Annotated in this window: 196 protein-coding genes and 1 tRNA gene; 93 read left to right on the forward strand and 104 right to left on the reverse strand. The window is 71.2% G+C overall.

The genetic code is table 11. The features are described 5' to 3' along the window. Window positions 1–95 precede the first annotated feature (95 nt). The gene (locus AB0J40_RS13060) at window positions 96–725 is read left to right on the forward strand and encodes an SAF domain-containing protein (protein WP_364451646.1); all 630 of its coding nucleotides are present in this window, start codon (window positions 96–98) and stop codon (window positions 723–725) included. Between the two features lie 39 nt (window positions 726–764). After that, window positions 765–1,178: a large-conductance mechanosensitive channel protein MscL gene (mscL, locus tag AB0J40_RS13065; RefSeq protein ID WP_364451649.1), complete on the forward strand. Its 414-nt coding sequence runs from the start codon at window positions 765–767 to the stop codon at window positions 1,176–1,178. 5 nt (window positions 1,179–1,183) lie between these two features. On the opposite strand, the gene AB0J40_RS13070 is transcribed toward mscL, so the two are convergent. Both AB0J40_RS13070 and AB0J40_RS13075 read right to left on the reverse strand, forming a co-directional pair. Next, on the reverse strand, window positions 1,184–1,357 hold the full coding sequence (locus tag AB0J40_RS13070; protein WP_364451650.1) for a hypothetical protein: 174 nt from the start codon (window positions 1,355–1,357) through the stop codon (window positions 1,184–1,186). Between the two features lie 268 nt (window positions 1,358–1,625). Next, window positions 1,626–2,126 carry a molybdenum cofactor biosynthesis protein B gene (locus AB0J40_RS13075; protein ID WP_013230045.1) on the reverse strand — a complete coding sequence of 167 codons (501 nt, stop codon included), beginning with the start codon at window positions 2,124–2,126 and terminating at the stop codon, window positions 1,626–1,628. Window positions 2,127–2,249: 123 nt separating this feature from the next. Here AB0J40_RS13075 and AB0J40_RS13080 point away from each other — a divergent pair, with 123 nt between their 5' ends. After that, window positions 2,250–3,305 carry an NAD-dependent epimerase/dehydratase family protein gene (locus AB0J40_RS13080; RefSeq protein ID WP_364451653.1) on the forward strand — a complete coding sequence of 352 codons (1,056 nt, stop codon included), beginning with the start codon at window positions 2,250–2,252 and terminating at the stop codon, window positions 3,303–3,305. A gap of 19 nt (window positions 3,306–3,324) precedes the next feature. Further along, window positions 3,325–4,173 carry an MBL fold metallo-hydrolase gene (locus tag AB0J40_RS13085; protein WP_364451656.1) on the forward strand — a complete coding sequence of 283 codons (849 nt, stop codon included), beginning with the start codon at window positions 3,325–3,327 and terminating at the stop codon, window positions 4,171–4,173. On the opposite strand, the gene AB0J40_RS13090 is transcribed toward AB0J40_RS13085, so the two are convergent. The 3 genes from AB0J40_RS13090 to AB0J40_RS13100 are packed head-to-tail and all read right to left on the reverse strand — an operon-like array spanning window position 4,170 to window position 7,340. After that, window positions 4,170–5,219 carry a HAMP domain-containing sensor histidine kinase gene (locus tag AB0J40_RS13090; RefSeq protein WP_364451658.1) on the reverse strand — a complete coding sequence of 350 codons (1,050 nt, stop codon included), beginning with the start codon at window positions 5,217–5,219 and terminating at the stop codon, window positions 4,170–4,172. The two genes, AB0J40_RS13085 and AB0J40_RS13090, sit on opposite strands and share 4 nt — an antisense overlap. Next, window positions 5,216–5,917, reverse strand: a complete 702-nt coding sequence (locus AB0J40_RS13095) for a response regulator transcription factor (protein ID WP_364451661.1) — start codon at window positions 5,915–5,917, stop codon at window positions 5,216–5,218. The genes AB0J40_RS13090 and AB0J40_RS13095 overlap by 4 nt, the downstream gene beginning before the upstream one ends. A gap of 10 nt (window positions 5,918–5,927) precedes the next feature. Next, window positions 5,928–7,340, reverse strand: coding sequence for a hypothetical protein (locus AB0J40_RS13100; protein WP_364451664.1), 1,413 nt, complete (start codon window positions 7,338–7,340; stop codon window positions 5,928–5,930). A 159-nt stretch (window positions 7,341–7,499) separates the two neighbouring features. Between AB0J40_RS13100 and AB0J40_RS13105 the strand changes: the two genes are divergently transcribed. Genes AB0J40_RS13105 through AB0J40_RS13125 form a run of 5 tightly spaced genes read left to right on the forward strand, consistent with a single transcriptional unit; the run spans window position 7,500 to window position 11,221 of the window. After that, window positions 7,500–8,144, forward strand: a complete 645-nt coding sequence (locus AB0J40_RS13105; protein WP_364452551.1) for a glycosyltransferase family 2 protein — start codon at window positions 7,500–7,502, stop codon at window positions 8,142–8,144. Then, window positions 8,141–8,824 (forward strand): DUF2064 domain-containing protein, encoded by a 684-nt coding sequence (locus tag AB0J40_RS13110; protein ID WP_364451666.1) that lies wholly within the window; start codon window positions 8,141–8,143, stop codon window positions 8,822–8,824. The genes AB0J40_RS13105 and AB0J40_RS13110 overlap by 4 nt, the downstream gene beginning before the upstream one ends. Then, complete coding sequence (locus AB0J40_RS13115) at window positions 8,821–9,450, forward strand: class I SAM-dependent methyltransferase (protein ID WP_364451669.1); 630 nt, start codon at window positions 8,821–8,823, stop codon at window positions 9,448–9,450. Before AB0J40_RS13110 ends, AB0J40_RS13115 begins: the two co-directional genes overlap by 4 nt. Further along, complete coding sequence (locus AB0J40_RS13120) at window positions 9,447–10,565, forward strand: molybdopterin-dependent oxidoreductase (protein WP_364451672.1); 1,119 nt, start codon at window positions 9,447–9,449, stop codon at window positions 10,563–10,565. The genes AB0J40_RS13115 and AB0J40_RS13120 overlap by 4 nt, the downstream gene beginning before the upstream one ends. Further along, on the forward strand, window positions 10,562–11,221 hold the full coding sequence (locus tag AB0J40_RS13125; RefSeq protein ID WP_364451675.1) for a hypothetical protein: 660 nt from the start codon (window positions 10,562–10,564) through the stop codon (window positions 11,219–11,221). Before AB0J40_RS13120 ends, AB0J40_RS13125 begins: the two co-directional genes overlap by 4 nt. 140 nt (window positions 11,222–11,361) lie before the next feature. Here the strand turns inward: AB0J40_RS13125 and AB0J40_RS13130 are convergent, their stop codons facing one another. The 9 genes from AB0J40_RS13130 to AB0J40_RS13170 all read right to left on the reverse strand — a co-directional run bounded on the left by AB0J40_RS13130 (window position 11,362) and on the right by AB0J40_RS13170 (window position 20,923). Further along, window positions 11,362–12,792: a trypsin-like peptidase domain-containing protein gene (locus AB0J40_RS13130; RefSeq protein WP_364451678.1), complete on the reverse strand. Its 1,431-nt coding sequence runs from the start codon at window positions 12,790–12,792 to the stop codon at window positions 11,362–11,364. 72 nt (window positions 12,793–12,864) lie between these two features. After that, on the reverse strand, window positions 12,865–13,947 hold the full coding sequence (gene galT / locus AB0J40_RS13135) for a galactose-1-phosphate uridylyltransferase (protein ID WP_364451680.1): 1,083 nt from the start codon (window positions 13,945–13,947) through the stop codon (window positions 12,865–12,867). Continuing rightward, window positions 13,944–14,744: a DeoR/GlpR family DNA-binding transcription regulator gene (locus tag AB0J40_RS13140; RefSeq protein WP_364451683.1), complete on the reverse strand. Its 801-nt coding sequence runs from the start codon at window positions 14,742–14,744 to the stop codon at window positions 13,944–13,946. Before AB0J40_RS13140 ends, galT begins: the two co-directional genes overlap by 4 nt. Before the next feature lie 167 nt (window positions 14,745–14,911). After that, entirely contained in the window at window positions 14,912–16,330 is a 1,419-nt protein-coding gene (locus AB0J40_RS13145) for a HAMP domain-containing sensor histidine kinase (RefSeq protein ID WP_364451685.1), read from the reverse strand. Then, window positions 16,327–17,019 carry a response regulator transcription factor gene (locus AB0J40_RS13150; RefSeq protein ID WP_364451688.1) on the reverse strand — a complete coding sequence of 231 codons (693 nt, stop codon included), beginning with the start codon at window positions 17,017–17,019 and terminating at the stop codon, window positions 16,327–16,329. The genes AB0J40_RS13145 and AB0J40_RS13150 overlap by 4 nt, the downstream gene beginning before the upstream one ends. Window positions 17,020–17,086: 67 nt before the next feature. After that, on the reverse strand, window positions 17,087–17,695 hold the full coding sequence (locus AB0J40_RS13155) for a TRIC cation channel family protein (protein ID WP_364451690.1): 609 nt from the start codon (window positions 17,693–17,695) through the stop codon (window positions 17,087–17,089). Continuing rightward, entirely contained in the window at window positions 17,696–18,349 is a 654-nt protein-coding gene (locus AB0J40_RS13160; protein WP_003087851.1) for a response regulator transcription factor, read from the reverse strand. Window positions 18,350–18,568: 219 nt separating this feature from the next. After that, on the reverse strand, window positions 18,569–18,871 hold the full coding sequence (locus tag AB0J40_RS13165) for a hypothetical protein (protein WP_364451693.1): 303 nt from the start codon (window positions 18,869–18,871) through the stop codon (window positions 18,569–18,571). Window positions 18,872–18,904: 33 nt separating this feature from the next. Next, window positions 18,905–20,923: a hypothetical protein gene (locus tag AB0J40_RS13170; protein ID WP_364451695.1), complete on the reverse strand. Its 2,019-nt coding sequence runs from the start codon at window positions 20,921–20,923 to the stop codon at window positions 18,905–18,907. 197 nt (window positions 20,924–21,120) lie between these two features. Here AB0J40_RS13170 and AB0J40_RS13175 point away from each other — a divergent pair. Next, window positions 21,121–21,193 (forward strand) — tRNA-Arg (locus AB0J40_RS13175). Between the two features lie 3 nt (window positions 21,194–21,196). Here AB0J40_RS13175 and AB0J40_RS13180 read toward each other — a convergent pair. From AB0J40_RS13180 to AB0J40_RS13200, 5 genes are read right to left on the reverse strand one after another with little or no spacing between them, the layout of a single operon-like run. Then, complete coding sequence (locus tag AB0J40_RS13180; protein ID WP_364451697.1) at window positions 21,197–21,499, reverse strand: hypothetical protein; 303 nt, start codon at window positions 21,497–21,499, stop codon at window positions 21,197–21,199. Continuing rightward, window positions 21,492–21,863, reverse strand: coding sequence for a hypothetical protein (locus AB0J40_RS13185; RefSeq protein WP_364451700.1), 372 nt, complete (start codon window positions 21,861–21,863; stop codon window positions 21,492–21,494). The genes AB0J40_RS13180 and AB0J40_RS13185 overlap by 8 nt, the downstream gene beginning before the upstream one ends. Before the next feature lie 2 nt (window positions 21,864–21,865). Continuing rightward, window positions 21,866–22,948 carry a hypothetical protein gene (locus AB0J40_RS13190; RefSeq protein ID WP_364451702.1) on the reverse strand — a complete coding sequence of 361 codons (1,083 nt, stop codon included), beginning with the start codon at window positions 22,946–22,948 and terminating at the stop codon, window positions 21,866–21,868. Window positions 22,949–22,994: 46 nt separating this feature from the next. After that, on the reverse strand, window positions 22,995–23,900 hold the full coding sequence (locus AB0J40_RS13195) for a hypothetical protein (protein WP_364451705.1): 906 nt from the start codon (window positions 23,898–23,900) through the stop codon (window positions 22,995–22,997). Window positions 23,901–23,929: 29 nt separating this feature from the next. Continuing rightward, the gene (locus tag AB0J40_RS13200) at window positions 23,930–24,541 is read right to left on the reverse strand and encodes a hypothetical protein (protein ID WP_364451708.1); all 612 of its coding nucleotides are present in this window, start codon (window positions 24,539–24,541) and stop codon (window positions 23,930–23,932) included. 147 nt (window positions 24,542–24,688) lie between these two features. Here AB0J40_RS13200 and AB0J40_RS13205 point away from each other — a divergent pair, with 147 nt between their 5' ends. After that, entirely contained in the window at window positions 24,689–27,577 is a 2,889-nt protein-coding gene (locus AB0J40_RS13205; protein WP_364451711.1) for a tetratricopeptide repeat protein, read from the forward strand. Between the two features lie 37 nt (window positions 27,578–27,614). Here AB0J40_RS13205 and AB0J40_RS13210 read toward each other — a convergent pair whose 3' ends face one another. Then, window positions 27,615–27,791 carry a hypothetical protein gene (locus AB0J40_RS13210; protein ID WP_364451714.1) on the reverse strand — a complete coding sequence of 59 codons (177 nt, stop codon included), beginning with the start codon at window positions 27,789–27,791 and terminating at the stop codon, window positions 27,615–27,617. 127 nt (window positions 27,792–27,918) lie between these two features. Beyond that, window positions 27,919–29,145: an MFS transporter gene (locus AB0J40_RS13215; RefSeq protein WP_364451717.1), complete on the reverse strand. Its 1,227-nt coding sequence runs from the start codon at window positions 29,143–29,145 to the stop codon at window positions 27,919–27,921. A gap of 83 nt (window positions 29,146–29,228) precedes the next feature. On the opposite strand from AB0J40_RS13215, the gene AB0J40_RS13220 reads away from it, so the two are divergent. Continuing rightward, window positions 29,229–30,071, forward strand: coding sequence for a LysR family transcriptional regulator (locus AB0J40_RS13220; protein ID WP_364451720.1), 843 nt, complete (start codon window positions 29,229–29,231; stop codon window positions 30,069–30,071). On the opposite strand, the gene AB0J40_RS13225 is transcribed toward AB0J40_RS13220, so the two are convergent. Further along, window positions 30,061–31,263, reverse strand: coding sequence for an amidohydrolase family protein (locus AB0J40_RS13225; protein WP_364451723.1), 1,203 nt, complete (start codon window positions 31,261–31,263; stop codon window positions 30,061–30,063). The two genes, AB0J40_RS13220 and AB0J40_RS13225, sit on opposite strands and share 11 nt — an antisense overlap. A gap of 10 nt (window positions 31,264–31,273) precedes the next feature. Continuing rightward, the gene (locus tag AB0J40_RS13230; RefSeq protein WP_364451725.1) at window positions 31,274–31,798 is read right to left on the reverse strand and encodes a heme-binding protein; all 525 of its coding nucleotides are present in this window, start codon (window positions 31,796–31,798) and stop codon (window positions 31,274–31,276) included. Window positions 31,799–31,901: 103 nt separating this feature from the next. Between AB0J40_RS13230 and AB0J40_RS13235 the strand changes: the two genes are divergently transcribed. Together AB0J40_RS13235 and AB0J40_RS13240 are read left to right on the forward strand one after the other, a co-directional pair. Next, on the forward strand, window positions 31,902–33,047 hold the full coding sequence (locus AB0J40_RS13235; protein WP_364451728.1) for a sensor histidine kinase: 1,146 nt from the start codon (window positions 31,902–31,904) through the stop codon (window positions 33,045–33,047). Beyond that, the gene (locus AB0J40_RS13240) at window positions 33,044–33,667 is read left to right on the forward strand and encodes a response regulator transcription factor (RefSeq protein ID WP_364451730.1); all 624 of its coding nucleotides are present in this window, start codon (window positions 33,044–33,046) and stop codon (window positions 33,665–33,667) included. The genes AB0J40_RS13235 and AB0J40_RS13240 overlap by 4 nt, the downstream gene beginning before the upstream one ends. Here the strand turns inward: AB0J40_RS13240 and AB0J40_RS13245 are convergent. Beyond that, window positions 33,573–34,664, reverse strand: coding sequence for an aldo/keto reductase (locus tag AB0J40_RS13245; RefSeq protein ID WP_364451732.1), 1,092 nt, complete (start codon window positions 34,662–34,664; stop codon window positions 33,573–33,575). The genes AB0J40_RS13240 and AB0J40_RS13245 overlap by 95 nt on opposite strands. A gap of 47 nt (window positions 34,665–34,711) precedes the next feature. Here AB0J40_RS13245 and AB0J40_RS13250 point away from each other — a divergent pair, with 47 nt between their 5' ends. Continuing rightward, window positions 34,712–36,028 carry a PLP-dependent aminotransferase family protein gene (locus AB0J40_RS13250; RefSeq protein ID WP_364451735.1) on the forward strand — a complete coding sequence of 439 codons (1,317 nt, stop codon included), beginning with the start codon at window positions 34,712–34,714 and terminating at the stop codon, window positions 36,026–36,028. Between the two features lie 103 nt (window positions 36,029–36,131). Further along, window positions 36,132–39,368, forward strand: a complete 3,237-nt coding sequence (locus tag AB0J40_RS13255) for a GH92 family glycosyl hydrolase (RefSeq protein ID WP_364451738.1) — start codon at window positions 36,132–36,134, stop codon at window positions 39,366–39,368. Here AB0J40_RS13255 and AB0J40_RS13260 read toward each other — a convergent pair. From AB0J40_RS13260 to AB0J40_RS13280, 5 genes are all read right to left on the reverse strand, one after another. Then, window positions 39,355–40,239, reverse strand: coding sequence for an RNA polymerase subunit sigma-70 (locus AB0J40_RS13260; protein WP_364451740.1), 885 nt, complete (start codon window positions 40,237–40,239; stop codon window positions 39,355–39,357). The genes AB0J40_RS13255 and AB0J40_RS13260 overlap by 14 nt on opposite strands. 90 nt (window positions 40,240–40,329) lie before the next feature. Next, window positions 40,330–40,854, reverse strand: a complete 525-nt coding sequence (locus tag AB0J40_RS13265; protein WP_364451743.1) for a DUF4231 domain-containing protein — start codon at window positions 40,852–40,854, stop codon at window positions 40,330–40,332. Between the two features lie 28 nt (window positions 40,855–40,882). Beyond that, window positions 40,883–41,941, reverse strand: coding sequence for a glycosyltransferase (locus AB0J40_RS13270; protein WP_364452554.1), 1,059 nt, complete (start codon window positions 41,939–41,941; stop codon window positions 40,883–40,885). A gap of 87 nt (window positions 41,942–42,028) precedes the next feature. Then, window positions 42,029–43,510, reverse strand: a complete 1,482-nt coding sequence (locus AB0J40_RS13275) for a protein kinase (protein WP_364451746.1) — start codon at window positions 43,508–43,510, stop codon at window positions 42,029–42,031. A gap of 136 nt (window positions 43,511–43,646) precedes the next feature. Then, window positions 43,647–44,447 (reverse strand): inositol monophosphatase family protein, encoded by an 801-nt coding sequence (locus tag AB0J40_RS13280; RefSeq protein ID WP_364451749.1) that lies wholly within the window; start codon window positions 44,445–44,447, stop codon window positions 43,647–43,649. Window positions 44,448–44,476: 29 nt separating this feature from the next. Between AB0J40_RS13280 and AB0J40_RS13285 the strand changes: the two genes are divergently transcribed. Beyond that, entirely contained in the window at window positions 44,477–45,175 is a 699-nt protein-coding gene (locus AB0J40_RS13285; RefSeq protein ID WP_364451751.1) for a creatininase family protein, read from the forward strand. Here the strand turns inward: AB0J40_RS13285 and ribA are convergent. From ribA to AB0J40_RS13315, 6 genes are read right to left on the reverse strand one after another with little or no spacing between them, the layout of a single operon-like run. Continuing rightward, window positions 45,164–45,817, reverse strand: coding sequence for a GTP cyclohydrolase II (gene ribA / locus AB0J40_RS13290; protein WP_364451754.1), 654 nt, complete (start codon window positions 45,815–45,817; stop codon window positions 45,164–45,166). The genes AB0J40_RS13285 and ribA overlap by 12 nt on opposite strands. Beyond that, the gene (locus AB0J40_RS13295; RefSeq protein ID WP_364451756.1) at window positions 45,814–46,833 is read right to left on the reverse strand and encodes a lysylphosphatidylglycerol synthase transmembrane domain-containing protein; all 1,020 of its coding nucleotides are present in this window, start codon (window positions 46,831–46,833) and stop codon (window positions 45,814–45,816) included. Before AB0J40_RS13295 ends, ribA begins: the two co-directional genes overlap by 4 nt. Beyond that, entirely contained in the window at window positions 46,830–47,684 is an 855-nt protein-coding gene (locus tag AB0J40_RS13300; protein WP_364451759.1) for a class I SAM-dependent methyltransferase, read from the reverse strand. The genes AB0J40_RS13295 and AB0J40_RS13300 overlap by 4 nt, the downstream gene beginning before the upstream one ends. Next, window positions 47,681–48,748, reverse strand: coding sequence for a glycosyltransferase family 4 protein (locus AB0J40_RS13305; protein ID WP_364451762.1), 1,068 nt, complete (start codon window positions 48,746–48,748; stop codon window positions 47,681–47,683). Before AB0J40_RS13305 ends, AB0J40_RS13300 begins: the two co-directional genes overlap by 4 nt. Further along, complete coding sequence (locus AB0J40_RS13310) at window positions 48,745–49,143, reverse strand: 6-carboxytetrahydropterin synthase (protein ID WP_364451765.1); 399 nt, start codon at window positions 49,141–49,143, stop codon at window positions 48,745–48,747. Before AB0J40_RS13310 ends, AB0J40_RS13305 begins: the two co-directional genes overlap by 4 nt. 31 nt (window positions 49,144–49,174) lie before the next feature. Continuing rightward, window positions 49,175–50,137, reverse strand: a complete 963-nt coding sequence (locus AB0J40_RS13315) for a zinc-binding alcohol dehydrogenase (protein ID WP_364451768.1) — start codon at window positions 50,135–50,137, stop codon at window positions 49,175–49,177. A gap of 78 nt (window positions 50,138–50,215) precedes the next feature. On the opposite strand from AB0J40_RS13315, the gene AB0J40_RS13320 reads away from it, so the two are divergent. After that, window positions 50,216–50,965, forward strand: coding sequence for a CDP-alcohol phosphatidyltransferase family protein (locus AB0J40_RS13320; protein WP_364451771.1), 750 nt, complete (start codon window positions 50,216–50,218; stop codon window positions 50,963–50,965). Here AB0J40_RS13320 and AB0J40_RS13325 read toward each other — a convergent pair. Genes AB0J40_RS13325 through AB0J40_RS13335 form a run of 3 tightly spaced genes read right to left on the reverse strand, consistent with a single transcriptional unit; the run spans window position 50,962 to window position 53,665 of the window. After that, a complete protein-coding gene (locus tag AB0J40_RS13325) occupies window positions 50,962–51,918 on the reverse strand; it encodes an ATP-dependent DNA ligase (RefSeq protein ID WP_364451774.1) in 957 nt (318 codons plus the stop codon). The two genes, AB0J40_RS13320 and AB0J40_RS13325, sit on opposite strands and share 4 nt — an antisense overlap. A 38-nt stretch (window positions 51,919–51,956) precedes the next feature. Then, window positions 51,957–52,754 carry an oxygenase MpaB family protein gene (locus AB0J40_RS13330; RefSeq protein ID WP_364451777.1) on the reverse strand — a complete coding sequence of 266 codons (798 nt, stop codon included), beginning with the start codon at window positions 52,752–52,754 and terminating at the stop codon, window positions 51,957–51,959. Between the two features lie 32 nt (window positions 52,755–52,786). Next, window positions 52,787–53,665, reverse strand: a complete 879-nt coding sequence (locus AB0J40_RS13335) for a LysR family transcriptional regulator (protein WP_364451780.1) — start codon at window positions 53,663–53,665, stop codon at window positions 52,787–52,789. 70 nt (window positions 53,666–53,735) lie between these two features. Here AB0J40_RS13335 and AB0J40_RS13340 point away from each other — a divergent pair, with 70 nt between their 5' ends. Further along, the gene (locus tag AB0J40_RS13340; protein WP_364451783.1) at window positions 53,736–55,013 is read left to right on the forward strand and encodes an FAD-binding oxidoreductase; all 1,278 of its coding nucleotides are present in this window, start codon (window positions 53,736–53,738) and stop codon (window positions 55,011–55,013) included. A 3-nt stretch (window positions 55,014–55,016) separates the two neighbouring features. Here the strand turns inward: AB0J40_RS13340 and AB0J40_RS13345 are convergent, their stop codons facing one another. Beyond that, a complete protein-coding gene (locus AB0J40_RS13345) occupies window positions 55,017–55,439 on the reverse strand; it encodes a nitroreductase family deazaflavin-dependent oxidoreductase (protein WP_364451786.1) in 423 nt (140 codons plus the stop codon). A 103-nt stretch (window positions 55,440–55,542) separates the two neighbouring features. Between AB0J40_RS13345 and AB0J40_RS13350 the strand changes: the two genes are divergently transcribed. Next, entirely contained in the window at window positions 55,543–56,007 is a 465-nt protein-coding gene (locus AB0J40_RS13350) for a MarR family winged helix-turn-helix transcriptional regulator (protein WP_364451788.1), read from the forward strand. A gap of 1 nt (window position 56,008) precedes the next feature. Here the strand turns inward: AB0J40_RS13350 and AB0J40_RS13355 are convergent, their stop codons facing one another. The 4 genes from AB0J40_RS13355 to AB0J40_RS13370 all read right to left on the reverse strand — a co-directional run bounded on the left by AB0J40_RS13355 (window position 56,009) and on the right by AB0J40_RS13370 (window position 58,575). Next, window positions 56,009–56,368, reverse strand: a complete 360-nt coding sequence (locus tag AB0J40_RS13355; RefSeq protein WP_364451791.1) for a PLDc N-terminal domain-containing protein — start codon at window positions 56,366–56,368, stop codon at window positions 56,009–56,011. Window positions 56,369–56,427: 59 nt separating this feature from the next. Beyond that, window positions 56,428–57,048 (reverse strand): hypothetical protein, encoded by a 621-nt coding sequence (locus AB0J40_RS13360; protein WP_364451793.1) that lies wholly within the window; start codon window positions 57,046–57,048, stop codon window positions 56,428–56,430. 74 nt (window positions 57,049–57,122) lie between these two features. Next, the gene (locus AB0J40_RS13365; RefSeq protein ID WP_364451795.1) at window positions 57,123–57,797 is read right to left on the reverse strand and encodes a GNAT family N-acetyltransferase; all 675 of its coding nucleotides are present in this window, start codon (window positions 57,795–57,797) and stop codon (window positions 57,123–57,125) included. A 64-nt stretch (window positions 57,798–57,861) separates the two neighbouring features. After that, complete coding sequence (locus tag AB0J40_RS13370) at window positions 57,862–58,575, reverse strand: M15 family metallopeptidase (protein WP_364451797.1); 714 nt, start codon at window positions 58,573–58,575, stop codon at window positions 57,862–57,864. Window positions 58,576–58,747: 172 nt separating this feature from the next. Here AB0J40_RS13370 and AB0J40_RS13375 point away from each other — a divergent pair, with 172 nt between their 5' ends. Beyond that, the gene (locus tag AB0J40_RS13375) at window positions 58,748–59,590 is read left to right on the forward strand and encodes a PaaX family transcriptional regulator C-terminal domain-containing protein (RefSeq protein WP_364451800.1); all 843 of its coding nucleotides are present in this window, start codon (window positions 58,748–58,750) and stop codon (window positions 59,588–59,590) included. On the opposite strand, the gene AB0J40_RS13380 is transcribed toward AB0J40_RS13375, so the two are convergent. Further along, window positions 59,577–59,972: a RidA family protein gene (locus AB0J40_RS13380; RefSeq protein ID WP_364451802.1), complete on the reverse strand. Its 396-nt coding sequence runs from the start codon at window positions 59,970–59,972 to the stop codon at window positions 59,577–59,579. The two genes, AB0J40_RS13375 and AB0J40_RS13380, sit on opposite strands and share 14 nt — an antisense overlap. Window positions 59,973–60,039: 67 nt before the next feature. Between AB0J40_RS13380 and AB0J40_RS13385 the strand changes: the two genes are divergently transcribed. Both AB0J40_RS13385 and AB0J40_RS13390 read left to right on the forward strand, forming a co-directional pair. Beyond that, window positions 60,040–62,382 carry a bifunctional salicylyl-CoA 5-hydroxylase/oxidoreductase gene (locus tag AB0J40_RS13385; protein WP_364451803.1) on the forward strand — a complete coding sequence of 781 codons (2,343 nt, stop codon included), beginning with the start codon at window positions 60,040–60,042 and terminating at the stop codon, window positions 62,380–62,382. After that, complete coding sequence (locus AB0J40_RS13390; RefSeq protein ID WP_364451806.1) at window positions 62,379–63,545, forward strand: acyl-CoA dehydrogenase family protein; 1,167 nt, start codon at window positions 62,379–62,381, stop codon at window positions 63,543–63,545. The genes AB0J40_RS13385 and AB0J40_RS13390 overlap by 4 nt, the downstream gene beginning before the upstream one ends. Window positions 63,546–63,645: 100 nt before the next feature. On the opposite strand, the gene AB0J40_RS13395 is transcribed toward AB0J40_RS13390, so the two are convergent. The 8 genes from AB0J40_RS13395 to AB0J40_RS13430 all read right to left on the reverse strand — a co-directional run bounded on the left by AB0J40_RS13395 (window position 63,646) and on the right by AB0J40_RS13430 (window position 73,038). Then, window positions 63,646–64,356 (reverse strand): DUF2306 domain-containing protein, encoded by a 711-nt coding sequence (locus AB0J40_RS13395; RefSeq protein ID WP_364451809.1) that lies wholly within the window; start codon window positions 64,354–64,356, stop codon window positions 63,646–63,648. A 123-nt stretch (window positions 64,357–64,479) separates the two neighbouring features. Continuing rightward, window positions 64,480–65,883, reverse strand: coding sequence for a GH1 family beta-glucosidase (locus AB0J40_RS13400; protein ID WP_364451812.1), 1,404 nt, complete (start codon window positions 65,881–65,883; stop codon window positions 64,480–64,482). Window positions 65,884–65,924: 41 nt separating this feature from the next. Continuing rightward, a complete protein-coding gene (locus AB0J40_RS13405) occupies window positions 65,925–66,920 on the reverse strand; it encodes an ABC transporter ATP-binding protein (RefSeq protein WP_364451815.1) in 996 nt (331 codons plus the stop codon). After that, complete coding sequence (locus AB0J40_RS13410) at window positions 66,917–67,909, reverse strand: ABC transporter permease (protein ID WP_364451816.1); 993 nt, start codon at window positions 67,907–67,909, stop codon at window positions 66,917–66,919. Before AB0J40_RS13410 ends, AB0J40_RS13405 begins: the two co-directional genes overlap by 4 nt. Window position 67,910: 1 nt before the next feature. Next, window positions 67,911–68,891, reverse strand: a complete 981-nt coding sequence (locus tag AB0J40_RS13415; protein WP_364451819.1) for an ABC transporter permease — start codon at window positions 68,889–68,891, stop codon at window positions 67,911–67,913. Beyond that, window positions 68,888–69,895, reverse strand: coding sequence for an ABC transporter ATP-binding protein (locus AB0J40_RS13420; RefSeq protein WP_364451821.1), 1,008 nt, complete (start codon window positions 69,893–69,895; stop codon window positions 68,888–68,890). The genes AB0J40_RS13415 and AB0J40_RS13420 overlap by 4 nt, the downstream gene beginning before the upstream one ends. A gap of 78 nt (window positions 69,896–69,973) precedes the next feature. Then, the gene (locus AB0J40_RS13425) at window positions 69,974–71,644 is read right to left on the reverse strand and encodes an ABC transporter substrate-binding protein (protein WP_364451822.1); all 1,671 of its coding nucleotides are present in this window, start codon (window positions 71,642–71,644) and stop codon (window positions 69,974–69,976) included. 206 nt (window positions 71,645–71,850) lie between these two features. After that, the gene (locus AB0J40_RS13430) at window positions 71,851–73,038 is read right to left on the reverse strand and encodes an ROK family transcriptional regulator (protein WP_364451824.1); all 1,188 of its coding nucleotides are present in this window, start codon (window positions 73,036–73,038) and stop codon (window positions 71,851–71,853) included. Between the two features lie 132 nt (window positions 73,039–73,170). Between AB0J40_RS13430 and AB0J40_RS13435 the strand changes: the two genes are divergently transcribed. The 6 genes from AB0J40_RS13435 (at window position 73,171) to AB0J40_RS13460 (ending at window position 81,380) form a co-directional block, all read left to right on the forward strand. Beyond that, window positions 73,171–74,400 carry an ROK family transcriptional regulator gene (locus AB0J40_RS13435; protein WP_364451825.1) on the forward strand — a complete coding sequence of 410 codons (1,230 nt, stop codon included), beginning with the start codon at window positions 73,171–73,173 and terminating at the stop codon, window positions 74,398–74,400. A gap of 520 nt (window positions 74,401–74,920) precedes the next feature. Then, entirely contained in the window at window positions 74,921–76,141 is a 1,221-nt protein-coding gene (locus AB0J40_RS13440; protein WP_364451827.1) for a family 16 glycosylhydrolase, read from the forward strand. 101 nt (window positions 76,142–76,242) lie between these two features. After that, window positions 76,243–77,286 (forward strand): ricin-type beta-trefoil lectin domain protein, encoded by a 1,044-nt coding sequence (locus AB0J40_RS13445; protein WP_364451829.1) that lies wholly within the window; start codon window positions 76,243–76,245, stop codon window positions 77,284–77,286. After that, window positions 77,283–79,136 carry a ricin-type beta-trefoil lectin domain protein gene (locus tag AB0J40_RS13450; protein ID WP_364451832.1) on the forward strand — a complete coding sequence of 618 codons (1,854 nt, stop codon included), beginning with the start codon at window positions 77,283–77,285 and terminating at the stop codon, window positions 79,134–79,136. Before AB0J40_RS13445 ends, AB0J40_RS13450 begins: the two co-directional genes overlap by 4 nt. Then, a complete protein-coding gene (locus AB0J40_RS13455) occupies window positions 79,133–80,494 on the forward strand; it encodes a ricin-type beta-trefoil lectin domain protein (RefSeq protein ID WP_364451835.1) in 1,362 nt (453 codons plus the stop codon). Before AB0J40_RS13450 ends, AB0J40_RS13455 begins: the two co-directional genes overlap by 4 nt. Window positions 80,495–80,720: 226 nt before the next feature. Continuing rightward, a complete protein-coding gene (locus AB0J40_RS13460; RefSeq protein ID WP_364451837.1) occupies window positions 80,721–81,380 on the forward strand; it encodes a DNA alkylation repair protein in 660 nt (219 codons plus the stop codon). On the opposite strand, the gene AB0J40_RS13465 is transcribed toward AB0J40_RS13460, so the two are convergent. Beyond that, window positions 81,381–82,103 (reverse strand): GntR family transcriptional regulator, encoded by a 723-nt coding sequence (locus AB0J40_RS13465; protein WP_364452556.1) that lies wholly within the window; start codon window positions 82,101–82,103, stop codon window positions 81,381–81,383. 116 nt (window positions 82,104–82,219) lie between these two features. Here AB0J40_RS13465 and AB0J40_RS13470 point away from each other — a divergent pair, with 116 nt between their 5' ends. Genes AB0J40_RS13470 through AB0J40_RS13490 form a run of 5 tightly spaced genes read left to right on the forward strand, consistent with a single transcriptional unit; the run spans window position 82,220 to window position 86,458 of the window. Beyond that, window positions 82,220–83,464 (forward strand): MFS transporter, encoded by a 1,245-nt coding sequence (locus AB0J40_RS13470; RefSeq protein ID WP_364451840.1) that lies wholly within the window; start codon window positions 82,220–82,222, stop codon window positions 83,462–83,464. Window positions 83,465–83,474: 10 nt separating this feature from the next. Continuing rightward, window positions 83,475–84,269: a putative hydro-lyase gene (locus AB0J40_RS13475; RefSeq protein ID WP_364451843.1), complete on the forward strand. Its 795-nt coding sequence runs from the start codon at window positions 83,475–83,477 to the stop codon at window positions 84,267–84,269. Between the two features lies 1 nt (window position 84,270). Beyond that, complete coding sequence (locus AB0J40_RS13480) at window positions 84,271–85,023, forward strand: 5-oxoprolinase subunit PxpA (RefSeq protein ID WP_364451846.1); 753 nt, start codon at window positions 84,271–84,273, stop codon at window positions 85,021–85,023. Further along, the gene (locus tag AB0J40_RS13485; RefSeq protein WP_364451849.1) at window positions 85,020–85,631 is read left to right on the forward strand and encodes an allophanate hydrolase subunit 1; all 612 of its coding nucleotides are present in this window, start codon (window positions 85,020–85,022) and stop codon (window positions 85,629–85,631) included. Before AB0J40_RS13480 ends, AB0J40_RS13485 begins: the two co-directional genes overlap by 4 nt. Further along, window positions 85,628–86,458 carry a biotin-dependent carboxyltransferase family protein gene (locus tag AB0J40_RS13490; RefSeq protein WP_364451851.1) on the forward strand — a complete coding sequence of 277 codons (831 nt, stop codon included), beginning with the start codon at window positions 85,628–85,630 and terminating at the stop codon, window positions 86,456–86,458. Before AB0J40_RS13485 ends, AB0J40_RS13490 begins: the two co-directional genes overlap by 4 nt. Here the strand turns inward: AB0J40_RS13490 and AB0J40_RS13495 are convergent. Beyond that, complete coding sequence (locus tag AB0J40_RS13495) at window positions 86,445–86,609, reverse strand: hypothetical protein (RefSeq protein ID WP_364451852.1); 165 nt, start codon at window positions 86,607–86,609, stop codon at window positions 86,445–86,447. The genes AB0J40_RS13490 and AB0J40_RS13495 overlap by 14 nt on opposite strands. Continuing rightward, window positions 86,602–86,958: a hypothetical protein gene (locus tag AB0J40_RS13500; protein ID WP_364451854.1), complete on the reverse strand. Its 357-nt coding sequence runs from the start codon at window positions 86,956–86,958 to the stop codon at window positions 86,602–86,604. Before AB0J40_RS13500 ends, AB0J40_RS13495 begins: the two co-directional genes overlap by 8 nt. Before the next feature lie 78 nt (window positions 86,959–87,036). On the opposite strand from AB0J40_RS13500, the gene AB0J40_RS13505 reads away from it, so the two are divergent. After that, window positions 87,037–87,615, forward strand: coding sequence for a helix-turn-helix domain-containing protein (locus tag AB0J40_RS13505; protein WP_364451855.1), 579 nt, complete (start codon window positions 87,037–87,039; stop codon window positions 87,613–87,615). Here AB0J40_RS13505 and AB0J40_RS13510 read toward each other — a convergent pair. From AB0J40_RS13510 to AB0J40_RS13535, 6 genes are all read right to left on the reverse strand, one after another. After that, window positions 87,612–88,235 carry an alpha-ketoglutarate-dependent dioxygenase AlkB gene (locus tag AB0J40_RS13510; RefSeq protein WP_364451856.1) on the reverse strand — a complete coding sequence of 208 codons (624 nt, stop codon included), beginning with the start codon at window positions 88,233–88,235 and terminating at the stop codon, window positions 87,612–87,614. The two genes, AB0J40_RS13505 and AB0J40_RS13510, sit on opposite strands and share 4 nt — an antisense overlap. A gap of 248 nt (window positions 88,236–88,483) precedes the next feature. Further along, on the reverse strand, window positions 88,484–89,542 hold the full coding sequence (locus AB0J40_RS13515) for an alcohol dehydrogenase catalytic domain-containing protein (protein ID WP_364451858.1): 1,059 nt from the start codon (window positions 89,540–89,542) through the stop codon (window positions 88,484–88,486). Between the two features lie 49 nt (window positions 89,543–89,591). Beyond that, on the reverse strand, window positions 89,592–89,936 hold the full coding sequence (locus AB0J40_RS13520) for a transcriptional regulator (protein ID WP_364451859.1): 345 nt from the start codon (window positions 89,934–89,936) through the stop codon (window positions 89,592–89,594). A 72-nt stretch (window positions 89,937–90,008) separates the two neighbouring features. Beyond that, complete coding sequence (locus AB0J40_RS13525; RefSeq protein ID WP_364451861.1) at window positions 90,009–90,827, reverse strand: LLM class flavin-dependent oxidoreductase; 819 nt, start codon at window positions 90,825–90,827, stop codon at window positions 90,009–90,011. Between the two features lie 68 nt (window positions 90,828–90,895). Continuing rightward, window positions 90,896–91,579, reverse strand: a complete 684-nt coding sequence (locus AB0J40_RS13530; RefSeq protein WP_257920794.1) for a metal-dependent transcriptional regulator — start codon at window positions 91,577–91,579, stop codon at window positions 90,896–90,898. 40 nt (window positions 91,580–91,619) lie between these two features. Continuing rightward, window positions 91,620–92,060, reverse strand: coding sequence for a GNAT family N-acetyltransferase (locus tag AB0J40_RS13535; RefSeq protein ID WP_364451863.1), 441 nt, complete (start codon window positions 92,058–92,060; stop codon window positions 91,620–91,622). Window positions 92,061–92,115: 55 nt separating this feature from the next. Here AB0J40_RS13535 and AB0J40_RS13540 point away from each other — a divergent pair, with 55 nt between their 5' ends. Then, entirely contained in the window at window positions 92,116–92,436 is a 321-nt protein-coding gene (locus AB0J40_RS13540) for a hypothetical protein (protein WP_364451864.1), read from the forward strand. Window positions 92,437–92,440: 4 nt separating this feature from the next. Here the strand turns inward: AB0J40_RS13540 and AB0J40_RS13545 are convergent, their stop codons facing one another. Continuing rightward, window positions 92,441–94,027, reverse strand: a complete 1,587-nt coding sequence (locus tag AB0J40_RS13545; protein WP_364451865.1) for an amidohydrolase — start codon at window positions 94,025–94,027, stop codon at window positions 92,441–92,443. A gap of 46 nt (window positions 94,028–94,073) precedes the next feature. Between AB0J40_RS13545 and AB0J40_RS13550 the strand changes: the two genes are divergently transcribed. From AB0J40_RS13550 to AB0J40_RS13565, 4 genes are read left to right on the forward strand one after another with little or no spacing between them, the layout of a single operon-like run. Then, window positions 94,074–94,811 (forward strand): enoyl-CoA hydratase/isomerase family protein, encoded by a 738-nt coding sequence (locus tag AB0J40_RS13550; RefSeq protein ID WP_364451867.1) that lies wholly within the window; start codon window positions 94,074–94,076, stop codon window positions 94,809–94,811. Further along, window positions 94,808–96,331 carry an ATP-dependent acyl-CoA ligase gene (locus AB0J40_RS13555; protein WP_364451868.1) on the forward strand — a complete coding sequence of 508 codons (1,524 nt, stop codon included), beginning with the start codon at window positions 94,808–94,810 and terminating at the stop codon, window positions 96,329–96,331. Before AB0J40_RS13550 ends, AB0J40_RS13555 begins: the two co-directional genes overlap by 4 nt. Then, window positions 96,328–96,963, forward strand: coding sequence for a TetR/AcrR family transcriptional regulator (locus AB0J40_RS13560; protein WP_364452559.1), 636 nt, complete (start codon window positions 96,328–96,330; stop codon window positions 96,961–96,963). Before AB0J40_RS13555 ends, AB0J40_RS13560 begins: the two co-directional genes overlap by 4 nt. A gap of 58 nt (window positions 96,964–97,021) precedes the next feature. Then, the gene (locus AB0J40_RS13565; protein ID WP_364451870.1) at window positions 97,022–97,342 is read left to right on the forward strand and encodes a hypothetical protein; all 321 of its coding nucleotides are present in this window, start codon (window positions 97,022–97,024) and stop codon (window positions 97,340–97,342) included. Between the two features lie 75 nt (window positions 97,343–97,417). Here AB0J40_RS13565 and AB0J40_RS13570 read toward each other — a convergent pair whose 3' ends face one another. Next, a complete protein-coding gene (locus tag AB0J40_RS13570; RefSeq protein ID WP_364451872.1) occupies window positions 97,418–98,587 on the reverse strand; it encodes an acyl-CoA dehydrogenase family protein in 1,170 nt (389 codons plus the stop codon). Window positions 98,588–98,727: 140 nt separating this feature from the next. Between AB0J40_RS13570 and AB0J40_RS13575 the strand changes: the two genes are divergently transcribed. From AB0J40_RS13575 to AB0J40_RS13585, 3 genes are read left to right on the forward strand one after another with little or no spacing between them, the layout of a single operon-like run. Beyond that, window positions 98,728–99,420: a 4'-phosphopantetheinyl transferase superfamily protein gene (locus AB0J40_RS13575; RefSeq protein ID WP_364451874.1), complete on the forward strand. Its 693-nt coding sequence runs from the start codon at window positions 98,728–98,730 to the stop codon at window positions 99,418–99,420. A gap of 8 nt (window positions 99,421–99,428) precedes the next feature. Next, window positions 99,429–99,749 (forward strand): DUF6247 family protein, encoded by a 321-nt coding sequence (locus AB0J40_RS13580; RefSeq protein WP_364451875.1) that lies wholly within the window; start codon window positions 99,429–99,431, stop codon window positions 99,747–99,749. A 2-nt stretch (window positions 99,750–99,751) separates the two neighbouring features. Continuing rightward, the gene (locus AB0J40_RS13585; RefSeq protein WP_364451877.1) at window positions 99,752–100,009 is read left to right on the forward strand and encodes a hypothetical protein; all 258 of its coding nucleotides are present in this window, start codon (window positions 99,752–99,754) and stop codon (window positions 100,007–100,009) included. On the opposite strand, the gene AB0J40_RS13590 is transcribed toward AB0J40_RS13585, so the two are convergent. Together AB0J40_RS13590 and mihF are read right to left on the reverse strand one after the other, a co-directional pair. Then, on the reverse strand, window positions 100,002–101,159 hold the full coding sequence (locus tag AB0J40_RS13590; RefSeq protein ID WP_364452562.1) for an isochorismate synthase: 1,158 nt from the start codon (window positions 101,157–101,159) through the stop codon (window positions 100,002–100,004). The two genes, AB0J40_RS13585 and AB0J40_RS13590, sit on opposite strands and share 8 nt — an antisense overlap. A gap of 80 nt (window positions 101,160–101,239) precedes the next feature. Continuing rightward, the gene (gene mihF, locus AB0J40_RS13595; RefSeq protein ID WP_051767699.1) at window positions 101,240–101,551 is read right to left on the reverse strand and encodes an integration host factor, actinobacterial type; all 312 of its coding nucleotides are present in this window, start codon (window positions 101,549–101,551) and stop codon (window positions 101,240–101,242) included. 434 nt (window positions 101,552–101,985) lie between these two features. Here mihF and AB0J40_RS13600 point away from each other — a divergent pair, with 434 nt between their 5' ends. The 8 genes from AB0J40_RS13600 to AB0J40_RS13635 all read left to right on the forward strand — a co-directional run bounded on the left by AB0J40_RS13600 (window position 101,986) and on the right by AB0J40_RS13635 (window position 110,847). Then, a complete protein-coding gene (locus tag AB0J40_RS13600; RefSeq protein WP_364451879.1) occupies window positions 101,986–103,614 on the forward strand; it encodes a long-chain fatty acid--CoA ligase in 1,629 nt (542 codons plus the stop codon). 99 nt (window positions 103,615–103,713) lie between these two features. Next, on the forward strand, window positions 103,714–105,000 hold the full coding sequence (locus AB0J40_RS13605) for a sugar ABC transporter substrate-binding protein (protein ID WP_364451882.1): 1,287 nt from the start codon (window positions 103,714–103,716) through the stop codon (window positions 104,998–105,000). Further along, window positions 104,997–105,893 (forward strand): sugar ABC transporter permease, encoded by an 897-nt coding sequence (locus AB0J40_RS13610; protein WP_364451885.1) that lies wholly within the window; start codon window positions 104,997–104,999, stop codon window positions 105,891–105,893. The genes AB0J40_RS13605 and AB0J40_RS13610 overlap by 4 nt, the downstream gene beginning before the upstream one ends. Next, window positions 105,890–106,705 carry a carbohydrate ABC transporter permease gene (locus AB0J40_RS13615; RefSeq protein ID WP_364451888.1) on the forward strand — a complete coding sequence of 272 codons (816 nt, stop codon included), beginning with the start codon at window positions 105,890–105,892 and terminating at the stop codon, window positions 106,703–106,705. The genes AB0J40_RS13610 and AB0J40_RS13615 overlap by 4 nt, the downstream gene beginning before the upstream one ends. Window positions 106,706–106,763: 58 nt before the next feature. Next, window positions 106,764–107,183 carry a DUF4190 domain-containing protein gene (locus AB0J40_RS13620; protein WP_364451891.1) on the forward strand — a complete coding sequence of 140 codons (420 nt, stop codon included), beginning with the start codon at window positions 106,764–106,766 and terminating at the stop codon, window positions 107,181–107,183. A gap of 151 nt (window positions 107,184–107,334) precedes the next feature. Continuing rightward, window positions 107,335–109,059, forward strand: a complete 1,725-nt coding sequence (locus AB0J40_RS13625; RefSeq protein ID WP_364451894.1) for a TIGR03767 family metallophosphoesterase — start codon at window positions 107,335–107,337, stop codon at window positions 109,057–109,059. A gap of 52 nt (window positions 109,060–109,111) precedes the next feature. Then, window positions 109,112–109,513: a PaaI family thioesterase gene (locus AB0J40_RS13630; RefSeq protein ID WP_013230138.1), complete on the forward strand. Its 402-nt coding sequence runs from the start codon at window positions 109,112–109,114 to the stop codon at window positions 109,511–109,513. A gap of 71 nt (window positions 109,514–109,584) precedes the next feature. Next, a complete protein-coding gene (locus AB0J40_RS13635; protein ID WP_364451897.1) occupies window positions 109,585–110,847 on the forward strand; it encodes a peptidase C39 family protein in 1,263 nt (420 codons plus the stop codon). A 39-nt stretch (window positions 110,848–110,886) separates the two neighbouring features. On the opposite strand, the gene AB0J40_RS13640 is transcribed toward AB0J40_RS13635, so the two are convergent. Next, the gene (locus tag AB0J40_RS13640) at window positions 110,887–111,336 is read right to left on the reverse strand and encodes a carboxymuconolactone decarboxylase family protein (RefSeq protein ID WP_364451899.1); all 450 of its coding nucleotides are present in this window, start codon (window positions 111,334–111,336) and stop codon (window positions 110,887–110,889) included. A 76-nt stretch (window positions 111,337–111,412) separates the two neighbouring features. On the opposite strand from AB0J40_RS13640, the gene AB0J40_RS13645 reads away from it, so the two are divergent. The 3 genes from AB0J40_RS13645 to AB0J40_RS13655 all read left to right on the forward strand — a co-directional run bounded on the left by AB0J40_RS13645 (window position 111,413) and on the right by AB0J40_RS13655 (window position 114,120). After that, window positions 111,413–112,270 (forward strand): sigma-70 family RNA polymerase sigma factor, encoded by an 858-nt coding sequence (locus AB0J40_RS13645; protein WP_364451902.1) that lies wholly within the window; start codon window positions 111,413–111,415, stop codon window positions 112,268–112,270. Window positions 112,271–112,402: 132 nt separating this feature from the next. After that, complete coding sequence (locus tag AB0J40_RS13650) at window positions 112,403–113,500, forward strand: S-(hydroxymethyl)mycothiol dehydrogenase (protein ID WP_364451904.1); 1,098 nt, start codon at window positions 112,403–112,405, stop codon at window positions 113,498–113,500. A 65-nt stretch (window positions 113,501–113,565) separates the two neighbouring features. Further along, window positions 113,566–114,120, forward strand: coding sequence for a gamma-glutamylcyclotransferase (locus AB0J40_RS13655; protein ID WP_364451907.1), 555 nt, complete (start codon window positions 113,566–113,568; stop codon window positions 114,118–114,120). Here AB0J40_RS13655 and AB0J40_RS13660 read toward each other — a convergent pair. Beyond that, complete coding sequence (locus AB0J40_RS13660) at window positions 114,095–115,516, reverse strand: FAD-binding oxidoreductase (protein WP_364452564.1); 1,422 nt, start codon at window positions 115,514–115,516, stop codon at window positions 114,095–114,097. The two genes, AB0J40_RS13655 and AB0J40_RS13660, sit on opposite strands and share 26 nt — an antisense overlap. Before the next feature lie 217 nt (window positions 115,517–115,733). Between AB0J40_RS13660 and AB0J40_RS13665 the strand changes: the two genes are divergently transcribed. The 6 genes from AB0J40_RS13665 to AB0J40_RS13690 all read left to right on the forward strand — a co-directional run bounded on the left by AB0J40_RS13665 (window position 115,734) and on the right by AB0J40_RS13690 (window position 121,433). Then, window positions 115,734–116,378, forward strand: a complete 645-nt coding sequence (locus AB0J40_RS13665) for a TetR/AcrR family transcriptional regulator (protein ID WP_364451909.1) — start codon at window positions 115,734–115,736, stop codon at window positions 116,376–116,378. Next, window positions 116,375–117,913, forward strand: coding sequence for a glycerol-3-phosphate dehydrogenase/oxidase (locus AB0J40_RS13670; RefSeq protein ID WP_364451912.1), 1,539 nt, complete (start codon window positions 116,375–116,377; stop codon window positions 117,911–117,913). Before AB0J40_RS13665 ends, AB0J40_RS13670 begins: the two co-directional genes overlap by 4 nt. A 625-nt stretch (window positions 117,914–118,538) precedes the next feature. Next, a complete protein-coding gene (locus tag AB0J40_RS13675; protein ID WP_364451914.1) occupies window positions 118,539–118,808 on the forward strand; it encodes a helix-turn-helix transcriptional regulator in 270 nt (89 codons plus the stop codon). Beyond that, window positions 118,805–119,338, forward strand: coding sequence for a hypothetical protein (locus tag AB0J40_RS13680; RefSeq protein ID WP_364451916.1), 534 nt, complete (start codon window positions 118,805–118,807; stop codon window positions 119,336–119,338). Before AB0J40_RS13675 ends, AB0J40_RS13680 begins: the two co-directional genes overlap by 4 nt. Then, complete coding sequence (locus AB0J40_RS13685; RefSeq protein WP_364451918.1) at window positions 119,335–120,246, forward strand: ATP-binding cassette domain-containing protein; 912 nt, start codon at window positions 119,335–119,337, stop codon at window positions 120,244–120,246. Before AB0J40_RS13680 ends, AB0J40_RS13685 begins: the two co-directional genes overlap by 4 nt. Then, window positions 120,243–121,433, forward strand: a complete 1,191-nt coding sequence (locus tag AB0J40_RS13690) for an ABC transporter permease (RefSeq protein ID WP_364451920.1) — start codon at window positions 120,243–120,245, stop codon at window positions 121,431–121,433. Before AB0J40_RS13685 ends, AB0J40_RS13690 begins: the two co-directional genes overlap by 4 nt. A 3-nt stretch (window positions 121,434–121,436) precedes the next feature. Here AB0J40_RS13690 and AB0J40_RS13695 read toward each other — a convergent pair whose 3' ends face one another. The 4 genes from AB0J40_RS13695 to AB0J40_RS13710 all read right to left on the reverse strand — a co-directional run bounded on the left by AB0J40_RS13695 (window position 121,437) and on the right by AB0J40_RS13710 (window position 125,927). Next, window positions 121,437–122,783, reverse strand: a complete 1,347-nt coding sequence (locus AB0J40_RS13695) for a deoxyribodipyrimidine photo-lyase (RefSeq protein WP_364451922.1) — start codon at window positions 122,781–122,783, stop codon at window positions 121,437–121,439. A 64-nt stretch (window positions 122,784–122,847) separates the two neighbouring features. After that, entirely contained in the window at window positions 122,848–124,164 is a 1,317-nt protein-coding gene (locus AB0J40_RS13700; protein WP_364451924.1) for a citrate synthase, read from the reverse strand. Between the two features lie 198 nt (window positions 124,165–124,362). Continuing rightward, entirely contained in the window at window positions 124,363–125,304 is a 942-nt protein-coding gene (locus tag AB0J40_RS13705; RefSeq protein WP_364451927.1) for a carbohydrate kinase, read from the reverse strand. A gap of 41 nt (window positions 125,305–125,345) precedes the next feature. Then, window positions 125,346–125,927: a TetR/AcrR family transcriptional regulator gene (locus AB0J40_RS13710; RefSeq protein ID WP_364451929.1), complete on the reverse strand. Its 582-nt coding sequence runs from the start codon at window positions 125,925–125,927 to the stop codon at window positions 125,346–125,348. A 101-nt stretch (window positions 125,928–126,028) separates the two neighbouring features. Between AB0J40_RS13710 and AB0J40_RS13715 the strand changes: the two genes are divergently transcribed. Next, a complete protein-coding gene (locus AB0J40_RS13715) occupies window positions 126,029–127,165 on the forward strand; it encodes an acyl-CoA dehydrogenase family protein (RefSeq protein WP_364451932.1) in 1,137 nt (378 codons plus the stop codon). Window positions 127,166–127,214: 49 nt separating this feature from the next. Beyond that, the gene (locus tag AB0J40_RS13720) at window positions 127,215–127,775 is read left to right on the forward strand and encodes a Uma2 family endonuclease (RefSeq protein WP_364451935.1); all 561 of its coding nucleotides are present in this window, start codon (window positions 127,215–127,217) and stop codon (window positions 127,773–127,775) included. 19 nt (window positions 127,776–127,794) lie between these two features. Here the strand turns inward: AB0J40_RS13720 and AB0J40_RS13725 are convergent, their stop codons facing one another. Together AB0J40_RS13725 and AB0J40_RS13730 are read right to left on the reverse strand one after the other, a co-directional pair. After that, window positions 127,795–129,012 carry an amidohydrolase gene (locus tag AB0J40_RS13725; RefSeq protein ID WP_364451936.1) on the reverse strand — a complete coding sequence of 406 codons (1,218 nt, stop codon included), beginning with the start codon at window positions 129,010–129,012 and terminating at the stop codon, window positions 127,795–127,797. 48 nt (window positions 129,013–129,060) lie between these two features. Continuing rightward, window positions 129,061–129,687, reverse strand: a complete 627-nt coding sequence (locus AB0J40_RS13730) for a TetR/AcrR family transcriptional regulator (RefSeq protein WP_364451939.1) — start codon at window positions 129,685–129,687, stop codon at window positions 129,061–129,063. Between the two features lie 82 nt (window positions 129,688–129,769). Between AB0J40_RS13730 and AB0J40_RS13735 the strand changes: the two genes are divergently transcribed. Further along, window positions 129,770–130,174: a VOC family protein gene (locus tag AB0J40_RS13735; RefSeq protein ID WP_364451942.1), complete on the forward strand. Its 405-nt coding sequence runs from the start codon at window positions 129,770–129,772 to the stop codon at window positions 130,172–130,174. 14 nt (window positions 130,175–130,188) lie between these two features. Here AB0J40_RS13735 and AB0J40_RS13740 read toward each other — a convergent pair whose 3' ends face one another. Together AB0J40_RS13740 and AB0J40_RS13745 are read right to left on the reverse strand one after the other, a co-directional pair. Next, window positions 130,189–130,668 (reverse strand): GNAT family N-acetyltransferase, encoded by a 480-nt coding sequence (locus tag AB0J40_RS13740; RefSeq protein ID WP_364451944.1) that lies wholly within the window; start codon window positions 130,666–130,668, stop codon window positions 130,189–130,191. After that, window positions 130,635–131,537 (reverse strand): aldose 1-epimerase family protein, encoded by a 903-nt coding sequence (locus AB0J40_RS13745; RefSeq protein ID WP_364451946.1) that lies wholly within the window; start codon window positions 131,535–131,537, stop codon window positions 130,635–130,637. The genes AB0J40_RS13740 and AB0J40_RS13745 overlap by 34 nt, the downstream gene beginning before the upstream one ends. Window positions 131,538–131,604: 67 nt before the next feature. On the opposite strand from AB0J40_RS13745, the gene AB0J40_RS13750 reads away from it, so the two are divergent. The 3 genes from AB0J40_RS13750 to AB0J40_RS13760 are packed head-to-tail and all read left to right on the forward strand — an operon-like array spanning window position 131,605 to window position 133,837. Next, window positions 131,605–132,183: a TetR/AcrR family transcriptional regulator gene (locus AB0J40_RS13750; protein ID WP_364451948.1), complete on the forward strand. Its 579-nt coding sequence runs from the start codon at window positions 131,605–131,607 to the stop codon at window positions 132,181–132,183. Beyond that, window positions 132,183–133,016 carry an MBL fold metallo-hydrolase gene (locus tag AB0J40_RS13755; protein WP_364451950.1) on the forward strand — a complete coding sequence of 278 codons (834 nt, stop codon included), beginning with the start codon at window positions 132,183–132,185 and terminating at the stop codon, window positions 133,014–133,016. The genes AB0J40_RS13750 and AB0J40_RS13755 overlap by 1 nt, the downstream gene beginning before the upstream one ends. Then, window positions 133,013–133,837 (forward strand): MBL fold metallo-hydrolase, encoded by an 825-nt coding sequence (locus tag AB0J40_RS13760; RefSeq protein ID WP_364451952.1) that lies wholly within the window; start codon window positions 133,013–133,015, stop codon window positions 133,835–133,837. The genes AB0J40_RS13755 and AB0J40_RS13760 overlap by 4 nt, the downstream gene beginning before the upstream one ends. Before the next feature lie 3 nt (window positions 133,838–133,840). Here AB0J40_RS13760 and AB0J40_RS13765 read toward each other — a convergent pair whose 3' ends face one another. The 3 genes from AB0J40_RS13765 to pdxH all read right to left on the reverse strand — a co-directional run bounded on the left by AB0J40_RS13765 (window position 133,841) and on the right by pdxH (window position 137,047). Next, window positions 133,841–134,389: a DUF3558 family protein gene (locus AB0J40_RS13765; RefSeq protein ID WP_364451954.1), complete on the reverse strand. Its 549-nt coding sequence runs from the start codon at window positions 134,387–134,389 to the stop codon at window positions 133,841–133,843. A gap of 79 nt (window positions 134,390–134,468) precedes the next feature. Beyond that, the gene (locus AB0J40_RS13770; RefSeq protein ID WP_364452567.1) at window positions 134,469–135,716 is read right to left on the reverse strand and encodes an MFS transporter; all 1,248 of its coding nucleotides are present in this window, start codon (window positions 135,714–135,716) and stop codon (window positions 134,469–134,471) included. 665 nt (window positions 135,717–136,381) lie between these two features. After that, the gene (pdxH, locus tag AB0J40_RS13775; RefSeq protein WP_364451956.1) at window positions 136,382–137,047 is read right to left on the reverse strand and encodes a pyridoxamine 5'-phosphate oxidase; all 666 of its coding nucleotides are present in this window, start codon (window positions 137,045–137,047) and stop codon (window positions 136,382–136,384) included. A 218-nt stretch (window positions 137,048–137,265) separates the two neighbouring features. On the opposite strand from pdxH, the gene AB0J40_RS13780 reads away from it, so the two are divergent. Next, the gene (locus AB0J40_RS13780) at window positions 137,266–138,927 is read left to right on the forward strand and encodes a hypothetical protein (protein WP_364451959.1); all 1,662 of its coding nucleotides are present in this window, start codon (window positions 137,266–137,268) and stop codon (window positions 138,925–138,927) included. 46 nt (window positions 138,928–138,973) lie between these two features. Here the strand turns inward: AB0J40_RS13780 and AB0J40_RS13785 are convergent, their stop codons facing one another. Then, window positions 138,974–139,684: a TetR/AcrR family transcriptional regulator gene (locus AB0J40_RS13785; RefSeq protein ID WP_364451961.1), complete on the reverse strand. Its 711-nt coding sequence runs from the start codon at window positions 139,682–139,684 to the stop codon at window positions 138,974–138,976. Window positions 139,685–139,773: 89 nt separating this feature from the next. Between AB0J40_RS13785 and AB0J40_RS13790 the strand changes: the two genes are divergently transcribed. Further along, a complete protein-coding gene (locus AB0J40_RS13790) occupies window positions 139,774–140,874 on the forward strand; it encodes a lipase family protein (RefSeq protein ID WP_364451964.1) in 1,101 nt (366 codons plus the stop codon). Window positions 140,875–140,979: 105 nt separating this feature from the next. Here the strand turns inward: AB0J40_RS13790 and AB0J40_RS13795 are convergent, their stop codons facing one another. Genes AB0J40_RS13795 through AB0J40_RS13820 form a run of 6 tightly spaced genes read right to left on the reverse strand, consistent with a single transcriptional unit; the run spans window position 140,980 to window position 145,386 of the window. Next, window positions 140,980–141,696, reverse strand: coding sequence for an urease accessory protein UreD (locus tag AB0J40_RS13795; RefSeq protein ID WP_364451967.1), 717 nt, complete (start codon window positions 141,694–141,696; stop codon window positions 140,980–140,982). Further along, window positions 141,693–142,382 carry an urease accessory protein UreG gene (gene ureG / locus AB0J40_RS13800; RefSeq protein WP_364451969.1) on the reverse strand — a complete coding sequence of 230 codons (690 nt, stop codon included), beginning with the start codon at window positions 142,380–142,382 and terminating at the stop codon, window positions 141,693–141,695. The genes AB0J40_RS13795 and ureG overlap by 4 nt, the downstream gene beginning before the upstream one ends. Continuing rightward, window positions 142,372–143,052 (reverse strand): urease accessory UreF family protein, encoded by a 681-nt coding sequence (locus AB0J40_RS13805; RefSeq protein ID WP_364451971.1) that lies wholly within the window; start codon window positions 143,050–143,052, stop codon window positions 142,372–142,374. Before AB0J40_RS13805 ends, ureG begins: the two co-directional genes overlap by 11 nt. Further along, window positions 143,052–144,767: an urease subunit alpha gene (locus tag AB0J40_RS13810; protein WP_364451974.1), complete on the reverse strand. Its 1,716-nt coding sequence runs from the start codon at window positions 144,765–144,767 to the stop codon at window positions 143,052–143,054. The genes AB0J40_RS13805 and AB0J40_RS13810 overlap by 1 nt, the downstream gene beginning before the upstream one ends. Beyond that, window positions 144,768–145,073 (reverse strand): urease subunit beta, encoded by a 306-nt coding sequence (locus tag AB0J40_RS13815; RefSeq protein WP_364451977.1) that lies wholly within the window; start codon window positions 145,071–145,073, stop codon window positions 144,768–144,770. A 10-nt stretch (window positions 145,074–145,083) separates the two neighbouring features. Then, on the reverse strand, window positions 145,084–145,386 hold the full coding sequence (locus AB0J40_RS13820) for an urease subunit gamma (protein ID WP_364451979.1): 303 nt from the start codon (window positions 145,384–145,386) through the stop codon (window positions 145,084–145,086). Between the two features lie 289 nt (window positions 145,387–145,675). Between AB0J40_RS13820 and AB0J40_RS13825 the strand changes: the two genes are divergently transcribed. Further along, complete coding sequence (locus AB0J40_RS13825; protein WP_364451981.1) at window positions 145,676–146,824, forward strand: citrate synthase 2; 1,149 nt, start codon at window positions 145,676–145,678, stop codon at window positions 146,822–146,824. A 22-nt stretch (window positions 146,825–146,846) separates the two neighbouring features. Here AB0J40_RS13825 and AB0J40_RS13830 read toward each other — a convergent pair whose 3' ends face one another. Together AB0J40_RS13830 and AB0J40_RS13835 are read right to left on the reverse strand one after the other, a co-directional pair. Then, window positions 146,847–147,434: a TetR/AcrR family transcriptional regulator gene (locus AB0J40_RS13830; RefSeq protein WP_364452569.1), complete on the reverse strand. Its 588-nt coding sequence runs from the start codon at window positions 147,432–147,434 to the stop codon at window positions 146,847–146,849. 14 nt (window positions 147,435–147,448) lie between these two features. After that, window positions 147,449–149,143 (reverse strand): SDR family oxidoreductase, encoded by a 1,695-nt coding sequence (locus AB0J40_RS13835; RefSeq protein ID WP_364452571.1) that lies wholly within the window; start codon window positions 149,141–149,143, stop codon window positions 147,449–147,451. A gap of 230 nt (window positions 149,144–149,373) precedes the next feature. Here AB0J40_RS13835 and AB0J40_RS13840 point away from each other — a divergent pair, with 230 nt between their 5' ends. The 5 genes from AB0J40_RS13840 to AB0J40_RS13860 are packed head-to-tail and all read left to right on the forward strand — an operon-like array spanning window position 149,374 to window position 154,154. Further along, window positions 149,374–150,213 (forward strand): ABC transporter ATP-binding protein, encoded by an 840-nt coding sequence (locus AB0J40_RS13840; RefSeq protein WP_364451984.1) that lies wholly within the window; start codon window positions 149,374–149,376, stop codon window positions 150,211–150,213. Continuing rightward, window positions 150,210–151,019, forward strand: coding sequence for an ABC transporter permease (locus AB0J40_RS13845; RefSeq protein WP_364451986.1), 810 nt, complete (start codon window positions 150,210–150,212; stop codon window positions 151,017–151,019). Before AB0J40_RS13840 ends, AB0J40_RS13845 begins: the two co-directional genes overlap by 4 nt. Beyond that, window positions 151,016–152,173: a sensor histidine kinase gene (locus AB0J40_RS13850; RefSeq protein WP_364452573.1), complete on the forward strand. Its 1,158-nt coding sequence runs from the start codon at window positions 151,016–151,018 to the stop codon at window positions 152,171–152,173. Before AB0J40_RS13845 ends, AB0J40_RS13850 begins: the two co-directional genes overlap by 4 nt. Then, entirely contained in the window at window positions 152,170–152,790 is a 621-nt protein-coding gene (locus AB0J40_RS13855; protein WP_364451989.1) for a response regulator transcription factor, read from the forward strand. Before AB0J40_RS13850 ends, AB0J40_RS13855 begins: the two co-directional genes overlap by 4 nt. A gap of 23 nt (window positions 152,791–152,813) precedes the next feature. Further along, on the forward strand, window positions 152,814–154,154 hold the full coding sequence (locus AB0J40_RS13860) for a serine hydrolase domain-containing protein (protein ID WP_364451990.1): 1,341 nt from the start codon (window positions 152,814–152,816) through the stop codon (window positions 154,152–154,154). Window positions 154,155–154,215: 61 nt separating this feature from the next. Here AB0J40_RS13860 and AB0J40_RS13865 read toward each other — a convergent pair whose 3' ends face one another. Then, complete coding sequence (locus AB0J40_RS13865; protein ID WP_364451993.1) at window positions 154,216–155,094, reverse strand: hypothetical protein; 879 nt, start codon at window positions 155,092–155,094, stop codon at window positions 154,216–154,218. A 186-nt stretch (window positions 155,095–155,280) separates the two neighbouring features. Here AB0J40_RS13865 and serC point away from each other — a divergent pair, with 186 nt between their 5' ends. Next, window positions 155,281–156,405 carry a phosphoserine transaminase gene (gene serC / locus AB0J40_RS13870; RefSeq protein ID WP_364451996.1) on the forward strand — a complete coding sequence of 375 codons (1,125 nt, stop codon included), beginning with the start codon at window positions 155,281–155,283 and terminating at the stop codon, window positions 156,403–156,405. On the opposite strand, the gene AB0J40_RS13875 is transcribed toward serC, so the two are convergent. The 6 genes from AB0J40_RS13875 to AB0J40_RS13900 form a co-directional block, all read right to left on the reverse strand. Further along, window positions 156,398–157,627 (reverse strand): glycosyltransferase 87 family protein, encoded by a 1,230-nt coding sequence (locus tag AB0J40_RS13875; protein ID WP_364451999.1) that lies wholly within the window; start codon window positions 157,625–157,627, stop codon window positions 156,398–156,400. The two genes, serC and AB0J40_RS13875, sit on opposite strands and share 8 nt — an antisense overlap. Window positions 157,628–157,676: 49 nt before the next feature. Continuing rightward, a complete protein-coding gene (locus AB0J40_RS13880; RefSeq protein ID WP_364452001.1) occupies window positions 157,677–159,194 on the reverse strand; it encodes an amidohydrolase family protein in 1,518 nt (505 codons plus the stop codon). A gap of 283 nt (window positions 159,195–159,477) precedes the next feature. Next, a complete protein-coding gene (locus AB0J40_RS13885; protein WP_364452004.1) occupies window positions 159,478–160,683 on the reverse strand; it encodes an ABC transporter permease in 1,206 nt (401 codons plus the stop codon). Beyond that, entirely contained in the window at window positions 160,680–161,366 is a 687-nt protein-coding gene (locus tag AB0J40_RS13890) for an ABC transporter ATP-binding protein (protein ID WP_364452006.1), read from the reverse strand. The genes AB0J40_RS13885 and AB0J40_RS13890 overlap by 4 nt, the downstream gene beginning before the upstream one ends. Next, complete coding sequence (locus AB0J40_RS13895) at window positions 161,363–162,457, reverse strand: peptidoglycan-binding protein (protein ID WP_364452009.1); 1,095 nt, start codon at window positions 162,455–162,457, stop codon at window positions 161,363–161,365. Before AB0J40_RS13895 ends, AB0J40_RS13890 begins: the two co-directional genes overlap by 4 nt. Continuing rightward, the gene (locus tag AB0J40_RS13900; RefSeq protein WP_364452012.1) at window positions 162,454–162,993 is read right to left on the reverse strand and encodes a hypothetical protein; all 540 of its coding nucleotides are present in this window, start codon (window positions 162,991–162,993) and stop codon (window positions 162,454–162,456) included. Before AB0J40_RS13900 ends, AB0J40_RS13895 begins: the two co-directional genes overlap by 4 nt. A 110-nt stretch (window positions 162,994–163,103) precedes the next feature. Here AB0J40_RS13900 and AB0J40_RS13905 point away from each other — a divergent pair, with 110 nt between their 5' ends. From AB0J40_RS13905 to sepH, 3 genes are all read left to right on the forward strand, one after another. Continuing rightward, on the forward strand, window positions 163,104–163,766 hold the full coding sequence (locus tag AB0J40_RS13905) for a response regulator transcription factor (protein WP_072476072.1): 663 nt from the start codon (window positions 163,104–163,106) through the stop codon (window positions 163,764–163,766). Next, entirely contained in the window at window positions 163,763–164,911 is a 1,149-nt protein-coding gene (locus tag AB0J40_RS13910) for an ATP-binding protein (protein WP_364452015.1), read from the forward strand. Before AB0J40_RS13905 ends, AB0J40_RS13910 begins: the two co-directional genes overlap by 4 nt. Before the next feature lie 192 nt (window positions 164,912–165,103). Further along, the gene (gene sepH / locus AB0J40_RS13915; protein ID WP_364452016.1) at window positions 165,104–165,946 is read left to right on the forward strand and encodes a septation protein SepH; all 843 of its coding nucleotides are present in this window, start codon (window positions 165,104–165,106) and stop codon (window positions 165,944–165,946) included. Here sepH and AB0J40_RS13920 read toward each other — a convergent pair. From AB0J40_RS13920 to AB0J40_RS13930, 3 genes are read right to left on the reverse strand one after another with little or no spacing between them, the layout of a single operon-like run. Then, window positions 165,943–166,296, reverse strand: a complete 354-nt coding sequence (locus AB0J40_RS13920; protein ID WP_364452019.1) for an MmcQ/YjbR family DNA-binding protein — start codon at window positions 166,294–166,296, stop codon at window positions 165,943–165,945. The two genes, sepH and AB0J40_RS13920, sit on opposite strands and share 4 nt — an antisense overlap. A gap of 26 nt (window positions 166,297–166,322) precedes the next feature. Further along, window positions 166,323–166,934, reverse strand: a complete 612-nt coding sequence (locus AB0J40_RS13925; RefSeq protein WP_364452022.1) for a DUF2537 domain-containing protein — start codon at window positions 166,932–166,934, stop codon at window positions 166,323–166,325. Between the two features lie 10 nt (window positions 166,935–166,944). Next, window positions 166,945–167,751, reverse strand: a complete 807-nt coding sequence (locus AB0J40_RS13930) for an RNA methyltransferase (protein WP_364452025.1) — start codon at window positions 167,749–167,751, stop codon at window positions 166,945–166,947. A 211-nt stretch (window positions 167,752–167,962) separates the two neighbouring features. Between AB0J40_RS13930 and AB0J40_RS13935 the strand changes: the two genes are divergently transcribed. The 6 genes from AB0J40_RS13935 (at window position 167,963) to AB0J40_RS13960 (ending at window position 173,771) form a co-directional block, all read left to right on the forward strand. After that, window positions 167,963–169,459, forward strand: a complete 1,497-nt coding sequence (locus AB0J40_RS13935; protein WP_364452027.1) for a glutamate--cysteine ligase — start codon at window positions 167,963–167,965, stop codon at window positions 169,457–169,459. 16 nt (window positions 169,460–169,475) lie between these two features. Continuing rightward, on the forward strand, window positions 169,476–170,072 hold the full coding sequence (locus AB0J40_RS13940; protein WP_364452029.1) for a TetR/AcrR family transcriptional regulator: 597 nt from the start codon (window positions 169,476–169,478) through the stop codon (window positions 170,070–170,072). Between the two features lie 73 nt (window positions 170,073–170,145). Next, window positions 170,146–170,805: a biliverdin-producing heme oxygenase gene (locus AB0J40_RS13945; protein WP_364452032.1), complete on the forward strand. Its 660-nt coding sequence runs from the start codon at window positions 170,146–170,148 to the stop codon at window positions 170,803–170,805. 188 nt (window positions 170,806–170,993) lie between these two features. Continuing rightward, the gene (locus AB0J40_RS13950; protein ID WP_003088226.1) at window positions 170,994–171,617 is read left to right on the forward strand and encodes a superoxide dismutase; all 624 of its coding nucleotides are present in this window, start codon (window positions 170,994–170,996) and stop codon (window positions 171,615–171,617) included. Window positions 171,618–171,721: 104 nt separating this feature from the next. Beyond that, the gene (locus tag AB0J40_RS13955; RefSeq protein ID WP_364452034.1) at window positions 171,722–172,528 is read left to right on the forward strand and encodes an arylamine N-acetyltransferase; all 807 of its coding nucleotides are present in this window, start codon (window positions 171,722–171,724) and stop codon (window positions 172,526–172,528) included. A gap of 217 nt (window positions 172,529–172,745) precedes the next feature. Further along, on the forward strand, window positions 172,746–173,771 hold the full coding sequence (locus tag AB0J40_RS13960) for a hypothetical protein (protein ID WP_364452036.1): 1,026 nt from the start codon (window positions 172,746–172,748) through the stop codon (window positions 173,769–173,771). Here the strand turns inward: AB0J40_RS13960 and AB0J40_RS13965 are convergent. Further along, the gene (locus AB0J40_RS13965) at window positions 173,768–175,024 is read right to left on the reverse strand and encodes an MFS transporter (protein ID WP_364452039.1); all 1,257 of its coding nucleotides are present in this window, start codon (window positions 175,022–175,024) and stop codon (window positions 173,768–173,770) included. The two genes, AB0J40_RS13960 and AB0J40_RS13965, sit on opposite strands and share 4 nt — an antisense overlap. A 116-nt stretch (window positions 175,025–175,140) precedes the next feature. Continuing rightward, a complete protein-coding gene (locus tag AB0J40_RS13970) occupies window positions 175,141–175,572 on the reverse strand; it encodes a MarR family transcriptional regulator (RefSeq protein WP_125307987.1) in 432 nt (143 codons plus the stop codon). A gap of 100 nt (window positions 175,573–175,672) precedes the next feature. Here AB0J40_RS13970 and AB0J40_RS13975 point away from each other — a divergent pair, with 100 nt between their 5' ends. Further along, on the forward strand, window positions 175,673–176,251 hold the full coding sequence (locus AB0J40_RS13975; RefSeq protein ID WP_364452041.1) for a hypothetical protein: 579 nt from the start codon (window positions 175,673–175,675) through the stop codon (window positions 176,249–176,251). Here the strand turns inward: AB0J40_RS13975 and AB0J40_RS13980 are convergent, their stop codons facing one another. Then, a complete protein-coding gene (locus AB0J40_RS13980; RefSeq protein ID WP_364452576.1) occupies window positions 176,252–177,721 on the reverse strand; it encodes an NCS2 family permease in 1,470 nt (489 codons plus the stop codon). Between the two features lie 82 nt (window positions 177,722–177,803). Between AB0J40_RS13980 and AB0J40_RS13985 the strand changes: the two genes are divergently transcribed. Beyond that, complete coding sequence (locus AB0J40_RS13985; RefSeq protein ID WP_364452579.1) at window positions 177,804–178,031, forward strand: DUF2530 domain-containing protein; 228 nt, start codon at window positions 177,804–177,806, stop codon at window positions 178,029–178,031. On the opposite strand, the gene AB0J40_RS13990 is transcribed toward AB0J40_RS13985, so the two are convergent. After that, window positions 178,028–179,905, reverse strand: coding sequence for a hypothetical protein (locus tag AB0J40_RS13990; RefSeq protein WP_364452044.1), 1,878 nt, complete (start codon window positions 179,903–179,905; stop codon window positions 178,028–178,030). The genes AB0J40_RS13985 and AB0J40_RS13990 overlap by 4 nt on opposite strands. Window positions 179,906–180,049: 144 nt before the next feature. Here AB0J40_RS13990 and AB0J40_RS13995 point away from each other — a divergent pair, with 144 nt between their 5' ends. Continuing rightward, window positions 180,050–180,934, forward strand: coding sequence for a hypothetical protein (locus AB0J40_RS13995; RefSeq protein ID WP_364452047.1), 885 nt, complete (start codon window positions 180,050–180,052; stop codon window positions 180,932–180,934). Here the strand turns inward: AB0J40_RS13995 and AB0J40_RS14000 are convergent. Continuing rightward, on the reverse strand, window positions 180,828–182,879 hold the full coding sequence (locus AB0J40_RS14000) for a DUF3027 domain-containing protein (protein WP_364452049.1): 2,052 nt from the start codon (window positions 182,877–182,879) through the stop codon (window positions 180,828–180,830). The two genes, AB0J40_RS13995 and AB0J40_RS14000, sit on opposite strands and share 107 nt — an antisense overlap. 51 nt (window positions 182,880–182,930) lie before the next feature. Between AB0J40_RS14000 and AB0J40_RS14005 the strand changes: the two genes are divergently transcribed. From AB0J40_RS14005 to AB0J40_RS14015, 3 genes are read left to right on the forward strand one after another with little or no spacing between them, the layout of a single operon-like run. Continuing rightward, on the forward strand, window positions 182,931–183,698 hold the full coding sequence (locus tag AB0J40_RS14005) for a glutaminyl-peptide cyclotransferase (protein ID WP_364452051.1): 768 nt from the start codon (window positions 182,931–182,933) through the stop codon (window positions 183,696–183,698). Between the two features lie 49 nt (window positions 183,699–183,747). Then, entirely contained in the window at window positions 183,748–185,640 is a 1,893-nt protein-coding gene (locus tag AB0J40_RS14010; protein WP_364452054.1) for an MFS transporter, read from the forward strand. Between the two features lie 10 nt (window positions 185,641–185,650). Continuing rightward, window positions 185,651–186,127 carry a DUF2771 family protein gene (locus tag AB0J40_RS14015; protein ID WP_364452056.1) on the forward strand — a complete coding sequence of 159 codons (477 nt, stop codon included), beginning with the start codon at window positions 185,651–185,653 and terminating at the stop codon, window positions 186,125–186,127. Between the two features lie 10 nt (window positions 186,128–186,137). Here the strand turns inward: AB0J40_RS14015 and AB0J40_RS14020 are convergent, their stop codons facing one another. After that, complete coding sequence (locus AB0J40_RS14020) at window positions 186,138–186,524, reverse strand: cold-shock protein (protein ID WP_007033367.1); 387 nt, start codon at window positions 186,522–186,524, stop codon at window positions 186,138–186,140. Between the two features lie 132 nt (window positions 186,525–186,656). Between AB0J40_RS14020 and AB0J40_RS14025 the strand changes: the two genes are divergently transcribed. After that, window positions 186,657–186,893: a hypothetical protein gene (locus AB0J40_RS14025; RefSeq protein ID WP_364452058.1), complete on the forward strand. Its 237-nt coding sequence runs from the start codon at window positions 186,657–186,659 to the stop codon at window positions 186,891–186,893. Here AB0J40_RS14025 and AB0J40_RS14030 read toward each other — a convergent pair. Then, window positions 186,890–187,507 (reverse strand): HAD family hydrolase, encoded by a 618-nt coding sequence (locus AB0J40_RS14030; protein WP_364452060.1) that lies wholly within the window; start codon window positions 187,505–187,507, stop codon window positions 186,890–186,892. The genes AB0J40_RS14025 and AB0J40_RS14030 overlap by 4 nt on opposite strands. A gap of 95 nt (window positions 187,508–187,602) precedes the next feature. Here AB0J40_RS14030 and AB0J40_RS14035 point away from each other — a divergent pair, with 95 nt between their 5' ends. Further along, window positions 187,603–188,202 (forward strand): TetR family transcriptional regulator, encoded by a 600-nt coding sequence (locus AB0J40_RS14035; RefSeq protein WP_364452063.1) that lies wholly within the window; start codon window positions 187,603–187,605, stop codon window positions 188,200–188,202. Then, window positions 188,199–189,167: a R2-like ligand-binding oxidase gene (locus tag AB0J40_RS14040; protein ID WP_364452065.1), complete on the forward strand. Its 969-nt coding sequence runs from the start codon at window positions 188,199–188,201 to the stop codon at window positions 189,165–189,167. Before AB0J40_RS14035 ends, AB0J40_RS14040 begins: the two co-directional genes overlap by 4 nt. Window positions 189,168–189,219 lie beyond the last annotated feature (52 nt).

Below are 189,219 nucleotides of genomic sequence, written 5' to 3' on the forward strand. Positions count from 1 at the left end.
GGTGCCGGATGTGGCCCTTCCGGCGGCCCATCCGGCTTCCCTAACGTCGATCTCGTGCGGCACACCGCCGCACCCGATCCGGCCGAGGGGGCACCGTGGACGTGCTGGCGAAGTTCCACCCACCTGATCTGACCCGGCTGCGGGGCAGGCGGACGCGGCTGCTGCGCCGCTGGCTCGCCGCCTGCTTGCTGCTGGCCGGCGGGCTCCTGTTCATGTACCCCGGCTCCGCCCGGGGCGCGCCGACGACCCCGACAGTCGTCGCGGCGCGCGACCTCCCTTCCGGCACGGCACTGCGCGCGACCGACCTGCGCGTCGCCGACCTTCCCGATTCCGCGCGTCCGGCGGGTGCTTTGAGCACCCCGCACGGCGTCGACGGCCGCCTGCTGGCGGGCGCCGTCCGCGCCGGCGAACCCCTGACCGACGTGAGGCTGGCGACGGCCCTCCCCGGCACGGGTGATCCCGCGACGGCGACGGTCCCCGTCCGCCTGGCCGATGCGGGTGTCGCGGAGTTGCTGGAGCCCGGCGGGCGCGTCGACGTCGTGGCGGCACCGGAGCCGGGTGTGCCCGCGTCCGTGCTGGCCGGCGGGGCGACGGTGGTCGCGGTCGGGCACCGGGAACCGTCCGCGGCGAAGGGACCACTGGTGCTGCTGCGGCTCCCGGAGGCGGTGGCCACGAGGGTGGCGGCGATTTCACTGGAGCGACCGGTAACGGTTACTCTCCGCTAGCTCGTACCCGTCCCCCTTCGTGATCCATGAGGAGTACCAGTGCTCAAAGGCTTCAAAGACTTCCTGATGCGCGGCAACGTCGTCGACCTCGCCGTCGCGGTGGTCATCGGCTCGGCGTTCACAGCCATCGTCACGGCGTTCACCAACGGCCTCATCAAGCCGCTGATCAGCACGATCGGCGGCACGGACGCCGCGAAGGGCCTCGGCTACCAGATCTTCGAGAACAACCAGGCGACGTTCCTGGACTTCGGCGGCGTGATCAACGCGGCGATCAACTTCGTGCTGGTCGCGGCGGTCATCTACTTCGTGATCGTGCTGCCGGTGAAAAAGATCCAGGAGCGGCGCAAGCGAGGCCAGGAGCCGGGCCCCTCGGAGCCGACGGACGTCGAGCTGCTCATCGAGATCCGCGACCTGCTGCGCGCCCAGGCCCAGCGCGACAACGGCCGCGATTGAGCGGGTCAGCGATCGTGGTGCGGCGGCCGGTTCTCCCGGTACCAGTCGTCCGGGAGCCCGGTACGCCGCTCGACGTCCCGCTCATCGGAGGTCGTCTCGGGCAGGACGTCCCCGAAGATCTCGTCGACCCGCCGACGCTGGTCGCTGGTCGTCTTGGGATCGCGCTTGGGGCCGGACATGCCCCCAGTCTCCCACGACACGTTGATTGACAACTCCAGAGCGAACGCCATCAGGTCGCCCCGCCCGGCGATCAGCCGCCTATGGCTGGCCCTTGCCGGGTTCCTGCACAGCGAGGACCAGGTCTGCGGCCGGCGGGACGAGCTACGAGCACGCCGCCGGGGTTGAGGCGCGCCTGCCCAAGCCGGCCCATGGGTGAGGTCGATGTCCCCGAGCATGCTTCAGGCCAGGAGCGACAATCCCGTCACCCCTGGCCCGGCAAGCGAAGGATCAGACCTCTTCGAGGCCCGAAAGCTCGTCGATCACGTGCGGCACGAGCGAGGTCAGCGTCGCCATCCCGTCGCGCACCGCGGACCGCGAGCCGGCGAGGTTCACCACGAGCGTGCTGCCGGAGACCCCGGCGAGCCCGCGCGAGATCCCCGCGTCCACGGCCCCGGCGGCCAGCCCGGAAGCCCGGATGGCCTCGCTGATGCCCGGGATCGGCCGGTCGAGCACACCGGCCGTCGCGTCCGGAGTCCGGTCACGCGGCAGCACACCGGTGCCGCCGACCGTGATCACCAGGTCGGCGCCGCCGATCACGGCGGTGTTGAGCGCGTTGCGGATACCCGCGGTCTCGGCCTCGACGACCACGACACCGTCGACGATGAAGCCCGCTTCTTCGAGCAGCTCCGTGACCAGCGGGCCAGTGGTGTCCTCGTGCTCGCCGTGCGCCACGCGATCGTCCACGATGACCACGAGGGCCCGGCCCAGCCGTTGTGCACTCCGTTCCATGGCGCCCACCGTAGTCGGTTTCGCCCTCCCGCCGCCGGGAGGTGCCTGGTGAGTTCTGACGATTCGGTGACGTGCCACGCCGGGTGTGAGCGGGCCCGGGAGAACGCCCCTAGCGTGGCCGGTGTGCGCGTACTGGTCACCGGCGGAGCCGGGTTCATCGGGTCCCACATCGCCGATCTGCTCGCCGACGACGGTGACGAGGTCGTCGTCCTCGACAACCTCCTCCCGACGGCCCACGGTTCCCGGACCCCGCCGTCGTACACCGGCAGGCACCGGTTCCTGCGCGGCGACGTCACCGACGCCGAGATCGTCGCCGAGCTGCTGGACGGCGTCGACGCGGTCTGCCACCAGGCGGCGGTCGTCGGGCACGGCGTCGACCCGTCGGACGCGCCGTCGTACGCCCTGCACAACGACTACGGCACGGCGGTCCTGCTGGCCGGGATGCACGCGGCCGGGGTGCGGAAGCTGGTGCTGGCCTCGTCGATGGTCGTCTACGGCGAAGGCCGGTACGCGTGCCCGGACCACGGCGTCGTCCCGCCGTCGCCGCGCCGCGCGTCCGATGTGGACGCCGGCCGCTTCGAGCCGCGGTGCCCGGCGTGCGGTGCGGAGCTGAGCTGGCGGCTGGTGCCCGAGGACGCGCCACTGAACCCGCGCAGCACGTACGCGGCGACGAAGCTGGCGCAGGAGCACCTGGCCGGCGCGTGGGCTCGCCAGACCGGCGGCAGCGTCTGGGCGATGCGCTACCACAACGTCTACGGCCCGCGGATGCCGCAGAACACCCCGTACGCGGGGGTTGCGTCACTCTTCCGCTCGGCCCTGCTGCGCGGCGAAGCCCCGCGGGTGCTCGAGGACGGCCGCCAGCAGCGCGACTTCGTACACGTCCACGACGTCGCCAGGGCGAATGTCCTGGCCCTCCGGACGGCGGGCCCGGAAGGCGACCTCACGCCGGTCAACGTCTGCTCCGGCACCCCGCACACGGTCGGCGAGCTGGCCGGGGAACTGGCCCGGGCCTGCGCCGGCCCGGCGCCGGAGATAGCCGGTGGCGCCCGGCCGGCCGACGTCCGCCACGTCGTCGCGGATCCGGCCCGCGCCCGCGAGCTGCTGGGATTCAAGGCCGAGATCGGCTTCGAGGAGGGCATCGCCGGCTTCGCGACGGCCGAGCTGCGCGCACCCGTGTGACCCCGGGAATAGTTCGATCATGATCGAACTTGGCACGGTAATGCAGCGGATCACAGTGGGCGATTACACGATCGAAGCACTGACCGACGGGCTCGTCCGGCTCCCGGCCCCGTTCTTCCCCGGCCTGGACCCGGCCGAGCACTCCGAAGTCCTCGACCCCGACGGCACCGTGCACGTGCCCGTGGGCGGGTTCCTCATCCGCGGCCAGGGCCGGGCGATCCTGGTCGACGCGGGGTTCGGACCGCGGGAAATGGGCTTCCCGGACGGCATGGCCCCGGCAGGGGATCCGGCACCGATGGGGGAAGCCGGAGATCTGCTGACAGCACTGGGCAAAGCCGGGGTGCGACCGGGCGACGTCGACACGGTGTTCGTCACGCACCTGCACGCCGACCACGTGGGCTGGCTGGCACCCGAAGGCACGCCGGCCTTCGGGCGGGCGCGGGTCGTCCACGGGGCGGCCGACTGGGAGCCGCTGATCGGCGGGCTGCCCCACGACGACTGGAGCCGCATCGGCCTGGAGGCGGTGCGGGCGGCCGGCCGCATCGAGGCGATTCACAGCGACGCCGTCGCGCTGGCCCCGGGCATCACCGCGCGGCACACGCCGGGCCACACCCCCGGCCACTACGTGCTGGACGTCGAGGCGGACGACGAACGCCTGGTCCTGCTCGGCGACGTCATCCACACCCCGGTGCAGCTGCGCGACGACCGGGTCCGGTTCATCGGCGACCACGACCCGGACGAGGCGGCCCGCACCCGGCAGCGCTGGCTGGCCGAGCTCGCGGGCACGAGCACGGTGATCGCGGCGGCGCACTTCCCCGGCATGGAATTCCTGCGGCTCGGCGAGGACCGTGCACCGCACGCGGTCTAGGACACCGCCAGCGGCAGGCGGACCTCGAACCGGCACCCGGGCCCGTGGTTGTGGACGCCGATCTTCCCGCGGTGCGCCTCCACGAGCCCCTTGGTGATGGCCAGGCCGAGCCCGCCGCCGCTGGTCGTCCCGCCGCGCTCGGGCGTGCGGGCCTGCGTGCCGCGGAAGGCGACGTCGAACACGCGGGTGATCTCGTCGTCGGGGATGCCGCCGCAGGAGTCGTCGACGGCGAGGAGGGCCTCGTCGCCGTCGACGCCGATCTGCACGGCGACCGTCCCGTCCGGCGGGGTGTGGCGGATCGCGTTGGAGACCAGGTTCCGCACGATCCGGGCCAGTTCCGGGTCGCTCCCGGTCACGACCGGCCAGGTCGACGCGTTGGCGAGCACCCGCACCCGCTTCCGCTCGGCGACCGGCGACTGGGCGGCGACGGCGTCGCTGACGACGTCCCGCAGCGGCACCGCGGACATCGTGAGCTCGAGCGCGCCGGCGGTGATCCGCGAAAGCTCGAACAGGTCGCCGACCATCGCCGACAGCCGGGTGGTCTCGCCGCTGATCCGCTGGGCGTAGTCGGCGACCTCGTCGCGTTCGGACACCACGCCGTCGGCCAGTGCCTCGGCCATCGCCTGGATGCCCGCCAGTGGGCTGCGCAGGTCGTGGCTGATCCAGGCGACCAGTTCGCGCCGTGACGCCTCGGCCGCGCGCTCGCGGTCGCGCGCCTCCCGCTCCCAGACGCTGCGGCGCGCGATGGCCCGGCCGAGGATGATCGCCGCCGGCACGGTGACCACGGCGACGAGCAGGCAGACCAGCAGCATCGTGGTCAGTGCCGGGGTGAACATGAACCCGCTGACGCCGAGGACGCCGACCAGCGTGGACAGCACCGGGATCAGCACCAGCACCGTCAGCGTGGTGGCCAGCGAACCGCGGCGCAGGACGTACAGCACCACGCCACCCAGCGCCGCGACCGGCAGGGAGAACAGCAGGGCGAACGGCAGGATGTGCCAAAGATGCGTCAGCATCTCGGCGGCGGACTCACCCGGTTCGATCACGGCTGCTCCCGGTCGTAGCGGTAGCCGACGCCCCACACCGTCGCCACCCTCGTCGGCTTGGCCGGGTCGCGTTCGATCTTCTCGCGCAACCGTCGCACGTGGACGGTCACCGTGGACTGGTCGCCGAAGTCCCAGCCCCACACCTTCTCGAGCAGGTCCGCGCGCGAGTAGGCGACACCGGGGTGGGCCAGGAAGAACGCCAGCAGGTCGAACTCCCTGCTCGTCAACGGCAGCTCGCGGCTGGCGAGCGTCGCGGTGCGTGCGGTCATCTGGAGGCGCAGGTCGCCGTCCGCCAGCTCGGCGGCCGCCGGTTCCGGGCGCGGCATCCGCGCGCGGCGCAGCACCGAGGCGACGCGGAGGGCGAGTTCCTTGGGGCTGAAGGGTTTCGTGACGTAGTCGTCGGCGCCGAGCTGGAGGCCGGCGATCCGGTTCTCCTCCTCGCCGAGGGCGGTGAGCATGACGATCGGCACCTGGCTGACCTGGCGCAGCCGCTTGCACACCTCGAGCCCGTTGATCCCCGGCATCATGACGTCGAGGACGACCAGGTCGGGCTCGTGGGCGGCGAACTTGGCCAGCCCGTCGGCGCCGTCGCCCGCTTGGTCGACGGTGAACCCGGCGACCTCGAGGTAGCGGCGGACGACGTCGCGGACCGTCTCGTCGTCGTCGACCACGAGCACGCGTCCGGCCTGATCGTTCATCACGTCTCCCTCACCAGCCGGTCAGCAGCAGGTGGTTGACCGCCAGGGCCGTCGCCGCCTGGGCGGCGAGCCACCACCGGCGTCCGGGCCGCGGCAGCAGGGCCGTCAGCGGCAGCAACCACACCCCGAACGGTAGCCAGATCCGTTCGGTCTCGGCTTTCGACAGGCCCGAGACGTCGGCGAGCACGATGGTGAGCAGGGCGGCGAGGCCCAGGAGCAGCACCGGATCGGCGAGCAGGCCACGCGGCCCGCGGGCGAAGCCGCGCCGGACCGCGGCCACCACCGCGGGGCCGAGGGCGACGGTCACCGCGGCGAGGTCCGCCCACACCCAGTACGAATAGGGCCGGACCAGCGCGACGCCCTGGTAGTAGCGCTCGACGACCAAGTGGTAGCCGTCGAGCCACCAAAACCCGGCCCAGGCAAACACGCCAACCACGCCGAGAGCCGCGATGACGGCCAAGGCGGCGGCCCGCCACTGCCGGCCGAGCACGGCCGCGGCCACCGCGAGCAGGCCGAGCAGCACGAGGCCGTACGAAAGGAAGATCCCGAAGCCGAGCAGCACGCCGGCCGCCAGCCCGGCCGGGACGGCGTACCGGCGACCGTCCGCGAACCCGCGCGCGGACAAGGCGAGCAGGGCCAGCCCGGTCGCCGTGACTCCGGCGAAGAGGCCGTCCGCCGACACGCCGATCCAGACCGCGCCGGGGGTCAGGACGGCGAAGGGCAGCACCGTGCGGGCCGCGTCGGGCCGGCCGAGCAGGGCGACCGTCGCGGGCACGGCCACCGCAACCAGGCCGCCGACGAGGACGACGGCCGTCGCGGCCCACGCGCCGCCGTGCAGGCCGAGGCGGTCCAGCCAGACGAAGACGAGCGTCGCGCCCGGCGGGTGCCCGGAGACGTGCGTCGTCCAGGAGTTCGGCTGGAAGTCGAGGATGCGGGAGGAGAACTCGCGCAGCATCCGCGGGATGTCGGTGATGCCCGGGACCTCGTGGAGGTACTCCTGCGGGATGGTGAGGTGCCCGGCGAACCCGCGGGCCCAGCCGTCGACCATGGCCAGCGAGAAGATCCAGGCGAGCGAGGCCAGGTAGCCGGCGGCGAGCGCCCGGCTCCACGGGAGGCGGGCGGCCAGCGTCGGGCCGTGCAGCACGACCGCGACGGCGATGAGGACGGCGAACACCGAGCCCGGGCCGACGTGCGGCAGCCAGTCCGCGAACAGCGGCGGCGCCGACACGAAGATGACCACCCCGGAGTGCGGCCGGTTGTAGTAGACGCCGACCGCGGCGGCCGCGGCCACGAGCACCACGGCCGCCGCGACGGCGAGGAGATCGGCCCGGGTGGCGCGGCGGCCAGGCCGCTCGGGTGCCGGGGCTTCGGGTTCGCGGGCAGGCGGCTCGGCGAGCCGGGCTGCCGGGTTCGGCTCGCTCATCGCTGTCCACCATAAGTCCGCGAGCGGCGTCCGGCGGGCCGGGCGGGGCAGCCGTAACGACCCGGTAAGAAGTCGTCACACGTCATGATTCGGTAAGGCGCACAAGGGTTTTCCACAGTCCACGCCGGACTTACGGTCGGCGCCGTGACTGACTCAGGAGTGGACGTGGTCCTCCCTTGCCTCGACGAAGCGGGCGCCCTCCCCGGTGTGCTGTCCGGGCTGCCGCCGGGTTACCGCGCGATCGTGGTCGACAACGGTTCGGCCGACGGCTCGCCCGAAGTGGCGGCCTCGCTCGGCGCGAAGGTCGTCCACGAGCCGCGCCGCGGTTACGGCGCGGCCGTGCACGCGGGTCTGGAGGCCGCCACCGCGGACATCGTGTGCTTCGCCGACGCCGACGGCTCCCTGGACCTGCGCGACCTGCCGCGGCTGGTGACCGCGGTCGAGGACGGCGCCGACCTGGCCGTCGGACGGCGGGTGCCGACCGGTCCCGGCGTGTGGCCGTGGCACGCGCGGGCCGGCAACTTCGTGCTGGCGCGGTTGCTGCGCCGGCGCGGGCTGCCGGTGCGGGACATCGCGCCTCTGCGCGCCGCCGACCGGCGGGCACTGCTCGGTCTCGGCGTCACGGACCGCGCGTTCGGCTACCCGCTCGAGCTGCTGGTCAAGGCCCAGCGCGCCGGGTGGCGGGTGCGCGAGTTCGACGTCCGCTACGGCGAACGCGCCCGGGGCACGAAGTCGAAGGTCTCCGGCTCGGTGCGGGGCACGCTGCGCGCGGTCCGCGACTTCGGGCGGGTGCTGGCGCGATGACGGCGAAGTTCGTTCTGCTGGTCGTGGCCAAGGCGCCGGTGCCGGGGCTCGCCAAGACCCGGCTGTCCCCGCCGGCGACCCCGGCGCAGGCGGCGCGGATCGCCGCGGCCGCGTTGCTCGACACGCTCGACGCCGTGTGCGCGGTCCCGGGCGCCGCGCCGGTCGTGGCGATGACCGGTGACCTCGGCGCCGCCGCGCTGGCGCCCGAAATCGGGGCGGCGCTGCGCCACGTCACCACGATGCCCCAGCGCGGCTGGGACTTCGGGGTGCGCCTGGCACACGCCCACGCGGACGCGGCCGCGGTGCACTCGGGCCTGCCGATCCTCCAGATCGGCATGGACACCCCGCAGGTCACGGCGGAGTCCCTCGCCGCGGCGGCCGCGCCGGTCGTGGACGGCGGGCACGACTCGGTGCTCGGCCCGGCCGTCGACGGTGGCTGGTGGGCGCTGGGACTCGCCGAGCCACGGCACGCGCAAGTCCTCGCGGGCGTCCCGATGTCCCGTGCCGACACCGGCGAACGCACGATGCGCGCGCTCACCGCGTGTGGACTGCGACCGCGGCGGGCCGCCGAACTGTCCGATGTGGACACCATGGCGGACGCCCGTGCGGTGGCGGCGCTGTGCCCGCACGGCCGGTTCGCCCGGGCCGTCGCGGCGGTGCACGGGCAGGCGGTCGCATGAAGCCGGCACTCCTCGGCAACGAGTTCGACCGCGGCCTGCTCGGCCACCGGTGCTGGCTCGAACTGGCGAACGGCGAGCGGGTGGAGCTGCCGGTCGAGCGCTGGACCGCGCCGGCCGACGGTGACGAGGTGCTGCTCGGCGCCTGCACCGGCCCGACCCTCGACATCGGCTGCGGCCCGGGCCGGCTCACCGCGGCCCTGGCCGGACGCGGCATCGTCGCGCTGGGCGTGGACAGCTCGCGCACGGCGGTCCGGCTGACACGACGGCGCGGCGGGAGTGCGTTGCACCGCAACGTCTTCGACCACGTGCCCGGCGAAGGACGGTGGCGGCACGCCCTGCTCGCCGACGGCAACATCGGCATCGGCGGCGACCCGGTCGTCCTGCTGCGCCGGGCGGCACAGCTGATCGCCACCGACGGTGACGTCCTCGTCGAACTGGAGGCGCCCGGACGCGGGCTGCGGCACGAGCGCGTCCGGCTACGACCCGGGCATCCCGACGTCGCCTGGTTCACCTGGGCGTGGGTCGGCGTCGACGCGATCGCCGAAGTCGCACTGCGGGCCGGTTTCCGCGTCGCCTGGACGACCCGCCACGGCCACCGCTGGTTCGCGCGATTGGAGCGGTCGTGAAGCTGCCGATTCCCCGGGAAGACCACTTCAAGGCACCGGCGCACGACGAGCGCGTGACGTCGAAGATCGGCCTGGCGCTCGCGGTCACGTTCACGACCTGCTTCGTGACCGGCCTGATCAGCCACCTGATCCAGCACCCGCCGGAGTGGTTCTTCTGGCCCAGCCGCCCGGTCGGGCTCTACCGCGTCACGCAGGGGCTGCACGTGATCTCCGGCATCGCGTCGATCCCGCTGCTGCTGGCTAAGCTGTGGAGCGTTTATCCGAAGCTGTTCGGCCGTCCGCTGGTCCGCTCGCTGCCGCACGCGCTCGAGCGCCTGTCGATCCTGGTGCTCTCGGGCGCGGCGTTCTTCGAGCTGACGACGGGGTTGCTGAACGTCGCGCAGAACTACCCGTGGGGCTTCTACTTCCCGCAGGTGCACTACGCGGTGGCGTGGCTGGCGATCGGGTCGATCCCGGTGCACGTCGCGGTGAAGCTGCCGGTCATCCGCCGGGCGCTGACCCGCGGCGCACCCGAGGAGGAGCCACCGGCCGCCGGCCTGTCGCGGCGCGGGTTCCTCCGCACGACGGGGCTCGCGACCGGCGTCGCGGTCGTCGCCACGGCCGGCGCGACGGTCCCGTTCCTGCGCGGCGTGTCCGGCCTCTCCTGGAAGACGGGCAAGGGAACGCAGAACCTCCCGGTGAACCGCACGGCGGCGGCCGCGGGCATCACGTGGTCACCGTCGTGGCGGCTCTCGGTGGTGACGCCGGCCGGCGCGACGAAGTTCTCGCTCGACGAGCTGCGCGCACTGCCCCAGACGACGGCCGAGCTGCCGATCGCGTGCGTGGAGGGCTGGAGCCAGTCGGCGACCTGGCGCGGGGTTTCCCTGCCGGCGTTGTTGAAAGCGGTCGGCGCGGCACCGGGCACGGCGGTACGAGTGTCCTCTTCGGAGCGTTCCGGGCTGTACGGCGTAAGCGTCCTGCCCGGCGAGCACACGGCGGACGAGCTGACGCTGCTCGCCCTGGAGCTGAACGGCGAGGTGCTCGACCTCGACCACGGCTTCCCGTGCCGGATCATCGCCCCGAACCGGCCCGGCGTGCTGCAGACGAAGTGGGTCACGAAGCTGGAGGCGCTGTGAAAATCGCTCGCACGCTGCTCGTCTTGCCGGGTCTCGCGGCGCTGGCGTGGGGTGTCGTGCTGTTCGTCGAGTACGCGTTCCCGCTGCGCCCGGACGTGTTCGGCACGGTGGGCTGGATCGTCGGCGGCCCGCTCCTCAACGACGGTGTGGTCGCCCCGCTGACGGCGGTACTGGGCATCATCCTGGCCCGAGTCCTGCCGCGCCCGTGGCGGGTCCCGGTGGTCGCGGGGGTCGTGATCACGGGGGTGCTGCTGATCGTGGCGTTCCCGTTGCTGTGGCGCCCGTACGGGACGCCGCCGATGCCGGGCCTGCACGACGGCAACCCCGGGCTCGGGTTGATCCTGACGCTGGCCGCGGTCTGGCTCGTGGTTCTGGTGGCACCGCTCGCCCGCCGGGTGGTCCGCCCGGGCCCGCGCGATGTCCCACCCGACACGCGAACCGGCCCGCCGAGCACACCAGGCGCGCCGACCAACCCGCCCGGGACGGAGACCAATCTGCCGGGCGCACCAGCCGCACCCGCCGCCCCGCCAGGTGCCCGTCCCGGCACGCTCGCCGAGCATCCGGGCGCGCGCCCAACCCTCTCAAGCGCGCCGGCCGAGCCCCCCGCCACGCAAACCCGCCCGTCCGACACCCGCCCCGCTCCTCCTGCGCCCTGACCCACCCACAAATGCGGCCACGCGCGACCGGCATCGAATGCCCGGGTCGCGCGTGGCCTTGGGGGTCCGGCCCCGAGATGCGGGGGTCGAGCCGATGTTTGGTCTCGGCCGCACCAGGGCGGCCGAGCGTCGGATGCGGACTAGTTGGCCGGGACCGGCTGGCCGCCGAGCGTCACCTCGACCGTGCGGCCGTCCGCCAGCGTGAACGTCGCCTTCTCGTCCGGGGCGCGGGTGCGGATCGCCGCGACCAGCGTGTCGGACGTGTCGATGTTCCGGTCGTCGATCTTCGTCACGACGTCGCCGGACTTGAGGCCGGCCTTCTCCGCCGGGCTGCCCGGCGTGATGGCGCCGAGCTTCGCGCCGCCCTGCGGGGCGTCGGTGACCTGGGCGCCGATGTAGGTCTGCACCGCCTGGCCGGTCTTGATGATCGTGTCCGCGGTGCGGCGGGCCTGGTCGATCGGGATGGCGAACCCGATGCCGACGTTGCCGCTCTCGGAGCCGCCCTGGCCCTGCCCCTGGCCGGACTGCGGGCTGTAGATCGCCGAGTTGATGCCGATGACCTGGCCGGACATGTTCGCCAGCGGGCCGCCCGAGTTGCCCGGGTTGATCGCCGCGTCGGTCTGGACGGCGTCCATCACCGTCTCCTGGCCGCCCTGTCCGCCGCCCGCGCGCACCGGCCGGTGCAGCGAGCTGACGATGCCCGAGGTGACCGTGCCCGCCAGCTCGAACGGCGAGCCGATGGCGACCACCGACTGGCCGACGCGCAGGTCGTCGGACCGGCCGATCTCCACCGGGGTCAGGTTGTTGACGCCGCTGACCTTGACGACGGCGATGTCCGTCGTCGGGTCGCGGCCGACGACCTTGGCGGCGGCCTTCTTGCCGTCCTGGAACACGGCCTGGATCTGCCCGCCGTTGGCGGCGACCTCGACCACGTGGTTGTTGGTCAGGATGTAGCCGTCGGTGCTGATGACGAACCCGGAGCCCTCGCCGGCCCCCTGCTGCCCGCTCACCTGCAGCTCGACGACGCTGGGCGACAGCTTCTGCGCGACCGCTTCGACCGAGCCGGCGGGCGCGTTGCCGGTCTGCTGGGCCGGCTTCGGCGCGTCGAGCGCGTTGCCGACCGGACCGTTGGCCGTGCCCCCGGTGAGGTACCCGACGGCCCCGCCCGCGATGCCGCCGACGAGCAGCGCGACCAGCGCGACGCCGGCGAGCAGCTTGCCGCCGGAGCGCTTCGGCTGCGCGGGCGGCGCCGGCGGCGTGCCGTAGCCGGCCGGGCCGGCCTGCGCGTACGGATTCGGGTTCGGGTAGACGCTCTGCTGGGTCTGGCCCGACGCGGCCCCCTGCGCGGACCAGGGGTTCGCGGTCTGCTGCGTCCCGTAGGACGGATCGGCCCCGGTCACCGCGTGGTACGACGGCTCCGGCGCCGAGTACTGCGGCGTGCCGCCGGACTCGGGCGTGGCGGCCTGGTCACCGTACGGGCTCCCCGCCCAACCGCCCTGAGCCGCCTGCTGGCCGGTCTCCGGGTGCCGCGGCGCCGCGGGGTCGTGCGCGCTGGGGTCGTTCTCGGTCATGTCCTCACCTTGCGCGATGGTCCTGAGAGGTTCCTGAGCCGAACCTGTGCATCGGAGATGAGTATGGCCGGATCAGCCCGCCGCGCGGAGCCGTTCCGCGATTTGCTCCGGCGTCGCGTCGTTGACCCACACCGCCATGCCCGATTCGGACCCGGCCAGGTACTTCAGCTTGTCCTTGGCGCGCAACACGGAAAACAGTTCCAGGTGGAGCCAGCCGAGCTCGCGGTCGCGGCGCACCGGCGCCTGGTGCCACGCCGCGATGTACGGCAGCGGCCGGTCGTACAGCGCGTCGCAGCGGCGCAGGACGTCCAGGTAGACGTCGGCGAAGTCGTCGCGCTCGGCGTCGGTCAGCTCGGGGATGTCCGCGACCTGCCGGTGCGGCACCACGTGCACCTCGATCGGCCAGCGTGCCGCCGGCGGCACGTACGCCGTCCAGTGCTCGCCGGACGCCACCACGCGCGCGCCGGACTTCCGCTCGGCGGCCAGTACGTCGCCGAGCACCGGACGGCCGTGTTCGGCCTGGTAGGCGCGGGCGACGTCGAGCATCCGCTCGGTCTTGGGCGTGACGAAGGGGTAGCCGTAGATCTGCCCGTGCGGGTGCGAAAGCGTGACGCCGATCTCCTCGCCGCGGTTCTCGAACGGGAAGACCTGTTCGACACCGGGCACTTCGGACAGCGCGGCGGTGCGGTCGGCCCACGCGTCGACGACGGCCCGCACCTGCTTCGGGCTCAGCCGCGAGAAAGCGCCCTCATGGTCACTGGTGAAGCAGACGACCTCGCAGCGGCCGCGCCCGGGCCGCACCGGCACCAGCCCGAAACCGTCCACAGTGGATGGCTCGCCGATGACGTCCTCGGCGAAGGACGGGAAGCGGTTCTCGAAGACGACGACGTCGTAGTCGCTTTCGGGGATCTCGCTCGGCTTGCCGGGCTTGCTCGGGCACAGCGGGCAGAGGTCCGCCGGCGGCTTGTAGGTCCGCGTCTGCCGGTGCGCGGCCATCGCGACCCACTCACCGGTCAGCGGGTCCAGCCGGATCTCCGACGCGGCCGCGACCGGCGGCAGGTCGCGGGTGTCCTCGGCGACGCGCTCGGGCGCGCCGGGCTGGTCGAAGTAGATGATCTCCCGGCCGTCGGCCAGGTGTCGTACGGTGCGCTTCACGCTTCTTGGGCCTCGTCCGTCTCCGCCGTCTCGGCGATCATGAGTTCCCCCGCCCGTTCGGCGAGTACTTCCTTGGCCTCGTCGGAAATCCCGTCATCGGTGACGACGACGTCGGCCTCGTCCAGGTCGGCGATCGTGGAGATCCCGACGGTGCCCCACTTGGTGTGGTCGGCGAGCACGACCAGCTTGCGCCCGGCCTCGACCAGCGCGCGGTCGGTCTCGCTCTCGGTCAGGTTCGGCGTGGTGAACCCCGGCCCGTCGGCCATCCCGTGCACGCCCAGGAAGACGACGTCGAGGTGCAGCGACCGCAGGCTGTGCACGGCGACCGGGCCGACCAGCGCGTCCGACGGCGTCCGCACCCCGCCGGTGAGCACGACGGTGCGGTCCGGCTGCGTCGACCCGCGGAGCACGTCGGCGACCTGGATCGAGTTGGTCACGATGGTGAGCCCGGGGATGGCGTCGAGCGCGCGGGCGAGCGTCCAGGTGGTCGTGCCGGCGGAGATGCCGATCGCGGTGCCGGGCCGCACGAGCGTCGCGGCGAGCTCGGCGATGGCCTCCTTCTGCGCGCGCTGGCGCACGGACTTGGCCTCGAAGCCGGGTTCGTCGGTGCTCTTGCCGACGACCGAGGTGGCGCCGCCGTAGACCTTCTCGACGAGCCCTCGCCCGGCGAGGACGTCGAGGTCGCGACGCACCGTCATGTCGGACACGCCCAGCCTGGTTACGAGGTCACTGACCCGGACCGCCCCGGTCCGGCGTGCCTCTTCCAGGATCACCGCCTGTCGCTGACGCGCCAGCACCGTTCACTCCGTCCGTCGCACCCCAACCACACAAAATCCTACACGATTCAACACGGGATTCGCAGGGGCGACGTGGGTGAACTTTGGAAAGAGCAGGTCACAGCGCGATCGGCCGCACCACGCGTTAAGCGAACAACACCACCCGCGGCGTCTCGAAAACGCCCGGATCAGCCGGGCGCCCCCGGCAGCCGGATCGTCATCAACGCGCCGCCCTCGGGCGCCTGCGAGGCGTACACCGCTCCGCCGTGCCGTTCGGCCGCGTGCTTCACGATCGCCAGGCCGAGCCCGGAGCCGGGCAGCGTCCGCGCCTCCGACGAGCGGTAGAACCGGTCGAACACCTTGGGCAGGTCCTCTTCGGCGATGCCCGGGCCGGCGTCGGCCACCTCGACCACGGCCGTGCCGTCGCCGAGCGGGTAGAGCCGCACCCAGACCGTCGCGTCCGGCGGCGAGAACTTCACCGCGTTGTCCAGCAGGTTCAGCACCGCACGCTCGAGCGAGCTGTTGTCGCCGGTGAGCACCCACGGCTGCAGCGAGACGTCGAAGTTGATCTCCCCCGCCCGTCGCCGCGCCCGGTCCAGCGCGCGCTCGACGACCTCCAGCAGCTCGACGCGTTCGAAGCGCTCGCGCGGCTCGTCCTGGCGCGCGAGCTCGACGAGGTCGCCGATCAGCTGGGTCAGCTCGTCGAGCTGGCCGCTGATGTCGGCGATGATGTCGACGCGGTCCTCGTCCGGTAGCGGCGGCGCGCCCGGCTTGCTCGCGGCGAGCAGCAGCTCGAGGTTGGTGCGCAGCGACGTCAACGGCGTCCGCAGCTCGTGGCCGGCGTCCGCGACCAGCTGGCGCTGGCGTTCCTGCGAGTCCGCGACCGTACCGAGCATCGTGTTGAAGGTGGTGGTGAGGCGCGCGAGCTCGTCGTCGCCGCTGACCGGGATGGGCCGCAGGTCACCGGTCTTGGCGACGCGCTCGGCGGCCGACGTCAGCCGGTCGACCGGGCGCAGGCCGGCCCGCGCGACCGCGGTGCCCGCCGCGGCGGCGACCAGGATGCCGGCACCGCCGATCAGGAACAGCACCAGCGCGAGCTCGTTCAACGTCCGCTTGGTCGGGCCCATCGACTGGGCCAGCACGATCGCCTCGCCGTGCCCGGAGGGCAGCGCGACCACGCGGCTGTCGGTGCGGAAGTCCGTCCGCATCGACTCGGGCGAGTCGCCGTTCGCGACGGCGAGTTCCCGCTGGTCGAACGGTGGCGCCGAGCTCGACAACGGGTAGGTCATCACGGCGTGCGCGACGTCGGGCGCGGCGTTGAGCTGCCCGATCTGCAGGTCGGCGCTGGCCAGGAAGGCGCCCGGCACCTGCCGCAGCTCGGTCTGCACCTGCGGCGACGCGACGGCCGCTTGCGCGCGGGCCATCAGGCCGTCGTCCAGCTGCTGGTAGAGGTTGCTGCGCACAACCATGTACGCGCCGATCGACACGAGCGCGACGGCGCCGGCGACGCAGGCGGCGGCGAGCAGCGTGACCCGGCCGCGCAGCGAGAACCGGCGCGTCCCCCAGCGCGTGCCGCGGGGGTCACCGGGCTCGCCGGCGTCGATCACGGTGGGGTTTCCCTCAGGACGTACCCCACCCCCCGCACCGTGTGGATCAGCCTCGGCTCCCCCTCGGCCTCCGTCTTGCGGCGCAAGTAGCCGACGTAGACCTCCAGCGCGTTGCCCGACGTCGGGAAGTCGTAACCCCATACTTCCTCCAGGATCCGGCCCCGCGTGAGGACGTGCTTCGGGTAGGAGAGGAACAGTTCCAGCAGTGCGAATTCGGTCCGGGTCAGGCTGATCTCGCGGCCGCCGCGGCGGACCTCGCGCGTGCCGGGGTCGAGCGTCAGGTCCGCGAAGGACAGGATCTCCGACGCCTGGCCGTTCTGGCCGTCGGGGACGGCCCGGCGCAGCAGCGCCCGCAGCCGGGCGAGCAGCTCCTCCAGCGCGAACGGCTTCGGCAGGTAGTCGTCGGCGCCGGCGTCGAGCCCGGACACCCGGTCGGAGACGGTGTCGCGCGCCGTGAGCACGAGGATCGGCAGATCGTCGCCGGTGCTGCGCAGGCGGCGGGCCACCTCGAGGCCGTCGAGCCGGGGCATCATGACGTCGAGGACCATCGCGTCCGGCCGGTCGGCGATGATCGCCTCCAGGGCCTGCGCACCGTCGCTGGCCAGCTCGACCTGGTAGCCGTTGAACTCCAGGGACCGCCGGAGCGACTCACGGACGGCGCGGTCGTCGTCCACCACAAGGATGCGCATGGCGTCAGTCTTACTCAGCGTGCTGAGACTCGCCTAAGAACACACACAGAACACACAAAGAGAAACCTCACTCCGGTGCCCGCGCGACGGGGGCGTTCCAGTGCCGCCAGAGCGCGACCATCCTGATGGTTACCACGCCCGCGGCCGCGACCACGGTGACCGGCCCCGCCGGCAGTCGCAGAACGTGACCGACGACGACGAGCACCGAGCCGGCCAGCGCGGCCACGGCGTAGATCTCTTTCCACAGGACGAGGGGGATTTCCCGGAGGAGAAGATCGCGCACGGCCCCGCCGCCGATGCCGGTCGTCATGCCGATCAGACACGCGGCGTAGACGGTGGCGCCGGCGTTCAGGGCGATGGTCGTCCCGGCGGTGGCGAAGACGCCGAGCCCGAGGGCGTCGGCGAGCAGCACACCCCGCCGAAGCCGCGCGACCTGCGGGTGGAAGGCGAAGACGACCAGGGCGGTGGCCGCACAGACGGCGAGGTAGGGCCAGTTCCGCAGCGTCGTGGGCGGGTGGATGCCGAGCAGGACGTCCCGGATGACGCCCCCGCCGAGCGCGGTGGTGAGCCCGACGACGACCACGCCGAAGACGTCGAGCCGCGCCCGCACGGCGGCGAGCGCCCCGGACGCCGCGAAGGCGACGAGCCCGAGGAACTCCAGCGCCGTGAGCAGCATCTACTGGTCGAGCAGGCCCCCGCGGTAGGCCAGCAGAGCGGCCTGCACGCGGTTGGCGGCGCCGATCTTCGAGAGCACGGCGGAGACGTACCCCTTGACGGTGGCTTCGGAGAGGTGCAGGCGCCCACCGATCTCGGCGTTGCTCAACCCCTGCCCGATGAGGGCGACGACCTCGCGTTCGCGTTCGGACAGTGAGGCGAGCAGCTTCCGCGCCGGCTGAGCGGCGCGTTGTTCGTCCCGGTGGGACTGAACCATCCGCGCGGCAACGCCGGGGTCGAGCACCGCGCCACCCCTTGCCAGATCCCTGACGGCCCTGAGCAGGGCGGCGGGATCGATGTCCTTGAGGAGGAAGCCGTTGGCGCCGAGCCGCAGGGCGAGGCTGACGTACTCGTCGATGTCGAAGGTGGTCAGCATGGCAACGGTGGGCGGATCGGGCAGGGCGAGGATGGCCCGCAGGGCGCGAATGCCGTCGTCAGGGGCCCGCATCTTGATGTCGAGCAGGGCAACGTCGGGGTGGTACCGCCGGGCGACCTCCACTGCGGATCTGCCGTCGGAGGCTTCGCCCACGATCTCGATGTCCTGAGCCCCGGACATCATCGCGCGCAACCCCGAGCGCACCAGTTCCTCGTCGTCGGCGAACATGAGCTTGATCAACGAAGCCCTCCGCAACAGCCAGTAGGAGGCGGCTCCCCGCGTCCCGTTAACGAAGGTTACCTACTGTTGTTCAGCAGTTCGAAACCAGACACGACCAGGTGACGCACTGGTCCGTCCAGGTCAGGTGCGGTGGGCCGTCCGCAGGGGTGTATCCGCGATGCGGGAGAGCGGTGAGAACCACTCACCCGGGTGACGACGAGAGTCGGGGCGCCTCAGTGATCACCCACCACGGCGAGCCGCGCCACGCTCCCACCAGTCGATTGCCTCGCCCTCGTCGGCCATGCGCCGGATGACGCGGGCGGTGAGCTCGGCTTGCGCACCGGACGGCTCGCAGAACGTCCACAGCTTTCGTGTCGCGCGGTGGTACTGGTGGAGCACCTCATCGACCTCGAAGGCGTCCAGTTCGCCGGCCCGGTGGTGGTCCACCGCCTCGGCCACGCGCGCGACCAGCTCGGCGAGCCGCGCCTCGTGGTAGGCAGCGACAGCCTCACGAGCCGCCCGACGCTCGTCCTTCGTCCCCACAGCGGCAGAGTATCCGGCACTCGCACGCCCGGATCAGCGACGGCGCTTCTTGGTCTTCCCATTGCTGTTCCGGGACCGGGTCACACCACCGAGCGGATGTGCGGTCCGGACGAGCCGAACATCCTCGAAAACTTCGGCCAGCTCCGCGAGCCCCACTCTGTCCGGATGGCCTGACGCGGAAATAGCGTCGGCAAGGTGCACGCGTTCGTCGGCGGGTATCTCGGCCAACGTCGCAGCCGTCGCTTCCGGCCCGGCCGTCTCCAGCAGCACGAGGAATTGCTCGGTGATGCCGAGCAGACTTTCGCGCTCATCCAAGTCTTCGAGAGCCAGTTCTCCGCGTTCGACCAGCAGCTGGGTCGCGATCGGACCCAAGCCCGGGTCGGCGCGCAGACCGTCGAGCACCGCACCGCCGCCGGGAAGGGAATCGACGAGGATCCCGAGCAAGACGGACGCGCGTGCGCGGAACGGGCACCGGCGGACGGCGTCCAGCAACACGGGCAGCCCGGCCTCGCGGCCACCGTGCGCGGCCAGCCAGCCGCCGATCTCGGCCGCGGCCGCCTCTTCGCTGAAATGTTCCGTGACGACGCCAAGCATGGCCGCGGGAGCGGCGGCAGCGAGCTCACCGACCACCGGCGCGAACCGGCCCTCTCGCAGCAGCCGTTCCCGGACCGCCCAGGTCGCCAGCGGGGTGAGGGCGACCAAGTCGAGCGACGGCGCATCGAGAGCGTCCCGCAACCGGTCTTGGACATCCGGTGGGAGTTCGGGGTTCTCCGGCACGAGGTCCATGGTGTACATCGGGTCGGCCGGTCCCGTCGTCAGCTCGACCGCACCGAATTCGGCCAGCTTGGCGAGCAACCGCCGGAATTCGCCGGCGAACCCGTCCCGCCACATCGACTCGGTCGGCGGGTCGAGCTCGGGGTAAGCACTTTCCAGGCAGCCCAGCCAGGCAGTTTCGGCGAGCCGCACCACGGGTACCGGCTCCGGCATCCCGTACACCGTATTGAGCACGTCCGGCAGCACGAGGTCGAGACAGTCGCCGAGCAGCACGGCGTAGCCGGGACCCCAACCACTCCCCTTGACCAGCAGGCCCCGCTCGGAGAGCGTGTCGAACGCCGCCGCCCACAAGGCGAGAGCGTTCTTCACCAGCGGCGCCGCTTTCGCCACGCGAACCAGCTTGCCCTTGACCACCCGCACGACCCGCGCGCGCTTCGCGATTTCGAACAGGATTCCGAGATTCGGCAGATCGGCGCTGCTGCGGACACGCTGGACCGCGCCGGCGAGGTCCCATTCGAGCCGGTCACCGGTGTCCAGTAGTGACACGAGCTCGCGGGCGTCGGCGAGTTTGAGGGTGCCGGTACCTGTCAGCGTTCGGCCGTCACCCACCCATTCGACGAATTTCCGCAGCTTGACCACGAGCGAGGAGCGTTCGGCGGCGGCCACGAGCTCCGCCTCCGCCGGCAACGACACCGGCAGTTGCGGAAGCGCCCGCCCACCCTCCTCGCTGAGATGCCTGGCGGCGAGGTCAGCGAGCAGATCGGCGTCGTATGGGTACTTCCCCTGACGAACCTCGGCAAGGAAGGCGTTCATGGCATCGGAGTCGGCGGGATCGATCCCGTTCCGGATGGCGGTCATCACCCAGTACTTGCCGACACCGAAGTTGCGCTCGTCACCCATGGCGGCCGGAAACTCGGACGACGCCTTCGCAACGGCCTCCTCGAGGTCGGCCAGGGGCTCGCCCATCGCGTCGGCCAGCTCGGTCTCGTGCAGATACCGGAGGAACAGAAGCAAGGTCCCGGGCACGCGCACGGCGTCATCAGCGGTGGCCGACAGCGTGTGCGGTACATATGCGAGCAGGAAATCCCGGACCAGCGCGGCGGTCCAATAGGCGAGCCGACCGTCGATCGACGTGTGCCGGAACTCGAGCGCCGAGATGACGGCGTACGGGTCGATCTCGCGCCCCTGGCCGGCCGCCCAGGTGGTGAAGCGGCGGACCAGCAGGTCCTGCCCCGCCTCGTAGCCCTCGTAGTCGTCCTCGTCGTAGTAGGTCCGCACTCCGGCTCCGTATCCTTTTCGATGCCCATGACGGTAGTGCCGACAGCCGGACAGCCATCGAGGAGGTCGATCGCCCTGCGCTCTCAACCGACTTGCTACACGGGGTGACTGATTGCCTCCAAGGAGTGCCGATAGCCTGATCCGGAGCCCAGCCCCTCCGCGTGCCGACTGTCGGGTAGCCTGTGCGGAGTACACAAGCCCTCGTAGCTCAGGGGATAGAGCACCGCTCTCCTAAAGCGGGTGTCGCAGGTTCGAATCCTGCCGGGGGCACCTTCAAGAACGGGCCAGGCGCAGAGCAACGCCGAGCAGCACGCCGGCGAGCACGACGAACAGCAGCGTCGCGGCCCCGAGCAGTACGGTTTCTCCGCGGCGATTCGCCGTGCGCAAGCGGTGGTTCGCGGCCAGCGCCACCAACGCCGCCGCGATGGGGGTTGCCCACGACCAATGCGGATAACGCACTAATCCCCAAATGGCGAATCCCGTGAATACGAGACTGAGGAGCCATACCCCGAAATACGCCTTGCGGAGAATGGCGTCGGCGTCGAACAGCGGTGAGCCGTTTCGCGGGTCAGCCATCGAGCCAGTCCACTTCGGAAAAATCTTCGTCGTCGTCCGCGGAGTCCGGACGCGCCCGGCGGGACGGGGCGGGTTCGTCCTCCATGGATGCCAGCTGCGCCAACGCATTTCGCCCTGCTTCGGCCTGCGCGTCCTTCTCGGCTTCGGACAGGTTGCCGTACCATTCGGTGAAACCCGCTGTGCTTCCGGCGAGCACGTCCGCGTACAGGTTCGCGCCCAGGATCCCGCGGGGAGTCACGTTGCCCGCCAGGAGTTCTCGGGCCATCTCCGCCGCGGCGGGGTTGGCCGTGGAAGCCGTCAGCTTGGTCAGCAGCGCGTGGCGGGCGCGGTTCTTCACCGGGTCCGCGGAGAATTCCGGCGACATGATCAGGCTCCCGGGTGGTCGTAGCCGGCGGGCAAGGGATGGGCTTGGAAGCTACCGCCGGAGCCGATGACGTCCAGGACGCCGCCGTGGATCAGGCGGATCGTGTTCTGGACGTTCATCAGCAGGTTCGTCATCTGCTTCCAGCCGTCGACCACGTTCTTGCACTCCAGCGCGGCGAGGCTCCAGAGCACGACCGGGCCGACGACCGTCTCGGACAGCACTCCGCCCGCGGCGAGTTCGACCGCGCCCCAGAAGATGCTGTCGAAGATGTCTTGGATGACGTCGTTGATCGTTTCGGAGAACTCCCAGACGCCTCGCGCCGCTTCGCGGTATTTGTCGCGCAAGGTGGCGAGGCCCGCCGCGTAACCGTCGACGATGCCGGCCAGCCCGCTGAAGTACTGGAAGGCCTCGTTGGCCGCGTTGCCCGTCCAACTCGTGAGCAAGGTGGTGATGTTCGTCTTCACGTCGTAAGCAACGTCGCCGCAGAAGAGGGACAGCGAGTTCAAGGCGTCCGAAGCCTTCGCGAACTGCTCCCAGTCGCCCGCCACCCAGTTCGAAAACTCCTCGACGGGGTTGACCTGGATCGTCGCGTCCAGGAACTGCTGCGTCCAGTAGCCCGCGCTGATCAGGTTGCCCAGGTCGTTCACGAGCTGGATGGGGTTGGTGAAGCCCTCCGCCTCGGGAGGCTTCAACCGTTCCGCCGGATGGGTGGTCTGGCGAACGGCCTGCGTGCCCGTGTCGGCGGGCAGCCCCGGTATCGACGGCATCCGCGGCGGGCTTCCGGGGTCGGGGTACGTCCGGTCCAGCCTCTCGGCCGAGCCTTGATCGACGCGGTCGTACATCTGCCGGACGCGGTCGAGTTCGGCGCTGCTCGCCTCGCACACCGAGGCGAGGCCGGTCAGTGCCTTGACGATTTCACCCTTGGCCTGTTCGTGGCTGCCGGCCAGTTCGGCGATCAGCCCCGGCTGTGCGCCGGTCTGCAGGTTGGTCTCGGCGAATCCTTCCGCGGCCTTCGCGTCGCCGTGGTGGTTGCCGAGGATTCCGCCGTACAGCCCGATCTGGAACGTGTCCACCGTGAACGCCACGGGTTACTCCCTAGCGTAGTTGATCAGTCGCAGAGAGTATGCCACTTCAAGGCTGAGGCGCCCACCGCACTCCGTACGCCAGGCCCGGCGTCAGCCGGCTGAATCGCAAGTGGACCTCCCCCGACGAGTCCACTTGCTCCGGACGCCCCCGGTACCCCGGATCCGAAACGTCCCTCTGGAACGCCCCCTCCAAAGCCCAAACCTCCGACGGGTGGGCAGCACCAAACCGAACCCGCAGGTCGAACGACTCACACGGCTGACGCGGCACCGAAACCATGTACGGCCGCAACGACGGCGGCCGGAACAACACCGCCGACTCCCACGACTCCCCTCGGGACAGCGGCCGGGGCAGCTCCAGTCCGTACCCCCACCTCGACGACGTCTCCATCCCGCGATCGACCAACGAACCGCCGTAGAGGACAGAGACCGAAGGGCGACCCGAAGGCAGCGAGACCGCCAAGTCCACGAACTCGAGACCCTCCTGGTCAGCCACGATCCGGCGTCTCTCGAGAACCAAAAGCTCGTCCACCACGCACGCGATCGACAACGACGCCGTGTGCCAGCGGTCCGAGGGCGAAACAACCGGCGAAGATGACGCCGATGCCAGCTCCGCCAGCAGCACGATCGCCTCGTCCACGCGGCGGCGGACCGTCCGTGGGTCACGGTCCACCCGGGACGCCGCCCATCTGACCCTGTCCTGGTACAGCGGCTGGCGGGCCTCCGCGGAAATCGCGAAGGCCGCCAGCGCCGCCAAGCGCAGGTCGTCCGGTAGCTGAGCGGCCAGTTCGGTGATACGTCCCGATACCTTCTCGCGGATCGCCACCTGGCCGTCGCCCGAAGACACCGCGCAGGCCGATCTCAAGAACGGCCCCACCCGGCCGTCGAGACGGCCCGCCAGCCCTCGGCCCTTGCGCAGCGTCTTCAGCTCCTGGACCAGCTCAGCGCGCTCCACCGTCGTTCTCCTTCAGTGCGTCTCCATCGTCAGCACCCCCTTCCGGACAGCCTGCGGCCAGGCGGTGGACCGGAAGTGGACAGAACGTGCATCACCGACGCGATCAGCGCCGTTCCCATGCGGACGCCGTCGCGGCCCAGGTAGCAGCGGAACGTTCCGATGCGGCTCAGCGCCTCTTCGTCCGCGTCACCGACTCCGAACGCCACCACTCGGGGGCGGTGCGACCAGGCCGGATCCATCAAGAACGAAAACGCCGGCGGCCACGTCACCGGGTCGGTCGGCTGGCCGTCGGACAGGAAGAACACCATCGGGCGGTGGACGCGGACCCGGTGCGCCGTGAGGAGACCGAGATCCTCGTCGATCACGTCACGCAGGAACGTGAACACCGGCCCGAAGTTCGTTCCCGCGCACGCCCCGGGCGCGGGAAGGTCCACCAGGTCGTCCATGGGCAGCATCCGCTGCACGAGCGAAGGCTTCCCCCCGAAGCCGATCACGCTGCACAGCACCCGGTCGGTGATCGACGCGTCCGCGTGCACCGCGCCGCGGAACTCGCGCAGGCCCTGGTTCAGTTCTTCGAGGTGGTCGGCCATCGAAAGCGATACGTCGCACGCCACGTAACACGGCAACACGTCGGACCCCATACCGGTTTCTCCTTCACCCCTGATTCGACCGGCGGAGTCTGGCAACCCCGCGTGTATCGAACGTGCAAGAAATGCGGATTACCGAAACCCCAACGGCCGATTGCGCGACATCAACGGGGGAAAGCAAGCTGACGCCGGGGAGGCTGCGTGGAGTTTCGGATGCTCGGCCCGCTGGAGGCGTGGCACGACGGCGCACCGGTGCCGCTGGGTGACCAGCAGCAACGGTTCGTCCTCGTCGTGCTGCTGCTCAACGCGAACAAGCCGGTGTCGAGCCCGCGCCTCGCCGAGATCGTCTGGGCCGATCGCGAAGCCAAGCCCACCCTGGTGCGCAGCTACGTAAAGCGGCTGCGCGACGTCGGTGTGAGCATCGAGACCACCCCCACCGGCTACCTCCTGCGGCTCGGCGACGACCAGCTCGACACCGTCCGGTTCGACCGGCTGCGCGCCGAGGCCGGCCGGGCCGACGACCCGCGGCGGAAGATTGAACTGCTGCGGGAGGCCGTCGGGCTGTGGCGGGGGCGGTTCCTGGAGGACATCGACATCGACCGCGTCGGCGGGCCGGAGGTCGTTGTCCCGGAAGAGACGCTGCCCGACGCCGTCGGCGACCTCGCCGAACTCGAGCTCGACACCGGCGACCACCGCTCGGCGCGCGACCGGCTGCGGCCGCTCGTGCGGTCCGATCCGGCCAGCCAGAAGCACGCCGGGCTGCTCATGCGCGCGCTGCTCGCCGGCGGTGACCAGGTCGGCGCGCTCCGCGTGTTCCAGAGCACCAGCGCCGCGCTCGCCGAGCTGCGGATGGAGCCCGGTCCGGTGCTGCGCAACCTCGCCGCGCGCGCCGAGCACGGCGAACCACCCAGCTCGCTGCCGTCGCGGCCCGGCGGGTTCACCGGGCGCGCCGCGGAACTCGCGACGATCGAAGCCGCGGCCACGGCCGGCCGGAAAGCGGTCTGGGTCAGCGGCGCGCCCGGCGTCGGCAAGACCGGCCTCGCCATCGAGGCGGCGCACCGCCTGCGCGACCGCTTCCCCGACGGCCAGCTGCTGGCCCGCCTCAACGGCTTCACGCCCGGCGTCTCCGAGACCAGCGTCGGCGACGCGCTCACCGAGCTGCTGGTCGAGCTCGGCGTGCCCGCCGAGCAGATCCCGGCCACCGTGGGCCGCAAGGCCACGCTCTACCAGACGACGTTGTGGGGCACGCGCACGCTGGTCGTCCTGGACAACGCCGCCACGCCGGAGCAGATCCGGCCGCTGCTGCCCGAGGCCGACGGCTGCCTCGCCGTCATCACGAGCCGGCGGATGGGTGACGTCGGCGAGCCGGTCCGGCTTTCGCCGTTGCCGCCGGAGGAAGCCGCCGAGCTGTTCACCGCGCTGACCGGCCCGTCGCGGGTGCGCGGGCGGGCGGCGGACGTCGCGCTCGTCGTCAAGCGCTGCGGGTACCTGCCGATGCCGATCCGGGTCGCGGCCGCGTTGTTCCGGCGGCACGAGCGGTGGCCGCTGACGCACCTGCTGCACCTGCTCGAAGAAGGCGGCCCGTGGGGCGAGGACGACGGCATCGCCGCCGTCCGGGTGTCCTACCAGCAGCTCGGCGAGCCGCAACGCGCCATGTTCCGGCTGCTCGGGAGCCTGCCCGGGCCGGACGTCGGTGTCGCGGGCGGCGCGGCGCTGGCCGGCTGCGACGTCGCCGAGGCGCGGCTGCTGCTCGACGACCTGCACGAGGTCAGCCTGCTCGAAGAGGCCGCGCCGGAGCGGTACCAGATGCTGGACCCGCTCAAGGAGTTCGCCGCCGTCGAGCCGGCGTCCGAGCAGGCTTTGGTGCGGCTGCTGGACTTCTACCTCGTGACGCTGGCGGCCGCGGTGGGCGCCGCGTACCCGTTCGACCGGGCGCAGCTGCCCGCGCCCGACCGGTCGTGCGCGGTGACGCCGAAGTTCGCCGACGAAGCCGCCGGGCTGCGGTGGATCGTCGCCGAACGGGACAACCTCGTGGCCGCGATCCGCTACGCCGCCCGCCACGGCCTGCCCGAGCACACTTGGCGGCTGGCCGTGCTGCTGTGGCGCTACTTCAACACGACCAACCAGTTCGAGGACTGGATCGGCACGCTCGAACTCGCGTGGGAGACCGTCTCGGCCGACCCCGGCAACGACCAGGGCCAGGCGCACGTCCTGCTCCGGCTGGCCACCGCGAACGACCGGCGCGGGCACCTCGCGCAGGCGCTCGAGCTGGCCGCCCGGGCGCTGCCGAAGTGGCGGCGGCTCGGCGACCCGCGGGGTGAGGCGGCGACGCTGTGCGCGCTCGCGATCCCGACGATGGAGCTGGGCAAGCACGAGCAGGCGATCGCCCATCTCGAGGCCGCGCTGGAGAAGTACGAGCAGAGCGAAGACCGGCGGGGCGAGGCCCACGCGCTGAGCATGCTCGGCTACCTCAACGAGCTGCACGGCAACCTCGACGTCGCGCTGCGCCAGCACTCGGCGGCCGCGGGGCTGCTTCGCGAAGTCGGGCACGTCCAGGGCCTGGCGCACGCGGTGAACAACCTGGGGTCCGTGCAGGAGCATCTCGGTCTGCTTTCGGAGGCGCTGGCCAGTTACACGGAGGCGCACGGGCACGCCGCCGAGGTCGGCGACCGCTGCGTCGAGGCCTACGCGCTCAACAACATCGGCAACGTGCACCGCAAGCAGGGCCGGTTCACGCAGGCGGTGCGCTACCACGACAAGGCGCGCGAGGTGGCGGCGAACGTGCCGGACGCCGACCTGCGCACGCAGCTGTACCTCGACCGCGGCGCGACCGCGTTGGCCCGGGGCGCGCGGCAGGACGCTCTGGCGGCGTGCGAGGCGGCGTTGGACCTGGCCGTCGGCGCCGGGAACCGCACCTACCAGGGCCGGGCTCACCGGGGTGTCGCGCAGACGCTGCACGCGATGGGCGAGCACGATCGGGCCGTCAAGCACTGGGACGCGGCCGAGACCGCGTTCACCGAACTCGGCTTGCCCGACGCCGACGACGTGCGGGCCGAACGCGTCACGCTGGACTGCTGCGCCGCGCGGTGACCGGGCCGGCCGGTTCGCGGCCGGCCCGGTGTCCGGGTCAACCGTGCCAGGGGTTGCCGTCGGTTCCCGCCGGCGGCGGGGTGCTGGTCGACGGCGGGGTGCTGCCGCCGCCGTCCGCGGATGCCGTGGTGGAACCGATGATCGGCGCCGCGGCGATGATGCAGAGCGCGAGCACGGGGCCGCCGATCTTGGCCAGCTTCTTGGGCATGGACATGACGAATCCTCCAAAGGAATGGGGTTTGACCAGGGATTCCGGAGGAATTTCCGGCCCTGCAACCAGGATTCGTCACGCAGCTGGGCGCAACAAGGCGTTTCCTGTTTCCTGTTCCAATAGGAAACAGTCAACTCCCCGGAAACAGAAGGGCGCCGCCGAGCAGGAGGACGCCGGCCGCCGCGAGGGCCGTGGTCGTCGACGTCGCGCTGAGCAGCGCACCCAGGACCGCCACGCCCAGCACGGCCCCTGTTTGCCGTGACGCGTTCAGTGCTCCGCCGGCAATCCCCGCCAGCTCACGCGGCGCCGAGCCCACCACCGCCGTCAGCAGCGAAGGGATCGCCAGCGAGACGCCGAACCCCAGCATCGCCAACGCGACCACCGGCAAACCGGGAAAGAATGCCTGCAGCAATGCACCCGACGACATCAGAAGTAAACCCGATACCGCGGGGAACCGCGATCCGATCCGCGCCACCAATCGGCCGGTGAAGATCGGGTTGAACGCCGTCGGAATCGTCAATGGAAGAAAGGCCAATCCCGTTGTCGACGGTGAATATCCGCGGGACTGCTGGAAGTACACCGACAGCACGAACAACACACCCGACAAGGCGAAGTTCACGATCGCGCCCGCCAGGAGGTTCCTGGAGAGCAACGACACCGGCAGCATCGCGTCCGGACGGCGTTGCGCCGCCACGAACACCGCCGCCGCCACCAAGGACACCGGCAGCAGCCAGAACACCGACTCCACCAGCGCGTAAGTCAATGTCGACAAAGCGACCACAGCCGACACCTGGCCCGCCCAGTCGACCCGGCCCGGCTTGGGCGGCGTCGCCGGGGCGGAGCGGGACAGCGCCAGCGCGAGCACCGCCACCGGGACGTTCACCAGGAAGATCGCGCGCCACCCGAAGGCCTGCGTCAGGAGGCCGCCCAGCAGCGGGCCGGCCACCAGGCCCGTTCCGCTCACCGCCGCCCAGACGCCCATCGCCTTGGCGCGAGCGGCCGGCACGAGATAGGCCGCGGCGATGAGCGACAGCGAGGACGGCACCAGCAGCGCGCCCGCCACGCCGAGCAACGCGCGCAGGGCGATCAGCGCCGCCGGCGATGGAGAAACCGCGGACAGCAAGGACAACGCGGCGAACGACAACAGGCCCGTGCAGAACACGCGGCGGGCGCCGAAGCGGTCCGACCACGCTCCGGCCGTCAACAGGAACGCCGCAAACGTCAGCGTGTAGCCGTTGGAAATCCATTGCTGCTCGGCCAAGGACGGCGACATGGACGGCAACGCCACCGTCACGATCGTCGTGTCCAGCATGACCAGGAAGTAGCCCAGCGAAAGGCCCGTGAGAAGTCTTGCCACACCACGAAGCCTGGACGCTGCGTGACACCGGCGGAAGCGGGGAGTTACGATGGTGGGTATCGGGAACGCCGATGGGGGCCCTCATGGAACTGCGCCACCTGCGCACCTTCCGCGTCGTCGCGCGGACGCTCAACCTCACGCGTGCCGCCGCCGAACTGCACTACGCGCAGTCCAGCGTCAGCGAACAGATCCAGGCCCTCGAAGCCGAACTCGGCGCCAAGCTCTTCGACCGGACCGACCGGACGCTCACCGCCGCCGGGAAACGCCTGGCCGGGTACGCCGACCAGGTGCTCGAACTCGTCGAGGAAGCCAAGGCCGCCGTGGACGACGAACGCGGCGAGCCCGACGGTCCCCTGACCATCGGCGCGCTCGAAACCCTGTGCGCGCACTGGGTTCCCGGCGTCCTCAGCGACTACCGGACGCGCTGGCCGCGCGTCAAGCTGACCCTGAAGGAGGGCGGCCGCGGTGAACTGTACCGCGGGGTCCGGGAGTCCGAAATGGACGTTTGCTTCACCTTCGGCGACGCGCCGGACGAGCCCGCCTTCGCCAGCCGGAAGATCGGCGAGGCGCCGCTCGTCGTCATCGTGCCGCCCGGACACCCGTTGGCGCACAAGGACAACATCCGGCCTGGCGACCTCGACGGCGTCGGGTTCCTCGCGACGCCGAAGGGCTGCGGTTTCCGGGAGATGCTCGACCGGATCGACGGTCCCGTCATCGACACCGAGGTCGGCAGCCTCGCCGCCCTCGGCCGGTGCGTCGCCGCCGGGATGGGGTGCGGGATCGTGCCCGCCATGGTCGACCACCCCGGCGCCGTCGCCGTTCCGCTGGCCGGCGGGACCACCGACGTCACCATGACGTGGCGGCGGCGCGACGAGCACAAGCCGAGCGTCGCCGCGCTGCTCGCCACCGCCACGGTCAGGGTTTGAGCACCGAAAGCCCGTCCGCCACGACGATTCCGTTGTGGACGACCGTCCGGTCCTTGCCGCGGTCCATCACCGCGCTCGTCGGCGTTTCGCCGTCGACCAGGACCAGGTCCGCTCGGTCGCCCACGGCCAGGCCGGGACGATCGGAAACGCCGGCCAGGCGGGGGACGTCGTGGCTCATGATCGACGCGCCGCCCATCGTGGCCACGGCGAGCGCCAGCTCGATGTCCGCGTCACGGCGGAAGCCGCGGGTGAACGCCAGCTGCCACGTCCGGTCCAGCAGGTCGCAGTTGCCGTACGGGCTCCAGTAGTCGCGCTGCCCGTCCTCGCCGAGCCCGACGCGGACACCGGCGGCGACCAAGTCCAAAAGGGACAGCTGACCGGCGGCGGACGGCGCCACCGTCGTCATCGCGATGTCCAGCGCGGCGAAGTCGTCGATGACCCGGCGGCTGACCGACTCCGAGATCGAGCCCAGGTCGTACGCGTGGGACATCGTCACCTTGCCGCGCATGTCCAGCGCCCGGACGCGCTCGATGACCAGGTCCGTCGAGAACAGGCCGAGGTGCCCCGGCTCGTGCAGGTGGATGTCCACTTCGGCCTGGTGCTTCTCGGCCAGGCCGAACACCGCGTCCAGGTGCCCCTTGGGGTCGCGGTCCAGCGTGCACGGGTCGATGCCGCCGATCACCGTCGCGCCGGCGCGCATCGCCGCGTCCAGCAGCTCCAGCGTGCCCGGTTCCCGCAGGATGCCGGCCTGCGCGAACGCCATCACCTGCACCTCGGCCTGCGCGGCGAACTTCTCCCGGGCGGCCAGGACCGCGTCGAGCTTCTCCAGCCGGCAGTCCACGTCGACCTGGGCGTAGCTGCGGACCCGCGTCGTGCCGTGCGCGATCATCCGCTCGAGCGTCCCCGCGACCCGCTCGGGCAGCGGCACCTCGGCCGAGCGCCAGTTCTCCCGGTCGTTCGTCATCATCGCCACCACGCCCGGACCACCGGTGTGCGGCCGGAACGGCAGGCCGATCCGCGTCGAGTCCAGGTGCACGTGGACGTCGCTGAACGCCGGGAACAGCAACCGGCCACGACCGTCCAAAGTGGCCGGCGCCCCAGGTGAGTGCGGCCGGACCGCCGCGATCCGGTCGCCGCTCAGCTCGACGTCACTGCGCTCGCCGCCCCAGGGGCGGACATCACTGATCAACACCGGAGCCACGTTACTTGCCGAGCGCGTCCACACCGGCCTGGGCGAACGCCTCGTCCTGCGCCCCGGACGGCGCGCCCGCGACGCCCACCGCGGCGATCGGGGTGCCACCGGCCGCGACCGGGACGGCGCCGGCCAGGAACAGGGTGCCGTCGATGTCCTTCAGCGTCGGGGCCTGCTGCAGGCGGCCGACCAGCTCGGACGTCTTCGCGTTCCAGGACACCGCGGTGAACGCCTTCTCCTGCGCCGAGCTGTAGGACTGCGGGCCGGCGCCGTCGCCGCGCAGCGTCACGATGGTGTTGCCGTCGCGGTCCACCACGGCGACCGACACGTGCCGGCCCGCCTTGCCGGCGGCGTCCAAAGCGGCCTGCGCGGCCTTCGAAGCGGCGGCGATCGACAGGTGCGACGTCTGGACGACGCCCTTGGGAGCGGCGGCCGGGGCCGGGGCCGCGGTGGCCGGGACGGCGGCGAACGAAACAGCGCCGACCGCGCCGAGCCCGGCGACGGCGGCGGCGATGCGGATGCGGGTCGAGTTCATGGTGTGCTCCTGTCGACGAGGGGTTCGATGACTCCAGCTTCGGCCCGGGACCGGGTGGTTCCGGTCGTCGTCCCGGCGGACACCGGGGTCATCCGATCGGCTGATGCGCGGCCTCCGGGCCGGGTCGACGCTGGTGCCGGACGAGGAAGGAGCCAGCATGGACGGCATGAACGACGCCGACGCGCGGTGGCTCGCCGCGGCCATGCACTCGGCGTTCTTCCTGCTGGTGCTCGGTTCGGCCGTCCGGTTCCTCACGCGCCACGACGGGAATCCGCTGGCGCCGTGGGTGCTCGGGTTCACCGCGGCGCTGGTCGTCGCGTACGGCGCCGGCCTGTTCGTCGACCGGCACCTCGCCTGGCTGACCGTGGTACTGGCGCTCTGGGTCGTGCTGGTGGTGCTCGCGCCCAGCTTCGCGTGGTCGGCGATCCCGCTGCTGGTCACCGGCCTGCGCACGCTGCCGACCGGGCAGGCGCTCGCGCTGGTGGCCGTGATCACGGCGCTGGTGGTCGTCTCGCAGAACCGGCTCGCCGACGGCTTCGACCCCAACCCCACCATCGTGCCGATCGCGATCGCCGTCGTCACCGCCGCGGTGATCACCTACATGCGACGCCAGGCCGAGCGGCTGCGCGAGTCGGAGAGACGCGCCGGCGTGCTGGCCGAGCGCGGCCGGGTGTCCCGGGAACTGCACGACGCGCTCGCGCAGGGCCTCTCCAGCCAGGCGATGCTGCTGCAGGCCGCCGACCAGGCGTGGGACCGGCCCGAGCTGGCCCGCGAACACCTGCGCGCCGCCGAGCGCGTCGGCGCGGCCAACCTCTCCGAAGCCCGGCGGCTCGTGCAGGACCTGGCACCCGCCGACCTCGCCGGCGCCACGCTCGAAGCGGCCTTGCGCGCCGTCGCCGGCCGGGCCGGGGTGCCGGTCGAAGTCCGCATCGACGGCGTCGAGCCGCCGCTGCCCGAGCGCGTCCAGTCCACTTTGGTGCGCATCGCGCAGGGCGCGCTGGCCAACGCGCGCGAGCACGCGGACGCGAGCAGCGTCGTGCTGACCCTCACCTACCTCGACGACCAGGTGGTGCTCGACGTCGCCGACGACGGACGCGGGTTCGCGGAGCCGGCGCCCGGCGGCCAACGCGGGCACGGCCTCCCGGCTATGCGCGTCCGGGCCCAGCAGCTCGGTGGCAGGCTGACCGTCGAATCCGCGCCCGGCCAGGGCACGGTCATCTCGGCCGCGATCCCCTTGGAGACCCCGTGACCATCAGCGTTGTGGTGTGCGACGACCACGCCGTGGTGCGTGCCGGGCTGCGCGCGCTGCTGGCGGGCGCCGACGGCATCGAGGTCGTCGGGGAGTCCGCGAGCGGGGAGGAAGCCGTCGCGACCGCCGCCGCCCTGCGCCCGGACGTCGTGCTGATGGACATCCAGCTCGGCGACGGCATCGACGGGATCGAAGCGACGCGGCGGATCCGGAGCGCCGCCGGCGCGCCCCGGATCCTAGTGCTGACGACCTACGACACCGACGCGGACATCAGCCGCGCGATCGCCGCCGGAGCGACCGGCTACCTCCTGAAGGCCGGGTCCGCGACCGAGCTGTACGCGGCGATCGAGGCGGCCGCGGCCGGGCGCACGGCGGTGTCACCGCCGGTCGCCGACCGCATGATGGCCCAGCTGCGCGCGCCGCGGCCGTCGCTCACCGGCCGCGAACTCGACATCCTCCGCCAGCTCGCCCAGGGACTGGGCAACAAGGAGATCGCCCGCGCGCTGTTCATCAGCGAAGCGACGGTCAAGACCCACCTGAGCCGGATCTATGCGAAGCTCGAAGTGGACACTCGCGCGGGAGCCGTCGCCGTCGCCAAGGAACAGCGCCTGCTGGACTGATCAGGGCATTGTCCAAGATGGACAGATGTGCTTCGGGCAGTTCGAGGGTGAACGCCGGGGCGATCGACTCATAGTGCTCCCAGGTGCGCGGACCGATCAGCGGGATCACTCCCTTGTGGACCAGCCACGCCAGCGCCACTTGGTTGCCGGACGCGCCCAGGTCCGAAGCCACCTTCGCCACCGCGGCCAGCCGCGCTTCCGAGTCCGGACCGGCGTACGAACGCCAGATCCGCGTGGATTCGCGGTAGGCCGCGTCGTCGTAGATCCCGCGCAGCAGCGAGGAATACGCGGCCAGCGAGACGTCCGGGTGCAGCGACAGCCAGTCCAGCAGCTCGCCGCCGGCGATGGACGGCACGTCGGCGCCGGTCGGACGCAGGTACGAGTGCTGCATCTGAACGGCCACCGGGGGCGCCCAGCCGTTCGCCAGTGCCAGGGAGCGGATGCGTTCCAGGCGCCACGTGCGGACGTTGCTCCAGCCGATGTACCGGACCTTCCCCGACCGCACCAGACCGTCCAAAGCGGACAGTGTTTCTTCGAGCGGCGTGGTTCGGTCGTCGACGTGGACGTAGTACAGGTCGATGTGGTCCGTTCCCAAGCGCCGCAGGCTTGCCTCCGCCTCGCGCTGGATCACCGCCGCGCTCGCGCCCTCGTACGTGCGCTCCCGCGCCGCCCAGTCCGTCGTGCCGTCCGGGCGGGACGCCGCGCGGGCCGCGGGGAGGTCCGTGATGCCCGCCGCGACCTTCGTCGCCAGGAAGACCCGGTCGCGGCGGCCGCGCAGCAGCTTGCCCAGGAGCGACTCGCTCTCGCCGCCGGCGAACTGCTCGCCCGCCCACCACGCGTAGCAGTTCGCCGTGTCCAGGAAGTCGCCACCGGCGTCGAGGTAGGCGTCCAGGATGCGGGCCGACATCGGTTCGTCGGTCGACGTCCCCATCGTCATGCAGCCCAGCGACACCTGGCTCACGTACTGGCCGGTCCGGCCCAGTTGCACCTTCTTCATGACTACGAACCTAGAAGAGAATCGGTCCGGTACTACGGTCCAATCCCGTGGCCGGATCACAGACCAATTGGGGTGTCCTGCTGGAGCTGAGCGGGCCGGGGCCGAAACACGAGCAGCTCGCGCGCGCCCTGCGCACGGCGATTCGCGGGCTCGAAGACGGCGCCGCCGTGCCGCCGAGCCGTCAGCTCGCCGCCGACCTCGGGTGCTCGCGGTGGGTCGTCACGCAGGCCTACGCCCAGCTCGTCGCCGAGGGGTACCTCGACGGGCGCACCGGCTCGGCCACCCGGGTCCGGCGGGTCGGGGACGCCGTCGCGGCGAAGCAACCGGCGCCGATCGAGCGGCCGCGGTACGACCTCGCCCCCGGGCTGCCCGACCTGCGGCACTTCCCCCGGCAGCGGTGGGCGGACGCCGTGCGCGGGGTGCTCACGACCGTGCCGCACACCGACTTCGGCCTGCCCGATCCGGCCGGTCACCCGCGGTTGCGCGCGACCCTCGCCGGCTACCTGCGACGCGTCCGCGGCGCCGCTCCCGGTGAGGTGCTGATCTGCGGCGGTGTCACCGACGGCGTGACCCGGGTCTGCCGGGCCCTGCGGGCGAACGGAATAACGCGGCTGGCGGTCGAAGACCCCGGCTGGACGCGGTTGCGACGTGCGGCCGCAAACACCGGGATGGGCATCGACCCGGTGCCGGTCGACGGCGAAGGCCTCGACGTCGGGCGGATTCCGAGCGGGACGCGGGCCGTGCTCGTCACGCCCGCGCACCAGTTCCCCACCGGCACCGTCCTCTCGCCGCGGCGGCGCGCGGAGCTGATGACCTGGGCGCGGGACGTCGACGGGCTGGTCCTCGAAGACGACTACGACGCCGAGTTCCGGTACGACCGGCGGCCCGTCGGCACCTTGCAGGGCACCGATCCGGGGCGGGTCGCGCTCTTCGGGTCGGTCAGCAAGACGCTCAGCCCGGCGCTCGGGCTCGGCTGGGCGGTCGTCCCTCCACAGTGGACTTCGCCGGGGCACGCGCCGCCGGTGCTGGACCAGCTGGCGCTCGCCGCCTTCGTCGAAAGCGGTGGCTACGACAGGCACCTGCGGGCCGCGCGGCTGCGGTACCGGGCGCGGCGCGACCGGCTCGTCGACGCCCTCGGCCCCGCCCGGCTGTCGGGGGTCGCTGCCGGGTTGCACCTCGTCCTGCACCTAGATCGGGACGCGGCGGCCGTCGTGCGGGAAGCGCGGGCGAAGGGCGTGAAAGTGGCCGATCTCGACGACTACCGCGTCGCGCCCGGCGAGCCCGCGCTGGTGCTCGGCTACGGCAACCTGGCTGACAACGCTGTCGAGGCCGCCGCCCGGTTACTGCGCGAAGCCGTCGGCTGAGGTCTTCTCAAACGCCCATCGAGGTGGAAAGCTGCTGTCCGAACCACGGACCTGGCCAAAGGTCCGCTTCTGACAACGTTGTCATCTTCTGGGAGGTGCGCCCATGTGGTCGCAGAGCAGACGGATGGCCGCCGCGGTGGCCGCGGGAGTGGTGGTCGCCGGGCTGGCGCCCGCCGCCGCGCAGGCCGCGCCCGCGCCGGTGGATCCGGTCGGCCTGGTCAACCCGTTCGTCGGCACGCAGAACTTCGGCAACACGTTCCCCGGCGCGAGCGCGCCCTTCGGCATGGTGCAGGTCAGCCCGGACACCGGTGGTCAGGGCGGCTACGACTACCTGCAGAACGCGATCTACGGCTTCAGCCAGACGCACTTGTCCGGAGTCGGCTGCGGCGTCATGGGCGAGCTGCCGATCATGCCCACAACCGGCGCCGTCGACAACGTTGACAAGAACGCCTACAGGTCGGAGTACAGCCACGACGACGAGCACGCCGAGCCGGGCTACTACCGCGTCGGGCTCAAGAAGTACGGCGTGAACGCGGAGCTGACGGCGACCGCGCGCACCGGCTGGCAGCGCTACACGTTCCCCTCGACCGGGCAGGCGAACGTCCTGTTCAACACCGGCCAGGCCAACCAGTCGGTGAAGGACTCCGAGATCCACGTCGTCGGCGACCGGACCCTCGAAGGGCGGGTCAAGGCCGGCGGCTTCTGCGCCGGCCACGACGAGCACACCGTGTACTTCACGGCGACCTTCGACCGGCCGTTCAGCTCGTTCGGCACCTGGCGCGACTCGACGCGCACCCCCGGCAGCCGCGACGCCGCCGGCACCGGCGGCAACGGAGCGTGGGCCAGCTTCGACGCGACCACCGACCACGACGTCGTGCTCAAGGTGGGCCTGTCCTACACCGGGCTCGACGGCGCGCGGAAGAACCTGGCGGCTGAAACGAAGGACTACGACTTCGATGCGACGCGGGCGGCGCTGCACCAGCAGTGGGTGGACAAGCTGGGCGCGATCAAGATCGGCGGCGGCACGACCGAGCGGCAGACGGCGTTCTACACCGCGCTCTACCACGCGCAGCTGCACCCGAACCTGGCCGGCGACACCGACGGCGCGTACACCGGCTTCGACGGCAAGGTGCACACCGCGAGCGGCTACACGCCGTACCAGAACTTCTCGCTGTGGGACACCTACCGGCCGCAGAACCAGCTGCTCGAAATGCTGGAACCGCAGGTCGCGCGGGACGTCGCGCTGTCGGTCGTCGCCATCGGCCGCGACGGCGGGTGGCTGCCGCGCTGGGCGCTGGCCGAGAGCGAAACCAACATCATGACCGGCGACCCGGTGACGCCGTTCCTCGTCGAGGCGTGGTCGAAGGGCCTGCTCGCGGGACATGAAGAAGAGGCGTACGCGCTGCTCAAGAAGAACGCGACGAGCACGCCGCCCGCCGATTCGCCGTACAACGGCCGCTCCGGCGTCAACTACTACAACGACCGCGGCTACATCCCGAGCGGCCTGGAACTGGGCAAGGACTGCGCGGCCAAGGGCGGCGACAACGACTGCGAGCACCCGGCGTCCGCGACCATGGAGTACTCGGCGGCCGACGCGGCGCTGGCGCTGATGGCCCGCGGCTTGGGGCACAACGCCGACGCGAAGATGTTCGCCGACCGCGGGCAGTGGTACCGCAACCTGTGGGACACGTCGATCCAGCAGTTCCGCCCGCGCACGACCGAAGGCACGTTCCTCACGCCGTACAACCCGGTCGACGCCGACCACCAGTTCCACGAGGGCGGTGCCTACCAATACCAGTGGCTCGTGCCGCAGGACCCGAGCGGGCTGGTCTCGCTGATGGGCGGCAAGAAGTCCACCGAGAAGCGGCTCGACTCCTTCTTCGCCTACGACAACCTGTTGAAGGATCCCGCCGGGACGGCACGCAACGACTGGATCTCCAGCCCGTACGACTACTACGGCAAGGCGACCTACAACCCGAACAACGAGCCCGACCTGCTCGCGCCGTACATGTACCTGTGGGCGGGCGCGCCGGCCAAGACCGCGACCGTCGTCCGCGCGGCGATGACGCTGTTCACCACCGGCCCGGACGGCATGACCGGCAACGACGACCTCGGCACGATGTCGGCCTGGTACGTCTTCTCGTCGCTCGGGCTGTACCCGACGATGAGCGGCGCGAACTTCCTCGCGCTGTCGAGCCCGCAGTTCGAGTCGGCGACCGTCCGGATCGGACAGTACGGCCGGTCGCAGGGCGGCACGCTGACCGTGAACGCGCCGGGCGCTTCCGACGCGAACCGGTACGTCCAGAGCGTTTCGCTCAACGGCCGGAACGTCCGGGAGACCTCGCTGGATTGGTCCGCCGTGGCGCACGGCGGCGTGCTTTCGCACAAGCTGGGTTCGAAGCCGTCTTCGTGGGGCACGGGCTCGGAGCCGCCGTCGGTGAACAACGCCGCCGGTGACCTGCGGCGGCACGTCGACGCGTCGCTGCGGCAGACGTCCGTGGTGATCCCGGCGGGCGCGGCGCAGCAGGTGCACCTCGACCTGGACGTCCTCGCGCAGAACCCGGGCCTGCAGCCGGTGACGGTCTCCGCGACCGCGCCGGCGGGCTGGCAGGTCAAGGTCCAGCCGGCCGACCTGATCTGGTCGGGGCGGCTGCCGGTGCAGAAGACGGTGCCGATCACGGTTTCGGTGCCGGCCGGGACCGCTTTGGGCACGTACCCGGTGCAGGTGAAGGTGTCCGGGCTGGGCGCGAACAGCGTGACCCGGTCGGCGACGGTCGAGGTCCGGACGCCGTCGGCGTGCGTTGCGGGCACGTCGTGCGCGGTGGACCTGGGCCGCGACCTCAACCACGACGGCACGGCGACGGTGGCGGCGTCTTCGGAGGGCAACTTCGACGGCGGCGGCTGGAGCTACGACGCCGCGCTCCTGCCCGCGGCCGGCCCGGTCGTGTGGGACGGCGTCACGTACGCGGCTCCGGACGCTTCGGGGACTTCGCCGAACTTCGTGGAGGCCCGCGGGCAGTCGTTGCTGCTGCCGGCGGGGCAGCACGCGGCGTTGAAGCTGGTCGGGTCGTCGCACAACGGCCCGGTGTCGACGACGCTGACGGCGCACTACACCGACGGCACGAGCGCGGACCTCGCGGTGACGTTCGCCGACTGGGCCGGGTCGGGATCGCCGGTGCTGCTCGACATGCCGCACCGCATCAAGGCGGGCAGCGGCGTCGACGGGCCGCCGGTCCGGCTGTTCGGCATCTCGGCGGCGTTGGACTCCGGCAAGACACTGCAGTCGGTGAGCCTGCCGAACGACCCGCGGGTCGAGATCTACGCGCTCACCCTGGCGTGATGGTCCGGTTCGCCGGGTCCGTCCCGGCGAACCGCTCCACCAGGTCGGGGAAGCCGAACACCGTGATCCGCGCGATGCCGCCCTTGCCGAGGGTCAGGACCGCGACGCCGAACGGCTCGCCGCGGTACCAGGCCGCCGCCGCGGGCTGGCCGTTTGCTCGCGTCGGCGTCATGTGCCACTCGCCCGGGTCGCCCATTACGTGTCGCAAGAATGCGACGCAAGTCGCCTTTCCGGCGAACCACGAGCGGGACGGCACCGGCTCGATCACCGCGTCGTCGCGCAGGATCTGCTCCAGTGCCGCCAGGTCCGAGTTCATGAACGCGCTCATGTAGCGGTTCAGCAGGGACCGCTGCTCCGGCTCGGTCAGCTCGCCGACCTCACCACCCGCGTCGAGGGTCGCGCGGGCCCGTTGGAGCAGGCTCTTCACCGCCGCGACCGAGATGCCGAGCAGCTCCGCGACCTCGGCCGCCGGGAACGCCAGCACCTCGCGCAGGATCAGCACCGCCCGCTGCCTCGGCGGGAGCAACTGCAGCCCGGCGATGAGAGCCAGCCGGACGCTGTCGCGGGCCACGGCGATCTCCGCCGGATCTGTGGACGGCGGCGTGATCAGGGCGTCCGGGATCGGCCGCGGCCACCGGTCACCGGGCTCGGCCGGGACCGGCGGGGCGTCCGGATCGGTGGCGGGCGCACCCAGCCCGGACGGCAGCGGCCGCCGTCCCCGCTGCTCCAGCGCGGTCAGGCAGGCGTTCGTCGCGATCCGGTAGAGCCACGACCGCACGGACGCCCGGCCCTCGAAGCGGTCGTAGGCCCGGAAGGCGCGCAGGTAGGTCTCCTGCACGACGTCCTCGGCCTCCTCCGGCGTGCCGAGCATGCGGTAGCAGTGGCCAGCAGTTCCCGCCGGTAGGGCTCGAAATCCACGGTCACACTCTTGCCGACCGGCGCGGAGGAGGAAAGGAATCGGTCAGGCCCGGATCTCGGGCGACTGCGGTGGCCGGTCCAGCCGGCGGAACTCGACCCACTGGCGGCTGGCGTCGGCCCACGTCACCTGGTGGCGGTCGAAGAACTCCTGCAGGCGGTCGCGGCTGAGCTCGGCGGTCGGCGTGCCGACGAGGTAGTAGTCCATCTCGTCGCGGATCCGGTTGAGGTTGTAGCGGGTCTCCTCCATCAGCACCCAGCGCGACCGCCAGTTGAAGAAGGTTTCGAGCCCGCCGAGCACGGTCACCAGCGCGACCATCGGCAGCGCGATCGACGCCCGGCCCGGGATCTCCTGGATGCCGAGCACCACGGTCGAGGCCGCGGTGAGCAGCAGCGCGCTCACCCGCACGACGGACGCGCGCCGGCGGAAGCGGCGTTTGCGGCTGTCGGCCCAGTCCATGTCGGCCGAGACCAGGTCGCGGAACCCCAGGAGCTGGTCGCGCAACGGGCGGTCCGGGTCCCGCCCGGCGACTTCGAGGAACCCGCGTTCGGAATCGAGGGGTGACGCCATCGGGTCAGGCTAGGACCCGCGGCAAGCGTCAGGCGACGATGCGCGGCTCGGACGCCAGCCTCGACAGCGCCTCCGTCAACCGCCGCGCGGCGACGTCCCACTCCTCCAGCGCACTCCCCCGGCCCAAGGCCGCCGTTCGGAGTGAGCGTCTCAGCTCCGGGTCCGCGTACCAGCGGTGCAGCGCGTCCGCCAGTGCGTACGGGTCGTTCGGCTCCACCAGTACCCCCGGCATCTCGCCGTCCGCGTCGACGCCCAGCGCGTCGTACACCCCGCCGACCTCGGTGGCCAGTACCGGGATGCCGCGGGCCAGTGCCTGTGCGACGAACATGCCCGACGTCGCCGCGCGGGCCGGGATCACCAGCAGGTCCGCCGCGTTGTACGCCTCGCCGAGGTCCACCGCGTCGCCGGCCAGGGTGATGCGGCCGCCGAGGCCGAGGCGCTCGATCGACCAGCCCAGCTCGTCGACGTACCCCCGGTCCGCCTCGAGCGAGCCGGCCATGACGCAGGACAGCGCCAGGTGGTCGACCTCGCCCAGAGCCTGGACCAGCAGGTCCTGGCCGTTGCGGCGGGTGACGTCACCGACGCACAGCAGCCGGGAAACGCCGTCGGCGCCCGCGGCGAGCGGGGCCGCGTCGGTGCCGGGCTTGGCCACGTAGACGCGGCCCGGGTCGAGGTCGTGGCGGTCGATCAGCAACCGGGCCAGCCACGGGCTGGTCGCGACGACCATCCCGGCCATCCGCAGCGTCTCGCGCTCGCACGCGTCCAGCTCCGCCGCGTGCGCCGGGTCCAGACCGGGCTCGTCGGCGAGGGCCTGGTGCACCAGCACGGCCAGCCGCAGCCGGCGCGCGTGCGGCACGACGATCTCGGGCACGCCCGAGGCGATCACGCCGTCGAGCAGCACGACCGTCCGGTCCGGCAACGCGGCCAGGGACCGGGCCAGGCGACGGCGGGCCGTCGCGTCCGGCTCCGGCCAGTCGCCGGCGATCGGCAGCTCCAGCACCGGCTGGCCGACGGCGGGCAGGTTCTGGCACATGCGCTTGTCGTACGTGTCGCTCGACGGCGGCGCGGCCGGGAGGATGAACACCATCGGGTCGGCAGGCCTCATCGCGCAACCTCCAGCGTGGATCGACGGCGGGACGGCTCACCCGTCACACGCGGCCGAGAGCTGAACGGTTCAGCTCTGCGCGTCGATCATCCAAGTCCCGTTCACCTGGACCATGGTGAAGGTGTCGTTCTCGGCCTGGCCGCCGTTGTAGAGGACCCGCGCGGTGACGCGGTTCGGCCCGGCTTCCTTCACGTTGGTCACCTCCACCGACTTGAACTGCCCCCACCAGCTCGTGTACCGCTCGTACGTCTGGTGCCGCGAGGCCTTGAAGTTGTCCGTCAGCAGCTTCCACGCCGCCGCCGGGTTCCCGGGCAGCAGCTTGTAGTAGGCCTCGAGCGCCTGGGCGGCCGTCGTCGTCGACGACACCGGCGAGACCGGCGTCGAGGTGGGCGGCGGCGTCGTCGCGGGAGTCGAGCTGGGCGGCGCCGAAGGTGACGCCGACGTCGACGGTGTCACGGACGCCGGCGACGACGTCTCCGGCGCGGCCGGCGGGGCGGCGTTGTCCGCCGGCGGCTTCTGGCGCACGACCAGCAGGATCGCGACGACGACCGCGACGCACAGCAGCGCCGCGCCCGCCCCGACGGCGATCAGGCCCTTGCGGGCGCCCGGTGTCACCGCGGCGACCTCGCCGGACGGCGGTACGGCGACCGTGGCGGGCACGGTCGCCACCGCGGACACCGGGGCGGCCTCCGTCTCCGGGATCGTCTCCGCGAGCACCGACTCCCCGGGCTGCGCGTCCGGCAGCAGCGCCCGCAGCTCGCGCTCGACCTCGTCCATCGACGGCCGCTCGGCCGGCTCGGTCGCGAGCATCCGCAGCAGCAGCGGGGTCAGCCTGCCCGTCTTCTCCGGCGGCTCGATCTCCCCGCTGGACGCCTTGTAGAGCAACGCGATCGGGTTGTCCGCCGTGCCGTACGGCGACTTCCCCTCGACCGAGGCGTAGAGCGTGGCGCCGAGCGAGAAGACGTCGGCGGCGAAGCTCGCGTCCTCGCCGCGGGCCACTTCGGGCGCGAGGTACGCGGGCGTGCCGGCGATCTCGCCGGTAGCCGTCAGCTTGACGTCACCGATCGCGCGGGAGATGCCGAAGTCGGTGATCTTCGCCGTGCCGTCCTCGGACACCAGGATGTTGGCCGGCTTCACGTCGCGGTGCACGATCCCGGCGCGGTGCGCGCCGGCCAGCGCCGAACTGATCTGCGCGCCGACGCGGACGGCGTCGTCCACCGAAGCCGGCTCCTCGCCGACGACGACGGCGAAACTCTTGGACGGCAGGTATTCCATGATCAACCACGGCCGGTCCTCCTCTTCGAGGACGGCGAAGACGGTGATCGCGTGGGAATGCTGGAGCCGGGCGGCGATCCGCGCCTCGCGCATCGCGCGGTTCTTCGCCTCTTCGGTGCGGGTCTCGTCGTGGTCGTGCGGGAGCAGGAGTTCCTTGATCGCCACGGTGCGGTCGAGCATTTCGTCCTGGGCGCGCCACACCGTGCCCATCGCGCCGCCGCCGATCGGCTCCAGCAGCCGGTACCGATCGCGGATCCGGCGACTTTCCACGAGCATCCACCATTCTCAAAGTGCCGACGAGATCCGGCCAGCATGCCAGGATCGTCCGCCGGCCGGTACCAACGTAGCCGAAAACCTTGGACGGACAGCGCAATCGAGCGCTGTGGCGCTGCCCACCGTGTACCCGCAAATCCTAACGAACAACCCCGTACGCCCGATCAAGTGCGTCCACGATCTCCTTGCGCAGCCCCGCGGCGACCGCGATCGTCGACGACGAACCGACCGTGTGCTCGCTGCCGTCGCGGTCCACGACGGCCCCGCCTGCCTCACGCACGAGCAGCACGCCGGCCATGGTGTCCCACGGGTTGTTGGACAGGATCAGTGCGGCGTCGAGCTTTCCGTCCGCCACCCAGGCGAGGTCGATGGCCGCGGTGCCGAGCATCCGGATCTTCTGCGCCCGCGCGCCGAGGTCCGACAGCAGCCGCAAGCGGGCCGCGTTCTTCTCTTCCGCCAGCCGGCCGATCGCGAAGTCGCCGACGGCGATCATGGCGTCCGAAACTTCCGTCGCGACGGACGCGCCGACGCGCTCTCCGTTCGCGAAAGCACCTTCGCCGCGCGCGGCGGTGTAGGTGACGCCCAAGTAGGGCAGGGCGATCGCGGCGACCGTGCTGTGTTCGCCGTCCACCAGGGCCAGGGAAATCCCGCAGAGCGGAATTCCGCGCGCGAAGTTCGCGGTGCCGTCGATCGGGTCGAGCGCCCACCAGCGGCCGCCGCCGTCGCCGGTGCGGCCGCGCTCCTCGCCGAGAACGCCGATCTCCGGCGTCTCCGCGGTGAGGAACTCCCGCAGCGCGTCCTCGACCGCCGTGTCGACGTCGGTCACCAGGTCGCGATCACCCTTCGCGGAAACGGAAAAGCTCGGGCGCGACCGGACGATCGCGGTCGCCTTCGCCACGGCTTCGCGCGCGACGTCGAGTAGTGCGGCATGCTCGCTCATGACTCCAACCTAAGTGAAGGGACGTGCTCATGACCGACCTCTTCCCGCTCGCGACCACCGTCGAGGAGCAGGCCCGCGGGGCGTCGGTCGCGGTGCTGCCGGTCGGCAGCTTCGAGCAGCACGGCGCGCACCTCCCCCTGGCGACCGACACGGTCATCGCGGCGACGCTCGCGAAGGCCGTCGCCGAGGCGTACCCCGTGCTCCACCTGCCGCCGGTCACGATCTCGTGCTCGCACGAACACGCGGGGTGGGCCGGCACGGTGAGCATTTCGGCCCGCACGCTGCACGCCGTCGTCACCGACGTCGCCGCGTCGCTGAAGGCCTCCGGGGTCGGCAGGCTCGTGCTGGTCAACGGGCACGGCGGCAACTACGTACTGTCCAATGTGGTCCAGGAGGCCGGCGGGGCGATGGCGCTGTTCCCCGGCGTCGCGGACTGGCAGGCCGCGCACACCGCGGCCAGCCTGCGGACGTCGCTGGACGACGACATGCACGCCGGCGAGCTGGAGACGTCGATCCTGCTGCACGCGCACCCGCACCTGGTACGGCCCGGCCACGAGGACGCCGACCACGTCACCGACCGGGAGCACCTGCTGACGCTGGGCCTGCGGGCGTACACCGAGTCGGGGGTGGTCGGCCGCCCGTCGCTGGCGACCGCGGCGAAGGGGCACGTCCTGCTCGACACGCTGGTCCAGCGCTTCGCCGGCGTGCTCGAGGTGTTAGGCGCCTGAGAAGACCTGGTCCAGGTGCGGGAGCAGGTGGGCCATCCGCTCGGCCTTCGTCCGCAGGTACCGCAGGTTCTCCGGGTTCGGCGGAACCAGCAGCGGCACCTGCTCGCTGATCCGGATTCCGTAGCGGGTGAGCTGCTCGACCTTCTGCGGGTTGTTCGACAGCAGCCGCACCGAGCGGATGCCGAGGTCGGTCAGGATGCCCGCCGCCGCGTGGTAGTCGCGGGCGTCGACCGGGAGGCCCTGCGCCACGTTCGCGTCGACCGTGTCGAGGCCCTCGTCCTGCTGCAGCCGCATCGCCTCGAGCTTCGCGAGCAGGCCGATGCCGCGGCCCTCGTGGCCCTGGACGTACACCAGCACGCCCGAGCCCTCCTCGACGATCCGGTCCAGCGCCGCCGCCAGCTGGTCGCCGCATTCGCAGTGCGTCGAGCCGAAGACGTCGCCGGTCAGGCACTCGCTGTGCACCCGGGTCAGCGCGCCGAGCGGCGAGATCTCGCCGTACACCAGCGCGACCTGCTCGGTGCCGGTGCGATCCAGGTAGCCGACCGCGCGGAACGTCCCGTGCCGGGTCGGCAGCCGGGTCTCGACGACCCGCTCGACCACGGCCCGGTGCGGCAGGTCCCCGACGATTTCGCTTGCGGTCATGTTTGCAACCCCACTTCCGTTTCGATCCCGGCGACGGCCACCGTGCGCGGAGCGGGCACGACACCGGTGTGCGGAGCGCGGGTCACGCGGAACCCGGCGACGCTCCGGACGAGCAGGACGCCGGCGCCGGGCAGGCTCGCGACCAGCGTGAGCACCCCGTAGACGACGGCGACGGTGACACCTTGGGCGGCTCCCAGACCGGCCGCGCCGAAGAGCAGGGCGCAGACGCCCTCGCGCGGGCCGAAGCCGCCGACGTTGAGCGGGAGGCCCATCGCGAGCAGCGCGAGGACCATCAGGGGCACGAGCTGCCACACCGGCGCTTCGACCCCGGCGACGCGGGCGGCGACGACGAACAGCGCCAGGTGCCCGGCCAGCGTCGCGGCCGACAGGAAGCCCACGCCGGGCCAGGTCTCGCGGGTGAACAGGCCGAGCCGCAGGTCGGCGAGGGTGACGGCGAAGCCGCGGCGGACCTTCGACTCGCTGTGGATCCAGCGTCCGCCGAAAAGCCGGCCGGCGACGACCGCGGCGACGGCGGCGAGCACGACGACCACCCCGGTGACCGTCACGACCTCGCGGAACGCGCCGGGCACGACGTCCGGGGCGAAGAGCACGACTCCCACCGCGGACGCGATCAGCACGAGCTGGCCCGCGGTGCGCTCGAGCACGACGGCGCGCACGCCGCGCGGCACGTCACCCGAGTCGCGGCCGTGCTGCACCGCGCGGTGGACGTCGCCGAGGACGCCCGCGGGCAGCACGCCGTTGAGGAACAGCGCGCGGTAGTAGTCGGCGACCGCGGTGCGCAGTGAAAGCCGCAGGCCGAGCCGGGTGGCGACGATCTGCCAGCGGCCCGCGCTGAACAGCGTCGTCGCGAAGCCGATGACCAGCGCGGCGAGCACGCCGGGCGTGCTGATCCGGCCGAGCCCGTCGAGGAACGCGGCGCTGCCGAGCTGCCAGACGAGGACGCCGAGGATGGCGAAGGCGCCGAGGATCCGCAGCCAGGCCAGCGCGCGCTTCACGCCGCCACCTCCCGGCTCGGCGGCAGGACCAGCAGGTCGCCGTGGCCGATGACCGCGCGCAGCTCGCCGGCCTCGGCCATCTCCAGCCGGCGCTGGAGGTAGACGTCGGCGACCGGCCGCAGCTCCGGCAGCTGCTCGACGGCGGCACCGACCCAGCCTTCGAGCCACTGCCGCTGCAGTTCCGCCTGGTCCGGGCCCAGCCGCCAGGCGCTGTCCGCGCGCAGCACCGTGGCGCCGAGCCGGCCGAACGCCGTCGCGGCGACGTCCACCGCGTTCGGGCCGAGCAGCCGGCGGCCGCCGGTGATCCGGCGCTGGTGGGCGTTGAACGCGGCGGCGATCGCGGGGTCCAGCGGGTCGGCGGGCGAAAGCTCCACCCGGCCGGTCACCGAGAGCATCAGCAGCGCCGCGCAGCCGGCCTCGACGACCGCCCTGGCCAGGGCCGTGACCTCGTCCCTGGTCAGCAGGTCGAGCAGGGCGGACGCGGTGACCAGCGACGTCCCGGCGAGGTCGGCGGCCCGCAGCGCGGTCACGTCGCACTGCTCGGCGACGACGTCGACGGGGCTGCCGTCCAGGGTCACACCCGGCAGGGCGGCGCGGGCGTGGTCGAGCAGCGCCGTGTCGCGGTCGTGGAGGATCCAGTGCTGCGTGCCGGGCAGCCGCGCGGCCAGCCAGCGGCCGAGCGAGCCGGTGCCGCAGCCGAGGTCGCGGACGGTGAAGTCCGCGGGCAGAAACTCGCGCAGGGGCTCGAGGAGCTGACCCGCGCGAGCCGCGGCGTCGGCCGGTTCCCGCAGGTACAGCCACTCGGGGGCGAAGCCGGCAGTGCTGACTGATTCGCTCGCGAGCTCACTCATGCCGCCGCCTCCTGCCGCTGCAGGACGTCGGCGATCCGGCGGGCGGTGTCGTCCCAGCCGGTGAGGGTCTCGCGGCGCAGCCTCGCCGAAGCGCGCAGCCGCGCCCGCAGGTCGGGCTCGGTGAGCCAGCGGCGCAGGGCGGCGCCGAGCGCCTCGACGTCGTCGCCGGGCACGAGCATCCCGGGCACCGAGCCGTCCGGCGCGACGCCGACGGTGTCGGGCAGGGCGTCGACGTCGGTGGTCAGCACCGGCACGCCGCGGGCGAGGGCCTCGGTGACGACCATGCCGAAGGTCTCGGCGCGCGAAGGCAGCACGAGCAGGTCGGCGGTGTGGTAGGTCGCGGCCAGCGCCGCGCCCGTGCGGGGGCCGGTGAGGGTGAAGCGGGCGCCGAGCCGGTGCTCGCGCAGCCGCTCGACGTACTTCGTCTCCCGGCGGATCCCGCCGACGCACTCGCAGGTCCAGCGCAGGTCGGCGACGGTTTCGAGAGCCTGGGCGAGCACACCCTGGCCCTTGCGCGGGGTCACGTTCGCGACGCAGACCAGCCGGGACATGCCGTCCGTGCCGACGGCGAGGGGGGCGGCGTCGACGCCCGGCGGCACGGCGTGCACGCGGTGCGGGGCGAGGCCGTGGTGCTCGACCAGCCGGCGCGCGGCCCACTCGCTGGTCGCGATGACCGAGCTCGCGGCCTGCAGCGTGTCGCGCTCGAGGGCGTCGAGCTCGGCGGCGAGCGCGGGCGGCAGGCCGGTCTCGTCGGCCAGCGGCAGGTGCACCAGCACCGACAGCGAGAGCCGGCGCGCCTGCGGGACGATCACCTCGGGCACACCGCAGGCGACCAGGCCGTCCAGCAGGACCGCGGCCCCGGTGGGCAGCGCGGACAGCAGGTGGCCGAGGACCGCGCGGGCCTCGGTGTCCGGCCGCGGCCAGGAGCCGGAGACGGCGATCTCGTGGACGTCGAAGCCGGCCTCGACGAGCCGGTCGCACAGCCGCCGGTCGTAGGTGTTGCCGCCACTCGGGACGGACCCGTCGTCGACGTCCCCCGGGAGGACCACGTACAGCGCGTTCACAGCGCACGCTCGTAACTTGCCCAGGCGACGTGCGACTCCTTCAGGGAGACGGCGATGCCTTCGAGGCCGCGCGCGCCTTCGCCGAGGCGTCCGGCGTGGACGGCGTCGGCGAGGCGGTCGGCGATGACCTTCGCGAGGAACTCGGTGGAGGTGTTGATGCCCTTGAACACCGGCTCGTCGTCGAGGTTGCGGTAGTTCAGGTCGCTCAGCACCGCCCCGAGCTCTTCCGTGGCCTTGCCGATGTCGACGACGATGTTGTCCTCGTCGAGCTCGGCGCGGCGGAAGGTCGCATCCACCACGAAGGTCGCGCCGTGCAGGCGTTGCGCGGGACCGAAGACTTCCCCGCGGAAGCTGTGGGCGACCATCATGTGGTCACGGACGGTGATGCTGAACACCAAGACCTCCGATGCGTTCGGGTGGACGTGGTCACTGCGGCTGATACATGACACGGAGGCACAGGGCGGAAAGTTCATTCGCGGCCAACCGGGGTAACACGGTTGGAAGATCTTCAAACATGCACTCTTCACTGACCAGTGCTTCGAACGCCGGATCGGCCAGCAGCTCGAGGGCGAGGCCGAGCCGCTGGGCGTAGTCGCGGTCGGGACGGGCGACCGTCCCGACCTGGCTGCTGCGGATGGTCAGCCGCCGCGAGTGGAAGTTCTCCCCGAGCGGCACGCTCACCCGGCGGTCGCCGTACCAGGACATTTCGACCACCTCCCCTTCCGGGGCGAGCAGCTCCAGCGCCTTGGCCAGTCCGGCCTCCGACGCGCTGGCGTGCACGACCAGGTCGCAGTCGCCGCGTGCGTCTGCGGGCGTCGAGAAGTCCACGCCGAGTGCCCGGGCGATCTCCTCGCGTGCGGGGTCGACGTCGATCAGCTGCACGCGAGTGGCCGGGAAGCCCTGGAGCAGCTTCGCGACACTGCAGCCGACCATCCCGGCGCCGATGACGGCGATCCGGTCGCCGAGCTTCGGCTTCGCGTCCCAGACGGCGTTGACCGCGGTCTCGACGGTGCCGGCGAGGATCGCGCGGCCGGGCGGGACGGCGTCCGGCACGAGTGTCACGGCGCTCGCCGGGACGACGTACGCGGTCTGGTGCGGGTAGAGGCAGAAGACGGTCTTGCCCGTGAGCTCGGCCGGGCCCGCCTCGACGACGCCGACGTTGAGGTAGCCGTACTTGACCGGGCCGGGGAACTCGCCCTCCTGGAACGGCGCGCGCATGACGTCGTGCTGGCTCGCCGGGACCCCGCCGCGGAAGACGAGGGTTTCGGTGCCGCGGCTGACGCCGGAACAGAGCGTCCGGACGAGGACTTCGCCCGCTCCCGGCGTCGGCAGGGCCACCGGGCGGAGCACGCCTTCACCCGGCCGTTGAACCCAGAAAGCCTGTTCCACGTGTTCTCCTTCGCAGGCGACCGGAGGCTGGTGTCGCCGCCACCTTATGAGCAGCCGTGCCGATTCGCGGAGTGAAAGATGATCAAGAACGGACTTCTCCTACGCTCGGCGGTCCCGGTGTGGGCGCTCGCCGCAGGGGCCGGTTTCCTTTCCCCGCTCGCCTGGGCGACCGGGGCCGCGTACGGCGTCGCGCTGGTGCTGCTGACGGCCTGGGGGCTGAAGCAGAGCGGCCGGGGCAAGTTCGGCCCGGCGGACTGGATCACGTTCGCCAGGGCGGTCCTGGTGGGCTGCGCGGCCGAGCTGATCGCCGACGGCGGCAGGCCGCTGTGGTGGCTGGTCGGCCTGGTGGCGGTGGCACTGGCGATGGACGGCTTCGACGGCCAGGTCGCCCGCCGCACGGGCACGGCCTCGGAGTTCGGCGCGCGGTTCGACATGGAGGTCGACGCGTTCCTGATCCTGCTGCTGTGCGTCCAGGTGTCCCGTTCGCTGGGTTTGTGGGTGCTGGCGATCGGCCTGATGCGGTACGCGTTCGTCGCGGCTTCCTGGGCGCTGCCGTGGCTGACCGCGCCGCTGTACCCGAGCATGGCCCGCAAGACGGTCGCCGCGGTGCAGGGGGTCGTGCTGCTGGTGGCGGTGTCCGGCCTGCTTCCGTGGGCGGTCGCGTTCGCGGTGGTGGTGGCGGCGCTGGCGGCGCTGGTGTGGTCGTTCGGCCGGGACACGGTCTGGCTGGCCCGCCGCCGGGTCGCCGAGCGGCGGCCGGTCGCCGTCGTCCAGTTGCCGCGACGCCTCCACGGCCCGGCCTGGCGCGGCCACAACCAGGCGGCTTAACCCGATTCGCGGGCGGCCCGGGCGCGGCGTTTGCCCTCGTGCATCGCCACCACCCGGGCGATCGGGATCGTGTGGCCCTCCGCGACCAGGTCTTCCGGCAGCACGAACGGCTCCGGCATCTCCGCCGTCCACGCGTCCACGCCGTCGCCGAGCAACCCCGCGGCCGTGTGGACCGTGAAGTCCGCGGGCTTGACGCTGTCGAGGTCGGCCCACGGCACCGGGAACGACACGGGCGCGCCCGGCCGGTGGCGCGGGCTGTAGACCGAGACCACCGTCGCGCCGCCCGCGCGCGTCGAATCCAGGAACACCTTGCCCTCGCGGCGGTCCTTGACGAACTCCGTCGTCCCCAGCGCCGGGTCGATGCGCTCGGCGCGGGCGGCGACCGCCCGCGTCGCCGCCGCGATGTCCTCGATCGCCTGCCCGGGCGCCAGTGGCACGAAGACGTGCACGCCCTTGGACCCGCTCGTCTTGACCGCGCCGTCGAGACCGTCGTTGCGCAACGCTTCCCGCACCAGCTTCGCGGCGCCGATCGCCAGCGAGAACGGTCCGTCCTCGGGCGGGTCGAGGTCGAGGATCAGGTGCGTCGGGCCGTTGCCCGGCTCGCCGCGGTAAAGCGACGTGTGGAACTCGATCGCCCGCTGGTTGCCGAACCAGATCAGCGTGCGGAGGTCGTTGCACAGCGCGTAGTGGACGTCCCGTTTGGACGTCTCGGCCCAGACGCTGACCCGCGCCACCCAGTCCGGTGTGTACTTCGGCAGGTTCTTCTGCATGAAGGGGCCCTGCCCGCGCAGCACCCGCAGGACCGTCAGCAGCCGGTCGCGCAGTTCGGGCAGCATCCGGTCGGAGACGGCTTCGAGGTAGTCGAGCCACTCCCGCTTGGTCACCCCCGCACCGGGGAAGACCTCCTGGTCGAGACTGCTCAGCTTGACGCCGTGGCGAACCTCATCGCTCATCGACCCACCCTCGCGTCCCCGTGCGAAGCGGTCAACTCTCAAACAAGCGGACGTCCGGTCCGCAGCCGGCGACGCAGGTCCCACAGGCAGAGGTTGTATGGGAACCGCCGCAGCGGGCCGGGCAGCATGCGCGTCACCCGGCCGACCGCGGCGAGGAACGCCTCGAACCGGCGCTGGTCGGCGGCCGTCCAGGGCAGCCGCATCTCGTCGCGGAAGTGCTGCGGGAGGAACCCGGTGGTGACGAAGCGGCTGAACCGCCGGCCGAGCGCGGCCGCCGGCCACGGCAGGAACCGCAGGTCGACGAGGTCGGTGAGGTACCGGCGGACGGTGTCGTCGATGGCGGTCGCGGCGACCCCGGCGGTCCAGTACTCCTCGAAGGCGGCGCGGTCGGCGGGCCACATCTCCCGGCGGACCTGCAGCGTGGTCCCGAGCCGGGCGGCGTCGGAGTAGAACGCGGCCGGTTCCCCGCCGACGAAGGCCAGGTAGACGTCTTCGAAGCCCTTGTACAGGCAGGCCGCGACCCACAGCTGGAGGTCGGTGTCGAAGGCGTTGTAGGCGACGGGGCTTTCGGCGCCCGACCGCACCTGGGCGTGGACCGCGTTGACGCCGCGGCGGTAGGCGGCGCGTTCGGCGTCGGTGCCCATCGAGGCGACCGCGAGGTAGGTCAGCGTGGTCCGCGTCCGCTTGAGCGGGTGCCGGAAGAGGTTCCCGCTGTCGACCTTGCTTTCGAGCACGCCGTACCCGACGGGCGCGCGGGCCAGCTGCATGATCACGTTGGCGGTGCCGGCCAGCAGCCCCGCCCCGACGACAGCGTCCTCGAGCGCGGTATCGGTCACGCCCTTCAGGGAACGACACTGTTGACGAGGTGTCAAGAGCGGTAGCTGCTCCGGGCGAACGCGATCAACGCCCGGGCCGCCGGACTCAGCGGACCGTCGGTCCGCCAGGCCAACGCGAGCACGCCCCGCAGCCCGGGCCCGGTGATCGTGACGACCCGCAGCTCGCCTTCGTGGTAGCGGCCCAGCGACTCCGGCACCACCGCCACCCCCAGATCCCGCATCGCCAGCTGGACCAGGACGTTCGGGTCGGCCGCCTCGAACGCGATCCGCGGGGTCAGTCCCTCCCGCACGAACGCCGCGTCCAACGCCGTGCGCAGGCCCGTGCCCTTCGGCAACGCCATCAACGGCAGCCCGGCCAGGTCCGCGATCGTCACCTCGGCCCGGCCGGCCAGCAGGCCCGACGTCACCGCCACGAACGGCTCGTCGATCAGGACCTGCGTCGCGATGCCCGGCGGCGGGTCCGTCGCCAGCCCGACCACCGCCAGGTCGAGCCGGCCTTCGCGCAGGGCCGCCAGCATCGCGTCCGAGTTCGCCTCGGCGAGCGTGATCTCCACCGCCGGGTAGCGCTCATGGAAGCGGGCCAGCAGGTCCGGCAGGCGAACCGGCCCCGCCGACGTCACCGCGCCGATCGCGACCTGGCCGCGGACCAGCCCGGCCAGTTCGTCGACGGCTTCGCGGACCCCCTGCACCGCCGCCAGCGCGGCCCGGGCGTGCGGCAGCGCGGCGGCACCCACGTCGGTGAGCCGGACCGTGCGGCCCGAACGGTCCAGCAGCTCCTGCCCCAGCTCGCGCTCGAGCCGCTTGACCTGCGCGCTCACCCCGGGCTGGGCGACGTGCAGCCGCTCGGCCGCGCGCGTGAAACTGCCTTCCTCCGCGACGGCGACGAAGTACGCGAGCTGGTGCAGTTCCATAAGCACTGATTCTAAGCATCAGAAAATCTAGATCTTGGACTTCTGGCCGGGACCGCTCGAAGCTGGAGACATGCAGACATTCCGACCCGGCCAAGACGGCTACTCCGAAGAAATCGCCGGCTTCCAGACGTCCGTCCCCACGCGGCCCGCGGTGGTCGCCGCCGCCGAGAGCGCGGACGACGTCGCCGCCGCCGTCAAGTACGCCGCCGAACACGAACTGGCCGTCGCCGTCCAGGCGACCGGGCACGGCCTGACCGCAGGCACCGACGGCCTGCTCATCAGCACGCGCCGGATGACCGGCGTCGAGATCGACGCCGCCGCGAAGACCGCGCGAGTCGAAGCCGGCGTCCGCTGGGGCGCGGTGATCGAGGCCGCCGCGAAGCACGGGCTGGCTCCCCTGAGCGGCTCGTCTCCCGACGTCGGCGTCGTCGGCTACACGCTCAGCGGCGGCTTCGGGCTGATGGCCCGGCGCTACGGCCGCGCGGCCGACCACGTCCGCGCGATCGACGTCGTCACCCCCGACGGCGAACCCCGCACGGTGACGCCGGGAGACGATCTCTTCTGGGCCCTGCTCGGCGGCCGCGCCGGCTTCGGCGTCGTGACGGCGCTGGAGTTCGGCCTCGTCGAGGTGACCGAGCTGTACGGCGGCGGGCTGTACTTCGACACCGCCGACCTGCCCGCGGTGCTGCGCGCGTGGCGGACATGGGCAGTGACCGCGCCCGACGAGCTGACGACGTCGATCGCGGTGGTCCCGCTGCCCGACCTGCCGTTCCTGCCCGCGCCGATCCGCGGCAAGCACGTGGGATGCGTCCGGATCGCCTACCTCGGCGAGGACGGCGACCAGCTCGTCGAGCCGCTGCGGACGGCGGCGCCGGTGCTGCTGGACACGCTGAAGCGGTTGCCGTACACCGATTCCGGGTCGATCGCGAGCGACCCGCCGCACCCGCACCCGTACCACGGGACGAACGCGACGGTGGAGGTGCTGAACGACGCGATGCTGGCGGCGATCGTCGACCACGCGGGCCCGGGCGCGCCGGTGGAGACGGTGCTGATCATCGACCGGCTGGGCGGCGAGCTGGCCCGGCGGGAAACCGACGGCGTCGGCTGGGACTCGGCGGCGGAGTTCGTGGTGCGGGCGCTGTCGGTCGTCGAGGACGACGTCGACACGGTCCGCCGCGCGCACGCGAAGCTGTTCGACGCGCTGGCGCCGTGGTCGACCGGCCGACTGCTGCCGTTCCTCTACGGCGCGCACCCGGCCGGGGACCTGGCCGCGGCCTTCCCGGCCGGCGACCGCGCCCGGCTGGAGCGACTCAAGGCGAAGTACGACCCGGCCGGGCGGTTCGGCTGAGCGTCAGCGCTCGAGGACGACGATCGGGATGACCCGCGTGGTCTTCTTCTCGTAGTCGGCGAAGCCCTCGGCGTGCGCGACCATGCCGGCGTACAGGCGGTCGCGCTCGGCGCGGTCTTCGATCACGGTGGCCGTGGCCTCGAACTTCTCGCCGCCGACCTCGACGGTGACCTTCGGGTTGGCGACGAGGTTGTGGAACCAGGCCGGGTTCTTCGGCGCGCCGCCCATGGAGGCGGCGATCACGTAGCGGTCGCCGTCGCGGGTGTAGACCAGCGGCGACAGGCGCTCCTGCCCGCTCTTCGCGCCGATCGTCGTGAGCAGGAGCACGTTCTTGCCCTCGAACATGCCACCGACCACACCGTTGTTGGCGCGGAACTCCTCGACGACCTGGTTGTTGAACGCGTTCATGTCGGCTGGCGCGGTCATGGATTCCCCTGTTCTGGCCGGTACGCTCGACCTGGCGTGGAGTACGCTCGGGACGACCCGAAGCGTTTGCTTTGCAAACAAAGCTACCGAGGGGAGGTAGGCGGTGTCAACGGAGGCCGGACCGAGTGTCGAGGACGGTGTGCGCCGGCTCCTGCTGCTGATGCCGCGCCTGGTGGGCCGCGCGAAGCGGACGCCGGTGCCCAAGGAGCTGGACGGCTGCGCGCTCGCGCCGCGCCACCTGTCGCTGCTGTCGTACCTGCTGTTCGACGGCCCGATGACGGTCACCGAGCTGGCGGGCCGGCTCGAGGTCGCGCCGACGACGGCCAGCCTGATGGTCGGCGACCTCAGCCGCCAGGGCGTGCTGAACCGCGACGAGGACCCGGCCGACCGCCGCCGCACGATCGTGAGCATCACGCCGGACAAGCGCCCGGCGGTCGACGAGTGGCTGGCGCGCGGCGCGCGGGCGTGGAGCGACGCGCTGGCGCCGTTGACGCCCGCCGAGCGCCAGCTGGTGATCTCGACCCTGGAGGCCTACGAACGCGGGACGTGCGAAGGCCCGGCCTGCTAGGTCAGTCCTCCGCGCGCTTCTCGCGGGCCAGCTTGCGCTGCGCCTCCGCGCGTTCGCGGCACTTGCGGAGGAACTCTTCGTCGTCGTCCGGGTTCCCGGCCGCGAACCGGCCCGGACGGTCGTACTCCGGGTACGCCGGCGCGTTCCGCTCGTACGGCCCGCGCGCCCGCGCCGCCTGCTGCGGACGGCCCGCCACCAGCCAGACGATCGACCCCACCAGCGGCACCACCAGCACGACCAGCAGCCACAAGCCCTTCGGCAGGTTGCGGCAGGAGAACTCGTCCGTCGTGATCACGTCGACCAGGCAGAAGATCCACAGCCCGAGCGTGACGAAGCCCAGCAGGCCATCCAAATACAGCATTTCCTACGCCTTCCCCCAAGAAGATGAGGGCGTAATTAGTAGCAGAACCCGCCGAGGGGTCAGCCGCGGGTCGCCCGCAGCACGCCCGTCGCGAGCGCGATCGCGTGCGCCGGCCCCGGGCATTCGCGCGGGCCCGTGCCGAACGGCGTCCCGGCCAGCGGCACCAAGACGTCCTCGCCGTGCACGCGGCGGCGGGTGTGCGGCACCGGCGGGTCCGCGCGCAGCACTTCCGCCACCGCGTCCTCGGGCCGCTTTCCCGCCCGCACCAACGGAACCGCCTTGCCGATCAGCCCGGCGGTGGCTTCGCAGGCCTGGACCAGCAGGCAGATCCGCGCGGCGACGAGCTCGTCGGCGATCCCACCGCACGCCGTCACCAGCCGGCCCAGCGCCGCCTCGGCTTCCGCGGACGACGGCACGTGCGGGTGGTAGCCGGCCGCGACCGCCACGACGTCCGAAGGCACCACCGGCAAGCCGAGTTCCTCCGCGAGCACCCCGACGACGACCAGCCGCGGGTCGCCGCCGGCCGTTTCGGATGCCTTGCGCCGCAACACCTCCGGGTCCACCCCGGCCAGCAGCGAAACGGCGAGCGCGCGTCGGCGGGCGTGGTCGGAACCATTGCTGAAGCGGGAAACCGTCGCCCGCAGCCAGGCGACGCTCCCCGGCGGAACGTCGACGGGCACAGGCGAAACCGGAGCGGAAAGCGAAGTCATACGGCGAAGGTAGCCACGGAAAACGTCGGCGCCGGCCGAACCTTTTACAGGAGCGAAGCCGGGAACCAAGTGGCCTGCGGGCCCCCGCACCGCGTCACCCGCGGCACGGCGTGCTCGAACCACCAGGCCTCGGTGACGCGGCCGTCCGGCAGCCGGTACGTCGGCGGCCCGGCGACGCGCGCGAGCCCGGCGGCCTGCAGCGAGCGCGCGCTCGCGATGTTGCCGACCTCGGCACCGGCGCGGACCCGCGGCAGGCCGAGGTGGTCGTGCGCCAGCGTCAGGCCGGCCGCGAAGAGGACCCGGCCGTTGCCGCGGCCGCGGTAGTCCGGCGCGAGGTAGCCGCCGGTCTCCGGGCCACCGTCCTCGCCGGTGTGCACGCTCACCAGGCCGACGCACCGGTTGGCCTCGACGTCGATCATCACCAGGTCGACCGACTGCGGATCGGGCGACACCCAGTCGGGGCCGGTGCCGGGAACGACGCGCAACGCGTCGGCCCGCGCGCCCCGCGCCACGATGGAGTCGGCCTGCCAGCCGAGCCACCGCTGGGCGGCGGGATCACTGCCGCAGGCGACGGCGGCGGCGTACTCCCACGCGGTCGGCGTCCGGAACAGGAACCGCCCGTCGCGCAGCACGTGGCCCTGCCGGTCGCAGGTCCGCTTGGACATCAGGCGGCCGCGGCGGGTGAGCCGGTCGAAGATCCCCTTGGTGGCTGGCAGCATCGCGGCGAAATCGTAGCGGAGCGATCGGCGCGCGAGTCGTCGTCGTGGCGCGAGGACGGGACCGCTAGCCCTTTTCCTTGAGCAGCGCCAGCACCTCGTCGAGCTTCCGCTCGACGTCGTCCACCCGGGCCGTGGTGTTGATCAGGTTCTCGTCGATGTGCCGGATGAAGTCGGTGACGGTCGCGCGGGCCTTCGGGTCGTCCGGGTACTTCAACGACTGCCAGCCCGGGTAGTGGTCGGCTTCGCGGCTGCCGGTCAGCTGTTCGACCACTTCGTCGAGTTTGCGGCTCTGGTCGGGGGTCATGTCCTCATCTCCTGTCATCGCGGCCGCACCGCCGGCGGCGGCGAGCTTCGTCAGCACCGCGGCGCACCGCGCTTCGCCGGCGACGATTTCGAAGTGCATCGGGTCCCGCCTGCCCGTGTAGTCCCCGCCCCAGCGCACACACCCTTCGGTGCGGGCGACGATGGCGTGGACGGCGGCGAGCTGGCCGGGCCGGAAACTCGCGGCGGGGTCCGAGCCGAGCGGGTGCGCGGGGGCGTTGAGGTCGAGTGCGGTTCCGCTGGCGTGGTTGGACAGGTCGGTGGACCCGATCACCTTGCGGTTGGCGTAGCCCCAGCAGCCGGGCCAGGCCAGCGGCTCGACCAGCGCGTGGAACTGGCGGCCCACCCACGCCAGCAGGTCGCCGGCCGGGCCGGCGCGAAGCGCGACCTCGCCACCCGGCAGGGCCCGGTTCACCGGGGTGATCGGGGCCGAGTAGCCGTTCTGGCTCGTGGGCATGGTCGTCCTCCTGTCGACGGGCGGAGGTGCCGGGATCCACGGACGCCTTGCCGGATGAGTCGGGCCGCCGGCCGCGGTGGTTACGGCGTCGCGCGGTTCGTGCCCCTCCGGGCACCCGAAGGGGCTCCGGGAGGCGTATCCCGGGAAGCGGCCCAGGCGTTATTGTGGCCCGATGACGGCCGTACCCGAGGCAACCGAACTGGACGGCTCCGGCCGTGCGGCCCAGCCTCGCCAGCTCATCGTGACGGTGTACGGCCTCTATTCGCGCACCGAGGGCGGCTGGCTCTCGGTCGCCTCGCTGATCGACCTGCTGGCCGTCGTCGGCGTCGACGAGCCCGCCGTGCGCTCGTCGATCTCCCGGCTGAAGCGGCGCGGGATCCTCCAAGCGGTGCGCCGCGGCGCGACCGCGGGTTACGAACTGTCCGACGACGCCCGCGAGATCCTGCGCGAGGGCGACGAGCGCATCTTCCGCCGCGGGCGCGCGACCCCGGCCGACGGCTGGCTGCTCGCGGTGTTCTCGGTGCCGGAGACCGAGCGGCACAAGCGGCACCTGCTGCGCACGCAGCTCGCCCGGATGGGTTTCGGCACGGCCGCCTCCGGCGTCTGGATCGCCCCGGCCCACCTGCACGCGGCCACCGAGGAGGCACTGACCCGGCTCGGCCTGGCCGGCTACGCCGACCTGTTCCGCGCCGACCACCTGGCCTTCGGCGACGTCCGGGCGAAGGTCCGCGACTGGTGGGACCTCGACCGGCTCGACGAGCTGTACACGACGTTCCTCGACGAGCACGGCCCGGCGCTGCGCCGCGGGTCGGTGACCGACGAGCAGGCGTTCGCCGACTACGTCCGGGTCCTGACCGGCTGGCGGCGGATGCCCTACCTCGACCCGGGTCTGCCCGCGGAGTTCCTGCCCCGCGACTGGTCCGGCATCCGCGCGGCCGACCTGTTCTTCGAACTGCACGCCCAGCTGGAGGACCCGGCCCGCGCGTTCGTCGCGAAGTCGATCAACCTCGGCTGACGACCGCGAAGCCCTGGACCTCGACCAGCGCCTCTTCGTCCCACAGCCGGGAGACTCCGATGCCCGCCATCGCCGGGTACTCCGTGCCCGCGAGCCGTTTCCACACCGCGCCGATCTCGCGTGCGTGGGCCCGGTAGTCCGCCATGTCGACGATGTAGATCGTCACGCTGCACAGGTCCTCCGGCGTGCCGCCGGCCGCGCGCAGCGACGTCAGCAGGTTGCCGAGCGCGCGCTCGAACTGCTCGACCACGCCGTCGCCGACGATCCTGTTCGACGCGTCCAGCGCCGTCTGGCCGGCGAGGAAGACGACGCGGCCCTCGGCCACCACCGCGTGCGAGAACCCGGACGGCTTGCCCAGCTCCGGCGGGTTGATGCGTTCCATGCGGCACACCGTACGCCATCTTTCGCGTTATTGACGGTCGTACCGCCGACGACATATCCTCGACGGCGTGCGTATCGCGGTCATCGGTGGCGGCCCGGCGGGTCTGTACTTCGCCGCGCTGGCGAAGCAGCTCGGTCCCGGTCACGAAATCACCGTCTGGGAACGCAACGCGCCGGACGACACCTTCGGCTTCGGCGTCGTGTTCTCCGACGAGACGCTCGGCGGCATCGAGCACGCCGATCCGGCGGTGCACGAAGCCATGAAGGCCGAGTTCGCCCGCTGGGACGACATCGACGTCCACTACCGCGGCACCGTGACCACCTCGGGCGGCCACGGCTTCGCCGCGATGAGCCGCAAGCGCCTGCTCGGCATCCTGCAGAGCCGCTGCGCCGAACTCGGCGTCGGCCTGCACTTCCGGGAAGAGGCGCCGGCCGACCTCTCGGGCTACGACCTCGTCATCGCCGCCGACGGCGTCAACTCCGCGATCCGGGCCCGGTACGCCGAGACGTTCCGGCCGAGCGTCGAGACCCGCCGCTGCCGCTACATCTGGCTCGGCACGGACCTCGTGTTCGACGCCTTCAAGTTCTACGTCCTCGAGACGCCGGCCGGGATCATGCAGGTCCACGGCTACCCGTACGGCCGCGACGGCAGCACGTTCATCCTGGAGGTGCAGGAGGACGTCTGGCAGCGGACGTTCGGCCCGATCGCGGCGACGTCGCTCCCGCCGGGCGAGAGCGACGAGAAGTCCATCGCGCTGATCCGCGAGCTGTGCGCGGACATCCTGGGCGGGCACCGGATCATGGCGAACAACTCCAAGTGGGTTTCGTTCGGCACCGTGCGCTGCGAGACGTGGGTGCACGACAACGTCGTCCTGCTCGGCGACGCGGCGCACACCGCGCACTTCTCGATCGGCTCCGGCACGAAGCTGGCGATGGAGGACGCGCTCGCGCTGGCCGCCTGCCTGCACGAAAACGACGGTGTCGCGGCGGCGTTGAAGGCCTACGAGCTGGAACGGCGGCCGGTGGTCCAGTCGACGCAGCGGGCCGCGCAGGCCAGCCTGGAGTGGTTCGAGAACATCGCGCAGTACACCCACCAGGAGCCGCCGCAGTTCGCGTTCAACATCCTCACGCGCAGCCGCCGGGTCACCCACGACAACCTCCGCCTGCGCGACCCGGAGTTCGCGGCCGAGCTGGACCACTGGTTCGCACGGTCGCTCGGGACGACGTCGCGGCCGCCGATGTTCCAGCCGTTCAAGCTCGGCTCGCTGGAACTGCCGAACCGGATCATCGTCTCCCCCATGGACATGTACTCCGCCGTGGACGGCGTGCCCGGCGATTTCCACCTGGTGCACTTGGGCAGCAAGGCCCTCGGCGGCGCCGGGCTGGTGATGACCGAGATGGTGTGCGTGTCCCCCGAAGGCCGGATCACGCCCGGCTGCGGTGGCTTGTACACCGCCGAACAGGAAGCGGCCTGGAAGCGGATCGTCGACTTCGTGCACACGCAGTCCCCGGCCCGCATCGGCGTCCAATTGGGACACTCGGGGCGCAAGGGTTCGACGAAGCTGATGTGGGACGGCATCGACGAACCGCTCCCCTCGGGCAACTGGGAAGTCTGCGGGCCCTCGGCGCTGCCGTACTCCCCGCGGAACCAGGTCCCGCGCGAACTGTCCACAGCGGAACTCGCGGAGATCCGGGCGCAGTTCGTCTCGTGCGCGGAGGCCGCCGCCCGCGCCGGGTTCGACGTCCTCGAACTGCACTGCGCGCACGGCTATCTGCTGTCGTCGTTCCTCTCGCCGCTGACGAACCGGCGGACGGATTCCTACGGCGGCTCACTGGAGAACCGGCTGCGGTTCCCGCTGGAAGTCTTCGACGCCGTGCGTGCCGCCTGGCCCGCCGAGCGGCCGATGACCGTCCGGATCTCGGCGACCGACTGGTGCGAGGGCGGCATCGACGCCGACGACGCCGTCGAGATCGCGCGCGCGTTCGCCTCCCACGGCGCCGCGGGCATCGACGTCTCGACCGGTCAGGTCGTCAGCGAAGAACGCCCGCAGTACGGTCGCAGCTACCAGACGCCGTACGCCGACCGGATCCGCAACGAGATCGGCGAGGAGTACGGGATAGCGGTGATCGCGGTCGGCGCGATCTCGTCGTACGACGACGTCAATTCGCTGATCCTGGCCGGCCGCGCCGACCTCTGCGCACTGGGCCGCACCCACCTCTACGATCCACAGTGGACACTGCACGCGGCGGCCGAGCAGGGGTACCCGATGCCGTGGCCGAAGCCGTTCGCCGCCGGCAGCCGCAAGCCCCAGACCGGCCGCAGCGACGGGCCGGAGCCGCGGCTCGACCTCGTCCGTTCGGGGCCGACGGGAACCGCCCACGCCCGCTGGCGACCGGGAGCCTCGTCATGACCTTCACCCTCGACCCCGACCAGCAGGCGTTCGCCGCGGAGGTGCGGCGGGTGGGCGCGGAGCAGCTGCGCCCGCTCGCCGAGTCCGGTGTGGAGGGTGCGGTGAACCGGCCGCTCCTCAAGGAGATGGGCGCGCTCGGCCTGCTCGCGCGGCTCTTCCCCGGCGTCGCTTCGGGGTCGCCGTCCCGCCAGGCGGCCGCGACCGACCTGTGCATCCTGCGGGAGAACCTGGCCACGGTGAACACCGAGGCCGAGACGGCGCTCGCGTTGCAGGGACTGGGAAGCTACCCGATCCTGCAGTCCGGACAGGACAGCCAGGTCGCGAAGTGGCTGCCCGCGGTGGCGGCCGGCGACGCGGTGGCGGCGTTCGCGCTGACGGAGCCGGACGCGGGTTCCGACGCGGCGGCGCTGTCCCTGTCCGCGGAAGCCGACGGCGACGGCTGGCGCTTGACCGGCTCCAAGATGTGGATCTCCAACGCCCCGGAGGCCGACTTCTACACGGTGTTCGCGCGCACCACCCCGGGCGCCGGTTCGCGCGGGGTCAGCGCGTTCGTCGTCCCGGCCGACCGCCCCGGCCTGGGCGGCGAGCACCTGGACCTGGTGAGCCCGCACCCGATCGGCACGGTCACGTTCGACGGCGTCGAGGTCCGGCGCGAGGAGCTGCTCGGCGAGGAGAACCGCGGGTTCGCGGTGGCGATGCGCACGCTGGACCTGTTCCGCCCGAGCGTCGGCGCGTTCGCCGTCGGAATGGCGCAGGCCGCGCTGGACGCCACTGTTGTTCATACGAGCCAACGGGAGGCGTTCGGCGGTCCGCTGATCAAGCAGCAGGCGGTGGCCCACACGCTCGCCGAGATGGCCACGCGCACGGAAGCGGCGCGCCTGCTGGTCTACGCGGCCGCGGGAGCGTACGACGCGGGCGAGCGGAACCTGGGCGGCCGCGCGGCGATGGCGAAGCTGTTCGCGACGGAGGCGGCCCAGTTCGTCGTCGACTCGGCGGTGCAGCTGCACGGCGCCCGCGCCCTGCGACGCGGGCACCTGCTGGAGCACTTGTACCGCGAGGTCCGCGCGCCACGCATCTACGAAGGGGCGTCGGAGATCCAGCGGACGATCATCGCACGCTGGCTGGCTTCGTCGCGGACGAGCGGTCCAGCCACCACTGGCTGAGCAGGCTCAGCGTGCCGGCCGGGGTCGCCGCGGCCTGGAAGAGCGCGGTCTCGTCGGGGAACCCACATCTTGCCCGGTCTCGCGTCCGGCAGCGTCGCCGTCATCGCACGGCGGCCGGCTTCTTCGCGGGCCGCCGCTCCAGGATCAGCTGGCTGACGATCACCGCGAACGCCAGCCCGCCCCACGCGGAGATCGCCCCGACGCTCTGGCTGTAGGCGAGTTCGCTGCCGCCGAAGGTGGTCGGGATCTGGGGTTCCAGCACGATCATCGCGATCGGCGAGATCACCCGGTTGACGATGATCGAGAAGGTCAGCGTCACGCTGCGGATCATCCACTTGCGGTGGTCGCCGAAGCGCCGCTCGCGCACCGCCCGCCAGCCGGCGATGGTGCACCCGATCCACAGGACGGCGGCGAGCACGTCGCTGACGCGGGTGACCGGCCCGAACGGGCTCTGCGACCCGATGGTGAGGGCCATCAGCCCGGAGGGCAGCACGCCGGCGAAGACGTACGCGCGGCCGACGTTGCGGTGGATCACCGGGTGCGTCCGCCGCAGCCAGGGCCAGATCTGCAGGACCGCACCGCCCATGGCGATCGAACCGAAGATGACGTGCCCGACGAGGAACCAGTAGTGCGCCGGGAATCCTTCGGGCTGCGGGACGCGCGATCGAGCGGGGTCGAGCGCCAGATACGGGGGCAAGGAGAAGGACAGGAAGGCCAGCACGAGCAGGGCGAGCGGACCGATCCACGGACGCTGCCACCAGGACTTTCGCGTCGCCTGAGGTACGGGCCGGGCCGCGGTTCGGACTGCCATGGTTCCCCTCCGTCGTCGGATTCCGTCCCAGCCGACGTTAGGGGTTGGCGAGCGGCGCCAACCATGGTGCGCACCACCGACGCGGGGGTGGGGCGTACCCCACCCCCGATCAGGTGATCTTGCTCAGCTGCCGCGGACCCGCCGGACCGTGTCGCGGTAGAAGTAGCCGCTCTGCTTGATCGTGCGCTCCTGCGTCTCGTAGTCCACCCGGATCAGCCCGAACCGCTTCGCGTACCCGTACGCCCACTCGAAGTTGTCCAAAAGGGACCACGCGAAGTACCCGCGCACGTCCGCCCCGGCCTCACGCGCCGCCGCCACGGCCGCGATGTGCGACGCCAGGTACGCCGTGCGCTGCTCGTCGCGGACGAAACCCGACGAGTCCGGGTCGTCGTCGAACGCCGAGCCGTTCTCCGTGATGTACATCGGCAGGCCCGGGTAGTCACGGCCCAGGCGCGTCAGCAGTTCCGTGAACTTGCCCGGCAGGATCTCCCAGCCCATCGCCGTCGTCGGCTCGCCGAACGGGACCACCCGCGACGCCGGTGCCCCGTCCTCGTCCACGGACGAGCCGTTCTCGTCCACGCCCGAGAACTGCTGGCCGAAGTAGTAGTTCACGCCGAGGAAGTCCAGCGGGGTCGAGATCACCGAGAGGTCGCCGTCCTGGACCGGGAGGCGGACCCCGCGCGAGGCCAGGTCGTCCACCACGTCGGCCGGGTACCGGCCGTGGACCAGCGGGTCCAGGTAGATCCGGACGCCGAGCCCGTCCGCCTGCCGCGCCGCGCGGACGTCCTCCGGGGAGTCCGTCACCGGGTCCGCCGTGCACATGTTCAGCGTGATGCCGAACTCCGTGTCCGCCGGCGCCGCCTCGCGCATCCGCTGCACCGCGAGGCCGTGGCCCAGCAGCAGGTGGTGCACCGCGTGCAACCCCGCCGCGTAGTCCCGCCGCCCCGGCGCCATCACGCCGTGCACGTACCCGTGCATCGCCGAACACCACGGCTCGTTCAGCGTCGTCCAGTGGCGGACCCGGTCGGAGAGCCGGTCGAACACCAGCATCGCGTAGTCCGCGAACCGGTACGCCGTGTCGCGCGCCGGCCAGCCGCCCGCGTCCTCCAGCTCCTGCGGCAGGTCCCAGTGGTACAGCGTCAGCCACGGCGTGATGCCGCGGTTCAGCGTCTCGTCGACCAGCCGGTCGTAGAACCCGATCCCGGCCTCGTTGACGCCGCCGCGGCCCCGCGGCTGGACCCGGGGCCAGGCCACGGAAAACCGGTAGGTGTCCGCGCCGAGCTCGCGCACGAGCTCGATGTCCGACGGCATCCGGTGGTAGTGGTCGCAGGCGATGTCACCGTTGTCACCGTTGTCGATCGCCCACGGGACCTGGCAAAAAGTGTCCCAAATGGACGGAGTACGCCCGTCTTCCGCGACCGCGCCTTCGATCTGGTACGCGGCGGTGGCCACGCCCCAGCGGAAGTCCGGCGGCAAGGTGTCGATCAGCGCCTGCTGTTCGGCGGTCGCGGCGGTGGTCTCGGTCAAGGCGGGTCTCCTCCAGGTCGACCGGATAGGACAGACGGCGTTCAGGGGGTCGCGACCGGGTGCAGGAAGCAAGCCACTTCCCGCGACGGTTCGCCACCGGGCAGGCCCAGCACCGGCACCTTCGAGTCGCACGGCTCGAAGGCCTTGGGGCACCGGGGGTGGAACGCGCAGCCGGGCGGCATCCCGCGCGTGTCCGGCGGCGACCCCGGGATCCCGGCCAGCTCCCGCCGGGGCCCGCGCAGCGCGGGGAACGAGTTCAGCAGGCCGTGGCTGTACGGGTGCAGCGCGTCCTGGTAAAGATCGGCCGCCGGCGCCTGCTCGACGATCCGGCCGCCGTACATGATCGCGATCCGGTCCGAGAACTCGACCAGCAGCGAAAGGTCGTGCGTGATGAACAGGACCGAGAAGCCCAGCCGTTCGCGCAGTTCCACGAGCTGGCCGAGGATCTGCCGCTGCATGACGACGTCGAGCGCGGTCGTCGGCTCGTCCATGATGACGATCCGCGGTTCGAGCGCCAGCGCCATCGCGATCATCACGCGCTGGCGCATGCCGCCCGAGAGCTGGTGCGGGTACGCCTCCAGCCGGTCGGCCGAAATCCCGACCAGCTTGAGCAGGTCGCGAGCCCGCGCCACGCGGCTCGCGCGGGTCGACCGCGGCTCGTGCGCCTTGATGACGTCGACGAGCTGCGTGACGACCTTGTGCACCGGGTTCAGCGAGTTCATCGCGCCCTGGAACACGATGGACGTCTCCGCCCACCGGAAGTCCCGGAGCTGCTTGTCCGTCAGGCGAAGGACGTCGTAGGGCTCGCCGTCCGCGGGGTGGTAGATCACCTGGCCGCCGCGGATCACGCCCGGCGGCGCGAGCAGCCGCGTCAGCCCGTAGGCCAAAGTGGACTTCCCGCTGCCGCTTTCCCCGGCCAGGCCGAGGACTTCGCCGCGGTGCAGCGTCAGGTGCACGTCCCGGACCGCGCGCACGGCCTCGTCGCCGACGCCGTAGTCGACGTCGAGGCCCTTGATCTCCAGGACCGGGTCCATCATGGCTGTTCCTCCCGCCCGAGCACGGGCGTGAAGCCCACGCGCATGCGATGCGTCCGCCCGTCGGCGCCCTTGACGCGGGCCTTGCCGCTGCCGCGCAGCCGCGGGCTGACGAACTCGTCGATGCCGAAGTTGAGCAGGGACAGCGCGGTGCCGAGGATCGCGATCGCCAGCCCGGCCGGCACGAACCACCACCACGCGCCCTGCGCGAGGGCCTGCTGGCTCTGCGCCCAGAACAGGATCGTGCCCCAGTTCCAGTTGGACAGCCCCGAGACGCCGACGAACGCGAGCGTGATCTCCGACATCACGGCGAAGATCACCGTGCCGACGAAGCTGGACGCGATCACCGCGGTCAGGTTCGGCATGATCTCGAAGAAGATGATCCGCCACGTCGACTCGCCGGTCGCCCGCGCCGCTTCGACGTATTCCCGGCCACGCAGCGAAAGCGTCTGCGCTCGGAGGACCCGCGCGCCCCACGCCCACGACGTGAAGCCGATGATGACGGCCACCAGGTAGTCGCCGCCGGTGGGCACCGCGCTGCCGATGATGATGATCAGCGGCAGCGCCGGGATCACGAGGAACACGTTGGACAGTGCGGACAGCCCTTCGCCGGGCGTCCCGCCGAGGTAGCCGGACGTCACGCCGACGAGCACCGCGAGGATCGTCGCCACGATCCCGGCGGTCAGCCCGACCAGCATGACGCTGCGCGTGCCGACCACGACCTGGCTGAAGATGTCCTGCCCGAGGTGGGTGGTGCCGAACCAGTGGCGCGCCGACGGCGCTTCCATCAGGTCGTTGCTGCGCGCCGACGGGTCGTACGGCGCGATCCATTCGCCGATCACCGCGATCACCACGAAGAAGACGATGACGGCGAGCCCGGTGACCGTCTTGCCGCCGGTCAGGAAGCGGAACCGCCGCCGTTTCGTGCGGCCGGCGACCGCGTCGACGGGGAGGGCCTGGGCGGCTTTGACGTCCGCCGCGGGTACGGCCATGTCAGCCCTCCTTCCGGGTGCGCGGGTCGAGCGCGAGGTACGCGACGTCGGCGAACAGGTTCGCCACCAGCACCGACAGCGTGATGATCAGGAAGATGCCCTGCATCAGCGGGTAGTCCTGCGAACCGACCGCCTGGAACAGCTGGTAGCCGACGCCCGGGTAGGAGAAGACGATCTCCACCAGCAGCGTGCCGCCGACGATGAACCCGAGTGCCAGCGCGAAGCCGGACACGCTGGGCAGCAACGCGTTGCGCGCCGCGTACCCGACCATCACCCGGCGCTCGGGCAGGCCCTTGGCGTGCGCGACCGTCACGTAGTCCTCCGACGCGACGGTGACCATCATGTTGCGCATGCCCAGGATCCAGCTGCCCATCGAGCTGATCAGGATGGTCAGCGCCGGCAGCAGGCTGTGCTGGATGGCGCTGCCGATGAACGTGCCGTCCCAGCCCGGGATGGTGCCGGGGTCGTACCCGCCGGACGACGGGAAGAAGCTGCCCGGGCCGGCCAGCAGCGTCAACGCGATCAGGCCGAGCCAGAAGTACGGGATCGACGAGAGGAACGTCGTCACCGGCAGCAGGCCGTCGACCCACGAGCCGCGCTTCCAGCCGGCGACCACGCCGAGCCCGGTGCCGAGCGCGAAGCCGACGATCGTGGTGATGCCGACCAGGATGATCGTCCACGGCAGACTGTCGCCGAGCAGGTCGGACACCGGCGTCGGGAAGAACGTGAACGAGATCCCGAGGTCGCCGCGGAAGAGCTGGCCCCAGTAGTGGAAGTACTGGGAGATCAGGCTTTCGTCCTTGTCCAGTCCGAACAGGACGTACAGCGACTGCACCGCGTCCTGGCTGATCATGCCCTGGTTCTTCGCGATCAGCGACTGCACGGGGTCGCCCGGGATCATCCGCGGGATGAAGAAGTTGATGGTGACGGCGGCCCAGGCCGTGAAGACGTAGAAGGCCAGCCGTTGCAGCAGGTACCTCATCGGGCGGCCCCGTCGTACAGCCAGCACGCGGCCCAGTGGCCGGGCGCGTCGTCGACCTCGAACCGCGGCGGCAGGTCGCTCTTGCAGCGTTCCATCGCGACCGGGCAGCGCGGGTGGAACCGGCAGCCGGACGGCGGGTCGATCAGGCTCGGCGGCTCGCCGGACCCGCGTTCGGCCGGCGCCTCGGCGGCGTCGGCGCCGCCCGCGATCCGGTCCGGGTCGGGCGCGGAGTCGATGAGCAGCCGCGTGTACGGGTGCGCCGGGTGCTGCGTGACGGTCTCGCTGTCGCCGCCCTCGACCATCCGGCCCGCGTACATCACCATCGTCTCGTCGGCGAAGTAGCGCGCGGACGCGATGTCGTGCGTGATGTACAGGATCGCCAGGTGCAGGCGTTCCTTGAGGTCCCGCAACAGGTTCAGCACGCCGAGCCGGATGGAGACGTCCAACATGGACACCGGCTCGTCGGCCAGCAGGGCCTCCGGGTCGGCGCCGAGCGCCCGCGCGATCGCGACGCGCTGGCGCTGGCCGCCGGAGAGCTCGTGCGGGAACTTGTCGACGTACCGCTCGGGCGGGGTCAGCTGGACGCGGGAAAGCAGTTCGTGCAACGACTTCTCGAGGTCGTCGCCCGCGCGGCCGTGGATCTTCAGCGCTCGCGTCAGGTGGTAGCGCACGGTGTGCACCGGGTTCAGCGACGCGAACGGGTCCTGGAAGATCATCTGGACCCGCCGCGCGTAGGCGCGGAACGCTTTGCCGTGCTTGATGTCCACGGTCTCGCCGTGCAGCCGGATGTCGCCGCCGGTGCGCGGGTAGAGGCCCGCGAGCAGGCGGGCGACGGTCGACTTGCCGGACCCGGACTCGCCGACCAGCGCGGTGACCCGGCCCCGGCGCAGCGTCAGGGTGACGTCGTCGACGGCCTGGACGGCGCGGCGCGGGCCGGCCAGCGCCGCGCGCCCGCGTCGCCGCACCGGGAAGTGCTTGGTGAGGCCCGCGGCTTCGAGAACCACGGGGAGGTCCCCCTCCGACCCGACGGCGACGGGGTCGGAGGGGGACTGCTCGGTCGTTGCCACGGACTCCGCCATCGATCAGGCCGCGGGCTTCAGGTGCAGGACGATGTCGAGCGCGTTGCGCAGCGTCGGCTGCGCCGGGCCGTACGGGTTGGCGTCGTCCGGCCAGCCCACCCAGTTCTTCGTGCTGTACTCGCCGCCGGAGTTGGCCGCCGAGGTCGGGATCATCGGCTGCTGCTCGATCATGATCTTCTGCAGCGTCGCCATGGCGGCGGTGCGGGCGGCGTCGTCCTCGGCGTTGGCGTAGGTCTCGAGCGCCTTGGTCGCCTCGTCGTTCTTGAAGCGGCCGTAGTTGCCGTTGATGCCACCCTGGCCGGTCGGCTTGTAGCGGTTGCCGTCCATGACGTCGCGGTACATGTCGTACGGCGTCGCACCGTCGTTGGTCCAGTGCATCAGGCCTTCGAAGTCACCGGTGTCGACCGACTTGATCCACGCGTCCTGGTTCATCTTCTCGACCGTGGCGGTGATGCCGATCTGCGCCAGGTTGTCCTTGATGATCTCCAGGTCGGTGATGTAGTCCGACCAGCCCGACGGGACGGTGAGCTTGATCGTGACGGGCTTGCCGCTCGGGTCGGCCAGCTTGTCGCCATTGAACTTGTAGCCCGCGCCGGTCAACAGCGACTTGGCGCCCGGGACGTCGACCTGGACCGTCTTGCCCTTGTACTCCGGCGCGATGAACGAGTCGCCCGCCGGGGTCGGGATGCCGGTGACCTGGTCGTTCTTCGGGTAGAAGTAGCCGGCCTCGCCCTGGTTGAAGATGTCGTCGCGGTTGATCACCTTGCTGACGGCCTGACGCAGCTTCGCGTCGTTCCACGGCGCCTTCTCGGTGTTGAACCACAGGCCGTGCACGGCCAGCTGCGCGGGGAACCACAGCTTGTAGTGCTGCGGGTCCTTGTTGGTGTAGACGGCCTTGTAGTTCGGGATGAAGACGAAGCTCCACTCCGACTGCCCGTTGACCAGCGCCGCGACCTGCGCGTTGTTGTCGGTGTAGGAGGTGTAGCGGATCTCCTTGACCTTCGGCGCTTCCTGCCAGTAGCCGCTGTCGCGCCGGGTGACGATCATCGTCTGCGGCGTGAACGACTTGAGCGTGTACGGCCCGGTGCCGATCGGGTTCTTCACGGTGTCGAGCGCCGGGTCCTTCACGGACTGCCAGACGTGCTTGGGCACGACGAGCGTCTGCAAGATCTTGAGCTGGTTGACGAACTGGGAGGTCTCGAAGCCCAGCGTCACCTGGTTGCCCGCCGCGGCGATGTCCTTGTAGGGCACGGCGTCGACGTTCAGCGCCTTGTTGTCGCGCAGCAGCTGGAACGTGTAGGCGACGTCCTCGGCGGTCATCGGCTGGTTGTCGGAGAACTTGACGCCGTCACGGACGGTCAGGACCAGCTTCTTGTAGTTGTCCGACCAGTCCCACTTCGTCGCCAGCCAGGGCTTGCCCGGCTCCTGCGGCTTGACGCGGTTGTGCATGACGAGGGGCTCGTAGATCATCCACCGGTACCCCATGTTCGACAGGGCGGACGTCTCGAGGAACGGGTTGTTGTTCTCGGACTGCGGGCCGTCGGGCTTGCCCACGTTGAGCACCTGGTCCGGGTTGCTCTGCGCCGCGTTCGAGCTGCCGCCCGAACACGCGGTCAGGCCTCCCAGGGCCAGCACGGCCACCAGCGCTGCGACGATGGAGCGCTTGACTCGCATCGTTCCTCCTAGTCATCGACGACGTGCGTAAGTGTCGACTGGTAGCGAGCCCCGACCGCCGGCGACCGAACGACGCCCCGAAGTCAACCCGGGTGACTCGGGTCACGTCAATAACACGGCGGTAACATTTTGTGCCTAAGTTTAAGTACTAAAAGAACCGGCGGTCTGGACCTGTCGCAGTGATTACTCCTTGCGACGCAAGGAAATCAGCCGGTCCGGCCCCCGTTCGCGAGCAGCTGCGCGATCGGCAGCGTGGCCGCGCCGAGCGCGACCGCGTCCGGCCCGAGGCTGCCGAGGACGACCTCGGTGCGCCCGGCCAGGTAGTCGAGCGCGTGCCGGCCCACCGCGTCGCGCACGGCGGGCAGGATCGCCGGTCCCATGATCGCCCCCGCCGAGCCGGACAGCACCACCCGGTCCGGGCTGAGCAGGTTGATCAGGTTCGCGATGCCGATCCCGAGGTACTCACCGGTCTCGGCCAGGACGTCGGCGGCGGGGCCGTCGCCACGGGCCTCCTCGACGATCCGCGCCAGCTCGTTGTCGCTTTCGTCCCCGATGACCGGTTTTTTGCCGACGCGGTCGGCGTAGTGGCGGACGACCGCTTCCGTGCCGACGTAGGCCTCCAGGCAGCCGTGCGAGCCGCACCGGCAGGCCGCCCCGCCCGCCCGGACGACGGTGTGGCCCCACTCGCTGGTGGTGATGCCGGGGTGCGACGGCCCGGCGGTCGCGACGGCGGCCCCGACGCCCACGCCGAGCAGGGCGACGATGGCGCGTTCGGCGCCGCGGCCGGCGCCGCGCCAGGCCTCGACCTGGCCCAGGGTGCGCGCGCGGTTGTCGAGGTGCAGCGGCGCCTCGATGTGCGGGTGGACGAGGTCGGCGAAGGCGACGCCGCGCCAGCCGAGGGTGGGCGCGTGCACGATCCCGCCGTCGCGGACCGCGCCGGGCACACCGATGCCGACGCCGAAGACCGCGTCCGGTTCGCCCCCTTCGAGCACTTCCGCGATGCCGGTTCGCACCAGACCGGCCACTTCGTCCGGGTCCAGCCGGGTGCCGACCAACGGGTGGCGGACCGTGCCGAGCGTCCCGAGCGCGCAGTCGAAGAGGCCGACCTCGACGTGCGTCTCGCCGACGTCGACGCCGACGACGTGCCCGAAGTCCGGGCGCACGGCCAGCAGCGTCCGCGGCCGCCCGCCGTCGGATTCGACCGAGCCGGCTTCCGCGACGACGCCGTCGGCGATGAGTTCGGAGACGACGTTGGTAACGGTGGCGGCGGACAAGCCCGATTCAGCTACCAGTTCCAGTCTGCTGACGGGGCCGCGGAGGTAGAGGGAGGAGAGGAGCGCCGCGCGGTTGTGCCGCCGGAGGTCACGTGTCGTTTGGCGTACCACCTGGGTCACCTGGGGGATTCTGCCAGACGTTGCCCATGTCACTATGGGTTCGGGACTTAGTTCACTACTTAATACATAGCCACAACTTACGGTGATCAGGCATCCTGGTCGAAGCCGGTAAGAGTTTCAGATGGGTTGCCCATGGCGAGCAAGCGCACCACCGTCCGTGATCTGCGGCGGCACAACCGTTCCCTGCTGCTGTCGAAACTGTACTTCGACGGCCCGCTGTCGCGACACGAACTGAGCCAGCTCACCGGATTGAGTGCGGCGACGGTCAGCAACGTGACGGCCGAACTGGGCGAGGAGCGGCTCATCACGGAGGCGGGCCAGGTCGAGTCCGACGGGGGAAGGCCCCGGGTGCTGCTGCGCGTCGACCCGGCGTACGGGCACGTCGCGGGCGTGGACATCGGCGAAACGGGCGTCAAGGTGGAGCTGTTCGACCTGGCGATGAACCGCCTGGCCACGGTCGACCACCCGCTCCCGAAGGCCCCGGACCCGGCGACGGCGGTCGAGCAGGTGACGTCCGGGCTGCGCGAGGTGTTCGCCGGCTTCGAGAACGCGAGCGTGCTCGGAGTGGGCATCGGCGTACCGGGCACGGTCGAGCAGGGCGAGCAGGTGCTGGTCCACGCACCGACGGTCGGCTGGGACGCGGTACCGCTGGTGTCGCTGCTGCAGGAGGCCGGGGTGTCGCTCCCGCTGTTCGTGGACAACGGAGCGAAGACGCAGGGCCAGGCGGAGATGTGGTTCGGCGCGGGCCGAGGAGCGCGCCACGCGGTGATAGCGCTGATCGGCTCGGGCGTGGGCGCGGCGGTGGTGACGGACGGAACGACGTACCGTGGGTCGACGAGCAGCGCGGGCGAGTGGGGCCACACGACGATCGCGTACGGCGGTCAGCAGTGCCGCTGCGGAGCACTGGGGTGCCTGGAGGCGTACATCGGTGCGGGCGGGGTGCTGGCGAGGTACCGGAAGGTCCGGGGCAAGGAGGTCCCGGGCGAGGACGAGCAGGCCCAGTTCGCAGCATTGCTGGAGGCGTCGTCGAAGTCGAAGACGGCGGCCCGGGTCCTCGACGAGACGGCGGGCTACCTGGGCGCGGGCATCGCGAACCTGATCAACTTGTTCAACCCGGAGAGAATAGTGATCGGCGGCTGGGCAGGCCTGGCACTGGGCGAGCAGCTACTGCCCCGAATCCGTTCGGCGGCCGGCGAACACGCACTAAGGCACCCGTTCAGCCAGACATCGATCCAGCTGGGATCCCTGGGTCTGGACGCGGTGGCAACGGGAGCGGCAACACTGCCAGTGGCGGACCTGCTGGAGCAGGGAGCGACGTCGAAGCTGGCAAAGCCGGGGGCACCAAACTCCGACGCGGCTTGAGCGAACACCAAACACCAAACGCAAGGGGACCTCGAGAACAGGCACGGACGAGGACCCAGACTCCCCCGCACCCCGATCCGAAGCCAGAACACGGCCGGCAGCACCGGGTCAAGGCACGCTTTCCCGCCTTGACGCGGTGTTGCCGGCCGTAGTCACAATGACAGCTTCGGGGTGCCGGAAGAGAGCGACGGAAGAGGGCAACACAACCATGCCCCACTGACCGGGAACCCACCCGACCAGCACCGCAACCAACGACCCCGTCACCCACTCCCCCTTAATTCGGGTTGAAAAAAAATGACCGCCCGACGGTTGCCCGCCTTGTCTGGACCATGCATACTTTGTTGCCAGGCACAACAAAGCGCCCGCCGACGCCCGCCAAGTCCGACCCCGCCCAGGACCGCGAGCACCGGCTGACCGGTCGCGCCTGCCGCCGCCCCGGCATGCGAGGCCACCTCCCCTCCCCGCGTTCCGTGCTGCGCGCGGAACGCCGTTCCCCCCAACGGTGAGAGAGGCGACAACGATGTCCACCTCGTTCCGGAAAGCCCGAAAGAGAACAGCCGCGCTCTTCGCCGCGGCCTCCCTGCTGCTCCTCGGCCAGCAGGTCCTGACCCCGGTGGCGGCCGAAGCCGCGGCCACCTTCACCGACGACTTCAACGGCCCCGCCGGGTCCGCCGTCGACGGGTCGAAGTGGCAGCTCGAAACCGGCGACAACGTCAACAACCACGAGCGGCAGTACTACACCTCCGGTACCAACAACGCCCAGCTCGACGGCCAGGGCCACCTCGTCATCACCGCCAAGAAGGAAAACCCCGGCAACTACAACTGCTGGTACGGCCGCTGCGAGTACACCTCCGCGCGGATGAACACCGCCGGCAAGTTCAGCCAGGCCTACGGCCACTTCGAGACGCGCATGAAGCTCCCGCGCGGGCAGGGCATGTGGCCCGCGTTCTGGATGCTCGGCGGCGGCAACTGGCCGACCGACGGCGAGATCGACGTCATGGAGAACGTCGGGTTCGAGCCGAACACCGTGCACGGCACCATCCACGGCCCCGGCTACTCCGGCTCGGGCGGCATCGGCGCGGCCTACACCGGCCCGAACTTCTCCGACGACTTCCACACCTACGCCGTCGACTGGGCGCCCAACCAGATCAAGTGGTACGTCGACGGCAACCTCTACCAGACCCGCACGCCGGCGGACCTGAACGGCAACCGCTGGGTCTACGACCACAACTTCTTCATCATCCTCAACCTCGCCGTCGGCGGGTACTGGCCCGGCGACCCCAACAGCAGCACGCAGTTCCCGCAGCAGCTGGTGGTCGACTACGTGCACGTCACCAACACCTCGAGCGGGGGCAGTGGCCGGACCGGCACCATCACCGGCATCGGCGGGAAGTGCGTCGACGTCGCCGGCGCGAACACCGCCAACGGCACGCCGATCCAGATCACCGACTGCAACGGCAACGCCGCGCAGAACTGGACCATCGGCACCGACGGCACGATCCGCGCCCTCGGCAAGTGCATGGACGTCAGCGCGGCGGGCACGGCCGACGGGACACCCGTGCAGCTCTACGACTGCAACGGAACCGGTGCCCAGCAATGGGTCGTGACCGGCGCCAAGGACATCGTGAACCCCAACGCGAACAAGTGCCTCGACGCCACCGGCAACAGCTCGGCCAACGGCACCCGGCTGCAGATCTGGACCTGCGGCGGCACGGCCAACCAGAAGTGGACCACTCCCTGATCCGTCCCCTCGGGTAGGCGGACCCCGCCCGGTCCGCCTACCCGGCGCTCTTTCCTTTCCCCACGAGGAGAATCCCAGTGCGACGATTTCTCGTCGCGCTAATGGGGTGTGCCCTGTTAGCGCTTTCCGCCCTCACGACCGGCTCCGCCCAAGCCGCCGTCGAAGCAGGTCCGTCCGCGAGCCAGCTGCTCGCGAAGACGCAAACCTGCCAGCAGATCTCGAACGGCAAATATTCATTCGACGAAGGCGGCGCGGCGACCGTGCCCGTCTGCCAGGCCGACGGCGCGGTGTTCTTCACCGCCGACATGGACATCGACTGCGACGGTGTCCGGACTACCCAGTGCAACGAGCAGACCGACTGCTGCTTCTACCCCGACACCGCGTTCCACACCTCGACCGACCAGCCGCTCAACGCGGCCCAGCTGCCCTACATCGTGCTGCCGCAGCCGACGTCCACCTGGGACTACCGCAACTACGGCATCGACGGCGGATCGGTCGTGGCGGTGATCTACAACAACAAGGTCACCTACGCGGTCGTCGGCGACACCGGCCCGACGAGCATCATCGGTGAGGCGTCCTACGCGACCGCCGTCAACCTCGGCATCAACCCGGACCCGTCCAACGGCGGCACCGAGGGCCCGGTGACCTACATCGTCTTCCCGAACACGCACGTCAACCCGATCGAGAACCACGCCAACGCCACGAGCCTCGGCGAGCAGGTCGCGACCCAGTTCGCCGGCGGCACGACGACTCCGCCCACGCAGAACGCCGGGCAGATCACCGGCATCGGCGGCAAGTGCGTCGACGTCGCGGGCGCGAACAACGCCAACGGCACCGCCGTCCAGCTCTACGACTGCAACGGCACCACCGCTCAACAGTGGACGGTCAATGCGGACGGTTCGGTCCGCGCCCTCGGCAAGTGCCTCGACGTCACCAGTGCCGGTACGGCCAACGGCACGCCGATCCAGCTGTGGGACTGCAACGGCTCCGCCGCGCAGAAGTGGTCGGCCAACGGATCGCAGAACCTCGTGAACGCCGGTTCGGGCAAGTGCCTCGACGCCACCGGCAACTCCAGCGCCAACGGGACCCGGCTCCAGATCTGGACCTGCGGCACCGGGGCGAACCAGAAGTGGACGCTGCCATGAAGAAACTGCTCACCCTGCTCGGCGTGACCGCGCTGGCCGCGGCCACCTTCGCCGCGCCCGCGCAGGCCGCGGGCGAGACCGTGAACGTCTGGCTCACCACCACCAGCGACGCCGGCGGCCGGACGGTCACCCGCGGCCTGCAGCAGCAGACGCCGGTCACGTTCGCCTCGGGCACCGGCTCCGGCGGCGTGACCATCAACGTCAACGAAGGCACCACCTACCAGCAGTTCGAAGGCGGCGGAGCGTCCTTCACGGACACCGCGGCCTGGCTGATGAACTCGAGCGGCGCGCTGTCCCAGGCCACCCGAGACGACACCATGCGCAAGCTGTTCGACCCGAACGCCGGCATCGGGCTGAGCTTCATCCGCAACCCCCTCGGCGCGTCCGACCTGGCCCGCTACAGCTACACCTTCGACGACATGCCCGCCGGGCAGACCGACCCGAACCTGACGCACTTCTCGATCGCGCACGACCAGGCCGACGTGCTGCCGCTGACCAAGCAGGCCAAGCAGCTCAACCCGCAGGCCAAGGTCATGGCGTCGCCGTGGAGCGCGCCGCCGTGGATGAAGGACAACGACAGCTACCTGCTCGGCTGGGTCGAGTCGCAGTACTACCCGGCCTACGCGCAGTACTTCGTCAAGTACCTCCAGGCGTACCAGGCCGCGGGTGTGCCGATCGACTACGTCTCGATGCAGAACGAGCCGACGTGCTGCGCGAGCTACCCGTCGACCAACTGGAACGGCGCCGGGCTCGCGTACTTCGCGAAGAACAACCTGCTGCCCGCGTTGCAGGGCGCTGGGCTGTCCACAAAGGTCCTCGCACTCGACTGGAACTGGGACACCTACGCCTCCTACGGCGCACCGACGCTGGACGACTCCGCGATCCGCAACCACCCGAACTTCGGCGGGATCGCCTGGCACGGGTACGGCGGCGACATCGCGCAGCAGACGACCACGCACAACCAGTACCCGAACGTCAACGCCTACTCGACCGAGCACTCCGGGGGCACCTGGATCTCGAACCAGCAGGCCGAGGACATGAACAACATCGTCGACTACACGCGCAACTGGTCGAAGAGCGTGACCAAGTGGAGCCTCGCCGTCGACCAGAACATGGGCCCGCACAACGGCGGCTGCGGCACCTGCACCGGCCTGATCACCGTCCACAACGGAGACTCGCGCAGCGGGCAGGTCGACTACACCGTCGAGTACTACACGATGGGCCACCTGACGAAGTTCGTGAAGCCCGGCGCGTACCGGATCGACTCGAACGACAACTCGACCGTCCGCAACGTCGCCTGGAAGAACCCGGACGGCTCGAAGGCGCTGATCGCGTACAACTCGAGCACCGGCAACCAGAGCGTGCGGGTGAACTGGGGCAACTCGTCGTTCACCTACACGCTGCCCGGCCACACGTCGGCGACGTTCACCTGGACCGGAACCCAGGGCAACGGCGGCACCACCGGCAAGACCGGCCCGATCACCGGCCTGGGCGGCAAGTGCATCGACGTCGCCGGCGCCAACAGCGCCAACGGCACCGCGGTCCAGCTCTACGACTGCAACGGCTCGAACGCCCAGCAGTGGACCGTCGGCACCGACGGCACGATCCGTGCGCTCGGCAAGTGCATCGACGTGACCGGGCAGTCCACAGCGGACGGTGCACAGCTGCAGCTGTGGGACTGCGGCGGCACGGCCAACCAGCGGTGGGCGGCCACCGCGGCCAGGGACCTCGTCGGCGCCGGCTCGAACAAGTGCGTCGACGCGACCGGCAACTCCAGCGCCAACGGCACCCGGCTGCAGATCTGGACCTGCACCGGTGCCGCCAACCAGAAGTGGAATGTACCCGCATGAAGAAGCTAGCAGCATTCGGTGCTCTCGTAGCGGCAGCATCGGCGCTGGTGCTCGCCCCGGGCGTCGCGCAGGCGGCGACCGGCCCGATCACCGGCATCGGCGGCAAGTGCGTCGACGTCGCCTCGGCGAGCACCGCCAACGGCACGGCGATCCAGCTCTACGACTGCAACGGCACGAACGCTCAACAGTGGACAGTCGGCAGCGACGGTTCCCTGCAGGCCCTGGGCAAGTGCCTGGACGTCACGAGCGCCGGCACCGCGAACGGCACGACCATCCAACTGTGGGACTGCAACGGTTCCGCCGCCCAGAAGTGGACGGCCAACGCGGCGAAGAACCTGGTCAACAGCGGTTCGGGCAAGTGCCTCGACGCCACCGGCAACTCCAGCGCCAACGGCACCCGCCTGCAGATCTGGACGTGCGCGAGCACGGCCAACCAGCAGTGGACGCTCCCGTCCGGCGGCACCACCCCGCCGCCCGGACCGGGCGTGATGGCCGTCGCGCCGTACCTCTACAACGGCTGGGGCAACCCGCCGAGCCCGCAGACGATCCAGAACGCCACCGGCGTCAAGTGGTTCACGCTGGCGTTCATCCTGTCCAACGGCTACTGCAACCCGCAGTGGGACGGCGGCCGGGCGCTCACCGGCGGCGTCGACCAGAACACGATCAATGCGGTGCGCGCGGGCGGCGGCGACGTCATCCCGTCGTTCGGCGGTTACTCCGGCAACAAGCTGGAGTCGTCGTGCGGCAGCGCGGGCGAGCTGGCGGCGGGCTACCAGAAGGTGATCAACGCCTACGGCCTCAAGGCGATCGACATCGACATCGAAGCCGACGCCTACAGCAACCCGACCGTGCAGCAGCGCACGGTCGACGCGCTGAAGACGGTGCGGGCGAACAACCCGGGCATCAAGCTGTACGTCACGTTCGGCACCGGACAGTCCGGTCCGGACAGCAGCCTGGTGAACCGCGCGGCGCAGTCCGGGCTGACGGTCGACGGCTGGGTCATCATGCCGTTCGACTTCGGCGGCGCCGGCCAGAACATGGGCACGCTGACCCAGCGCGCGGCCGAGGGCCTCAAGAACGTGGTCAAGTCGGCGTACGGCTACGACGACGACACGGCCTACCGGCACATGGGCATCTCGTCGATGAACGGCATCACGGACAACAACGAGACGGTCACGCTGAACGACTTCACGACCATCCTGGCCTACGCGAACTCCCACCACCTGGCCCGGTTGACGTTCTGGTCGGCCAACCGCGACCGCCCGTGCCCGGGTGCCTACCCGAACGACGACACGTGTTCGGGCGTCTCCCAGCAGGCCTGGGACTTCACGAGGATCTTCGCGCGCTACGCCGGCTGACGGCGAGCAGCGACAGGCCCGGCCGGGGTTCCGGCCGGGCCTGTCGCGCGTTCGAAGGGCTGCCGGGCCGTGGCACTGGGGAGGCCCCGGCCCGGCAGCGGTGGGCTCCGCCTGCCGCTGGGGGTCTCCGGCGGCGAAACCGCTTTCGCAGGCTAGCGAGCCGGGAGGCGATTGGGGACCGTCAAAATGCCGAGGTGCCCGAACGGGCAGCCGTAGACTGGCCGCCGTGCCCGAACCGACAGTCGACGACGTGCTGGCCGAGCTGGCCGCCCTCGAGGACCCCAAGGCCCGCGCGGTCAACGAGAAGCACGGCGACGACCACGGCGTCAACCTCACCAAGCTGCGCGCGGTCGCCAAGCGGCTGAAGACGCGGCAGGACCTCGCGCGCGAACTCTGGGCCACCGGCGACACGGCGGCGAAGCTCCTGGCCACCCTGGTCTGCCGCCCCAAGGCCTTCGACCGCGACGAGCTGGACGCCATGCTCCGCACCGCGCGCACGCCGAAGGTGCACGACTGGCTCGTGAATTACGTGGTGAAGAAGAGCCCGCACGCCGAAGATCTCCGCCGGACGTGGTTCGCCGATCCGGATCCCGTGGTCGCGAGCGCCGGCTGGGCGCTGACCACCGGCCGCGTGGCGAACCACCCCGAAGATCTCGACGACCTCCTCGACGTCATCGAGAAGGACATGAAGGACGCCCCGGACCGGCTGCAGTGGGCGATGAACCACTGCCTGGCCCAGATCGGGATCGAGCACGAGAGCCATCGCGCGCGGGCCATCGAAATCGGCGAGCGCCTGCAGGTCCTCAAGGACTACCCGACGCCGCCGAACTGCACGTCGCCGTTCGCGCCGGTCTGGATCACCGAGATGGTGCGCCGCCGGGGGTAGCTAGTCCGCCGCGACCGCCGCCCGGGCCGCTTCGGCGCGGTCCGCGTACGCGCCGACCAGCTGTTCCTCGGCGTCTTCGAGGTACTTCATCAGCAGCTGCTCCGCGCCCGGCCCGTCGCCGGCCTCGATGCGGTCCAGGATCTCGTGGTTGCGCGGCAGGTAGCGCTCGTGGAAGCGCCGCGGCTCGGCCATGATGTGGAAGACCAGCCGCAGCTCGGCGGTCAGCCTGCCGACCAGCTCGTTGACGCGCTCGCTGCCGGACAGCGCGGCCAGCTCCTGGTGGAACCACACGTTCGCGGTGCCGAGGTCCTTCCAGTTCCCGGTGCGCGCGGCCTCGTCGCCGATGTCGACCTTTTCCTTGATCCGCTGGAAGGTCGCCGGCTTCGCCGTCACCCCTCGGACCGCGGCGCACTCGATGATCTTGCGGACGCGGTAGATGTCGACGACGTCCTCGACGCTCGGGATGCGGACGAAGACCCCGCGGTTGAGCTCGTGCGCCACCAGCCGCTCGTGGGTGAGCAGCCGGAACGCCTCGCGCAGCGTGTTGCGGGAGACGCCGAGCGCGTTGCCGATGTCCTGCTCCGAGAGCCGGCCGCCGGGCAGGAAGTAGCCCTCCGCGATGCGCTTGCGCAGAACGCCGGCGACCCGCTCGGCCGTGCTCTTGCGGCTGACCAGGCCCCGGTCGGCCGCCAGGCCCGGGAGCCCGCTGTCTTCGGTGACCACGTCGACGATGGTACCCGTCACACTGAGGACGATGTAATTGCCGTCTTGTGGAATTGTTCAACAATCTCTACCGTGTGAGTCACGCCACGATGAGAGACACTGGCCAGGAGGTGCCCATGACTGCGACTACAGCTACCGAGGCCCGGCCGTTCGACTGGTTCCGCACGCTCGGCAAACGCGGGCGCCGCGCCTTCGTGGGCGCCTTCGGCGGATACGGGCTGGACTCGTTCGACTACCAGACCCTGCCGCTCGGCCTGGCCGCGATCACCGCGTACTTCGGGATCTCCAGCGGCGAAGCCGGCCTGCTCGGCACGACGACACTGGTCGTGTCGGCCGTCGGCGGCGTCGGGGCCGGCATGCTGGCCGACCGGATCGGCCGCGTCCGCACGCTGCAGATCACCATCGCGATGTACACGATCTTCACCGTGCTCTGCGGCTTCGCGCCCAACTTCGAGACGCTGCTGGTCTTCCGCGCCCTGCAGGGCCTGGGCTTCGGCGGCGAGTGGGCGGCGGGCGCCGCGCTGGTCGCCGAGTACTCGCAGGCGAAGTACCGCGGCCGGACCGTGGCGTTCGTGCAGAGCGCGTGGGCGGTCGGCTGGGGCCTGTCGGTGATCGTCTACACCGTCGTGTTCAGCGTCGCGAGCGACGACGTCGCCTGGCGGATCATGTTCTGGACCGGCGTCATCCCCGCGCTGCTCGTGCTGTGGGTGCGCAAGAGCGTCAAGGACGCGCCGCGCGCCGAGGAGCGGCTGAAGACCGAACGCCCGAAGGGCACGCTCGCCCAGATCTTCAAGGCCGACCTGCTGCGCACGACGTTCTTCGCCGCGCTGCTGGCCACCGGCGTCCAGGGCGGGTACTACACGATCTCGACGTGGCTGCCGTCCTACCTGAAGAAGACGCGCGAGCTGACCGTGATCGGCACCGGCGGCTACCTCGCGTTCCTCATCACCGGCGCGTTCGTCGGGTACGTCTGCGGCGGTTACCTGACCGACCTGCTGGGGCGCAAGAAGACCTTCCTGACGTTCGCGCTGCTCTCGGCCGCGCTGATCGTCGCGTACACGCAGATCCCCAAGGGCGCCAACGGGCTCGTGCTCGTCCTCGGGTTCCCGCTCGGCTTCTCGATGTCGGCCATCTTCAGCGGCTTCGGCGCGTTCCTGGCGGAGCTGTACCCGACCGCGCTGCGCGGGACGGGACAGGGCTTCACGTACAACTTCGGCCGCGCGGTCGGCGCGATCTTCCCGACCATCGTGGGCTTCCTCGGCGCGGGCGGCGCGATCGTCTTCGGCGCGCTGGGCTACGGCATCGCCGTGCTGGCGCTGCTCGGCCTGCCGGAAACCCGGGGCATCGAACTCGTCGACTGAGGGGCTTGTCGTGACGACCTTTGACGAACCCGCGACGTTCACTCCCGCTCAGGCGCGAGAAGCGTTCCGTCGCGGCACCGCCCACCCCACCACCGGCTGGGCCGACGGCTTCACCCAGACCAACCTGATCGCCGTGCCGGAAGACTGGGCCTACGACGTCCTGCTGTTCTGCACCCGCAACCCGCAGCCGTGCCCGGTCCTCGACGTCACCGACCCCGGCGACCCCGCCACGCGGCTCGCCGAGGGCGCGGACCTGCGCACCGACCTGCCGCGGTACCGGATCTGGCAGAACGGCGTGCTGGCCGGCGAGGTGTCCGACGCGACCGGCCTCTGGCGCAGCGACATGGTCGCCTTCTCGATCGGCTGCAGCTTCACGTTCGAGACGGCGCTGGCCGCCGAAGGCGTCCCGTTGCGGCACGTCGACCAGGGCCGCAACGTCGCGATGTACGTGACGAACCGGCCGTGCGAGCCCGCCGGGCGGCTGTTCGGCCCGATGGTCGTCTCGATGCGGCAGATCCCGGAGGACCGCGTCGACGACGCCGTCCGGATCACCCGCGCGATGCCGGCCGTGCACGGCGCGCCGGTGCACATCGGCGACCCGCGCGCGCTGGGGATCGAGGACCTGTCCCGGCCGGACTTCGGCGATCCGGTGGACGCGGAACCGGGGGACGTCCCGGTGTTCTGGGCCTGCGGGGTCACGCCGCAGGCGGCGCTGATGGCCTCCCGGCCACCCTTTGCGATCACGCACGCGCCGGGGTACATGTTCATCACGGACCGGCTCGACAGCGAATACCGGGTGGGCTGAAATGGATCTGAACAGCGATCTCGGCGAGGGCTTCGGCGCCTGGCGGATGGGCGACGACGAAGCCATGCTCGACATCGTGACCAGCGCGAACATCGCGTGCGGCTTCCACGCCGGCGACCCGTCGGTGATGCGGCGGGTCTGCGACCTGGCGGCCGAGCGCGGTGTCGCGATCGGGGCGCACGTCGGCTACCACGACCTGGCCGGCTTCGGCAGGCGGGCGCTCGACATCGCGCCGGACGACCTGGCGAACGAGGTGCTCTACCAGATCGGCGCGCTGGACGCGTTCGCCCGCGCGGCCGGCAGCCGCGTGACGTACGTGAAGCCGCACGGCGCGCTGTACAACACCGCGGCGGCCGACGTCGAGCAGGCGGCGGCGATCGTCGACGGCCTGCGCCGGTACGACCCCGCGCTCGCCCTGCTCTGCCTGCCGAACTCGGAAATGCAGCGGCAGGCGGAAAAAGCGGGCGTGGTGGCGTACGCCGAGGCGTTCGCCGACCGCGCGTACACCGCGGAAGGCAGGCTCGTTTCGCGCAAGCAGCCCGGCGCGGTCCTGCACGACGTTTCGGCGGTGGCCGAGCGCGCGGTGGCGATGGCCACCGGCGGCGGCGTCGTGACGGCGGACGGCGGGCAGCTGGACCTGCTCCCGGACTCCCTGTGCGTGCACGGGGACACGCCGGGCGCGGTCGACCTCGCCCGGCGGATCCGCGAGGGCCTGACCGCCGCGGACGTCCCGCTGACCGCGTTCACCGGATGACCGTCCGGCTGCTGCCGTGCGGGCGGAGCGCGGTGCTGGTGGAACTGGACGACGTGCTGGGCTTCCAGGCGGCGCTGACCCGGTTGCCGGTGGACGGCGTCGAGGAGCTGGTCCCGGCGGCCCGGACGCTGCTGGTCCGCTTCGACCCCGCGGTGACGGACGCGGACCGGCTCGGCGCGGTGCTGCGCGAAGTGTCCCCTGTGGACGGTGCGGTGGCCGCGTCGGCCGAAGTGGTCGTCCCGGTGGTGTACGACGGCGAGGACCTGGCCGACGTCGCGGCCGAGGCTGCCTTGTCCGTCGCCGAGCTGGTTTCCCGGCACAGCAAAGGTTCTTACGTTTCGGCGTTCTGCGGGTTCGCACCGGGGTTCGCGTACCTGTCCGGTTTGGACCCGGCGCTGCACGTGTCACGCCGGTCGACGCCCCGGACGCGCATCCCGGCGGGCTCGGTGGCGATCGCGGGCGAGTACAGCGCGATCTACCCGAGCGCGTCGCCCGGCGGCTGGCGGCTGCTCGGCCGGACGGACGTGCCGGTGTGGGACGTCGAGCGCGACCCGCCGAACCTGCTGCCGCCGGGCACGCGCGTGCGCTTCGAGGCGGTGGGACCGTGAAGCTGGAGGTGGTCCGCCCGGGGTTTTCGACGACGGTGCAGGACCTCGGCCGGCCCGGCCACGCGGCGCTCGGCGTCTCGCGGTCCGGCGCGGCCGACCGCGCGTCGTTCGAGCTGGCGAACCGGCTGGTCGGCAACCCGCCGGGAGCGGCGGCGCTGGAAGCGACGCTGGGCGGTCTGGTGCTGCGCGCGTCGGCCGTCACGACGGTGGCGGTGACCGGGGCTGCGTGCCCGGTCTCGCCGGGCGGCATGAACGGCCCGGTCACGCTGTGGCCGGGCGACGAACTGGTGCTGGGCATGGCATCCACGGGCTTGCGCTGCTACGTGGCGGTGCGCGGCGGCATCGACGTGGCGCCGGTGCTCGGTTCGCGATCGACGGACACGCTGGGCAGGCTCGGCCCGCCGCCGCTCACCGCCGGAATGCTGCTGCCGGTGGGAACCCCTGGCGCGTTCCCGGTCGTCGACCTGGCCCCACGCGCGGCTTTGCCTTCGTCACCGGTCCTGCGCGTGACGCCGGGACCGCGCCGCGACTGGTTCGCCGCCCCGGACGAGCTGCTGTCCACTGTGTACACGGTGTCCCCCGACTCGGACCGCGTCGGCATCCGGCTGACGGGACCGCCGCTGGCGCGAGCCCGCGCCGGGGAGCTGCCGTCCGAGGCGTGCGTACCGGGCTCGCTGCAGGTACCGCCGTCGGGCCGCCCGATCCTGTTCCACGCGGACTCCCCGACCACGGGCGGCTACCCGGTGATCGCGGTCGTCGACGAGGCCGATCTGGACGTCGCGGCCCAGCTGCGGCCGGGTCAGACTCTCCGCTTCAAGTGGTCGTGACCAGCAGCCAGGCCACGTTGGTGAGGACGATCGCCAGCCACAGCGGCCAGGTGGGCCGGGGTCGCGTCCAGCGTTCCGCCAGGTAGGCGTCCAGGGCCTCCGCGACCTGGTCGTCGATCTCGTCGCGCAGCCGCGCGTCCAGTTCAGACATGGGACGGCACCGCCGGCCGCGGCATCGCCACCGACAGGCACGCCAGCGCCAGCGGCACCTCCAAACCGGCCATCAGCAGCGAGAACACGACGTCGTCGCCGGCCGTCACGACGTCGAACCACGCGTCGGCCAGCAGCAGCGTCGCCGTGCCGATCGCGGCGAACGGCGTCCGCGCGTCGCCGCGGCCGAGGAGCCAGGCCGTGGCCAGCAGGCCGAGCGCCTCCGCCACGTCGAAGCCCGTCCAGGCCAGCCGCCAGTTCCGCGCCTCCACGACGTCCGGCAGCGTCATCCCCAGTACCGCGATCCACGGCAGCAGGCACAGACCCGCCGCCCAGAACAGTCTCTTCATCAGGACCCCCGATCTCCCGATCCAAGGTAGCCGATTGCAGAGATTCTTTGCAAACAGTCTCTGTAGTAGGCTCCGGTCATGGTCGACCGTCCCGAACGCCGCGTCCTCACCGGCGCGGACCTCAAGGCCTTCTACAAGGCACTCGCCAACCCCGTGCGCCGCGACATCCTGTCCTACCTGGGCAAACACGGCGAAGCGAACTCCACGAGCGTCGCGAAGGCCCTCGGCGAGAGCACCGGGACGACCTCCTACCACCTCCGCCGGCTCGCCGACCTCGAGCTGATCGCGGAGATCGAGGAGCGTTCAACCGGCCGCGAACGCTGGTGGCGGTCGCTGATGAAGGACATCTACACCCCGCCCGGCCTCGAGATGACGCCGGACGAGCGCGAGGCCGCGCGCAAGCTCGGCGCGCTCAAGATGAGCCACGACCTCGGCCTGGTGACGCGCGCGTACGCGGGCTACGACAGCGCGGAGGGCTGGAACCAGATCTACCGCGCCGGCCTGACGCTGACGAAGGAGCAGGTCACGTCGTTCGTCGAGGAGTACCAGAACCTGGTCTGGAAGTACGTCACCGAGCCGGGCCACCACCCGCCGGGCTCGCGCGCCCTCGCCGTCCGGCTCATCGTCGTGCCCGAGGAAGAGTCCACAGAGGACTAGAGACCCGAGACGCGCAGCGTGATGTTGAGTCGTCCGGTCAGGCCGAGCGCCGGGTCCGCCGTGCCCGGGAGCGTCTTCGGCACGCCGTGGTAGGCGAGCCGGGACGGGCCGCCGAACACGAACACGTCACCCGAGCGCAGCTCGACGTCGGTGTACGGCCGGCCGCGGGTTTCGGTGTTGCCGAAACGGAACACGCACGCGTCGCCGAGGCTGAACGAGACCACCGGCGCCAAGCTGCGCTCGTCCTTGTCCTGGTGCAGGCCCATCTTCGCGGTGGCGTCGTAGAAGTTGACCAGCGCGATGTCCGGCTCGTACGCCTGGGCCTCGCCGTACGCGTCGGCCAGCGCGCGGCGGCCGAGGTCGCCGAGCCAGTCCGGGAACGGCAGCACCGGCGCGCCCTCGCCGGTCGTGCGCGAGTAGCCGTACGGGTACCAGTGCCAGCCGAGGCAGACGGACTTCACCGACATCACGCCGCCGTTGGGCAGCCGCGTGTAGCGGTAACCGGTGAAGCCGCGGCACGCCTCGACGAGCTCGCGCTGTTCGTCGAACCCGAGCCAGTCGGGCACGTGGACGGCACCGGGGGCGAGTTCGGCGCGCGGGCGCGGCAGGAGGGCGTCCATCACCTCGATTGTGCCGGAGACTCCCGCCGGACACGTTCGGTGATCGTGGCGGGCACGACGCGGTGACCGCGGAACGTCACACCCGCGGAAGTGAACAGCCGCAGGAGCCGCCCGAACGGACCAACCGGGCGCTCCTGCGGCCGAATCCCCTCGCTATGGGCCACCATGCCTAGACGTTCCCACACCTGAATGTCACAACACCAGCGTGGATCAGCTACGAACCGGTCACTTGACCTGGGCGACGCGGATCAGTCACGAAACGTCACAACGGTGACGCCCGCATGCGCCGGCACGGGGTCGTTCATCGCGGCCAGCGCGGCCGGGACGTCGTCGAGGCCGATCCGCTGCCCGATGAGCGCGGTGAGGTCGATGCCGGCCGTCTCGACGACGCGCAACAGCTCCGGGTACTCGTGCGCCTGGAGGCCGTGGATGCCGACGAGCTCCAGTTCGCCGCCGATGACCCGGTGCATCGGGATCGGCGCGACGCCCTGCGCGGGCGGCATCAGCCCGGCCTGGACGTGCCGGCCGCGCTTGCGGAGGCTGCCCACCGACGCCGCGCAGGTCGACGGCGCGCCGAGGCAGTCCAGCGACACGTGCGTGCCGCCACCGGTCAGCTCGCGGACGTGCGCGGCGACGGCTTCCGGGCCGTCGAACGCCGAGGAGTCGACGGTGAGCGCGGCGCCCGACTTCGCGGCCAGCTGGAGCGCCGACGGCGAGACGTCGACGGCGACGACCTTCGCGCCCGCCGCGACGGCCAGCAGCACCGCGGAGAGGCCGACGCCGCCGCAGCCGTACACCGAAACCCATTGCCCGGCGGTGACCCGGCCCTGCCGCAGCACCGCGCGGAACGCCGTCCCGAACCGGCAGCCGAGCGCGGCGGCTTCGGCGGCGCCGAGCGAGTCCGGCAGCGCGACCAGGTTCGTCTCGGCGTGCTCGATGGCGACGCGCTCGGCGAAGGAACCCCAGTGCGTCGCGCCGGGCTGGAACTCACGGTCGCAGATCTGCTGGTCGCCGCGGGCGCACTGCGGGCAGGCGCCGCAGGCGCAGACGAACGGCACGGTGACGCGCGCGCCGAGCTCCCAGCCGCGCACGCCTTCGCCGAGCGCGACGAGCCGGCCGGCGAGCTCGTGCCCGGCGACGTGCGGCAACGTCACCGCGGTGTCGTGGCCCTGCCACGTGTGCCAGTCGCTGCGGCAGACGCCGGTGGCGTCGACCTCGATCACCGCGCCACCGGGCGGCGCCACCGGCTCCGGCACGTCCCGCACGACCGGCGGGACGCAGAACTCCTCCATGACGACAGCTCGCATGAAGTCGAGCCTACGTGTGCTCAGGTGAGCGAATTTATGTTGGTACCGCTCAGTTGAGCGTCGGCGGCTGCGCGTGGAATCGAGTCCTGCCGCGCGGCGGGCCGAGGAGCCTGCTGAGCGAGCCGTCCGGCACGTTCAGGATGTCTTCGAGATTCCGCAACGCCTCCAATGATTCCGGCCGCTCGGGCCGGCACCGCCCGGACTGCCAGTGGCTGAGGGTGGCCAGGCTGACCGTGGTTCCCCTGCCGCGCAAGCGATAGCGGATCCGGTCGAGGCCGAGGCCGCGAGCCCTGATCGCCGCGCGCAACGCGACGTCGAACGGCCCGGCGGCCAGGAGGTGACCCAGTTCCGCCTGCTCCCCCCGGTCGATGGTGCGAGTTCGCTGACCGGTCATCACAACGCTCCGAAGCACTCCCGAGTACGAAAATTGGAGCGTAGGCCCAGCTTCGCAAGATCGGAAGGGCCCTCACCCACCTGCGAGCCGCACCCGCGCGGCGATCTCGGCGAACGGTTCCGCGTAGCCCGAGTTGATCGTCACGTAGGAAATCCCCCACCGCTCCCGCCAGCCGAGAAGCCTTTCCGCCGCTTGACCTGGATCAGCGGGCAGCACGGTGACGGCCCCGGCGGCGGCGAGCTCGGGGACGTCGACCCCGGCCCATCGCGCGATTCCGGGCGACGGCGCGTCCCCGACGGCCATCAGGTTCAGCCCGAGCTCGATGTCCGGCAGCCGTTCCTCAGCAAGCTTACGGAATCGATCCACAATGGACTCGGCATCGGCTTCGGTGGTTTTCGGCGGCCAGGTGAAGGTGAGGGTGTCGGCTTCTTGCGCGGCGAGCGCCAGCATTTTCGGCCCACCGCCGGCGAGCACCAGCCGCGGCCGGTCCGCGGTTTCCTTGAGGACGGCGATGGTCTCCGCCATCCGCGTGATGCGCTCACCCGGTCCGCCGAACGCCCGCCCGAGGCTTTCGGCGTGCGCTTCGGCACCGGGCCGCCCGACGCCGAGCCCGAGCTCGAAGCGACCGCCGGTCTGCCGGTGCAGGGTCTGGACTTGCCAGCGGAGGGCTCGGGCATCCCGGAAGGGATCGGCGAGCACGAAAGTGCCGACGGTGAGGTCGAGCGTGACCGCGGCGGCGGCCCCGAGCAGGACGAAGGGATCCGCGGTCCCGACGGGATCGGTGGCGAGGAGGGTGTCGAAGCCGAGCTTTTCGACCCGCTCGGCCTGAGCGGTCCACGAGGTCAGATCAGGCGCGAACCCGGCGACGACGCCGAAGCGGAAGGGTTTCATGCGGCCATGGTCTCGACGGCGGGCGTGTCACCACATCCGCTCCAGGACGTCACTCGCGCGTACGCCGCTCAGCGCAGGGTGACCGACAAGGCCTGTGCGATCTCCTTGCCGATGGCGTGCGTAGCGGCATCCGGCGGCGAGCCCACCTTGACCACCATCGGCCCCCCGAACGGCTGCCGCTCCACGACCTCGATGCGTTCGCCCAGGTTGATCGCGTGTTCCGTCAGGTACCGCAGCAGCTCCGGGTCCGTGTCCCACACCCGGACGATCTCGCCGACCGCGCCCGGCTCGAGGTCGTCCAAGATCCGGACCGCCAGTTCCTCCACGCTGCCGTCCGGGGCCGGGATCGGGTCGCCGTGGGGGTCGCGGACCGGGTTGCCCAGCTTCGCCGCGATGCGCTCGACCAGGCGGTCCGACACCGCGTGCTCCAGCGCGTCCGCCTCCGCGTGGACCTCGTCCCACGTGTAGCCGAGCTCCGAAACCAGGTACGTCTCGATCAGCCGGTGGCGCCGCAGCACCGACCGCGCCAGGAGGCGGCCGTCGGCGGTCAGCTCGATGCCGCGGTACGGCACGTGGGTGACCAGGCCCAGCTGGGACAGCTTCGTGACCATCCCCGACGCCGAGGACGGGCTGACCTCCAGCCGGCCGGCGAGCGACGTGTTCGTGACCGCCTCACCCCGCTCGACCAGGCCGTAGATCACCCGGACGTAGTCCTCGACCGACGAGGACCTCCGGACCGAACCATCTCCCATGCCGCATACTTTACGGTGCCGGGTACTTTCTCGTGAAAGTTCACGGCCGCCAGCGGTAGCGGATCCAGCCCGGCACCGGCTCCGCGCCGAGCTGGGCGTAGAACGCCTCGCCTTTCTCGTTGCCCGCTTGCATGTCCCACTCGATGCGGCCGCTCGTGCGGTTGCGCAGTTCGTCGAGCAGCTCGCTGCCGAGCCCGAAGCGCCGGTGCGCCGGCCGGACGAACAGGTCGTCCAGCCAGATCCCCGGCCGGGCCTCCCACGTGGAGAAGTTCCAGCTGCAGAAGGCGAAGCCGGCGACCGTGCCGGGCTCGCCGGGCGGGGTCGCGATCAGCACCCACGCCTTCGGGTCCGGCCCGAAGAGGTGCCCGCTCATCTCGGCGCGGTCGAGCTTCAGGTCGTGGTTGTCCTCGTAGACGGCGTGCTCCTCGATGAGCGCGCAGATTTCGTCGACGTCTTCGAAGACGGCGTCGCGGACGGGCATCTCGCCTCCCGTTTCTGTCGGTGGTGGTCGTTACTGTCGGGCTCGGAGGTGGTCGATGTCACCGGAGGAGAAGTTCGAAGACCTGGTCGACGAGTTCACCGGACGCCCGGGCATCACGCCACCCGGCGCGACCGGCGGGTTCGGGCGCACGGCGCTGCGTGCGGACGGCCGGATCTTCTGCATGTTCGTGCGCGGGCAGCTCGTGCTCAAGCTGCCCCGGCCGAGGGTCGACGAGCTCGTGGGGGGCGGGCACGGGGTGCGCTTCGACGCCAACAAGGGCACCCCGATGAAGGAATGGCTGGCACTGGACCCCGGGTCGACGCAGCCCTGGTCCGCGCTGGCGGAGGAAGCACTCGAGTTCGTGGGGAGGAAGTGAGCCATCACGCTTGATAACGCAGTTCGCCGCCGACGGCGGTGCCTTGCACGCTGAGCGCGTCCAAAGCGGACTCGTCCAGGGGCGAACCGGACAGCACGGCGAAGTCGGCGAGCTTCCCGGGTTCGAGCGTGCCCAGGTCACGCTCGGCGAAGGTCGCGTACGCCGAGCCGTACGTGTACGCGCGCAACGCCTGCTCCGGCGTCAACGCCTCTTCGGGTGCGAAGGGGGCGCCTGACGCCGTGCGCCGACGCACCATGTCGGCCAGCGCGGGCAACGGCGCGCCGTTCACGACGGGCCGGTCCGACGACGCGGGAAGCACGCAACCCGCGTCGAGGACGCTTCGCAGCCGGTAGCACCACGGGACGCGGGCCTCGCCGAGCGCGGCGCGCATGCCGTCGCCGAGCTCGTTGACGAACCGACCCTGCGGCGACGGGATGATGCCGAGCGACGCGAGCCGGGACAGCTCCGCGGGCTGGAGCACCGCGCAGTGCTCGATGCGGTGGCGGTGGTCCGCGCGCGGCGAAGCGGCCAACGCGGCTTCGTAGGCGTCGAGGACGACGGTGATCGCGCGGTCGCCGATCGCGTGCGTCGCGATCTGCCAGCCCGCCTCGTGGGCGCGGCGGATCGTGCGGGCCAGCTCGTCCTCGGGCACCTGGAAGTAGCCGCGGTTGTCCGGCTCGCCGTCGAAGGGCTCGTGCATCGCGCAGGTGCGCCCGACGAGGGAGCCGTCGGCGAACAACTTCATCGGGCCGACGCGCAGCCACTCGTCGCCGAGGCCGGTGCGCAGGCCGAGGTCGAGGCCGAAGCCGGCGTCGTCGGGCAGGTCGTGGAGCACGCTCGCGGCGACCATCACCGTGCTGCGCACGCGCAGCACGCCGGTGTCGCGCGCCTGCTGGTAGGCGGCCAGCTCGGCGGGGGTCTCGCCGACCAGGCCGCCGCCGATCCCGGCCTCCTGGACGCTGGTGATGCCCTCCGCCAGGTACCGCTCGGAAGCGCGCTCGAGGCCGCGCACGACCCGGTCGACCGGCGTCGGGTACGTCAGCGGCCGCAGCAGCAGCTGGGCCTGCTCGCGCAACAGCCCGGTCGGCGAGCCGTCGGCGTCGAGCACGACGTCGCCCCCGACGGGCACGTGCGCCAGGTCGAGCTGGTCGAGCACGGCCGAGTTGACCACGGTCATGTGCCCGGACGTGTGCTTGAGCCGCACGAGCATCCCCGGCGCGGCACGGTCGAGGCCGTGCCGATCCGGGTGGCCGCCCACGAGCTTGTTCTGGTCGTACCCGCTGCCGACCACCCAGCTCCCGGCCGGCAGCGTCGCGGCGCGCGCGGCGACGGCGTCGTAGACCTCCTCGACGTTGCGGCAGCCGCCGAGCGGGACGTCGTCGAGTCCCATGCCGAACCACGCCATGTGGTTGTGCGCGTCGTGGAAGCCGGGCACGACGAACCCGCCGGCGAGGTCGACCCGCGAGCGCGCCGAGAGCGAGCGGGCGTCGTCGCCCAGCGCGACCACTCGGCCGTGCAGGACGGCGATGGCGCTGGTGACGCCCGCGCCCGTCCAGACCGTGGCGTTCTCGTAGACCGTGTCGACCCGCATGAGTCCGAGGCTATCGATCGATCGATCGAACGTCTAGCATCGGCCCATGCCCACCGTGGACTTCGCCGTCGAGGACGGCATCGCGCACATCCGGCTGAACCGGCCCGAGCGGCTGAACGCGGTCGCCGCCGTGCTGGTCGACGACTTCCTCGCCGCCCTCGACGCGGCCGCCCGCAGCGACGCCCGCGTCGTCGTGCTGTCCGGGAACGGGCGCGCCTTCTGCGCCGGCCACGACCTCAAGGAACCCACCCCCGAGGGTGACTCACGGGCGCGGCTGGACCGGCTCCAGGACGTCACGCGGCGGCTGCGCGGGCTGCGCCAGCCGGTGATCGCGGCGGTGCACGGCTACGCGATCGGCGCCGGCGCGGAGTTCGCGCTCGGCTGCGACCTGATCCTGGCCGCCGAGGACGCCGTCTTCGCGTTCCCGGAGGTCTCGCTGGGCCTGAGCGTCACCGGCGCGGCGTCGCGGCTGCTCCCGCTACTCGTCGGCCCGCTCAAGGCGAAGGAGCTCCTGCTGCTCGGCGAGCGCTTCGACGGCCGGAAAGCCGCGGAGCTGGGCATGGTCAACGCCGCCGTCCCCGCCGAACAGCTCCAGGCCGAGGCACTGAGCTGGGCCGAGCGGATCGCCGGGCACCCGCCGGCCGCCGCGGCGATGGCGAAGCGCGTGCTGGACGCGAGCACCGACCTCGAACCGGCGCTCGAACTCGAAGTCAGCCACGCCCTGATCACCGAGCACTCGGCCGCGGTCGCCGCGTCGACGGAAGCCTTCCGGAGCCGGGCGTGACCCCGCTCGGCGAGATCGGGACCCTGGCCCAGCTCGTCACGCGGGCCGCGCAGCTGTGGCCGGGCCGCACGGCGTGGGTGTTCGATCACCTGGACCGGGAATTCACGTTCGCCGAGGTCGATCGGGAAAGCTCGGGGATCGCCGCGGCGCTGGCCGAGCGCGGCATCGGCCCCGGCGACCGCGTCGCGGTGATGCTGCGGAACGTGCCCGAGTTCCCGCTGACGTGGCTCGCGCTGGCGAAGATCGGCGCGCAGCTGGTGCCGGTCAACACGAACTACCAGGAGTTCGACGGCGCCCACGTCCTCCGGCACTCCGGTGCGAAACTGGTCGTCGCCGCGCCGGAGTTCACCGGCCTCCTCGGCCGGATCGGGCTGACCGAGGTCATCACCCCGGACCGGCTCCGCACCGACGCCGAGCCGCCCGCGTTCACGCCGGCGCCCGAGCTCCCGGTCAACATCCAGTACACGTCGGGCACCACCGGCGCGCCCAAGGGCTGCGTCCTGCCGAACCGGTACTGGACGACCCTCGCGATCAGCCTGGCGACCGACTTCCCCGCCGTCGGCGCGGACGACGTGATGCTGACCGCGCAGCCGTTCCACTACATCGATCCACAGTGGAACGTCGCGTTGGGACTCGCCGCCGGCGCCACCCTCGTCGTGCTGGACCGCTTCCACCCCAGCACGTTCTGGGCGAAGGTCCGCGAGCACGGCGTCACCTGGTTCTACTGCCTCGGCCTGATGCCGACGCTGCTGCTGCGCCAGGAACCGTCCGAAGCCGACCGCGCCCACCGGGTGCGCGCGATCTGCGCGTCGGCGATCCCGCTCGACCTGCACGCCGAACTGGAGGCGCGCTGGGGCGTGCCGTGGTACGAGGCGTTCGGGATGACCGAGACCGGCGGTGACATCCGGATGACGGCGGGCGACCACGACGAGACCGTCGGCACCGGCTGCATCGGACGGCCGAGCCGTGACCGCGAGGCGATGATCGCCGGCGCCGACGGGAAGCCGCTGCCGCGCGGGGAAACCGGCGAGCTGCTGATCCGCGGGATCGGCCTGATGCACGGCTACCACGACGACCCGGCCGCGACGGCGAAGGCGTTCGAGAACGGCTGGTTCCACACCGGCGACCTCGCGCGGATGGACGACGCCGGCCGCGTCTACTACGTCGGCCGCACGAAGGACATGATCCGCCGCAGCGGCGAGAACGTGTCCGCGGACGAGGTCGAGCGCGCGCTGCTGCTGCACCCCGCGGTCAAGCTGGCCGCCGTCGTCGCGGTGCCCGACGAGCTGCGCGGCGAGGAGATCAAGGCGTACGTCGTGTGCGACGGCGAGCGTCCGGAACCGGCCGCGCTGGCCGCGTTCTGCTCGGAAAAACTGGCGTACTTCAAGGTTCCGCGGTTCTGGGCGTTCGCCGACGAGCTGCCGATGACGCCGTCGGAGCGCGTCGCCAAGGGCGAGCTGCGGAAGGTGGCCGACCCGCGCGCCGGGTCGTGGGACGCGAAGGCGGCGGCATGGCTGTGACGAGCCGCGAACGCGTCCGCGCGGCGGCGGTGAAGCTGTTCGCCACCAAGGGTTTCCACGGCACGGGCATCCGCGATCTGGCGCAGGAGGCCGAACTCTCGTCGGCGAGCCTGTACCACTACATGGGCACCAAGGAGGATCTGCTCGCGGAGATCATGCACACGGCGCTGAACCGCCTGCTGGACGCCGCCCGCGAGGCGACGGCGGGCAGCCCGGATCCGGTGCACCGGCTGCGCACGCTGGTCGCGCTGCACGTGCTCGCGCACGCCGTCGGCCCGGCGGAAACCCGGGTGGTGGACAACGAAGTCGACGTGCTGTCCCCGGCCGCGCGCGAGCCGGTGGTGGCGCTGCGGGACGCGTACGAGAACCTGTGGGCGGCGGCGATCGAAGAAGGCGTCGCGGCCGGGGTGTTCCACACCGAACACCCGGCCGTGACCCGGCTCGCACTGCTCGAGATGTGCAGCGGGGTCGCCCGGTGGTACTCCCCGCGCGGGCCGCTGGCGCTGGACCAGCTCGCCGAGCACTACGCGGAGCTGGTCTCGCGGGCCTTGGGCTGCACGTCCCCGCCGGGCGTCGCCGACTTGCGACGGTGCCGGGAAATCGTCGCGAAAGAGTGGGGCATGTCCGTTTAGCGGCGCTTTTACCTGTGTACGCCTTGCCCAGACGGCGTGCGTGGGGGACGCTCGAAGGGTGACTGAGGAAACGATCCAACTGGAACTGGACGACTCGGGTCTCGCGCCGGGCCTCCCGGCGCCGGAAAGCCCCCGCGATCAGGTGCAGGATGTCCCCTATCGCCCCGTCGAGTTCCGTGACGACGATCTCCCCGCGGCTCTGGAGCGCTGCGCCAAGTGGCTGCGTCAGGCTCAGGAGTGGCTCGGCGAGCCGCTCGACGTCCTGGCCATCCACCTCGACTACGACGACCGTCAGGGTTCGCCGTACTACGACGTGAAGCTCCTGTGCAACGAAGAGGACCTCGCGGGCGTTCCGATCGCCATTCGCAACAAGCAGTAAGCAGTACGCAGCCGAACAGCCGTCAAGGCCGCCGGGAAGGGCGGCCTTGACGGCTTCACGCGTTTCCGGAGCGGCTCAGCCCAGGACGCCGCCGACCTTCACGTGCCCCTTGAGCAGGTTGCGCGCGATGGTGCGGCGCTGGATCTCGTCGGTGCCCTCGTAGATGCGCAGCAGCCGCAGCTCGCGGTACCACCGCTCGACCGGCAGCTCCCGCGTGTAGCCCATGCCGCCGTGGATCTGCAGGACGCGGTCGACGATTTCGTTGGCCTTCTGGCCGCCGTACAGCTTCGCCATCGACTGCGCGTGCCGGGAGTCGACGCCCTGGTCGACCTGCCAGGCGGCGTTGAGCACCAGCCACCGCAGCGCTTCGAGCTCGACGCCGGAGTCGGCGATCATCCACTGGATGGCCTGGCGTTCGGCGATCTTCTGGCCGAACGTCTCGCGCGTGTTGGCGTGTTCGATGGCCATGGTGATCAGCCGCTCGCACGAGCCGATCGCGCGCGCCGGCAGGAGGTAGCGGCCCTGGCCGATCCACTGCATGGCCAGCTCGAAGCCGCGGCCCTCCTCGCCGAGGATCTGCGTCTCCGGGACGCGGACGTCCTGGAAGATCAGCGACGCCGGGCCCCACTCGCCCATGGTGTCGATGTACTCGGACTTCCAGCCTGCCTCGCGGTCGACGAGGAAGCAGGTGACGCCGCCGTTCGCGCCCTTCTCCGGGTCGGTGATCGCGAAGACCATCGTGAAGTCGGCTTCGTTGCCGCCGGTGATGAAGGTCTTCTCGCCGTTGATGATCCAGTCGGTGCCGTCCTTGCGGGCGGTGGTCCGGATGGCCTTGGCGTCCGACCCGGCGCCCGGCTCGGTGATCGCGAAGCAGGACTTGCGCTCGCCCGAGATGGTCGGCAGCAGGTAGGTCTGCTTCTGCTCCTCGTTGGCGTGGAACAGGATGTTGTCCGCGGCGCCGCCGAAGCGGAACGGCACGAAGGTGCGGCCCAGCTCGGCCTCCAGCAGCGCGGCCATCACGGCGGACAGGCCCATGCCGCCGTACTCCTCCGGGGTCAGCACGCCCCAGAAGCCGGACTCCTTCGCCTTGAGCTGGAGGTCCTTGAGCTCCTCACCGGTCAGCCCCGGCTGGTGCGCGCGCTCACGCCGCAGGACTTCCTGCTCGAGCGGGATCAGCTCCCGCTGGACGAACGTGCGGACCCAGTCGCGCACTTCCCGTTCTTCGGTGCTGAGAGAGAAATCCATGGGTGAGCTGCTCCTCCGACCAACACTGCCACTGGCTAAGCGCTTGCTTAGTCCAGGGTACCTCCTGAGAGCGTGATTACCCCAGACCTCTCCGCGAATTCGTGACAACCGCCGCGGCGCCCGGGAGGATCGGAGGCGTGATGGAGATCGTGGTCCGCTGGTCGTCCCCGCTGCCCGCCGAAGAGCGTTTCCTGCGCCTGCTGGACGACGTCGAGCAAGGCCGCTTCGAGGCGTACCGGCAGGACGCCGACAAGCGCCGGTTCCTCACCGGCCGCGTGCTGGCGAAGACGGTCGCGGCGGAGTGGCTCGGAATCGCGGTCGACTCGGTCGAGTTCGACGCGACCTGCGAAGACTGCGGCAAGCAGCACGGCCGCCCGCACGTCCCGGGCGAGGACCTGACACTGTCGATCTCGCACTCGGGCGACCTGATCGGCGTCGCGGCGACCCCGTCGGTCCCGGTGGGCCTGGACGTCGAGACAGCGACCCGGAAGGCCGACGACGGGCTCATCGAGTACGCGCTGAGCCCCGCCGAGACGGCCCACCTGACCGGCCTGACCGACGCGGAGAAGGCGAACGCGTTCTTCGTCTACTGGACGCGCAAGGAAGCGGTGATGAAGGCCACCGGCAAGGGCCTGCGCATCCCGCTGAAGAGCATCACGTTCTCCCGCTTCGACGAGCCGGCGAGGCTGGTGTCCTCCGGCGAAGCCGCGCTCGACCCGGCCCGCACGCGGCTGGCGGACCTGAAGGCCGCGGACGGCTACCGGGCGGCCATCGCCGTCCTGACCACCGACGAGCTGTCGGTGACCGAGGAACTCTGGGTCCCACAGCTATAGTCATCACCATGTCCACACCGGCAAGCACGGATGAGCCGAGGTATCCCGCGGGCACGTCACCGGCGGCGATCCGGGCCGCGCTGCTGCCGGAGGACGTTCCGCGGTTCGACGAGGACTACCGGCGAGCACTCGACGTCGCCCGCGAAGCACTGAGCCTCACGGACCTCGTCGAGACCCTCGAATCCTGGCGCCGGATCGCGTGGAGCACCCAGGCTGACCCGGCCGCACACCGCCGCATGCTCCAAGCCGCCGCGCACGCTCAGCACTCGGGTGAGGCGCCGACCGGCACCCGGTCGTGGAACTCCCTGCAAGCGGAGCTCGGCCTGTAGCGGTGGCGTACGACATCGAGGTCTACCCGGACGTCCAAGACCAGATCCGGGCGCTGCCCAAAGCGGCGCTCCATGCGCTGGCCGAGGCGATCGGCGTGCTGGAACTGGTTCCCGGCAAAGGTGACCCCTACCACCGATCGAATCCGGAAAGCCCGATGCGCAACCTGGCGTTCGGACCGCACGGCGAGGGCCTGATCACTTACCTGATCCTGGAGGACCAGAACCGCGTCGACCTGCTTCGCGTTCTTTGGGCTAGCTGAGCGAGTCCTCCAGGCCCATCGCCGCCAGCAGCGTCCGGAACTTCGCCGTCGTCTCGTCCAGCTCCGCCCGCGGGTCCGACGCCGGCACGATGCCGCCGCCCGCGTACAGCCTCATCGACGTCGAGGCGATCTCCGCGCAGCGGATCGCCACCGCCCACTCGCCGTCGCCCGCCGCGTCGACCCAGCCGACCGCTCCCGCGTAGTAGTCGCGGTCGAACGGCTCCAGCTCCTGGACCAGCTCGCGCGCCCCCTCGGTCGGCGTTCCGCAGATCGCCGGCGTCGGGTGCAGGGCCGCCGCCAGGTCCAGGGCCGTGACGTCCGGGTCGGCCAGCTCGCCCGTGATCGGTGTGCGCAGGTGCCAGATCGCCGGCGTCGTCACCAGCTCCGGCTCGGCCGGCACCTCCAGGGTCCGGCAGAACGGCCGCAGCGCCTCGACCAGGTAGTCGATCACCACCGCGTGCTCCAGCTGGTCCTTGCGCGAGGTCCGCAGCGCCTCGCCGTTGGCGCGGTCGGTCGCCGGGTCGGCCGAACGCGGCATCGAGCCCGCGTGCGGTGAGGAGAACACCGTGCGGCCGGTCCGGCGCAGCAGCAGCTCGGGCGTGGCGCCGACGAGCGTGCGTCCGCCGGGCAGCTCGGCCGCGTACGTGAAGTGGCGGGGGTTGCCGGCCGCCAGGTTGCGCACGACGCGCTCGGCGGGCACCGGCGAGGCGAATTCGAGGTCCAGGGCGCGGGCCAGGACGGCTTTCCGCAGGCCCCGCGAGCCCAACGCGTCGACCGCCGTCGAGACGGCCGCCATGTGCTGCGTGGGCGAGGGCACCGCACGCACCCGCGCGGGCGCCGGCAGGACCTCACGGACGAGCGAAGGCGCACCCTCGGCGCGGTGGACGGTCCGGGGCACGACGAGGTGGCCCGGCACCTTCGTGTCGGGCCCGGTGTCGAACGGGAGGACACCGACGGCCAGCGGGGCTCCGGTGGCGGCCAGGACGCCGGGGATCGCCGCGGCGAGCTGCCGCGGGTCCGTGTCCGTGACGGTCCGGAGCGTGCCCTGCGCGAGGAGTGCGCGCTGGGCCGTCGTGAAGAGGAAGTCGCCTCGCTGGTAGCGGGCAGCGAGGTCGAGTGCCGGGGTCGCCGGGTCAGGTGAACTCACGATTCCAGCGTCCCAGGCTTCGGGAGATCCGCGAGGGGAGTGTCACGAGCGACACTCCCCTCGCGGGAGCTCCTGACGACGAGCTACTTGAGCGCGTCGATGAGCGCCTCGCGCTGGCGCTCGCCCAGGCCGGCGGCGCGCCGGTCGGGGTCGATGCCGGCCTGCTCGAGCAGGGCGGCGACCTTCACCGCGCCGAGGCCGGGGACGGCCTTCAGCAGCTGGGTGACCTTCGTCTTCCCGATGGTCTTGTTCTCCTTGGCCTGCTTGAGCACCTTTTCGATGCTCTCCTTGCCGGACTTGATCGACGCGAGCAGCTCCGAACGCGCCTTGCGAGCCTCGGCGGCCTTGGCCAGGGCCTCGGCGCGCTGCTCCGGAGTCAACGTAGGCAGAGCCAACGTAGTGTCCTTTCCTCTCAGGTCTCCGCTTTCGCGGCCGACAGCTTTTCTGAGTGCTTGCTCCTGCAAGCGCTGCTCAGCCGTCTCTTGCCACGGCCCCAGTAAACGCCACCGGCTTCGTGGCCGTGCAACCGACACGCACTTATTACCCCCGGAGGTGATACCGGGCAACCCGCTCCGGCCTGCGGAAACGCTCCCAAGAAGCGACCGGAGTGGCCAGACTCACCCGGAAGTGAAGCCTCCGTTACGGCGCGCATTTCCTCGCCTATAAGGAAAAGCGTAAAAATTGATGATCTTGATCATCGTCCGGTCGTCGCCCGATCGCGCTACGACCGTGACCGAACGGAGCCACTGTTGACCATGCCCGCTTCACCCGATCCGCATTAGAGTCGGCCCAACCCCAGCCCACCGGCGAACGACCCCCGGGAGCGACCATGTTGAGCACCATGCAGGACGGTCAGCTGTCGCTGGCCAACCTGCTCCGCCACGGCACGTCGGTGCACTCGGCGAGCGAAGTCATCACCTGGACCGGTTCAGAAGCCCGTCGCGAGAGCTACGGCGACCTCGGCCGCAACGCCGCCCGCCTCGCGAACGCGCTCCGGAGCCTCGGCGTGACCGGCGACCAGCGCGTCGGCACGTTCATGTGGAACAACGCCGAACACATGGCCGCCTACCTGGCCGTTCCGGCGATGGGCGCCGTGCTGCACACCCTGAACATCCGGCTGTTCCCCGAGCAGCTGACCTTCGTCGCCAACCACGCCGAGGACCAGGTCGTCATCGTCGACGGCACGCTGGTCCCGCTGCTGGCGAAGCAGCTGCCGGAGTTCAAGACCGTCCGGCACGTCATCGTGGCCAACGGCGACGCGGCGGCCCTCCAGGCACCGGACGGCGTCCAGGTGCACGCCTACGACGCGCTGCTGGCCGAGCAGCCGGACACCTTCGACTGGCCGGACGTCGACGAGCGCTCGGCCGCCGCGATGTGCTACACCTCGGGCACGACCGGTGACCCCAAGGGCGTCGCGTACTCGCACCGGTCGATCTGGCTGCACTCGATGCAGGTCTGCATGAGCGACAGCATGAACCTCGCGCAGAGCGACAAGGCGCTGGCGATCGTGCCGATGTTCCACGCCATGGCGTGGGGCCTGCCGTACGCGGCGCTGATGGTCGGCGCGTCGCTGCTGATGCCGGACCGCTTCCTCCAGCCGGCGCCGATCTCCGCGATGCTGGCCGCCGAGAAGCCGACGTTCGCCGGCGCGGTCCCGACCGTCTGGCAGGGCCTGCTCGCCCACCTCGAGGCGAACCCGCAGGACATCTCCCACCTGCGGGAAGTCGTCGTCGGCGGGTCGGCGGTGCCGCCGTCGCTGATGCACGCGTTCCAGGAGAAGCACAAGGTGTCGATCCTGCACGCCTGGGGCATGACCGAGACCTCACCGCTGGGCAGCGTCGCCCGTCCGCCCGCCGGCGCGACCGGCGAGGAGGCCTGGAAGTACCGCTACACGCAGGGCCGCTTCCCGGCGTCCGTGCGGGCCCGGCTGATCGACGACGACGGCGCGGTGCTGCCCTGGGACAACGAGGCCGTCGGCGAGCTGGAGGTCCAGGGCCCGTGGATCGCGGGTTCCTACTACGGCGGTTCGGACGTCGACCCGGACAAGTTCCACGACGGCTGGCTGCGCACCGGCGACGTCGGCAAGATCAGCGCCGACGGCTACCTGACGCTCACCGACCGCGCCAAGGACGTCATCAAGTCCGGCGGCGAGTGGATCTCCTCGGTCGACCTGGAGAACCAGGTCATGGGCCACCCCGCGGTGGCCGAAGCCGCGGTCGTCGGCATCCCCGACGAGAAGTGGGACGAGCGGCCGCTGGTCGCCGTCGTGCTCAAGGAGGGCCAGACGGCCACGCCCGAGGAGCTGCGCGACTTCCTCGCCGACAAGGTCGCGAAGTGGCAGCTGCCGGAGAACTGGACGTTCGTGGACGAAGTGCCCAAGACGAGCGTCGGCAAGTTCGACAAGAAGCGCATCCGCGCGTCCTACTCCGAGGGAAAGCTCGACATCGCCCAGCTCTAACGGGTAAATCTCCGGCGAGTCTTCATGCCTCCGCGGGCCACCATGAGGGAGCCTGACCCCTCATGGTGGCCTTCGGAGCACGTCGGAGGGGTTCTGGGGATGCACAACAGGCGGAGTTTCCTCGCGCTCGCGGGTGTCGGCGCGCTGGCGGCGGCGTGCGGGTCGAACACGGGACGGCAGGGAACACCGCCGCCCTCGACGGCCTACTCGGCGGGCCCGCCGCCGTCCGACGCACCGAAGGTCGCGCTGCAGCAGTGGTACCACGCGTACGGCGAAGACGGCGTCCAGGAAGCCGTCAAGCGGTACGCGGCGAGCTACCCGGGCGCGAGCGTGAACGTGCAGTGGAACCCCGGTGACTACGACTCGAAGATCGTCACCGCACTGCAGAACAGCGCCGTCCCGGACGTCTTCGAGGCGCAGGTCAAGATCGACTGGGTGCGGCAGAACCAGGTGGTGTCGCTCGACGACGTCATCGCGCCGGTCAAGAACGACTTCAGCCCGGCGGTGCTGGCCGCGCAGACGGTCGAGGGCAAGGTCTACGGCATCCCGCAGGCCGTCGACACGCAGGTGCTCTTCTACCGCAAGAGCCTGCTGCAGGCCGCCGGCGTCCAGCCGCCGCAGACGGTCGACGAGCTGATCGACGCGGCGGGCAAGCTCACGAAGGACGGCGTCAAGGGCCTCTTCGCCGGCAACGACGGTGGCGTCGGCGTCCTCACCGGGCCGCTGCTGTGGTCGGCGGGCCTCGACTACCTGAAGAACGGCAACCGCGAGGTCGGCTTCGACGACCCGCGCGCGGCGACCGCACTGGCGAAGCTGCACACGTTGAACGCCAACGGTTCCCTGCTGCTCGGCGCGCCGGCGGACTGGTCGGACCCCGGCGCGTTCGTCGACGGGCTCGCCGCGATGCAGTGGACCGGGCTGTGGAACGTGCCGAAGATCCGGCAGGCGTTCGACGACGACTTCGGCGTCCTGCCGTTCCCCCGGCTCGACGCGACGGGGGCGCCGTCGGTGCCAGTGGGCGCGTACGGCGCGATGGTCAACGCCAAGAGCGCGCACGTCGCCGAGGCCAAGGCGTTCGTGAAGTGGCTGTGGATCGACAAGACCGACGACCAGCTGGAGTTCGCGACGAAGTTCGGCTTCCACGTCCCGGCGCGGCAGAGCCTGGTGGGCCAGGCGAACAGCCTCGCCTCCGGGCCGGCCGCCGACGCCGCCCGGTTCGTCCGGGAGAACGGCCACCTCGTCGGCGGTCCGGTGTGGACGCAGCAGTCGAACACGGCGCTGTCCGACGCGGTCGCGAAGATCGCGAAGGAGGGCGCGGACCCGGTCGCGCAGACCAAGACGGCGGTGGAGGTCGCGAAGTCCGAGCTCAAGCGCCTGTTCGGATGAAACGGCGCGACGCGCGCGCGTTCTGGCTGTTCGTCGGGCCGTTCCTGCTGGGACTGGCGGTGTTCGCGTACCTGCCGATCGGCTGGAGCGCGTACCTGTCCTTCTTCGACGCGCGCAACACCGTGACGCCGACGGAGTTCGTCGGGCTGGACAACTACGGGCACATGCTGACCGACGAGCCGTTCCTGTCGAGCCTGGGGACGTTCAGCGTGTTCGCGGTGTTCATCGTGCCGCTGACGTTCGCGCTGTCGCTGGCGCTCGCACTGGGGGTGCACCGGCTGCGGTTCGCGCGGGCGTTCTTCCGGTCGGTGTTCTTCCTGCCGTTCGCGTGCTCGTACGTCGTGGCTTCGCTGATCTGGAAGACGTCGTTGTTCTCGGGTGTCCGATACGGACTGGCGAACACGGTGCTCTCCCTCTTCGGCGCCGACCCGGTGGCCTGGACGGGGACGGTGCACCCGCCGCTGTACTGGATCGTGCTGGTGACGGCGAGGCTGTGGCTGCAGCTCGGGTTCTACATGATCCTGTTCATCGCGGCGCTGCAGCGGATCCCGCGGCACCTCTACGAAGCGGCCTGGCTCGACGGCGCCAAGCCCGGCTGGCAGATCTTCCGCCACATCACGCTCCCCCAGCTGCGCGCGACGGCGGTGGCGGTGCTGCTGCTCAACCTGATCAACGCCTACCAGGCGTTCGACGAGTTCTACAACATCATGGGCGACTCCCGCGGCTACCCGCCGTTCGCCCGGCCACCGCTGGTGTACCTGTACTACACGTCGTTGGGTTCGGGCGGCCAGGACCTGGGCCGCGGCAGCGCGGGCGCGGTGATCCTGGCGCTGATCATCGCGCTGGTGACGTTGCTGCAGGGCCGCGTGTTCCGCTTCGGGCGGGTGTCATGAGGGCCTTCTTCCGGTGGGTGTCCCTGGTCGTCGCGGCGGTGCTGTTCCTGCTGCCGTTCTACCTGCTGGTGCGCAACGGCCTGGCGTCCCGGGCGGAGATCACCGCTCCGGAGTGGACGTTCTTCCCGTCCACAGTGCACTGGGAGAACTTCGCCAAGCTGTTCTCGCTGGACGACGTGCCGTTCGCGCGCAGCCTGCTGAACTCGGCGATCGTGGCGGTCCTGCAGACCCTCGGCCTGCTGGTGGTCTGTTCACTGGCGGGCTACGGCCTGGCGCGGATCCCGTACCGGCACTCGCGGTTCGTCTTCTACGCGGTGCTGGCGACGCTGATGATCCCGACGTCGGTGACGTTCGTGCCGAGCTTCGTGGTGGTCTCGTCGCTGGGCTGGCTGTCGGACTTCCGCGGGCTGGTGATCCCCGGCCTGTTCAGCGCGTTCAGCGTGTTCCTGTTCCGGCAGTACTTCCTGGACTTCCCGCGCGAGCTGGAGGAGGCGGGCCGGGTCGACGGGCTGACGCGCTGGGGCGTGTTCTGGCGGATCGTGGTCCCGAACTCGAAGGGGTTCTTCGCGGCGATCGCCGTGATCACGGTGATCGGCAGCTGGAACGCGTTCCTGTGGCCGCTGATCATCGCCCAGTCGCCGGATTCGTGGACCGTCCAGGTGGCGCTGTCCGGCCTGCTGACGGCGCAGAACCCGCAGCTGAACCTGCTGTTCCTCGCGGCGGCGGTGTCGATCCTGCCGATCGTGCTGCTGTTCGCGTTCCTGCAGCGGTACCTGGTCCGCGGGGTGACGGAGTCGGGCCTGACGGGCTGAGTAACGTGCGGAGGGGTCCGGGCGACTTCCGCTGGGGACGGACAGGAGTGGGTGCGCTGTGACCGATTACAACCCTTACCAGCCGGATCAGCAGCCGGTGAATCCTGCGTACCCGCCTTCGGCGCCGTACCCGGTGCAGCCCTACGCGGCGCAACCGTACGGCTCTTACGTCCAGCAGCCCTACGCGGCGTACCAGCCGCTGACCACCAGCGGGATGGCGGTGGCGGGCATGGTCGTCGGCATCGTCGCGCTGGTCCTGTTCTGGGCCCCGTTCATCGACCTCGTGCTCGGCTTCCTGGCGATCGGCCTGTCGTGGGCCGGGATGCTGCAGGCGGACCGGCCGGGCTACACGGGCAAGGGCATGGGCATCGCGGGCCTGGTGTGCGGCATCCTCGCGGTGATCCCGGCGGTGATCGTGATGCTGTTCTTCTTCGGCCTGTTCGCCGCGGCCGGCACCGCGTGCGGCATCGCCTGCTGAGCGGCCCCCTCGCCCGAAATCCCCACGACGTTCGGCGGTACTCCCCACCCCGACACCTGTGACAGGGTGGCTCGAAACGTCACGTTCACCGGCCGGACATCGGCGTCCGGCACGGTGCTGGGCAACCGAGAAGACTGGGGAGCGAACAACCATGGCCGAACTCACCCGGCGCGCCGTCACGACCGCGGGCGCCGCCGGTCTCGGACTGCTGCTGTGCACGCCCACCGCGAACGCCCTCGACCGCGCGCTGCGGCTCACGAGCACGCGCTCGGTCACCACGGCGGGCACCACGCTCGAGCAGGTCGCCACCGCCGTCACCGCCGGGCCGGCCTACACCCGGCTCCAGGGCGGCCCCGGCTGGCCGCTCGTCGTCCGCGGCGACCTCGCGACCCCGAAGGCCGGGCGCGACGACCGCCGCCGCGCGCTCAGCGCGTTCGTGCAGTTCACCGACCTGCACATCACCGACACCGAGAGCCCCGCGCGCTTCGAGTACCTGCACCCCTTCATCGGCTCCGCGCACCGGCCGCAGGAGGCGCTCGGCACCGTCGCGACCAGCGCGCTCGTCGAGCGCGTCAACAGCGTGCGGCAGGGCCCGTTCACCGGGCGGCCGTTCGACCTCATGGTCACCACCGGCGACAACACCGACAACCACGAGCTCATCGAGCTCGACTGGTTCCTCAAGGTCCTCAACGGCGGCAGCGTCACCCCGAACTCCGGCGACCCGAACGCCTACGAAGGCGTGCAGAACTCCGGCAACCACGAGTTCTGGAACCCGGGCAAGCCCGGCGGCGACGACTACTCCGCCAAAGGCTTCCCGCAGCTCCCCGGCCTGCTCGAAGCCGGCATCAAGACGTTCACCGCGCCGGGCCTCGACGTCCCGTGGTTCTGCACGTTCGGCAACCACGACGACAGCATCGTCGGCTCGCTGCCGGCGCAGATCCCGGGCATCGACGCCTGGTACACCGGCCGCTACAAGGTCATCGGCAAGGACGAGAGCACCGCGAAGAAGCTCGCCGACGCCATCAACAGCGGTTCGAGCGTCCCGGTCTCCGAGCTGTTCGGCGGCTCCGGAACCATCCGCGAGGTGACGCCGGACGCGCGCCGCCGCCCGTTCGACACCGGCGAGTTCGTCCGCGCGCACCTCGACACCGCCAACACCGGCCCCGGCCCGGCCGGGCACGGCTTCACCGGCGCCAACGCCGACGGCAAGAACGTCTACTACACGTTCCGGATCGCGCCGGGCATCACCGGGATCAGCCTCGACACGACGACCGACGCCGGGTTCGCCGACGGCTCGATCGGCCTCGCGCAGTACAACTGGGTCGAGTCGACGCTCAAGCGGGGCAGCTCGACGTACTACGACTTCTTCGGCCGCAAGGTCACCCACGCCGTCACCGACGAGCTGTTCATCCTGTTCAGCCACCACACGAGCGGCACGATGACCAACCTGCTGCCGGACTCGCGCCACCTGCTCGACCCGCGCCTGGACGGCAACGCGTTCGTCGCGCTGCTCAAGCGGTTCCCGAACGTGCTGGCGTGGGTCAACGGCCACACGCACCTCAACAAGATCACGCCGCACGCCGGGAACACCCCGCAGCAGGGCTTCTGGGAGATCAACACAGCGTCGCACATCGACTTCCCGCAGCACGCGCGGATCGTCGAGGTCGCCGACAACGCGGACGGCACGCTGTCGCTGTTCACGACGTTGATCGAGGCCGAAGCGCCGTACGCCGTGGACTACGGCGCCCGGACGCCGCAAGCGCTTGCGTCGCTGTACCGGGAGCTGTCGTACAACGACATCCACACCGACCTCGGCCGCGTCGGGGACCCCGCGGACCACAACACGGAACTGCTGCTCGTCAACCCGCTGGGCTGAGTTACGCCGGAGGTAATCGCCCCGCGGCCGGTCTTCGGGCAGGCTGCGGGGCATGACCGATCCCGAGGGCACGCAGCTGTTCCACCGTTCCATGCCGTTCTCCGAGCGCCTCGGCGTCGAGGTGCTGGAGCACGGGCGCGAACTCGTCCGCAGCCGGCTGAAGTGGGACGAGAGCCTCTGCACGCTCGGCGGCGCGCTGCACGGGGGCGCGCTCATGGCGCTGGCCGACTCGACCGGCGCCGTGTGCGCGTTCCTCAACCTGCCCGAGGGCGGCCAGGGCACGACGACCGTCGAGTCGAAGACGAACTTCCTGCGCGCGGTGCGTTCGGGCTACGCCGTTGCGTCGTCCAGACCACTGCACGCGGGCCGCAAGTTCGTCGTGGTGGAGACGGAGATCCACGACGACGACGGCAAGTTGGTCGCGAAAGTGACACAGACGCAGGCCGTCCTCTAGGTACCTGTTTACAGACCCGGCTCCAGCGGCGAAAATCCCTGCCTACTGGGTGGGTCTATCAGGGAGCCGGGATGCGCGTACGCAAGTTGTTCACCTTATTGTCCGTGGTTGTGTTAACAGCTGTAACCGCGCAAGTCGCCGAGGCCGCACCCGTCCGGCCCCGCGACGACGAGGCGATCGACTACCACGAATGGAACGGCGGGCGCTTCCACGAAGGCAGCTTCGCCGGGCTCGCGCTGACCCGCGACGGCCTGCGCATCACGCGTCCGGCCGGCACGGTGGAGCACACCGAGCCGGAACTGGGCACGACGAGAACGTACGAGTACGGCCAGTGGACGTCGCCGGAGTACCGCGAGGGCTTCGGCGCGACGCAGCTGGTCGCGTCCTGGAACGCCCTCACCCCGGCGAAGACGTGGCTGCAGGTCGAGGCGCGCGGCCGGACGTCGGCGGGCGACGAGACCGCGTGGTACGTGATGGGCCGCTGGGCCAGCGGCGACGCCGACATCCTGCGCACCAGCGTCGACGGCCAGGACGACGCGAACGCCCTGGTCGACGTCGACACGCTGGTGATGAAGACGGGCGTGACGCTGAAGTCGTACCAGCTGCGGATCAACCTCTACCGCGAGGCCGGGTCGCACGTGACGCCGTCGGTGACGTCGCTGGGTGCGATGACCTCGGCGGTGCCGGACCGCTTCGACGTGCAGACGACGAAGCCGGGCCGCGCCACCGGGATCGAGCTGAAGGTGCCGGCGTACGCGCAGAACCTCCACAAGGGACAGTTCCCGCAGTACGGCGGGGGCGGCGAAGCGTGGTGCAGCCCGACGTCGACCGAGATGGTGGCCGAGTACTGGGGCAAGAAGCCGTCGGCGGCGGAGATGTCGTGGATCCCCGCGGACTACGTCGACCCGTCGGTGGCCTTCGCGGCGCGCTACACCTACGACCACGCGTACGACGGCACGGGCAACTGGCCGTTCAACACCGCCTACGCGGCTTCGCGCGGCCTGCGCGGCCACATCACGCGGCTGCACTCGCTGAACGAGCTGGAGAACTACATCGCGCGCGGGATCCCGGTGATCACGTCGCAGTCGTTCCTGTCGTCGGAGCTCGACGGCGCCGGCTACGGGACGGCCGGGCACATCATGGTGGTCGTCGGCTTCACGAAGGACGGCGACGTGATCGCGAACGACCCGGCGTCGAGCAGCAACGACCGGGTGCGCAACGTGTACAAGCGCGACCAGTTCGAGAAGATCTGGCAGCGGACCAAGCGCTACCGCGCGGACGGGACCGTGGCGAGCGGCCCCGGCGGCATCGTGTACCTCATCACCCCGGCCTGACCGGCACCGGCGGGGCGCCGGGTGGCGCCCCGCCGGGTTTCACCAGGTCTTGCCCGCCTGCTCCCGGATCGCGCGGTTGATCCGGTTGAAGAACCCGGTCAGCGCGATGTGCAGGACGATCGCCGACAGCTGCTTCTCGTCGAAGTGCTCCGCGGCGGCCGCCCAGATCTCATCGGTCACGCCCGGCTGGCCGTCCTCGATCCGCGTCGCCGCTTCGGTCAGCTCCAGCGCGGCGCGCTCCGGCTCGGTGAAGAACGGCGTCTCGCGCCAGGTGACGACGCTGTGCAGCCGCTCGTCGGTCTCGCCGTGCTTCTTCGCCGACTGGACACCCCCGTAGACGCACGGCGCGCAGCTGTTGATCTGGCTGGCCCGCAGGTGGACCAGCTCGAGCAGCAGCGGGTCGACGCCGGCGCCGTACACGACCTTGAACAGCTGCTGGACCGCTCCGGTCACCTCGGGGCTGCTGGTGCTCTTGAGCCGTGCTTCCATCGTTCCTCCTGCTGTTACCTGTGGTGGTTCGGATCCGTCATCCCCATGACGGAGCGGAACCGGGGAAGGTAACGACATGCCCGACACGATGACCGAGGCCTTCGAGGCCCAGCGCGACCGGCTGCGCGCGGTCGCCCACCGCGTGCTGGGTTCGCACGCCGACGCCGAGGACGTCGTCCAGGAGGCGTGGCTGCGGCTGTCGCGCCAGGACGCGGCGGCGATCGACAACCTCGACGGCTGGCTGACGACGGTGGTCGGCCGGATCAGCCTGGACGTGCTGCGCTCCCGCCGGTCCCGGCCCGAGGCGCCCTACGACGAGATCGTGGTGGCGGTCGACGAAAGCCCTGCACCGGACGACGACGCCGAGCTCGCGGATTCGGTCGGGCTCGCGTTGCTGGTGGTCCTGGAGTCGCTGACGCCGGGCGAGCGGCTGGCGTTCGTGCTGCACGACCTGTTCGCGGTGCCGTTCGAGGAGATCGGCCGCATCCTCGGCAAGACCCCGGGCGCGACGAAGATGCTGGCCAGCCGCGCGCGCAGGAAGGTTCGCACACCGGCGGGCCCGTCCGGCCCGGGGAGGTCGCAACGCGAGGTGGTGAACGCGTTCCTGAGGGCGGCCCGAGACGGCGACTTCGAGGAACTGCTGCGGGTCCTGGACCCGGAGGTCCGCTTGACGGTCGACACCCCCGACGGCGTGGTGGTGGTCCTGGGAGCGACGAACGTGGCGGCGGGAGCCCGCATCGGAGCGGCGGCGGGCGGGCAGGAGGTCCTGGTCGGCGGGTTGCCGGGAGTGGTGGCATGGCACGCGGACGGGACACCGATGTCGGTGGTGGCGTTCACGGTGACGGGCGGCCGCATCACGGGCATCGCCGCGGTCGCCGACCCGGCGCGGCTGGCGTCGATGGAGCTGCCGGAGCCGCCCGAGGCGCTTCGATGACGAGACATCAGTTGCGTAGGACGCAACACGTTGCGCCCAACCCACCAAGACTCACTCATGCGGATGTCGCCATCTCCGCATGATCCGTGATTAGCTGCGGGCTGAGCCAGCAGAGCCGGAAGGTGGATTCGCATGCCGTACGAGGTGCAGGGGGTCGTTTCGCGGGCGAAGGGCGAGCCCGTCTCGCTGGAGACCGTCGTCGTCCCCGATCCCGGGCCCGGCGAAGCCGTCGTGAACGTCCAAGCCTGCGGGGTCTGCCACACCGACCTGCACTACCGCGAAGGCGGGATCAACGACGACTTCCCCTTCCTGCTCGGCCACGAGGCCGCCGGGGTCGTCGAGGCCGTCGGCGCGGGCGTCACCGACCTCGAACCCGGCGACTACGTCATCCTCAACTGGCGCGCCGTCTGCGGCACCTGCCGGGCCTGCAAGCGCGGCAAGCCGTGGTACTGCTTCTCGACCTTCAACGCCGCCCAGCCGATGACGCTCCAGGACGGCACCAAGCTCTCGCCCGCCCTCGGCATCGGGGCCTTCCTCGAGAAAACCCTTGTCCACAGCGGACAGTGCACGAAGGTCAACCGCGAGGCCGAACCCGCGGTCGCCGGGCTGCTCGGGTGCGGGGTCATGGCCGGGCTCGGCGCGGCCATCAACACCGGTGCCGTCACGCGCGGTGACTCGGTCGCCGTCATCGGCTGTGGTGGCGTCGGGGACGCCGCCATCGCCGGGGCCAAGCTCGCCGGCGCCACCACCATCGTCGCGATCGACATGGACGACCGCAAGCTCGACTGGGCCAAGGACTTCGGCGCGACGCACACCGTCAACAGCAAGGGCCTCTCCGAAGAGGCCGTCGTCGAAGCCATGCAGGACGCCACCAACAGCTTCGGCCCGGACGTCGTGATCGACGCCGTCGGCCGGCCCGAGACCTGGCGGCAGGCCTTCTACGGGCGCGACCTCGCCGGCACGGTCGTCCTCGTCGGCGTCCCGACGCCGGAGATGCGCCTGAACGACCTGCCGCTGATCGACTTCTTCTCGCGCGGCGGCTCGCTCAAGTCGTCGTGGTACGGCGACTGCCTGCCGAGCCGCGACTTCCCGCTGCTCGTCGACCTCTACCTGCAGGGCCGCCTGCCGCTCGACAAGTTCGTCACCGAGCGGATCGGCGTCGACGGCGTCGAGCAGGCCTTCGAGCGCATGCACCACGGTGACGTCCTGCGCAGCGTGGTGACCTTCTGACCCTCTTCACCGACGACGAGTACCCGGCCGAGCCCTACCCCGGGACGCGGCCGGGTTACTCGTTCGTGCACGTCGACGGCGTCGGGCACCCCCTGGACACCGCGCCGGACGGTTGGCGCGACCGGATGGCCGTGCTCGCCTACGGCTCGAACGCGAACCCGTCGAAGATCACCTGGCTGCGCGCGCGGCTCGGCCTCGAAGGCCCGGTCGTGGTCGCGCACGCCCGCTGCGCCGGGCTCGCCGCCGTGTGGGCCGCCGGCTTCCGCGTGGTCGACGACCAGCGCCCGGCCACGCTCACCGCGCTCGACGGCGTCGAGGAGCACGCCATCTGGTTCGTGACGCCGGACCAGCTGGCCGTGCTCGACCGCTGCGAGGGCCGCGGCACGCGCTACCACCTGGCCCGGCTGACCGAACCCGACATCACGCTCGAAGACGGCAGCCGGCTGACCGAGGTCTGCACCTACGTCGGCGCCGCGCCGATCCGCTACCCGCTACTGGTCGACGGCAAGCCTGTGCGGACCACCGACGTCCCGCAGGCCGAAGCGGCGAAGCTCGACGGCGTCGCCGCGGACGGCCACGGCGTCCCCTGCGAAATCATCGAACCAGCTTACCCGGGTTGAGGATCCCCGTCGGGTCCACTGTGGACTTAGCCGCGCGCAATACCTCGACACCCAGCGAGCCGATCTCGGACTGCAAGTACGGCGCGTGGTCGACGCCGACGGCGTGGTGGTGCGAAATCGTGCCCAGGCCGGTGATCGCCTCGCACGCCGCCGCCTTCGCGCGCTGCCACTGTCCTATCGGGTCGGTCCCGTCGCGAGCCGTCAACACGGTGAAGTAGAGCGACGCACCCGTCTCGTACGCGTGCGAAATGTGGCACATGACGATCGCCCGGCCCAGCGACGCCGTCAGCGCCGCCCGGACGTCGTCGCGCAATTCGTCCACATTGGACCAGTAAGCCGCGGTCTCCAGCGTCTCGACGCAGACTCCCTGGTCCAGCAAGGCATCCCGCTGCCGAGGGCCGGCGAACCGGCCGTGGCGCCACGACTCGCCGAGCGCCTTGCCGACGCGCACGGCGCCCGCCGCCTTCAACCGCCGTGTCGTCTCGCGGCGGCGCAGCGCCACGTCGTGCGCGGCGCCTTCCCAACCGACGATGAGGAAACACGGGTGCAGCACCCCGCGCGCGGCGAGGTACCGGCGCAGCGCCGTCGTCTTGAGGCCGGCGTTCAGCGCCAGCGAAACCTCGGTTTCGTCCACATCGGACAGCCGGGTGACGTCGGCGAGCGCGTGGTGCTGCGCGAGGTCGCGGACGGCTTCGCGGCCCGCTTCCCAGCCTGGAAGGGCGTACCCCTCGTAGCGGCGGACCGGCGGCGCCGGGCGGACCCGCAGCGACACCTCGGTGATCACGCCGAGCGTGCCTTCGCTGCCGATCGCGAGCTGGCGCAGGTCCGGCCCGGCCGCCGACGCCGGCGCGACGCCGAGCTTCCACTCACCCCGCGGCGTCGCCAGCCGGACGCCGGTGACCATGTCCTCGAACCGGCCGTACCCCGACGACGCCTGCCCGGCCGAGCGCGTCGCCGCGAAGCCGCCGATCGTGGCGCGCTCGAACGACTGCGGGATGTGGCCGAGCGTCAGGCCGTGCTCGCCGAGGAGGCGCTCGGCCTCGGGACCGCGGACGCCGGCCCGCAGGACGGCGATGCGCGACTCGGCGTCGACCGACACCAGCGCGTCGAGCCGGACCAGGTCGAGCGCGATCACCGACGCCTTGTCGCCGCGCAGCGCCGCGACGCCGCCGACGACCGAGGTGCCGCCGCCGAACGGCACGACCCCGACGTCGTGCGTCACGCACACGTCGAGCACCGCCTGGACCTCGTCGGGGTCCGCGGGCAGCACGACCGCGTCGGGCACCGGGAAGTCCGCGCCGGGCGAACGGCGGCGCAGCAGGTCGAGGTAGGACAGTCCGGTCGCGCGCGCCAGCCGCGCCGCGTCGTCCACCAGCACGTTCTCCGCACCGACCACTTTCGACAACGCGGCGGCAGCAGATTCGTCCAGTTTCGGTGACGGTATTTCCACCGGCAAATTCGCGGCGGGGGCAGCACCGGGAGCCGTCAGGCCTATACGCTGTTCAAGCCACTTGGCCGCCCGCGCGGGCAGCCGGGCGGCGTCGGCGGCTTCCGGGGTCCAGGACCGTCGAAGGCGGTGGTCAATGAGCGCGTTCACCGATACAGTGTGACACATGGACGTGAAACGTCACACCACTCCGAGCGCGGGATCGTCCGCGCTCGCGGACACCCGCAACCGTCAGACCGCGACCCGCGTTGCCGATGACGTGCTGCTCGACGCCGCGCGCTCGTGCGTGCTGGCCGTCGGTGTGCGCCGCACCACACTCGCCGAAATCGCCCGGACCGCGCGCGTCAGCCGGATGACGGTCTACCGCCGGTTCCCCGACGTCCGCAGCGTGCTCGCGGCGCTGATGACCCGCGAGTTCAGCGGGCTGCTGCGCACGGCGAGCGAGCGCGGCGCCGACGCCGCGAACAGCCGCGAACGGCTCGTGCTCATCGCGTCGGCCGGCGTCCGCGCGCTGTCGGCCGACCCGCTGTTCCGCACGCTGCTCGACGTCGACCCCGAACTGGTCCTCCCGTACATCGTGGAGCGGCTGGGCGCGACGCAGAAGTTCGCCGAGCAGGCGCTGCACGGGCTGCTGGAAGCCGGCCACCAGGACGGCTCGATCCGGCGGGCGCCGGTCGCGGTGCAGTCCCGGTCGGTGCTGCTGGTGGTCCAGTCGTTCGCGTTCTCGCTGCGGCCGGCCACGGCGGACGTCGGCGAGGCGGCGCTGCTGGCGGAGTTCACCCACGTGCTCGACGCGGCGCTGAAGCCGTGACGTCCGGCTCGCTCAACGCGCGGCGCCGCGAACGGGAGCTCGCGGAGCTGGCGGCGGGCGAGCGCGTGGACATCGTCGTGGTCGGCGGCGGCGTGACGGGGACGGGCATCGCCCTGGACGCGGCCTCGCGCGGGCTGTCGGTGGCGCTCGTCGAGGCGCACGACCTCGCGTTCGGGACGTCCCGCTGGTCGTCGAAGCTCGTCCACGGCGGCCTGCGCTACCTGGCGCACGGCGAGCTCGGCCTGGCGCACGAAAGCGCTGTCGAGCGCGGCATCCTGATGACGCGCACGGCACCGCACCTCACGCGCGCGATGCCGCAGCTGTTCCCCTTGTACCCCAGTACATCCCGGGCACAGCAGGCGTTGGTGGCGGCAGGCCTGCGAGCCGGCGACGGCCTCCGCCGGGCCGCGCGAACCCCGTCGTCGGTACTGCCGCGGCCACGGTCGATCCCGGCCGCCGAGGCTCTGGCGCTGGCACCAGGGCTTTCCGCGCACGGCCTGCGCGGCGCACTACTGGCCTACGACGGCGCTTTGGTCGACGACGCGCGTCTGGTGGTCTCGCTGGCACGGACGGCGGCGACGTTCGGAGCCCGGATCTTGACACGGTTGTCGGCGACTTCGCTTGCCGCGGACCGGGTCACGGCGGTCGACGGTGTTTCGGGCGACACTGTGGACATCCACGCCCGCCAGGTGATCAACGCGACCGGCGTGTGGGCGGGAACGCTGACGGGAGCGGTCCGGCTGCGGCCGTCGCTGGGGTCGCATCTGGTGCTGGCGCCGGGAACGGTCCCGATGGGCACGACGTCGGTGAACATCGGCGTGCCGGGCGAGACGAACCGGTTCGTGTTCCTGCTCCCCCAACCGGACGGCCGTGTCTACTTGGGACTGACGGACGAGCCGGTCTCCGGCCCGATCCCCGATGTGCCGGTGGTTCCGGAGTCCGATGTGGACTTCCTGCTGTCGTTGGCGTCGTCGGTACTGGCTCGCCCGCTGACGCGTGCCGACGTGGCCGGTTCGTTCGCCGGGCTGCGGCCATTGGTGGAGGGCGGCGGGCGGTCGGCGGACCTGTCTCGGAAGCACGCTGTCCTGGCCGGCTCGAACGGGCTGCTGACGGTTGTCGGCGGGAAGCTGACGACGTACCGCCGGATGGCGGAGGACGCGGTCGACGCGGCGGTAAAGCTGGCGGGTCTCGACACCTCGCCGTGCCGGACCGCACGATTGCCGTTGCTCGGCGCGGCGCCCCGGCCGAGTTTGTCCCTTGTGGACGCATCGCCGCGCCTGGTGGGCCGGTACGGCACGGAGGCCCCGCGGGTGGCAGCGCTGGGCGAGCTGGACGCGGAGTTCGCGGAGCCGGTGGCACCGGGAGCGGCCATCACGGCGGCGGAGGTGGTGTGGGCGGTCCGGAACGAGGGAGCGCTCGACGTCGCGGACGTACTGGAGCGCCGGACGCGGCTGGCCCTGATCCCGTCGGACGCGGAAGCCGCGAGGACGCGGGTCGCGGAGCTTGTCGACAAGTCGCTCGCGGGCTTGGTGTGAGTGGCCGGCCGACACAGCCCCGCCCTTTCCTGGGGGTGTCCCAATGTGGTTTTCAAGCCGCGGCGGGAGTGGGTTGGGGGTGCCGGTAGTCGGTGCCGTTGCGGAGCATGGCGTAGAGGACGTCGCAGCGGCGCCGGCCAGGCAGATCAGTAGGACGCGGTTGCTGATCCGGGTGGCTTCGCCGGCGAGATCGTCGTCGAACCCGACCAGCACCCGCAGCTCGGCCGGGATGAGCAGCAGCTTCAGCGTGTTCCTCGGCCTGGACCCCGACGGCGAGCGGCTGCATGACGAGCCGCTGCCCAACACCGAACTGAAGTTCCGGGCCCGTCATGGCGTTCGTTCGCCCCGCCGCGTTGGGGGCGCTCGACATGGCCGGCCTGGTGGCCACAACTCCCTGGTCGGGAGCCACAAAAGTAACTGGGGCGACCCGCCGACACAGCCCCGCCGACACAGCCCCGCCCTTCCCTGGGGGCCGTGCCCAGGTCCAGTCTATCGGCGACCCCCGACAGCACCCCCCGCTCCAAGCGCCAAAGCCACCAACTTATCCACATCCCCAGCCCCCTGTGGACACCACTTGATGTGCACTTAACTTGACGACCCGTTGGGTTTTTGCAACAGTACGTTCATGAGTCCGGTCAGACGCGGCAAGGAGCTGCCGATCTACAACCGGCTCCCCGTGCTCCGGGCCGAACGGGGGCTGAGCCGGGCCGCGCTCGCCAGTGCCGTCGAGGTCAACCCGCAGACCATCGGCGCTCTCGAGCGGGGCGACCACTATCCGAGCCTGGACCTGGCCTTCCGGATCTGCGCGGTGTTCGACCTACCCGTCGAAGCCGTGTTCAGCCGCGAGCCGTTCACGCCGTTGTCCACCCAGGTCTACCGCGAGGGGGGCGCATGACCTCGAAACTCACCGCCTACTGGGAACGCCAGCTGGACAAGATGGACGAACGGCAGCTGCGCCAGGACCGGCAGCTGCCCGGCTGGCGCACCCGGAAGCACCGCCGGGCCCTCGCCGCCGTCGTGAGCGCCGCAGATCTCGGGCTGATCACCGGCGCGGCGATCTTCACCACCGGGGACGACTGGCTGTACGGCGCCGTCTGGGTGAGCAGCATGCTCGTCGGCGCCTCCGCGTTCGTCCTGCTGCGGATCCTCACCGGCCGGATGAGCGGTGGCTTCTCGCGGCTGCTCGACGAACGCGAGCGCGAATGGCGCCACCGCGTCACCTACCTGGGGTTCCAGATCCTCAGCTACCTGATGATCGCCGCGATGCTGTACTGCCTGCTGATCGCCCACACCGAGGACGGCGGCGTCCGCGGCGCGATGATGCTGTCCGCGCTGCTGGTCACCGGCACCACCATCCCGACGATCATCCTGGGCTGGGCGCTGCCGGACGACGACCCCGAGGACTTCGAAGAGGGGAAGGCATGAAGGGCACACTGGAGATCGACGGGATCTCCAAGCGCTACGGCGCCAAGGTCGCGCTGGACGGCGTCACGTTCGACGTCCGCGCCGGCGAGCTGTTCGGCTTCGTCGGCAGCAACGGCGCCGGCAAGACCACCACCATGCGGATCGCGCTCGGCGTCCTCGCCGCCGACAGCGGCGAGGTCCGCTTCCGGAACGAAAAGATCACCCACGAGACGCGCACCCACATCGGCTACATGCCCGAGGAACGCGGGCTCTATCCGAAGATGAAGGTGCTGGAGCAGCTCGTCTACCTGGCCGAGCTGCACGGCCTCACCGCGAACGAAGCCCACCGCAACGCCGAAAACTGGATCTCCCGGCTCGGGCTGGCCGACCGGCGCAAGGACGAGGTGCAGAAGCTCAGCCTCGGCAACCAGCAGCGCGTCCAGCTGGCCGCCGCGCTGGTGCACGACCCGGCCGTGCTGGTGCTCGACGAGCCGTTCTCCGGCCTCGACCCGCTCGCCGTCGACGTCATGAGCGGCGTGCTGCGCGAGAAGGCCGCGGCCGGCGTGCCGGTCGTGTTCTCCAGCCACCAGCTCGACCTCGTCGAGCGGCTGTGCGACCGGGTCGGGATCATCCGCGCCGGCCGGATGGTCGCGGTCGGCACCGTCGACGAGCTGACGGCCGGGGCGAGCAGCAAGCTCGTCGTCACCGCGCCCGCCGCGCCCGAAGGCTGGGCCGCGGGCCTGCCCGGCGTGCGCGTCCTGGAAAACCACGGCGCCACCACGGTCCTCGACCTCGACCCGAGCGCCGACGACCAGGCCGTGCTCGCCGCCGCGCTGGCGACCGGGCCGGTCACCGAGTTCAGCCGCCGTCGCCGGTCGCTGACCGAGCTGTTCCGCGATGCTGTGTCCCAGGAGGGGGTTCCGCGATGAGGAAGCTGAGCGGACGGCGGGCCGTCTGGCTCGTGATGAAGCGCGAGCTGAACACGCGCCTGCGCACGCGCTCGTTCGTCGTCGGCACCGTGGTGCTGCTCGTGCTGCTGCTGGGCTACGTCGGGTTCCAGACGTCGCTGGCGGGCTCGGCGGACAAGAACACGGTCGGCCTCACCGGCCAGGCGACCGGGATCGCGCAGCAGCTGCAGGTCGCGGCGGCCCAGTCCGGGCGGCACATCGACACGGTCACCGTCACCGATCCCGCCGAGGGCCGCAAGAAGGTCGAAGACGGCGACCTCGACGCCCTCGTCTCGGGCAGCGCGGCGAAGCTGACCGCCACCTACAAGTCCTCTTTGGACGACCAGCTCCGCAAGGTGCTCGACCAGGTGGCGCAGCAACAGGTCCTCGACGGCGTGCTGTCGTCAGCGCAGCTCGAGCCGGCCGAAGTGATGGCGCAGGTCGACGGCACCCACGTGCAGGACGACCCGATCTCCCCGGAACCCGCCGACCACACGCAACGGCTCGTCGTCGGCCTGATCGTCGCCTTCCTGCTCTACCTCAGCATCATCACCTACGGGATGATGGTCGCCCAGGGCGTCGTCGAGGAGAAGTCGAGCCGGGTCGTGGAGATCCTGCTCGCCAGCGTGCGACCGTGGCAGCTGTTGCTGGGCAAGGTGATCGGGCTCGGCCTGGTCGGCCTGACGCAGCTGGTGATCCTCGGCGCGGCCGGGCTCGCCGCCGCGTCGGCGACGGGGGTGTTCACCCTGTCCGGCTTCGCGACCGGCACGCTGCTGTGGGGCCTGCTCTGGTACCTGCTCGGTTTCCTCTTGTACGCCACGATCTACGGCGCGCTCGGGTCGCTCGTCTCACGGCAGGAAGACACGCAGTCGGTGGTCTCACCGCTGAACATCATCCTGATCGTGGGGTTCATCGCCGGGATCAACCTGCTGTTGCAGGACCCGAACGGATCGGGGACGAAGGTGCTCTCGCTGATCCCGCTGCTCTCGCCGATCCTGATGCCGGCCCGGATCTCGACGGGCGCGGCGGCGGGCTGGGAGATCGCGCTGTCGCTCGGGCTGACCGTCGCGCTCGTCGCGCTGCTGACCTGGCTGGGCGGCAAGATCTACGGCAACAGCGTGCTGCGCATCGGCAGCCGAATCAAGCTGTCGGAGGCGCTGCGCGGCTGACGCTCACGAGGTGATCTTGCCGTACCGCTCCAAGGAAACCTGGCGCTCGTGGGCGTGGTCGACCATGGGCGCCGGGTAGTCCGCCGGGCGGTCCTTCAGCTGGTGGACCGCTTTCCCCGCCACCGAGCGCAGTTCCGGCACGTACTTGCGGACGTAGTCGCCGTCGGGGTCGAACTTCTCCCCTTGCGTCGTCGGGTTGAAGATCCGGAAGTACGGCGCGGCGTCGGTGCCGCAGCCGGCGACCCACTGCCAGTTCAGCTGGTTCGACGCGAGGTCGCCGTCGACGAGGTGCTTCATGAAGTGCCGCGCGCCGAGCCACCACGGCAGGTGCAGGTCCTTCACCAGGAAGCTCGCGACGATCATCCGGACGCGGTTGTGCATCCAGCCCTCGGCCAGCAGCTGCCGCATCCCGGCGTCGACGATCGGATAGCCCGTCTTTCCCGCACACCACCGTTCGAAGGCCTCGGGGTCGTCGTCGTGCTTCATGCCGTCGAAGCGCTTGTCGTAGTTCTTCCGCGCGGTTTCCGGGCGGTGCCACAGGACGTCGGCGTGGAATTCCCGCCAGCAGATCTCGCTGCGCAACGACTTCGCGCCGGCGCGGTCGTCGCCCGCCAGATCGGCCAGGATCGTCCGCGGGTGGATGCACCCCCAGCGCAGGTACGGCGAAAGCCGCGTGGTGCCCTCCCGGTCCGGCCGGTCGCGGTCCTCGTCGTAGGTCTCGATGCCGTCTTCGAGGAAGTCGTGCCAGACCTCCAGCGCGGCGCGCTCACCCGGCTCGGGCAGGGTCGCCGATACCTTGGGCGGCTTGGGGATCTTCAACGAGCGAGGCGGTTCCACCCAGTCCACAAGGGACGGTCCGGTGTCGGCGGGCGAGTGCCAGCCCCGCGCCGTCCACGCGCGGAAGAACGGCGTGAAGACGCGGTAGGGGTCGCCGTCGGGCTTGGTGACCTGCCCCGGTGTGACCGCATAGGGCGAGCCCGTCTCGACCCAGTCGATGTTGTTGTCCGCCAACGCCTTCGCGACCTCGGCGTCCCGCCGGCGGCCGTAGGGTCCGGTGTCGGCGCTGACGTGCACCGCGGCGGCGCCGATCTTCTTCGCCGCGCGGACCACTTCCACCGCCGGTTCGCCGCGCACGAGCATCAGCCGGCCACCGAGCTGCTCGTCCAGCTTCTCCAGGCAGCCGTACAGGAAGGCTTGCCGCGGTGCGCCACCGGGCTTCAGCAGCGCCTCGTCGAGGACATACAGCGCGAGGACGTGCTTGCTGTGCCGGGACGCCTCCAGCAGCGCGGCGTGGTCCCCCAGCCGCAGGTCACGACGGAACCACAGGACGACCGGCGCTTCTCGAGTCACGAGGGACAAAGATAAGCGCCCCGCCGTGCGGATGCACGACGGGGCGCTTACCAGGGTGAAACGATCAGCGGTCCGACATCGGGACGTAGTCCCGCGACGCGTAGCCGGTGTAGATCTGCCGCGGGCGGCCGATCTTGGTGGCCGGGTCGTTGATCATCTCGCGCCAGTGCGCGATCCAGCCCGGGAGCCGGCCCAGCGCGAACAGCACCGTGAAGAACTTCGTCGGGAAGCCCAGCGCCCGGTAGATCAGGCCGGTGTAGAAGTCCACGTTCGGGTAGAGCTTGCGCGAAACGAAGTAGTCGTCGGAAAGCGCGACCTCTTCGAGCTTCTTCGCGATGTCGAGCAGCTGGTCGCCGCCCTTCAGCTTGCCGAGGATCTCGTCCGCGGTGTTCTTGATGATCTTCGCGCGCGGGTCGTAGTTCTTGTAGACCCGGTGCCCGAAGCCCATCAGCTTCACGCCCTTTTCCTTGTTCTTCACGCGCTCCACGAACTTGGCGACGTCGCCGCCGTCCTTCTGGATGCCCTCGAGCATGTCGAGGACCGCGGCGTTCGCACCGCCGTGCAGCGGGCCGAACAGGGCGTTGATGCCGGCCGAAATCGACGCGAACAGGTTCGCCTCGGACGAGCCGACCAGGCGCACGGTCGAGGTCGAGCAGTTCTGCTCGTGGTCGGCGTGCAGGATGAACAGCAGGTCGAGCGCCTTCACGACGTCCGGGTCGACGTCGTACGGCTCGGCCGGGAAACCGAACGTCATCCGCAGGAAGTTCTCGACCAGGCCCAGCGAGTTGTCCGGGTACAGCAGCGGCTGGCCGACGGACTTCTTGTACGCGTAGGCGGCCAGGGTCGGCACCTTGGCGAGCAGGCGGATGGTCGACAGCTCGACGTTCGGCTCGTCGAACGGGTCGAGCGAGTCCTGGTAGAAGGTCGACAGGGCCGACACCGCGCTGGACAGGACCGGCATCGGGTGGGCGTCACGCGGGAAGCCGCTGAAGAACGCCTTCAGGTCCTCGTGCAGCAGCGTGTGGCGCTGGATCTTCTCGGTGAAGTCGGCCAGCTGGGCCTCGGTCGGCAGCTCGCCGTAGATCAGCAGGTAGGAGACCTCGACGAAGGTCGACTTCTCGGCCAGCTGCTCGATCGGGTAACCCCGGTAGCGGAGGATCCCGGCGTCACCGTCGATGTAGGCGATGGCGGACGACGCGGCGCCGGTGTTGACGAACCCGGGGTCGTAGGTGATGTACCCCGTCTGCGCCAGCAGCTTCCCCAGTTCGATCCCGGGCGCGCCCTCGACCGGGTGGACGATCTTGAACTCGTGCTCGCCACTCGGCAGGGTCAGCTTCGCGGTTTCGCCGCCGGACTGCCCCGCAGTCGTCGCGTCGGACATGCAAGTCCCTCTCACGTTTCGGCACGGGCCGGCGGCGCCTGCGGGTTCCACAGGTAGCCACGTGTTCACGCGAGGAAACACTGGCGCCTCGCTGCACACCGCCCCGCTGGGGTATGAAGAATGCCCCTCAACGTTAGTCGAGAAACGTGCGTTCGCGCAGCGGTGACGTTGCTCCTGGGTGCCCCTTTGGGACCAGGTTCACACAGCGGCCGCCATATCGGCGGACGTGGGCGGCTCGGCACCGCTGCGCGAAACCGTGATGGACGCCGCTTTCGCCGCGAATTCGAGTGCTTCGCGCCACGCGCCCGCGTCGAGGGAGGCCAGGTCGGTGACCTCGTGGGTGTGCAGCCAGGCCAGCAGGGCCCCCTGCACGGTGTCGCCGGCGCCGATGGTGTCGACCACGGTCACCTTGCGCGACGGGACGTGGGCCAGCTCACCTGCGGCGGTGATCACCGCGACGCCGTCGGCGCCCCGGGTGAGCACCACGGCGTCCACACCGGACTCGACCCACGTCTTCGCGGCGGCGACCGGGTCGGCGCCGCCGGTGAGCCACGCGGCGTCGTCGTCGGAGATCTTCAGGAGGCGAACGTCCGGCAGCCAGGAGGTGAACCGGGCGCGGTAGGCGGCCGGGTCGGTGATGAGCGCCTCGCGGATGTTCGGGTCGAGGACGGTCAGCACGCCGCGCGCGGCCTCGCGCCGCAGCATCGCCTCGTATGCCGACGCGCCGGGCTCGAGGACCATCCCGAGGGTGCCGAGCGAGAGCGCGGTCACGGTCTCCGGAAGCGGTCCCGGGTCCGCGACGAGCCGGTCCGCGGTGCCCTCGACGTAGAACGTGTAGCGCGCGGCGCCCTTCGCGTCGAGCGCGACGACGGCGAGCGTCGTCGGCTCGTCCCCGCGTTGCAGCAACGACGTGTCGACGGCGGAGGCGTGCAGGCGCTCGACCATCGCGTCGCCGAAGCGGTCGGTGGACACGCGCGAGAGGAACGCGGCGGGCACGCCGAGGCGCCCGGCCGCCAGCGCGACGTTGTACGGGCCACCGCCGAGCCGCGGCAGCAGCGCGCGCAGCCCACCGTCCACAGTGGAATCCAGGGGGTCACCGGGGACCAGGTCGACCAGAGCTTCTCCGCCTACGACGATCACGCCGGGAGTTTAATGGAGTTCGGGCTGACAATTCCTGTCCGCTATTTGTTCAGCCCGCCGAGCAGCAGTTCACCCAGGGCGGTGAACGCCTCGGCGTCGGAGACGTCGATCCGCCGCCCGAGCTCGCCGGTCTGGATGCCTTCGACGATCAGGTTCGTCATCTCGGCGACGAGCCGGGCGTGGACGTCGCGGAAGACGCCGTCGGCGACACCCTTGTCGATGAACTCGCGAAGGCGCTTCGCCGCGAACCGGCTGTTGACCTGGTAGGCCTCGCGGGCCGGCCCGAACTCGGCGAGGTCGCGCATGAACGCCGGCGACGCGCGGTTCAGGTGCTCGGCGACGCCGGCCAGGTACTCCCCGATGAGCTTGCGGGCGTCGTCGATCCCGGCGATGCGTTCCTCGATCCGTTCGCCGGCGCCCCGGAAGAAGTGGGTGACGACCTTGACGGCGAGCTGCTCCTTGCTGGGCGCGAGCGCGTAGAGCGTCGACTTCGAGCAGCGCAGGCGGCCGGCGAGGTCGTCGAGGGTGAAGTCGGCGAACCCCTCCGCGAGGAAGAGCGCCTCGAGGTCACCGAGCAGGGCGCGCTGGCGCGCGGTCGGGCGTCGGCGGGGTTCGGGGGGCATCGGCTCACTATCTCCTACGTCTTCCGGCCACCCCAGGCCTGTCGTACTGTACTATAAACGAGCCCACAGTACTGTTTTCAGTACCGCTTTGGAGGACGATGATGCCCGCCGAACGCCTGCTGCCCTCCTCCGAAGCCGAGGACCTGGTCTCACTGGCCCGCGAGATCGCGCGCGAGGAGCTGGCACCCCGGGCGTCGGCGGCCGAAGAGGCCGAGCAGTTCCCGCGCGAGCAGTTCCGCCTGCTCGGCAAGTCGGGCCTGCTGGGGCTGCCGTATGCAGAGCGCTGGGGCGGCGGCGAGGTGCCGTACGAGGTGTACCTGCAGGTCCTCGAGGAGATCGCGACGGCGTGGATGACGGTCGGCGTCGGGCTGTCGGTGCACACGATGTCCTGCTACGCGCTGGCGGAGTACGGCACGGACGCCCAGCGTTCCGAGTGGTTGCCGGAGATGCTGGAGGGCTCCCTGCTGGGGGCGTACGCGCTGTCGGAGACGCACGCGGGTTCCGACGCGGCGGCATTGTCGACCCGCGCGCGTCTCGACGGCGCGGACTACGTCATCAACGGCACGAAGGCGTGGATCACGCACGCCGGGGTGGCGGACTTCTACACGACGATGGTCCGGACGGGTCCGGAAGAGATTTCGTGCCTGCTGGTCCCTTCGGCGACTCCCGGCCTCTCGGCGGCGCCGCGCGAGCGCAAGATGGGCCTGACGGGCTCCCCGACGGCCCAGATGATCTTCGAGGACGCCCGGGTTCCTTCGTCGCGCCTGCTGGGTGCGCCCGGCGACGGTCTTCGGATCGCGCTGTCGTCGTTGAGTTCGGGCCGGCTCGGGATCGCGGCGTGCGCGGTGGGCCTGGCGCAGGCGGCACTGGACGAGGCGGTGACGTACGCGAAGGGACGGTCGCAGTTCGGCCGTCCGATCATCGACTTCCAGGGAGTCGAGTTCCTGCTGGCCGACATGGCGGCGGTGGTGGAGTCGTCCCGGGCTTGCTACCTGGACGCGGCCCGGCGGCGCGACCGCGGGCTGCCGTTCCAGCGCCAGGCATCGATCGCGAAGCTGGTGGCGACGGACGGCGCGATGAAGGTGACGACCGACGCCGTGCAGGTGCTGGGCGGGGCCGGGTACACGCGGGACTTCCCGGTGGAGCGGTACATGCGGGAGGCGAAGGTGCCGCAGATCTTCGAAGGCACGAACCAGATCCAGCGGATGGTGATCGCCCGGGAGCTGAAGAAAGCCTGACCCGATCGAGCGGTGACTGTCCCGCGTGCGCGACGGATACCGTTGCGCCATGCCCGGCCATCTGCTGACCATCGAGGAGTACGCGGCGCTCGGCGAAACCGGCTCCGGTTTCACCGAGCTGACCGAAGGTCGCGTCGTGACCTGCCCCGGTTCCGGCCGGACGCACGACATGGCGGTCTGCCTGCTGGCCGGGCAGCTCGAGCGGCAGCTGCCACCGGGGCTCGCGTTCGCCGTGGCCACCGATCTCGACCTGTGTCTCGTGCCCACCGGCGAACCGGGGTTCTCCCGCCGGCCGGACCTGCTCGTCTTCGGCCGGGCCGCACTCGCCAGGCCGGGCGGCCTGCTGCGGGCCGACGAAGTGCTCCTCGTGGCCGAGGTGGTGTCGCCGGGCTCGAAGCGCACCGACTACCAGGTGAAACGCGACGAGTACGCCGACGCCGGCATCCCGCACTACTGGATCGTCGACATCACCGGGCCGGTGTCGCTGGTCGCCTGCGCCGGCCACCGGGGTGCGGGCGCGGTCACCGGGACCTTCACCACCGACGTCCCGTTCCCGGTCAAGATCGACCTCGACGCACTGATCGGACGGCACGCCGGAACCGCCCGGTAACCGGCGTGCCGTCCGAAACTCAACGGGTTTCGCGGTACCGGCGGTCCTTCGACACGCCTTCGCCCAGCGACTCGTCGAAGTGGTACACCTCGTCGCCCCGGACGAACACGCGCAGGGCGCGGTTCATCACGTCCAGCGGGTCGCCCGACCACAGCACGACGTCCGCGTCCAGGCCTGGCTTCAGCGAGCCGATCTGCTCGTCCAGGCCCAGCATCGACGCCGGGTTGATCGTCAGCGAGCGCAGCGCCGTCGCCGGGTCGAGGCCGTCCTTGACCGCCAGGGCCGCCTGGTAGACCAGGAAGTTGATCGGGATCACCGGGTGGTCCGTGGTGATCGCGATCTTCACGCCCGCGCGGGCCAGGATGCCCGCCGACCGCAGCGTCCGGTTGCGCAGCTCGACCTTGGACTTCGTCGTGAACAGCGGCCCCAGGATCACCGGCACGTCCCGCTCGGCCAGCAGGTCGGCGATCAGGTGGCCCTCGGTGCCGTGGTTGATCACCAGCTTGTAGCCGAACTCGTCGGCCAGCCGCAGCGCCGTCACGATGTCGTCCGCGCGGTGGACGTGCTGGTCCCAGTACAGCTCGCCGTCGAGGACCTTCGACAGCGTTTCCAGCGTCAGGTCGACCTCGTGCGGCTTGCCCTCGGACTCCGCGTGCGCGCGCTTCGCCTGGTAGTTGCGGGCCTTCGTGAACGCCTCGCGCAGGATCGCCGCGACGCCCAGCCGCGTCGACGGCGTCTGCTTCTTGTCGCCGTACACGCGCTTCGGGTTCTCGCCGAGCGCACTCTTCACGCTGACGTGCTCCGCGAAGATCATGTCGAGGATGCTGCGGCCCCAGGTCTTGACGCCGATCGTCTGACCGCCGATCGGGTTGCCCGACCCGGGCTTGATGACGACGCTCGTGACGCCTCCGGCCAGCGCGTCGTCGAAGCCGGGCTCGTACGGGTCGATGCCGTCGATGGCGCGGAAGCGGGCGCCGTTCGGGTCGGTCATCTCGTTGGTGTCGTTGCCGGACCAGCCTTCGCCCTCCTCGTGGACGCCGAGGTGGGCGTGGGCGTCGATGAAGCCGGGCAGCACCCAGGTGCCGGCCGCGTCGACCAGTTCGGCGTCTTCCGGGATGTCGACATCGGCCTCGGTCCCGATGGCGACGATCTTGCCGCCGTCGATCAGGACCGTGCCGCCGTCGATGGGATCACCGTCGATGGGGACGACGTAGCCCCCGACAATTGCCTTCGCCATAGTTCGCCACGCTAACGAACTCGTCCGGACGCGTGCACGCGGGGACGGCTAAGCGGACAGCCCGGCTTCCAGCAGGTCGAACGCCCGCGTGGCGTCGGCGGCGATGAGCTCGGCGATCCGGTCGGCGGGCTGCCCGGCGAGGGTCAGGGCCTGGATCCGCTGGAACAGCACGCGGTGCACCGCGCCCAGCAGGCCGGCCACGGCCTCGACGGCGATGTCGTCCGGGTCGGTTTCCATGACTTCGGCCAGCGCCCCGGCCAGACGCTGTTCGCGCTGGTCGTGCAGGCCGCGCAGGCAGGCGGTCAAGGTCGGGCTGTCGGCGACCATGCGGGCGAACTCCGGCCCCGAGAAGCCCGCGACCGGGTCCCGGGCGGCGACGGCGTCGGCGAACGCGCGGCGCAGCGCGGCCGGCACCGACTCCTCCGGCCGGCGCGCGTTCACGGCGTCGGCCAGGGAGGCGACGAACTCCTCCTGGTGGTCGAGTGCCAGGTCTTCCTTGCGCGCGAAGTAGTTGGTGACGGTCTTCTTGGCGACGCGGGCGGCGTCGGCGATCTCGGCGATGGTCGTCCGGTCGAACCCCTGGGCGATGAACAGCCGGGTCGCGTGGTCGGAGATGAGCTGCCGGGTCTCCTGCTTCTTGCTTTCACGGAGCCCCGGCGCGGTCTCGGTCGTCATGAGGCAATCTTACCCTCGTAGTAAATTTATGTTGACACCCGAGATCCGGCCTGGCTAATCTTACGTCGATAGCAAGTTTACGATGAGCCACCTGAGTAGTTTCGTGCAGTTCACCGCTTCCACCGTCTCGCTGACCGTCGACGACGTCGCCGCGTCGCAGGAGTTCTTCACCGCGTACCTCGGCTACACCGTCCAGCAGGCGGCCGAGGGCTTCGCGTCCCTGACCCGGCCGGACGCGTTCGACGTGGTTCTGCTCGCCCGCGGGATCGAGGTGCTGCCGCCGGAGCAGCGCGACCAGCGCGCCGCCGGCCTGATCCTCGCCTACACGCTGGCGGCCGGCCTCGACGAAGAGGAGACACGGCTGCGGGCCGCCGGAGCGCCGATCACCATGCCGCTGCGCGAGGAACCCTGGGGGGAACGCCTGTTCCAGGTGACCGACCCCAACGGGGTCGTCGTCCAGTTGGTCCAGTGGGCCGGCCAGAACTGAACCCGGCTCGGCGCTCACCGAACCCGGGTCTTCTCCAAGTGCACGAGTTCGTGGTTGTTCTCCGGCGTCCGGTGCGTTTCCCGGTACCCGTGCTTCGCGTACAACGCCAGCGGCCCGACACTCTTCGACCCGGTGAACAGCCGGAACACGGTCACCTCAGGCGGCGCCGCGGCCTCGGCGGCGAGCAGCAGCGACCCACCCAGCCCGAACCCCTGCCGGTCCGGCGCGACGACCAGCCGGCCGATCACCCCCACCGATCCGGTCACCGTCAACCGCACCGAAGCGACCAGCCGGCCCGCCTCGCGGATGCCCCACGACAACCCGGAAAGCGCCGCCCGAGTCTCGTCCAACGTCTCCAGCAGCGGGGGCAAGTCCCAGTCGTCGTGGGCGCGCGCCTCCGTCACGTACGCCGCGCGTTGCAGCGTCAGGACTTCGCCCGCGTCGGCCACTCCCAGCCGGATCACCGGACGCGGATGCCCCAGCTGCCCGACCACGACGACGCCGGCTCCAGCTCGATCAGGTCCGTGCCCGTGTTGAGCGCGTCCGCCGGGCACGTCATCGGCTCGATCGCCACCGCGCGGCCGCGGCCGACCAGGTCGTCCGGGGTGAACACCTGCACCCAGCGGAAGTCCGGGCCGGTCCAGACCACCAGCCGCTGGTCCTCGTGGGACAGCACGAACTGGTGCTCGCCGTCCGAAGCGGACAACGAGCCGAACGCCGTGTCCAGGTCGACCCCGGCCAGCACCCGCCCGGCGCGGAAGTCGTACGCCGTGCCCTCGACGTCCTGCTCCGGCGCGTACGGCATCTGCTGGTCACCCTCGTACGGACGCACCCGGCTCGCCGGCAGCGTCAGGGTCAGCTCGTCGGTCGGGACGTCGCCGATCCGGAAGTACGGGTGCGTGCCGACGCCGACGCCGATCGGCTGCTCGCCCTCGTTGCGGATCTCGTGGGTGACGGTCAGCTCGCGCGGCGCGACCTCGTAGGTCACGGTCGCCCGCAGCGGCACCGGCCAGCCGGGCTGCACCTCGACGTCGACGGCCAGGGTGATCGACGACTCGGCGTGCTCCACCAGCTCCCACTCGAGGTGGCGGGTCAGGCCGTGGATGGCGTTGCCGCGCGCCTCCTCGGTGATCTCGAGCTGCTGCTCCTCGCCCTGGAACGTCCACTTGCCGCCCTTGGTCCGGTTCGGCCAGGGCAGCAGCACCTGCCCCGCACCCTTCGGCGGCTTCGCGTCTTCGGGGAACTCCTCGACGTACGGCACTCCGCCGACTTCGAACGCGCGCAGGCCCGCGCCGATTTCGGTGACGACGGCGCGCGCGTTGCCGCGGGTGATCTCGAACTGCTGACCGGTCGGGTTGCCCATGGGGACGACCTTACCGATCCAGAATGTAACTAGACCGGTCGTCATAGTTTGAGCTACAGTCGGCGCCATGGTCCGTCGCACCGACACGCGGCAGCGGATGCTCGACACCGCCGCCGACCTGTTCCACACCCAGGGCTACCACGCCACCGGCCTCACCCAGCTGACGACTGCAGGCGGCGCACCGAAGGGCTCGTTGTACTTCCACTTCCCCGGCGGCAAGGAACAGCTCGCCGCCGAAGCCGTCCGACTGTCGGGCGAGCGCACGGGCGCGCTGCTCGAAGCGGTCCTGAAGGACGCGCCCGACGCGCCGGCCGCGATCGACCGGGCCGTCGAGGCTCTGGCCGCCTTCCTCACCGAGTCCGACTTCCAGCGCGGATGTCCACTCGCGACAGTCGCGCTGGACGCCGCCGCGGAGAGCGAGCCGATCCGCGAGGCCTGTGTGCACGGGTACTCCTCGTGGCACGAAATTCTGCGGGAATACCTTGCACGGCAACAGCTTTCCGCCGAGCGCGCGGACGAGCTGGCCACCGTCGTGCTCGCCGCGATCGAAGGCGGGCTGCTGCTGGCCCGCACCCGCCGCGACCTCGCGCCGCTGCGCGCCGTCGCCACCCACCTGCACGCCACCCTCGACCGGGAGCTCTCCTGATGCGCGTCCACCACCTGAACTGCGGCACCATGCGACCACTCGGCGGCAGGCTGGTCGACGGGCGGCCGGGCGTGTTCCGGCGTGCCACCATGGTCTGCCACTGCCTGCTGCTGGAGACGGACACCGGCCTCGTGCTCGTCGAGACGGGCATGGGCACGCCGGCCGCCGTCGACCGGAACGCCTGGCTGGGCGCGGGTTTCGTCCGCCAGTCCAACCCGGTCGCCGACCCGGCGCAGACGGCGATCGCGCAGATCCGCGCGCTCGGGTTCGACCCGGCGGACGTCCGCGACATCGTGCTGACCCACCTCGACCTCGACCACGCCGGCGGGCTGATCGACTTCCCGTGGGCGCGGGTGCACGTCTACGCCGAAGAGCTGCGGGCGTTCACCGAACCGCGCGACGCCGCCGAACGCGGCCGCTACCGGCGGATCCAGTTCGCACACGGTCCACAGTGGACGTCCTATGCGGACACCGGCGAACCGTGGTTCGGCTTCGATGCCGTCCGGCAGCTCGACGGCCTGCCGCCGGAGATCCTGCTGGTTCCACTGTCCGGGCACACGCGCGGGCACGCCGGGGTCGCCGTCGACACCGGGGCCGGCTGGCTGCTCAACGCCGGCGACTCGTACTTCTTCCACGGCCAGGTCGCGGCCGCCCCGCACTGCCCGCCGGGCCTGAAGTGGTTCGAGGGCCACATGGAGACGGTCAAGCGCGCCAGGCTGGACAATCACCGCCGCCTGCGCCAGCTTGTTCAGGAGCACGGCGACGAGGTGACCGTCTTCGCCGCGCACGACGAGACCGAGTTCGTCCGGCTGAGCTCCAGGAGCAGGGTATGAAGGTGCACCACCTGAACTGCGGATCGATGCGCCCGGCGGGCGGCAAGCTGCTCGACGGCGAACCCGGCCTGCTGCGGCGGGCGGAACTGGTGGCGCACTGCCTGCTGATCGAGACCGGCGACGGCCTGGTGCTGGTCGACACCGGGTTCGGCACGCAGGGCGTGGCCCGGCCGGACGAGTGGCTCGGCCGGCCGTTCCTGGTGATGGTCGGCGCCAAGCCGGCGGCCGCCGAGACGGCCGTCGCGCAGATCAAGGCACTCGGCCTGGACCCGGCCGACGTCCGACACATCGTGATGACGCACCTCGACGTCGACCACGCGGGCGGGCTGGCGGACTTCCCGAACGCCGTCGTGCACGTCCGCGCGGAGGAGCACCGGGCGGCGACGTCGCCGGCGAACGCGGCGGAGAAGAACCGGTACCGCGCGGCGCAGTTCGCACACCGGCCGCTGTGGAGCACGTACGACGAGCTGGGCGAGCCGTGGTTCGACTTCGAGGCCGTCCGGTCGCTGAAGGGCCTGCCGGAGGAGATCCTGCTGGTCCCGCTGACCGGCCACACGCGCGGCCACACGGGCGTCGCGGTCGACACCGGCGACGGCTGGCTCCTGCACGCCGGCGACGCGTACTTCTTCCACGGCCAGCTGGACCCGGTGGCGCCGCACTGCCCGCCGGGCCTGACGGCGTTCCAGAACATCGTCCAGACGCTGCGCGGGCCGCGGCTGGAGAACCTGGCGCGGCTGCACGAGCTGGCGCGGGACCACCAGGACGAGGTGCGGGTGTTCTCCGCGCACAGCCCGGTCGAACTGGCCGCGCTGCGGCGCTGACGGTCAGCTGGCGTCGAGAGCCGTCTTGACCAGCGGGGCCATCTGCTCCGGCGTCATCTTGGCCGGGCCGGTGTAGTTGATCAGCACGGGCGTGCCCGACACCAGCTCGGCCGAGGCGAGCGTCGCCGTCTTCTGCTCGTCGACGTAGTACACGGCGCCGTCCGGGAAGCCGGCGACGTCCTGAGCGCCGGCCTTCGCCTTCTTGATGGACGCGACCATGTCGGCCGGCTTCGCCTGGCGGCCCTCGTAGCGGGTCACCGCGAGCGCGCCCGCGGCCTTGCCGTTCAGCTGGTACTCGCAGCTGCGGGCCTTGCCGCCGTTGGCCGCGTTGTCCTGCACCGGGCCGGCGACGGCCTGGAGGTTGTCCAGGAACAGCGCCTTCGACACGGCGGCGGCGGGCAGCAGCTTGCACGGGTCCAGCGAAGCCGCGTTCGCGCTCGGCTTCGGCGCTTCGCTCGGCTTCGAGGACGACGGCGCCTTCGACGGCTCGTCGCCCGAAGAGCAGGCGGTCAACGCGGCGAAAGCGACCAGGGCGACGGCGAGAGTGCGCATATCGGGCACGGTACTCCGCCGATGCCCCCACCGCCGCCCTCAACGGAGGAGCTTCGCTCCACAGATTCGATTCCACGGCCTACGCGGTCGGCGCCCGGTACCGCCAGAACGCCGGGAGCAGGAACATCGACGCGCACACGGACACGATCACGAGCACACCGCCGACGGACGCGGCGGCCGCGGTGCCGAACGCGGCCGCGCCCCAGCCGTGCACGAGGTCGGCGATCCGCGGACCGCCGGCGACCACGACCGTGAAGACGCCCTGGAGCCGGCCGCGCATCTCGTCGGTGGTCGCGACCTGCAGGATCGCCATCCGGTAGACGGCGCTGACCATGTCGGCCGCGCCGGCCGCGGCCATGAAGACCACGGCGAGCCACAGCGAGTGCGCGAGCCCGAAGGCGGCCACCGCGGCACCCCACGCGCAGATCGCCACGACGACCGCGACGCCCTGGCGCTGGATGCGCGTCAGCCAGCCGGAGAAGAGACCGATCAGCATCGCGCCGGCGGGCAGGGCGGCGTAGAGCCAGCCGAGCGCGGGGCCGCCGCCGGGCGGGTCGCCGAAGGTGCGTTCGGCCATCTCCGGGATCAGCGCGCGCGGCATGCCGAAGACCATCGCGATGATGTCGGCGACGAACGAGGCCAGCAGCACCTTCTTGGTGGCGAGGTACTTGAAGCCGTCGATGACGTCGCTGACCCCGGCGCGGCGCGACGGGCCGTTGAGCGGCGGGATGGCGGGCAGCCGCCAGACGGCGACGAGCGTGACGGTGAGGGCGAGGACGTCGATCAGGTAGAGGGTCGAGAGGCCGAGGACGGGGATGAGCGCACCGGCGAGCAGCGGCCCGAAGACGGCGCCGAAGGTGGACATCGTCGAGCTGAGGGCGTTGGCGGAGGGCAGCAGCTCGTCCGGCACGAGCCGCGCGACGACGGCGCCGCGCGTGGGCATGTTGATCGCGAAGAGCGCCTGGTTGACGGCGAGCAGCCCGAGGACGAGCCAGACGGAGCCGAAGTTCAGGAAGGCCTGCAGCCACAGCAGCGCGGAGGTGATCGCGACGAGGACGTTGGTGACGACGAGCAGCTTCCGCCGGTCGACGGCATCGGCGACGGCCCCGCCCCAGAGCCCGAAGACCAGCAGCGGGACAAGGGCGACGAGCCCGGTGAGCCCGACGTAGGCGGAGGACCCGGTGAGGTCGAAGACCTGCTTGGGCACGGCGACGGCGGTCAGCTGGGTGCCGACGGCGGTGACCACAGTGGACAGCCAAAGCCGCCGGAAGGCGGGGATCTTGAGCGGCCGGGTGTCGACGATGATCCGGCTGAAGAGGCTGCGCACGCGGCCCGACCGGGGCGGCAGGGTCTCGGGCTCAGAGGTCACAACGGATTAGTTTAGCTCGGCTAACTACCTGGGGTCGCGTGATTTCCGTCGCGCGGTTTTGGGGCGCGCGGTCCCTGGTGAGCGGTTCCCGACGCCCGCGGGATTCCCGAGGGGTCCCCGGCAAGCGTTTCCCTGGGCACGCGGTTCCGAGGCACGAGTCCCGACCCGGCGGCTGACGGGGCACGCCGTTTCTGTCGCGCTGTTCCCGGTACACACGGGCCGGCCAAGCGGTCCCGTCGACCGGCTCCCGCCGAGCCGCCCTGCCGCGCAGGTCGGCCAAGCGGTCCCATTGACCGGCGCCCGTCGACCGGCCCCGCCGTGCTGCCCCGCCGCGCAGGCCGGCCAAGCGGTCTCGTCGACCGGCTCCCGCCGAGCAGCCCCGCCGACCGGCTCCCGCCGAACAGCCCCGCCGAGCCGCCCCGCCGCGCAGAGCCCGACCTCCCTGGGGGAGCCCCCGCTTTCAGCCTATCGGCACCACCGGACAGAAAGCCGGGAAAACCCCGCTGAGCCCGGCGTTCATCCACATCACGGATCACCTGTGGACAACCAGTCCCGGCCCGCCAAAACCAAAGCCGCGGCCGTGAGGCGGAGAACCACCTCACGGCCGCGGCTGGCACCCGAACTCAGGGAGCGACGCGCTCGATGTTCCACCCGTCGTCGTTCCGGACGTACCGCAGCCGGTCGTGCATCCGGTCCTCGCGCCCCTGCCAGAACTCGACCATATCCGGCCGGATCCGCCAGCCGCCCCAGTGTGGCGGGGCCGGGATCTGCTCCACGTCCGCGAACCGCCGCTCGATGCCGCTCAGTGCGTTGTCCAACGCCCGTCGCCCGTCGACTACCCGGGACTGCGGCGAGGCCCACGCCCCCAGCTGGGAGCCGCGGGGGCGCTGGGCCCAGTATTCCGCCGTCTCCTTGACGCCGACCTTCTCGACCTCGCCGCGTACGTGGACCTGGCGGTGCAGCGCGTACCACGGGAACGTCACCGACGCGTAGCGCGTCGCCGTCAGGTCGTGGCTCTTCGCCGATGTGTAGTTCGTGTAGAACACCACGCCGCGGTCATCAAGGCCCTTGCACAACACCGTGCGGGACGATGGCCTGCCTTCGGCGTCCGCCGTCGCCAGCACCATCGCGTTCGGTTCGGCGATTCCGGCCGCGACAGCCTGGTTCAGCCAGCCCTGCAGCTGGTCGGTCCAGGTGGCCGCCAGCGCGGATTCGTCGAACGCGGCACCGTCGTACGCCACCCGCATCCCGGGCAAGCGAACCACGGCGTCTTCGATCTCCGGCATCATCGCCAAACCTCCACGCCCGGTCGGGGCATCAGTCGACTTCGGCTCTAGGCACGTTAGGGCCTGGCGAGCTGCGGCGGAACCCACTGAACGGTGACACCCGCCACCACCGCGGCGTAACCGCTGGACAACAAGCCGTAACCCCCGCGTTACCCGCTGGACCAGGATCGATACAGGACACACCTACCTTCGGCCCGTTCCCCACCACCCCGGAGGCAGGCATGACCGAGACCCTGTCGAACGCCGAAGAAACCGCGAAGCGCCGGTACGCCCCGCTCGCGGCCAACGAAAACCGCGAAGACTACTCACTGCGCTTCGCCGCCCATTCGTTTCGGAAGTGGTCCCCGTTCGTGGTCGCGACGACGGCGCTGGGCGGCATCGCCTACCTCGCCGACTTCGCGATCGGCGCCAGCATCGTCCTCTCCTACGGCTTCACCTCCGGCGTCCTGGCGATCCTCGCCGCGGCCGTCGTCATCTTCGTGACCGGCGTGCCCATCGCGGCCGCCTGCGCCAAGTCCGGAGTGGACATGGACCTGCTGACCCGCGGAGCCGGCTTCGGCTACTTCGGGTCGACGCTGACGTCGCTCGTCTACGCGAGCTTCACCGTCATCTTCTTCTCCCTCGAAGGCTCGATCATGGGCCAGGCGTTCGAGCTCGCCCTCGGCATCCCGCTGCCGATCGGCTACCTGCTCGCGACGCTCATCGTGCTGCCCTTCGCCCTCTACGGCATGGGCGCGGTCGCGAAGATGCAGACCTGGACGCAGCCGCTGTGGATCGCCGGGCTGGTGCTGCCGTTCGTCGTCGTGCTGGTCCGGGAGCCGGGCAAGTTCGCCGAGTTCACCCACTTCGGGGGTACCGAGGGCGCCGGCGCCGGGTTCTCCGCGATCGGGTTCGGCTTCGGGATGGGCGTCGCCCTCTCCCTGATCGGGCAGATCGGCGAGCAGGCCGACTACCTGCGGTTCATGCCCGAAAAGACGGCGGAGAACAAGCGGGCGTGGTGGGCCGCGGTGCTCGCCGCCGGCCCCGGCTGGGTAATCCTCGGCGCCGCGAAGCAGGTCGGCGGCGCGCTGCTGGCGTTCCTCGCGCTCGGCGTCGTCGGGAAGACGCACGCGCTGGAGCCGATCGCGCCGTACCTCGAAGCGGTGAAACCGGCGCTGGGCCCGGTGGCGCTGACGTTCGCCGCGCTGTTCGTCGTCGTCTCGCAGATCAAGATCAACACGACGAACGCGTACTCGGGCTCGCTGTCGTTCGCGAACTTCTTCTCCCGCGTGCTGCACAAGCACCCGGGACGCGTCTGGTACGTGCTGGTCAACTGCGGGATCGCGCTGGCGCTGATGGAGTTCGGCGCGTTCGGGTTCCTCAACAAGATCCTGGGCTTCTACTCGAACGTCGCCATCGCGTGGATCGGCGCCGTCTGCGCCGACCTGGTGATCGCCAAACCGCTCGGGCTCTCGCCGCGCTACATCGAGTTCAAGCGGGCCTACCTGCACAAGATCAACCCGGTCGGGTTCGGCTCGATGGTCGTCGCGTCGGCGGTGTCGATCGTGGCGTATTTCGGTGCCTTCGGGCAGTTCCTCGCCGCGTTCAGCCCGCTGCTCGCGCTGGTTATCGCGATCGTCCTGGTGCCGACGCTGGCCGTCGCCACGAAGGGGAAGTACTACCTGTCGCGGGAGAACACGGTCATGACCACGGGAGCCGATCCGCGCGCGACGCACATCTGCTCGGCCTGCGGCGACCCGTACGAGCTGCCGGACGTCGCCGACTGCGCGAAGCAGGACGGCCCGATCTGCTCGCTGTGCTGCACGCTGGACAACAGCTGCCACGACATGTGCCGGACGGCCGGCCCGGTCGACCTGGGCCTGCCGGCCGCGCGAACGCCGTAAGGTCCGTGCGGGCCCTTTCCCGGCGTCCGCGGCCGGGAAAGGGCCCTCACGTGAGCCGGCCTCCCCCCGGGTCCCCCTCCCGGCTCGACTTCTTCACGTTCGGGGCGCCGCCGGGGTTGCCCGGGATTTCCAAGATCTTTTCCGGCCGCATGATGGCGGCCAGCATCAGCGCGCGCAGTTCCGCGCCGACGTCCTCCACCGGCAGCGGCGGCTCGTGCGCCTGCCACTCGCGCAGCAGGCCGGTGGCCGCGCCGACCAGTGCGATCGCCGTCAGCCGGTAGTCGCGGTCCGGGGCGACGCCGTGTTCGGCCGCGCGCCGCGCCTCCGTCTCGATGAACGTCGCCCAGCGGTCGACCCACACCTGGTGTTGTTCCTCGAGCTCCGCGCTGACGCCGACGGCTTCGACGTAGTTGAGGCGCGGCAGCCGCGGGTCGACGGTGACCGTGTCGATGAAGACGTCCAGCAGCGTCGCGATGCGGGTCATCGCGTCGGCGTCGGCGACCTTGTCGAGCGCCGCGGTGACGTGGTCGAGGGCGAGGCTGTTGATCCGGTCGTGGAGGGTGCGCAGCACGTCCTCCTTGCCGGTGAACTCCTCGTAGAAGTTCCGCGTCGAAACGCCGGCGCGGCCGCACACCTCGGTGATCTTCGTGTGCCGGAAGCCGGCGGAGGTGAACAGCTCGAGACCGGCCGTGAGCAGCCGCTCGCGGCGATCGGCGCGGCGTTGTTCGGGTGCGACACCGCCGTACGTGCGAGCCACCGGTTGTCTCCTCCTTCTGAGGGATTGCCAGATCCTACCGGGCTGGCTACTTTGTGAAAATCTGAATTACCACAAGGCCGGAGGCAACGATGCTTCGTCGGTTACTGGTCGCCGTCACGCTGCTTTTCGCGGTGTGCACGCCCGCCGCGCACGCGGATCCCGGTGTCCTGCTGTCCGCGCGGGCGACGACGGTGTTCGTCGGCCCGTTCCCCGCACCGGTCCGCGCGTGGCACCTGCTGTACCGCTCGACGTCGGCGACCGGCGCGCCGAACGCGGTCTCCGGGACGCTGCTGGTGCCGCCGACGCCGTGGCTGCGCGGCGGCCCGCGCCCGCTGATCACGTACGCGGTGGGGACGCACGGGCTCGGCGACCAGTGCGCGCCGTCGAACCTGCTGGCGCACGGCGTCGAGAACGAAAGCGCGTTGCTGGCCCAGGCGTTGTCGCAGGGCTGGGCGGTGGTCGTGACGGACTACGAGGGACTCGGCACGCCGGGGCCGCACACGTACGCGGTGGGCCGGTCGGAGGGCCGGGCGGTGCTGGACGCGGCGCGCGCGGCCGCTCTGGTTCCCGGGGCGGGATTGTCGCCGTCCGGTCCGGTGGGCGTGTTCGGCTACTCGCAGGGCGGCCAGGCGGCGGCGTGGGCGGCGGAGCTTCAGGGGTCCTACGCGCCTTCGCTGAACGTCGTCGGTGTCGCGGCGGGCGGGGTCCCGGCGGACCTGAACGCGGTGTTCGCCGCGAACGACGGCGGCGCGGCGTTCGGCCTGGTGCTGGGCGCGGCAACGGGTTTCGCGGCGGCGTACCCGGACGTGCCGTTCACGTCGATCCTGAACGACCGCGGCCGCGAGGCGGTGGCGAGGGTGTCCCAGGCGTGCACGGTCGAGCTGGGCGCGGCGGCGCCGTTCGCGCACCTGACGGACTTCGTGACGGTGCCGGACCCGATCCACGACCCGCGCTGGCAGGCCCGCCTCGGCGAGAACTACCTGGGCACGACGGCTCCCAAGGCGCCGGTGTTCCTGTACCACGCGACTTTGGACGAGCTGATCCCGTTCGGGGTGGGGACGGCCTTGCGGGATCGGTGGCAGTCGGCGGGCGCCGCCGTCACGTGGCAGGAGTTCCCGCTGCTGGAACACATCGGCGGGGTGTCGGCCGGCGGCCCGGTGGCAATGAACTGGCTGGGCACGAAGTTCTGAGAGTTCCGCTCGCCGGGGACGGACGCAGGGGGTCCGTCCCCGGCGAGCGGTGCGACCCGCCCGAAACTGTCGGCCCCTCCCGGTAGCGTGGAAAACGGGGGCTGCTCAGAACGCCGCGGCCCCAGCCTCGGCCAGCCCCTTCATCGCCGCCACGGCATCGGGAGCCAGCGAAGTCACCAGCGAGCCACCGGCGGCGAGCGGGCTGCGCGACCACCACTCACCCGAGGCCGCCGGCAGCTCCGGCCCGCCGACCACCAGGTCCGACGCCAGCACCCGGCGGCCCGCCAGCACCGCCAGGCTCCCGTCCAGACCAGAACCGATCGACAGCGTCTGGCGGAGCACCGGCACGGAATCCCGCGTCACGTCCAACGAGGTCGTCAGCGAGCCCGGACGCTCCCCCGCCCGCCCCAGGACCAGCACCTCGCGCGTGTGCAGGTACGCGTCCGCGGCCAGCGAAGCGCGGAACACCGCCGCATGCCGAGCCTTCGACGTGATCACCGTCGGCTCCGGCAGGTACTCCAGCGAGCCGCCCTCGGCGACCACCACGTCCACTGTGGACATAGATGACTCGCCGTGGAGCCCGGGCAAGGCCAAGGTGGCCGCCACCCCGGACAACCGCAGCGACGCCCCCGGCTCGACCCGGACCGTGAGCAGCAGATCGTCCCCGCCCAGGGGCGAAGTCGCCGAGTTGACCAGGTGGACCACCGCGGCCGGGCCACGGCCGCGGCGGGGGAACAACGTCAACGGTGCCATCGACCGCAGCTCGCGCAGCACCGTGCGGGTTCCGTCGAAGCACGCCGTCAGGCGGGCGTGGGCCTTCACAGCAGGGAACGCACCCAGTCGGCCACCGCCGGCGCGTCCGGGGTGTCCACAAGGGACTGCGTGACGACCGGCAGCGAACCCCGCATCCGGTGCGCGTCCGACGTCATCACGGCCATGTCCGCGCCCACCAGGTGCGCGATGTCGATCTTGTTGATCACCAGCAGGTCCGCCGTCGTGACGCCGGGGCCGCCCTTGCGCGGCACCTTGTCGCCGCCCGCGACGTCCACCACGAAGATCTGGCTGTCGGCCAGCCCACGGCTGAACACCGCCGTCAGGTTGTCGCCGCCGCTCTCGATGATCACCAGGTCCAGGCCGGGGAACTTCTCCTCCAGGCGCTCGACCGCGTCCAGGTTCGCGGTGATGTCGTCGCGGATCGCCGTGTGCGGGCACGCTCCCGTTTGGACCGCTTCGATCCGGGCCGGGTCCAGCACCCCGGCCCGGCGCAGGAAGTCCGCGTCCTCGGTCGTGTAGATGTCGTTCGTGACGACGGCGAGGTTGATCTCGTCGCCCAGCGCGCGGCACAAGGCGGCGGTCAGCGCCGTCTTGCCGGAGCCGACCGGGCCGCCGATGCCGATCCGGTACGCGCGCCCGGCGGTCGGTGCCGCGTCGTAGTGGTCGGGCTCGGCGGCCGTCGGGTCGAAGTTGACCTCGTGGAAGTGACCGTGACCGTGGCCTTCAGCTGGCAAAGAGACGCACCTCTTCCTGGTGGTGCCGGGCGTGCGCCTCGGCGAACAGATCCAACGCGGGCGACCCCGGCGACGGCAGCGACGCCGGGTCGTCCCCCGCCACGGCGGCCGCCTCCGCACAAACCGAAGCAAGGTCGAGCCGGGCCACGACGGCGTTGACGGCAAAGGGATCCAGCCCCAGCAGCCGCACGGCCGCACTGGCCGGTCCGCTCACGGACAGGTAAGCGGCGGCCATCGCGGCGTCGTACGGCGAGCCACCGGCGACGCCGGTCAACGCACCCAGAACGATCGGGTGGTGCGGACGCGGGGTCTCGGCCAGCAACGCGTCGAGAACCGGAGACGGCCACGCGATCCGGCCGGCCCGCGCGGTCCCGCGCCCCTGGGCGCGCGACGCTTCGCGCTGCGCGAGCGACGGCGTCCGCGCGTCCAGCTCGGCGTCCAAAAGGGACCAGTGTCCCGAAAGGACACCACGGGCCGCGGCATGGCAAGAAGCCGCGGCGAAGACCGCGGCGAGGAACCCCGCCGTCCGCAACCGCCCGGACAGGAACCCCGGCAGATCGCGCACGGACGTCACCAGCCGGCGGGCGACGACCTCCTCCAGCCCGCCGCTGTGGACGTGCCCACCGCCGGGGAAGCGGGAGTCCGCGAGGATCAGCGCCGAGAGGTCCATCAGAAGAGGAAGTACCGTTGGGCCATCGGCAGTTCCGTCACCGGCCGCGGCTCGATCAGCTCGCCGTCGACGTGCACGGCGAAGCTGTCGGGCTCGACGCGGACGTCCGGCGTGGCGTCGTTGAGCACCATGTCCGCCTTGGTCCGCGCCCGCATGTTCGACACGGCGACCAGCGGCCGCGTGATGCCGAAGGTCTCGCGCAGCCCGCTGTCCAAAGCGGACGGTGCCACGAAGTGCAGGCTCAGTGCCGCCCCGATCGACGCGCCGAACATCGGGCGCGCCAGGACCGGCTGCGGCGTCGGGATGGACGCGTTCGCGTCGCCCATCGCCGCCCACGCCGGGAACCCGCCCTTCAGGACCACGTGCGGCCGGACGCCGAAGAACTTCGGCTCCCACAACACCAGATCCGCGAGCTTGCCGACCTCGACCGAGCCGATCTCGGTTTCCATCCCGTGCGCGATGGCCGGGTTGATCGTGTACTTGGCGACGTAGCGCCGGGCCCGCAGGTTGTCGGCCGCGCCGTCGCCGGGCAGCGCGCCGCGACGGCGTTTCATCACGTGCGCGGTCTGCCACGTCCGGATGATCACCTCGCCGATCCGGCCCATGGCTTGGGAGTCCGAGCTCATCATCGAAATCGCGCCCATGTCGTGCAGCACGTCTTCGGCGGCGATCGTCGACGGCCGGATCCGGCTCTCGGCGAACGCGAGGTCCTCCGGCACCGACGGGTTGAGGTGGTGGCAGACGACCAGCATGTCGAGGTGCTCGTCGAGCGTGTTGGCCGTGTGCGGCCGGGTCGGGTTGGTCGACGACGGCAGCACGTTCGGCAGCGAGACGACCTGGATGATGTCCGGCGCGTGCCCGCCGCCGGCGCCTTCGGTGTGGTAGGCGTTGATCGAGCGGCCGCCAATGGCGTCCACAGTGGACTCCAGGAAGCCGGCTTCGTTCAGGGTGTCGGTGTGGATCGCGACCTGGACACCGGCTTCGTCCGCCACGGTGAGACATGCGTCGATCGCCGCCGGCGTCGTGCCCCAGTCCTCGTGGAGCTTGAAGCCGCCCGCCCCGGCCGCCAGCTGCTCGCGCAGCGCCTCGTGCCGAACGGTGTTGCCCTTGCCCAGCAAGAGGACGTTGACCGGGTAACCGTCCATGGCGGACAGCATCCGGCCGAGGTTCCACGCGCCGGGCGTGACGGTGGTCGCCTTGGTCCCTTCGGACGGACCGGTGCCGCCGCCGACCAGGGTGGTCAGCCCGGACGCCAGCGCCGTGTCGACGAGCTGCGGGCAGATGAAGTGGACGTGGCAGTCGATGCCACCGGCGGTGAGGATCTTGCCGTTGCCGGCCAGCACCTCCGTCGACGGGCCGATGACCAGTGCCGGGTCGACGCCGTCCATCGTGTCCGGGTTGCCCGCCTTGCCGATGCCGACGATCCGGCCGTCGCGGACGCCGACGTCGGCCTTGACGACGCCCCAGTGGTCGAGGATCACCGCGCCGGTGATGACCAGGTCGGGCGCGCCCTCCGCGCGGGTCGCCATCCCCTGGCCCATCGACTCGCGGATGACCTTGCCGCCGCCGAAGAGCACCTCGTCGCCGGAGCCGCCGGGCCCCATCGAGCGGTCCTCGGTGACCTCGATCAGCAGGTCGGTGTCGGCGAGCCGGATCCGGTCGCCGGTCGTCGGGCCGAACAGCTCGGCGTAGCGCTCGCGGTCGATCTGCGGCATTCAGAACTCTCCCGAGAATTCGGACCGCAAGCCCGGCACGCGCCGGGCGCCGGCGAGCGGAACAAGATCGACTTCCCGTTCGACGCCGGGTTCGAAGCGCACCGACGTGCCGGCCGGGACGTCGAGCCGGTGGCCGCGGGCGAGATCGCGGTCGAATTCGAGGCCGGGGTTCACCGCGGCGAAGTGGTAGTGCGAGCCGACCTGCACCGGCCGGTCGCCGAGGTTGCGGACCAGCAGCCGGACCCGCCGGCGGCCGGGGTTCAGCTCGACCGGCTCGTCGCCGGGGATGATCTCACCGGGGTGCATCGGCCCTCCTTCACACGATCGGGTCATGCACGGTGACGAGCTTCGTGCCGTCCGGGAACGTGGCCTCCACCTGCACCGAGTCCACCATTTCGGGCACGCCGTCGAGCACCTGCGCCCGGGTGAGCACGGTCCGGCCGCTGGCCACGAGCTCGCTGACCGTGCGCCCGTCGCGGGCGCCTTCGAGGACGTGGTCGGTGATCAGCGCGACCGCCTCCGGGTAGTTCAGCCGGACGCCGCGGTCCAGCCGCTTCCGCGCGACGTCGGCCGCCACGTGGACGAGCAGCTTGTCGCGCTCCTGCGGGCTGAGGTGCATCCGCTAGGTCTATCACCCGGACCACGGCTCCGCCTGGTTCGGAAACATACCTTTAACCTGGGCTTCGTCACAGTGCGTGGCGAAAATTCTCCTGCTGGACGGCTTCGGTGACTGAATCGTTCTCGTAATCGTGACCGAAACCACCGCTTCTTTCGATTGCCCCCCGGCGATCGAGGGAGCAAGGTCTATCCATCCGTGCGATGGTGCGCGCTTTCCGTGCGCTATTCCGTCCGCGCGAGCACCACCACCAAGACGGGGAAAAAAGCGCACCGAAAGGTTCCGCGAAACAGTGACTACCTCCACGATCAGCAAGCCACAGCCGTCCGGCCAACCCGACGACGGCTTCCGACCGGGCCTGGAGGGCGTCGTCGCCTTCCACACCGAGATCGCCGAACCCGACCGGGACGGCGGTGCGCTGCGCTACCGCGGCGTCGACATCGAGGACCTCGCCGGCAAGGTGACCTTCGGTGACGTATGGGGTCTCCTCGTGGACGGCCGGTTCGGCCACGGCCTGCCGCCCGCCGAGCCGTTCCCGCTGCCGGTGCACACCGGCGACGTCCGGGTGGACGTCCAGGCCGCGCTGGCCATGCTCGCGCCGATCTGGGGCTACCGCCCGCTGCTCGACATCACCGACGAGGAGGCCCGCGAGCAGCTGGCCCGCGCTTCGGTGATGGCCCTGTCCTACGTCGCGCAGTCGGCGCGCGGCATCGGCCAGCCCGCCGTGCCGCAGACCCGCGTCGACGAGGCCCACTCGATCACCGAGCGGTTCCTCGTCCGCTGGCGCGGCGAGCCCGACCCCGCGCACGTCAAGGCGCTGGACGCCTACTGGGTGTCGGCCGCCGAGCACGGCCTCAACGCGTCGACCTTCACCGCCCGCGTCATCGCCTCCACCGGCGCGGACGTGGCGGCGGCCATGTCCGGCGCCATCGGCGCGATGTCGGGCCCGCTGCACGGCGGTGCGCCGGCGCGCGTGCTGCCGATGATCGAAGAGGTCGAGCGCACCGGCGACCCGGCGGGCCTGGTCAAGGGCATCCTCGACCGCAAGGAACGCCTGATGGGCTTCGGCCACCGCGTCTACCGGGCCGAGGACCCGCGGGCGCGCGTGCTGCGCCGCACCTGCCAGGAGCTGGGCGCGAGCCGCTACGAGGCGGCCGCCGCGCTGGAGCAGGCGGCGCTCACGGAGCTGCGCGAGCGGCGTCCGGACCACCCGATCGAGACGAACGTCGAGTTCTGGGCCGCCGTCATCCTGGACTTCGCCCAGGTCCCGCCGCACATGATGCCCGCGATGTTCAGCTCGGCGCGCACCGCCGGCTGGGCCGCGCACATCCTCGAGCAGAAGCGCACCGGACGCCTGGTGCGGCCGTCGGCCAAGTACGTCGGCCCGGCGCCCCGCAGCCCCGAGGACGTCGAGGGCTGGGAACTGGTCACCAAGCACTGACGCTCGGACGAGGCCGGCACTTTCACCGGAAGGTGCCGGCTTTGTCGTGCTTGGCGGTGGCGTCGAGCATGGCCGTGAGCTGGTCGACCAGCCACGTGTCCAGGTGCTCGCGCGGGACCGTCCGCTCCTGGAGCCAGCTCAGCAGGGCGCCTTCGACCACCGCCGTCCAGCAGCGCAGGGTCAGCGAGAGCAGCGGTGACGGGTCTTCGACGCCGAGCGCGTCCAGGATCAGGGCCACCGCGCGGTTGCGGACCTCGTCGATCGCCGCGTCCGTTTCCGAGGTCGCGATCACCGAGCCGCTGCGCAGCAACGCGATGTAACCCGCCCGGTAGTGGTCGGCGACGTCGATCAGGCCGCGGACGGCGGCACGCAGCCGGGTCTCGGGCGGGCCCTCCTCGAGGCCGGCCAGGCCGTCGATGAGGCCGTCGGTGACCGTGCGCAGCGCCTCCACCTGCAGCTCGCGCAGGCTGGAGAAGTACCGGTAGAACAGCGGCCGCGACACCTCGGCCCGCCCGACGATGTCGTCCACGGTGACCAGTTCCGGCGCCCGCGAGCCGAACAGGTCGAGCGCGGCCCGGATCAGGTCGTCGCGGCGGGCCTGCGGCGACATCCGCCGCGGCCGGCTCACGGCGTCAGGTCCAGCTTCGCCGCCGCCCGCAGCAGCCCCGGCGTCAGTCGCGAAAGGACCAGTGCGGCCTTCGCCTCCGGAGTGGACGGTGCGATCGCGGTGTCCTTCTCCACGGCACGCAGGATGTCGCGGGCGACCCCCTCGGGCCCGAACCCGCGCCGGGCATACAGCTTCGAGCTCTCCTTCCGCCGCCGTCGCTGCTCCTCTTCGGACACCCCGACGAACGTCGTCGTGTTCGTGATGTTCGTCTTGACGATGCCCGGGCACACCGCCGTGACGCCGATGTGATGCTCGGCCAGCTCGGCGCGCAGGCACACGCTCAACGTCAGCACGGCGGACTTCGTCGTCGCGTACGCGGTCAGGATCTTCGAAGGCAGGTAGGCCGCGGCGGAGGCGAGGTTGACGATCTGGCCGCCTTCGGCGCGTTCGACGAGCATCGGCGCGAAGGCGCGGCAGCCGTGGATCACGCCCCAGAGGTTGACGTCGATGACGCGTTCCCAGTCGTCGACGGACGTGTCGAGGAACGGGCCGGACATCCCGATGCCCGCGTTGTTGACGACGATGTCCGGGACGCCGTGGTTCTCGCGCACATCGCGCGCGAAGCGGTGCACGGCGTCGCCGTCCGAAGAGTCCACTGTGTACTCGGCGACGCCGTGGTCTTCGAGCAGCTTCAGGGTTTCGGCAGCGGCCGCCGAATCGATGTCCGTGATGATGACGTCCGCGCCTTCCGCCGCGAAGGCGAGCGCGGTGGCCCGGCCGATGCCGCTGCCGGCCCCGGTGACGACGACCAGCTTGTGCGCGAACCGGCCGGTACCCACGCGCGCCTGGCGCAGAGCGCCGCTCTCGGTGCCGGTTTCGGCGTACTCGATCAGCTCCGCGGCGGCCCGGGCGACCACGTCCGGCTTGGCGCGGGTGACCCAGTGCGTCCCGACGACCCGGCGGATCCGCAGGTCGGGCACCCAGCGCGCGACCTCGGTCTGCAGCGGCGTGGTGACGTAGGCGTCCCCGGTCGGCGCGAGTACCTGCACCGGGACGTCGGCGGGGCGCGGGGCGGGCCGCGAGAGCCGCGTGAACATGTTGGCGCGGTACAGCTCCAGGCCGTACCGGCCGTCGGACTTGTCCGGCGGCGCCGCGTCGGGCTCCATGCGCTGGATCTGCTTGCCCAGCAACCCGGTGCGCCACAACAGGTCCGGGATCAGCGGGACCTGGAACGCGAGGATGTACCACGAGTGCAGGAACTGGCTCAGCGCGTTCTTGAGCCGCTTCGGCGTCGGGCGCGTGAGCTGCGCGCGGAACCAGGCACCGGCGTGGTCGAGGCTCGGGCCCGAGATCGACGTGTAGGACGCGATCCGGCCGCGCAGGCCGTCGCCGGTGACGGCGTGCCAGGTCTGGATCGAGCCCCAGTCGTGGGCGACCAGGTGCACCTTCCCGCTCGGCTGCACCGCCTCGACGACCGCGCGCAGGTCGTCGGCCAGCTGGTCCAGCCGGTAGGACGCGCGTCCCGGGGGCTTGTCCGACTGTCCGGCCCCGCGGACGTCGTAGGTGACGACCCGGTGTTTCGCCGTCAGCGACGCGGCTACCCCGCCCCACATCGTGCTGTTGTCGGGATAGCCGTGCACCAGCACGACCGTGGGCCCGTCTTCCCGGCCGTCGATGGTGACGGAGAGGCGGACACCGTCGCTGGCGGTCACCCACTTGTGAGACATTCTGTCATGTTAGACAAGTTGTCAATAGCCGCGTTCACCCGCGCGGCGGTGATGCGGAATCGAATCTTCGGCTTTTCCCTTGTGTGACAGCGTTTTCGTGGTTTCCCGTGGAACCAAGCGGCCCGGACGACGACTGGTGTCCACCGAACGGTGGACAGAGGGATTCAGCTGCCCGCTGCTCCCAATCAAGGCGCGGCGGGACCAGGCTGTGAGCCATGACCACAGCAGTGAGCGTGCGCGGCCTGCGCAAGCAGTACCCCGGTCACCTGGCGGTGGCCGGGCTCGACCTGGACATCGCCCCGGGCGAGGTCTTCTCCCTGCTCGGCCCGAACGGCGCCGGCAAGACCACCACCGTCGAGATCCTCGAGGGCCACCGGCAGCGGACGGCCGGCGAGGTCACCGTGCTCGGCGAGGACCCCGGCAAGGCCGGCCGCGCGTGGCGGTCGAAGATCGGGATCGTCCTGCAGACCGCCAACGACGCCGCCGAGCTGAGCGTCGCGGAGACCGTGCGGCACTTCGCGAAGTACTACCCCGACCCGCGTGACCCCGACGAGGTCATCGAGAAGGTCGGGCTCACCGAAAAGGCCAAGGCGCGGGTCAAGTCGCTTTCGGGTGGGCAACGGCGCCGCGTCGACGTCGCACTCGGCATCATCGGCCGGCCCGAGCTGCTTTTCCTCGACGAGCCGACCACCGGCTTCGACCCCGAAGCCCGCCGCCAGTTCTGGAAGCTGATCAGCGACCTCGCCGCCGAGGGCACCACCATCCTGCTGACCACCCACTACCTCGACGAGGCCGAGGCGCTCGCCGATCGCGTCGCGGTGATCGCGCGCGGGGAGATCGTCGCGCAGGACACGCCGCAGAACCTCGGGGGCCGGGCCGCCGCCGAGGCGACCGTCCGGTGGACCGACGAACGCGGCGAGCACGTCGAGCGCACCGCGTACCCGACCAAGCTCGTCACCGAGCTCTCTGCTGGGGGTAGGGAGCTCGCCGGGCTGACGGTGACGAGGCCGAGCCTGGAGGACATCTACCTGGACCTGATCGGAGACAAGGCATGACCACACTCGCCCTCCCCGGCCCGCTCTCGCTGGGACTCGCCCGCGGCGGCACCGAGCTGCGGCAGTTCTTCCGGCACAAGGAACAGGTGGTCTTCACCTTCTCCCTGCCCGCGGTGCTGATGATCCTGCTCGGGTCCATCCTGGACGGTCCTACCGCCCTCGCGGGTGTCACGTCCGGGCAGCTGCTGGCGGCCGGGATGATCGGCTCCGGCATCGTCTCGACGTCGTTCAACAGCATCGCGACCGGCGTCTCCGGCGACCGCGAAACCGGGGCGCTCAAACGCCTTCGCGGCACGCCGATGCCGCCCGCGTCCTACTTCATCGGCAAGATGGTGCTGGTCGCGGTGTCCAGCCTCGCCCAGACGATCCTGATGTCCGCGGTCGCCGTGCTCCTCTTCGGCCTCGAGCTGCCCTCCGACCCGGAGAAGTGGCTGACGCTGCTGTGGGTGTTCGCGCTCGGCATCGTCTCGTGCACGCTGCTCGGCATCGCGATCAGCTCGCTCGCCAAGTCGACGAACGGCGCCGTCGCGATCGTCCAGATGCTGTACCTGGTGCTGCAGTTCATCTCCGGCGTCTTCGTCTCGCCGATCACGAACCTGCCGAAGGTTATGGTGGACATCGCGTCGTTCTTCCCGTTGAAGTGGATCTGCCAGGGTTTCCGGTCGGTGTTCCTGCCGGACGCCGCGGTGAGGATGGAGATGGCCGGGTCATGGGAACTCCCGCGGGTGGCGCTGGTGCTGGGGATCTGGTGCGTGGCGGGCGCGGTGCTGGCGCGGCTGACGTTCCGGTGGACCGACGCGAGGTGAAGGACGCCTGGGACCGGTTCAACTGGCTCTGGGAGATCCTCTTCGCCGTCGCGTACCTGGCCACGACGACGCTGGTGGTGCTGGACGAAGCCGATCCGGTGCGCACGGTCGTCGCGGTCGGGGCGCTGACCGCGCTCGCGCTGACCTACCTGCTGTGGGGACGGCGGGTGGTGCGCGACGACGGCCACCTGAAGCAGCGGTGGCTCCTGGCGGTGGTCGTCGTCGCGCTCGTCGCGGTCGCGATGTTCGCGAACACGACGTCCAGCTTCATCCTGTTCATGGTGTGCCCGCTGTTGTTCTCGACGCTCGAGTTCCGCCCGGCCGCGGTGCTCACCTCGACGGCGATCGTGCTGAGCCCGGTGTCGTCGATCGCCGCGGACGGGCTGCGGGGCCCGGCGCTGCACATCCTGCTGCCGATGACCGCGATCCTCGTCGTGTTCGGCGTCCTGTCCGGCAAGTTCATCCTGCACGTCATCGAGGAGAGCCGAGGGCGCGCGGGCTTGATCGCGAAGCTGGAGGAGAGCCAGGCCGAGGTCGCCCGGCTCTCCCGGGAGGCGGGTACGGCGGCCGAACGCGAGCGGCTGGCGCGCGAGATCCACGACACCCTCGCCCAGGGCTTCACCAGCATCGTCACGCTCGCCCAGGCCATCGAGTCCGAAGTGGACACCGATCCGGCGGCCGCCCGGCGGCACGCCGAGCTGGCCGCCCGCACGGCCCGCGACAACCTCACCGAAGCCCGCGCGATGGTCGCCGCGCTGGCCCCGGCGGACCTGGCCTCCGGGTCTCTTGTGGACGCCGTCCGCCGGCAAGCCGACCGGCTCGCCGACGAGACGGGCGTGGCCGTCCGGTACGAAGTGGACGATGCGCTCCCGGCGATCGGCATGGCGGGCGAGGTGGTCCTGCTGCGGGGCGCGCAGGAAGCGCTGAACAACGTCCGGCGGCACGCGGCCGCGTCCTCGGTGTCGGTGCGGCTGTCCGTTGTGGACGACGCCGTCCGGCTGTCCGTCCGGGACGACGGCGCCGGCTTCGACCCCGGCGGCGTGACAGGTTTCGGCCTGCGCGGCATGCGGTCCCGCGCCGAGCAGGTGGGTGGCACACTGAGCGTCCGGAGTGGCCCGAGCGGCACCGAACTCACCCTGGAGGTGCCGGCTTGATCCGCGTCATGCTCGTCGACGACCACCCCGTCGTCCGCGAAGGCCTGCGGGGCATGCTCGAAGCCGAACCCGACCTGACGGTCGTCGGCGAGGCCGGCTCGGGCGACGAAGCCGTCGCGCTCGACCGCGTCGCGCGGCCGGACGTCGTGCTGATGGACCTGCGGATGCCCGGCCTCGACGGTGTCGGTGCGACGAAACGCATCCTGCGCGACCAGCCGGGCCGCCGGATCGTCGTCCTGACGACGTACGAAACGGACGCCGACATCCTGCGCGCGGTCGAGGCGGGAGCGTCGGGCTACCTGCTGAAGGACGCGTCGCGCACGGAGCTGGCGAATGCGATCCGGGCGGCTTCGCGCGGCGAGACGGTCTTGGCGCCGTCGGTGGCCGGCAAGCTGGTCAACCGCGTGCGCAACCCGGAGCCGCAGCCGCTGTCGGCGCGCGAGGTCGAGGTGCTGCGGCTGGTCGCGAAGGGCGGCACGAACGCCGACATCGGGCGGGCGCTGCACATCAGCGAGGCGACGGTGAAGACGCACCTGCTGCGCGTGTTCGGCAAGCTCGGCGTGTCGGACCGGACGGCCGCGGTGACGACGGCGATGGCCCGGAACCTGCTGGGCTGAGCGCCGCGCGGCAGAATGCCCTCATGCTTGAGTCGACCGCACACGCCCTGCTCCGCCGGATCGCCCACGAGCAGGCCGCCTGCCGGGCACCCTCGCTCGTCGCCGCCGTCGTGCGGGACGGCGAGATCGTCTGGTCCGGGGCCCGGGGGCGCGTCGGCGACCAGCCGCCCGGCACCGACACCCAGTACCGGCTGGGCTCGATCACCAAGACCCTCGTCGCGACCGCCGTCATGCGGCTGCGCGACGAAGGCCTGCTCGACCTCAACGACCCGCTCGAAAAGCACGTCCCGGGCACGCCCTTCGGCGCCGCCACCGTCGCGCAGCTGCTGTCGCACACCTCCGGCCTGACGTCCGAATCGCCCGGTCTGTGGTGGGAGCGCACGCCCGGCGGCGACTGGGACGCGCTCGTCGGGAGCCTGGCCGAGGGCGCGACCAAGCACCGGCCGGGCGCGCGGTTCCACTACTCGAACGTCGGCTACGGCGTGCTCGGCGAGCTCGTCGCGCGCCACCGCGGCAAGGGCTGGCTGTCGGTGCTCGACGAGGAGGTCCTCGGCCCGCTCGGGATGACCCGCACGACTCCACACCCCGTGGGCGCGCACGCCGACGGCTTCGCCGTGCACCCCTTCGCCGACGTCCTCCTGCCGGAACCCAGCCCGGACGCGGGTGCGATGGCCCCCGCCGGCCAGCTGTGGTCGACGGCGAAGGACCTCGGCCGCTGGACGGCGTTCCTCGGCGGCCACGGCGGCGGCGTCCTGTCCCCGGAGACCATCGAGCAGATGCGGACGATGGTCACCGTCGACGACACCGACGTCTGGACGACCGGCTTCGGCCTCGGCCTGATGCTGGTGCGCTACCAGGGCCGGCGGCTGGCCGGCCACACCGGCTCGATGCCCGGTTTCCTCGCCGTCACGCTGGTGGACCCGGCCGCGCAGACCGGCGCGCTGGTGCTGACGAACTCGACGTCCGGCGTCGGCATCACCCAGCTCTGCCTGGACCTGATCACCATGACCGACGAGCTGGAGCCGCGCCTGCCCGCCGAGTGGCAGCCGTCCGCCGTCGACCCGGCGCTGCTGGCGTTGACCGGGCTCTGGCACTGGGGGCCGACGCCGTACCACCTGCGGATCCAGGGTGACGGCCTGCTGTCGCTGGCCCCGGCCGAGGGAGCGGGCCGCAGTTCGCGGTTCCGCGCGACCGGCCGTGACACCTACGTCGGCCTCGACGGGTACTACGCGGGCGAGACGCTCGAAGTGGGCCGGGACGCCAACGGCGTTGCGACGCACCTCGACCTGGCGACGTTCATCTTCACCCGCACGCCGTACGACCCGGCGGCGCCGGTGCCGGGCGGCGTCGAGAGCTGGCGCTGACCCGCCGGGCCCCGCTCACACCCCCAGGGTGGTGAGCGGGGCCCGCAAGCCGTGCCGAAACCTACCGGCGGCCGGCACCCGCGGGAACCGTGTTTTTACCCCCACGGCCCACGTGCCCGATGGTCCCGACGGCGTAGCTGTCCCCGTCCGGGAGACCGGCGACCAGGTGTTCCGACGGCCAGCCCGCCAGCCACAGCCGGCGCCGGCCGGCCAGCTCGGCCGCGATGTCCGGCGGCGTCACGGGCAGGTGGAACCGGATCCGGACGTCGTTCGGCAGGACGGCCCAGCCGTTCACCGGCCCGCCCGGGCGCACGTCGAACGACGCGGCCGCGATCGGCGTCCACCGGCCGGTCGCGAGGCAACGGGCCGGGCCCGCCAGGTCGGACCGCCACGCGGCCAGCGCCACCACGGCGACCCCGCCGGCGATCGGGACGAACCACGGCAGCCAACCGCCGGTCAGCACGATGGCGCCGATCTCGAGCGCCAGCACCCCGGCGCCGGCCGACCACACCGCGGCGGTCGCCGCCCACAGGCGCAGCCGCAGGCTCGCGCGCCGGGTCGACGGCCGCTTCGGCACCAGCCGGGACGCGGCGAACGCGGTCCCGCCGCCGAAGATCGCGACGACCACCCCGGCGTTGACGACGTCGGCGCCGTGGGGCGGGTGCGCGAACAGCGCGGCCACGATCACCGCGTCCAGCAGCGCCAAGCCCCCGAGACCGGCCAGGATCAGTCCCCGGCGCCGCGCGGGCAGCTCACCGGTGAGCCACCACGGCAGCCGCCGGACGAACACCAGCACCAGGGTCACGGCCAGCCCGACCGGCAGTGCGATCGTGGTGTCCGACGTCCAGCCGCCGTTCGAGACCAGGTGCACGACGGCGATCCCGCCCCAGCTCCACAGCAGCCACCACCGCGGCCGCCACGGTGCATCCTCGGTGTTCACGGCCGTGAAGCTACCGAGCGTCCCGGGGTCGCCGACAGCGGATTACTCGCGCCCCCGGCCGCCGGTTGGGTGAGCGGCCTAGAGTCGACCGCGGGCGTCCCGGTGCCCGGAACACCGTCTGTTCCACATACCGGACACCGCAGAACCGCCTTCACCAGCCGTATCCCGACCTGAGAGACTGGCCACATGACCGACGCTGAGTTGACCATCCCCGCAGACCTCAAGCCGGCCGACGGCCGCTTCGGCTGCGGACCGTCGAAGGTCCGCGCCGAGCAGCTGAGCGCACTGGCAGAGTCCGGCTCCACCTACCTCGGCACGTCGCACCGGCAGAAGCCGGTCAAGTCCCTCGTCGGGCGCGTGCGGGCGGGCCTGTCCGAGCTGTTCTCCCTGCCCGACGGCTACGAGGTGATCCTGGGCAACGGTGGCACCACGGCGTTCTGGGACGCGGCCGCCTTCGGCCTGGTCCGCGAGCGCGCGCAGCACTTCACCTACGGGGAGTTCTCCTCGAAGTTCGCCACCGTGACCAAGGGCGCGCCGTTCCTGGCCGACCCGATCGTCGTCAAGGCCGAGCCCGGCAGCGCGCCGGACATCGCCTACGAAGCCGGTGCGGACCTCGTCGGCTGGGCGCACAACGAGACGTCCACCGGGGTGGCCGTGCCGGTCCGCCGCCCCGAGGGCTCGGACGGCGCGCTGGTGGCCATCGACGCCACCTCCGGCGCCGGCGGCCTCCCGGTCAAGGCCGAGGACTTCGACGTCTACTACTTCGCGCCGCAGAAGTCGTTCGCCGCGGACGGCGGCCTGTGGATCGCGCTGGCCTCCCCGGCCGCGGTCGAGCGGATCGGCGAGATCGGCGGGAGCGACCGCTGGATCCCCGAGTTCCTGTCGCTGACCACCGCGCTGGACAACTCCCGCAAGGACCAGACGTACAACACGCCGGCCGTGGCCACGCTGTTCCTGCTCGCCGAGCAGATCGAGTGGATGAACGGCCAGGGCGGCCTGGAGTGGACAACCTCGCGCACGAAGGACTCGTCGTCGCGGCTGTACGAGTGGGCCGAGAAGACGAGCTACACGACGCCGTTCGTGAAGGACCCGGACCTGCGCTCGCAGGTCGTCGGCACGGTGGACTTCAGTGACGAGGTCGACGCCGCCGCGGTGGCGAAGGTGCTGCGCGCCAACGGGATCGTCGACACCGAGCCGTACCGCAAGCTGGGCCGCAACCAGCTGCGCGTCGGCCTGTTCCCGGCCATCGACCCCGACGACGTCACCAAGCTGACGCAGGCGATCGAGTACGTGGTCGAGCGCCTCAGCTGACCTGAGGAGCTTCGGAGGGGGCCCTTTCCGCCACGGCGGGGAGGGCCCCTTTCTTCGTGCGCAACCGGGGTGCGGCGATCGCGGCGAGGACCAGCAGGAACAGGCCGAAGAGCTCGTAGGACTCCGTCGCCAGCCACCAGCCCACGGACGTGGCCGGGCGCGGCGCGAACCACATCGGGCCGACGATGAACAACACCAGTCCCGCGACCACGACGCCGGCCGACCACCACGTCACGACGCGGTCGGTCCGCCACGCGCGGACGCCGTAGTAGCCGGCCAGCACCAGGATCGGCACGCACCACGTCCAGTGGTGGGTCCACGAGATCGGCGACACCAGCAGCCCGCCGAGCGCGCAGGCGGTGAGCCCCAGCACCGGCTCGGCGGCCCGCACGATGATCACCGCGACCAGGGCCATCACGGCGAGCGCGGCCAGCACCCAGGCGAACTCCGGCCAGCCGGCGCGCACGGTCAGGCCGTGCAGCGACTGGTTGCCGACGTAGTCGACACCGCCGATGCGGCCCGCGTCGAAGACCAGCTTCGTCCAGTACGTGACCGACGCCGACGGCCGGATCAGCCACAGCAGCGCCCCGGCCGCGACGAACCCGGCGACCACGCGCGCGGCCGAGCGGAAGTCGCGGCGGAAGAGGAAGTAGACGACGAAGACGGCCGGGGTCAGCTTGATCGCCGCGGCCACGCCGATGAGCAAGCCCTTCGTCCGCTTGCGGTCGCCGGGGAGCAGGACGTCGAGGACGACCAGGACCATGAGCAGCGCGTTGATCTGGCCGAAGCCGAGCGTCGAGCGCACCGGCTCCAGCAGGGCCCCGGCGAGCTGCGCGCCGATCGCGACCAGGGCGGCGACCACCCGGCCGGTGACCTTCGAGGGGTCGGTGAGCGAGCCGTTGAGCGTCGCGACGTAGAGGTAGGCGACGACGCCGGTCGCGACGATCGACGCGATGCTGACCAGCTTCATCGTGACGGCGAAGGGCAGCAGCGTGCCGGGCCAGAACGCGGCCGCGGCGAACGGCGTGTAGGTGAACGGCAGCAGGATCTGGTGCGTGGTCGGCACCCACGCGTCGTACGGCGAGCCCTGCTCGGCCAGCGCCTTGGCCCCGCCGAGGTAGACCTCCAGGTCCAGCCCGTCGAACCGCTTGAGGACCAGCACGAGGACGACGGCGACGACTTCGAGCAACGCGAGCGCCCACGCCAGCTTCCGCCCAGTCAACGCGCCCCCTCGAACCCCAGGTCTTCGACCGGCCGAGATTACCGGGCGCTCAGCAGCAGCTGTGCACCGGCAAGCCCACTGACCTGGCGTTCGCGCCCGCGCTCGTCGCCGCCGCGACATCGGCGAGCATGCGGTCCAGCGCCGCGCGGCCGAACACCCGGCCGGCCGCCACGACCGTGTCGATCCGCCGGATCGCGCCGATGTCGGCCAAGGGGTCGGCGTCGAGGAGCACCAGGTCGGCCACCTTGCCGGCGGCGATCGTGCCCGCGGTCGCGGACCGGCCGAGGAACGCCGCCGCGTCCCGGGTCGCCACCTGCAGCGCCCGCCGCGGGGACAGCCCCGCTTCGACCAGGTGCTCCAGCTCGTCGTGCAGGCTGAAGCCGGGAAAGACGTACGGGTTCAGGCAGTCCGTGCCGGCGAGGAGGGGGACACCGGCCCGGTGCGCCGCGCCGGCCAGCTCCACCTGCGCGTGGAAGTAGGCGTCCTGCTGCGCGATTTCTTCGGGGGTGATCGGCGTGCGGATCCGGATTTGCTCGGCCCAGTTGTCCCGCACGTCCTTCGGGATGTACTTCAGCCGCGGGTCGTGCGCGAAGGTGCCGGCGGGCGAGCACATCACCTTGTTGACGACCATCGTCGGGGTCAGCCGGGTTCCGTTGCCCACGAGACGGGCGAAGAACTGCTGGGCGCGCCACGGGCTGTACGTCTCGGTGGCGCGCCGGTCCAGTTCCCGGGCCAGGACGAAGAACGAACGCGGGTTGGCCGGGTCGAACGGCGTCGCGGCCAGCGTCCGGAGGAACTCGTCCCGATGCGCCGACGTGTAGAGGGGGACGCCGAAGAGGTGCTCGAGACTGTGCTGGCCGGCGTCGCTCGCGGCCGGTTGCGGGACCCGGTACGGCCAGTGCCCGGCGAACGGCAGGCCGGCGTGGCGGCACTCGTCGGCGATCGCCGCGAAGGCCTCCGCGCCCAGGTAGGAGTACACCTTGACGAAGTCGGCACCCTCGGCGACGGCGGTCCGGACGGCCGCGCGCGCCTCGGCGGCGGTCGCCACCTTCGTCACCGGCGGCTGGAGCATGGAGACGGGACCGTCGACGATCGAGCTGCCCATGACGACCCGCGGACCGGCCAGCTCCCCGCGGACGATCTTGTCGCGCGCCGCGCGGTTTTCGGTGTAGCCCCACATCTCGCGGATGCCGGTGACGCCGTTGGCGAGGTAGAGCGGCGGGAAGACCCGCTCGAGGTCGAGGCCGTGCGTGTGCAGGTCCCAGAGACCGGGCACGAGGTACCGGCCCCGGCCGTCGATCGTCCGGACGCCGGTCGGGGAAGGCAGGTGCGCGGCGGGGCCGGTCCAGGCGATCCGGTCACCGACCAGCACGACGGCCCAGTCCGGCCGGGGCGGGCCATCGGTGCCGTCGACGACGGTGGCCCCCAGAACGACAACGACATCCGACCCGGCCGCGGCGGCCTCCTGCGCGAAGACGGCGGGGGCGATCCCCGCGGTGGCGAGCCCGGCACCGGCGGCTGCCAGCCATCGAAGGAAGTCACGCCGGTTCGCTTCGACCCGCACCACGGCCGCCCCCTTCGCTCGGGTTCGCCGCTCATTCAACCCGCCGGGAGGGGAGCGCGGATCTCCCAGCGTGCGCTGTTCCCGGCTGCGCACGCTCGGAGGTAGCGCGGGATGCGGTTCCGGCACGGAAGTGCACGCGCGCGGGCGGTGCGCTCGGCTCCCCTCCCCGGCCGAACCGCGCGGTCGCCGGCCGCGCCGCTTGCACCGCCCGCTTCGCCAAAGCGGACCCAGCCGGTCAGGGGCGCCAGTGGTCCCGGGGCGGCACAACGGCCGCCCCGGGACCACCTCAAGCCAACGCCTGCGTCGGCGCCAACCGGGCCGCCCGGACCGCCGGGTACGCCCCCGCGATCGCCCCCACCAGGGCCGCCACACCCACGCCCCCGGCCAGCGTCGCCCACGGCAACACCGCCGGCCAGCCCTGGCTCAGCGCGTACCCCGCCGTCACCAGCACCCCGGCCAGCACCCCCGCCAGCCCGCCGAGCCCCGACAACAACACCGACTCCGCCAGGAACTGCCCGCGGATCTGCCGCTTCGTCGCCCCGAGCGCGCGGCGCAGGCCGATCTCGCGCCGTCTCTCCAGCACCGAGATCACCATCGTGTTCGCCACCCCGACCCCGCCGACCAGCAACGCCACGCCGCCCAATCCCAGGAACAGCGCGCTGTACGTCGTGTCCGTGAGCTTCTGCGCGGCGAGCGCGTCCGACGGGCGGCGGACCTCCACCTCGTTCGGCGCCTGCGGGTTCAGCGTCGCGCCCAGCACCGATCGCACACCGTCCACTTGGGACTCCTCCGCGCGGACGTACACAGTGGACGGATGGCCGTCGAACCCGAGCAGCCGCTTCGCGACGTCCCAGCCGACCAGTGCCGACCGTTCGATCTCCGGGGCCAGCGGCATCGGCGAGAGGATCCCGACCACCGTGAACCACTGCGTCCCGATCAGCACCTGCGGTGGCCGCGCCGGGTCGATGTGGTCGATGCCGAGCCGGGCCGCGGCCTGCGAGCCGAGCACCGTCACCGGGTAGTCCTGGTTGCCCGCCGCCAGGAACGCGCCGGCGCGGACCTTCCCGCCGAGCACGGCCAGCAGGTCCGGCTTCGCCGCGTACACCGCGAGCCCGGACGTGTCGTCCGGGGCGATCTTGTCGCTGCGCCGCACGCTCGCCGACGTGTTCCCCGTGCCGCTGGCCGCCTGGACCGGGCCGATCCGCTTCGCCATCGGGACGGCGTCGTCCGGCAACACCGCGTCGTCCCCGAAGAGCGTCTGCCCCGGCCCGGCGGTGAGCAGGTTCGTGCCGAGCGCGGCCAGCCGGTCGTGCAGGGCCTGCCCGCCGGACGCCGGGATCGCCAGCACCGCGACCATCGCCGCGACGCCGATCGCGATGCCCAGCGCGGAAAGCACCGCGCGGACCGGCCGCGTCCGCATGCCGTGGGCACCCAGCGCGACGACGTCCGGCGGCTTGAGCCGGGCCGGTTCCGGCAGCAGCACCGCCGTCATCGCGCACCCACCAGGCCGGTGTCGAGGCGCAGGTGCCCGTCGAGCAGCTCGATCCGGCGCGGCATGCCCGCCGCGATCTCCCGGTCGTGGGTGATGACGACAATTGTGGTGCCGTCCGCGGACAGCTCGCCGAGCAACGACAGCACCGACGCGCCGGTGCCGGTGTCGAGGTTGCCGGTCGGCTCGTCGGCCAGCAGGATCGACGGCTCGTTCACCACGGCCCGCGCGATCGCGACGCGCTGGCGTTCCCCGCCGGACAGCTCCCCCGGCCGGTGCCACGCCCGGTGCCCGAGCTTGACGCGGTCGAGCGCGGCCAGCGCCCGCGCGCGCCGCCGTCGCCGCGGCACCCCGGCGTAGAGCAGGCCGGTGCACACGTTGTCCACCGCACTCATCCCTTCGTCGAGGAAGAACTGCTGGAACACGAACCCGATCCAGCGCGACCGCAGCGCCGAGACCTTCCGGTCCGGCAGCGCGGCGACGTCGTGGCCGTGCAGCTCGACGCGCCCCGACGACGGCCGGTCGAGCGTGCCCATCAGGTGCAGCAGCGTCGACTTGCCGGACCCCGACGGCCCGACGATCGCCACCATCTCGCCGTTTTCCAGCGACAGCGAGACACCGTCGAGCGCGGCCACCCCGCCGGGGTAGGTGCGCGTGACCTCGTGGACGCGCAGCACGGGCGTCACGAGGTCGTCACCACCCGCATGCCCGCGGTGAGGCCGTTGCCGGTGACCTCGACCTTGCCGCCGCTGAACAGTCCGGTTTGGACGGCGATCAGCCGCCGTTGCCCGTTCTCGTCGACCTCGACGGCGTAGCCGCCTTCGGCGAGCGCGAGCAACGCCCCGACCGGCACCGCCAGCACGCCGTGGTGGACGTCCTTGGTGAACCGGACGCTCGCCGGCGCCGAGTCGAGCGTGCCGCCCGCCGCGGGGTCGTCGAGCCGGACGGTCACGGTGATCTTGGGCTTGCCGTCGTCCTGGCCCGCCGCGTCCTTGCCTTCGACGGCGGTCCGCCCGACGTCGGTGATGGTGCCCTGGGTCGTCTTGCCGTTGATCGTCACGGACGCCTTCGCGCCCTGCTGAGCGAGATCCTGCTTGGCCGCGTCCAGCTTCACCTGCACCGACCGGACGGTCCCGGTCGTCTTGAGCACTTCGCCCTGCGCGGGCGAGCCGGGCTTCGCCGACAGCGCCGACACGCGGACCTCGCCCGCCGCGAGCACGACGTCGCCCTGGCCGAACGCGCCGGTCTGCTCCAGTCCCAAGGACTTCTGCCACTTCTTCAGCGCGGCCGCCGTCGCCGCCGTGAACTTCTTGTCCGGCGTGCCGAACCCGCCGAAGCCGCACGCCTTGAGGTTCTCCTCCAGCTGCTTGACGTCGGCGCCGTCGTCCACACCGCTCGCGAGGTCGCGGTAGAAGGGCAGCGTGCCGTAGAAGAGCGGCACCGGCTTGGCGTCCACTCCGTACACCGGCTTGCACCGGGTGATCGTGGCGCCGGCGTCGGGCAGCGACGTGATCGTGCCCGGCTTGCGGCCCTGGACGCTCGATTCGTCGCCGTAGCCGAGGGTGCCGTCGGCTTCCTCTTCCTCGCTGAGGTCGGTCTTGACGACCTCGGCCGTCTCGACCGGCGGCGGCGCGGCCTCCTTCACGGGGGTCGCGCTCGAAACGCGCGTCAGCACCACAACGGAGGTGGTGCCCAGCACCACGACGAGGACCGCGCCGGCGACGAACCAGCGCGTCCGGCCGCGGCGGCGCGGCTTGAGGTGGGTCACTTCGTTCACTTCGCCGGCTCCGCGTGCATGGACATGCCGAGACCACAGGCCTTCGCGGCGTCTTCGAACTTCTTCGGGTCGTCGCCCGGCCCGCCGATCCGCATCGTGCCCTTGCCGCTCGGGTCGGGGTCCGGCATGTCGATGCCGTGGTCGCGCATGCACTTGGCGTCCTTGCGCATCTTGTCGAGCTCCTCGGCGCTCGGCGGCTTCATCTCGCCGCCGTTGGGCATGAGGTGCTTGCACGCGTTCTGCGCGGCCTCGAGTTTCCCGCTGTCCTTGGCGTCGCCGCCCAGGGTGATCGCCATGCCCTTGCCGTCGCCCGCCGGTTTCGGGTCGGGCATGTCGACGCCGTGCTCGCGCATGCACTTGGCGAAGTCGCGCATCTTGTCTTCGTCGCTCTTGCCGCTGTTGTCGGCGGCCGTGGGCCCGCCCGACTTCGGCGGCGTCGAGATCGACGCCACCTTCGACCCGTCGTCGGCCTTCGCGCCGCAGCCCCCGAGCAGCAGCGCCGCCCCGAGCGCCGCGACGAAGATCCGTGTCCGCATGGCTCGCTCCTTTCGTCCGATGGGTGCCAGGTCTACGGATCGGGGGATTCGGGCGCGCTAAGCGACGTCGCTTATGCGGTCCTTATGGCCCTCCTGCGCAGACTGGACCGGTGCGCGTGCTGGTGGTGGAGGACGAGCGGCTGCTGGCCGACTCGGTCGCGGAGGGGCTGCGGCGGTTTTCGATGGCCGTCGACGTCTGCTACGACGGCGAGCAGGCCCTGGAACGCGTCGGCGTGCACGGCTACGACGTCGTGGTCCTCGACCGCGACCTGCCGAAGGTGCACGGTGACGCCGTCTGCGCCGCGGTCGTCCGGGCGGGCGGCGAGGCGCGCGTGCTGATGCTGACCGCGGCCGCCGACGTCACCGACCGGGTCGCCGGCCTCGGCCTCGGCGCCGACGACTACCTGACGAAGCCGTTCGCGTTCGCCGAGCTGGTCGCGCGGGTGCAGGCGCTCTCGCGGCGCACGCGACCGGCGTTGCCGCCGGTGCTGGAGCGCGACGGCGTCGTGCTCGACCTGCCGCGGCACCAGGCCGCCCGTGACGGCCGGTTCCTGTTGCTCTCGCCGAAGGAGTTCGCCGTGCTGGAGGTGCTCATGCGGGCCGAGGGCGCGGTGGTCAGCGCCGAGGAGCTGCTGGAGAAGGCGTGGGACGAGCACGCCGACCCGTTCACGAACGCGGTGCGCGTCGCGGTCATGACGTTGCGGCGCAAGCTCGGCGACCCGCCGGTGATCGAGACCGTGCCCGGCGCCGGCTACCGGTTCGGCACGCCGTGACCGCGCTGTCGGTCCGGACGAAGCTGACGGCCTGGTACGGCGGGCTGTTCCTGCTCGCCGGGCTGGTCCTGGTGGTCATCAACTACCTGCTGGTGCAGAGCACCCTGCCGGACCCGGCCCGGGTCGCCTCGACGACGATCGGCTCGGCCGACGCGCTCTACGGCGTCCAGGCCGACACGGTCGTGGGTTCCCCGGGCGTGGCGGTCCGGCTGCTCAGCGGGTCGCTCGACGAGTACCGCTCCTCGACGCTGTCCACCCTGGTCGTCGGCTCGGCGATCGCACTGGTCGCGACGGCGGCGCTGGCCGTCCTGTTCGGCTGGCTGATGGCGGGCCGCGCGCTGCGCCCCCTGCACGACATCACGTCCGCGGCGCGACGCCTGGAAGCGGGCAAGCTCGACCGGCGGATCAACCTGGAGGGCCCGCCCGACGAGCTGAAGGAGCTGGCGGACACGTTCGACGGCATGCTCGACCGGCTCGCGGAGTCGTTCGACAGCCAGAAGCGGTTCGTCGCGAACGCGTCCCACGAGCTGCGGACGCCGCTGGCCGTCCAGCGGACGCTGGTCGAGGTGGCGATGGCCGACCCGGAAGCGGCGCCGGAGCTGCGCAAGCTCGGCACGCACCTGCTGCACACGAACGAGCGCAGCGAACGGATGATCGAGGGCCTGCTGGTGCTGGCCCGCAGCGACCGCGGCCTGCAGGCGCGGTCCCCGGTGCGGCTCGACGAAGTGGTGGCGGCGGTCGTCCGCGCGACCGCGGCGTCGGCGGAGGCGGCCGGGGTGACGGTGGAGACCCGCCTGCGGCCGCGCGTGGTGGCGGGCGACCCGGTGCTGCTCGAGCGGCTGGTGACGAACCTGGTGGTCAACGCCATCACGTACAACGCCTCGGGCGGCTGGGTCTACGTCGAGGTCCGCGGCGATCCGGCGCTGGAGGTGCGGAACTCGGGGCCGGTGGTCCCGCCCGAGGCCGTGCCGACGCTGTTCGAGCCGTTCCGCCGGGTGGGCTCGGAGCGGACCGGGGACACGCGCAACGCGGGGCTCGGGCTGTCGATCGTGCGCTCGGTGGCGTCGGCGCACGGCGGGTACGCCGAGGCCCAGCCCGGGCGGCGCGGCGGGCTCACCGTGACGGTCCGCCTGCCGCCGTCTTGATCCACTCGAACGTGACTGACCGTGTGCGGCGTGTCACGCGGCGGGCGCCGACCTGCGTCGTCGATGATGCGGGAGTCGCTAAGTGAACAGTGGGCAGTTCGTCGCGGACTCGGCGCGCCTCGCACGTCAAGCCGACGCGCCGTTCTAACGTGGGCACCCACAACGGTGAAGAAGATCGGGGAGGCGAGAACAATGCGGGCGCTGCGAGTGGTCGGGCTGCACGAGGACGGCAAGTCCATCGTGCTCGAAGACCCGGCGAGCCGTACTCGCTTCCTGCTCCCTGCCGATGAGCGACTGCGCGCGGCGGCGCGAGGTGACATCACCCGCCTCGGCCAGATCGAAATCGAGTTGGAGAGCCAGATGCGGCCACGCGAGATCCAGGCGCGAATCCGCGCCGGCGAGTCAGTCGAGCAGGTCGCGAGCAGCGCGGGCGTGTCGGTCCAGCGCGTCGAACGCTTCGCCTACCCCGTGCTCCTCGAGCGTTCGCGCACCGCGGAGCTGGCGCAGAGCGCCCACCCGGTCCGCGAAGACGGCCCGGACGTGCAGACGCTCGGCGAGGTCGTCGCGTACGGCTTCGGCGTCCGCGGGCACGACTACTCGCAGGCCACCTGGGACTCGTGGAAGGGCGACGACGGCCGCTGGGTCGTCGTGCTGCAGTGGAAGGCCGGCCGGTCGGACAACCGCGCGCACTGGGCGTTCTCGCCGGGGGCGCACGGCGGCACGGTCGTGGCGCTCGACGAGAACGCCGAGGTCCTGCTCGACCCGAACGCCTACCGCGCACCCCGCACGGTCCGCGCCCTCGACCCGGCCCGCGACGCGGAGTTCCAGCCGACGCTGGACTCGGTGGAGCCGGAACGAGCCGAGCTGCCCGCCGCCGAGCCGGACCCGGACGACGACACCCGCGAGATCCCCCGCGTCCCGGCGGATCCCGAAGAGGACCACGCCGACCAGCCGCGGCCGAAGGCGAAGAAGAACCACCCGATCGTGCCGTCCTGGGAGGACGTGCTGCTCGGGGTCCGCTCGCAGCGCGGTTAACCGACCCGCGCGGCGAGCGTCTTCGGCGCGACCTGCCGGTAGGCCTCCCGCACGATCCGGTCGACCTCGGCCCAGTCGACGTCGACGTCCAGCCGAACGCCCAGCCACCCGCGGTGCCCGACGTAGGCCGGCCGGAAGAACCGCTCGGGCTCGGTCCGGACGAGTTCTTCCTGCACCCCGGGCGGCGCCGGGCACCAGAAGGCGAGCCGGCCGTCGCCGTGGTGGTCGTCGTGGAACATGACGAAGGTCTTCTTGCCGCGCACGAACCAGGCCGGCGAGCCGTGGCTGAGGCGCTCGGTCGCTTCGGGCAGGGCGAGGCACAACTTCCGCAACGCGTCCAGCTGGCGCATGGGAGCAGGTTAACCGCCCGGCACCGCTAGAAGGCGATCACCAGCACGCCGATCCAGGCGATCACCACGCCGCCCGCCGCGCCGTACGCGGCCCAGCGCAGGATCGGCGTGCGGCGGATCAGCCACAGCGACGGCGTGATCCCGGCCGTCACGACGACCGACGCCACCAGCGCCAGCCAGCCGCTGGTCTCGCGCGCGAGGGTCGTCGCCAGCGCCAGCATCGCCACCACGACCACGGCCGCGATGAACGCCGACACCGTCAGCCCGGTCAGCCACGGCGTCGGTTCCCCGGGCGGGCCGGGCGGGCCGAGCACGGTCTGGACGAACTTCCGGCCGGGCGTGCTGTCGCGCGGGGGCGGCTCGACGACCGTGTCGGCGCCCGTCACCGGGTCCACGAACCGCACGGTCGTGCCCATCACGGAGGCGAGCCGGCCGGCCAGCTGGCGGCCGCGCTGCGAAACGACCGAGCCCGCTTCGGCCCCGGAGCCCGCCGCGACCGCGGACGCCACGCGCGCCCACTCGTGCAGGGCCTGCGCCAGATCGGCGCCGATCGCGAGCTTGTGCGGGTCGACCTCGCGCGCCTGTTCCCCGCCCGGTCCGGCCAGCACGGCGCGCTCACCGCGGATCCGCAGCTCCATGACCGGAACCTTAGTCGGCCCGCGCCAGTTCGTAGAAGGCCACGGCCGCGGCCGTCGCGATGTTGAGTGAGTCGACTCCGGCCGGCATGGGTATCCGGACGGCGTGATCAGCCGCCGCCAGCGCCGTTTCCGTCAGCCCGGGACCTTCGGCGCCGAACAGCAGGGCCACCCGGCCGGGCGCGTGCGCCCGCAGCTCCCGCAGCGGGATCGAGCCCGGCCGCGGGGTGAACGCGGCGACGGCGAACCCGCGCGCCCGCAGGTCGTCGAGCCCGCCGGGCCAGTCCGCGAGGTGCCCGAACGGCACGCGCAGGACGTGGCCCATCGACACGCGCACGCTGCGCCGGTACAGCGGGTCGGAGCAGCCGGGGCCGAGCAGGACCCCGCCGACGCCGAGCGCGGCCGCGTTGCGGAACAGCGCGCCGAGGTTTTCGTGGTCGCCGACGCCTTCGAGCACGGCGATCGTGCCGGTGCCGTCGACGACTTCGGAAACCGTCAGCGGCTTCGGCCGGTCCGCGACGGCGAGGATCCCGCGGTTGAGGTGGAAGCCGACGATCTCCGCCATCGTCTCCGCGGAAGCCGTGTACTGCGGCACGTCGAGCCCGGCGAGGTCGTCCGCCAGTTCCGCGAACCGCCGTTCGACGCCCAGCAGCGCCCGTACCGGGTACCGGGACGCCAGCAGCCGGGACACCACGACAGTGCCCTCGGCGATGACGAGTCCCTTGCCGCCCGGGCGGTCCGGACGGCGGTCCGCTGTGGACAGGTCGCGGAAATCATCGACGCGCGGGTCGTCGAATCCGTCGATGTGGATCACAGCCATCCGCCCAGTCTGTCACCCGCTTGCCAGGCGCCTCACTGGTCCGAACGTCGAAGCGAGAATGGTACGAACGGCGGTATTTTGCTGTCGGTTAACTCGTCGTGACGGAGAGCACCAGTTTGGCCGCTAGCCCGGGTGCATCGCCTGTGTAACGGTTGTCCGCCAGGGCCGGAAACACGTCCTAGTTCCACGCCGACGAAAAGCAGGGATGGTCATGGGGATGGACCTCGCGGCTCAACCGAACACGCTGGACCGCGGGAGGTACCGCCGCAAGGTGCAGCGCTGTCTCGACACGTTGGCCCGCATGCTCACCGACGGCAGCTTTTCGTTCCCCCGCAAGAACATCGGCCTCGAGGTGGAGCTCAACCTCGTCGACCGCGAGCTGCGCCCGTCGATGACGAACACCGCCGTGCTGGAAGCGCTGGACGACCCGTCGTTCACCACCGAGCTGGGCCAGCACAACATCGAGCTGAACGTGCCGCCGCGCCCGCTCGCCGGGGATTCCGCCCTCCAGCTCGAAGACGACCTCCGCGCGTACCTCACGACGGCGGCCTCGAAGGCCCGCGACACCGGTTCGCAGCTGGCGATGATCGGCATCCTGCCGACGTTGAAGCACGACCACTTCGACCAGAAGTGGCTGACCAACAAGGCCCGCTACACGACGCTGAACGACCAGATCTTCGCCGCGCGCGGCGAACGCACGGTACTGGCGATGGAAGGCGCGGCACTGCCCGGCCAGCAGCCCGAACGCCTGCGCAGCTACGCGGAGTCGATCCTCCCGGAAGCCGCGTGCACCAGCGTGCAGCTGCACCTGCAGGTCGCGCCCGAGGAGTTCGCGGCGCACTGGAACGCGGCGCAGTGCCTGGCCGGGCCGCAGATCGCGCTCGCGACGAACTCGCCGTTCCTGCTGGGGAAGGCGCTCTGGCACGAGACGCGCATCCCGCTGTTCCTGCAGGCGACCGACACCCGGCCCGAGGAGCTGAAGAACCAGGGCGTGCGCCCGCGCGTGTGGTTCGGCGAGCGCTGGATCACGTCGATCTTCGACCTGTTCGAGGAGAACGTCCGCTACTTCCCCGGCCTGCTCCCGGAAACCGACGCCGAAGACCCGATCGAGGCGCTCGACGCGGGACAGGCACCGAAGCTCACCGAGCTGCGCATGCACAACGGGACGATCTGGCGCTGGAACCGCCCGGTGTACGACGTCGTCGACGGCCTGCCGCACCTGCGCGTGGAGAACCGGGTGCTGCCGGCCGGGCCGACGGTCGTCGACACGGTCGCGAACGCGGCGTTCTTCTACGGCGCCCAGCGCGCGCTCGCCGAGGCGGAACGCCCGGTGTGGAGCCAGATGTCCTTCCAGGCGGCGGAGGAGAACCTCTACGCCGGCGCGCGCCGAGGGTTCGATGCGCAGCTGTACTGGCCGGGCATCGGCTGGATCCCGCCGGACGAGCTGGCGCTGCGCGTGCTGCTCCCGCTCGCCCACGAGGGCCTGCGCCGCTCCGACGTTTCCGACGAAGCCCGCGAGCGCTACCTCGGGATCGTCGAGCGGCGGTGCCTGGCGCGGCGGACGGGCGCGACCTGGCAGCGCGACTACGTCCTGCGCGCGCAGGAACGCGGGCTCGATCGGGAAGAGGCGCTGTCCCGGATGCTGGGCCGCTATCTGGAGCTTTCGGAGTCCGGCGAGCCCGTGCACACCTGGCAGCTCGGTGATTGACCGCTAGCCTGGGCCGATGCCGAAGATTCTCGGTGAGTCGCTGGAGGCGCACCGCCGCGAAGTCCGCACGCGGGTCTTCGAAGTCCTGCGCGCCCAGCTGTACGAACGCGGCTTCGACGCGATCACGCTCGCCGGCGTCGCCTCGGCGGCCGGCGTGGGCCGGACGGCGCTGTACAACCACTTCCCCGACAAGGAAAGCCTGCTCGTCGCCTTCGTCGAGGACGAGGCGGCCCGGTACGTCACCCGGCTGACCGAAGCCGTCGAAGCGCAGGCCGACCCGGTCGACCAGCTCGCGACGTTCGTCCGGCTGCAGCTGCGCGTGCTGGCCGAGTTCCACATGCCGCCGGGCACGGCGCTCGCGTCGGCGCTGGCGCCCGCGGCCTACCGCCGGATCAGCGCGCACGCCGACCCGATCACCGACCGGCTGCGCGCGATCCTGGCCGGCGGCGTCGACCTCGGGCGCTGGCCCGCCGAGGACCCGGACGTCCTGATCCCGATGATCACCGCGGCGCTGGGCAACCGGACGCTCGTCGACGGGCCGTCCGACCAGCTGGAAGACATCGTCGAAGCCGCCGTCCGGTTCGTGCTGCGGGCGGTCGGCGCGTCGATTTAGGGTAGCCTAACCTGGAAATATGCCCTACGATCTTTCTGACAGCGTGTCAGATCGATCGCCGGGAGGCCTGCCCATGTCGGTGACCACGGACGCTCGCCCGTTCTCGGCGACCCTGCGCGCATCGACGCTCGAGGTCCACGAAAAGGCGAACTACTCCACGTACATGCGCGCCCTGCTCGGCGGCGAGCTGACGCAGGAGGGCTACGCCCGGCTGGCGATCCAGTACTACTTCGTCTACGGCGCCATCGAAGCGGCGAGCGACCGGATGGCGGGCGACCCGGTCGGCGGCGGGTTCGTCTTCGACGAGCTGCGCCGGCTGCCGAACCTGGAGCGCGATCTGGCCCACCTGGTCGGCCCGGACTGGCGCTCGACGATCACGCCCCTCGCCTCCACGCAGGCTTACGTTTCGCGGATCGAGGCCGCGTCGTCGTGGGCGGGCGGGTACGTGGCGCACCACTACACGCGCTACCTGGGCGACATCGCGGGCGGCCAGGCCATCCGGCGGCTGCTGGAGAAGAAGTACGACGTCGCCGAGGCGGGCACGCTCTTCTACCACTTCGACGGGATCGGCAGCGCCCCGCGGTTCCGCGACCAGTACCGCGCGAAGCTGGACAACGCGCCGTGGGACGAGGCCGAACGCGCACGGGTGATCGACGAGACACTGGTGGCGTTCGAGTGCAACGTCGCGGTCTTCGACGAGCTGGCTTCGCGGCTCGACGAGTTCCGTGCCTGATCTCACAGCCCGTTGACCTCCAGTTAGGTCCAGGTTGCAGGCTCGGTTTCGGGTGGCTGACCCTCGGGTACGCCACTCACGGACCGCCGTCCCACGTTGTGATGGCCACATGCCCCCGCTCGCCGCGGAGTGGCGTGTGCTACTAGGTTCGGTACCGGAAACTTGTGTCGAAGACAGAAGGAGGGCCAATGGCCCGCTACGAGCTGCCCGATCTCGACTACGACTACGGCGCCCTCGCGCCGCACATCTCCGGCGAGATCAACGAGCTGCACCACAGCAAGCACCACGCGACCTACGTCAAGGGCGCGAACGACACGCTCGACAAGCTCGAAGCCGCCCGCGAAGCGAACGACTTCGGCTCGATCGTCGGCCTGGAGACCACGCTGGCCTTCAACCTGGCCGGCCACGCCAACCACGTCGTGTGGTGGAAGATCCTGTCGCCGGAAGGTGGCGACAAGCCGACCGGCGAGCTGGCCGCGGCGATCGACGAGGCGTTCGGCTCCTTCGACAAGTTCAAGGCGCAGTTCACCGCCGTCTCGACCACGATCCAGGGCAACGGCTGGGGCGCGCTCTCCTGGGACCCGATCGGCAAGACGCTGATCACCCAGCAGCTGCGCGACCACCACAACAACCTGATCCTGCCGACCGTGCCGATCCTGCTGGTCGATGTCTGGGAGCACGCGTTCTACCTGGACTACAAGAACGTGAAGCCGGACTACGTCAAGGCCCTGTGGAACATCTTCAACTGGGCCGAGATCTCCAAGCGGTTCGACAACGCCGTCGCCGGCGGCAACGGCCTGCTGCTCGGCTGAGTCCTACGGCAAACGGGGTCCTCCTGCACGGGAGGGCCCCGTTTTTTCGTCGTCGGCTGAATTGGCTTGACCTCGAGTGCGGTCGAGGTGTTTGAGTGGTCCCCATGGACGTCGACGCGTATCTGGACCGCCTCGGCGTCGCGTGGCCGGCGGCGCCCGACCTCGCGACGCTTCGCCACCTGCAGGAACGCCACCTGGCCGCGGTGCCGTTCGAGAACCTGAGCGTCCACCTCGGCGAACCGGTCGAGCTGACCGAAGACGCCCTGTTCGGCAAGATCGTGCGCCGCCGCCGGGGCGGGTTCTGCTACGAGCTCAACGGCCTGTTCGCGGCCCTGCTGCGCGCGTTGGGGTACGACGCGGCGCTGCACGCGGCCCAGGTATTCCGCCCGGACGGCACGCTCGGCCCGCCGCTGGACCACGCGGCGATCGTCGTTTCCCTGGACGGGGAAGACTGGCTGGCCGACGTCGGCTTCGGCCGCTTCTCCCGCCACCCGCTGCGACTGTCCGCCGTGGACGCGCAGCCCGATCCCGACGGCGAGTTCCTCGTGCTGGACGCGCCCCACGGCGACGTCGACATCCTGCAGGACGGCAAGCCGCAGTACCGGCTGGAGCGCCGTCCGCGACCGCTGTCGGACTTCGTCCCGATGGCGTGGTGGCAGGCGACTTCCCCGGCGTCCCACTTCACGAAGTCGCTGACGTGTTCGCGCCCGACGTCCCAGGGCCGCGTGACGCTCTCGGGCGATCGGCTGATCGAGACCGTCGACGGCGTCCGGCACGAGGTCGTCCTGTCGACCGAGGCGGCGATCCGGACGGCGTACCGCGTCTACTTCGGCCTGACGCTGACCCGGCTGCCCACGCCACCGGGTGAGAGTCCCTTGACGAGCGGCGAGCTCAGCCCGACACTGCCGTGAAGTGAACGGAGCCCCGGCCTGGGGTTCCCAGGGCCGGGGCTCCGTCCGTTCCCGAACTGACTGCCGCTCCCACCACGAAGCGGACGTGTATGAGGTTAGCCTAACCTCATCTCCCCCGGCAAGAGGCCTCGCGAGGAGACGCCGATCTCACTCGTCCGAGTGACAGCGGGATGCCGGATCGCCGTTTTTTGTCGGTGCGTGCCGATACGGTTACGCCGTGAACACGAGGGGGATGAAGAAGGACCGCACCGTGCTGATCGCCGTCTCGCTGACGGTGGTCTTCATGCTGGCGGCCGGGCTGGCCTGGTGGTCGGCCCACGACTCACCGGCCGAACCACCGAGGGCGCTGCCGTCCGCGTGGCCGTCGGCGAACGCCGAGGCGATCCGGCCGGTCCCGATGCCGACCGGGGAGATGGCCGCGGCACTGCCGTTCGGCACCCGGGGCCAGGTGCTCTGCAACGCCGTCCCGGAGGACACGTGGCGCAAGGTGCTCGGCGGCCCGGTCCTGCGCGAGGTGTCGGGCGCCGGCGACTGCCACGTGATCACCGCCGATCTGGAGGTCACGGCGGGCACGTACGACCGGCCGTCGCTCGGCGGCTTCGAACCGGCCGTGGTCACGGTGGCCGGCCACCCGGGAACACTGACGAAGAGCACCGGCACCGATGCCGTGCTGACCGTCCGGCTCTCGGACACGGCCGAGCAGTGGGCCGCCCCCGAGCTGCAGCTCCGGGTCGCGAACCAGGTGGGCGTCCGCGCCGAGCGGGACTTCCGGGGGATGGCGGAAGAGCTCGGCACCGCGATGGTCGGCGCGATCACCACCCCGGGGCCGTCGCTCCCGAACCAGGAGGAGCAGGCACACCCGCCCGAGATGACCCCGATCGCCGGCACCGGCGTCGCCGACTCCGCCTACCCCCTGATCATGCGGCAGCTCTGCACCCAGCTGGCCAAGGCGCTGGGCCTCGCCCCCGAGGCCGTCGAGCCCGACTGGCCCGGCACGTGCAAGCACAAGGCGGGCGGAGCCGAGGTCGAACTCTCGTACAACCCCACCAGCCTCACCCAGTCCTTCGGCGACCGCTTCGCGGGCCGTCCGGCGGACGTGAGCGAACCGGGCGGGGTCATCGAAGTCCAGCTCGTCGACGGTTCCCCGCAGACCCTCGTCCTCCGGGTGTCCGACCTCGACCGAACCCTGCCGGGCATCCGCGAGCTGGCCGAGAAGGTGGTGCCGCCGCTACTTGGCCGCTAGACCTTCGCCCGCTTGAGCACCCGCAGCCCGAACCCGCGCTGAACCGGCCACGAAACCCCACCTCGCCGGATCAGCACCACCGCGCACACGACCGCGGCCAGAGCCGAAACCGCCCCGCCGATGTAGAAGGGAGACCGCCCGCCGAACGCCTGCGCCATCCACCCCACCATCGGGCCGCCGATCGGGTTGCCGCCGATGAGCACCAGCACGTACAGCCCCATCACGCGGCCGCGCATCTCGGGGCTGACCGACGTCTGCACCAGCGCGTTCGCCGTGTTGAGGAACGTCATCGTGGCGAAGCCGAGCGGGATCAGGCCGAGGCCGAACGTCAGGTACGTCGGCATGAACGCCGTGATCAGCTCGAACACGCCCAGGAAGAACGCGGACACCAGCATCAGCCGCACCCGCGGCCTGCCCTTCGTCCCGCGGCGGGCGGACATGATCGCGCCGGTGAACGTGCCGACCGCGACCAGCGTCGACAGCAACCCGTAGCCGTCGGCGGCGGTGTGGAACACGTTCGCCGCGACGATCGGGAGGGAGGAGAAGTACGTGATGCCGAACGTGCTGACGAACAGCACGAGCACCATCACCGTCATCAGGTCCGAGCGACGGCGGACGTAGCGCAGGCCCTCGGCGAGCTGGCCCTTCTCGCGCGGCACGGCCGCGACGCGGAAGAGCTTGTCCGGGTTCATCAGGACCAGCCCGATGATCACCGCGACCGTGCTCAGGGCGTTCGCGATGAACAGCCAGCCGGTGCCGATCCACGTGATCGCGAACCCGGCGATCGCCGGCCCGACGATCCGCGCCATGTTGAAGATCGACGAGTTGAGCGCGACGGCGTTGGCGACCTGGTCGCGGCCCACCATCTCGGCGACGAACGACTGCCGCGTCGGCACTTCGAGCGCCGCCGTCACGCCGAGGGTGAAGCACAGGACGTAGACCTGCCACAGCGCCACGAGCCCGGTGATGTCGAGCACGCCGAGGACGACGGCCTGCGCACACGCCGCGACCTGGATCCAGGTGAGCAGCCGCCGCTTGTCGACGCGGTCGGCGAGGACGCCGGCCCACAGCGAGAGGAACAGCGTCGGCGCGAACTGCAGCGCGACGGCGATGCCGAGGGCGATCGGGTTGTTGCCGCTGAGGGTGAACACCAGCCAGTCCTGGGCGATGCGCTGCATCCAGGTGCCGATGTTCGAGATGACCTGGCCGGTGAAGAACAGCCGGTAGTTGCGGACGCGCAGCGAGGCGAACATGCTGCGGCGCGGTTTCGGCTGGGACGGCGGTGAAGCGGACGGCGGTGAAGCCGTTTCCCGGGTAGCAGTGGTCTGGATCGAACGCTTCGTTTCGCTACCCGTGGCCGTCACCGTGGTTAGTTCCCCGCCATCCTGTCGATGATTTCGGCGGCTTTGGAGAGCACTTCACGCTCTTCGTCGCCGAGTTCCGCCAATTGCCGGTCCAGCCACGCCTCCCGCACGGAGATGGCCTTCCGGACGTAGGCCAGCCCGCTCTCGGACAGCTCGACGATGGCTTGCCTGCCATCGGTCGGGTGGGGGCGCCGCTCGACGAAACGCATCTCCTCGAGCGCGGCGATCACCCTCGTCATCGAGGGCGGCTGGACGCCTTCCTTCGCGGCGAGCTGACCCGGGGTCAGCGCACCGCACTTGTGCAGGGTGGACAGCGCGGCGACCTGCGTCAGCGTGAGGTCGTCCCCGACGCGCTGTGCCCGCAGCCGGCGGTTGAGCCGGACCACCGCGAGACGCAGACGGCTCGCCAAGGAGCGTTCGTGCGTGTCGCCGGACATATAGTTAGCATACCTTACGAAACTTCGGGCGAACGGGTGATCTCCACCGCAACCCCCGCGAAGCCCAGGCGTCCTCATCTCGGAGAAACCTGGGGGTTCGATGAACAAGAAGCTGGTGGGCTCGATCGTGGTCGGCGCGGCCGTCGTGGCGATCGTGGCGGCGCAGTTCCTGAGCAGCGGTGACGACGCACCGGCGGCCGCACCCCCGCCGACGACCACCGCGCCCGCCGTCCAAGTCGCGCACCAGGAGGTCTACCGCTTCCCCGACGCGGCCGACGGGCGCGGCTGGAACTTCGCGATCCCGGTGCCGGACTGGCCGTCGAACCACGCCGGCGACCGCGCCACCTACCTCGACTCGGCCAGCGGCGTGGTCCTGGAGACCGACCGCGTGCCGCTCGACCAGGAGGACCCGGTGAGCGGCCTGCGGGCGCTGGCCAAGACGAACCACGACCCCGGCTACCGGCTGACCTCGATCGCCGAACACGAGCCGGTCGCGTCGAACGACGCCGGGCAGTGGGACTTCACCTACCAGAAGCAGGGCGCCACCCGGCAGGTCCGGGAGATCGGCGTCGGGACCGGCGACGTCCTGATCACCATCCGCTACGACGCCCCGCAGCCCGTCTTCGAGGCGAACCTGCCCGTCCTCACCCGGGCCCTCCAGGTCCAGGCCGCCGGCTGACTACTTGAACGCCGCCTGCAGCGGTCCGACCGCGAAGTAGGCGACGAAGGCCAATGCGATCACCCACATGAGCGGGTGAACCTGGCGGGCCTTGCCGGTGGCCGCGCGGATCACGACGTAGCTGACGAAGCCGGCGCCGATGCCGTTCGCGATCGAGTACGTGAACGGCATGACGACGATGGTCAGGAACGCCGGGAGCGCGATCGAGTAGTCGGTGAAGTCGATGTCGCGGACCTGCGACATCAGCATCGCGCCGACCACGACCAGCGCCGGCGCGGCCGCCTCGACCGGCACCACCTGGTAGAGCGGCGTCAGGAACATCGCGGCGATGAACAGCACGCCGGTGACGACGTTGGCCAGGCCGGTCCGCGCGCCCTCGGCGATGCCGGACGCCGACTCGACGAACACCGTGTTCGAGCTGGCCGAGCCGAAGCCGCCGGCCGCGCCCGCGAGGCCCTCGACGAACAGCGCCTTGCCGACGTTGGGCAGCTGGCCGTCAGCCGGCAGCAGATCGGCTTCCTTCGCGAGGCCGGTCATGGTGCCCATCGCGTCGAAGAAGTCGGCCAGGACCAGCGTGAACACCAGCAGGCAGACGGTGATGATCGGCAGCCGGGTCCAGGCGCCGAACGAGACGTCGCCCACCAGCGAGAGGTTCGGCAGGCCGACGACCTGGTCCGGCAGCGCCGGGTAGCCGAGGTTCCAGCCCTTGGGGTTCGTGCCCTGCGACGGCCCGGCCTTGACGATCGCCTCGACGACGATGGCCAGCACGGTCGACGCCAGCACGCCGATCAGGATCGCGCCCTTGACCTTGCGCACGACCAGGATGCCGGTGACCAGCAGGCCGACGACGAACACCGCGGTCGGCCAGGAGGCGATGGAGCCGTTGATGCCGAGTCCCACGGGGACGGTCGTGTGCGCGGCGTCCGGCAGCCGGCGCACGAACCCGGCGTCGACCAGGCCGATCAGGCAGATGAACACGCCGATGCCGACGGCGATCGCCGACTTCAGCGCGGCCGGCACAGCCCGGAACACCGCGGTCCGGAAACCGGTGAGCACCAGCAGGACGATGATCACGCCCTCGATGACGACCAGGCCCATCGCCTCCGGCCAGGTCATCTGCGGGGCGATGGTGACCGCGACCAGGCTGTTGATGCCGAGTCCCGTCGCGATGGCGAACGGGTAGTTCGCGACCAGGCCCATGAGGATGGTCATCACGCCGGCGACGAGCGCCGTCACCGCGGCGACCTGCGGCACGGGCAGGATGCCACCGAGGAGGTCCTTGTGCGCACCCGCGTCGTCGGCGGAGAAACTGCCGATGATCAGCGGGTTCAGCACCACGATGTAGGCCATCGTGACGAAGGTGACCAAGCCGCCGCGCAGCTCGCGCGGGACGGTCGAGCCCCGTTCGGTGATCTTGAAGAACCGGTCCAGTGTGGACGTCCCGGTGCGGGTCGTCTCCTGCTCCGCCATTCGCCTGCCCATTCTCTCGCTGCTGCGGAGTACCCTGCACCTCGTGAGTGAACCGATCAATCCACCGGAGGTTACGGGCTCGTTGCGGCACACGCCGGAGCTGCCCAAGAAGCTGACCGACCTGACGCCGGTGGTGATCGTAGGCACCTCGATCTGGGCTGTCGCGCTGGTGGTGCTCTTCTTCACGACTTCGGGGCTGTGGGTGCAGACCGCGCTGTCCGGGTTCGCGCTCGGCTTCGTCGGCATGGGGATCATCGCCTGGCAGCGCGCCGCCGCCCGCCGGGGCTCGAAGTCGGCCCAGCGGCTCTAAGCCAGCAGGGTCCTCGGCGAAGGGTCGTCGAGCAACGCCGTGATGAGGTGCCGGTCGGGCCAGCGGTCGGCCGCCCAGGCGAAGGCGCGGGCCAATCCCTCGGACGTGTCGGCCGCGTGGAGCCGGCCGTCGGACCACCACTGGACGTCGTGCTCGGCGCCCCGGATCCGCACGGTGAGCGGGTCGTGCACCAGGACGCCGCCCTCGGGCAGCCGGACGCCGAGCTGATCGGCGACGAGCTTCAGCGCGGGCAGCTCGGTCCAGGGCGCGTACTCGCCTTCGCTGACGACCTCGGCCGGCGCGCCGCTGGCGAGCGGTTCGTCGAGCAGGTGGGAAAGCCGGTCGGGATCGGCGGGCGCCACCACGTACTCGCTGGGCTCCAGCGCACCGGCCACCCACGGGACGTCGAGGATCAGCGCGCCCCCGACGACCGAGCCGTCCGCCGCCCGCAGCCCGCCCGGCTCGTAGACCTCGAAGCCGGATTCGACGACCGCGTCGTACGCGCGCGCCGCGAGGCCGGGGGTGATCCGCCGTTCGGGGTCGGCGAGGCGGTGCAGGACGTCCTGCGCCTCGTCCACAGTAGACAGGGTCAGCCCGGTTCGCACCCCGGCCGTTTCGAGCAGGTCCTCGCTGAGCCCGAGGTCGGGAACCTCGTCGTAGAGCCCGGCCAGATCGGCGTCCGGCAACCGCCATTCGTTCGGCGCGAGCCCGCCGAGCACGGCGTACTGCGCGATCCACCAGCGTGCGTGGCCATGTGGCGTGCGCAGGGCGTGCCAGGTCTCGGGCCGCGCGGCGAGCAGCCGGAGCGCGGCGGGCCAGGCGTCATCACCGACGAGATCGAGATCCCGGATGGCGACGAGCGTCGACGGCGGTTCCGGCAGCGAGTCCCACCAGGCTTCCTCGTCGGGCAGGTCGTGATCGGGTTCGTGCGGTTCGTCGTCGACGACGAGCGCGAACGAGTCGAGCACGCCGGCGGCCTTGAGCGTGTCGGCCGGCCAGTCTTCGGCGAAGTCCTCGTCGAGGACGTCGAGCGCGCCGTCCTCCTCGAAGACTTCTTCGTCGAAGACGTCCAGCAGCGGCGAATCCGGGAGCACCAGCTCGTCGGCGCGTCGCCAGGTATCGGTGCCGGGCAGGGCGAGGGCCCCGACCCAGCGCGGGGCATCGTCCCCGCAGTCGGCGACCAGCCGGAGGACGGCACCGGCGAGCGTCGTACCGTCCAATCCGGACCGGACGTCTTCGATACTGCGTTCGACGGCATCGCGCAGCTGGTCGGCGTTGAGCAGCTCACGGGCATCGGCGTGCTTGGCGCCCAACCGTTCCAGCAGCGGGTGCGACGCGGCGGGGTGCACCAGCCGCAGCCCCGGAATGTCCACATCGGACAACAGTTCGAGCAGCTCGGCCGAGCCCTCGACGAGCAGGCACCCGCGCGCGCCCGGCAGCGTCCGGCCGTCGGACAACGGGACCGGCAGGCCGTCCAGCCGTTCAGCCGCGACGGCGTGCGACTCGACAGCCCGGGCGAGTGCCGCGTAGACGTCGTGCCACCAGGCCGGTTCCCGGGAGGTGCCGGTAAGCGTTTCCAGCACTGCTTCGACGCTGATCACTTGCACGGCAACGGCTTTGAGCACACTGGCGGGCGCGGCGCTTTTGATGAGGCCGGGAACGACGTCGGCGATCAGCTCGGGCAGTCCTTCGACGTCGACGTCGAGGACTTTCGCTTGCCTCCCAGCGACGTCACGACCGTCCTGAGTGGACAACCACGGCTCAGCACTGAGACTGGCGATCACTTCGTCGCGCAGCTGTGCATCCACAGTGGACTTCGGAAAGCCGGGCGCGGGAACGAGCGCGAACCGTTGTTCCGCCGGCAGCAGACGCACCAATCGCACGTACTCGGCAGCGGCGCTCTTCAGAGACTGGGTCAGTTCAGCCCCGGGAAGCGCCCGGCGACGCGAGGGTTCGACGGGTACGGGAGCGAGGAGCCGCGCGGGGAGCGAAAGCCCGTCGTCGGTCGGAGTGGGCGCGTGGAGAACGTCTTCTTCGAGAGGTTGCGGAAGACCTTGCTCGTCAACCGGAACGGCCCACACGACGTCACCACGATGGGTCAGCCACCGGGTTTCGATTCCAGGGCCGCGGATCACGACGACATCGTCCTGGTCCTGGCGAGTCCAAACGCGACCGTCCACATCGGCTTCGGCCAGCCACGGCAGGGCAAGGAGGAGATCACCGATGTCTCCGGCGAGCTGGTCGAGCAGGGCCCGCCCGTCGACGTCATCCCGGAGCGGAAGGCGAACCTCGGTGTCAAAGCCGTCAGGAACGTCGGCGGCGATGGGCCAGGGCAGCCGGAGAACGGGAACATCCCCGTCGATCCCGGCGGCTTCCCGGGTCAGCTCGGCGGAGAAGCGGACCCCACCACTGGTCGAGACGACGCTGGGAGCATCGGAAACGGTGCGAACAGCGGCGAAGCCAACCCCGAAGCGGCCGACGGTGTCCCCGGTCTTCCCGGAGGCCCGCAGCGAGGCAAGGGAGGCAACACCCCGAGCGTCCAGGGGCGCACCGGTGTTGGCGAACCGAAGTTCCCGGTCCACAAGGGACACCCGGATCTTCCCGGGCGTCCCGTGCGCCATGGCGGCATCGGCGGCGTTCTGGGCAAGCTCGACGAAGAGCCGATCCCGATAGGCACCAACGCGCAGATCCCGTTCGACGTTGGTGTCCTCGATGAGCCGGGTGGGCGAGTCCCGCCAGGAGCGCAGGGTGGACTCGCGGAGCCGCGCGGTGCCGAAGGGATCGGCCCCGGAGGCGTCAGAGATCCCGCTGCTCACGAGCGGCTTCATCGGGGGTGTCGATCCGGGCCTGAGCTTCATCAGCGGAGCCAGAGTCAGCGGCAACCGTTTCACCGGTTTCGGTGACGACGGTGTCGGTGAGAGCGGCGGCAGGAAGCTCATCAACGGACTCGGCGCCCGGCTCAACAGCAGCGGACTCGCCCGAAGCAGAATCACCCTGCATCGACGCCGGTTCAGCGGCTTCGGCCACGGTCCCCTCAGCCGGGGTCGGCTCAGCCGCAGCAACCTCAGCCTGCGCCGACTCGCCCGCCGCAGCATCGCCCTGAGCCGCAACCAGTTCACCGGCTTCCGCCGCGGTCACCTCAGCCGGGGTCTCTTCAGCCGCCTCAGCCTGAGCCGGCGCGGCAACCTCGGCTGCGTGCGGCTCGGCCACATCCACCTGGCCAGGCTCGGCCGCCGCGGGCTCGGCAACCGCATCGGTCACCTCGGCCTGTGTGGGCTCCGCCTCGGCCGGCTCGGGAACCTCAGTCTCAACTGAAGCCGCCTCCGGCTCGGCAACCGCCTCAGCCTGAGCCGGCCCGGCAACCTCGGCTGCGTGCGGCTCGGCATCCGCATCGGCTGCGCCAGCGGGCTCGACCTCTGTCACCACTGCCTGCGGCTCGGCAACCGCATCGGTCACCTCAGCCTGGGGCGGCTCGGCGGCAGCCGCGGCAACATCGCTCGGCGCCGGCGCCGGCTCGCCAGCTTCCGGCTCAGCCACCGCGGGCTCGGTGACCGCATCGGTCACCTCGGCTTGCGTGGGCTCCGCCTCGGCCGGCTCGGGAACCTCAGTCTCAACTGAAGCCGCTTCCGGCTGGGTAACCGCATCGGCCTGAGTCGGCGCGGCATCCTCGGCTGCCGGCGACTCTGCCGCGGGCTCCGTCACCACTGCTTGTGGCTCGGGAGCCGCCACGGGCTCGGCGGACTCCGCTTCCTCCGCAGGCGCAACCGCATCCGTCTGCGTCGCGATCGGCTCGGCAGCCGCGGACTCGGAGGACTCGACTGTCCCCACCGGAGCAACCACATCGCTCGGCGCCAACTCGGCGGCCTCAGCCTCGGCAGCCACCCCAGCGGGCCGCTCGGCCTCGACCGGCTCCGCTGGCGCCAACTCGGCGACCCCGGCCTCGACCGGCTCCGCCTGCGCCGGCTCGGCGACCACGGCCTCGACCGGCTCGGCCTCGGCCGCGACCTCCGGCTCCACCTCCGCCGGCGACACGTCCGCCTCGGTAACCGCCGTCTCCGGCTCGGCCACCGGGGTCTCCGCCACCTCCGACGGCGCCGGCGTGAAATCCAGCAACGAATCGTCGTAGACCAGCTCTGCCACCGGAACCGAGGAGGTCACCTCGACCTCTACCTCCGAGTGCGCTCCGCACCCGTACTCCACGTCCACCACGTGGCCGTCCGCCGGGGCGATGTCGTTGCTGCACACCCCGAACACCCCGCGCAACGAGCCCGCCAGCGGCACGAAGAACCCGCACGTCCCGCACACGTCCGGCGCGCTGCGGGCCATGTCCGAGCGGGGGCCGAACTCTCCGGAGTGCCAACGTGCCGCCGCCTCCGTGCGGCCGAACCGGGACAACACGTGCACCCGGCCCAGGCCCGCTTCGTGCGCGACCTCCTCCACCGCCGGGTCGTCCGACTGCAGGTACGCCGGGGCCAGGCGGGGGTCGTTCTCGTCCGTCGGGAAGATGTCGCCGACTCCGAGGTCGCCCGCGCGCACCCGGCGCTCCCACGGCACCCACGGCGGGGCGATCAACGCCGACGGGCCCGGCACCAGGACGACCTCGCTGACCGTCACCGGCTCGTCGTCGCCCGCCAGGGCCACCGTCACCGACCAGCGCCAACCCCGATACCCCGGGACCTGGGCCTCGAACAGGTGACTTGCCGTGACCGCGTCCTCACGGGTGACACCCACGTGGGTGCCGATCTGCTCCTCGGGCGTTTCTTCGAGCACCGCCGCGCGCGCGAACTCCACCGCATCGGCGAGCTTGCGCTGCACGGAACCGTCGTCGAGGGTCAGCAGCAGCGTCATGCGGCCAATTGTGCCGCACGCCTCCCCGGCGCCCGTGCCAGGCTGTTCATCGTGCGCACGCCGATCGTCACCACCCTGCTGGCAGCCGCCGCGCTCAGCGGCTGTGCCGCCGCCCCCGCCCAGGACGCCGCCCCGGAACAGCTCACCGTCCAGGTCGTCTCGACCCTGCCGCACGACCCCGCCGCCTTCACCGAAGGCCTCGAGTTCGCCGGCGACGTCCTCTACGAGAGCACCGGCCTCGCCGGGCAGTCGACGCTCACCGCCGGCCCGGCCGGCGGCCCGCCCGCCACGACGGCCACCCTCCCCGCGCCCCTCTTCGGCGAAGGCGTCACCGTCCTCGGCCCGACGCTCTGGCAGCTCACCTGGCAGGACGGCTTCGCCATCGAACGCGACGCCAAAACCCTCGCCGAGCTGCGCCGCGTCAAGTACGACGGCGAGGGCTGGGGCCTCTGCCACCAAGCCGATGGACGGCTAGTGATGAGCAACGGCTCGTCCCGGCTGACCTTCCGCGATCCGAAGACCTTCGCCGTCACCGGGAGCGTCGACGTCGGCCACGACCAGCTCAACGAGCTCGAATGCGTCGGCGGCGACGTCTACGCAAACGTTTGGCACACCGACACCGTCCTGCGGATCGACGCCGCCACCGGGCACGTCACGGCGACGATCGACGCGGGCCGGCTGCGCGCCCAGGTGAACACCACCGACGCCGAAGCCGTGCTCAACGGCATAGCGGCCGTCCCGGGCACGGACGAATATCTGCTCACGGGGAAGCAGTGGCCGGTCACGTTCCGGGTGAGGTTCGTCCCGAAGAACGCGTAAAGCACGGATGAGCAGGCGGAACCGGCCCCCGGTAAGGCAGGATTGAGACGTGGCACTCTTCGGCTCCCGCTCCGACGGCTCCGGCTCGCAGTCGCGCGGCCGGAAGTCGAAGCGACGCTGGACGCCGGAGCCGGGCGCCGGGCAGGCCAAGCCGTGGCGCGAGGCCGTCGCCCCGCAGCCCACCCGCGTCGAGCACCGCACCGCGCCGCCGCCCACCCGCGCCGAACGGCCGCGCGGCGAGTACCACGACGCCCCTCCGCGCGCCCCTTACTACGACGCGAACGAGGCCCCGACCGCCGCCGCGCCGACCGGGCACCGGCCGCCGCCCCCGCCGCCACGCGGGGCGCGGCCGTACCCGCCGCACGACCCGAACCGCACCGACCGGATCCACCGCGAGCCGCCCGGCTTCTACCAGGGTGAGCGCCGTCCGGGCAGCGGTGAGTACGAGCACTACGACACCGGCGGCTACGCGGGCGAGCCGCGGCCGCCCGAGCCGGAGCCCCAGCCGCCGCGCGAAGAACCGCGGACGCCGGGCGGCACGCCGAAGCTGCCGAAGAAGATCACCGTCACGCGGGTCGCGGCGATGCGCAGCCGGCAGCTGACCGGCCAGGCCGTCGGCGCCTTCCAGCGCGCGACGAAGGCCGACGGCGCCGAGAAGTCCGGCCTGACCTCGCTGACCTACGCCGTGATGCTGAACTACGCCAGCGACGCGGCGATGGCGATCGCGCTGGCGAACACCCTTTTCTTCGCCGCGACCAGCGGGGAGAGCAAGGGCAAGGTCGCGCTCTACCTGCTCATCACGATCGCGCCGTTCGCGCTGGTCGCCCCGGTGATCGGACCGGCGCTCGACCGGGTGCAGCGCGGCAGGCGGCTGGCGATGTGCGCGTCCTCGGTCGGCCAGGGGCTGATGGCCGTCGTGATGGCGCTGCACTTCGACGACTGGCTGCTCTACCCGGCCGCGCTCGGGATGATGGTGCTGTCGAAGTCGTTCACCGTGCTCAAGGCCGCCGTGACGCCCCGGGTGCTGCCGTCGGAGATCACGCTGTCCAAGACCAACGCCCGGCTGACGACGTTCGGCCTGGTCGCCGCGGGCGCGTTCGGCGCGCTGGCCAGCGGCGTCAACGCGATCGCCGGCTCGGCGGGCGCGCTCTGGTTCACGGCGCTGATCTGCGTCGCCGCCGCCGTGCAGTCGATGCGGATCCCGGCCTGGGTGGAGGCCACCGAGGGCGAGGTCCCGACGTCGCTTTCGGCGCACCCGACCGAGAAGAAGCGCCGCCAGCCGATGGGGCGCCACATCGTCGTCGCGCTGTGGGGCAACGGCTCGGTGCGCGTCCTCACCGGCTTCCTCATGATGTTCGCCGCGTTCGCGGTCAAGGCCCAGACCGAGGGCAGCGGGCAGACGCCGTTCATGCAGCTGCTGCTGCTCGGCGTGATCGGCGCCGCGGCGGGCGCCGGCGGGTTCCTCGGCAACGCGCTGGGCTCACGCCTGCACTTCGGCAGTCCCGACCAGGTGATCGTCGGCTGCGTGGCGGGCTGCGTGCTCGCCGCGCTGGTCGCGACGATCCTGCCCGGCCTCGCCACGGCCGCGATCGTCGGTCTGGTCGGCGCGACGGCCAGCGCGCTGGCCAAGATCAGCCTCGACGCCGTCATCCAGGAGGACCTGCCCGAGGAGTCGCGCGCGTCGGCGTTCGGCCGCTCGGAAACCGTGCTGCAGCTGGCGTGGTGCCTCGGTGGCGCGGTCGGGCTGCTGCTGCCGCCGACGTACTGGATCGGCTTCCTGGTGATCACGATCGTGCTGGCCGTGGGCCTCACGCAGACGTACCTGGTGCGCCGCGGCGGTTCGCTCGTACCCGGCCTCGGCGGCGACCGGCCGCTGCGCCCGGAGCCGACCGGCAGCTTCCCGGCCCAGGGCCTGCCCAGGGACCCCGCACCACGCCGGTAGGCTCCGCAGCATGCGACGTTCCCGGGTGGTGGCCCTGCTTGCGGCCGGTGGGTTCGCGGTGGCCGGCTGCTCGGCACCCGGCCCGGCCGAGGTCACGTTCTACGCCGACGGCCACACCATCAACACCACGCCGGTGCTCTCGTGCGACTACTCCCGGCAGCTCGCGCAGCCGTGCAGCGCCAAGGGCGACACGCGCACGCTGAAGGTCCGCCCGGGCAAGCCCGTGCAGATCTCCGTGCCCGGTGAGGTCGCCGAAGCGCCGTGGCAGATCGTCTACGAGTACGTCACCCCGCAGGGCGAGTACAAGCAGAGCGACCCGATCCCGTTCACGTCGCTGGACCGCTACGCCTACACCGTGACGCCGCCGACGCCCGCCGACCGCATTTCCGCGGTGGACGTGCAGAAGTACACGGCCGTGCTCAACTCGAGCACCGGCGAGTCGGGCCTGCTGCCCAGCGACGTCTGGGGTCTCCGGCTGGAGGCGTAGGGATCGCTCTTTAGGGATCGAGGTCCCTGGCCACCGCGCGCATGATCTCGGCGATCTGCTTGGTGTGCTTGCGGTCCGGGTAGCGGTTGCGCCGCAGGTCCGGCTGCACCTTCAGCTCGAGGAGCTTGATCATGTCCTCGATCAGGCCGTGCAGCTCCTCCGCGGGGCGACGGCGCGCCTCGGCGACGGACGGCGGCGGGTCGAGCAGCCGGACGGAGAGCGCCTGCGGCCCGCGGCGGCCGTCGGCGACGCCGAACTCGAGCCGCTGCCCGGCTTTGAGCCCCTCGACGCCCTGCGGCAGCGCGGCCTTGCGAATGTAGACGTCGGCGCCACCGTCCTGCGTGACGAACCCGAACCCCTTCTCCGCGTCGTACCACTTGACCTTGCCGGTCGGCACTTCCCTCACCAATCCTTCTGCTGTCCCGCTCACGACGAACGCGCCCGGGGGCGTACCCAGGGCGCGCTGGGTAAAGGGTATCTCGCCACATGCCCTGGGGAGAAGTCGATACCGCCGGATACCCTCTGCGTCATGAGTAAGGCGTCTAAGGAGGCCGCCGTGGCCGCCACCGGCAAACCGTTCCTGATGCGCGTCGGCATCGGCTTGTTCGGCCTGGGCATGCTCGCCGTGCTGACGGTCTTCATCATGTTCGCCGCCGGCCTGGAGAACCTGCCGATCTGGCTGTCCGTCGCCGCCGGTGTCGTCACGCCGCTGGGCCTCCTGCTGGGCCTGATCGCGCTGGTCCGCGAGGCACGCGCCAAGAACTAAGGCACGGCCGCGAACGTCTTCTCGAACCACTCCGGGAACTCCGTCAGCGAGTCGAACACCACCTCCGCTCCTTCGCTCAGCAGGAGCGTGCGGTCGCACGGACCCGTCGTGACGCCGACCGCGATCGCGCCGGCGGCCAGCGCGCCCCGGATGTCGCCGGCGTGATCTCCGACATACACCTTCGCGTCGTGCGCGAGGAGCGCCTCGGCCTTCTGCGTCGACCACAGCTCGCCGACGACTTCGTCGACGTCCAAGCCGAGCGCGTCGACGTGCAGCTGCGCGTTGGGCCCGTACTTCCCGGTGACGACCAGCGTGCGCCCGCCCGCGGCCCGCACCGCCCGGAGCGACTCGACCGCGCCCGGCAGCGCGACGGTGCTCGGCACGACCACTTCCGGGTACATCGCGCGGAACCGGTCGACGAGCCCCGGGATGCGCTCCTCCGGCGCTTCGAAGCCGCGCAGGATGTCGTCGAGCGGCGGGCCGAGGTTGGCCGCGAACGCGTCGCCGTCCAGCGGCAGGCCGGATTCGGCGCCGAGCGCGTTCATCGCCGCGGCCATGCCCGGCCGCGCGTCGATCAGTGTCATGTCGAGGTCGAACCCCACCGTGATGCCCACGCTCCACACGGTACTGGCGACCACCGACAGTTTTACACCTCAGCTGATCATGTACAGCGTCTTGACAGTGGAGCCATCTGTGTCAAGGTGAGGGTGTGACCAGCTTCACTGACCGGACGAAGGCGTCCCTGCGGGAAGCACTCCTCGACGCCGCGGCCGACCTGCTGCCGGACCGCGGGCACGCGGGCCTGCGGATGGCCGACGTCGCGGCGAAAGCCGGGGTGAGCAGGCAGACCGTCTACAACGAGTTCGGCAACAAGGCGGCGCTGACCCAGGCGGTGGCGCTGCGCACCGCGGCGGAGTTCCTCGACGGGATCCGGCAGCGGTTCGAAACGGCGGACGGGCTGCTCGCGGGCATCCACCACGCCGTCGTCTACACGATCGAGCACGCGCGGGAGAACCGCCTGGTCGCGGCGGCGCTCGGCACCGAAGCGGGCGAGGACCTGCTGCCGCTGCTCACCAGCCGCGGCGAGCCGATCCTCACCGCGGCCGCGGACCTCGCCGCCGAGCAGTACCGCGAATTCGAACCGGGGCTCTCGGCCGAAGCCGCCGCCCTGCTCGCGGAGACCGTCGTGCGGCTTTCGCTGTCGCACCTGGTGCTCCCGACGCACTCGGCGGCGGAGGCGGCCGACGCCGTCACCGCCGTCCTCGAACCCGCCATCCGCCAATTCGTCCACAATGGAGTGACACGATGACCGACACGCTGTCCGAGCTGCGGACCGGCTTCTCCTCGCTGCGCAAGGGCGGGCTGAACTGGGACTCGTTCCCGCTGCGCCTGTTCGTCAAGGGCAACAAGAAGTTCTGGAACCCGGCCGACATCGACTTCAGCCGCGAGCGCGAAGGCTGGGACACGCTCAACGACGAGCAGAAGCGCAGCACGACGTACCTGGTGGCGCAGTTCATCGCCGGCGAAGAGGCCGTCACGGAGGACATCCAGCCGTTCATGCGGGCGATGTCGGCGACCGGCCGCTTCGGCGACGAGATGTACCTGACGCAGTTCTGCTTCGAGGAGGCCAAGCACACGGAAGTGTTCCGCCGCTGGATGGACGCGGTGGGGCTGACCGAGGACCTCCACCCGTTCGTGGCGGAGAACCCGCACTACCGCAAGCTGTTCTACGAGGAACTACCGCAGTCGCTGCGGGCGCTGGAGGACGATCCCAGCCCGCTCAACCAGATCCGCGCCAGCGTGACGTACAACCACGTGATCGAGGGCAGCCTCGCGCTGACCGGCTACTACTCGTGGCAGCTGATCTGCACCCAGCACGACATCCTGCCGGGCATGCAGGAACTGGTCCGCCGCATCGGCGACGACGAGCGCCGCCACATGGCGTGGGGCACGTTCACGTGCCGCCGGCACGTGGCCGCGGACGACTCGCTGTGGGACGCGGTCCAGCAGCGGATGGGCGAGCTGCTGCCGCACGCGCTGAACATGATCCAGTGGGTGCAGGACCAGTTCGAGGAGCTGCCGTTCGACAACGACCCGCAGGAGATCGTCCAGTACGCGGCCGACCGCGCGCAGCGCCGCCTGGGCGCGATCGAGTCGGCGCGCGGGATGCCGGTGGAGCAGATCGACCTGGACTACTCGCCGGAGCACCTGGAGGAAACGTTCGGCGAGGAGGACGCGAAGGCCATCGCCGAGGCGGCCGCGGCGGCTTCCTGAAGGGTGGTGGGGGGCCCACGCGCAGGGTGCCCCCCACCTCTACCCAAAACCC

It is taken from the genome of Amycolatopsis sp. NPDC049691 (genome assembly GCF_040675005.1).
Classification (GTDB): domain Bacteria; phylum Actinomycetota; class Actinomycetes; order Mycobacteriales; family Pseudonocardiaceae; genus Amycolatopsis.

What these genes read in the sequence shown, in the direction of transcription:
- AB0J40_RS13180 (WP_364451697.1), bottom strand. Translation starts at nt 21,499, where the DNA reads ATGGCTGACCCGCGAAACGGCTCACCGCTGTTCGACGCCGACGCCATT.
- AB0J40_RS13710 (WP_364451929.1), bottom strand. Translation starts at nt 125,927, where the DNA reads ATGCCCCCCGAACCCCGCCGACGCCCGACCGCGCGCCAGCGCGCCCTG.
- AB0J40_RS14000 (WP_364452049.1), bottom strand. Translation starts at nt 182,879, where the DNA reads ATGACGCTGCTGCTGACCCTCGACGACGGTTCCGTGCAGCGCAAGCTC.
- AB0J40_RS13735 (WP_364451942.1), top strand. Translation starts at nt 129,770, where the DNA reads ATGAGCCACCTGAGTAGTTTCGTGCAGTTCACCGCTTCCACCGTCTCG.
- AB0J40_RS13615 (WP_364451888.1), top strand. Translation starts at nt 105,890, where the DNA reads ATGAGGGCCTTCTTCCGGTGGGTGTCCCTGGTCGTCGCGGCGGTGCTG.
- AB0J40_RS13625 (WP_364451894.1), top strand. Translation starts at nt 107,335, where the DNA reads ATGGCCGAACTCACCCGGCGCGCCGTCACGACCGCGGGCGCCGCCGGT.
- AB0J40_RS13765 (WP_364451954.1), bottom strand. Translation starts at nt 134,389, where the DNA reads ATGCGCACTCTCGCCGTCGCCCTGGTCGCTTTCGCCGCGTTGACCGCC.
- AB0J40_RS13685 (WP_364451918.1), top strand. Translation starts at nt 119,335, where the DNA reads ATGAAGGGCACACTGGAGATCGACGGGATCTCCAAGCGCTACGGCGCC.
- AB0J40_RS13600 (WP_364451879.1), top strand. Translation starts at nt 101,986, where the DNA reads ATGTTGAGCACCATGCAGGACGGTCAGCTGTCGCTGGCCAACCTGCTC.
- AB0J40_RS13510 (WP_364451856.1), bottom strand. Translation starts at nt 88,235, where the DNA reads ATGGACGCCCTCCTGCCGCGCCCGCGCGCCGAACTCGCCCCCGGTGCC.
- AB0J40_RS13935 (WP_364452027.1), top strand. Translation starts at nt 167,963, where the DNA reads ATGGGGATGGACCTCGCGGCTCAACCGAACACGCTGGACCGCGGGAGG.
- AB0J40_RS13840 (WP_364451984.1), top strand. Translation starts at nt 149,374, where the DNA reads ATGACCACAGCAGTGAGCGTGCGCGGCCTGCGCAAGCAGTACCCCGGT.
- serC (WP_364451996.1), top strand. Translation starts at nt 155,281, where the DNA reads ATGACCGACGCTGAGTTGACCATCCCCGCAGACCTCAAGCCGGCCGAC.
- AB0J40_RS13495 (WP_364451852.1), bottom strand. Translation starts at nt 86,609, where the DNA reads ATGTCTGAACTGGACGCGCGGCTGCGCGACGAGATCGACGACCAGGTC.
- AB0J40_RS13220 (WP_364451720.1), top strand. Translation starts at nt 29,229, where the DNA reads ATGGAACTGCGCCACCTGCGCACCTTCCGCGTCGTCGCGCGGACGCTC.
- AB0J40_RS13110 (WP_364451666.1), top strand. Translation starts at nt 8,141, where the DNA reads ATGACGGCGAAGTTCGTTCTGCTGGTCGTGGCCAAGGCGCCGGTGCCG.
- AB0J40_RS13380 (WP_364451802.1), bottom strand. Translation starts at nt 59,972, where the DNA reads ATGGAACGCATCAACCCGCCGGAGCTGGGCAAGCCGTCCGGGTTCTCG.
- AB0J40_RS13940 (WP_364452029.1), top strand. Translation starts at nt 169,476, where the DNA reads ATGCCGAAGATTCTCGGTGAGTCGCTGGAGGCGCACCGCCGCGAAGTC.
- AB0J40_RS13885 (WP_364452004.1), bottom strand. Translation starts at nt 160,683, where the DNA reads ATGACGGCGGTGCTGCTGCCGGAACCGGCCCGGCTCAAGCCGCCGGAC.
- AB0J40_RS13230 (WP_364451725.1), bottom strand. Translation starts at nt 31,798, where the DNA reads ATGAACTCGACCCGCATCCGCATCGCCGCCGCCGTCGCCGGGCTCGGC.
- AB0J40_RS13570 (WP_364451872.1), bottom strand. Translation starts at nt 98,587, where the DNA reads ATGGATTTCTCTCTCAGCACCGAAGAACGGGAAGTGCGCGACTGGGTC.
- AB0J40_RS13730 (WP_364451939.1), bottom strand. Translation starts at nt 129,687, where the DNA reads ATGACGACCGAGACCGCGCCGGGGCTCCGTGAAAGCAAGAAGCAGGAG.
- AB0J40_RS13375 (WP_364451800.1), top strand. Translation starts at nt 58,748, where the DNA reads ATGACGGCCGTACCCGAGGCAACCGAACTGGACGGCTCCGGCCGTGCG.
- AB0J40_RS14025 (WP_364452058.1), top strand. Translation starts at nt 186,657, where the DNA reads ATGAGTAAGGCGTCTAAGGAGGCCGCCGTGGCCGCCACCGGCAAACCG.
- AB0J40_RS13535 (WP_364451863.1), bottom strand. Translation starts at nt 92,060, where the DNA reads ATGCCCGTCCGCGACGCCGTCTTCGAAGACGTCGACGAAATCTGCGCG.
- AB0J40_RS13610 (WP_364451885.1), top strand. Translation starts at nt 104,997, where the DNA reads ATGAAACGGCGCGACGCGCGCGCGTTCTGGCTGTTCGTCGGGCCGTTC.
- AB0J40_RS13725 (WP_364451936.1), bottom strand. Translation starts at nt 129,012, where the DNA reads ATGGCGAAGGCAATTGTCGGGGGCTACGTCGTCCCCATCGACGGTGAT.
- AB0J40_RS13820 (WP_364451979.1), bottom strand. Translation starts at nt 145,386, where the DNA reads ATGCACCTCAGCCCGCAGGAGCGCGACAAGCTGCTCGTCCACGTGGCG.
- AB0J40_RS13245 (WP_364451732.1), bottom strand. Translation starts at nt 34,664, where the DNA reads ATGAAGAAGGTGCAACTGGGCCGGACCGGCCAGTACGTGAGCCAGGTG.
- AB0J40_RS13665 (WP_364451909.1), top strand. Translation starts at nt 115,734, where the DNA reads ATGGACGTGAAACGTCACACCACTCCGAGCGCGGGATCGTCCGCGCTC.
- AB0J40_RS13270 (WP_364452554.1), bottom strand. Translation starts at nt 41,941, where the DNA reads ATGGTGTTCATCCTCCCGGCCGCGCCGCCGTCGAGCGACACGTACGAC.
- sepH (WP_364452016.1), top strand. Translation starts at nt 165,104, where the DNA reads ATGCGGGCGCTGCGAGTGGTCGGGCTGCACGAGGACGGCAAGTCCATC.
- AB0J40_RS13150 (WP_364451688.1), bottom strand. Translation starts at nt 17,019, where the DNA reads ATGCGCATCCTTGTGGTGGACGACGACCGCGCCGTCCGTGAGTCGCTC.
- AB0J40_RS13630 (WP_013230138.1), top strand. Translation starts at nt 109,112, where the DNA reads ATGACCGATCCCGAGGGCACGCAGCTGTTCCACCGTTCCATGCCGTTC.
- AB0J40_RS13085 (WP_364451656.1), top strand. Translation starts at nt 3,325, where the DNA reads ATGATCGAACTTGGCACGGTAATGCAGCGGATCACAGTGGGCGATTAC.
- AB0J40_RS13645 (WP_364451902.1), top strand. Translation starts at nt 111,413, where the DNA reads ATGCCCGACACGATGACCGAGGCCTTCGAGGCCCAGCGCGACCGGCTG.
- AB0J40_RS13485 (WP_364451849.1), top strand. Translation starts at nt 85,020, where the DNA reads ATGACCGTCCGGCTGCTGCCGTGCGGGCGGAGCGCGGTGCTGGTGGAA.
- AB0J40_RS13815 (WP_364451977.1), bottom strand. Translation starts at nt 145,073, where the DNA reads ATGCACCCCGGTGAGATCATCCCCGGCGACGAGCCGGTCGAGCTGAAC.
- AB0J40_RS13575 (WP_364451874.1), top strand. Translation starts at nt 98,728, where the DNA reads ATGGAGATCGTGGTCCGCTGGTCGTCCCCGCTGCCCGCCGAAGAGCGT.
- AB0J40_RS13155 (WP_364451690.1), bottom strand. Translation starts at nt 17,695, where the DNA reads ATGCTGCTCACGGCGCTGGAGTTCCTCGGGCTCGTCGCCTTCGCGGCG.
- AB0J40_RS13265 (WP_364451743.1), bottom strand. Translation starts at nt 40,854, where the DNA reads ATGGCGTCACCCCTCGATTCCGAACGCGGGTTCCTCGAAGTCGCCGGG.
- AB0J40_RS13405 (WP_364451815.1), bottom strand. Translation starts at nt 66,920, where the DNA reads ATGATGGACCCGGTCCTGGAGATCAAGGGCCTCGACGTCGACTACGGC.
- AB0J40_RS13100 (WP_364451664.1), bottom strand. Translation starts at nt 7,340, where the DNA reads ATGAGCGAGCCGAACCCGGCAGCCCGGCTCGCCGAGCCGCCTGCCCGC.
- AB0J40_RS13580 (WP_364451875.1), top strand. Translation starts at nt 99,429, where the DNA reads ATGTCCACACCGGCAAGCACGGATGAGCCGAGGTATCCCGCGGGCACG.
- AB0J40_RS13320 (WP_364451771.1), top strand. Translation starts at nt 50,216, where the DNA reads ATGATCAAGAACGGACTTCTCCTACGCTCGGCGGTCCCGGTGTGGGCG.
- AB0J40_RS13690 (WP_364451920.1), top strand. Translation starts at nt 120,243, where the DNA reads ATGAGGAAGCTGAGCGGACGGCGGGCCGTCTGGCTCGTGATGAAGCGC.
- AB0J40_RS13745 (WP_364451946.1), bottom strand. Translation starts at nt 131,537, where the DNA reads ATGGGCAACCCGACCGGTCAGCAGTTCGAGATCACCCGCGGCAACGCG.
- AB0J40_RS13325 (WP_364451774.1), bottom strand. Translation starts at nt 51,918, where the DNA reads ATGAGCGATGAGGTTCGCCACGGCGTCAAGCTGAGCAGTCTCGACCAG.
- AB0J40_RS13845 (WP_364451986.1), top strand. Translation starts at nt 150,210, where the DNA reads ATGACCACACTCGCCCTCCCCGGCCCGCTCTCGCTGGGACTCGCCCGC.
- AB0J40_RS13980 (WP_364452576.1), bottom strand. Translation starts at nt 177,721, where the DNA reads ATGGCGGAGCAGGAGACGACCCGCACCGGGACGTCCACACTGGACCGG.
- AB0J40_RS13450 (WP_364451832.1), top strand. Translation starts at nt 77,283, where the DNA reads ATGAAGAAACTGCTCACCCTGCTCGGCGTGACCGCGCTGGCCGCGGCC.
- AB0J40_RS13275 (WP_364451746.1), bottom strand. Translation starts at nt 43,510, where the DNA reads ATGCTCGTGGAAAGTCGCCGGATCCGCGATCGGTACCGGCTGCTGGAG.
- AB0J40_RS13095 (WP_364451661.1), bottom strand. Translation starts at nt 5,917, where the DNA reads ATGAACGATCAGGCCGGACGCGTGCTCGTGGTCGACGACGACGAGACG.
- AB0J40_RS14040 (WP_364452065.1), top strand. Translation starts at nt 188,199, where the DNA reads ATGACCGACACGCTGTCCGAGCTGCGGACCGGCTTCTCCTCGCTGCGC.
- AB0J40_RS13830 (WP_364452569.1), bottom strand. Translation starts at nt 147,434, where the DNA reads ATGTCGCCGCAGGCCCGCCGCGACGACCTGATCCGGGCCGCGCTCGAC.
- AB0J40_RS13285 (WP_364451751.1), top strand. Translation starts at nt 44,477, where the DNA reads ATGACCGACCTCTTCCCGCTCGCGACCACCGTCGAGGAGCAGGCCCGC.
- AB0J40_RS13300 (WP_364451759.1), bottom strand. Translation starts at nt 47,684, where the DNA reads ATGAGTGAGCTCGCGAGCGAATCAGTCAGCACTGCCGGCTTCGCCCCC.
- AB0J40_RS13365 (WP_364451795.1), bottom strand. Translation starts at nt 57,797, where the DNA reads ATGCTGCCAGCCACCAAGGGGATCTTCGACCGGCTCACCCGCCGCGGC.
- AB0J40_RS13965 (WP_364452039.1), bottom strand. Translation starts at nt 175,024, where the DNA reads ATGTTCGCCTCGCTGCGCGTCCGCAACTACCGGCTGTTCTTCACCGGC.
- AB0J40_RS13780 (WP_364451959.1), top strand. Translation starts at nt 137,266, where the DNA reads ATGACCGAGACCCTGTCGAACGCCGAAGAAACCGCGAAGCGCCGGTAC.
- AB0J40_RS13425 (WP_364451822.1), bottom strand. Translation starts at nt 71,644, where the DNA reads ATGCGAGTCAAGCGCTCCATCGTCGCAGCGCTGGTGGCCGTGCTGGCC.
- AB0J40_RS13260 (WP_364451740.1), bottom strand. Translation starts at nt 40,239, where the DNA reads ATGCTCGGCACGCCGGAGGAGGCCGAGGACGTCGTGCAGGAGACCTAC.
- AB0J40_RS13860 (WP_364451990.1), top strand. Translation starts at nt 152,814, where the DNA reads ATGCTTGAGTCGACCGCACACGCCCTGCTCCGCCGGATCGCCCACGAG.
- AB0J40_RS13900 (WP_364452012.1), bottom strand. Translation starts at nt 162,993, where the DNA reads ATGCGGACACGGATCTTCGTCGCGGCGCTCGGGGCGGCGCTGCTGCTC.
- AB0J40_RS13545 (WP_364451865.1), bottom strand. Translation starts at nt 94,027, where the DNA reads ATGCGGGTCGACACGGTCTACGAGAACGCCACGGTCTGGACGGGCGCG.
- AB0J40_RS13755 (WP_364451950.1), top strand. Translation starts at nt 132,183, where the DNA reads ATGCGCGTCCACCACCTGAACTGCGGCACCATGCGACCACTCGGCGGC.
- AB0J40_RS13700 (WP_364451924.1), bottom strand. Translation starts at nt 124,164, where the DNA reads ATGTCCGACGCGACGACTGCGGGGCAGTCCGGCGGCGAAACCGCGAAG.
- AB0J40_RS13790 (WP_364451964.1), top strand. Translation starts at nt 139,774, where the DNA reads ATGCTTCGTCGGTTACTGGTCGCCGTCACGCTGCTTTTCGCGGTGTGC.
- AB0J40_RS13810 (WP_364451974.1), bottom strand. Translation starts at nt 144,767, where the DNA reads ATGCCGCAGATCGACCGCGAGCGCTACGCCGAGCTGTTCGGCCCGACG.
- AB0J40_RS14015 (WP_364452056.1), top strand. Translation starts at nt 185,651, where the DNA reads ATGCGACGTTCCCGGGTGGTGGCCCTGCTTGCGGCCGGTGGGTTCGCG.
- AB0J40_RS13675 (WP_364451914.1), top strand. Translation starts at nt 118,539, where the DNA reads ATGAGTCCGGTCAGACGCGGCAAGGAGCTGCCGATCTACAACCGGCTC.
- AB0J40_RS13925 (WP_364452022.1), bottom strand. Translation starts at nt 166,934, where the DNA reads ATGGAGCTGCGGATCCGCGGTGAGCGCGCCGTGCTGGCCGGACCGGGC.
- AB0J40_RS13445 (WP_364451829.1), top strand. Translation starts at nt 76,243, where the DNA reads ATGGGGTGTGCCCTGTTAGCGCTTTCCGCCCTCACGACCGGCTCCGCC.
- AB0J40_RS13370 (WP_364451797.1), bottom strand. Translation starts at nt 58,575, where the DNA reads ATGCCCACGAGCCAGAACGGCTACTCGGCCCCGATCACCCCGGTGAAC.
- AB0J40_RS13805 (WP_364451971.1), bottom strand. Translation starts at nt 143,052, where the DNA reads ATGGACCTCTCGGCGCTGATCCTCGCGGACTCCCGCTTCCCCGGCGGT.
- AB0J40_RS13280 (WP_364451749.1), bottom strand. Translation starts at nt 44,447, where the DNA reads ATGAGCGAGCATGCCGCACTACTCGACGTCGCGCGCGAAGCCGTGGCG.
- AB0J40_RS13945 (WP_364452032.1), top strand. Translation starts at nt 170,146, where the DNA reads ATGTCGGTGACCACGGACGCTCGCCCGTTCTCGGCGACCCTGCGCGCA.
- AB0J40_RS13950 (WP_003088226.1), top strand. Translation starts at nt 170,994, where the DNA reads ATGGCCCGCTACGAGCTGCCCGATCTCGACTACGACTACGGCGCCCTC.
- AB0J40_RS13355 (WP_364451791.1), bottom strand. Translation starts at nt 56,368, where the DNA reads ATGCTGTATTTGGATGGCCTGCTGGGCTTCGTCACGCTCGGGCTGTGG.
- AB0J40_RS13415 (WP_364451819.1), bottom strand. Translation starts at nt 68,891, where the DNA reads ATGAGGTACCTGCTGCAACGGCTGGCCTTCTACGTCTTCACGGCCTGG.
- AB0J40_RS13410 (WP_364451816.1), bottom strand. Translation starts at nt 67,909, where the DNA reads ATGGCCGTACCCGCGGCGGACGTCAAAGCCGCCCAGGCCCTCCCCGTC.
- AB0J40_RS13210 (WP_364451714.1), bottom strand. Translation starts at nt 27,791, where the DNA reads ATGTCCATGCCCAAGAAGCTGGCCAAGATCGGCGGCCCCGTGCTCGCG.
- AB0J40_RS13525 (WP_364451861.1), bottom strand. Translation starts at nt 90,827, where the DNA reads ATGAAACCCTTCCGCTTCGGCGTCGTCGCCGGGTTCGCGCCTGATCTG.
- pdxH (WP_364451956.1), bottom strand. Translation starts at nt 137,047, where the DNA reads ATGATGCCGGAGATCGAAGACGCCGTGGTTCGCTTGCCCGGGATGCGG.
- AB0J40_RS13970 (WP_125307987.1), bottom strand. Translation starts at nt 175,572, where the DNA reads ATGTCCGGCGACACGCACGAACGCTCCTTGGCGAGCCGTCTGCGTCTC.
- AB0J40_RS13955 (WP_364452034.1), top strand. Translation starts at nt 171,722, where the DNA reads ATGGACGTCGACGCGTATCTGGACCGCCTCGGCGTCGCGTGGCCGGCG.
- AB0J40_RS13540 (WP_364451864.1), top strand. Translation starts at nt 92,116, where the DNA reads ATGTCACCGGAGGAGAAGTTCGAAGACCTGGTCGACGAGTTCACCGGA.
- AB0J40_RS13480 (WP_364451846.1), top strand. Translation starts at nt 84,271, where the DNA reads ATGGATCTGAACAGCGATCTCGGCGAGGGCTTCGGCGCCTGGCGGATG.
- AB0J40_RS13930 (WP_364452025.1), bottom strand. Translation starts at nt 167,751, where the DNA reads ATGGCTGTGATCCACATCGACGGATTCGACGACCCGCGCGTCGATGAT.
- AB0J40_RS13395 (WP_364451809.1), bottom strand. Translation starts at nt 64,356, where the DNA reads ATGGCAGTCCGAACCGCGGCCCGGCCCGTACCTCAGGCGACGCGAAAG.
- AB0J40_RS13650 (WP_364451904.1), top strand. Translation starts at nt 112,403, where the DNA reads ATGCCGTACGAGGTGCAGGGGGTCGTTTCGCGGGCGAAGGGCGAGCCC.
- AB0J40_RS13390 (WP_364451806.1), top strand. Translation starts at nt 62,379, where the DNA reads ATGACCTTCACCCTCGACCCCGACCAGCAGGCGTTCGCCGCGGAGGTG.
- AB0J40_RS13515 (WP_364451858.1), bottom strand. Translation starts at nt 89,542, where the DNA reads ATGCGAGCTGTCGTCATGGAGGAGTTCTGCGTCCCGCCGGTCGTGCGG.
- AB0J40_RS13255 (WP_364451738.1), top strand. Translation starts at nt 36,132, where the DNA reads ATGTGGTCGCAGAGCAGACGGATGGCCGCCGCGGTGGCCGCGGGAGTG.
- AB0J40_RS13335 (WP_364451780.1), bottom strand. Translation starts at nt 53,665, where the DNA reads ATGGAACTGCACCAGCTCGCGTACTTCGTCGCCGTCGCGGAGGAAGGC.
- AB0J40_RS13640 (WP_364451899.1), bottom strand. Translation starts at nt 111,336, where the DNA reads ATGGAAGCACGGCTCAAGAGCACCAGCAGCCCCGAGGTGACCGGAGCG.
- AB0J40_RS13070 (WP_364451650.1), bottom strand. Translation starts at nt 1,357, where the DNA reads ATGTCCGGCCCCAAGCGCGATCCCAAGACGACCAGCGACCAGCGTCGG.
- AB0J40_RS13550 (WP_364451867.1), top strand. Translation starts at nt 94,074, where the DNA reads ATGCCCACCGTGGACTTCGCCGTCGAGGACGGCATCGCGCACATCCGG.
- AB0J40_RS13500 (WP_364451854.1), bottom strand. Translation starts at nt 86,958, where the DNA reads ATGAAGAGACTGTTCTGGGCGGCGGGTCTGTGCCTGCTGCCGTGGATC.
- AB0J40_RS13605 (WP_364451882.1), top strand. Translation starts at nt 103,714, where the DNA reads ATGCACAACAGGCGGAGTTTCCTCGCGCTCGCGGGTGTCGGCGCGCTG.
- AB0J40_RS13075 (WP_013230045.1), bottom strand. Translation starts at nt 2,126, where the DNA reads ATGGAACGGAGTGCACAACGGCTGGGCCGGGCCCTCGTGGTCATCGTG.
- AB0J40_RS13345 (WP_364451786.1), bottom strand. Translation starts at nt 55,439, where the DNA reads ATGACCGCGCCAGCCGACATGAACGCGTTCAACAACCAGGTCGTCGAG.
- AB0J40_RS13185 (WP_364451700.1), bottom strand. Translation starts at nt 21,863, where the DNA reads ATGTCGCCGGAATTCTCCGCGGACCCGGTGAAGAACCGCGCCCGCCAC.
- AB0J40_RS13715 (WP_364451932.1), top strand. Translation starts at nt 126,029, where the DNA reads ATGCCCGCCGAACGCCTGCTGCCCTCCTCCGAAGCCGAGGACCTGGTC.
- AB0J40_RS13975 (WP_364452041.1), top strand. Translation starts at nt 175,673, where the DNA reads ATGAACAAGAAGCTGGTGGGCTCGATCGTGGTCGGCGCGGCCGTCGTG.
- AB0J40_RS13455 (WP_364451835.1), top strand. Translation starts at nt 79,133, where the DNA reads ATGAAGAAGCTAGCAGCATTCGGTGCTCTCGTAGCGGCAGCATCGGCG.
- AB0J40_RS13235 (WP_364451728.1), top strand. Translation starts at nt 31,902, where the DNA reads ATGCGCGGCCTCCGGGCCGGGTCGACGCTGGTGCCGGACGAGGAAGGA.
- AB0J40_RS13130 (WP_364451678.1), bottom strand. Translation starts at nt 12,792, where the DNA reads ATGACCGAGAACGACCCCAGCGCGCACGACCCCGCGGCGCCGCGGCAC.
- AB0J40_RS13680 (WP_364451916.1), top strand. Translation starts at nt 118,805, where the DNA reads ATGACCTCGAAACTCACCGCCTACTGGGAACGCCAGCTGGACAAGATG.
- AB0J40_RS13470 (WP_364451840.1), top strand. Translation starts at nt 82,220, where the DNA reads ATGACTGCGACTACAGCTACCGAGGCCCGGCCGTTCGACTGGTTCCGC.
- AB0J40_RS13635 (WP_364451897.1), top strand. Translation starts at nt 109,585, where the DNA reads ATGCGCGTACGCAAGTTGTTCACCTTATTGTCCGTGGTTGTGTTAACA.
- AB0J40_RS13530 (WP_257920794.1), bottom strand. Translation starts at nt 91,579, where the DNA reads ATGGGAGATGGTTCGGTCCGGAGGTCCTCGTCGGTCGAGGACTACGTC.
- AB0J40_RS13200 (WP_364451708.1), bottom strand. Translation starts at nt 24,541, where the DNA reads ATGGGGTCCGACGTGTTGCCGTGTTACGTGGCGTGCGACGTATCGCTT.
- AB0J40_RS13115 (WP_364451669.1), top strand. Translation starts at nt 8,821, where the DNA reads ATGAAGCCGGCACTCCTCGGCAACGAGTTCGACCGCGGCCTGCTCGGC.
- AB0J40_RS13505 (WP_364451855.1), top strand. Translation starts at nt 87,037, where the DNA reads ATGGTCGACCGTCCCGAACGCCGCGTCCTCACCGGCGCGGACCTCAAG.
- AB0J40_RS13340 (WP_364451783.1), top strand. Translation starts at nt 53,736, where the DNA reads ATGCAGACATTCCGACCCGGCCAAGACGGCTACTCCGAAGAAATCGCC.
- AB0J40_RS13920 (WP_364452019.1), bottom strand. Translation starts at nt 166,296, where the DNA reads ATGCGCCAGCTGGACGCGTTGCGGAAGTTGTGCCTCGCCCTGCCCGAA.
- AB0J40_RS13750 (WP_364451948.1), top strand. Translation starts at nt 131,605, where the DNA reads ATGGTCCGTCGCACCGACACGCGGCAGCGGATGCTCGACACCGCCGCC.
- AB0J40_RS13440 (WP_364451827.1), top strand. Translation starts at nt 74,921, where the DNA reads ATGTCCACCTCGTTCCGGAAAGCCCGAAAGAGAACAGCCGCGCTCTTC.
- ribA (WP_364451754.1), bottom strand. Translation starts at nt 45,817, where the DNA reads ATGACCGCAAGCGAAATCGTCGGGGACCTGCCGCACCGGGCCGTGGTC.
- AB0J40_RS13435 (WP_364451825.1), top strand. Translation starts at nt 73,171, where the DNA reads ATGGCGAGCAAGCGCACCACCGTCCGTGATCTGCGGCGGCACAACCGT.
- AB0J40_RS13760 (WP_364451952.1), top strand. Translation starts at nt 133,013, where the DNA reads ATGAAGGTGCACCACCTGAACTGCGGATCGATGCGCCCGGCGGGCGGC.
- AB0J40_RS13520 (WP_364451859.1), bottom strand. Translation starts at nt 89,936, where the DNA reads ATGACCGGTCAGCGAACTCGCACCATCGACCGGGGGGAGCAGGCGGAA.
- AB0J40_RS13720 (WP_364451935.1), top strand. Translation starts at nt 127,215, where the DNA reads ATGCCCGGCCATCTGCTGACCATCGAGGAGTACGCGGCGCTCGGCGAA.